This window comes from Dactylosporangium sp. NPDC050688 (genome assembly GCF_040654515.1).
GTDB lineage: Bacteria > Actinomycetota > Actinomycetes > Mycobacteriales > Micromonosporaceae > Dactylosporangium.
In genome coordinates this window covers 57672-285844 of record NZ_JBFAIC010000003.1, presented here as the reverse complement: position 1 = coordinate 285844, position 228173 = coordinate 57672, and the positions used below count along the sequence as shown (strand labels likewise).

Sequence of the window (228173 nt, the reverse complement as noted above, 5' to 3'; positions counted from 1 at the left end):
CCGGCGGCGGCGCGGGCGCCGTGGTCGGCGATCTGCATCGTGGCCGGTTCCCCGCCCGGGTGCAGGCCGGGGTCGGTGAGCAGCGGCGCGTCGGCGGACGGCGCGGTGCGCAGCAGCACCGTCGAGGCGCCGTGCGGCGGGCACGGGGTGTCCGGCGTGCCGGTGCAGCCGGTGAACGGCAGCCGGTTGCCGTCGTAGCCGGGATCGATGGTGACCAGTCCGGTCCGGGAGGTGCCGAGGGTGACGAACGGCGCGTGCAGCAGGTCGAAGTAGTGGCTCCAGTCCCAGTACGGGCCCGGGTCCCAGTGCATGCCCCTCACCGTCGACGGCACGGTGCCGGGGACGTTGTCGTGGCCGATGATGTGCTGCCGGTCCAGCGGGATCGCCAGCCGCACCGCCAGGTACCGCACCAGTTTCGCGGAGGCGCGGTACATCGCCTCGGTGTACCAGGCGCCCTGCTGCGCGGCGTACCCCTCGTGCTCCAGGCCGACGGACTTGGCGTTGACGTACCAGTTGCCGGCGTGCCAGGCGACGTCCTTGGTCCGCACGTGCTGGGCGACGTGGCCGTCGGCGGAGCGCAGCGTGTAGTGCCAGCTGACGTACGTCGGGTCCCGCACCAGGTCCAGCGTCGTGTCGTAGCTCGCCTCGGTGTCGTGGATGACGATGTACTCGATGCGCTGGCGCTGCGGCCGCTCGCTGAGGTCGTGGTTGCCGTAGTCGCCGGCGCCGGGGCCGGTCTGCTCGTAGGGCGCCGGGACCCACTCGCAGGACACGTCGGCGGGGCACTCCAGGCCGTCGGGGCGCGGCGGGGTGCGGCGCAGCCCGAGCCGGTCCAGCCAGCTCGTGACCGGTTGCAGGCGGGGCTGCGCGGGCAGGGTCAGCGGGTGCCCGTCGTCGGTGGTGCGGGCGGCGCCGTCGCGCAGGGTCGCGTACACCTCGTCGGCGAAGGCGGCCGCGGCGCCGGTGGTGCCGGCGCCGCTGTACCGCGCGACCGCGCCGTACCAGGCGGCGGGGTCGCTGCCGGCGCCGGACGGGCCGCCGGCGTCGCGCTGGTAGGCGGCGAGCAGCGCGGCGCCGCCGTGGATGTTGGCGGCCGGATCGGTGCGCAGTGTGTCGGCGCCGGTACCGGTGAGCTCGGCGGCGCGCTGGAGCGTCTGCAGCGCCGGCCCGGCCGGGACGGACGTGGCGGGCCGGACGGTCCTCGGGGCCCGGGCGTCGTCGCCGCGCGCGTCCCCGCCGGTGCCGCTGCCGGCCTCGTCGTGCCTCCCGGCCGCTGCGGCGGCCAGGGTGGCGGCGTCGGTGAGGTGCATCGGGCCGTAGCCGGCGCCGGTGCTGGGGGCGCCGCCGTTGGTGTCCCAGCGGGACTCCAGGTAGGACACGCCGAGCAGGACGCTCTGCGGCACGCCCCAGGTCTGCGCCGCCGCGGCGTAGGTGGCCTGGCGGGCGTCGGGCCCGGCGGCGGCGGCCGGGGCGGCGCCGCCGAGGGCGGTGATCGTGGCGGCGGCGAGCGTGAGAGCCGTCGCGGCGCTGAGGGGGGCGGTCGTGGCGAGGGAGCGGCGAGGCCGGCGCATCGAACCTCCTGACTGCGGGTGGCTCGGCACAGCGTGACGCATAGCAATCTTTGACGTCAATCCCTTGCGAAAAGTTGCCCTGACTCGTGGGGAACCTACGTACCACCGCGCGGATTTGCCCGGAATTACCGGTCTTCGCGCAGGATGCAGCCGCACCGGGGGACGCTCGCAGGCTTTGCAGAGTCGTTACCACCGACCGGTGACGGCGCGGGTTTCGTAGATTACCTTCACTCTAACGTCGTCCTGCGGCGGTTATCTACAGTCGTTGCCTTCGATCAAGGAGGTCGGCGCCGATGAGTGTCGTGCCGCTGGATGTGGGACGGGTGGGTCAGACCGACACGCCCGCCGCTGACGGGGGGCCGGGCGGCCCGATCGCCGCCCGGTCGCCGGGGCAGGCCGTCCGGCTGCGCCTGCGCCGTGACCGCACCGCGCTGGTCAGCGGTGTCGTGTCGGCGCTGCTCGTCGTCGTCGCGATCGCCGCACCGCTCATCGAGGCGGCCTACGGCATCGGCCCGCAGGACACGTTCAAGGACGACCTGGACCGCTACGGCATGCCGTACGGGGTGGCCGGCGGGGTCTCGGCGCAGCACTGGTTCGGCATCGAGCCGGGCCTCGGCCGCGACGTGTTCATCCAGATGGTCTACGGGATGCGCACCTCGCTCGGCATCGCGTTCGCCGCGGCGCTGACCACCACGGTCCTCGGCGTGCTCGCCGGCATCGTCTCCGGCTACCTCGGCGGCTGGGCCGACGCCGTCATCAACTGGATCACCGACGTAGCCCTGGCGCTGCCGTTCCTCATCTTCACCCTCGCCCTGATCCGCCCCCTCGAACTGGCCTTCTACGGCCCCCGCGAGGCGGTGCCCGGCTGGTTCCGGGTCGTCGTGCTCATCGGGCTGTTCGCCCTGTTCGGCTGGACCGGCACGGCCCGGCTGGTCCGCGGTCAGGTGCTGTCGCTGCGCGAGCGCGAGTTCGTCGACGCGGCCCGCGCCACCGGCGCCCGCACCTCGCGGATCCTGTTCCGGGAGCTGCTGCCGAACCTGTGGGCGCCGGTCATCGTGGTGTTCTCGCTGTCGATCCCGGCGTACATCACCAGCGAGGCGGCCCTGAGCTTCCTCGGCATCGGCATGCTGGAGCCGACCCCCGACTTCGGCCGCATGATCTTCCGCAGCCTCAACTACCTGCAGACCGACCCGGCGTACGTGTGCTTCCCCGGCGTCACGATCTTCGTGCTGGTCCTCGCGTTCAACCTGTTCGGCGACGCGGTCCGCGACGCGCTGGACCCCCGCTCGGCGACCCGGCCGGCCCGGTAGCGCGCCGTGCTCGCCTTCCTGATCCGGCGGATCCTCCTGGCCGTGCTCACCCTGTTCGCGGTGAGCGTGCTGACGTTCCTGATGTTCTTCGCGCTGCCCCGCGACCCGGCGACCGCGATGTGCCCGAAGAACTGCGACGCGGCCCGCCTCGAACGCGTCCGCGACGAGCTGGGCCTCAACGACCCGAAGCACGTGCAGTACCTGCACTACGTGCGGGGCATCTTCGCCGGCCGGGACCTCGGCGCCGCCCAGGGCGGGCACTGCGACGCGCCCTGCCTGGGCTGGTCCTACGTCAACGGCGAACCGGTCACCGAGACCTTCGTCCGGGTCGTGCCGGTGACGCTGAGCATCGTGGTGCCCGCCTCGGTCCTGTGGCTCGCCGCCGGCATCGGCCTGGGCATGCTGTCCGCGCTGCGGCTCGGCACAGTCTTCGACCGCCTCGCGATCGGCGCGTCGCTGACCGGGGCGTCGCTGCAGCTGTACTTCGTCGGCGGGGTCCTGCTGCTCGTCTTCGTCTACACGCTGAAGATCCTGCCGTACCCGCGGTACACCTCGATCCTGGACAACCCGTGGGACTGGGCGACGGCGCTGATCCTGCCGTGGTGCGCCCTCGCCGTGCTGTTCAGCGCCGTCTACGCCCGGCTGTCGCGGGCGCAGATGCTCGAGACGCTGTCGGAGGACTTCGTGCGCACGGCGCAGGCGAAGGGGCTGCGGTACCGCACCGTCGTGCGCCGGCACGCGCTGCGCGCCGCGCTGACCCCGCTCGTCACGACCGCCGGCATCGACATCGGCGCCGCGCTCGGCGGCACCGTCATCACCGAGACCACGTTCGGGCTGCGCGGCCTCGGACGGACCGCGATCGACGCGGTCAAGGACGGCGACCTGCCCACGATCATGGGCACCGTCCTGCTCGCGGCCGCGTTCATCGTCGCGGCCAACCTCGTCGTCGACGTGCTCTACACCCTCATCGACCCGCGCGTCCGGTTGCGATGACGACCCACCACCCCCGGGAGGACCACATGAGATACCGGCCCGTGACAGCCCTGGTGCTGCTGACGCTCGTCGCCGGCCTCGGCGCGTGCAGCAACAACAAGCGCACCGACGACGAGGCGGCACCCGACGCCGGCCGGCAGGCCAGCGGGTCGATCGCGACCGATCCGAAGGACTCCCGCGGCCCCGCCGCCGAGGTCCCCGGCGCGGCGAAGGGCGGCACGGTCACCGTGCTGCGCCAGAGCAAGGTCTCCCACCTCGACCCGCAGCGGGTGTACTCGTTCGTCGGGCTGACCGCGTCGCAGCTGTACGCGCGGCGGCTCACCACGTACAAGGACGACGGCAAGGGCAAGGTGGTCCTCGTCGGCGACCTGGCCGAGACGCCCGGCACCGACGTCACGAAGGACTGCAAGACCTGGGAGTTCAAGATCAAAGAGGGGGTGAAGTTCGAGGACGGCAGCGCGGTCACGTCCAAGGAGATCGCCTACGGCATCGCCCGCTCGTTCGACCTCGCGCTCACCGGCGGCCCCACGTACCTGCAGGAGTGGCTCGCCGACACGCCCCAGTTCGACACGAAGTTCAACTTCACCGCCGACAAGACCGCGCTGCCGCCCGGGCTGAGCACCCCCGACCCGCGCACGCTGCGCTTCACGTTCGCCCGGCCGCACTGCGACCTGCCGTTCGCGGTGTCACTGCCGGCGACCGCGCCCGTGCCGCCGGCGAAGGACACCGGCACCGACTACGACAAGGCCCCGTTCTCCTCCGGCCCGTACCGGCTCGCGAAGAACGAGGCCGGCACCCGGCTCACGTTCGAGCGCAACCCGCACTGGGACCCGGCCACCGACCCGATGCGCCACCAGTACCCCGACGCGTTCGTCTACGAGTTCGGCGCCAACCCCGTCACGCAGACCAACCGGATCATCGCCGACAGCGGCGCCGACGCGTCCGCCGTGTCGTTCAACGGCGTCGACGCCTCGCTGGTGTCCAAAGTGGTCAGTGACCCGGCGCTGAAGGCGCGCACCCTGCAGGAGCCCACGCCCAGCGAGTACACCCTCACCATCAACAACAACCGGGTCACCGACCTGAAGGTCCGCCAGGCCCTCAACTACGCCATCGACCGCGACGGCGTGGTCAAGACCCTCGGCGGGGACACCGTCGCCCGCGGCGTCACCACCCTCATGCCGCCGGCCACGATCGGCTGGAAGAACTACGACGCGTACCCGGCCGGCCGCACCGGCAACCCCGGCAAGGCCCGCGAGCTGCTCGGCGGCGCGACCCCGGAGCTGGTCCTCGGCTTCCCCGACGACGCGCGCAACCAGGAGCTCAGCACCACCCTCAAGGCCAACCTGGAGAAGGCCGGCTTCCGCATCACGCTGAAGCCGATCGCCGCGGACACGTTCCTCGACGAGACCAAGAAGAAGAACAACCCCTGGGACCTGTACATCGGCTCCTGGGGCGCGGACTGGCCCAGCGGCGCCTCGATCCTGCCGGTCCTCTACGACGGCCGGGCCATCAAGGACGGCGGCAGCAACAACGGCGCGTCCTACCTCAACGCGCCCGCGCTCAACGCCGAGTTCGACCGGATCCTCGCCATGCCCGTCGCCGACCAGCTCGCCGAGTGGGGCCGCCTCGACGAGAAGATCATGCTGGAGTACGCGCCGGTCGTGCCGCTGTACGTCGACGTCATGTTCACCATCCACGGCTCGAAGGTCGGTGGCGTCTTCATCGACTCCATCTGGGGCAGCGTCGCCGTCACCAACGCCTACGTCCGCCCGTGACCCCGTTGTTCTTCGAGGAGGCGCCCGGCCGGATCTCCGTGGTCCTGGGCCGGCCGGGCGCCCCGCCGGCCCGCACCCGGCTGCCGGACGCGCCGCACGCCGCGGCCAGCATGATGAAGCTGTCCGTGCTCGTCGCGCTGTACCGGGCCGGGGACGCCGGCACCGCCGACCTGGACGCGCCGGTGCCGGTGGTGAACGACTTCGCCTCGGCGCTCGGCTCCCGGTACACCGCCGACCCCGGCTACGACAACGAGCACGCCGTCTGGGACCGCCTCGGCGGCACCGCCCCGGCCCGCTGGCTGGCCCGCCGGATGATCGCCGGGTCCAGCAACCTCGCCACGAACCTGCTCCTCGGCGTGCTGGGGCTACCCGCGGTCGCCGCCGCGTGGCGGGCGGCCGGGGCGACCGGCAGCGTCACCGGCCGCGGCATCGGCGACCTGGCCGCCGAGGCCGCCGGCATCCGCAACACCGTCACCGCCGCCGACCTCGCCCGGCTCCTCGGCGGCATCGCCGCCGGGACCGTCGCCACTGCCGGCTCCTGCGCCGAGATGCTCGACGTCCTGGCCGCCCAGGAGCACCGGGTCGACCTCGCCGCCGGCGTCCCCGCCGGGGTGCCGGTGGCGCACAAGAACGGCTGGATCACCGGCGTGCGGCACAGCGCCGGCGTGGTGCTGCCCGGCGACGCGCCGCCGTACGTGCTCGCCGTGTGCACCACCGGCTGCCCCGACGACGGCGGCGCCTGCCGGCTGATCGCCCGGGTGTCCCGGCTCGCCTACGCCCTGCGCGGGTCGCTGTGATCCGGGCGGTCCGCACGCACCGGGTGTCGGCGCCGTTCCACACCCCGTTCGTCACCGCCCTGCGCCGCGCCACCACCGCCGAGTCGCTCGTCGTGGAGCTCGAGGACGCCGACGGCCGCCGCGGCTACGGCGAGGCACCCCAGGTGTGGCAGGTCACCGGCGGCAGCGTCGCCGGCGCCGAGGCCTGCGTGCACCAGCTGCTCGGGCCGCTGCTCACCGGCCGCGACGCCGACGACGTGACCGGCGCCGGCCGCCTCGTGCAGCGCGCCGCCCAGCGCAACGAGGGCGCGAAGGCCGCCGTCGACGTCGCCCTGCACGACCTCGCCGCCCGCCGCGCCGGCCTGCCCCTCGTGCGCTACCTCGGCGGCGTGGCCACCACCGTGCCGACCGACGTCACCCTGCCCGCCGGCACCCCCGACACCCTCGCCGCCGCCGCGCACGACCGGGTCCGCGAAGGCTTCCGGGTGCTGAAGGTCAAGGTCGGCGACGCCGGCACCGACCTCGCCCGGGTCCGCGAGATCCGCGCCCGGGTCGGCCCCGCCGTCGCGCTGCGCCTGGACGCCAACCAGGGCTGGACCCCGCGGGAGGCGGTCCGGGTCATCCGCGGCATCGAGGACGCCGGCCTCGACGTCGAGCTCGTCGAGCAGCCCGTCCCCCGCCACGACCTCGACGGCCTCGCCTGGGTCAGCGACCGCGTCGGCGTGCCGATCCTCGCCGACGAGGCCGTGTTCGGCGCCCGCGACCTGGTCGAGGTGATCCGCCGCCGGGCCGCCGACCTGGTCAACGTGAAGCTCGCCAAGTGCGGCGGCCTCGGCCCCGCCCGTACCCTGCTGGACCTCGCCGCCGCGCACGACATGGGCACCCTGGTCGGCTCGATGATGGAGACCGAGATCGGCGTCGGGGCCGCCGCCAGCCTGGCCGCCGCCTACGGCACCACCGCCGTGTCCGACCTGGACGCCGCCTGGTGGCTCGCGTCCTCCCCGGTGCGCGGCGGCATCCGGTACGCCGGCGACCAGGTCCACCTGCCCGACGCCCCCGGCCTCGGCGTCACCCTGGAGGTCGTATGACCAGCACGGAGCGCAGCGGAGGGCTGGGCATCATGGGCGCAGTCCTGAGGTCAGGGCGACGCCGGAGCGCAGCGGAGGTGACGTCATGACCCCGGCCGCGGTACGCGTGCCGGTGGCCACCGTCTGGTCGTCACCGTCCCTGGTCCGCCCCAGCGACGCGGCGGCCGTGCGGGACGACCCGGACCTGGCCGCCTGGATGCTTGCCATGACCCCCGACGAGCAGACCTCCAGCGCCGTGGTCACCCAGCTGCTGCTCGGCGACCCGGTCACCGTCGACGAGGTCCGCCCGGACGGCTGGGCGAGGGTGGTCGCACCCACCCAGGCCGCGCCGACGCTGGATCCGCGGGGCTACCCGGGCTGGATGCGCACGTCCCACCTGGCCGAGCCCGCTCTTGACGACGGTGGTGGTGGCGCGCTGGTGGTCGACGCGCTGTCCACCACCCTCGTGGACGCCCCCGCCGGGCGCCCTGTGCTGCCCGGCGTGGTCCTCGGCACGCTGCTGTCCCCGGCAGGCCCGGCCATCAGCCCGGCCCTCAGCCCGGCGTCCGGCGGGGCTTCCGGCGGGGCCCGGGGTGGCTGGCTGCCGGTACAGGTCCCCGGCCGCCCCCAGCCGCTGTGGGCCCGCACCGCCGACCTCGCCCCGGTCCCGTCGACCCCGCCGACCGGCGCCGAGGCCCTCGCCGTGGCCCGCCGCCTGCTGGGCGCCGTCTACGTGTGGGGCGGCCTGTCCAACCTCGGCATCGACTGCTCCGGCCTGGTCCACCTGACCTGGCGCCGCCTCGGCGTCCGCCTCCCCCGCGACGCCCATGACCAGGCCGCCGCGGCGCCCCGCGTCGCCCCGGGCACCGAACGCCCCGGCGACCTGTACTGCTTCGCCCGCCCCGGCCGCCGCGTCCACCACGTCGCCGTCGTGGTCACCCCGCCCGACGGCACCACCCCGCCCCGGATCCTGCACGCCTCCCCCGGCCGGCACGGCGTCGTCGAGGAACCCATGGCCCCCGACCGCGCCGCAACCCTCACCGGCGCCCACCGCCCCTGACCGGGCCGGCGGCCGCTCACTCCCCCGTGGCGGGCACGTCCAGCAGCTGGGCCAGGTGTACCGCGGGACGGTCGCGCAGGTCGGCGACCTGGGTGCGGCACGAGAAGCCGTCGGCGAGCACGACCGCGTCCGGGGCAGCGTCCAGGGCCGGCAGCAGGTGCTGCTCCGCCACGGCGACGGAGACGTCGTAGTGGCCGATCTCGACGCCGAAGTTGCCGGCCAGGCCGCAGCAGCCGGGCAGGCGCCGGACCTTGGCGCCGGTGGCGGCGAGCAGGTCGGCGTCGGTCTTCCAGCCGAGGACGGCGTGGTGGTGGCAGTGCGGCTGGGCGACGACCTCGACGCCGGACAGGTCGGGCGGGGCCCAGCCGGGGGTGGCGCTGAGCAGCTCGGCGAGGGTGCGCACGGAGCCGGCGACGGCGGCCGCGTCCTCGTCGCCGGGGAGCAGCTCGTGGATGTCGGAGCGCAGGACCGCGGTGCAGGAGGGTTCGATGCCGACGATGGGCACGCCGGCGCGGGCGTCGGGGGCGAGGGCCGCGACGGTCCGGGACAGGATCTTACGGGCGCCGTCGAGCTGGCCGGTGGTGATCCAGGTCAGGCCGCAGCACACGGGGGCCGACGGGAGGCGGGGTTCGTAGCCGGCGGCGCGCAGCACCCGTACCGTGGCCGCCGCCGCATCCGGGGAGAACGCGTCGGAGAACGAGTCGGCGAACAGGACGACCGGCGTGCCGCCCGGCTGGGGGCGGAAGGTGCGCCGGAACGGGCGGCGGGCGAACGCGGGCACGCTGCGGCGGCGGTCGACGCCCGCGAGCCACAGCAGGAGGCGGCCGAGGCCGGGCAGGCGGATGCCGAGGTTCGCCAGCCGTGGGGTCCAGCCGGCCAGGCGCGCCCAGCGGGGCAGCCTGCCGAGGGTGTAGTGCGAGCGGGGGCGCAGGCGGCCACGGTACGTCTGGTGCAGCACCTCGGACTTGTACGTGGCCATGTCGATGCCGGTCGGGCAGTCCGACGCGCAGCCCTTGCAGGACAGGCACAGGTCGAGCGCGTCGTGGACCGACGGGTCGGACCAGGCGAGCTCGCCGCGCACGACCTCCTGCAGCACCCTGGCGCGGCCCCGGGTGGAGTCCTTCTCCTCCCGGGTCGCCAGGTACGACGGGCACATCACCCCGCCGGCCGCGGCGTTGTCGGCGCGGCACTTGCCGACCCCGGTGCAGCGGTGCACGGCCTGGGCGAGGTCGCCGCCGTCGTGCGGGTACGCCATGGCGAGGCCCTTGAGCGGGAACCGGCCGGCCGGGCGGACGTCGGCGTCGACCGGGTCGGGATCGACGAGCACGCCGGGGTTGAGCAGGTTGCCGGGGTCGAACGCGTGCTTGACGGCGGCGAACAGGGCGATCGCGTCGGCGGAGTACATGTGCGGCAGCAGCTGCGAGCGGGCGCGGCCGTCGCCGTGCTCGCCGGACAGCGACCCGCCGAACTCGCCGACGAGCTTGGCGGCGTCGGTGAGGAAGTCGCGCAGGATCTTCGTGCCGCCCGGCTCGTCGAGCGGGAAGTCGAGGCGCACGTGCATGCAGCCGTCGCCGAAGTGCCCGAACGGCGCGGAGGTGAGCTTGTACGCCGCGACGAGCTCGTCGAAGCGGGCCAGGTACGCCCCCAGCCGCTGCGGCGGGACGGCGGCGTCCTCCCAGCCGGGCCACGCGGGCCGGTCCGACGGGGCGCGTCCGGCCAGGCCCGCGCCGTCCTCGCGGATGCGCCACAGCTGCGCCTGGGTGGCGGGGTCGGTGACCACGAGCGTGTCGTCGCCGATGCCGTCGGCGGCGAGCCGGCGGGCCCGGGCCTCGACCTCGCCGGCGTCGTCCCCGGCGAGCTCGACGAACAGCCACGCCCCGCCCCGCGGCAGCGGCGGCACGGCGGCCGGGCCGCGGCGGGCGAGCAGCACGTCGATGAGGCGCGAGTCGAGGCCCTCGCACGACGTCGGGCCGTGCGCGACGACCGCGGGGGCGGCCTCGCCGGCGGCGACGATGTCGCGGAAGCCGAGCACCACCACGACCCGCGCGGGGGCGTCGACGACGAGCTTCACGGTGGCCCTGGTGATGACGGCCAGGGTGCCCTCCGAGCCGACGAGGGCCTGGGTGAGGTCGAAGCGCTCGGGGAGGAGGTGCTGCACCGCGTACCCGGATACCTGGCGGCCGAACCGGTCGAACTCGGTGCGGGCGGTGGCCAGATGCCGGCCCACGGCCGCGCGGGCCGCGTCGACGGTCGCGGCGGCCCCGCGCGCGAACGGCGCCCCGCCGTCGTAGCCGGTGGTGAGGGTCTCGCCGGCGGCGGTCAGCAGCTCCAGTCCTGCCACGTTGTCGCTGGTACGCCCGTACGCGAGCGACCGCGACCCGCACGCGTTGTTGCCGATCATCCCGCCGATCGTGCAGCGGGGGTGCGTGGACGGGTCGGGTCCGAACCGCACGCCGTGCGGGGTGACGGCCTTCTGCAGCACGGCGTGCACGGTCCCGGGCTCCACGACGGCGGTGCGCGCCTCGGGGTCGACGGCGAGGACCCGGTTGAGGTGCCGGGAGAAGTCCAGCACGATGCCCCGGCCGACCGCGTTGCCCGCCACGGACGTGCCGGCGCCGCGGGACGTGACCGGCACCCCGGTCTCCCGGGCCACGGCGAGCGCGGCGGCGACCTCGTCCACGTGCCTGGGCCGCACCACCGCGAGGGGCGGGATGCGGTACAGCGATGCGTCCGAGGCATACATGCCGCGCGTGCCGGCGTCGGACCGGACCTCGAGCCCGGCCCGCTCCAGCGCCGCCACCACGTCAGTCATGAGTAACATGTTACTCATGCCGTCGCTCCGCCTGCCGCAGGAGGCCCCGTCCCTCGCCGACGCCGTCGCCCAGGCCGTCCGCGACGGCATCGCCGCCGGCGAGCTGCTGCCGGAGCGGAGGTACTCGGTCTACCAGCTCGCCGAGCTGCTCGGCGTCTCCCGCAGCCCGGTCCGCGAGGGCATGCTCCGCCTCGCCGAGGCCGGCCTGGTCGTGATCCAGCGCAACCGCGGCTTCCGCGTCCTGCCACCCCGCGCCCGCGACATCGAGGAGATCATCGAGATCCGCCTGGCCCTGGAGGCGCCGGCGGCCAGGAAGGCCGCGGTCACCGGCACCGCCGAGCAGCACGCCGCCATCCGGACCGCCCTGGACACGATGGCCCGGGCCGCCGCCGGCGGCGACGAGGCGGCCTTCTGGCCCGCCGACCGGTCGCTGCACGACCTGCTGCTGCACACCGCCGGCAACACCCGCGCCGCGGCGATCGTCGCCCAGCTGCGCTCGACGACCGCCCTGCTCGGCCCCCCGACGACGGCCGGCGGCCGGACGCTGACCCAGATCCACGCCGAGCACGAGCCGGTGGTGACGGCGGTCCTGGCCAGGGACGGCGCGGCCGCGGAGTCCGCGATGCGCACCCACCTGGAAGCCACGGGCAGGCTGCTGATGATGCGGTTGTAGCGCTGCGACGCTCCGGAGCCGCCGGCCGGACCACCGTGGTGGATCGAAGTCGCGTCCCGGCCGTCCGGACGACCACGACACGACTTCGATCAACCGGGCAAGATCACAAGCGGGCCGGCGGCGACCGATCACGGGCGCGGGGCCGGGTGCCGGCGGGGAGCGAGGTCCAGCGCACGGTGCACGGCCGTGGCGGCGGCGGTGGCGTACAGCAGGTCGCGCAGCACGTCGTGCCACAGGGTCAGCGGCTCGCCGGCGAAGGCGCGGCGGAACATCGCGGCCACCAGGCCCGGGCCGTCATCGACGTGGTGCTCGACACCCGGGTCGGCTCACCGGCGTTCGGGCAGTGGGACGCGGTGCGCTTCGACGCACGGCCGTTACGTCAACGTCCAGGCCCGGACCCCGCTGGCGATCCTCAACGCGCGGGCGGTGCAGCTGTGAACGACGGCGTGGCCGCGCCCGTCAGGCGACCCGTGCGTCGAGCCGCTGGTTGAGACTCACCGCGGCGTTGATCAGCGACAAATGACTGAATGCCTGCGGGAAGTTGCCGAGCTGCTCACCGGTGAGGCCGATCTCCTCGGAGTACAGCCCGAGCGGGTTGGCGTAGGTCTGCATCTTCTGGAAGACCAGCTGCGCCTCGGTGAGCCGGCCGGCCCGGGCGAGGGCGTCGACGTACCAGAACGTGCAGATGGAGAACGTGCCCTCGTCGCCGCGCAGCCCGTCGGGCGAGGCGCTCGGGTTGTACCGGTAGACCAGGCTGTCGGACACCAGCTCCCGCTCGATCGCGTCCAGGGTGGACGTCCACATCGGATCGTTCGGGGTGACGAACCCGCTCAGCGGCATCAGCAGCAGCGCGGCGTCGACCACGTCGGAGCCGTAGTGCTGGGTGAAGGTGCCCTTCCCCGGGTTCCAGCCGCGGCTCATGATCTGGCGGTAGAGGTTGTCGCGCTCGGCGGTCCACCGGGTGACGTCGGCGGGCCGGCCGTGCCCCGTGGCCAGCCTGATCGCCCGGTCCAGCGCCACCCAGCACTGGAACCGGCCGTAGGTGAAGTCCTGGCGGCCGCCGCGGGTCTCCCAGACGCCCTCGTCCGGCTGGTCCCAGTTGTCGCACAGCCAGTCGACCAGGTTGGTGAGGCCGAGCCAGGCCCGGTGGGCGATGCCGATCCCGCCGCGCTCGGCGGAGTACAGCGCGTCGAGCGCCTCGCCGTAGATGTCCAGCTGCAGCTGGTCGGCGGCGTCGTTGCCGATGCGCACCGGGCGGGAGCCGCGCCAGCCCTCGAAGTGCTCGAGGGTCTCCTCGGAGAGCTCGGAGGAGCCGTCCACCCGGTACATGATCTTCAGCGGGCCGGACGAGGAGCCGACGCTCTCCAGGGTGCGGTCGCGCAGCCACTGGCCGAACGCGGCGGCCTCCTCGGTGTAGCCCAGGCCGAGCAGGGCGTGGATGGAGAACGAGCCGTCGCGCACCCAGGTGTACCGGTAGTCCCAGTTGCGCTCCCCGCCGACCTGCTCCGGCAGGCCCGCGGTCGGCGCGGCCACCGGCGCCCCGGTCGGCGCGTAGGTCATCAGCTTGAGCGCGATCGCCGAGCGGGTCACCATCTCCCGCCAGCGGCCCCGGTACGTCGAGGCGTTCACCCAGTCGCGCCAGTACCGGGCGGTGTCCTGCCCCAACCGCTCCAGCTCCGCCAGGGGGATGCGGTGCGGGCGGCCGCCCATCGACTCCAGCAGCATGCCGGCCGTCTCACCCTCGTGCAGCGTCAACTCGACCAGCAGGTCGTCGCCGTCGCGGTGCACCACCGGCTCCCGGTGCCCGGGGCCGACCGGGCTGACGGTGAGCTCCGTGCCGTCGCCGGCGAACACGGCACCCTCGTCGAACAGCTCCAGCTTGTGCGGGGACCGGCCGTAGTCGAAGCGGGGCCGCACCTCCAGCGTGAAGCGCATCGTGCCGCGCACCGTGCGCAGCATCCGGACCAGGCGGTGCCGGTCGGTCGGCACCTTACCGGCGACCGGCATGAAGTCGGCGACCTCGCCGACGCCGCCCTCCGTCATGAACCTCGTGATCAGCATCGCGGTCTCCGGCAGGTACAGCTGCCGGCTCACCACGTGCCCGTCGACGGGGGCGACGCGGCAGTACCCGCCGTGGTCGGCGTCGAGCAGCGAGGCGAACACGCTCGGCGAGTCGAAGCGCGGGCTGCAGAACCAGTCCACCGTCCCGTCGCCGCTGACGAGCGCGGCGGTCTGCAGGTCACCGATCAGCCCGTGGTCGCCGATCTCCGGGTAGCGCTCCATGATGGGTCCCTCCTGTGGCGGGTGTCACCCTCCACGGTCGCCCTCACCCGTCCGGGTCACCTCGCCTGCCGGGGTGACGGCCGGGGTGACGGCCCGGGGACGGCTCCGCGGCCAGCGCCGTCTTGAACCGCTGCAGCTCCTCGCGCGCGTCGCGGCCCACCGCCGGGTACCGCGGGTCGATGCCGATGAGGGTGTCGGCGATGACCGCCGCCGCGGCGATGCGGGCGAACCACTTGTGGTCGGCGGGGATGATGTACCAGGGCGCCCACCGGGTGCTCGTGTGCGCCAGCATGTCGGCGTACGCGTCCTGGTAGGCGTCCCAGTGCTGGCGCTCGGCGACATCGGCGGCGGAGAACTTCCAGTTCTTGTCGGGCCGGTCGATGCGCTGCAGCAGCCGCTTGCGCTGCTCCTCCTTCGACACGTTGAGGAACAGCTTGACGATGCGGAAGCCGTTGCCGGTGAGGTGGCGCTCCCAGGCGTTGATCGCGCGGAACCGGCGCCGCCACAGGTCGCCGCGGCGGGCCTCGGCCGGCAGGCGCTGGCGGTCCAGGTGCTCCGGGTGGACCCGCACGACCAGCACCTCCTCGTAGTGCGAGCGGTTGAAGATGCCGATCTCGCCACGGCTGGGCAGGCGCTGCGCGTACCGCCACAGGAAGTCGTGCCCGAGCTCCTCCGGCGACGGGACCTTGAAGCTGTGCACGTGGACGCCCTGCGGGTTGACGCCGCTCATGACGTGCCGGATCGTGCCGTCCTTACCGGCGGCGTCCAGCGCCTGCAGCACCACGATCACCCCGTGGGTGGCCTGCGCGGCGAGGCGGGCCTGGTAGTCGGCGAGCAGCGCGACGCCGCGCTGCAGCAGCGCCTCGGTGCCGCCGCCGTGCCGGCGCAGCCCGCCGGTGTAGCCGGGGTCGTACTGCCCGGCCAGCCGCAGCTTGGCGCCCGACGGCACCCGCAGCGGCGCGATGAGTTTGGCGATCCGCTCGGCCTGGACGTCACGCTCGTTCATGCCGTCCCCTCCGCTGCGCCCCGGCGCCGGCCTGAACTCCACCCTGAGCTGCTGATTCGCAGCCCTCCGCTGCGCTCCGGCCCGCTCATGCCGCCCCCTCCGCTGCGCCCCGGCGCCGGCCTGAACTCCACCCTGAGCCCACGATTCGCAGCCCTCCGCTGCGCTGCGGCCCGCTCATGTCGCCACCTCCGCCGTGTCGCGCCGCGGCTCGCCCGCCCCGCCGCCGGCGGTGGCCGGTGCCCGGTGCCGCAGCACCAGCGCCCGCAGTTCGGTGACGACCAGCAGGGGCACGCACGCCGCCAGGCAGATCAGCCACTGCCGCAGGTCGAGCCCGACGGTGCCGAGGATGCGCTGGACCAGCTCCAGCTGGGCGGCCACCACGATGGCGAGCACCGAGCACGCGGTGGTCGCCACGAACCGCCGGTCGTCGAACGTGTCCAGGGTGAACACGGACCGCAGGTCGCTGCGCACCGAGAAGGACAGCACCAGGTTGAGCAGCGAGAACGTGGTGAGGCCCATGGTGCGGGCCACGCCGGCGCCGTGGGCGCGGTCCGCCCACCAGATGACCGCGAGGGTGCTGGCGCCCATGACCAGGCCGATCACGGTGAGGCCGAGCAGGGTCCGGCCCGGCAGCAGCGGCGCGTCGGCGCTGCGGGGGCGGCGGCGCATCAGCCCCGGATCGGGCTTGGCCGAGCCGATGCCGACGGCCTGGAAGACCTGCGTGGTGAAGTTGACCCACAGGGTCTGCAGCGGCAGCAGCGGTACGCCGGAGGCGACGTTGAGCAGGCTCGCTCCCAGGAACGTGCCGATGAACCCGATCAGCGCGCCCATCTGGAACAGCACGTACTTCTGCAAGTTGTCGTACAGGCCGCGGCCGATCTCGACGGCCTTGACGATGGTGGCGAAGTCGTCGTCGGTGAGAATCATCGCCGACGCCTCCTTCGACACCTCCGTGCCGGTGATGCCCATCGCGATGCCGATGTCGGCCCGCTTGAGCGCCGGCGCGTCGTTGACGCCGTCGCCGGTCATGGCGACGATGTGCCCCTTCGCCCGCAGCGCCTCGACGAGGCGCACCTTGTGCTCGGGGGTGACGCGGGCGATGACGCCGATGCCGTCGATCTCGGCGGCGAGCTGCTCGTCGCTCATCGCGGCGAACTCGGCCCCGGTGATGGCCCGCCCGTCGATGCCGAGCCGCCGGGCGATCGCCGCGGCGGTGACCGCGTGGTCGCCGGTGATCATGCGGACCTGGATCCCGGCGGCCTTCGCGGTCGCGATGGCGGCCTTCGCCTGCGGCCGGGGCGGGTCGACGATGCCGACGAGCGCGAGCAGGGTCAGCCCGTCGAGCAGGCCGAGCAGGTCCGCGTCCGGGGCGGACGCCGCCGCCTCGAACACTGCCGGGTCGAAGTCCTGGCGGGCGGTGGCCATCACCCGCAGCCCCTGCCCGGCCAGGCGCGCGTTCTCGGCCAGGTACCGGTCGCGCAGCGGCTCGTCGATGACCGCCGGCGGCTGACCGGGCCGGGCCGGCACGTCGACCGCGGCGGACCGGGCGAGCAGCTGGTCGGGGGCGCCCTTGACGTAGGCGCGGACCACGTCGCGCCCGGCGTCGTCGGTGCACCGGTGGAAGGTGGCCATCAGCTTGTACGCGGCGTCGAACGGCACCTCCGCCAGCCGCGGGTACCGCTGCCGGGTCGCCGCGACGTCCAGGTGCCCCTTCTCGGCGAGGACCACGAGCGCGCCCTCGGTCGGGTCGCCGACGAGCGCGCCGTCGGCGACGGCCGCGTCGCAGGCGAGGGCGAGCGGCAGCAGGTACGGCTCCAGCGGCACGTCGGGCTCGCCGCCGGCGTGCCGGATGTCGCCGTCGGTGCGGTAGCCGCTGCCGGTCACGGTGTAGTGCCGCCCCGGCAGGGTGAGCTCGACGGCCGTCATCTCGTTGAGCGTCAGCGTGCCGGTCTTGTCGGAGTTGATCGCCGAGGTCGAGCCGAGGGTCTCGGTCGAGCGGAGCCGTTTGACGATCGCGTTGGCCCGCGCGAGGGCCTGCGTGCCCATCGACAGCATCGTCGTCACCACGGCCGGCAGGCCGGTCGGGATCGCGGACACGGCGAACGCGACCGCCGCGGTGAACACCACCTGGAAGGTGTTGCCGCGGGCCAGGTTGACCAGCACCGACAGCAGCAGCGCGGCGCCGGCCACGACGAGGATCTGGTCGGTCAGCCGGGCCAGCTGCCGGGTCAGCGGCGTCTCGGCGCCCCGGTCGCGCTGCAGCATGCCGGAGATCGCGCCGACCTCGGTCGCCATCCCGGTGGCGGTGACGACGACCTCGCCGGTGCCGCGGGTGACGTTGGTGTGCATGTACACCATGTCGACGCGGTCACCGAGCGCGGCCTCCGCCACCGGTACCGTGGCCGCGTCCTTCACCACGGGGACGCTCTCGCCGGTCAGGGCGGACTCGTCGACCTCGAGGCGGGCCGCGCGCACCAGCCGGCCGTCGGCCGGGACGAGGTCACCGGCCTCGACCAGCACCACGTCGCCGGGGACGAGGTCCTCGGCCGGCACCTCGGTGAGCCGGCCGTCGCGGCGCACCCGCGCCTTGACCACCATCATCTGCTGCAGCGCGGCGACGGCCGCGGCCGCCTTGCCCTCCTGGCGCAGCCCGAGGACCGCGTTGAACAGGGTGAGCGCCAGCAGCAGCAGGCCGGTGCCGAGCTGCCTGAGCGGGTACAGGCTGCCCAGCCCGGCGCACAGCAGCACGATCTGCATCGGGTCGGCGTACTGCCGGGCGAACGCGCGCCACCGCGGCTCCCGGCGCGCCTCGGCGAACCGGTTGGGCCCGTACGCCGCGCGGCGCGCCGCGACCTCGGCCGAGGACAGCCCGTCGTCGCGCTCGACCCGCTCGACCGCCAGAACCTCGGCGATGGACAGGGTGTGGAACCGGGCGTCAGGCTTCGGCAGCGTGCTCGTCACAGTGAGCCTCCAGGGTCGGGCGGCACGGTCCGGCGCCCGCAGGTACCCGCGTGCGCGGCACCGAACCGTCCCGCCCGGCTCAACCGCGCCGGAGGGTGAGCCGACCGGCGCCTGGGGCGCTCAGATCCGGGCGCCCTTGGCGAGGTTGCAGCGGCGGCACAGCAGTTGCAGGTTGCCGGCGCTGGTCGCGCCGCCGCGGCTCCACGGGATGACGTGGTCGAACTCCAGGTACTCGGTGGCCTGGCACTCCACGCACGCCCCGCCGTCGCGGCGCCACACCTCGGCCCGGACGGCGGGCGGGATGGCGCGGGAGTCGCGCTGGGCGGGGACCTGGGCGATCCGTCTGGCGATCCTCAGCACGCCGGTGAGGACGGCGGCGGCGTGCTCGGCGTCGTCCACCTTGTAGTTGCCGCCCTTGGAACTGGTCGTCGACACGACGACACGGCCGTTCTCGGGCCGGACCTCCATGACCTTCGCCCAGCTGAGCTCGGACCCACCGACGTCGCTGAAGAAGCGCAGCTTCGTGTTCGTCGCGATCAGCCGGCCGTGCTGCGGACGCGGCCCGCTGGCGAGGAACTTGATGTGAGTGGCCGGCGTGTCCAGGTGCAGGACCTCGCTCGCCTCGAGGTTCAGCGTCGTCTCGGTGATGCGCGGTACGTCGCCGCCGGCGATCAGGCCGAGGTCGTACCCGCGCTGCAGCCGGCGGCGCATGTCGGTGATCGCGGGATCGGCGATGCCGATGCGGCGTACCGTGTCGTCGAAGCCCTCGATCTCGTGCCGCTCGATGAGGTCGTCGGCGAACGCGAACGCCACCACCTGCTGCAGGTGCTGCAGGGCCGCCGGGCGCAGCGCCTCCCGGCCGGCGGCCTCGCTGATGCGGTGGTAGCGCAGCTCATGCCACAGGGTGTCCCACTCCGGGCCGCGCGGGCCGGACGCCGCGAGGACCCGGGCCGCCTTCGTGCGCCACACGTTGAGCAGGTTCGTGACCTCGGCCGCGCACCGCGGGCACGCCGGCGGCAGGCCGACCCTCGGCTGGAACTTCATCGCACCGCACCGCCCGCAGGTGCTCTGCGTTTCCTGGAATCGCTGGACCGTCTGCACGCTCCACTCGGTGCCGGTCCACCAGCGCAGCATCCGCGGGTCGTCCGGCAGCGGATACCAGTCCGGTCGGTGCTGCGTGGCGGTCGCGGGCGGCTGCGGTTCGTCGTCGTCGACGGTCACGCCGTAGTGGGTCGCGAGGCCGGCCAGGCCGGAGTCCCAGCCCTGGCCGATGGCCCGGAACTTCCATTGCCCCTGCCGCCGGTACAGCTCGCCGAACACCACCGCCGCGACCCGCTCCACGTTCGCGACCGGAAACCTGGCGATGGCCTGCCCCTGCTGGCTCTTCACCGTGACCTCCAGGCCGGGCACGGTGTCGAAGGTGCCGGCGTCCATGGAGCCGGCGATGACGACCTTGTCGATGCCGGCCGGGATCCGCCCCAGCTGCACGGCCAGGCTCGCGCCGCCGGTGTCGTGCACGGTCAGCTGGACCGCGCCGGAGGCGTCGCGGGGCTGGTTGTAGAACACGAAGTCGTCGTCGCCGCGGACCTTCTCCTGCGCGGTGACGAGCAGCGCGCACGGGTCGACGGACGAGCCCGCCCGCCAGGCGATCGCCACCTGTACTGCCGGGTCGTCGATCGTGGTGTTCGCACCGCGTACGAGCGCGACGGTTGTCATGCCGGGCCACCTCCGGCGCGATCCTAGCGATCCTCGATCACCCGCAGCGATCACCCAATCACGAATATGGACGACCGTCCGTCGTGATCGACCGGCCCGCCACGCCCCGTCCGACGATGCGTGGCGTCCGGTGACCGAACGGCCGGAGGGACGCGGCGGACGGCCCGCGGGGTGGCGCAACGGGTGAGTGCGGCCGCTGGATCGGCCGATGGGCCGGGTGCCGGTGGCTACAATCGCCGCAGCCCCGCCAGCCTGGAGGCCCCATGGTCACTGCGCCGCAGATCCGTGGTTACCGCGACCTCGCCCTGATCAGCGCCAAGGGCGGCCAGGCGCACGTGTACCGGGCGCACAAGGCGACGATGGACGGCTCCCCCGTCGCGATCAAGGTGTACAAGCAGGACCTCGACGACGCCGACCGGCGGCGCTTCCTGCGCGAGGTCCAGGCGTTGCAGGCGTTGCGCGGACGGCCGCACGTGGTGCGGCTGCTGGAGGCGGACCTCACCGACGACGGCGCCGGATACGTGGTCATGGACCTGTACGCCGCCACGGCCGCCGACCGGCTCGCCGGCGGGGAGACGCTGCCGGCCGCCGACGTGCTGCGCATCGGCGCGCAGGTGGCCGAGGCGCTCATGTACGCGCACGAGGCCGCGACCCGCATCCTGCACCGCGACATCAAGCCCAGCAACATCCTGCTCGCCGACGACGGCGCCGCGGTGCTGACCGACTTCGGCATCTCCGCGATCTCCCGGACCGACGGCGCCTACACCGCCACGGCCAGGATCGGCACGCGGGGATACATGGCGCCGGAGGTGCACGCCGGGCACGGCGACAGCGTCGCGTCGGACCTCTACTCGCTCGGCGCCACCCTGCACACGCTGCTGCTCGGCGAGCCGCCGTCCGCGGTGGCACCCGCCGGGGCGCTGCCCACGGTGCCGGAGCCGCTCGCCTCCGTGCTGCGCGGGGCGCTGTCGCCGGACCCGGCCCAGCGGCCGGAGTCGGCCCGGCGGCTGCGCGAGGAGCTGCTGCACGCGGCGGCGCGGGAGACCGGCGCGTTCGCCTCACCGCCGGCCGCCACCAAGGTCATGCCGGAGGAGCCCGCCACCTCGGCGGAGGTCCGCCCGCGGCTGCTGGAGCCCCCGGCCGCCGACCCCGACCTCGGCCGCACCATCGGCGGGGGGCTGGCCGGGATGCTCGCCGGCCTGGGGCTGCTGACGCTGATCGACTGGCCCTGGTGGGCCGGGGCGCTGCTGGTCGCGGTGCCGCTCGGCGTGGCCGTGGCCCTGCGGGCGGCGCTGCACACCCGGCGGCTGGCCGGGCCGGCCGCGGCGGCGGCCCTGGCCTGCTACGCGGTGCCGGTCCTGGGGTACGCGTCGGGGCTGGGCGAGCACCTGTTCGGCAACCTCGGGATGCTGGCGCTGGTGCTGCTCGCGTTCGGCGGCCAGGTCGTCGCGACCCACGAGATCGAGCGGTACGTGCGGCAGGACCTCGCCCAGGCGGAGGTCGCCCGGGCCAACCAGGAGCGGCGGCAGGTGTTCGAGTCGTTCGGCCGCCGGTACTGGCTGGACGGCGCCGGCCCGCCGGACTGGCTGGACGACGTGCTGGGCGCGCTGCCGGCCGCGCGGGCCATGCCGTGGCGCGACGGCCTGGTGCGGCACGCGGTGGTGTGCGACCGCAGCGTGGTGCTCGTCACGGTGCTGGACGGCGCCCGCCCCGGCGCCTACGACCTCGCCCCGGCCGTCGGGCACCCCTGCCGGGTGTTCGCCGACGGCCGCCCGAACACCTCCGTCGACACCCGGCTGCGGGACCTCGCGACCCGGGTCGACGGGGTCGGCTGGGGCGCGGCCGGTGCCGCCGCCGGCTGCGTGGTCGTGCTCACCACCGACGGCACCCGCTGCGACGGGATCCGGCTCGCGCCGGCGCAGTTCGACGCGACCGGCCTGACGGTCGTCGTCGCCCGGGACGCCGCGGCGGCCGTGGTGCGGCTGCTGGCTGGCGCCGAACCCCTGGTCATCGACCCGATCCTGCTGCGCGCGGTGCGCGAGCGCGCGGCGCGCGGCTGACCCTTCCGGGTTCGGTCGCATCGCCGGTCCCGGCCGTCGATCGACCGATGTAACGCAACCCACACGGTTCGACTGCGCCCCGCAACCTTGACAGCCGCCGTTCCGCAACTATCCTATTCCTACCTACTAACTAGAGAAGATAGGAAAGCTCGGAAAAGCATCTCGAGCCGGGACGGAGACAGGCAGCGTGCGCAGTTGTTGTCGCCGACCGCAGGCGAGCTGATCGGAGCACAGTGACGTGCACATCTCTGTCCGGGCCGACTACGCGATCAGGGCCATGCTCGCCATCGCCGTGGCGGACCCGGGCCGCGTCACGGCGGCGCAACTGGCTCAGCGCGAGCAGATGTCCATCGGCTCGCTGCAGACCGTCCTGCTCGAACTGCGCCGAGTCGGGCTCGTGCACAGCCACCGCGGCACGGAACGGGGCTACGGCCTCGCCCGGCCGGCGTCGGCCATCACGGTCGGCGAGATCCTGCGCGCCATGAACGGGGCGCTGACCACGGTGCGTGGCCTGCCCACCGGACAGGCCACCTATGACGGGGTCGGCCGCGGGCTGCAGAAGGTCTGGCTGTCGGTCGACACCGCGGTCAACGCGATCGTCGACCGGGCCACCCTGGCCGACCTGCTCGCCGAGGAGCGCACCGCGTAACACGCACAGCACCGCACGACCCATATGAGCACCCCCTACCCAGGAGGACAGGTTCCCCATGAAGCACCCCATCAGAGCGACTGCAGCGCTCATGCTCGCCGCCGGCTTACTGCTGTCGGCGTGCGCGGGGACCACCAAGAAGGACGACGCCGGTGCCGCCGGCGAGTCCACCACGCTCAACATCGTCGGCTTCGCGGTGCCTGAGGCCGCGAACAAGGCGATCGCCGCGGAGTGGAACAAGACCCCGGCGGGCAAGGGCGTCAAGTTCCAGACCTCCTACGGCGCCTCCGGCGACCAGAGCCGCGCGGTGGTGGCCGGCCTCAAGGCCGACTACGTGCACTTCTCGGTCTCCAGCGACGTGACCCGTCTGGTCGACGCCAAGCTGGTCGACCCGAGCTGGAACGCCGGGCCCACCAAGGGCATCGTGTCCTCCTCGGTCGTGGTCCTCGCGGTGCGCCCGGGCAACCCGAAGAACATCAAGGGCTGGGACGACCTGATCAAGCCCGGCATCGGCATCGTCACCCCGAACCCGGCCTCCTCCGGCGCGGCCCGCTGGAACGCCCTGGCGGCGTGGGGTCACATCACCGCCAACGGCGGCACCGACGCGCAGGCCGGCGAGTTCCTCACCAAGCTCTTCGCCAACGTCGTCGCCCTGCCCGGCAGCGGCCGCGACGCCACCACCGCCTTCCTCGGCGGCACCGGCGACGTGCTGCTCGCCTACGAGAACGAGGCCATCCTGGCCCGCCAGAGCGGCGAGAAGCTCGACTGGGTCTACCCGGACACCACCCTGCTGATCGAGAACCCGGGCGCGATCCTCACCAACGCCAACCCGAAGGCCAAGGAGTGGCTCGACTTCGTGCTGAGCTCCTCCGGCCAGCGCCAGTTCGCGCTCAAGGGCTTCCGCCCGGTCATCTCCGGCGTCGACGCCAAGGGCGTCGAGGGGGCCATCGACCCGAACAACCCGTTCCCGGCGCCCAAGAAGCTGCTCACCGTCGAGAAGGACTTCGAGAGCTGGTCGAAGCTGTCGAAGAAGTACTTCGACGAGAAAGAGGGCCTCATCGTGAAGATCATCGCCGCGTCGGGCAAAGCCAAGTGACCTCCGCGACCCTGACGCCTGACGTCAACCAGAGCCGGCCGGCGGGCAACCGCCGGTCGGCTCCGGCCGGTCACCCACTCTCCCGCGTCTCCGGCCTCGGGCTCGGGGTCGCGATGCTGTGGTTCAGCCTGCTGGTGCTCATCCCGCTCGCCGCGGTCGTGGCCGTCGCCGGCTCCGGAGGCTGGAGCGGCTTCTGGGACGCGATCACCGCGGAGCAGACCCTCGCGTCGATCGAGCTCACCATCTTCACCTCGGTCGGCGTGACGCTGGTCAACGTGGTGATGGGCACGCTCATCGCGTGGGTGCTGGTGCGCGACCGGTTCTTCGGCAAGCGCGTCCTCGAGGTACTCGTCGACATCCCGTTCGCGCTGCCGACGATCGTCGCCGGTCTGGTGCTGCTGTCGCTGTACGGGCCGAAAAGCCCCATCGGCGTCGACATCGCCAACACCCGGGTCGCGGTCTTCGTCGCGTTCCTGTTCGTGACGCTGCCGTTCATCGTGCGCACCGTGCAGCCGGTGCTCGCCGAGATCGACCAGGACGTCGAGGAGGCCGCGGCCTCGCTCGGCGCCAGCCGGTTCACCATCTTCCGGCGGGTCATCCTGCCCAGCCTCACCCCGGCGATCACCGCCGGGGCCGCGCTGTCCTTCGCCCGCGGCGTCAGCGAGTACGGCTCGCTGGTGCTGCTGTCGGGCAACCTGCCGATGCGCACCGAGGTGACCTCCGTGCGCATCTTCAGCAGCATCGAGAACGACAACCTGGAGAACGCGGCGGCCGTCGCCACCGTCCTGCTGGTGATCTCGTTCGCCGTCATCGTGCTCCTCGACGTGATCCAGCGAAGGACGGTGCGCCGTGGCTGACATCCTGGACAAGCCCGCGCCGGTCCGGCGGGCGGGCACCGGCAAGGCCTGGACCCGCCGCCGCGGCCCGGTCACCTACCTGGTCCGGCTGGTCGTCGTCACGTACCTGTTCTTCCTGGTGGCCTGGCCGGTGTACCTCGTCGGCCAGAACACCTTCCAGGAGGGCTTCGACGACCTGCAGGCGATCCTCTCCGACCCCGACATCGTGCACGCGCTGCACCTGTCGCTGGAGATCGCGATCATCTCCGTGCTCATCAACACCGTCTTCGGCGTCCTCATCTCGATCCTGCTGGTGCGGTACCGCTTCCCCGGCAAGCGGCTGCTCAACGCGCTGCTGGACCTGCCGCTGTCGGTGTCGCCGGTGGTCGTGGGCCTGTCGCTGGTGCTCGTCTACGGCGGCCGCAACGGCTGGTTCGGCCCGACCCTGGAGAGCTGGGGCCTGCAGATCATCTTCGCCGAGGCCGGCATGGTCATGGCGACCGTGTTCGTCGCCCTGCCGCTGGTCATCCGCGAGGTCGTGCCGGTGCTGCAGGAGATCGGCGACGAGCAGGAGCAGGCCGCCCGCAGTCTCGGCGCCAACGCCCTGCAGACCTTCGTCCGCATCACCCTGCCCTCGATCAAGTGGGGCATCATCTACGGCGTCGTGCTGAGCCTCGCCCGCTCGCTCGGCGAGTTCGGCGCCGTGAAGATCGTGTCCGGCAACGTGCTGGGCCTGACCCGCACCGCGCCGCTCGTGGTCGAGGAGAAGTACCTCAACTTCGACAAGGGCGGCGCCTACGCCACCGCCTTCCTCCTCGCCCTCGTGGCCGTGGCCAGCATCATCGTCGTATCCGTCCTCCGGCCGAAGGAAGAACGTTGAGCATCGAGATCGCAGGGGTCGGCAAGCGCTTCGGAGACTTCGTCGCGCTCGACAACGTATCGGTGAGCATCCCGTCGGGCCGGCTCACGGCGCTGCTGGGCCCGTCCGGCGGCGGCAAGTCCACGCTGCTGCGCATCATCGCCGGCCTGGAGCGCGCCGACACCGGCCGGGTGGAGATCGAGGGCGTCGACGCGACGGACCTGCCGCCGCAGAAGCGCAACGTCGGCTTCGTGTTCCAGCACTACGCCGCGTTCAAGCACATGTCGGTGCGCCGCAACGTCGCCTTCGGCCTGCAGATCCGCAAGCGGCCGAAGGCGGAGATCGCCGCGCGCGTCGACGAGCTGCTGCACCTGGTGCACCTGGAGCAGTTCGCCGACCGGCTGCCCGCCCAGCTGTCCGGCGGCCAGCGCCAGCGCATGGCCCTGGCCCGGGCCCTCGCGGTCAAGCCCACGGTCCTGCTGCTCGACGAGCCGTTCGGCGCGCTGGACGCCAAGGTCCGCAAGGAGCTGCGCGACTGGCTGCGCCGCCTGCACGACGAGGTCGAGGTGACCACCGTCTTCGTCACCCACGACCAGGAGGAGGCCCTCGAGGTCGCCGACGAGATCGTCGTCATCAACGACGGGCGCATCGAGCAGATCGGCTCCCCCGACGACCTGTACGACCGCCCGGCCAACGACTTCGTCATGCGCTTCCTCGGCCCGGTCACCCAGCTCGGCGACCACCTCGTCCGCCCGCACGACCTGCAGATCGGCACCACCCCGTCCGGCCCGGACGACGTGGCCGGGCAGGTCACCCGCATCACCCGGATCGGCTTCGAGATCCGCATCGACGTCACCACCACGACCGGCCAGCCGGTCATCGTGACCGTGACCCGCAACGAGTTCCTCGCCCTCGGCCTGGAGACCGGCGCGACCGTGCACCTGCGGATCGCCCCGGGCAGCCCCACCACCGCCGTCGGGAGCGCCCCGGCCGGCGTCGGCCAGGACCTCGCGGCGAGCAGCATCTGACCGGCCGGCGAACGCACGCCCTGGAGACGCCGCGAGCCGCCCGTGCCGTGGAATACGGCACGGGCGGCTCCTCTGGTGACGGGGGTCAGGCCTGGCGGACGGCGACGTTGTCGACGCCGGCCTCGACGAGGCTGGCGGTGGACGCGTCGGCGGCCTCGATGAGGATCCGGACGCTCTGCCCCGCGTACGGGGTGAGGTTGGCGCTGCCGGTCGCCCACGACGCGTCCCGGTCGGTGGCGGCGCCCGCGGCCGTGAACAGCACGGTGGTGCCGCTGGCGGTGACCACGCTGACCCGCAGGAAGTCCGCGGACGAGGCGTTGCTGCCGTGGCCGAGGTACCACGACCAGCTCAGCGTCAGCGTCCCGGTCGACGGCAGCGTGATGCTCGGCGAGCGCACGCTGGTGGTGCCGCCGTCGACGTCGTTCGCGCCGGCGCTGGAGCCGGCCAGGCGCGCGGTCACCAGGTCGTTGCTGCCGCTGACCGTGGTGCCGAGCTGCTTCGGGCCGCTGGAGTCGGTGGCCTCGGGGTCGCCGCGCTCCCAGGCGCCGCTGGTCGCGGTGTCCGTGCCGGACGGGTTGACCGTCCATCCGAGGTTCGTCTCGAAGTCGTCGGACCACACCGTGGTGCCCGGGCTCGCGCCGCAGTACTGCGCCTCCTTGCCGATCACCCGGTACGGGCAGTCGGCGTACTCGGCGATCTGCAGGCTCGCCTCCCGGTTCAGCGCGGTCTGCGCCGCGATGACCTCGTCGGGCGGGTAGAAGCCGCCGCCGCTGGAGCCGCCCGGGTACATCTCGAACGTGTAGGACCAGATGCGCTGGTCGCCCCACATCCAGTCGTCGATGGACCCGTCGGTGATGTACAGGTCGCTGGCCTGCTCGGGGGTGTAGCCGTTGGTGCCGGCCATCTGCACGCCGAGCGTGCGGAACGTCGCCTCCTGGTCGGCGTCCAGGCCGGGCGCGGTGTTCGCGGTGGTGTACCCGAACGGCCACAGCACGAGCTTGCCGTAGGTGTGGAAGTCGATGTGCGTCTTGATCTGCTGCACCCCGCCGACGCGCCGGCTGAGCACGAAGTCGCGGACCCGCTGGGTCTCCGGCGCGGAGAACGCCGACGGCCCGCGGTACGTCTCGGAGCTGGTGCTGCCCGACGAGCCGCCGCAGCAGCCGAAGTTGTAGGACCAGTTGCGGTTGAGGTCGGTGCCGACGTTGCTGCTGCCGCTGTTCGGCTGGCGGTTCTTGCGCCAGGAGCACCCGAGGAACATCAAGACAACATCCGTCTTCGGCAATAACGCCGGCCGCTGGCCCGGCCGGCGCCATCGACGGTCGTTACTTGCCGCGCAGGCCGACCGGGTTGCCGTCGGTGTCCTGCAGCACGCAGACCCGCGAGCCGGGAGCGACCTCCCGCGGCGCGCTGCGTTCGGTGGCGCCCGCGGCGAGCAGCGCGGCGTGGGCGGCGTCGAGGTCGTCGACGTCGACGTAGGCCACCGGCCCGCCGGCGACGTCGCCCTGCGGCGCCAGGCTGACCTCGAAGCCGTTGGCGTTGAAGCCGACGTAGTAGGGCTGGTCGGTGTGCGGTGCGCCGAACAGTGCGGTGTAGACCGCCTTCGCGGCGTCCAGGTCGGACACGGGCACGACCACACTGCGGATCGTCGGGTTCATCTGTCGGTTCCTCTCCGGGTACGGGCGGCTGCCTGTCGCATCCACAACCGCCGCTTCCCCGGCGACGTTACGGACCGCCGGGGGTTGCAGTGGCCACAATGGACAAATCCGGGGTGCCGTCGGGCGCCCTATCGTGGCCGCATGGACCGTGATCTCAGGCCGCTCACCGTCGCCGCGGTCACCGCGGCCGTCTCCTGCGGGGTGCTCGCCGCCGCGGTCCGGTGGGCCTGGCTCGGCCCCGACGCGGGGCGCGGCGCCGAGTTCTGCGAGGCCGGGCGCGACTGGGTGGTGCGGCAGCCGGCGAACACGTTCAGCAACGCCGGGTTCGTCGCGGCGGGGCTGCTCATCGCCTGGCACGCCGGGGCGCGCCGAGACCTCGGCGCCGCTCCTGCCGGCGCTGCCGCCGGTCCGCGGTGGCGGGCGGCCGCCTTCGCCTGTCTCGTGGTGCTGCTCGGCCCGGGCAGCGCGGCGATGCACGCCACCCAGTCCGTGCTCGGCGGGCACCTGGACCTGCTGAGCATGTACCTGGTCGCCGCGTTCGCCGCCGCCTCCGCGACGATGCGGTGGCTGCGCGCCGGCACCGCGGTGCTCGCCGGGGTGTTCGCGGGCGCCGTGGCCGCCTGCGAGGCCGCCGGCGCGTGGGACGTGCGGGTGCCGGTGGTGCTGCACCCGGGCAACGCCGCGTTCGGCCTGCTGCTGCTCACCGCCGTGGCGCTGGAGGTCGCCGTCATCCGCCGCGACCGGATCTCGGCGGGTTCCGGCTTCGTGTACGCCGCGGTCGCGGTGCTCCTGGTCGCGTTCGCCGTGTGGAACGCCGGGCAGGCCTGGCTGTGCGACCCGCGTTCGCTGCTGCAGGGCCACGCCGTGTGGCACCTGCTGTGCGCCGTGTCGGCGTACCTGCTGTACCGCTACTACGCCAGTGAGCACGACTGATCTTGTGGTGCGGCGGGCGGGCACCTATGGCGCGTGAGGGAAACACTGTTTCCCTACCGAGGGGGCGCCCGTGGCAGGCACCGACCGTGGCGGCACCGTGCTGGTGGACGCCTTCGCCGGACGGCCGCCGGTGCCGGTGCGCCCCGGCGCGACCGCGCCCCTGGGCTGGTGGCCGGCGATCTGCGTGGCGCTGGTCGCGTTCGTCGACCGGGTCGAGTACAACCTCCTGGCCGGGGTCGTGCCGCAGCTCCAGGAGGAGTTCGGCCTCAGCGACAAGGCGGTCGGCGCGATCCCGACCGCCGGCGCGATCGCCGGGGTGGTGCTGCTGCTGCCGCTCGGCCTCGGCGCCTGGATCATCCTGCGCGGCGGCCGCACCTTCGATGCCGACGTCGCCCGCGCCACCGCCCGCACCACCGGCCATGCCGCCCGCCACGACCCGGCCACGACCTGACGGCGCCGGTGTCGGGCGGCCGCGGGCCGGTCCCGACCGGCGGGAGGACAGCGCGGGGGCCGCAGCGTCGGCGACAGTGGAAAGCGCACCACGGGCACCCGGCCCTGGCAGGTGGGCTGTGCGAGGCACACCTGCCGGGGGCCGGGCCCGGCTTCAGCGCTGGACGCGGGCGCTGCCGCCGCGGACCAGGGACTCGACCTCGGCGAGGCTCGCCATCGACGTGTCGCCGGGGGTGGTCATCGCCAGGGCACCGTGGGCGGCGCCGTACTCGACCGCGGTCGCGATCCCGCCGTCGCGTTCGAGCAGGGCGAAGATCAGCCCCGAGGCGAAGCTGTCGCCGCCGCCGACGCGGTCCAGGATCTCCAGGCCGGGCCGGTGGGTCGCCTCGGCGAAGTCGCCGCCGGCCCACGCGACCGCGCCCCAGTCGTTGACGGTGGCGCTGTGCACGGCGCGCAGCGTGGTGGCGACGACCTTGAAGCCCGGGTACTCCTCGACGACCGCCTTGATCATCGCCTTGAAGTTGCCGGCGTCGAGCGCGCCCGCGTGGATGTCCGTGCCGGGCACGGCGAAGCCGAGGCACGCCGTGAAGTCCTCCTCGTTGCCGATCATGACGTCGACGAGGCCGGCGAGGCGGCGGTTGACCTCCTGGGCGCGGGCCTGCCCACCGACGGCCTTCCAGAGGCTGGGCCGGTAGTTGAGGTCGTAGGACACGATCGTGCCGTGCCGGCGCGCGGCGGTCATCGCGGCCTCGACGGTCTCCGGGGCGACCTCCGACAGCGCGGCGTAGATGCCGCCGGTGTGCAGCCACCGGACCCCGAGCGTGCCGAACAGGTGCTCCCAGTCGACGTCGCCGGGGCGCAGCTGGCTGGCGGCGGTGTGCCCGCGGTCGGAGGTGCCGACGGCGCCGCGCACGCCGAAGCCGCGCTCGGTGAAGTTGAGCCCGTTGCGGGCGGCGCGGCCGATGCCGTCGTAGGGCACCCAGCGGATCAGGCTGGTGTCGACGCCGCCCTGCAGGATGAGGTCCTCCAGCAGGCGCCCGACCTCGTTGTCGGCGAACGCGGTGACGATCGCCGTGCGCAACCCGAAGCAGCGGCGCAGGCCGCGGGCGACGTTGTACTCCCCGCCACCCTCCCACGCCTGGAAGCTGCGGGCGGTGCGGACCCGGCCGGCGCCGGGGTCGAGGCGCAGCATCACCTCGCCGAGGGAGACGAGGTCGTAGCGGCACTCCTCCTTGGGGCGCAGGGTGAGCGTCATGCCGCCGCCACCTCCATCGCGGCCGCGGCCCGGCTGGTGACCTCGTCCCAGCGCCGCTCGGCGAGCAGGTCGGGGGCGACGATCCAGCTCGCGCCGACGGCCTGGACGGCGGGCAGGGCGAGGTAGCCGGGCATCACGGCGGGGGTGATGCCACCGGTCGGGATGAACCGGACCCCGCGGAACGGCGCGGCCAGGGCCTTGATCATCGCGGCCCCGCCGAGCTGCTCGGCGGGGAAGAACTTGACGAGGTCCAGGCCGGCGTCGAGGGCCATCTGGATCTCCGTGGCGGTGGCGGCGCCGGGCACGACCAGCACCCCGGCGTCCTGGCAGGCGGCGACGACGGCGGGGGCGAAGCCCGGCGTCACCACGAACTGGGCGCCGGCGGCGATGGCGCGCTCGGCCTGCTGGGCGCTCAGCACGGTGCCGGCGCCGACGACCAGGTCGTCACGGCCGGCGAGGGCCTCGATCGCGTCCAGGCCGGCGGCGGTGCGCAGGGTGATCTCGGCCGCCTTCAGGCCGCCCTTGACCAGGGCGTCGCCGAGCGCGCCGGCGTGCCGGGCGTCCTCCAGGACGACCACCGGCACCACCCGGCCGATCGCGAGCTGTTCATTATTCTGAACGTCAGTCACGAGTGTGAACATAGTGGAAGCCGCGCCGGTTCGCTACAGTGGCGCCGTGCAGCAGGAGCTCCAGGACTTCCAGCCGGTCAAGTCCGCCGGTCGCACGCTCGACGTGCTCGAGGTCCTCGCCGACCGGCCGCGCGCCTGGACCCTGGTCGACCTGGCCCGCGAGCTGGGCATCCCGAAGAGCAGCCTGCACGGGCTGCTGCGCACCATGACCGCCCGCGGCTGGGTGCGCGCCGACGAGACAGGTACCCGTTTCCGGCTGGGCATGCGCGCCCTGCAGGTCGGCGCGGCCTATCTCGACGGCGACGACAGCGTCGCGGTGGTGTCCGGCGTCCTGGACGAGCTGTCCCGGCGGCTCGGCGAGACCGTGCACCTCGGCCGGATCGACGGCGACCAGATCGTGTATCTCGCCAAGCGCGACTCCACGCACCGGCTGCGGCTCTACAGCGCCGTCGGCCGGCGGCTGCCCGCGCACGCGACCGCGCTGGGCAAGGCGCTGCTGGCCCAGCACCCCGACGGCGACGTCGACCGGATGCTCAGGTTCCCGCTGCAGCGGCTCACCGCGGGCACCGTCACCCAGCGCGGCGAGCTGCACCGGGCCCTCGCCGAGGTCCGCGCCGCCGGCTACGCGGTGGACCGGGAGGAGAACGCCGAGGGCATCATGTGCTTCGCGATGGCGGTGCCGCTGACCGACCCGGCCACCGACGCGGTGTCCGTGTCCGTGCCGACGACCCGGATGAGCGCGGAGGTCGAGCGGCGCGTCGTCGGCGCGCTGACCGAGCTCGTCCAGCCGCTCGGCCAGGCCCGCAGCATGCTGTCCGCCTGACTGGAGCCGTCGACGCACCCGGCATCCGCCGTGGTCGCCGACCCGCCGGCCGGACCGTCGTGTGATCCAGGTCGCGTCCCGGTCGTCCCGGGCGACCACGACACGACTTCGATCAACCGGGCAAGCTCACAAAGTGCACCGGTCACAGCCGGGTGCGGGTCCTGGGCGTCAGCCGCGCAGCCCGTACGCCGCCAGCACCGCCGACGTGACCGCCTCGACCGTGATACCCGGCAGCGCGTCCTCGAGGGCGCCGACGGTCGCCGGGTCCAGGTCGTAGCCAAGCTCGGCGTAGGCGGCACGCAGCGGTCCGCGCAGCGCGGCCGCGCCGGTGACCTGGATGATCGAGCTGAACAGCCAGCCGTCGCGGGTGACCCGCTGGGCGGAGCCGACGACCTTGCGGGTGCCGCCGAGGTTGACGCTGTACTCCCCGGGGCAGTACTCGCCGGGGACGGCCCCGACCCGGGCGTCTGCGCCGAGCCCGGTGAGCACGCCGGCGTGCAGGGCGGCGAACCGCCGGAACCGCTCCAGCGGGCCTCGGGACGCGTCCGGGGTGCGGTACACGTGGTCGACGACGACGCTGCCCCGGTGGTACACGGCGAGGCTGCCACCCTGCGGGCGCACCACCGGCGTCCAGCCGAGCCGCCGCACCGCCTCGGCCGCGGCCGGGTAGCCGGGGCGCAGCGTGTCCCGGCGGCTGAACGCGGCCGTCGGCGCCGGGGAGTACACCCGCAGGAACTCCTGCGCCTCACCCGCGCCGGCGCCGGTGTCGTCCGGCAGGGCGGCGCGCAGGCCCTCGCGCAGCAGCCGCTGGCCGAGGGTGACCTCCTGCGCCGGGCCGCCGGGCAGCGGGTGCCCGGCGAGCAGCACGGCAGTCACAGCCTGGCGATGGCCGAGGCGGGGTCCTCGATGGCGTCGGCGACGCTGCGCATGAACCCGGCGGCGGTGCCGCCGTCGCACACGCGGTGGTCGAACACGAAGCTCATCTGCGTGATCTTACGGACACACAGCTGCCCGTCCACCACCCACGGCCGGTCGATGATCCGGCCGAGGCCGAGGATCGCCACCTGCGGGTGGTTGATGATCGCGGCGCTGCCGTCGACCCGGAACGCGCCGTAGTTGTTGAGGGTGAACGTCCCCGCCGACAGCTCCCGCGCGGTGCTGCGGCCCTCGCGGGCGGTCGCGGTGAGCCGGCGGATCTCCGCGTCCAGCTGCGCGGTGGTCATGGCGTCCGCGCCGATCACGGCCGGCACCACGAGCCCGCGCTCACCCTGCACCGCGATGCCGAGGTCGACCCGGTCGAACTCGACGATCTCCTGGCGTTGCGTGTCGAGCCGCGCGTTGAACACCGGGTACTCGCGCAGCCCCGCGACCACGAACCGGGCGATGTACGCGATGAGCCCCGGCCCGGCGGGCGCGCTCTGCCGCAGCTGCCACAGCCTGGTGGCGTCGATGTCGACCCAGACGGTCGCCTCGGGAATCTCGGCGCGGCTGCGGCTCAGCGCCGCGGACACCGTCCTGCGGAACCCGTTGAGCGGCACCCGCCGCTCCCCCGCCACCGGCGCCGCGGGCGATGACGCGGGCGAGGAGGCGGGTGAGGAGGCGGGCGAGGAGGCGGGCGAGGAGGCGGGCGAGGAGGCGGGTGAGAGCATGGGTGAGGACGCGGGCTGCGGCGTGGACGCGGTGACGGCGCGCTCCACATCGGAGCGGGTGATGACGCCGCCCTCGCCGCTGCCCTCCACCGTGCGCAGGTCGACACCGTTGGCCCGGGCGAGGTTGCGCACCAGGGGCGAGACGACCAGCGGCACCCGCCGTGGCGTCCCGCCGGCCGCACCCGGCACGACCGGCCGCACGCCGCCGCGCGGGCGGCGCCGGCGACCCGTGGCGGTGCCGCCGGAGGTGCCGTAGCCGATGAGGACGTTGCCGGATCCGGCCTGCTCCTCCTCCCGGTAGGTGGCCGCCGCGGCGGCCGCGGCCAGCGACGGCGCACCCGCGGCGACGGGCTCCCGGTCGAGCACCGCCGGCGACGGCGCGCCCACGGCGACGGGCTCCCGGTCGACGGCGGCCACCGTGATCAGCGGCCGGCCCACCTCGACCGTCGCGCCGGGCGCCGCGTGCAGGGTCTCGACCCGGCCCGCGTACGGCGACGGCACCTCCACCACCGACTTGGCGGTCTCCACCTCGACGACGCTCTGGTCCACGGTGACCACGTCGCCCTCGGTGACGAGCCACCGTACGACCTCCGCCTCGGTGAGCCCTTCACCGAGGTCCGGCAGCAGGAACGTCCGCGCCGCCATCACTGCTCCCACTGCAGGTCGTCGACGGCGTCGAGGACCCGGTCCACGCCGGGCAGCTGGAAGTGCTCGAGCTTCGGCGGCGGGTACGGGATGTCGAGCCCGGTGACCCGCCGGACCGGCGCGGCGAGGGCGTTGAAGCAGCGCTCCGTGACCCGGGCGACGATCTCGGCGGAGACGCCGGCGAAGCCGGCGGACTCGGTGACGACCACGGCCCGGCCGGTGGAGCGCACCGCGGCGCAGACGGTCTCGTCGTCGAACGGCACGATCGAGCGCAGGTCGACCACCTGCAGGCTTCGCCCCTCCCGCTCGGCGGTCTCCGCGGCCTGCAGGGCGACCGGGACGGACGGTCCGTAGGCGATCAGGGTGGCGTCGGTGCCGTGGCGGCGCACGACGGCCGTGCCGATGCCCGGCGCCCGCGACGGCAGCTCGACCTCGCCCTTGCTCCAGTACAGTTTCTTCGGCTCGAGGAAGACCACCGGATCCGGCGAGGCGACCGCGGCGCGCAGCAGCGCGTAGGCGTCGGCGGGCGTGGACGGGGCGAGCACGTGCAGCCCCGGGGTGTGGGCGTAGTACGCCTCGGAGGAGTCGCAGTGGTGCTCGACGCCGCCGATGCCGCCCGCGTACGGCACGCGGATCACCATCGGCAGCGCGACCCGGCCGCGGGTGCGGTTGCGCATCTTCGCGACGTGGCTGACGATCTGCTCGAACGCCGGGTACGCGAACGCGTCGAACTGCATCTCCACGACCGGCCGCATGCCGTTCATCGCCATGCCGACGGCCATGCCGACGATGCCGGACTCCGCCAGGGGCGTGTCGAAGCAGCGGGCCTCGCCGAAGTCGGCGGTGAGGCCGTCGGTGATGCGGAAGACGCCGCCGAGCGCGCCGACGTCCTCGCCGAAGACGACGACCGACGGGTCCTCGGCCAGCGCGTCGCGCAGCGCCCGGTTGAGCGCCTGCGCCATCGACAGGGTGACGGTCCCGCCGGCCGGCGGCGCCGGCACGGCCACCGGCGCCGCAGGGCGCGCGGCGGCGGTCACGGGTTCGGCGACAGCGGTCATCGGGCTGCTCCTTCCGGGCTGCGACGGCCTGCTGCGGGGCCGGGCTCGCCGAGCTGCCGGCCGGGCTCGCCGAGCTCCCGGCTGAGCTCGTCGGCGACGAGTGCCGCCTGCTCCCGCAGCTGCGGCGTCGGGGTGGCGTACACGTGGGCGAACAGGTCGGCGGGGTCGGGCTCGACATCGCGGTTGAGCCCGTCGCGCAGGTGCGCCGCGACCCGCTCGGCCTCGGCGGTGAAGGCGGCCAGCTGCTCCTCGCGCAGCACGCCGCGGTCGCGCAGGTGGGTGGTGAGCCGGGTGATCGGGTCGCGCTCGGCCCACGCCGCCACCTCGGCGTCGTCGCGGTACCGGGTGGCGTCGTCGGCGTTGGTGTGCGCCTGCATCCGGTACGTGTGTGCCTCCACCAGCTGCGGGCCGCCGCCGGCGCGGGCCCGTGCGACGGCGGCGCCGAGGACCGCGAGCAGGGCCGCCATGTCGTTGCCGTCGACCCGCTCGCCGGGCACGCCGTAGCCGACACCCTTGTGGGCGAGGGACGGCGCCGCGGTCTGCCGGGACAGCGGGACGCTGATCGCGTACTCGTTGTTCTGGACGAAGAACACGACGGGGGCGTGGAAGACGGCGGCGAAGTTGAGCGCCTCGTGGAAGTCGCCCTCGCTGGTGCCGCCGTCGCCGCACATGGCCATGACGACGGTCGGCTCGCCGCGCAGCGTGGCCGCATGGGCGACGCCGACGGCGTGCGGCAGCTGGGTGGCGAGGGGGGTGGCGTGCGGGGCGACGCGGTGCTCGTACGGGTCGTAGCCGCAGTGCCAGTCGCCCTTGAGCAGGCTGAGCGCCTCGACCGGGTCGACGCCACGGCCGACGGCGGCGACGGTGTCGCGGTAGGTGGGGAACAGCCAGTCGCCGTCGTCGAGGACCTGCGCCGCGGCGACCTGGCACGCCTCCTGGCCGTGCGAGGACGGGTACACGGCGAGGCGCCCCTGCCGCACGAGGGCGTACGCCTGGTCGTTGAGCCGGCGCGCGGTGATCAGCGCTCCGAGCGAGCGCAGCAGCGCGGCGTCGTCCGGGGCGGGGTACGGCGCGCCCTCAACGGCCCGGCCGCGCGCGTCGACCAGGCGGACCGGCTCCGCGGACGGCAGCAGGTGACTGGGGTCACGTGACATGCGGCAATACTGGGCCCCTGGCCATTCGCGTTCCACTGCCCGGCCGGAAACGAGAAGATGGAGCCCGTGACCGGCCCACCGCGGGCCAAACGTCCAACTTGAGGGCTCGTTCAGCAAGGACGGTGAGACAGGTGGCCAGCCCGCTCGACGACATCGACCGGCGTATCCTTGTCGAGCTCAGCCGGGACGGACGCATGTCGATGCGCACGCTCGCCGAGCACCTGCACATCTCGCGGGCCAACGCCTACGCCCGCGTCCAGCGGCTGCGCGACACCAACGTCATCCGCGGCTTCCGCGCCGACGTCGACCACGTCGCCGCCGGCATGGGCACCTCGGCGTACCTGACGGTCAACCTGCGCCAGGCCGAGTGGCGGGTGGTCGGCGAGCAGCTGCGCGCCCTGCCGGGGGTGGTGCACATCGCCCTGGTCGGCGGCGAGTTCGACGTGATCCTGCTGGTGCGCGCCAAGGACAACGCCGACCTGCGCCGGCTCGTCCTGGACGTCATCCAGGGCATGCCGGGCGTGGTGAGCACCCGCACCCTGCTGGTCTTCGAGGAGTTCGAGCCACCGACGGCCGCCTCCATGTGGGAAACTCGTTGAAAGTGACGCCGGTCACTACCGGCCTGGTGGTTGGCCCAGATCTCTTTTGTGGGATCCTTACAACACGACGGCACCCGGATGCGTGATCCGGCACAGTGGCGTACTCGGCGGTAATCACGCAGGGTGGAGCAAGGTGCAGGCGGCGCTCCGGGACCCGGACGTCGCCTGCTGCATGTACGGCACAGCCGCTCCGCGGCGCAGCCGTTGGTAACTGGGAGGCTCAGCCGGTGTTCAGTCGTGTCGCCATCGTCAACCGCGGAGAGGCCGCGATGCGGCTCATCCACGCCGTCCGGGACCTTTCGGCCGAAACCGGGACGCGGATCGAGACGGTCGCCCTCTACACCGACGCCGACCGGACCGCGACGTTCGTGCGGGAGGCGGACATCGCCTACCCGCTGGGCCCCGCCTCGGCCCGGCCGTACCTCGACCACGCCGTGCTGGAGCGGGCCCTGGTCGAGACCCGCGCCGACGCCGCGTGGGTCGGCTGGGGGTTCGTCGCGGAGGACCCGGCGTTCGCGGAGCTGTGCGAGAAGCTCGGGGTGACGTTCGTCGGGCCCAGCCCGGAGGCGATGCGCCGGCTCGGCGACAAGATCGGCTCGAAGCTCGTCGCCGAGGAGGTCGGCGTCCCGGTCGCGCCGTGGAGCCGCGGCGCGGTCTCCACGCTCGAGGAGGCGCTGCGGGCCGGCAAGGAGATCGGCTACCCGCTGATGCTCAAGGCGACCGCCGGCGGCGGCGGGCGCGGCATCCGCAAGGTCACCTCCGCCGAGGACCTCGCCGAGGCCTACGAGCGCACCAGCCAGGAGGCGCTGCGCGCGTTCGGCTCCGGCGTGGTGTTCCTGGAGCGCCTGCTCACCGGCGCCCGGCACGTCGAGGTGCAGGTCATCGCCGACGGGCAGGGCACCGCGTGGGCGCTCGGCGTGCGCGACTGCTCGGTGCAGCGGCGCAACCAGAAGATCATCGAGGAGTCCGCGTCGCCGGTCCTCGCGCCGGAGCAGTCGGCCGAGCTGAAGGCGTCCGCGGAGCGGCTCGCCATCGCCGTCGGCTACCGCGGCGCCTGCACCGTGGAGTTCCTCTACCACCCCGGCGAGCGGCTGTTCGCGTTCCTGGAGGTCAACACCCGCCTGCAGGTCGAGCACCCGATCACCGAGATCACCACCGGCACCGACCTGGTCCGGCTGCAGCTGCACGTGGCTGCCGGCGGCCGCCTGGACGGCAAGCAGCCGCAGGAGATCGGCCACGCCGTCGAGGCGCGGCTCAACGCCGAGGACCCGGACCGCGACTTCGCGCCCTCCCCCGGCCGCATCGCCCGGCTGGTCCTGCCCGCCGGCCCCGGCATCCGCGTCGACACCGGCGTCAGCGAGGGCGACACGATCCCCGCCGACTTCGACTCGATGATCGCGAAGATCATCGCGTACGGCCGCGACCGCGACGAGGCGCTCGGCCGGCTGCGCCGGGCGATGGCCGAGACCACCGTCATCATCGAGGGCGGCACCACCAACAAGAGCTTCGTGCTCGATCTGCTCGACCAGCCCGAGGTCATCGACGCCAGCGCCGACACCGGCTGGATCGACCGGGTCCGCGCCGAGGGCCGCCTCGTCACCCACCGCCACTCCGCGGTCGCCCTGGCCGCCGCTGCGATCGAGGCCTACCAGGACGAGGAGGACATCAGCCGGCAGCGGCTGCTGGCCACCGCGCACGGCGGGCGCCCCCAGGTCCAGCACGAGACCGGCCGCCCCCTGGACCTGAAGCTGCGCGGCGCCGGCTACCGGGTGAGCGTCGCGCGCATCGGCCAGAAACGCTTCCGCGTCGGCGTCTCCGGCGGCGGCGAGGTGCACCCGGTGGACGTGGAGATCGAGCGGTTCGACGCGCACAGCGGCCGGATCGTGGTCAACGGCCACCGCTTCCGCCTCGTCACCGCCACCCACGGCCCGATCCACCTGGTCGAGGTCGACGGCACCACCCACCGGATCAGTCGCGACGAGGGCGGCGTGGTGCGCTCCCCCGCGCCCGCGCTGGTCGTGGCGACTCCCCTCGCCGCCGGCGACGAGGTCGAGGCCGGCGCGCCGATCCTCGTGCTGGAGAGCATGAAGATGGAGACGGTGCTGCGCGCGCCGTTCCGCGCCCGGGTCCGCGAGTGCCCGGTGTCCGTCGGCAGCCAGGTCGAGACCGGCGCGCCGCTGATGCGCCTGGAGCCGCTCGCCGACGGCGACACCGCCGAGGACGCCGCCGGCGGCACCGAGGTCGCCGAGATCGAGCTGCCCGCCGAGCCCGACGGCGTGTCCGCGGCCGAGCGGGTCGAGCGCGGCCTGCAGGACCTGTGCAGCCTGCTGCTCGGCTTCGACGTCGACCCGCAGGACGGCCGGCGGCTGCTGTCGGGATACATGGCCGCCCGCGCCGAGCGCGGCGCGGGCCGGCCGCTGCCGGGCGAGCTGGACCTGCTGACCGTGTTCGCCGACCTGTCGGAGCTCAGCCGCAACAAGCCCGGCGGCGAGTTCGAGGAGGAGCCGGGCAGCCCCGTGCACAGCCCGCGCGAGTTCTTCCACAGCTACCTGCAGAGCCTCGACGTGGAGCGGGCCGGCCTGCCCGAGGGCTTCCAGGCAAAGCTGCGCACCGCGCTGCGGCACTACGGCGTCACCGAGCTGGACCGCACGCCGGAGCTGGAGGCCGCGGTCTTCCGCATCTTCCTGGCCCAGCAGCGCATGTCCGCCGACGTCGCGGTCGTGTCGGAGCTGCTGCGGCAGTGGCTGGCCGGGATGCCGCCGGTCGAGTCGCTCAGCGAGCGCGCCGGGCTCGTCCTGGAGCACCTCGTCGAGGCCACCCAGGTGCGCTTCCCCGCCGTGTCCGACCTGGCCCGGGGCGTGGTGTTCCGCTGGTTCGCCCAGCCGCTGCTGCGCCGCAACCGCGCCAAGGTGTACGCCGCGGTCCGCGAGGACCTGCAGCACCTGGACCGCAACCCCGACGCGCCGGACCGCGCCGAGCGCATCCAGGCCATGGTCGCCAGCGCCGAGCCGCTCGTGCGGCTCATCGGCCAGCGCATCGGCCGTCCCGGCCGCGACCACGCGCCGCTGCTGGAGGTGCTGACCCGCCGCTACTACGGCAACCGGGCGCTGTCCGGCGTCACCGTCCGCGAGGCGGCCGGCTGCCGGTTCGTCACCGCCGAGCGCACCGACGGCTCCGGCGTGGTCCGCATCGTCACCACCGCCGTGGACATCGCCGCCCTGCCGCACGCGATCGGCGCGGTCGCCGAGCTCGCCGCCGGGGTCCCCGACGACGGCCTCGTCGCCGACCTGTACGTCACATGGGAGGACCAGCCGGACGCCGACGCGATAGCGGTCCGCCTCGGCGAGCTGCTCACCGGGCAGTCGCTGCCCCGGGCGGTGCGCCGCATCACCACCACCGTCGCCGGCACCAGCGGCGCCGTGATGCACCACCACTTCACGTTCCGCCCCGACGCCGCCGGCGGCGACGCCTTCGTCGAGGACCGGCTCATCCGCGGCCTGCACCCGCAGATCGCGCAGCGGCTGCAGCTGCACCGGCTGCGCGAGTTCGACCTCACCCGGCTGCCGTCCGCGGACGAGGAGATCTACCTGTTCAAGGCGGTCGCGCGCAGCAACCCGGCCGACGAGCGGCTCATCGCGATGGGCCAGGTCCGCGACCTGACGCCGCTGCGGGAAGCCGACGGCCGGCTCGTCGCGCTGCCCGCGGTCGAGGACGCGATCACCGCCGGCCTCGACGCGATCCGCAACATCCAGGCGCAGCGGCCGCAGAACAAGCGGTTCGACACCAACCGGATCATGATGTACGTCTGGCCGTCGACCGAGCTGACCGTGGACGAGCTCAACACCCTCGTCCAGCGCATCCTGCCGACGTCCGCCGGCGCCGGCCTCGAAGAGGTCCAGTTCGTCGCCCGGCAGCGCAACTCCGCCGGCGACCTGAGCGAGGTCGCGGTGCGCATCACCCTCGACCACGGCCAGGGCGTGCGGGTGTCGGTCGACAAGCCGTCGACGGAGCCGCTGCAGCCCCTCGACGACTACCGGCAGAAGGTGCTGCGCGCCGCCCGCCGCGGCAACGTGTACCCCTACGAGCTGACCGGCCTGCTCGCCGGCGCCGAGGGCAGCTTCGTCGAGCACGACCTCGACGAGCGGGGTGTGCTCGTACCGGTGCAGCGCCCGAAGGGCAGGAACAGCGCGGCGATCGTCGCCGGCGTGGTCACCACCGTCACCGAACGGCACCCGGAGGGCGTCACCCGGGTCGTGCTGCTCGGCGACCCCACGAAGGCCCTCGGCGCCCTGTCGGAGCCGGAGTGCTCGCGAGTCATCGCCGCGCTCGACCTCGCCGAGCGGATGCGGGTGCCCCTCGAGTGGTTCGCGCTGTCCGCCGGCGCCAGGATCTCGATGAGCTCCGGCACCGAGAACATGGACTGGGTCGCCGCCGCGCTCAAGCGGATCGTCACGTTCACCCAGGCAGGCGGCGAGATCAACATCGTGGTCGCGGGGATCAACGTCGGCGCGCAGCCGTACTGGAACGCCGAGGCGACGATGCTCATGCACACCAAGGGCATCCTGGTCATGACCCCGGACTCGGCGATGGTGCTGACCGGCAAGCAGTCGCTGGACTTCTCCGGCGGCGTGTCCGCCGAGGACAACTACGGCATCGGCGGCTACGACCGGGTCATGGGCCCCAACGGCCAGGCGCAGTACTGGGCGCCGCACCTGACGGCCGCCCGGGACATCCTCATGGCGCACTACGACCACACGTACGTGGTGCCCGGCGAGACCGGCCCGCGGCGCGCCGTCACCAGCGACCCCACCGACCGGGACGTCTCGGACTTCCCGCACGCGATCGCCGGCAGCGACTTCACCACCGTCGGGCAGATCTTCTCCGCGGCGCACAACCCGGACCGCAAGAAGCCCTTCGACATCCGCACCGTCATGCGGGCCCTGTCCGACCAGGACCACCCGGTGCTGGAGCGCTGGGCCGGCATGGCCGACGCCGAGACGTCCGCGGTGCAGGACGCGCACATCGGCGGCTGGCCCGTCTGCCTCATCGGCATCGAGTCCCGCTCGGTGCCGCGGCGCGGCTTCCCGCCCACCGACGGCCCCGACACGTACACCGCCGGCACCCTCTTCCCGCGCTCCTCCAAGAAGACCGCCCGGGCCATCAACGCCGCCTCCGGCAACCGCCCGCTCGTGGTCCTCGCCAACCTGTCCGGCTTCGACGGCTCCCCCGAGTCGATGCGCAAGCTGCAGCTGGAGTACGGCGCCGAGATCGGCCGGGCCATCGTCAACTTCGAGGGCCCGATCGTCTTCTGCGTCATCTCCCGCTACCACGGCGGCGCGTTCGTGGTCTTCTCCAAGGCCCTCAACCCGAACATGACCGTCCTGGCGCTGGAGGGCTCGTTCGCCTCCGTGCTCGGCGGCGCCCCCGCCGCCGCGGTCGTGTTCACCGGCGAGGTCAACAACCGCACCGCGACCGACCCGCGGGTCACCGACCTGCAGGCCCGCATCAGCGGGGCCACCGGCGCCGAGCGGGCCGCGCTCAACGCGCAGCTCGCCGAGGTCCACTCCGCGGTGCGCGCCGAGAAGCTCGGCGAGGTCGCCGCCGAGTTCGACCGCGTGCACAACATCCAGCGCGCCGTCGCCGTCGGCTCCGTCGACGCCATCATCAGCGCCGCCGAGCTGCGCCCCCGCATCATCGAGGCGATCGAGCACGGCATGAAGCGCTGACCCTTCGGCGCCGTCCACCACGGGCACGCCGGACCGGATGCTACGGTCCGGCGTGCCAGTCTGGACCATGCCCGGCCGGGTGCCCCTGCCGGTCGCCTCCGCCGAGGACGTCGCCGTCCTGGTCGCGGCGCTGTCGCAGCCCGGCGCCGACACCCGCGGCCTGGCCGACCACTTCTCGCTGCTCGCCGGTACGCGTCCCGAGTGGCTCCGGCCGCACCGGGAGCACGTCATCGCCGCGCTGCTGGACCGCTTCGAGGTGGGCTTCGACGACCTCTGCGTCCTGCTCGCCGGCGCCCCCGACCGGTCCGTCGAGCTGCTCGCCGGCGACGTGCGCGCCGGCGATGTTCCACGTCGCCACGCTGCCCACGCGCATCCGCGAGTACGGCGAGGGCCGGCGCACCCTGTCGTTGTGCGAGGGCTGCGGCCGGGTCGCCTGCACCGCCACCGCCTGGAACTGACCGGCGGGCGGGCCGGCACCCCGAACAGCGCGACGGCCGCGTCGAGGCGTCGTGCCCTGCCGGCTGCGCTGGGACCCAAGCACCCGGGCCGACACCGAGCGCCGCATCAAGGACGGCCTTCAGCGCACTGACCCGTGCCGCAGGCCGGCGGCACCGCCCGGTGCCGCCGGCCTGCGGCACATCGTCAGTCCTCGTCGACGGTGACGCCGTGCAGGGTGGCGAGCTCGGCGAGGCCGTGGTCGTAGCCCTGGCCGATGGCGCGCAGCCGCCAGCGGTCGTCGCGCCGGTAGACGTGCGCGAGCAGGAGGCTGCGTTCGGTGGTCGCCGCGTCGAGGGTGGTCCGCAGCTGTGGGCTGCCGTCGCCGGTACGCGCGACGAACTCCACCGGCCCGAGGTCGCCGAACGTGTGGTCGCCGGTGACGGTCGCGGCGATGACGATGCGGCTCACGTCGTCGGGGACGCGGCCGAGCCGGACGTCGACGAGCGCCTCGTGCGGCACGTCGAGGGTCAGCTCGACGGAGCCGTCGGCGGCGGCGGGCTGGTTGTAGAAGACGAAGTCGGCGTCGGCGTGCACCAGCTCGTCGGCGTCGGTGAGGAACGCGACCACGTCGACCTCGGCGCCGGTGCCGGTCGGCCAGGTGACCGAGATCGTCCAGTCGGTGACGCCGCCGGGCAGGTCGGCGACCGCGCCCCGGGAAAGGACCGTCACCGGCGCCGGTGCCGCGGCGGCACCCGGAGCCGGTGCAGCGTCCGAGCCGGCGTCCGGGGCGGCGGCCGGTTCGAGGGCCTCGGGGGTGCGCACCGGCAGGCCGAGGGTGGTCACGGTGGCCCAGCGGCGGTCGTTGCCGGCACCGGGGAGCGCGACGACGTCGGTGACCCGGGCGGTGAGGTTGACCGCCGCGATCCCGCCCAGGTCGGCGATGCGGTTGCGCACCTCGGCGGCGTCGGCGTGGGTGCCGCCGAGGACCAGCAGGCACCGCCCGCTCAGCGGCCCGGCCGGGGCCGCCGCCGCCCGGGCGGCCCGGGGCGCCGGCACCGCGGGCCGGGTGACCGCCCTGGGCGTGCCGGGCTCCACCTCGGCGAGCAGCGCGGTGAAGGTGGCCTCGTCGACGACGGGGACGGCGTACATGGCGGCGGCGCGCAGCTTCGAGGTGCCGGCGGCCGGGTCGTTGGTGACGAGCATGCCGGTCTTGCCGCTGACGGTGTTCATCACGTCCAGCCCCGCCGCGGCCGCGCGGGCCGCGAGCGCGTCGCGGGCCGTGGCGGTGCTGCCGGTGATGGCGACCTTCACGCCCTGGATGAGGCGCCGGCCGGGGGTCCACCGGCCCGGCCAGGTCCACGGGCAGGCGGGGCGGGGCAGCCGGGCCGGGTACACGCGATCGGTGTCGGCAGCGTCGCAGGCGCTCAGCGGCAGCTCGACGGCGAGGGTGTCGGCGAAGGCGAGGCTGTGGCGCAGGATCTCGGTGAGGACCCGGGTGTCGTCCTCGGCGTCGTGCGGGCGGGCCTGCGTGACGCCCCAGTGCGCGGCGAGGGCCGCGAGGGACAGGCTCGGTGTCGGCAGGTCCAGCCGGCGGCTCAGCGCGACGGTGCACAGCCGGGTGCTGACCGGCAGGGGGTGCACGGCGCGGTGCGCCTCGGCGGCGAGGAACTTCCAGTCGAAGGCGGCGTTGTGCGCGACGAGGACCCGCCCGTCGAGCAGCCCGGCCAGCTGCCCCACGACGTGGTCGAAGCGGGGCGCGCCGGCGAGCCGTTCGCGGGTGATGCCGTGGATGTGCACCGGCCCCGGGTCGCAGCCGGGGTCGACCAGCGTCGACCAGGTCCGCCCGGGCGTGCCGTCGGGCTCCATCTGCGCGACGGCGATCTGCAGCACCCGGTCGCTGGGCGCGTGCAGCCCGGTGGTCTCCACGTCCACGACCGCGTACCGCAGCGGGTACCGCGTCGAGGCGCTGGCGGGCAGGGGGGTGATGGCGGCGGACGTCACGGCGGGCTGCCTCCGGGGCGGCGAAGAGGGCGACAGTGGGGCGACGGTGAGGCGTCGGGTGTGCGGGACCGTGCGATTGTCGGGGCACCCGGCGCGCAACCGGCCCACGGCACGCGGCGCGCCGCGGGAACGCGCCGATCGGCAGGCGGCCACGGCCGGAACGGTCACCCGGCACCCGCCGAACGGCCCTGGCGGGGGTGACGGCATGCGTTACGGTGCCGGTCGTGGACAACTCGATCGTCGCCGTCACCGTCTACCCCACCCAGGCGCGGGTCACCCGCCGCGGCCAGAGCACGCTCGACGCCGGTGAGCAGACCGTCGAGGTGGGGCCGCTGCCGCTGAGCATGGACCCCGACTCGATCCGGGTCAGCGGGCGCGGGCCGGCCACGGTCCTCGGCGTCGACGTGGTGCTGCGCCGCCGCGCGGTGCCGTCCGACGGCACGGTGACCGCGGTGCAGCAGGAGCGGCGCGCGCTCACCGACGAGCTGGCCGAGATCGGTGACACGGAGACGGTGCTGCGGCAGCGGCAGGCGTTCCTGACCACGCTGGGCGAGCGGGCCAGCGGCGCGTACGCGCGGGCCCTCGCCACCGGTGCGGCGGCGCCGGACACGGTCACCGCGTTCACCACCACCGTGGGCGGCGAGCTGACCTCGGTCCTGGCCGGCATCCGGGAGCTGCAGCACCGCCGCACCCAGGTCACGGACCGCGTCGCGGCGCTGGACCGGCAGCTGGCCGACCTGTCCGGCAAACGGGAGCCCGACGCGCGCTACGCCGTCGTCGCGCTGGCCGTGTCGGCGCCCGGGCCGGTCGAGCTCGACGTGTCGTACCAGGTGCCCGACGCCGGCTGGCGCTCCACGTACGACGTGCGGCTCACCGGCGAGACGCTGCGCCTGACCTGGTTCGGCCTGGTCGAGCAGCGCACCGGCGAGGACTGGCCGGAGTGCGAGCTGGCGCTGTCCACGGCCCGCCCGTCCGGCGTGGTGGCGATCCCGGAGCTGCGCCCCTGGTACCTGGACCTGCTGCTGCCGCCACCGCCGCCGATGCAGGCGTTCGCCGCGTACGGTGGCGCGCCCGGCGCCCCGGCACCCGCGGCCGCGATGCCGCAGCCGGCCCGGCGGGCGATGCTGCACGAGGAGGAGCTCGACGGGTTCGCCCCGATCGAGGTGGCGCAGGCGAAGGTCGAGGAGGGCCCGGTCGCGGCGACGTACCGGCCGGCCCGGGTCGTGGCCGTCCCGGCCGACGGCACCACGTCCCGCGCGACCGTGCTGGTGCTGGACCTGGCCGCCCAGCTGGACCACGTCGCGGCGCCGGCCCGGTCCACGGACGTGCACCTGCGGGCGGTGGTGACGAACACGTCGCCACACACGCTGCCGCCCGGGTCGGCGGCGGTGTTCCACGAGGCGGACTTCGTCAGCAAGACGACCCTGTCGGCGTGGGCGCCCGGTGAGGAGCTGGAGCTGGCGCTGGGCCTGGACGACCGGGTACGCGTCGAGCGGGAGCTGACCCGCCGCACCGCGACCCGCGCCACGCTGGGCTCCAGCCGCCGCCGCGAGGTCGAGTACCGCACCACGGTCGGCAACTACACCGGCCGTCCGGTGCGCATCACGGTGCTGGACCAGCTGCCGGTCAGCCGCCACGACACGATCACGGTGCGCGAGACGCTGCTGGAGCCGCCGCCCGCCGAACGCACCGACCTCGGCGTGCTCACCTGGCGGCTCATCATCGCGGAGGGTCAGACGCACACGGTCCGGCTCGGGTACCGCGTCGAGACGGCGAAAGGGGTGGAGCTGTCCGGCTGGCGGGAGTGAGATCCGTCGCTACCGAGCGGTCCGGCGGAGGCGGCGGTACAGTCCCCTGGGTGGTCACCTCGACGGCTTCCACGGCAGACGTGCAGGTTTACGACTACCGGTACAAGCACGACGTCGCCGATCTGCGCTACTTCTACGTTGTCAACCCGGCCTCACCGCACAGCGCGTGGGCGCTGCGGGAGATCATCCAGCCGGCGTCGCGGGCGTTGCACGCCGACTACGGCGTGTCGGTGCGGCCGCTCGCCTACGGCGACCTGCCCGAGCCCCTGCCCGGCGGCGTGACCTACGTCGTCTACGGCCCGACGAACCCGCTCACCATGCCGCCGCAGGAGCAGGCGTACCTCGCGGCGCTCGCCGCCGCCGGCGCCAGGACGAACATCATCTCGGCGTACCCGCTGACCGACGCCAACGAGGACCACCCCGACTACGCCAGGGCCGGCAGCGCGGTGCCGCAGCTGTGCGACCTGCTCGACATCAACGCGATCTTCCCCGACGCGCTGGAGCTGTCCCGGGGCATCCGCACCAACACCTGGCAGGACGTCTACGTCAACGCGATCGGCGAGACGATCCGGGTCAAGTACCAGCCGACGCAGAGCGCCGACCCGGGTGACCGGGCGGTGCTGGAGCGGCTGCGCCGCGAGCACGCCGGTGAGGTCGCGGAGCTGGCCCGGGTGCACCGCGAGCACCATCTGTGGCAGCGCAAGCCCTACACCGACGGCTCCATCATGTTCACCCACGACGGGTACTGGTTCGCCTCGCAGACCCTCACCGACAAGTCGCGGATGACCGCCGGCGACTTCGACCTGATCACGTCGTTCGACGAGGGCACCCGCAGCCTCACCTACACCGGTGAGCGGCTGCCGACGTCCGACGCGCCGGAGTTCCTCGTGCTGAGCAGCCTGCTGAGCAGGCACGGGCGCCGGCCGCGGCTCATCGTGCACTTCCACCACCGGGAGCTGACCCGCGGCCCGCGCTTCCGGGACCTCGTCACCGACGCGAGGATCGAGGGCGGGCACTTCTCCGCCGGCCGGCTGTTCTTCCGGGAGCTGCGCCGGAAACGGACCGACTGGTTCATCATCCGCGAGCACGGCATGGTGTGGATCGGCGACTCGGTGCGCGACTTCGAGGAGTACGTGCACCGCGTCGTGCTCCCCGGATCCGACCGGGCGGCCGGGGACTGCTGACGCCCGCCCGGCGCTCGCGGGTCGACCGGACGTTCACCGCCGGTTCGCCACCGCGGCCTGCGGATCCGCGGCGGCGGCCGTGGTGCGCTCGTGCCGGCGGGCCAGCAGCAGCACCGGCAGCGCCAGCGCCTGCAGCGCGCCGCCCACGACGTACGAGGCCGGGTAGCCGGACAGGTCCGCGACCCGGCCCAGGGCGGGCTGCGTCACCACGGCGCCGCCGGAGGAGGCCAGCGAGTCGAAGGACAGCACCGTGGCGCGCTGCCCCGACGGCACGAGGCTGTTGAGGTACGCCTGCCGCGACGGCAGGATCGCCGCCGACACCATGCTCGACGCGGCGAGCAGCGCCATCGCCACCGGCACCGACCCCGCCGGCCCGGACCCGACCAGGCCCAACCCGGCCAGCAGCGCGCCGTTGAGCAGCACCCCGGCGATGACGACGGACATGCGTCGGCGAAACAGCGACCGCATCGCCAGCGCCAGCACCCCGCCGACCGTCTGCGCCGCCGCGTTGAGCGCGGCCGCGATCCCGAGCAGCCCGTAGGCGCGCCGGTCGCCGGCCAGGTGCAGCAGGTACGGCTTCATCGTGAACGCGACGTAGTAGCCCACCCCGGCGGCGACGGCCGAGCCGAGCATCACCCAGCGCACCGCGGGCCGCCCCCAGCCGTGCCGCACCGACTCGGCGAGGACCCGGCGGGCCTCGCGCAGCGGGCCGGCGGTCCGCCGCGGCGTGAAACCCACGTCGTGCATCACCCGCCAGGCCACGACGGTGAGGACCAGCAGCAGCCCGGCCCGGACGAGGAACGGCACGCCGACGTCCGTGGCCTGTGCCACGTAGGCGCCACCGAGCGACCCGGCGAGGGTGCCGAGCCCGGCCACCACCTGCCCGCGGGCGAACACCCGCTCCAGCGGCGCGTCGTCGCGCAGATGGTGCAGGGCGTCGACCAGCCACGCCTCGATGGCGCCGGAGAAGAACGTGAAGCCGAGCGCGAGCGCCAGGGACGCCGCCGCCCACGCCCACGTGCCCGCGTGCAGGCGCCAGGCCAGCCAGTACAGCAGGGTGGTGACCGTCAGGGTGCCGCCGCCGAGCAGGTACGACGTCCGGCGCCCCCACGTGTCGGCGACGGACCCGGTCGGGATCTCGAACACCGCGTGGCCGAGCGTGAAGCACGCGTTGGCCAGCAGCGCCTCGGTGTTGCTGAGCCCCGCCTCGAACAGCAGCAGCGAGTTGATGCCCCAGACGAACGTGACGGCCAGGGTGTGCAGCAGCACCAGGGCGAGGTAGGTGCGTCGCACGCGGCGGCTCGTCACAGCCCCAGCTTAGAGACGGGCGCAGCGGCACGGTTGTCGATCCGACGGGTGGGAGGTTGCGGGCGGGTGGCACAGTGCTGGGCGTGCCCGCGATGCTCACCTGGCTGCGCGATCTGCCCCCCGGCTGGTTCGCGCTGCTGGCTCTGGTCGAGAACGCGGCGCTGGTCGGGGTGACCGCGCTGCTCGGGCACTGGGTGCTGCGGCTGCCGGGCGCGCACCGGGTGACCGCGCCGCCCGGCCCGGTCAGCCGCCTGGAGCTGGGCCTGGTCGCGGGCGCGACGGTGCTCAACACGGTGGTCACGGTGGCCGGCTGGTGGCTGTGGCGGGCCGGGGTCATCACGTTCACGCTGCCGCTGGACTGGCGGGCACCGGCCGACCTGGCGGTGCTGGTCGTGGTGATGGATGTGCTGCTGTACGCGGGGCACGCCGCCGCGCACGTGCGGTGGCTGTTCCCGTACGCGCACCGGCTGCACCACGTCTTCGCCGACGCCCGCCCGATCACGCTGTTCGCGCTGCACCCGGTCGAGGTGCTCGGCTTCGGCGGGGCGTGGCTCGTCGTGCTGGCCGTGCACCCGTTCTCGGTGTGGGCGCTCGGCGCGTACACGGTGCTGAACCTGCTCTTCGGCATCCTCGGCCACCTGGGCGTGGAGCCGCTGCCGCAGCGGGTGCGCGCCGGGGCCGTGTTCCGGTGGGTGGCCACGCCCGCCATGCACGCCGGGCACCACGCGACGCCGCGGTACAACCTCGGCTTCTACACGACCGTGTGGGACCGGCTGTTCGGCACGCTCGACCCGCACTACGACGCGCGCCGCACCGGCGCCCTGCCCTTTGCCGACACAACGGCCATCGAAATCCCGACAGCGCCGCCGGCTGGATGATCCAGAATGGTGGCTCCACCCCCGGAACCCACTCGTCCCCCCGACACGGAAAGAAGCGCCACGACCATGCGAGCCATCCGAACCATCGTTGCCGCCACGGCCATGCTCCTGCTCGGAGCTGGGCTCGCCGGTTGCTCGTCGCAGGCCGACGACCTGGAGAAGCAGCTGAAGAAGGCCGGCTACACCAACGTCTCCGCCGAGGCCGACTACGACCAGGTCTACAACAAGAAAAAGAAGAAGAACGAGAAGAAGCTCGACGACTACGAGGCCGAGGCGAAGGCCGGCAACTGCGACGTGGAGATCGAGCAGGACTCCGGCGACGACGACTACGTGATCGAGACCGCCGCCGGCAAGGACGTCAACTTCACCAACCTCACCGCGTCGGCGCTCATCGCCGAGCTCGCCAAGCAGGGCGTCACCTGCTGAACCTTCCGCGCCGGCGGTCCGGGCGGTCCGTGCGTTCGCGCGGCTGCCCGGCCCCGGCGTCCGCCGTCTTGTAGGTGACCAGCGGCACCGTGGTCGCCACCGGCGTGGCCAGGCGGTGCTCGACGAGGTCGCCGATGACCTGCTCGATGCGCTTGTACGCGGTCGGCGCCTCCTCGAACAGCAACTGCCGGTCGCCGCACACGACCAGCGACCCGACCGGGGTGCGGCGCAGCTCCTCCACCGTGTGCTTGGCCTTGCCGCGGCGCAGCGCGTCGGCGCGGGACATCTTGCGGCCCGCGCCGTGCGCCACCGAGTGGTTGGCCTCCGCGCCGGCGTGCGCGGCGACCAGGTAGGACGGGGTGCCGCGGGTGCCGGCGACCAGCACGTCCCGGCCGTCGCCCGGCGCGGCGCCCTTGCGGTGCAGGTACACCCCGTCGCGGACCTCGACAAGGTTGTGGCACTGGTCGACGACCGGCTCGGCAGGCTGCGCCCCGAGCGCGAGCGCGACCCGGGCGGCGAGGAGCCGCCGGTTGAGCGACCCCCAGCGCACCGCGTCGTCGTGCGCCGCCAGGTACGCGGCCGGGTCGGCGGCCGGGCCCGCACCGTGGACCTCGGTGTGCGCGCGCAGGATCCGCTCGCCGAAGCCGCGGGAGCCGCTGTGCACGACCAGGACGAGGTCGCCGGCGGCGAGCCCGAGCCGGGCCGCGTGCGCCGCGTCCAGGACGGTGCCGACCCGGGCCAGCTCGACGAAGTGGTTGCCGCGCCCGACGGTGCCGAGACCCTCGGTGTGGCCGCCCGGGATGCCGGCGGCGATGCCGCCGGTGCCGCCGGGCACCGCCGCCCAGGCCGGGTCGCCGTCGCCGGGGCCGAGGGGCACGTCGAGGTCGGGGAACCGGGCGGCGAGCCGCTCGGGCACGACCCGTTTGAGGCTGATCGGGAACACGGCGATGCCGCAGCCGATGTCGGAGCCGACGAGCAGCGGATACAGCACGGTCGAGGTCATCGCCGCGCCGATCGGGGCACCCTTGCCCGGGTGCAGGTCGGGCATGCCGGCGATGTGGAGCATGCCGTCGAGCGCGGCGACCTGGTGGCACTGCGCGACGGCGTCGGACTCGATCCAGCTGGTGGGTCCGGCGAACACGGTGACGGTGGCGGGGACGGTCTGGTGGTGGGGCACGGACGCTCGCTTCGCTTTCGCGGGAAGAAGGAGGAACAGGGCGGCTGGGTGCGTCCGTCAGAGCGTCATGCCGTCCACGATCGGGCAAGGGCGGCGGCCCGGCAACCAGATTTCGGCTCGGCCGCGGCCGCGCCGCCCCAGCAGTTCCCCGAAAAAGCGGTCAGTCCAGGGTGAACGTGGCGTCGGCGCGGCCGGCCGCGTCGCTGACGGCCTGCACGTACAGCAGGCCGCCGCTGGCGCGCACGTACCGGCCGGGGTAGTTCTGCGACTCGAACGAGACCGCGGTGCCGCTGGCCAGGCCGGCCCGGCGGAAGAAGCTGGCGTCGGCCTTGAAGCCGGCCGAGCCGTCGTTGCGCTCGACCCACACCTCGAAGTTGCGGTGCCGCAGGTAGTAGCCGGGGAAGTTGGTCGACTCCAGCGACACGGTGCCGGCGCCGCCGAGCCCGGTGACGATGCGGAACTGCGCGTCGGCGAGCGGGCTGACGTCGGCGTCGACGCGGCCGCGGTAGTTGTAGTGCCGCACGAAGCGGCCCGGGTTGCTGTACGACTGCAGCCGCACCGGCGTGACCCCGTCGGGCACCGGGATGCCGAAGTTGGGGGTGCCGTCGGCGTTCCAGTACAGCTTCTGCACGCGGGTGCGCCGGTTCGGGTCGTTGAGCGGGTCGCCGCTGATCTCGCGGTAGCTGCGGTCGTGGTACACGAGGATGTCGCTCTGCCCGTCCTCGGACACGGTGAACGAGTTGTGGCCGGGGCCGTACTGGCCGGTCGCGGCGTTGCTGGTGAAGACCGGGTTGGGGCTCTTCACCCAGGACGCGGCGCTGAGCAGGTTCGCCGACGCCGAGGCGGTGAGCAGGCCGAGGCAGTAGTTCGCGTCGGTGGCGCTGGCGGAGTACGTGAGGAAGATCCGCCCGTTGCGCTGGATGACGGTGGGCCCCTCGTTGACGGCGTAACCGCGCCGCTCCCAGTCCAGGGTCGGGGTCGCGATCCGCACCGGGGTGCCGGTGATGGTCCACGGGTTCGTCATGCGGGCGATGTACACGTTGGAGTTGGTGGCGATGCCGGGCTCGGCCTGGGCCCAGACGAGGTACCGCACACCGCCGGCGACGAACGTGGAGGCGTCCAGCGCGAACGTGTCCCAGGCGGTGGTGATGCGGCCCTTCTCGGTCCAGGTCGCGGTCAGCGGGTTCGCGCCGGTGCCCTCCAGGACGTACATGCGGATCGCCCACACGTTGTCGGTGGCGCCGGCGGCGAAGTACACGTACCACTTGCCGTCGATGAAGTGGATCTCCGGCGCCCAGATGTGCGCGCCCATGACGCCGCTGGCGTGCTTGCGCCAGATGACGGTCTCCGCGGCCGTGGACAGCCCCTGCAGCGTCGTGGCCCGGCGCAGGACGATGCGGTCGTACTCGGGGACCGTCGCGGTGAAGTAGTAGTAGCCGTCGGTGTGCCGGACGATCTGGCTGTCGGCGCGCTGGTTGACGAGGGGGTTCGTGTACTGCACGGCGGGCGACGCGACGGCCGCGACCGGCGCGAGCACGAGCACGGCGGCGGCCGCGACCATCGCGGTGAACGCGGCGAGCAGGCGTCTTGGCATGAGGACTCCTCGTGGCGGCGGGGGTACGTCATGTTTGCGCTCACATCACCACTTGTCAACGTCTGCGTGGCTGGTGTTGTGAACGCCAACACGACCGCGCGCTACGGGACCAGGTCGCGGGTGCCCCTCGGCGTCGACGGGTTGCACCGGCGGATCCGCGCCGCGGTCAGCCGGGAGCCGGTGACGAGGCCGTAGCGGCGCACCGCCTCGAGCCCGTAGTTGCTGCACGTCGGGATCTGCCGGCACCGGGTCGGCAGGTGCGGCGACAGCCAGCGCTGGTACCCGCGGATCGCCACCATCCCGGCCCGCCCGGGCCCGCTGGCCCGGCTGCGCGGACGTTTCCCGGGCGCGCTGAGCGCCATCGTGCCGAGCAGCATCGTGCCCAGCATGAAGTTGCAGTCACACCCGCCGATGTCGCATCCGTCGCACCCGTCGCAGCCCGGCACGTCGCACCCGTCCCACCACCGCGACCGCCGTTGCTGCTGGTCCTGTGTCTCCTCCACGGCCGGCATTCTCGCCGCGCGCCAGGCACGTGATCAAGGCTCCTGTCGACTGTCTGTCGTTTCCCACCGCTTCCGGGCCGACCGCCGGGCGGGCGCGTGGTGGCTACAGTCGTCCCATGGGGACCGACATGGGGACTGGCAGCGGCACGGACGGCGGCACGGACGGCGGCACGGACGGCGGCACGGACACCGGCGGCTTCATCGGCGGTGGCACGGAGGGTGACGCCGGCTGGGAGCCACGGTCGCGGGTCGGTGCGGTGGTGGCGGCGCTGCTGGTGGGGGACGAGGACGCGGCCGAGCAGGTGGCCGAGGAGCCGCGCGACGACCGGGACCCGCTGGTCCTGGCGGCCGCGATCCGGCTCGCCGTGCGCAGCCTGTTCGACGAGGACACCCCGCCCGAGGCGATCGCCGAGGCGGTCGCGGTGATGGCCCGCGACGTCGAGGTCGACCAGGACGCGGCCGTCGCGCTCATCCAGGCCCAGCTCGGCCCGGAGGACCCGCAGACCGACCCGCTCGCGGCGTTCCCGCCGCAGGTCGTGATCGACACCACATGGTCGGTGTTCGGCTACCTGTGCGAGCAGCGGCTCGGGCGCGAGGACTCCCTCGAACTCATCGCGCAGGCCGAGCGCGAGACCCTGGAGCCGCGGCCCGAGCCCGGGACCCTGTAACCGACGGTCGGTCAACAGTCGCCGAACGGCGGTTTCCACCGCGGGGGCGGTGTGCGAGCATCCACGCCAGCAAATGCCGATGGCGCTGGGAGTGGACCGAATTGGTGGAGCGGATCATCGTCGCGTTCGAGGGGCCCGGCGCCGGCGCCGGGCCCCTGACGTGGGGGCAGCAGCAGACGTGGGCCGCGATGGTCGAGATCGACTCGTCGATGAGCATGGGCGGCGCGGTGCCCGTCAGCGACGGGCGCACGGTCGAGGACTTCGCCGCCGAGCTGCGGTTCTTCATGTGCCGGTACGCGGCGATGCGGACCCTGCTGCGCTTCGGCGACGACGGCACGGTGACCCAGGAGGTGTTCGGCTCCGGCGAGACCGCGCTGGTGGTCCTCGACGCCGCCGACGACGAGGACCCCGCGGCGCACGCCGAGGCCCTCGCCACGCAGTGGCGGCAGCACAAGTTCGACTACGCCACGGAGTGGCCGCTGCGCATGGGCGTGGTCCGCCACCGCGGCGCCGTCACCCATGTCGTGGCGCTGATGTGCCACATCGCCGCCGACCTCGGCGGGGTCGCGGTGATGATGCGCGAGCTCGCCGGGCGAGACCCGGTGACCGGCGCGCCGGCCGGGCCGTACGAGGCGCCCCAGCCCCTCGACCTGGTCCGCCTGCAGCATGAGCCGGCGATGACCCGGCAGACCGCCGCGGCGATGCGGTACTGGGAGTCGCACCTGCGCACCATCCCGGCCTCGCTGTTCGACGCCCCCGCGGATCGGGGCGAGCCCGTGTACTGCAGGCTACGGTGGCAGTCGCGGGCGATGCACGTGGCCTCCGGTGCGGTGTCCGACCGGCTGGGCGCGGACCCGGCGTGGGTGCTGCTCGCCGCGTTCGCGGCCGGGCTGGACCGGCTGCGGCCGGGCCGCGGGCCGTTCGTCGCGATCAACATCATCAGCAACCGGTTCCGTCCGGCGCTGCGCGACGTGGTCAGCCCCATCACCCAGGACGGGCTGTGCGTGCTGGACGTCGCCGGCGTGAGCGCCGAGGAGGCGGTCGCCCGGGCCCGCACCGCGTCGATGAGCGCGTCGAAGCACGCGTACTACGACCCGGCGGCCCGCGCGGCGCTCACCGAGCGGATCAGCCGCGAGCGCGGCGAGCACCTCGACCTCACCCTGATCTACAACGACCGCCGCACCGGGCTCCCGTCCGGTGGCGCGGGATCCGTGCCGGAGCAGACGCAGGTGCTGTCGGAGGAGCCGCTGCCGTCGCTCGGGCCGAAGCTCATGGTCGTCGTCGAGGACGTGCCGGACGTGGTGCGCCTCAGCGTGGACGTCGACACCCGGTACCTGTCGCTGCCGGACCTGCGGGCGCTGCTGCACGAGATGGAGGCGTTCGTGGTGACCGCGGCCGCGGGGCAGCCGGTGGCGTAATCGCGGCGCGGCTGGTCACCCTCGCGGGTACCGCTGAGAGGGCGTGCCGGGCCTTACCGAAGGGCCCGGCACGCCCTGGCCGTCAGCAGGCGCCCTGGTCCTCCCAGACGCCCCACTGCCCGGTGGTCGTCGGGCTCTCGCCCAGCGTCCACCACTTCGCGCGGTACTTGCGGCCGGCGTGCTGCACGAACGTGTCGACGGTGTACACGGTGGTCGCGTTCCACACCGGCAGGGAGGCGCAGCCGGTGGACGGGCTCGGCGACGTCGACCGGCTCGGCGAGACCGAGACCGAGACCGACGGTGACACCGACGGCGAGCGGGACGCCGACGGCGACACCGACGCCGACGGTGACGTGCCGGAGCAGGCGCCCTGGTCGACCCAGACCGCGTTGCCGCCGGGGGTGTCGCCCTGCGTCCACCACTGCGCCTTCCACGTGTGGCCGTTGTGGGAGACCAGGTTGCCGCCGTTGTACACGGTGGACGCCGACCACGCCGGCGCGGTGCAGGTGCCGGTCGACGGGTTGCCCGACACGGTGGGCGAGACGGTCGGCGCGGTGCCGCCGCGGCCGTGGTCCGCCGCGAGGGCGTAGGTCTGGCCGCCGAAGGTGAGCGTGAAGTTCGACGGGCCCGAGATCGGCAGCTGGTAGTTGAGGGTGACCTCGGCGTACGAGCCCGCCGCGATCGCCGGCACGGTCAGCCGCACCCGGTGGAAGTCGCCCTTGAGCCCGCCGACGTTGCTGCCGGTGTGCCCGGTCGACACGACGGTCAGCGCCCAGCCGGACTGCTGGCCGAGGTTGCCCGGCGCGGTGGTCGGGTAGTCGAACTCCAGCTGCGCCCCGGCCGGGATCGTCGCGCCGGTGTTGTTGACCAGCCGCAGCTCCGGGTTGATCGGGTAGTTGTTGTCGCCGAGGGCGAACCCGCCGACCTGCACCCCGACGTTGAGCGTCTGCGCCGGCAGCGTGATGTTCGACTTGCGGGCGCCGTACGGCGAGGCCGTTTTGAACTTGTCGTAGAGCAGGTTCGTCAGGGTGTTGCCGATGTAGTACTCGTTGCGGGTCGCGTCCCAGGCGTAGTCACCGGCGAGCTCCCAGATCATGACGCCGCCGATGCCCTTGTTCACCACGTAGTCGGCCTTCACGCCGAGCGACTGGTCGTCCTCGGTGGACAGGAAGACGCCCTTCTGCGCGTTCCACAGCCACGGTGCCACCAGGGCGCTGGAGTAGTTGCGGGCGTAGGTGCCGCTGATGCGGTCCTCCGGGTCGGTCGCCGGGGTCAGCCCGTACGCCTCCAGGTAGCTGCCGGCCCGCCCGTCCTGCAGGTTCTTCGCGTGCCACATCGGGTTGGCGCCGGCCGGGACCTCGGCGTTGAGCTCGACGTCGTGCCACAGGTTGTCGATGCCGACCGCGCCGTTGCCGCACGGGGTCGTCGAGCCGATCGCCCCGCCGGTGCCGGCCGGGCACTTCGTCTGGTCCGGCAGCGCCGCGCGCCCCCACAGGCCGTTGGTGCCGCCGGTGACGCCGCGCCAGCCGCGGGTGTAGTACGGCACGCCGATGTTGATCCGGCCGGACTGCATCGCGCCGCGGAAGTAGTGGTACGCCCAGTCGGTGTTGAGGTAGCCGATGTTGGAGTACGCGCCGTACACGCCGCCCTGGGACAGCTCGGCGTCGTCGCCGTTGTCGTACAGCGCCGCGTTCGGGCCGACGAAGTGGTTCCACGAGCCGTGCAGGTCGTAGGACATGATGTTGACGTAGTCGAGGTACTGCAGCGCCTGGTAGGACTCCAGGCCGCGCAGCAGCCAGCCGGACGCGGGCGCGGCGACGGTCACCATGTAGTACCGGCCGTCGGTGGCCGCGGCGGCGTCGAGCTTCTCCCGCAGCGTCTTCATCAGCACGTGGTAGGAGGCGTTGAGCCCGGCCCGCTTCGCGTCGGCCTGCGCGAAATCGAGGGGGTTGCCGGCCTTGGCGTTGGAGGTCGGGTACTCGTAGTCGATGTCGACGCCGTCGAAGCCGTACGTGCGCAGGAACGCCACGACCGAGTCGGCGAAGGTGTTGATGCCGGCGAGGTTGATGCTGTTGTCGGCGTTGGTGGTCATCCGGTAGAAGCCGCCGGAGTCGACGCGCTCGCCGTTGTCGCCGAAGTAGCCGCCGGTCTCGGCCCAGCCGCCGACGCTGATCAGCGTCTTGACCGCGGGGTGCTGCTTCTTGAACTTGTTGAGCAGGTTGAAATGGCCGGTGTAGGAGTACGCCGGGTCCATCTCCGCGCCGGCGGTGCCGGGCCAGGTCATGTTCGTCGCCGCGTTGTTCGCCGCCGTCGGGGTGCCGACGGAGATCTTGTTGGCGCCGTCGACGTGCGCGAACGCGTAGTTGATGTGGGTGACCTTGTCCCACGGGATCTGGCTGGCCAGGTACGCGGGCGCGCCGTTCTTGCCGGTCCGCCAGCTGGTGAAGTAGCCGATGATGCGGCGGCCGTGGTCGGCGCCGAGGTTCTCCCGCCCGTTGGTGTCGTACACGTTGCAGTACGGCACCGTCACGCCCGGCGTCGGGTAGAGCCCGTCCGGCCGGCAGGCGGCGTGGTCGACCTCCGCGCTGGCGGTGGTCACGAAGAACGCCGCGGAGGCGGCCACCAGGGCGGCCGTCGCGGCGGACAGGAGGTGCAGGGCACGTCGTCGCATGAAACCCCTCGCCAACCGTTAAGAAAGTTAACAATAAAGTGTCATAGATGTATAGCGGCCATCGACGAAGGTGCGCAAGAGGAAGGCTTAACGGCGCCTTAGTACGCGACTTATTTTCTGCGCGTCACGGCCCGGTACAGGTTGCGCATGGCGAGGATGGAGGACCGGACCTCCTGGAGCAGCTCGGTGGTGGCCAGGGGCCGCCCCCACTCGGCCGTCGCGGCGTCGTCCATGCCGACCGTCTCGATGCCGCAGCCGTACGCGCGGCCGAGCAGCCGGACCGCGTCGCAGTGCTGGTGCTGCACGTAGGGGGCGTTGGTCACCAGCAGCACCCGGTCCTGCGGGCCCGGCGTGTGCACGTGCTCCGCCCAGCCGAGCAGCGTGCACGCGGTGCTGGCGCGCAGCGGCGGCCGGGTCGACGCGGCGGCGAGGACGTGCGCGTCGCGGTCCGGCCACACCTGGTGCCACCAGCCGTCCCCGGTGTGCGTCACCGGCGGCTCGGGCAGGTCGAGGAAGCGGCGCAGCGCGGCCGTCATCATGTCGGCCTCGGTGTCCAGCGGGCCGAGGCCCAGGCGGATGCCCTCGCGGTGCTCCCGGTCGTCGCGCCACCTGAGGCTGCCCAGCCCGGCGACGGTGCCGGCCTTCAGCCCGCCGGCCAGGAGCCGGGCGGCGTAGTCGACCCGGCCGAGGGTGACCCGGATGCCGCCGCCGAGGATCACGACGTGGTCGTAGGTGTCGTGGGCGGGCCGCGGGTGGCCGCCGAGCCCGAGCGCGCCGATCTGCTCGCGGAGCCGCTCGTCGACGCCGGGGCCGTAGCCGACGCGGGCCGTGTCGAACCGCTCCCGCACGCCGGCCCGGAAGTCCCAGACCGCGGAGAACTCCGCGACGGCGTCCAGCAGCGCCGCCGTGCCGGCCCCCTCGGGCGGCTCGCCGCCGAAGTGGGTGACCAGCCCGCGCATCGCCGGCGAGGTGACCCAGCCGTGGACGAAGGCGGCGACGGCCTCGGGGTCGGGCCCGCCGGGCTCGCACGGCGGCAGCGTCATCCCGGCAGCCTACAAGACGGCGAACCGTGCCCGGCTCTGCTCCATAGTGGACAGTGCCGGGGCGTGTCGCGATGATCGACTCCGAGATACGGTGTCGATACGCTCACGCCCCGGAGGTGCCCCCGCATGACGACCGCAGCACTCGCCCGCGGTGCGAACACCACGATCGACGAGACGGCGGTCACGGCGCTGGTCGCCTGGCGGTCCGGCGCGGCGGTGGACGCGTGCGCGCTGCTGGTCGGCGAGAGCGGCAAGGTGCGCGGCGACGCGGACTTCGTGTTCTACAACCAGCCGCGCGACGGCTCCGGCGCCGTCTCGCTGAGCACCGACGGCGCCCGCACGGCGACCCTCGCCGTCGACCTGGCACGGGTCCCGGCCGACGTCGGCAGCGTCGTCGTCGCCGGGTCGATGGACACCGGCACGTTCGACGCGGTGCCGGGGCTCGAGGTCACCGTCAAGGGCCGGCGCGGGCAGGTCGTCGCGCGGTTCCCGGTGCGCGACGTGGAGCCGGTCACCGCGATGGTGTTCGGCGAGTTCTACCGGCGGCAGGGGCGGTGGAAGTTCCGCGCCATCGGGCAGGGCTGGGACTCGGGCCTGGAGGGCCTGGCGACCGCCTACGGCGTCACGGTCGACGCCGACCCCGACCCCGACCTCGCGGTGCCGCCCGCCGCCACCCCGGCGGTGCGGGCCGACTGGTACGTCGCCCCGGACAACCCGGCGTTGCTGCGCTGGTGGGACGGCACCGAGTGGAGCGTGCAGACGGTGCCGCTCATCCACGACACGCCCGCCGTCTGCGGCCGGTGCGGCGGCCCCAAGTACCGCAGCTACGCCGGCGTGCCGTCCACCTGCCGCCGCTGCGACCCGGAGATCGCAGGCGTGCTCAACGTCTGGCGTGCCCGCGCCGCCAGGGTCCTCGCCGCGACCGGCACGGCCGCGCCCGCCTGGTCCCAGCTGTGGGCGGAGCTGCGCTACCACCGGGTGCGCGAGGAGGCCGGCCGGGAGGCGCTGCGCCCGGCCGCCCTGCACCACCTGCACCAGCTGCTGACGTTCGCGTTCGCCGACGGGGTGATCGAGCAGCACGAGATGGACGCGTTCGACGACGCGGTCCGCGCGCTCGGCGTGGTCGACCCCGCGATCAGCCAGCTGCGCCGCCGGCTGCGGCGCGGCCTGGATCTCGGCCTGATCAGCGGCGGCGACGTGCCCCGGGTCACGTCCAGCACCCTGCACCTCGACGCGGACGAGATCCTGCACCTGGAGGTGCCGGCGACGCGGGTACGGCAGCTGGCCAGCGGCACCCGCCGCAACAGCGGCCGGCTCATCGTCACCAACACCAAGCTGCGCTTCGTCGGCGAGGGCGCCGGCGCCGACCTCGCCTGGGCGAAGGTCCTCGAGGCCCGCCCCGAGTACGGCACCGTGGTCGTCGCCGCCACCACCTCCCGCGGCGGCGGCACCTACGAGGTCGGCGACCCCGAGTACGTGGCCGCCGTCCTCACCGGCGTGCTGAAGATCGCGAAGCGGATCGCCACGGTGCCCGGCCAGCGCGACTCCCGCTCCGTGCCGCCGGCGATCCGGGCCGAGGTGTGGCGCCGCGACGGTGGGGCGTGCGTGGAGTGCCAGGCCACCGAGTACCTGGAGTTCGACCACGTCATCCCGTGGAGCCGCGGCGGCGCGACCAGCGCCGGCAACCTGCAGCTGCTGTGCCGCCGCTGCAACCTCGCCAAGGGCGCCCGGATCTAGCGCTCCACCTTGAGCTGCAGCCAGGCGGCCAGGTCGGCGATCTCGGCGTCGACGGCGGCGGCCGTCGCCGGGCTGAACGGCTCGTCCTCGTGGACGGCGTGCACCCGCAGCACCCCGGCCCTGCGGTCCGCGGCCGCGTCGAGCTTGCCGACGAGCCGGTCGCCGTGCAGGATCGGCAGCGCGTAGTAGCCCCAGCGGCGCTTCGCGACCGGCTTGTACATCTCCAGGCCGTAGTCGAAGCCGAACAGCTCCACGGTCCGCTTCCGGTCGTGGATGAGCCGGTCGAACGGCGACAGCAGCGCCGCCCGCCCCACGAACGGCTCGCCGAGCCGCCCGAGCTGCTCCGGATCCACTCGCCAGGTGCCCTTGACCCCGTCCACGACGGCCTGCTCGCCGGCGTCGCCGACGTCCCACGGCTCGATCGGCACCTGCGTCGTCTTCGCCCGCGCGATCCCGAGCGCCCGCAGCCGCCGCTCACTGCGCCGCCGGGGCGCCTCCTCCGCGGGGACCGGCGGGTCGTGCGGGTACACCCGCTCCGCCAGGTCCCACAGCCGGTCCCGCCCCCGCCGCCCGGCGACCGCGACCTCCCCGAGCGCCGCCATCAGGTCCAGCAGCCGGATCACGTTCTGGTCGTTGGTCCAGCCCGTCGACGCCCACGGCACGGCGCACGTGTCGGGGATGACCCGCGACGGCAGCGGCCCCTCCGCGGCGAGCCTGGCGAGGATGTCACGCCGGCACGCGTCGTTGGCCCGGATCCAGTCGGGGTGCCGCCGGTACCTGAACGCCCCGGGCGCGTCGTCGCGGCGCAGCCGCATCTCCGCCCGGTACAGCGCGATGTCCTGCGCCGGCCGGACCGTCGCGGCCAGCTCGACCAGCTCCCGCCGCCCGAGCGCGTCCACGAGGTCCTGCGGCTGGTACGCGGCGCCGAGCCGGCTCCACGCCACGAGGTCGGCACTCGGTGCGACCGCCGCCGTCGGGTCGATCTGCAGCAGCGTCAGGTGCCGCACCAGCTCCACCAACCCGGCGGGCCGCACCCCGTCCAGCAACTGCGCCCGCACCGCGATCCGGCGCGCGTCGGCGAGGGACAACCGGTGCATGCTCATCACCGGAGGCTAGACGAGCGGTTCCGAACCCGGGACGCCCCTACGGATGTCACGTCACAACGCGACATCCACGGCGTGCACGAGCACCTCCCGACCGAGTCCAGATCCGCTTGAGGACCCCAGGTCGGTCAGGAGTCGGGTCAAGCCCTGCGGAAGGCGCATCAACATCGTGACCGTCGACGAGGACTGACCACGTGCCGCGGGCCGGCGGCACCGGGCGGTGCGGCGCCGGCCCGCGGCGGCGATCAGTGGCGCCGGTCAGTGGCGGTGCGGCAGGTGTGGCAGGTGGGGCAGGTGCGGCAGGTGCGGCAGGTGCAGCTCCACCGGCTCCGGCGGCAGGTCCTGCACGCCGGCGGCGACGGCCTCCTCGTGCCGGCGGTGTGCCGACGGCAGGGCGAGGGCCGCGACGACGGCCAGGGCGGCGACGCCGGCGCAGACCCAGAAGCCGGCGGTGAACGCGGTGTCGGTCGGCAGCCCGCGCGGCGTGCTGTGCGCGCTGATGACGGCGGCGACGACGGCGGTGCCGATGCTGCTGCCGATGGTCCGGGCGATGGTGTTGACGCTGCTGGCCTCGCCGGTCTGGGTCGCCGGGACGCTCTCGATGATGGCGTTGGACATCGCGGCGAACGACAGGCCGATGCCGGCACCGGTGAGCACGCCGGAGGCCACCACCTGCCACAGCGCGCCGTGCGACACCGCCGGCAGGGTGAACGCGGCGACGACCGCCAGCACGCCGAGGAACATCGGCACCTTCGGGCCGTAGCGGCGGTTGAGCAGGCCGGCGATCGGGCCGAACACCACCATCATGAGCACGGTCGGCAGCAGGAACAGCCCGGACTCCGACACCGACTTGCCGAAGCCGTACCCGGTGGCCGCGGGCAGCTGCAGCAGCGTCGGCACGAGCAGGAACGTGCCGAACATCGCGAAGCCGAGGATGAGCGCGACGAGGTCGGTGGCCCAGACGCCGCGGATGGACATCAGCCGCATGTCGACGAGCGGCTCGCGCACCCGCAGCTCGACCAGGACGAACCCGGCGAGGGCGACGGCGCCGAAGACGAGCAGCCCGACGGTCTTCGGGTCGGTCCAGCCCCACGCCTGGCCCTTGCTGATCGCCAGCAGCAGCGACACCAGCGACACCGACAGGATCGCCGCGCCGGGCACGTCGAGGCGGCCCGGGGTGCGCACCGGCGACTCCGGCATCCCGAAGATGGCGCCGAGCAGCGCGATCACGACCAGGACCAGCGGCAGCCAGAACAGCCAGTGCCAGGACAGGTGCTCCACGATCGGGCCGGCGCCGACGATGCCGACCCCGGCGCCGACGCCGAAGATGGCCGACAGCAGCCCGACGGTGACCGCGACCTTCTCGCGGGGCAGCTCGTCGCGGACGATGCCGATCGACAGGGGCAGGATCGCGCCGGCGGCGCCCTGCAGGGTACGCGCGACGATGAGCACCGCGAGGTTCGGGGCGAGCGCCGCCAGCAGCGTGCCGGCGGCGAGGACGGCCAGGACGCCGATGAGGACCCGGCGCTTGCCGGCCATGTCGCCGAGCCGGCCGAGGATCGGCGTGAGCACGGACGCGGACAGCAGGTAGGCGGTCAGGATCCAGCTGATGTCGGCGGTCGAGGCGGACAGGTCCTGGGCGATCGTCGACATCGCCGGCGCCACCAGCGACTGCAGCACCGCGAAGGCCAGGCCGCCGAGCGACAGGTACACCACCAGCAGGGTGCCGTTGGCGTGGCGTCCGGCGGCGACGGCCGGCGGCTCGATGGTTCGGGTCATGTGGTCCTCGGGACGCTATGTAAACGATTGCTGACTTGCCCAGTATCCGGGGGCGGCGGGCTAAGTCAACAATTGTTTACGTCACACCGGAGGCCCGTTACCCTGGTGCCGGACGGGAGGACGCCATGACGACGAGCACTGCCGGCACGCGCCGCCGCGACGCCGCCGCGACCCGGCGGCTGCTGCTGGCCGCCGCCCGGCGCCGCTTCGCCGCCGACGGCTACACGGCCACCACCGTGCGGGACATCGCCACCGACGCGGGCGTCAACGTCGCGCTCATCAACCGGTACTTCACGTCGAAGGAGGGCCTGTTCGAGGCGTGCCTGACCGGCGTGGGTGACGAGCTCGGCCGCACCGTCGCGCAGGACATGCCGCTGGAGCGCATCCCGCTGGACATCGCGGCCCGGCTCGCCGGTCCGGACGCCGGCGAGTACCGCATCCAGTTGCTGCTGTTGTTGCGCTCCTCCGGCGACGAGCGGGCCGAACGGATCCGCGCCGACATCCTGCGCACCTTCGCCGACCGGCTGGCCACCGCCACCGGGTGGCGGCCCGGCGTCGCCGGCGCCGGCGAGCGCATGCTGCGCGCCCAGATCACCCTCGCCTCGGCGATGGGGATCACGCTGCTGCGCTCCTCCACGCTGGAGCCGCTCGCCTCGGCCGGCCAGGAGGAGCTGACCGGGCCGCTGCGCGACCTGTTCACCGCGCTGCTGCGACCCTGACCCGCAGGCCCCCACGCCCCGCGCGCTGCGCTCACGCGGCGCCGTTCGCTCAGGCGGCGCCGGACAGGCGGCGCTCCAGGCGGGCGGCGAATTTCGGGTACCAGCGCGGCGCCAGCCGCACGAGCACGTCCACGGCCCTGGCGTCGCCGCCGACGAGGATCCGCGGCCTGCCCGCCTCGACGCCGCCGACGATGATGCGGGCGGCCCGCTGCGCGGGCATCTTCAGCAGCTTCTCGTTGTAGACGCGGGTCCGCGCCTCGTCGCGGGCGGTGACCTCGGCGCCCTCGCGGCGGGCGCGTTCCAGCGCGGCGGTGGCGATGTTGGTCCGCACCCCGCCCGGGTGCACGACGCTGACCCTGACCGGGTGCCCGGCGGCGAGCAGCTCGCCGCGCAGCGCCTCGGTGAAGCCGCGCACCCCGAACTTCGCCGCGCAGTAGTCGCTGAGTGCCGGCTGGCCCATGATCCCGTTGAGGCTGGACACGTTGACGACGTGCCCGTCGCCGGACGCGACGAGATGCGGCAGGAACGCCTTCGTGCCGTGGATGACGCCGAACAGGTTGACCGCGAGGGTCCGCTCGTACGCCGCCCAGTCGTTGTCCAGCACGCTGCGCCCGCCACCGGCGACCCCGGCGTTGTTGTACACCTGGTGCACCACGCCGAAGTGCGCCGCGACCGTGCCGGCGTACGCCTCGACGGCGGGCCGGTCGCTGACGTCGAGCGGCGCCGCGTGCACCTCGGCACCGAGGGCCTTCAGCTGCTCGGTGGTCTCGGCGAGCCCGGCCTCGTCGATGTCGCTGACGGCGAGCCGGGCGCCGCGGCGGGCCAGCTCGGCGGCGAGCTCCCGGCCGATGCCGGAGCCGGCGCCGGTGACGGCGGCGACCTTGCCACGCACCTTGTTCACTCGGGCACTCCCGTCGAGCTGGTGATGTGCCCGGCGGTCAGGTCGACGAGCCGGTCGACGACGCCGGGCGCGAGGTGGTGCCGCAGGCCGGTGATCTCGACGTGCCGGGCGCCCGGGATCGCGGCGGCGGTGGCCTGCCCGCCGCTGGGGTGGACCATGCGGTCGGCGTCGCCGTGGATGACGAGGGTCGGCGCGGTGATCGTGCGCAGCTGCGCGGTGCGGTCCCCGGACGCCTGGATGGCGCCGATCTGGCGGGCGACGTTGGCGCCGTTGGGCCGGCCCGCGGCGCGCGCCCACAGCTGCTCGACCCAGGCGCGCTCCTCGGCCTCGTCCGGCGGGAAGTGCGTCGAGCCGATGTGCCGCAGCATCGCCAGGTGCCGGACCACGCCCTCCTCGACGGTGGCGGCGGGCCGCTTCGCCATCCGCAGCAGGGTGGAGCGGGCCGGCTGGCCGACCCGCCGGGCGCCGGTGGTGGAGAAGATCGAGGTGAGGGTGGCGACCCGGTCGGGGTGCGCGGCGGCGAGCGTCTGGGCGATCATGCCGCCCATCGACATGCCGGCCAGGTGCACCCGGCCGATGCCGAGGTGCTCCAGCAGCCCGTGCGCGTCGCCGGCCATGTCGGCGAGGTCGTACGCGCCGGGCACCGGCCGGGCGAGCAGCTGCTGCAGCGTGGTGGGCGGCTTCGCGGCCACGCGGGTGGACCGGCCGGCGTCCCGGTTGTCGAGGCGGATGACCCGCAGGCCGCGGCCGGTGAACCCGTCGATCATGCGGCGCGGCCACGACGTGAGGTCGAGGCTGAGGCCGGCGACGAGCAGCAGCGGCGGGCCGCCGGCGGGGCCGTCGACGCGGTAGCAGATCGTGACGCCGCTGGGCAGCACCACAAAACGGTCGCCGGTCATGCCGCCACCTCCGCGGCGGCGGGCTCGAAGTGCAGCTCCTGGTCGTCGACGCGGCCGGTCCGCAGCAGCCTGACGTCGGAGTGGTAGTCCATCGACGTGAGCCAGGGCATCCGGTCTCCTTGCCTGGGCAGCTGGTCGACGACGCGCTGGATGTACCCGGCGGCGAAGTCGAGGAACGGGCGGGTCGGCATCGCGGGGTCGCGCGGCTCGGGGCGGCAGACGCCGGCGCCGGTCGCGTCCATGTGCGCGAGCAGCCGGCAGAAGTGCTCGCAGAGCAGCCCGATCTTCAGCGTCCACGACGAGTTGGTGTATCCGATCGCGAAGGCGAGGTTCGGCACGCCGGACAGCATCATGCCCTTGTACGCGACGGTGTCCGGCAGGTGCACGGGCGCGCCGTCGACGCTGAGCGCGAGCCCGGCCAGGGCCTGCACGTTGAGGCCGGTGGCGGTGACGATGACGTCCGCCTCGAGCTCCCGGCCGGAGGCGAGCAGCACGCCGCGCTCGGTGAAGGTCACGATCCGGTCGGTGACGACGGAGGCGGTGTCCTTGCGGATGGCCCGGAACAGGTCGCCGTCCGGCACCGCGCACAGCCGCTGGTCCCACGGCCCGTACGGCGGGTTGAAGTGCTCGTCGACGGGGTACCCGGGCGGCAGCTGCTTCGTGTTGACCCAGCGGATGAGCTTGCGCGCCGCGTTCGGGAACCGCCGGCAGAACCGCCAGATCGCCCGCTGCTGGGCGATGTTCTTGCGCCGGGTCGCCCGGTAGCCGCGCTCCTCGCCGAGCCACCGCCGCAGCGCGTTGGCCACCGGGTCCTTCTTGGCGACCGGCATCACGTACGTCGGGGTGCGCTGCAGCATCGTCACGTGCGCGGCGGTGCCCGCGAGGGCCGGCACGAGGGTGACCGCGGTGGCGCCGCTGCCGATGACCAGGACCCGCCGGCCCGCGCAGTCGAGGTCCTCGGGCCACTGCTGCGGGTGCACGACCGGCCCGGCGAAGCGGTCCCGGCCCTCGAAGCGCGGGGTGAAGCCCCCGTCGTAGCGGTAGTAGCCGCCGGCGCAGAAGAGCCAGCCGGCGCTGAGCGACAGCCGCTCGCCGGTGTCGGCGCGCTCCACCTCGACGCTCCAGCGGGCCTGGGCGCTGGACCACGACGCGGACACGACCCGGTGGTGGTAGCGGATGTGGGCGTCGAGGCCGTTCTCGGTGGCCGTCTGCCGCAGGTACGCGAGGATCCGCGGCGCGGTGGCGATCGCCTCCTCGTCGCGCCACGGCTTGAACTCGTAGCCGAACGTGTGCAGGTCCGAGTCCGACCGGACGCCGGGGTAGCGGAACAGGTCCCAGGTGCCGCCGGACGCGGCGCGGGCCTCCAGGATCGCGAACGACTTGCCCGGCAGCTGCGTGCGCAGGTAGCGCCCCGCCCCGATGCCGGAGATGCCGGCACCGACGATCAGGACGTCGAGGTGCTCGACGGCGCGCGGCGCGGTGCTCATGTGCTCGACGATGCGCCACCACGGCCGCCTTGCGCTAGCGCAACCTGCACCGAAATACTCGCCACATGGTGCACGATGCTGCGAAGGTACCGTGGCCGCAACTGTCACCCGAGGTCACCGAGCTGTTCCGGCGGGGCGCCGAGGCCGCCCTCGACCCGCGCGCGGAGTGGATCGAGGAGCTGCACGCGGCGGCGCTCGGCGGGGACCGGATGCGGCCGGTCGCGGCGGACCCGGTGCTCGCGGAGGCGACGAAGCGGGCCAACCTCGCGAACCTGCTGCACTGGGCGGCGCAGAACGTGCGGCACCCGGGCCGGCGGGTGCCGGCCAACACCGGCCCCGAGGCCCTGGACGCCGCGCGCGACATGGTGCGCCGCGGCCTGGACGAGCGCGGCCTGGACGCGTACCGCACGGCGCAGAGCGTCGCGTGGCGGCGGTGGATGGAGATCTGCTTCGAGCTGACCTCGGATCCGGTGCTGCTGCGGGAGCTGCTGGACGCGTCGGCGCTGTCGATCTCCACGTTCATCGACGACACGGTGGCGGCGGTGTCGCGGCGGATGGAGGCGGAGCGCGCCGAGCTGACCCGGGGCGCGTCGGCCGAGCGCCGGGCGGCGGTCACGCTGCTGCTGGAGGGGGCGCCGATCGGCCGGGCGCGGGCCGAGGCGCAGCTCGGGTACGGCCTCGCCGGCCCGCACACGGCGGCGATCGTGTGGAGCGCGTCCGGCGGCGCCTTCGAGCGGCTGGAGGCGGCGGCGGAGACGGTCATGCGGGCGGCCGGGGCGACGCACCGGCTGACGGTCGTGGCGGGCGCCGCCGCGCTGTGGGTGTGGTTCCCGACCGGGGCCGCGCCGCGCGAAGGGCACCTCACGCAGTTGCTCGCCGCGCATCCGGACGTCCGGGTCGCGGTCGGCCGGCCCGGCTCCGACGTCGACGGCTTCCGCCGCAGCCACCTCGACGCCGCCGCGGCCCAGCGGATGCTGACCAGGCTCACGTCACCGCAGCAGGTCGCCCGGTACGAGGACGTGCAGCTGGTCGCGCTGCTCACGGCCGAGCCGACCCAGGCGGAGGAGTTCCTGGCCGACACGCTCGGCGGCCTGCTGCACGCCGACGCCGCCACCCAGGAGACGGTCCTGACCTACGTGCGCGAGCAGTGCAGCACCACGCGCACGGCGCAGCGGCTGTACACCCACCGCAACACCGTGCTGCGCCGCCTGGCCCGCGCCGACGAGCTGCTCCCCCGGCCGCTGGCGGAGAACGTCGTGAGCGTCGGCGCGGCCCTGGAGGTGCTGCGGTGGCGGAGGACCTGACCCCCGCCACCGCACCCACCTACCTGCCTACCGGCGCCACTTCTGGTTGCTGGCGCCGTTGCACGTCCAGATGTGCAGCTTCGAGCCGTTGGCGGTGGCCACGTTCTGCACGTCGACGCACTTGTTCGCCTGGATGTTCACCAGGTCGCCCGCCGGGCTGAGGGTGAACTTCTGGGCGCCGGTGCCGTTGCACGTCCACAGTTGCACGACCGCGCCGTCGGCGGTGGAGCCGCCGGAGACGTCCATGCACTTGCCGAGCGCCCGCACCGAGCCGTCCGAGTTGAACGACCACTGCTGCGCGCCCGTGCCGTTGCAGTCCCAGATCTGCAGCCGGTTGCCGTCCACGGCGTTGGCGCTGGGCACGTCGATGCACCGGTTGCTGCCCTGGCCGATGATCGGTCCGGCGGTCCCGCCGCCACCGCCGCTGGTGTAGCCGTACACGCGCACGTAGTCGACGGTGAGCGTCTGCGGGAACTGCGTGGTGCCGTCGGGGTAGCCCGGCCAGTAGCCGCCGACCGCGAGGTTCAGCAGCATGAAGAACGGGTGGTCGAACACCCAGCGGTCGCCGCCCAGGTCGGCGGGGGTCCGGGTCTGGTACAGGTTGCCGTCGACGTACCAGCGGATGACGTTGGGCTCCCACTCGACGGCGAACGTGTGGAACGCGTCGGCGAACGGCGCGCCGATGCTGTAGCCGGCCCCGATGCCCTCGGCGCCGGAGTAGCCCGGGCCGTGGATGGTGCCGTGCACCTGGTTGGGCTCGCGGCCGATGTTCTCCATGATGTCGATCTCGCCGCTGCCCGGCCATGGGTTGCTGCCGATGTCCGCGCCGAGCATCCAGAACGCCGGCCAGATGCCCTGGCCGCGCGGCAGCTTCATGCGCGACTCGAATCGGCCGTACGTCTGGGTGAACCGGTCCGCCGTCAGCAGCCGGGCCGAGGTGTACTGGCACGTGCCGTAGTGACACTGGTAGTTGGCCGGGTTCTCCCGGCGCGCGGTGATCACCAGCTGCCCGGCGCCGTTGAGCGAGGCGTTGCTCGTGCTGGTGGTGTAGTACTGCTGCTCGTTGTTGCCCCAGCCGCCCCCGCCGACGTCGTACTTCCACTTGCTGCCGTTGGGGGCGCTGCCGGCCGGCCCGTCGAACTCGTCGGACCAGGTGAGCCCGCCGATGGCGGCCTGGGCCGCGTTGGTGCCGGCGTCCCGCACCGCGACCGCGGTGAGGAACGTGATCACAATGGCACCCAGCATGAGCAGGGTGCGGGCCTTGACGCGCAGGTGCATTGGGCGACCTCCCGAGGACTTGGCGGCGTCCGTACGGTTACCGTAAGCAATCTTCACAGATTGACTTTGGTCGAACCTACAAACTCGCCGCCCACCGCGTCAAGAAAGCGCTCTCAGTGGTGTCTTGCCTGCTCTCGGTGGTCGCCGCCGAACGGAACCGTCAGCTGCGGAGCGGTCAGCTGCGCAACCGCCAGCTGCGCAACGGTCAGATGCGGAACCGGCCGACCGCCCGCTGCAGGTCCGACGCCAGGCCGTTGAGCTCGGCCACCGTCGCGTCGACCTCGCTCAGGGTCGCGGTCGTGGTGTCCGCGGCGTCGGCCACCCCGGCGATGTTGCCCGCGATGTTCGCCGCCCGGACTCCACGATCTCCTGCTGCTGCAGCTTCGCCAGGGCGGTGTTCATCTGCCCCTCGAGATCCTGCCACAGGGTGTTGCGCGCGGCAGGGTCGGTCGGCACCGTCGCGCCGGCCGGCGCCGTCTTCTGGAAGACCACGACGTCGCGGAGGTTGCTGTAGTCGGTCCAGGCCTTGGCGAAGTCGTTGAGCGCCGCCTCGCGGGCGGCGGAGCCGGCCAGGCGGGTCCGGTACTTCGCCACCGCCGCGTCGATCATCGCGTCGCCGTCCTCGACCGCCTTGTCGGCCCGCGGCGCCACCGACGGGTCGTACGCCGACCACGAGAACAGCGACTGGCCCCGGTAGTTCTCGCTGACGCCCTGCCGGATGACCACGAGCTGCTCGATGCTCTCCAGGTGTCGCGACTTGAGCTGCCCGAGCCGGTCGTTGAGCTGCGCCATGCTCGTGATCGACAGGATGCCGACGCCGATCGCGACCAGCGCCATGAGGGCGATGCCGATCAGGTTCTTGGTCCCGACGGACCGGTCGGCCACCCAGCCGACCAGTGCGCCGCGGCGGACGGTGACCTCGACGGAGTTCGTGCCAGTGCGCATGTGTCATCCTTGCCGCGGATGCGGGAAATAGGGGCTATCCGCAGCATCGGCCGGGCCGCGGCGGCGTTGAGGGAAAATCCCGTTCATGCGGGCAATCGCCCCCGTGGCCCGTTCACCCGGGTAGTACGACGTGATGTCCGACGATTTGCGGCTGCTCGCCCGGCACGAACCGGTCATCCGCTACACGGCGGGTGAGCTGTTCCTGCCGACGGCCGTCGACGGGTTCCTGCGCGCCGCCTCGCTGTGGCGCGGCCCGGGGTGCCTGGTGCCGGCCGGTGGCCTGGACGCCGACGGGCTCGCCGAGCACGGCCGGCGGCTGCGGGGCGAGCCGTTGCACCTGCGGTTCGTCGAGCGCCCGCTGCGCGGGCAGGCGTACCGCAGCTGGCGCCGTGACGCCGGCACGACCATGTTCCGGCCGGGTGACCGGCTCGCCGCGGTGGGGCTGGCGGCCCGGCTCGTCGACGCGGCGCTGCGCATGTCGCTGCTGGTGCGCGGGACCGTGCCCGGCGGGACGCGGGCCGCGGCGCAGGTCCGCTACGCCGCGCGGCCCGAGCCGGACGTCCGCCCCTACTACGGCCGGGTGTCGCGCGACGGCGGGTACCTGGTCCTGCAGTACTGGTTCTTCTACGCCATGAACGACTGGCGCTCGACGTTCGGCGGCGTCAACGACCACGAGGCCGACTGGGAGCAGGTGACCGTGTTCGTGGCGGAGCCCGGCGGGCCGCCCGCCTGGGTGGTCTTCTCCAGCCACGACAAGCTCGGCCCCGAGCTGCGCCGCCGCTGGGACGACCCGGAGCTGGAACGCGTCGGCGAGCACCCCGTCGTCTACGCCGGCGCCGGGTCGCACGCGGGCGCGTACCGGCGCGGCGACTACGTCACCACGGTCAGCTGGCCGTGGCTGGAGACCGCTGGTGCCTGGTGGCGCGCGGCGCGGCGGCTGGTCGGCACCGACCCGGCGGCACCGGCCGGGCCCGGGTTCGGCCTGCCGTTCCTGGACTACCACCGCGGCGACGGCCCCGGCATCGGCCCCGGCGAGCGGCTCGCGTGGACCCCGGTCCTGATCGGCGACGACACGCCCTGGGTCCGGGACTACCGCGGGCTGTGGGGCCTGGACACCGAGGACCGCTTCGGCGGCGAACGCGCCCCGGCCGGCCCCCGCTACGAACGCGACGGGACCGTGCGGGCGTCGTGGGGGTACCCGGTCACGTGGGCGGGCCTGGACGCGGAGGGCCCGGACCCGGACGCCGCCGCGGGCGCCCGGCTGCGCGAGGTCACCGCGCTCATCGACCGGCACCGCGAGCGGGCCCGCCGCGAGCGGGCCGCGGCGCGGGCGGCCGGTCGCCCCGCCGACGCCCACCCCGACCCGGACCTGGAGCGGCTGCAGGCGGAGCGGGTGGCGCTGCAGGACGGCGACCCGCCGCCGGCGCCGGCCGCCGCGACCCACCGGCTCGCCGCGCCGCCGGGGCCCGCCAGGCGCCGGTTCCTGGTGCTGTGGTCGGCGGTCTCGGCGTCGGTGGTCCTCGGCGGCGCGGCGCTGATCGTGCTCAACCCGCCGCTCGGCGTGTTCTGGTCGGTCGTCGCGCTGCTGGCGCTGCTGGTCGCGGTGGAGGCCGCGGCGCGGGCCCGGCTGCTGCGCCTGCTGCGACTGGGGGTCATGGCGGCGGTGGTACTGCTCACCGGCTGGACCCTGGTCGAGACCGCCGCCCAGCACTGGCGGGTCACCGTGGCGGCCCTGCTGGCCGCCGGCGCGGTGGCGCTGTGGGTGGCCAACCTGCGCGCCTGGCTCACCCGCCGCTGACCGCCCCACGCCGTCGCCTTCGCCTTCGCGTTTGCCGTCGCCGTCGCCGTTGCGTTCTGCCGTCGCCGCCGCTGTCGCCGTTTCCGTCGCTGTCGCCGTCGCGTTCTGCCGTCACCGTTGCCGCCGCCGCGGCGGGTGATCGCGGCCCGCGGCGCCGCCTCAGCCCGCGGGGACGGCCGCCACGGGGACGCCCGCGTCCGGTCCGGCCACCGTGGCGGCCGGACCGGACGGGGCAGGGTCGAGGGCGGCGGTCACGATGAGGGACTCGATGCCGCGCAGGCAGGTCTCCACCATCGTCGGGGAGACCGCCGCCGTGTCGACCCGCCAGGTGAGCTCGACCGCGTCGACGGCAGCGTCGACGTGCAGGAAGCAGGTCGCGTCCCACTCGTCGGAGCTCGGCCCCCAGCGCAGCGCGCTGCCGGCGAGGGCGGCGGTGATCCGCGCCGGCGCCGGCACGTCCAGGGCGGGGACCTGGGCGGCGAAGCGGCGGCGGTCGTTGAAGTAGCAGCCGGTGTCGAGGTCCACGCCCCGTTCGGCGCCGACCCGCGCGACGAGCGCCCACAGGTCGCGGGGGTGGTAGTAGGCGTACATGCCGGCGGTGAGCTGGCTCTTGAACGTCCGGGCGACCGCCTCGTCGAACGTGCACCCGCCGGTGTCGATGACGGCGAGTCCCGCCTGCGCCAGGTTGCTGACGGACTCGGCGAACCCCGGCCGGAAGCGGTTGCTCACCACGATGCGGAACGCGCCGACCGGATGGCCGGACAGGCGGCCGAGCATGACGGCGTACGCGGCCAGCAGGATCGTCCCGCTGTGCACCTTCGCGCGCGCGGCGACCGCGGCGAGGGCGAGGTGCGTCGCGGGTGAGCTGAGGGTCGCCTCGCACCACCGTTCGGGCTGCGGCGTCAGCTCGACCGGGAAGCGCCGGGGCTCGATCGCGCGCAGCTGCTTCTCCCAGTACCGCAGCGACGCCTGATGCGCCCGGCGGGCCGCGGGCCCCTGCTGCGCCGCGGCGAGCTCGAGCGGCTGGACGCCGGCGACCGGGGCGAGGTGCCGGCCCGTGGCGGTGTCGAGGTTGGCGAGATCGGCGATGAGCGCCTCGAACCCGTAGCCGTCGATGACCATGTGGCAGTACAGCGCGACGAACCACAGCGCCCGGCCGGGGTCCTGCGCATCCGCGACGACCGCCATCCGCACCGGCCAGTCGGTGTACGGGTCCCAGGGCGCGGCCTCGTACCGGGCCCGGATCGTGGCGGCGAGGGCTTCGGGGTCGCCGTCGTCGTCGTACACCTCGAGCGTGATCGCACCGGAGCTGGACAGGACCTGCTCGGGCGGCCCGTCGCCGGCGGGGCGCAGGCGGGTCCGCAGCGACTGGTGCCGGCTCATGATGAACCCGAGCGTGGTCACGACGTCCCGGACGGTCGTGCCGGCCGCCAGCGGCATCGTGCCGCCGGCCCATTCGGTGGCCTCGACGACCTGCATCGAGCGCCACGCGGCGAACTGACCCCAGGTGAGCTCCCCGGCCCCGCTGCCTTCCCCTTCGAAGGGGACCGTGATCCGCTGTGTCACGAGGAATTCCAGTTCTTCCGATGCATGGCGGTGGACCTGCGCCGGCGCCGTTTGTGAAAACGCCGCCGGCGGCAGCTGTCAGCGTCAGAGCGAGCGCACGGCCTTCATGGTCTGCCCCCTTTCGCATGGCTGCCCGTCGATCCGCAGAGGCGGTCGCGGGGCGTCCGGCAATGCCCGCAAGGCTAGCGTTTTCAAAGCCTGCGACGGAAGGGCGTGGCGTTTGGTCCGCCATCAATTGGGGCCAATGTCCGCATTCATGGTACCCGGAAGAGGGTGCCCGCAAGGGGGACATATTTGTGTCTTACATTGAGCATAATCCATCAGTTGTGTTAACCGGCGTCAATTCGCATCGGTCCTGAAATTTCCGCACCACGAGGACGAAAAGGGACACGCCAGGTGGACCGCGGTGGACGAGGCCGGTCCGGCAGCGGACAAGCCCGGCCCGGTTGGGCGGTGGGGCCGTGCCGGGCAGGCCGCGGAGGCGTCCGCACGGCCGCAGGACAACGTGGATCACCGAGCGGTCGTGATCCAAGTCGCTGAATGGTCACCGGGATGGCCGCTCCGCTCCTTCGATCATGGCGTGCGTCGGTGGCCGATCATGGCGGGCTTCGGGGCGACTTGGATCATGACGGCCCGTGATCCAAGTTGTGACGTGGTCGCCGGGATGACCTCACCACCACGCGGCCGGAACGAGCGGGACCAGCGGTGGGACGGGCACAAAGGTGGCCCCGGCGCGCGGAAGTTTCGCGGCCGGTCGCGCCCGCCACGACGTCCCGCACGCGGCGCACGACGTCCCGCACGCGGCGCACGACGTCCCGCACGCGGCGCACGACCTCCCGCACGCGGCGCACACCGGCACCGGCCCGGCGCACGCCGTCACAGGCACCGGCACCGGCGCCAGCCGCCTCTCACCCTACGGCGCCGGGCTGTCGCATGAGGCCGTTCGGCGGGTGCCCCAGAAGCGCGGCGGGGCGGGGCGCGTGGGGCTGTCGCATATTGTCGTGGCGGTGGGCTGGACAGCGGCGACCGGCCACAGTGGCCGGCGCGGCGACGGGCGGGGTGGCATGGCGACGATCGGTGACGTGGCACGACAGGCCGGGGTGTCCCCGAGCACCGTGTCCTATGTCCTGAGCGGCAAGCGCACGATCTCCGAGGTGACCCGGCAGCGGGTGCTCGCCGCGATCGAGGTCCTCGGCTACCACCCGCATGCCGGGGCCCGCGCCCTGGCCAGCAACCGATCCAACGTGATCGCGCTCATCATGCCGCTGTACACGGGGCTGTACGTGCCGGTGCTCATGCAGTTCGTGACGTCGGTGGTGACGGCGGCGCGGCGGTTCGACCACGACGTGCTGCTGCTCACCCAGGACGAGGGCGAGCAGGGCATCGAGCGGGTCGCGGCCAGTTCGCTCGCCGACGCGCTCATCGTGATGGACGTCGAGCTGCACGACCGGCGGCTGCCCCGGCTGCGCACCCTCGGCCGCCCGTCGGTGCTCATCGGGTTCCCCGCCGACGCCGCCGGGCTCACCTGCATCGACCTGGACTTCACGGCGGCCGGCGCGGCCTGCGTGGAGCATCTCGCCGACCTCGGGCACCGCTGCGTCGCCCTGGTCGGTTCGCCGCCGGAGGTGTACGAGCGGGAGCTCGGCTTCGCCAGCCGCACCGCCGCGGGGTTCGACGAGGCGCTGCGGCGGCGCGGGCTGCGGGGCACGACGGTGCCGTGCGAGCCGACCCCGGACGCGGTGCTGGAGACGGTGACGGGGCTGCTGCGGGCCCACCCGGACCTGACCGGCGTCGTGGTGCACAACGAGCCGACGGTGCCGCCGCTGCTGGACGCGTTCGCCGCGCTCGGCCGGCGGGTGCCGCGGGACGTGTCGGTGGTCGCGATCTGCCCCGACGACCTGGCCGAGCGCGGCAAGCCGCGGCTCACGTCGGTGAGCATCCCCGCGGAGGAGGTCGGCCGGCGCGCGGTCGAGCTGCTGATGGCGCAGCTGGACGGCGGGGCGGTGCCGGAGGCGACGCTGCTGCCGCCGGCGCTGACGGTCCGCGACAGCGCCGCCGCGGCCCGGAACACCCGGTCCGGACCGCGGCGGCGCTGACACACACCCGGAGCAAAGCCCAGCACCAGCCGGCGCCGGCGGTCAGCGCAGGTGCACGGTCACCTGCCCGGTGTCCGCGGACGCGGCGACGATCACCCCGGCGGGGTCGGCGGTCACGGTGGGAGTGAGCCGGCCGGCATCGACGGCCGCCACCGCCGCGATGCCGGCCAGCTGCACCCGCCAGGGCACCGGGCTCCCGTGATCCCGGCGCACCTCGACGGTCGTCCCGGCCCGGCGCACCGTGAAGGTCGCGCCGTCGGTGTCGCTGAGCCGGCCCTGCGGCGAAGGGATGTCCACGGTCGTGCCCGCGCCGTCGGGCAGCTCGAAGACCCGCAGGGTGACGCCGTCGGCGTATGGGTAGTCGGGGCGGTCGTCGCGCGCGCCGAACGGCACGACCGAGCCGGGCCGGGCCAGCACCGGCAGGTCGCCGATGCCGTACCGGCGGCGGATCCAGCCCGGTCCGGTCAGCACCTCCCCGCTGCGCAGGTCGGTCCACCGCCCCGCGGGCAGGTAGAAGGTGACGTCGCCGGCGGCGCTGAACACCGGGGCGACGAGGATGCTGCCGCCGAGCATGTACTGCCGGTCCAGGTGGGCGCAGGCCGGGTCGTCGGGGAACTCCAGGGCGAGGGGCCGCAGCACCGGCAGGCCCTCGCGGTGCGCGGTGACGGCGGCGCCGTACAGGTACGGCATCAGCCGCGCCTTGAGCCGGGTGTACTCGCGCAGCACGTCGACGGCGGCGTCGCCGAAGTGCCACGGCACCCGGTAGGACTCGTTGCCGTGCAGGCGGCTGTGCGAGGACAGCAGCCCGAACGGGATCCAGCGGATGAACACCGCCGGGTCGGGGGTGCCCTCGAAGCCGCCGATGTCGTGGCTCCAGAACCCGAACCCGGACATCGCCAGCGACAGCCCGCCGCGCAGGCTCTCGGCCATCGACTCGAACGTCGCGGAGCAGTCGCCGCCCCAGTGCACCGGGAACTGCTGGCCGCCGGCGGTCGCGGACCGGGCGAACAGCACCGCGTCGCCGGCGCCGCGCCGCTCCCGCAGCACCTCGAAGACGGCCTCGTTGTACAGGTGGGTGTAGTAGTTGTGCATCCGCAGCGGGTCGGCGCCGTCGGCCCACACGACGTCGGTGGGGATCCGCTCGCCGAAGTCGGACTTGAAGCAGTCGACGCCGAGGTCGAGCAGGGCGCGCAGCTTGTCCTGGAACCAGGCCCTCGCCCCGGGGCTGGTGAAGTCCACCAGGCCCATCCCGGCCTGCCACTGGTCCCACTGCCACACGTCGCCGTCGGCGCGCCGCACGAGATGGCCCGCCGCGGCGCCCTCGTCGAACAGCGCGGAGCGCTGCGCGATGTACGGGTTGATCCACACGCAGACGCGCAGCCCCTTCGCCTTGAGCCGGGCCAGCATGCCGGCCGGGTCGGGGAAGGTCACCGGGTCCCACTCGAAGTCGCACCAGTGGAACTCGCGCATCCAGAACGTGTCGAAGTGGAACACCGACAGCGGCAGCCCGCGCTGCGCCATGCCGTCCACGATGGACGTGACGGTCGCCTCGTCGTAGGACGTGGTGAACGACGTGGACAGCCACAGCCCGAACGACCAGGCGGGCGGCAGCGCCGGGCGGCCGGTCAGCGCCGTGTACTTGCGCAGCACGTCGCGCGGGGTCGGGCCGTACACGACGAGGTAGGACAGGACCTGGCCGGGGACGCTGAACTGGACCCGGGACACCACCTCGGAGCCGACCTCGAAGGAGACCGGGCCGGGGTCGTCGACGAAGACCCCGTAGCCGGCGCTGGTCAGGTAGAACGGCACGTTCTTGTACGCCTGCTCGCTGCTGGTGCCGCCGTCGGCGTTCCAGATGTCGACCGTCTGGCCGTTCTTCACCAGCGGGCCGAAGCGCTCGCCGAGGCCGTACACCACCTCGCCGACGCCGAGGTTCAGCTGCTCGCGCAGGAAGTGCCCGTCGCCGGTGCGCAGCGCGGCGAGCGCCTTCGGCGCACTGGTGGTCAGCACCCGGCCCTCGGCGAGGAAGTCCAGCCGCCACTGCTCGCCGAGCGCGAAGCGCGCGCTGAGCGCACCGGCGGTGAACGTGACCGTGTCCTCGTCGCGGGTCACCTTGCCGTCGGCGGCCGGGTCGGTCTCGACGCGGAAGCGGGGCCCGCGCGCCCGCCCGCCGGTGTGCCGGCTGACCCGCACCGCGACGACGTCCGGCGCCGGAGTCGTGCACTCGACGGTGATCAGCGGCGTGTTGAGGGTGTCGCCGCGGCCGGTGACCCGGCGGGTCGGCGCGTACACCGACAGGCTGTTCGCACCGACGGCCACGTCACGGACGTGCACGGGATACAGCGCGTGCACCCCGTCGCGCAGCTGCCAGTACCCGTCGCTGAACTTCATGCGCGGCCCCATCTTGTCGAAGCGCTTCGACTGTGAAGCTACGAACCGGCCACCGGCGTGTCAATCGTCCGGCCCGCCCGCCCGTGACCGGCCCGGGCGGGGCCGTGAAACTTCCACCGGTGCGCGAGAATGCGACGGTGGCGGTTGCGGATGCGCAGTTCCTGGCGATGGTCGACCAGCTGGCCGAGGTCGAGCGGGCGCACGCCGCCGACTACACGTCCTTCAGCGTGCGCGGCCGGCGGTTCGGCTACTTCTGGCCGCGCACCCACACCACCGGGCTGAAGCAGACCCTGTCGGAGCAGCTCGCCCTGGTCGCGGAGCGCCCCGACGTGTTCGAGGTGCAGTTCACCTCCGGCGGGTTCGGGTGGGTGGTGGTGTACCTGCAGCGCATCGACGCCGTCGAGCTGGGTGAGCTGCTGTATGAGGCGTGGCAGCTGTCCGCGCCGGAGTCCCTCGTCGAGGGTCACCCGCTGCCCTTCGGCTAGTCTGCGGGCATGTCACTCACCGCGGAGTTCGAGCAGGCCCAGATCGACGTCAAGCAGCTCGACCAGCGCCCCGGCAACGACGTGCTGCTGCGGCTGTACGCCCTGTACAAGCAGGGCACGCACGGCGACGCCGGCGGCAAGCGCCCCGGCGTGTTCGACATGGTGGGCCGCGCCAAGTACGACGCCTGGAAGGCGCTCGCTGGCACCGGCCAGGAGGACGCGCAGCGGCAGTACGTCGCGCTCGTCCAGCAGCTGCGCGGCTGAGCGCCCCCACCCGCGCGATGCCTCAGCGCGGGTCCGGGTCCGGGTGCTGGGGGCGCTCGCCGAGCACGGTGCGGTAGAGCGCCTCGCGCAGCGCCAGCTCGCGCGGGTCGTCCCACAGGTGGAAGCCGGCGCGGTTCATCGCGTAGGCGAAGCCGACGCCGGTCTCCGGGTCGGCGAAGCCGAACGACCCGCCCGCCCCGGGCGTGCCGAACGCCCGGTCGCCGGCGGCGCCGAACCGCAGCCGCGGGAACGGTTTCAGGTAGCCGAGCGAGAAGACCGTCGGCACCCGCAGCACCACGTCGAGCAGCCCGCCGCTGGGCGGCTCCGCCGGGCGGGCCAGTGCGTCCAATGTGGACGGTTTCAGGCCGAGCGCCGTGCCGCCGGTGGCCGCGTCGCCGTAGGCGCGGGCGACGGCACGGACCTCGCCGGTGCCGTTGGCGGCGGGCAGCTCCAGGCGGCGCACCTCCGGCAGGTTGTAGTTGCCCGTCTGCGACAGCACCTTCGGGTTGGCGAACGAGCGCGCGGTCACGCTGCGCGGGTTGAGGAACCCGAACACGAACGCGCGCGGCATCGTGCCCAGGTGCAGCAGCAGCTCCGCCGGCTGGAACCCGTGGATGAACGCGATCCGGTCCGGGTCCACGGTGTCGGGCACGCCGACGTGGAACTCGGCGCCGAGCGGCGCGGCGATCTCCTCGGCGAAGAACCGGCCGAGGGACCGTCCCGCCGGGTCGACGCGGCGCAGCAGCTCGCCCTCGTACCAGCCGAGCGAGATCGCGTGGTAGCCGTGCCGGGTGCCGGGCTCCCACGCCGGGCGCTGCTCGGCGAGCGCGCCGGCGACCACGTCGAGGTCGGCGAGGTCGGCGACGGTGAGCGGCCGGTCGATCGCGGCGAGCCCGGCCTGGTGCGCCAGGAGCTGCCGGACGGTCACGCCCTCCTTGCCGTTGCGGGCGAACTCGGGCCAGTACGTGGCGACGGTCGCGTCGTAGTCGATCCAGCCCCGGGAGTGCGCGACCGCGATCGCGAGGCCGGACACGCCCTTCGTGGTGGAGAACACCGTGACGAGCGTGTCGCGCAGCCACGGCGCGCGGGTGCGCCCGTCGCGGTAGCCGCCCCACAGGTCGACCACCTTGCGCCCGTCGCGGTAGACGGCGCAGGCCGCCCCGATCTCGCCGCGCTCGGCGAAGTTGCGCCGGAACGCGTCGGCGACCGGGCCGTAGCCCTCGTCGACGTCGCCCTGGACGAGGGCGGGCGGGACATCCACCTTGAACACCATGACGGCCTCCTGCGGCGGCGCCTGGAGCGGCGTGCGCCGACGATACACCCGCAGCCGGCGCTTTCGGCACTACCCGTGCACCTTGATTCCGGTGGCCTACGCTGGCGCCGGTGACGCACTTCCCCGGCGCGGCGCCGTTCGACACGCTGCGTACCTACGCCGCCACCGGCGGGCACATCACCACCACCTGGTTCGCCACGGCCGCCCCCGTCGACGCGGTCCTCGACTGGTACGGCCGGCGCCTGCCCGGCCACGACCGCACCGGCGGGGGCGAGTGGACGAAGACCGGGACCGCCGACGGCGTGCGTCACTTCCACGGCGTCACCGTGCACCCCGCGGACGCACCCACCGCCGGACCGCGCCCGTCCCGGCCGGCACCCCCGGGCACCGGCACCGTGATCCGCGAGGACACCGGCACCTTCCCCGCCGCCCCCGCCGCTGCTGGACCGGCTGCCGCACCGGCCGCCCGGCCGTCGCTGCTGCAACGCATCCGCGCCAGGCTGATCACTCCCCGCTGAACCCGCGGTCGTACTTCCGGTCAGCAGTGCCAGGTGACCGTCGCGCGCCTTCGCCGAGCCGATGCCGGAGGGCGCCTATGCGCGGCGCAGCAGGGCGTCCGTGGCCGCGCACGTGGCGGTCGCCGCGGTCAGGAACAGCGCCGCCGCGAGGAGGATCCGCACCTCCGGGTACGTCGGCGGCGGCAGCAGCGCCCCGGTCGCCGCAGCCAGCCCGGCCATCGCGGCGGCCGACACCTGCGCCAGCCACCCGCCGACCGACCGCCGGGCGTCCTTCAGCCCGGCGACGGCGTCCCGCGCGGCCAGCACGACCGCGACCCCGGCGACGAGGGCGGTCCCGGCGACGGCCAGCCACAGGGTGCCGAGGTCGAGGGCGTACCGGACGGGCAGGGCCGGCACGAAGAACAGCGCCGCGAACCACGCCAGTGCCCCTGACACCGTCGCCACCGCCGGCCCCGCCGCCGGCCCCGGCCTCGCGGCGCGGCGGTGGGCGAGCAGGCGGGCGCCGGCCAGGGCACCGCCCGCCACCGCCGCGACGGGCAGCAGCCGGGGCACGTGGCCGAGGTTGTAGAGCAGGGCGGTGTCATACACCAGCAGCACCAGCACCCCGAGCGCCGCGGCCGACCCGACCGCCAGCAGCACGTCCACCGCGGTCCGCGGCGCCGGCAGCGCGGGCCGGGGACGCCACCGGCCCACCAGCAGCGCGGTCGCCACGCAGGACACGCCCCGCAGCACCAGGTCGTCGACCGTGTACGGGTTGCGCAGCCCCCACTCGACCAGCCCGAACACGACCGAGTACGCCACGCACCCCGCCCACAGCACCGCCGGGGTGGTGAGCACCCGGGCGCGGACCGGGTCGAGCCAGCGGCACACGCACAGGTAGGCGAGGACGACGAACGGCAGCTCCAGGATGGCCTGCACCCGCAGGACGCTCACGGCGAGCAGCCACGGCGCCGGGAACGCCGCCGCGACGGCCTGCACCGCGCCGCCGCCGGCCAGGTCGAACCAGCCGGGTGGCAGGTAGCGGGCGATGAACGCCGGGTCGCCGTCGTGCACGCGCAGGACGTACACGGTGAACAGCACCTGGTTGAGGTAGACCGCGGCGACGACGGCGGCCAGCCAGAACCCTGGTCCGCGGCCGGTGCCGGGCGGCGCGGGCGGCGGGCGGCGCAGCACCAGGGCCACCCCGCCGAGGACCGAGCCGACGACGAGCAGGTCGACCGCGGCCCCGACGCTGATCATGCCCGAACGGTACCGAACCGGGGTTCATCGCCGAACACCGGTGATTTCGCCGATACACCCGGGGGCACCGCCTGCACACACTGACACCCATCGAAGTTACGAAGGTGTTTCGAGAGGAGTGCAGCGTTGCGAACCATCCTGTTCAGGCTGGCCGTCGTCCTCACGCTCATGGGCGGCGGGGTCGCCGCGGTCGCCGCCCCGGCGCTCGCTGACGAGATCGGCCAGGCACCCACCGCCGCCAACATCACCGGCAACGGCAGCTTCGCGACCACGTCGGAAAGCATCTCCAGCCTGGTCTCCGGCTTCGGCGGCGGCCGGGTGTACTACCCGACGGCCACCGGCCGGTACCCGGTGATCGCGGTCTCGCCCGGGTTCACCGCCACCTGGTCGAGCCTCTCCTGGATCGGCCCGCGCCTGTCCTCGTGGGGGTTCGTGGTCGTCGGCATCGAGACCAACAGCATCTACGACCAGCCCGGCAGCCGTGGTAACCAGCTGCTCGCCGCGCTGAACTGGGCCGTGAACTCCTCCTCCACCGCCGTGCGGTCCCGCGCCGACGGCAGCCGCCGGGGCGTGGCCGGCCACTCGATGGGTGGTGGCGGCACCCTGGAGGCGCTCGCCGCCGACACCAGCGGCCTGGTCAAGGCCGGGGTGCCGCTCGCGCCCTGGAACACGGACAAGACCTGGAACAACGTCAACGAGCCGGTCCTGATCGTGGGCGGTCAGCTCGACGCCATCGCGCCGGTCGCCACGCACTCGGTGCCGTTCTACAACAGCCTGGGCGGGCCGAAGACGTACGTCGAGCTGACCGGGGCGAGCCACTTCTTCCCGCAGACGACGGACGCCACCACGTCCCGCGCGCTGGTGTCGTGGTTCAAGCGCTGGCTGAACCAGGACGCCCGGTTCACGCCGTACACCTGCGGCTTCGGCGGGCTGGCAGTGTCCGACTTCCGCAGCAACGCCTGCTGAGGCACCCGCACCCGGGTCCCCGTCGCCCGTCCGGGCGGCGGGGACCTCGCGCGTCGCGCGGCGGGGACCTCGTGGGTCAGCCGCCGGCCATCGCGCCGATGATGAGCAGCGGCTCCCTGCCGGTGGCGACCGGGTCCGGCAGCGGGTCGTCGGGTTCGTCGTTGGAGAGGTCCTCTTCGCAGCCGTACAGGCGCACGAACGCGCGGCGGCGGCCACTGGCCCGGTCCCGGATGGTGCCGCGCAGCGCCGGGTAGCGGGCCTCGAGGGCGTCCAGGACCAGCCGCTGGGTCGCCGGCCCGGACACCTCCAGCCGCACCTCGCCGTCGACGCGGGCCAGCTGCCGCAGGTGCGCGGGGAGCACGACGCGGATCATGGCAGCGTCTGCACCTCCACGGACAGCACGGCCGGCAGGTCCCGCACGATCGGCAGCCAGCTGTCGCCGGCGTCGGCGGAGACGTACACCTGCCCACCGGTCGTGCCGAAGTAGATGCCGCACTCGTCGAGGGTGTCCACGGCCATCGCGTCGCGCAGCACGTTGACGTAGCAGTTGGCCTGCGGCAGGCCCTCGGTGAGCGGCTGCCAGTGCTCGCCTCCGGTGCGGCTGCGGTACACCCGGAGCCGGCCGTCGGGCACGTAGTGCTGCGAGTCGCTGGTGATCGGCACGACGTAGACCGTCTCGGGCTCGTGGGCGTGCACCGCGATCGGGAACCCGAAGTCCGTCGGCAGGTCGCCGCTGATCTCCCGCCACGAGCCGCCGGCGTCGTCGGTGCGCAGCACGTCCCAGTGCTTCTGCATGAACAGCACGTCTGGGCGCGACGGGTGCATGGCCAGCCGGTGCACGCAGTGCCCCACCTCGGCGTCCGGGTCGGGGATCTGCCCGGACACCAGGCCCCGGTTGATCGGCTGCCAGGTGACGCCGGCGTCGTCGGAGCGGAACGCCCCGGCCGCCGAGATCGCCACGAAGATCCGGTCGCGGTGCACCGGGTCGAGGATGATGGTGTGCAGGCACATGCCGCCGGCGCCGGGCTGCCAGCGCGCGCCCGACTCGTGGGTGCGCAGCCCGGTCAGCTCCTGCCACTCGCGCCCGCCGTCGGTCGAGCGGAACAGCGCGGCGTCCTCGGCGCCCGCGTACACCGTGTCAGGGTCGTCCCGGGCCGGCTCCAGGTGCCAGATCCGCTTGAACTCCCACGGGCGGGGCGTGCCGTCGTACCAGAGATGGTCACCGACCTTGCCCTCGTAGGTGAAGTCGTTGCCGACCGGCTCCCAGGTGGCGCCGCCGTCGTCGGAGCGCTGGATCAGCTGGCCGAACCACCCGCCGGACTGCGACGCGTAGAGCCGGTCGGGGTCCGCCGGGGAACCGTTGACGTGGTAGATCTCCCAGCCGCCGAACAGCGGCCCGTCGATCTTCCAGTCCTTGCGGGCGCCGTCCGAGGTCAGGATGAACGCGCCCTTGCGCGTCCCGACCAACACCCGTACACCACTCATGCCGTCACCTCCGCTGCGCTGCGCTCGGGATCGCTCATGCCGCACCTCCGTCTCCGTGTGCCGACCTCTCGCATCGTGCCACGGTCCGGGCCGCCCGCAACCCCGCTTCACCCTGGCGCGCCGCCGTCCCGGCACGCGGCGGGCGCGCCAGTGCGGCTGGTGTGAGCGGGGTGACCGCGGGTAGGAGGCCCGGCAGCAGGCAGCACGAGTGAAGGGAGCACCGCACATGGGCGACGACGACCCGATCATCTCCGGCGTGCCGGCGGCCGCGCGCAACTCCGAGCCGGGTGGGCGGCCGGTCAACGTGCGCACCGGCGCGGACCAGCCGTGGGACCCGGAGGACCTGGCGGTGGCCAAGGGGCGGGACCCGACCCCGGCGAACGTCGAACGCAGCCGCCGCGAGCTGGAGGAGCTGGGCCCGGCGGCGATCGAGAAGACGGTCCCCTGAGCGTCCGGTCGAGGCATGGTGCACAGTCCGGGTACGCACGTCGGTGTGCGCACCCGGACCGTGGTCTGTGGCGCCGGCGCACCGTGAGCCTGCCGGGTGGGGTACCGCTGCCGCATCGGTGGAATCGCCTGCCCGCAGGCGGGTCAGGAGACCACCTTCGCCAGCTCGGTGCGGGAGCGCACACCGAGGCGGGTGAAGATGTTGCGCAGGTGGTGGTCGACGGTGCGGGGGCTGAGGAACAGCACCTCGGCGACCTCGCGGTTGGTGGCGCCGCCGGCGACCAGCTCGGCGATGCGGGCCTGCTGCGCGGTCAGGGCCTGCTGTGCGGTCAGCGCCTGCCGGGCCTCCTCGGTGGGGGTCACGTGGTCACCGGCGGCGCGCAGCTCGGCGGCGGTGCGCTGGGCCCAGGCGGCCGCGCCGAACTGGTCGAAGGTGGCCAGGGCGCGGCGCAGGTGCTCGCGGGCCGCGGCCGGGTGCCGGCGGCGGCGCAGCTCCTCGCCGTAGAGCAGCTCGGTGCGGGCCCTGGCGAACGGCGAGTCGCCGGCCAGGTGCAGCCGGATCGCCTCGCGGTACCGGGCGTCGGCCTCGTCCTCGGTGTCGGCGAGCAGCGCGTGGCAGCGGGCAGACAGTGCCAGCCAGGTCGGGTTCGCGGTGCTGTGCGCCCATAGGTCGTAGGCCCACAGGATCTGCCGGGCGGGGGCCCGGTCGCCGCACCGGGCGACCGCCTCGACCAGCGTCGGGGTGGCGGGGATCTGCACGCCGAGGTGGCCGCGGCCGCCGGCGGTGCGCATCACGCCCCACAGCCGGCCGGCGGCGTCGGCGTAGCGGCCCTCGGCGACGTCCAGCAGCGCCGAGGCCCAGACGCACATGGCGCGGGCCTGGCTGTCGATGTCGACGCCGGCCCTGGCCCGGCACCGGCGCGCCCATGCCTGGCTGGCCGGGGCGTCGCCGAGCATGCCGAGCACCACGGCGAGCATGCCGCGGCAGTTGTCGGCGACGGCGTCCTGGCCGGTGGCGGCGGCGAGGCGCTGGCCCTCGGTGGCGGTGGCGACGGCGAGGTCGAGGTCGCCGAGCGCGAACGCGGCGGTGGCCGCCAGGTCCAGGGCGTGCGGGACGGTGGCCTGGTCGCCGGCGCCGCCGGCGAGGCGGGCGGCCCGCACCGCGAGGCGGTACGCCTGCTGGTCCTCGCCGATGAGGATGCCGGCGCCGGCGGCGCGGACCAGCACCGGCGGGTCGTCGACGGCGGCGGCGAGCTGCAGGACCCGCCGCAGCGGCACCACGCCCCGCGACGGGTCGCCGGAGAACAGCGCGGACACGCCGGTGAAGTACTCGAACAGCAGCTCGGCGGCGGCCGGGTCGCCGGGGCGCCGCAGCCGCAGCGCCTGTTCGGCGAGCGCGGTGAACTGGTCGTGCCGGCCGGTCGCCAGCAGCGCCTCGCCGGCCAGCGTGAACGCGCCGAGGCTGCGCTGCCGGTCCTGGGCGACGAGCCGGCCGGCCGCGGCGACGAGGGTGTGCTGCTCGCCGCCGCCGGCGCCGGTGCGCAGGTCGATCTCGCCGAGCAGCAGCTCCCGTTCGGCGTGCAGGTGCTCCGGTACGCCGGGCGCGAACACCGAGCGCAGCAGCATCCGGGCCTGGTGGGGTTCGCCGCCGCGCCAGGCGAGGCGGGCCGCGGCGAGGGTACGGGAGGCGGCGAGGACGGGGCCGGTGGTGAGCGCGGCGGCGTGCCGCAGCGCGGTCGCGGCGAGGGCGGGCGGCACGTCGGCGGCGGCGCCGGCGAGGACCGCGGCGAGGGCGTCGTCTGGGCCGCCGGCGATCGCGGCCAGGTGCAGCGCGGCGGTCAGCACCGCACCGGGCTCGCCCGTCAGCAGTGCGGCGGGTCCGTCGGTCGGCACCGCGGGGGGTTCGCCGGTCGGCAGTGCGGCGGGTTCGGCGGTCGGCAGCGCGCCGGGCTCGCCCGTCGGCGCCGCGGCGGGTTCGCACGTCGGCGCCGCGGCGGGTTCGGCGGCCGGCGCCGCGGCGGGTTTGGCGGCCGGTAGCGCGGCGAGGAGCCGGTGTGCGGCGTGCCGCTCGGCGAGGCCGGCCTCGGCGTACAGGACGTGGGCGAACAGCGGTGGCACGAACCGGACCCGGCCGTCCTCGACGTGCACGAGGTCGGCGCGTTCGGCGGCGGCGAGGTCGTCCGGCCGGTGCCCGGCGGCGAGGAGCGCGGCCACGCCGCAGCCCGGCCGGCCGCCGGGGGTGCGCGGCCCGGTGAGGGCGGCGGTCGCGGCGAGCAGCAGGACCCGGCGGGTGGCGTCGGGCAGGGTACGCAGCACCGCCCGGTACTCCCGGCGTAGCGGGCTGTCCCGGGGCAGCGTGTCGGGCGGGGCGGCCTGGCCGTGGCGCTGCTCGGCGTCCAGCGCGGCGGCGAGCTCGGTCAGCGCCCGCGGGTTGCCCTCGGCCATGGCGGCGAGGACCCCGGCGACGTCGCCGGCGAGGTCCGGCACCGCGTCGGTGAGCAGGTCACGGCTGTCGCGCAGGTCGAGGGGGGCGAGCCGGCGGACCGGCAGGCCGGCGAGGGCCGCCTCGCTGCCGGCTGCGGCGGGCGTGTCGCGCAGCGCGAACAGCAGCGCGACCCGGTCGCCGCCGGCGTGCCGGGCGGCCAGGGCGAGGGCGTCCAGCGACGGGCGGTCCAGCCACTGGGCGTCGTCGACGCGGCACACCACCGGCCCGCGGGCCCGGCCGCCCAGCGCCCGCAGCGCGGCGAGCGTGGCCAGGCCCGCGGCGAGCCGGTCCGCCGCCGCGCCGCCGTGGCACCCGGCCACCCCCGCGCCGCGGTCCGGCGCGCCGCCGTGGCAGCCGGGCAGCCCGGCGCCACGGTCGGGCACCACGCCGGCGAGGAGGCGGTGCAGCCCGGCGTACGGCAGCGCGGTCTCCGCCGGGCACCCGGCCACGGCCAGCTCGACGGCCGGGCCGGTGACGGCGGCCGGGCCGGTGAGGGCAGCCGTGGCGCCGGCGCGGGCGGCCGTCGAGCCGGCGAGCAGGGCGGACCTGCCGATGCCGACGGGCCCGGCGACGACCAGGGCTCCCCCGCGCCCCTCGGCGGCCGCGGCGAGCAGGGCGGCGATGGCGGCACGGTCGGCGTCGCGGCCTCGCAACGAAACTTTCTGCACGGTCGATGCACTAACCATGTCGCCAGTGTTACGCGTCGGTAACACCAATGGAAGGGGTCACTGTGCCACGACGGCCCGCCGCAGCTCCCGTTTGAGCACCTTGTGGCTCGGCCCGAGCGGCAGGGCGTCCACGATGCGCACCTGGCGCGGGTACTTGTGCCGCCCCAGGTGCTCCCGCGACCAGCCGACGAGGTCCTCGGCCACCAGCGTGGCGCCGTCGGCCGCGACGACCACCGCGCAGATCTCCTCGCCGTGCACCGGGTCCGGCACGCCGATCACCGCGACCTGCGCGACGCCGGGGTGCCGGGCGAGCACCTCCTCGACCTCGCGCGGGTACACGTTGAAGCCGCCGCGGATGATGAGGTCCTTCTTGCGGTCGACGATCGTGACGAACCCGTCGGCGTCGCGGGTACCGAGGTCGCCGGTGCGGAACCAGCCGTCGACGACGGCGAGGGCGGTGTCCTCGGGCCGGCCGAGGTACCCGGCGAAGACGTTGTGCCCGCGCACGACGATCTCGCCGAGCTCGCCCGGCGCCAGCAGCTCGACGCGGTCGTCGAGCTCGGCCCGCGCGATCTCGACCTCGACGCCCCAGACCGGGTGGCCGACGGTGCCGGCACGAGTGCCGAAGTGCGGCTGGTTCGTGGTGGCGGTCGGGGAGGTCTCCGACAGCCCGTACCCCTCGAAGATCGACGTGTCGAAGGCGGCGTTGAACCGCTCCAGCACCGCCACCGGCAGCGACGCGCCGCCGGAGACGCACAGCCGCAGCCGGGGCAGCTCCGCCCGGCGCGCGGCGGCCTCCAGCAGCGCCAGGTACATCGTGGGCACGCCGTGGAACACGTCGACGCCCTCGGCGACCATGAGGTCCAGCGCGGCCTCGCCCGTGAAGCGGGCCAGCATGACGAGGGTGGCGCCGAGCCGGAAGGTGCCGTTCATGCCGACCGTCTGCCCGAACGTGTGGAACAGCGGCAGGCAGCCCAGCACCACGTCGGTGGGGCGGGCGTCGTTGGCGTCGAACACGTTGACGGTCGCGTTCATGACCAGGTTCAGGTGGGTCAGCACGGCACCCTTGGGCTGCCCGGTGGTGCCACTGGTGTACAGCACGACCGCCGGGTCCTGCGGCTGCCGCGAGGCGTAGGAGCGCAACGGCGCGGCGTGCGCCAGCTCGGCCGGCGCGACCGCGGCCACCCCGGCCAGCTCCGCGGCGGCGGCCCCGGTCGCGGCCACCGCCGGGTGGCAGACGAGCAGCCGGGCGTCGCTGTCGCGCAGGGTGTACGCGACCTCCTGCGCGGTCAGCAGCAGGTGCACGGGCACGACGACGGCGCCTAGGGCAAGGATGCCGTAGTAGGCGCGCGGGAAGTCCACGACGTTCGGGCACTGCAGCGCGACCCGGTCACCGGGGCGCACGCCGAGGTCGCGCAGGGCCGCCGCACAGGTCAGCGCCTGCCGCCACAGCTCGGCGTACGTGACGCGCTGGTCGCCGTCGACGACCGCGACGCGCTGCGGGTACCGCCGCGCGGACTCGGCCAGGATGGCCGCGACGGAAAGGGTCGCGCTCATGCTGTCACCTCCGCTGCGCTCCGGCGCCGGCCTGAGCTCCACCCTGCGCCCATGATTCGCAGCCCTCCGCTGCGCTGCGGGCCGCTCATGCCAGGTGCCCGCCGATCTGGGTGAAGCCGCGCAGCAGGTCCCGGGCGATGATCATGCGCTGCATCTCGTCGGTGCCCTCGAAGATGCGCAGCAGCCGGACCTGCCGGTACCAGCGCTCGATCGGCAGTTCGCGGGTGTACCCCATGCCGCCGTGGATCTGCATGACCCGGTCCACGACGTGGTTGACCATGGCGGCGCCGTAGAGCTTCGCCATCGACGACGTGTGCCGGGGGTCCAGGCCCTGGTCGACGGTCCAGGCGGCGCGCAGCACCAGCCAGCGGGCCGCCTCCAGCTCGACCTCCGAGTCGGCGATCATCCACTGGATCGCCTGGTTCTGCCCGATGGGCCGGCCGAACGTGTGCCGGGTGTTGGCGTGCTCGATCGCCATGCCGAGCGCGCGTTCCGCGATGCCGAGCGCGTGCGAGGGGATGACGTAGCGACCCTTGCCGATCCAGCGCATCGCCAGGTCGAAGCCCTGGCCGAGCTCGCCGAGGATGTTGCGGCCGGGCACCCGCACGTCGTCGAAGACCAGCGACGCGGGACCGCCCTCGCCCATGGTCTGGATGAACTCGGAGCGCCAGCCCATCGACCGGTCGACCAGGAACGCGGTCGCGCCGCCCTTGCGCACGTCCCGGTCCTTGTCGGTGACCGCGATGACGATCGTGAAGTCGGCGTCGTTGCCGTTGGTGATGAACGTCTTCTCGCCGCTGAGCAGCCAGTCGTCGCCGTCGCGGCGGGCACTGAAGCTGATGTTCGCCGCGTCGGAGCCGGCGCCGGGCTCGGTGATCGCGAAGCACGACACGCGCTCGCCCTCGATGGTCGGCACGAGGTACTCGCGGCGCTGCTCCTCGTTGGCGAAGTACAGGATGTTGTCGGCCTCGCCACCGAAGCGGAACGGCACGTAGGAGCGGCCGACCTCGGTCCACACCAGGGACTGCAGCACCGCGGGGAGGTCCATGCCGCCGTACTCCTCGGGGGTGGACAGGCCCCAGAAGCCGAACTGCTTCGCCTTGCGCTGCAGCTCGCGCAGCTCGCTGCGCTCCAGCCCCGGCTGGTGGCGGCGCTCGCGGCGCAGCACCTCCTGCTCGAGGGGCTCGACCTCCTTGCGGATGAAGGACCGGGCGGTGTCCCGGATCGCCTTCTCCTCGTCGCTGAGCGAGAAATCCATCGCAACCCTCTCCTATTTGCACTTCGAGTGCACTAATCTTCGCCGACATGGATCGGTTCAGTTCTTTCGACGGGGTCGGCATCGCGTACCAGGTGTGGGGCGGCCCCTCGGCCCTGCCGCCGGTGGTGCTGCACCACGGGTTCGTCGTCGACGCCACCGTCAACTTCGTCGGCCCGGGCCTGGTCGGCGCCCTGGTCGAGGCGGGCCGGCAGGTCGTCGCCCTGGATGCGAGGGGGCACGGCGCCTCCGACAAGCCGCACGACGCCGGCCGCTACGGCGAGGCCGTCATGGCCCGCGACCTCGGCTGCCTGCTCGACACGATCGGCACCGGCACCGTGGACCTGGTCGGGTACTCGATGGGCGCCGTCGTGTCCGCCATCTTCGCCAGCGGCGACCCGCGGGTGCGCCGGCTCGTGCTGTCCGGCGTCGGCGCCGGCGTCGCCGAGCTCGGCGGGCTGGACACCCGGGTCATGCCGCCGGCGGAGATCGCCGCGGTGCTACTCACCTCGTCGCCGACGGCGGTCGAGGCGTCCCCGGCCGCCGCGTTCAGGGTGCTCGCCGACGCGATCGGCGCCGACCGCGTGGCGCTGGCCGCCCAGGTGCACGCGGCGCACCGCAGCCCGATCGCGCTGGACCGGATCACGGCACCCACCCTCGTGCTCGCCGGGCGGGACGACGAGCTCGCCGCGCGGCCCGAGGTGCTCGCCGGCGCGATCCCGGGCGCCCGGTGGCGGCTGGTGAGCGGCGACCACATGACCGCGCTGCGCGCCCCCGCGTACGCGCCGGCGCTCGTGGAGTTCCTGGCCGGATGAGTCACCGGGCTCACCGGTACCGGCGCAGCTCGCGGCGGGCGAGGGAGCGGCGGTGCACCTCGTCGGGGCCGTCGGCGATGCGGATCGTGCGGGCCCGGGACCACAGCCCGGCCAGCGGCGTGTCCTGGCTGACGCCGGCCGCGCCGTGCGCCTGGATCGCCTTGTCCACGACCCACTCCACGGCCGACGGCACCACGATCTTGATGGCCTGGATCTCGGTGTGGGCGCCCTGGTTGCCGGCGGTGTCCATCAGCCACGCGGTCTTGAGCACCAGCAGCCGCGCCTGCTCGATGCGCACCCGCGACTCGGCGATCCAGTCCTGCACCACACCCTGCTCCGCGATCGGCCGGCCGAACGCGACCCGCGCCGTCACCCGCCGGCACATCAGCTCCAGGGCGCGCTCCGCCATGCCGATGAGCCGCATGCAGTGGTGGATGCGGCCGGGGCCGAGCCGGGCCTGCGCGATCGCGAACCCGTCGCCCTCCCCTCCGAGCAGGTGCTCCGCCGGGACCCGCACGTCGCTGAACTCGATCTCGGCGTGCCCGCCGTGGTCGCCGTCGTCGTAGCCGAAGCTGTGCAGGCCGCGCCGCACCGTGACGCCGGGGGTGCCGCGCGGCACGAGCACCATGCTCTGCTGCCGGTGCCGGGGCGCGGCCGGGTCGCTCTTGCCCATCACGACGAGCAGCTCGCAGTGCGGGCTCATGCCGCCGGTGGCGAACCATTTGCGGCCGTTGACGACGTACGTGTCGCCGTCGCGCTCGACCCGGGTGGCGATGTTCGTCGCGTCGGACGAGGCGACGTCCGGCTCGGTCATGCAGAACGCCGAGCGGATCCGCCCGTCCAGCAACGGCTCCAGCCACCGGTCGCGCTGCCACGGGGTGCCGAATCCGGCGAGCAGCTCCATGTTGCCGGTGTCGGGGGCGGCGCAGTTCAGCGCGGCCGGGGCGAGCGACGGGCTGCGCCCCATGATCTCGGCGAGCGGCGCGTACTGCAGGTTCGTCAGCCCCGCGCCGTGCTCGCCGGGCAGGAACAGGTTCCACAACCCTTGCTCGCGGGCCCGCCGTCGCAGCTCCTCCAGGACCGGCGGCGGGCCCCAGTCGCCGGTGCCCTCGTGCAGCCGCGTTTCGGCCGGGTACACGTGCTCGTCCATGAACGCCAGGAGCCGCTCGCGGTACCCCTCGGTCACCGCGTCGTACGTGAAGTCCATCTACAGCCGCCCTTGGTCGATCTTCTGCTGGAGCCGGTTCATGCCGTTCAGCCACCGGTCCGGGTCCTCGCCGCGGCGCGCGTAGTACGTGGCGACCTCCGGGTGCGGCAGGATCAGGAACTGGTCGCCGGCCAGGGCCGCCACGACGTGGTCGGCGACCCGTTCCGGGGTGATCGCGGTGCGGTCCAGCAGGCCGCGGCTGGGCCCGGTGCCCTGGGCCAGCATCGGGGTCTGCACGCCCTGCGGGCACAGCGCCTGCACGACGATGCCGCGGTGGGCGTACGTGACGCGCAGCCACTCGGCGTAGGCGAACGCGGCGTGCTTGGTCACCGCGTACGGCGCCTTGCCCAGCAGCGTCAGCATGCCGGCCGCGGACACCGTGGCCAGGAACCGGCCGTGCCCCCGGGCGAGCCAGCGCGGCAGCAGCGCCCGCGACGCGTACACGTGCGCCATGACGTTGACCTGCCACGCCTGCTGCCACATCGCGTCGGGCGCGGTCGCGTCGCCGCCGTGCGCGACGCCGGCGTTGGCGCAGAACAGGTCCAGCGAGCCGAGCTTGTCCCAGGTGAAGTCGACGAGCCGGTCGGCCTCGTCGGGGTCGGCGACGTCGCCGGAGAAGGCGAGGCCGTCGATCTCGTAGGCGACCCGGCGGGCCGCGCCGGCGTCGAGGTCGTTGACGACCACCTGGGCGCCGAGCCCGGCGAAGCGGCGGGCCAGGGCCGCACCGATCCCCGAACCGCCGCCGGTGACGACGACCGCGGCGCCGTTGAGCTCCAGCCCGGCGCCCATCAGCCGGCCCTCCGGGCGAGGGTGACGCCGCCGTCGACGACGAGTGTCTGCCCGGTGATCCAGCTCGCCTCGTCGGAGGCGAGGAACGCCGCGGCGCCGGCGACGTCGCCGGGCACGCCCAGGCGGCGCATCGGGTACTGCGCGGCCGTCTCCTCCTCGTGCCCCTCGTACAGGGCGGCCGCGAAGCGGGTCTTCACCACGGCCGGCGCGATCGCGTTGACCCGCACCGCCGGCGCCAGCTCGACCGCCAGGCACGACGTGAGATGGTTGAGCGCGGCCTTGGTCACGCCGTAGAAGGCGATGCCGGCCGGCGGCTGCACCGCGGACACCGACGACACGTTGACGACCACGCCCCCGCCGTCGGGCGGCTTGCGGAACACCTCCTGCACCCAGCCGAGCGCGCTGAGCACGTTCACCTCGAAGATCTTGCGGGCGGCGGCGAGGTCGAGCTCCAGCAGCGGGCCGTACACGGGGTTGATGCCGGTGTTGTTGACGAGCACGTCCGGCGGGCCGTACAGGTCCGCCACGCGCCGCACCGCCTCGGCACGGTGCTCCGGGTCGTCGGCGCGCCCCGGGACGGCGACGGCGTTGACCGGCCCGCCGAGGGCGCTGACGGCCTCGGCGAGCGCGTCGGGCTTCCGGGCGGTGATGCAGACCTTGGCGCCCTCCTCGACGAACCGCCGGGCGATGGCCAGCCCGATGCCCCGACTCGCACCGGTGACGACCGCGACCCGCCCCGCGAGCCGGCCCTCTCCTGCGCTCATGGCCCTCCTTCGATCCCGCGGCAGTATGTGCACTTGGAGTGTATGTTTTTCGGGGCGGTCGTCAACTGGCAAGCTGGGCCGGTGCGCGTGCTCTTCGCCGGTCTCGGCTCCGTCGGCCACACCTACCCGCTGATCCCCCTGGCGATCGCCGCCCGGGCCGCCGGCCACGAGGTGCACTTCGCCGCCGGCGAGGAGGTCCACCCGCCCCTGGCCGCGCACGGCCTGCGCCCGTTCCGCCCCGCCGACGCCTTCTACGAGATCTACGCCGAGGACCTCGCCCCCGAACTCGACCGGCTGCGCCCCGACCTGGTCGTGCACGGGTGGGGCCTACCGGGGGCGGCCGTCGCCGCGCACCGGGCCGGCATCCCCGGCGTCTGGCACGGCTTCGGCCGCATGATCCCCGACGGCATCGGCCTGCAGCTGCCCGACACCGCCGTCCCGGGCCTGCCGCACCTGGACATCTGCCCGCCCTCGCTGCAGGACAAGGCCTTCCTCGCCACGGCCGACCGCATCGAGCTGCGCCCGGTGCCGTTCACCCACCCCGACGGCCCCGCGGTGTTCCCGCGCGACAGCCGGCCGCTGGTGTACCTGACGCTCGGCACCGTCTTCGGCACCGCCGCGCTGCTGCAGACCGCGATCGCCGGGCTGGCCCGGCTGGACGCCACCGTGGTCGTCGCCGCGGGGCGGGTCCCGCCGCAGCGGCTGCGCGACGTGCCGGCCGGCGTCACCGTCGCCCGGTGGGTGCCGCAGGCCCAGCTGCTGCCGCAGGCCGATGTCGTGGTCCACCACGGCGGCAGCGGCACGACGCTCGGTGCGCTGGCTGCGGGCGTACCGCAGCTGCTGCTGCCGCAGGGCGCCGACCAGTTCGCCAACGCCGAGGCCGTCACCGCCGCCGGTGCCGGACTGCGGCTGGCACCGGACCAGGTGACCGCCGACGCCGTCACCGCGCAGGTGTCGGCGCTGCTCGCGGTCCGCGGCAACGACCACCGCGACGCGGCCCGGGCGATCGCCGGCGAGATCGCCCGCATGCCCTCCCCGGCGGACGTCGCCCGGCGGCTGACACAGCGTTTCTCATCAAATTCTTAGCCGCGCGGTCCGGCCCTCTTAAACGCCGGGCCGATGCTGGCGGTTGCCGGCCGCCGTGGACCCCTGCCACGCGGACCGGCGGTCGCCGGCGGGTGCCGGCCGATCCTCGCCGGCCACGGAGGACCACTGATGAGTGACACGAAGCCACTGCCGGACGACCCGGACCGGACCGCGCCGGTCCCCGCCCACCCGGCACCCGCCACGTCCGGGCCGGCGCCCACGGCCGCGGCGCCCACGGCCTCCGGGCCGGCGCCCACCGCCGCCGAGCAGGCCGGCCCGGCGCCCGCCGAGCCGGTCGACCTGACGCCCGGTGAGCCGGTCTGGGCGGCGGAACCCGCTCCGGCACCCGCGGCGACGACCGCACACCCCGCCGGCGCACACCCGACCGGCCCGCCGGCCGCGACGGACCCGGGCCGGTTCCGTTCGGCGGGGTCGGGCCTGCGGCGGTCGCGGGCCGGGATCCCGGTGCTGGTCGGTGTGGTCGCCCTCGTGCTCGGCTGCTGCCTGGGCGCCGGCGTGGTCGCCGTGGGGGCGTTCGTGTTCGGCGACGGTCACCGCGGCGACGACCGGGGCCGATTCAGCCGCGACGAGCGCGCTCCCCGCGGCGGCCCGGCCTTCCGGGACGACGACCGCGACGGCCGCAAGCCGGCGCGCCCCGGCCACGACGGCACCCGCCGCAGGCCCTCCCCCGCGGTGACGCCGCCGGCGCCCGCCACCCCGTCCCCGGCCGCCCCGTCCAGCCCCGCGACCTCCTGACCGCCGCGTCCTGACGCCCCGCACACCGCAGTGGCCAACAGCGCCTCCGACGGCAAGGGCGACGACATCGCCGCGTGGTGCGCCGACCGCGTGATCTTCCCTGGTCGATCGGTTGATCGGTTGATCGAAGTCGCGTCGTGGTCGTCCGGCCCAGACGGCCGGGGCGCGACTTGGATCACCACGGTGGCCCGGCCGCCGCCTCCCGACGCCCCGCGTCCCGGCCGCCGCCTCGCCCATGGCCCGCCCGCCGGCTCCCCGTTCCAGGGGCGCCGGCGGGCGGGGTCAGCTCGGCCGGTCGCAGCGGGCCGTGGTCAGGGGCGGTTGAACCGGCGGTCGAGCGCCGGGTCGCGGTCGTCGAGCCCCGGGACGTACGACGCCGCCGCCGTCAGCGACGCCGGTGCGGGCACGCCCGCCCAGCGCTGCACGGCCGCCGTGGCGGTGGCCGCCTCGGCCGCGGTCAGGCGGCTGATGTTCGCGCCGTGGTTGGCACCGGCCGCCGTGTACGTGAGCGAGTCGCGCGTGCCGGGTCCGAGCCTGAACGGTTCGGCGCCCCAAGGGTCGTTCTGGCCGTACACGAACAGCAACTGCCGGCCGGAGAGCTTCACCCACGCGTCGACGTCGAGCATCGCCAGCGGCTGGAAGCGCGGGACGAGCTCCTGCGGGATGTAGGACTGCGCCCGGTCCTGACCCCGGTAACGCTGCAGGCCGGCGAGGTGCGGCAGCGCCACGTCCGGGTACCCCAGCTGGTAGGACGCCTGGAAGTAGTACGGGATGTACGGGCTGACGCCCTGGTCGGTGTTGGAGTCGAGGCCGAAGATCTCGTCCAGCCACGCCCAGATGTCGTCGCTGGACGCGCTCGCCGCGGGTACCGCCGCGCAGTCGCTCTCCAGGCTGTACTGCCAGAACGCCCACGTCGTGCCGTTCACCATGAATTCGAACGCCCGGTCGGCGCTGCCGACGATGCCGAACGTGCGCGCGTTGGCCGCCGCCCACGCCTCGTAGCGCGCGACGAGCTCGGCCCGCCGGCGCAGCGCCTCGACCTGGACCGCGTCGAGCGCGGCCCGGCACTGCGCGGTGCCGACCCTGGTGAAGAACCGGTCGTAGGCCGAGTCCTCGCCGTTGACGACGTCCTGCGGCGCGACGTACGCGACCGTGCCGTCGACGTCGGCGGGGTAGAACCGGCGGTGGTACACCGACGTCATGCCGCCCTTGCTCGCCCCGGTGGAGATCCACCGCTGCGCGTAGATCGGCTTGAGCGCGGCGACGATGCGGTGGTGGTCGGTGGCGGCCTGCCAGATCGTGAGCTTCGACCAGTCCGCCGGCTCGGGCCGCGACGGGGTGAAGAACCGCTGCTCGACGGAGAGCTGGTTACCGTCGACGAGGCGGGTCGGCTCGGCGCGGAACGCGTATTCCGGGACGCCGTACCCGGTGGTGTGCAGCACCGTCGGCCGGTCGGTGCCCCGGTGCAGGAGCGTGAACCGCTGCTGGAACGTGCCGGCGCGGGGACGCAGGTGGTCGACCGGCTGGGTGATGCTGAGCACGAAGAACCGGTACGGCGCGGCGACCGGCTGCTCCTCCAGCACCGTCACCCCGGGCGCCGCCTCGAGCTGGTCACGGATGTCGGTCCCGGCCGCCGCCGCAGGGCTGCCGACCCCGACCAGCCCCACCAGGATCACCATCGCCGACAGTGCACGCCTCAGGCGCGTCATCGACGTACCTCCTATCGATATGTTGGAGTACGTCGATGCACGGTACCGAGGGATGCGCGGCTTTCCGCCCTCGTCGGAGCCCTCGCATGTCGGGACGCCCTGGCGAGGCCGTCGGGCGCGGCCGCGTGCCGGCTGTGCGGAGCCTGTGCCCCGGGCGTGACGTGCCACCGGGCCGGGGCGGACACGGACCGGTGCCGGACCAGGTGCCGACCATGTGCTGACCGGGTGCTGACCGGGACGACAGCGCCGACCTGCCCGGGGTCGGGCAGGTCGGCGTCGAACGGCCGCCCCGGGCTCAGCCGGGGCTCAGCCGGGGCTCAGCCGGGGGCTCAGCCCCGGCGCCACTTCTGGTTGGAGCTGCCGGTGCAGGTCCACTGGATGAGCTTGGCCCCGTCGTTGGTGTTGAACGACTGGATGTCCAGGCACTTGCCCGACTGCAGGTTCACGATGTCGCCGGCGGCGTTGAGCGTGAAGCGCTGCGCGCCGGTGCCGTTGCACGTCCAGAGCTGGATCTTCGCGTCGTTGGCGGTGGAGCCGGCCGCGACGTCCATGCACTTGCCGCCGGCGGAGATGGTGTCGCCGCTGAACGTCCAGTTCTGCGCGCCGGTGCCGTTGCAGTTCCACATCTGCAGCTGCACGCCGTCGGTGAAGTTCGACGACGGCACGTCGACGCACTTGTTGTTCATGTTGCTGATGATCCGGTTGCCGGTCGGCTGCGGGTTGCTGCCGCCGCTGAACGGTGTGAGCACGATGCCGGCGGCGCGGGGGTCACCGTCGTGCACGAGCGACTCGAAGGCGCCCACGTCGTCGAAGGGGAAGGCGTACGCCTTGCCGTCGACCATGTTCGCGTGAATGATTCTGGCGTACTGGTTGGTCGGGTTGCTCTTGTAGAAGTCCGCCGCGTTGGTGCTCGGCTGGGTGTCGATGGTGCCGAGCGTGCCCCGGTTGAGCGCGGCGCACAGCGTGCGGGAGATCGGCCCGACGACCTGGTCGTTGGGCGCGGCCAGGCGGCCGGCGCAGCCCCACACGTCGGCGCTGGTGGGCCGCTGGAAGGACGCGACCTGCTGGCCGGCGCTGTTGGTGAAGTTCATGACCGTGCCGGACGTGCGGCCGAAGTACCGGATGCTGGGCTGGTCGCCGAACGGCACGACCGTGAGGGTCTTGCTCGCGTACGCGCCCCAGGCGCTGTTGATGTACGAGTCGAGGTACGTCGAGCTCAGCCCGCCCGTCTCGGCGGCCTTGCCCGGCGCGAGAACGCGCAGCACGGTGCCGTCGCTTCGGGTGTACACCGAGCCGGCCCAGCCGGACTGCGCCCGGATGCCGTTGATGACCGCGTCGCGGCCGTTGGCCACGAGGTCACCGGTCCGCTTCGTGGCGTCGGTGGCGCCGGTCACGGTGACGGCGTGCGGCACGGCGAACATGTCGACCTGCGAGCTGTTGAGCCACAGCCCGGCGTCGTTGTAGGTGAACTCGCTCCAGTCGAAGAGGATGTCGCGGTTGGAGTCCCCGCCCGCCCACGGCGCGGGCTGCACGAGGCCGTCCGGGGTGAGGAAGAAGTTGAGCCGCTGGCCGAGGGAGAAGTAGACCCGGCCGGACAGCCCGCGCGGGATCTGGATGGTGCGGGTCCCGCCGTTGCCGGGGCCGGCGATCGACACGTCCGGCGCCGGGGTGGGCGGCAGCCCGCCGGCGGGCCAGTTGTTGAACGTGCCGGCGGCGTTGACGTACCCGAGCCGGCCGGTGGCCAGGTTGACCCCGAGCACGTACAGGTACACCGCGTCACCGCGGCCGGTGGTGTTGGTGACGGTCAGGGGCAGCAGGCTCGGCCCGATCGCCTGCGCGGGAGCGCCGGCCACGAGACCGGCCGCGAGGGCGGCCGGCGCGGCCAGCAGGAGGGTCGCGGCTGCGCGCAGCAGCCTGGTCATCGTGCGCAAAGGTGGCTCCTCAGGTCCGCTGGACGGCCCAGGGTGCCTCCGGTGGCGGCCGGACTGGGCTGTCACGACGTTGTGTGGTCCGCCGGTGCGGCTCCCGCCAGAAATCTGTGAAGACTCTTTAGAGAGAGCGCTCTCACAGCATCGAGGCGGGATCGGAGCATGTCAATAGGGGGCACCGTCCGGGGTGGCTGCCGGTCGCCCCGCGGGACGCCGCCGGGGCACCGCCGGTCACCGCTGCGGCACCGTCCGGGGTCGCCGCCGCGGCACCGCCTCCACCACCGAGACCCGGTCCCGGCCGCGGACCTTCGCGTCGTACAGGGCCCGGTCGGCGGCGGCGAGCAGCGCCTCCGGCTCCACCGCACCAGAGCTGGTCGAGGCCAGCCCGATGCTCAGCGTCGGCAGCCCCTCGGGGAGGTCACTCATCCGGCCGACCGCGGCCCGCACCACCGCGGCGATGCGCTGCGCGCCGCTCACGTCACCGTGCACGACCACGGCGAACTCGTCGCCGCCGAGCCGGGCGGCGGCGGCCCGCATGCCGCTGGCCGCCGTGGCCTCCCGCAGCGCCGCCGCAACCTGCACCAGGACGGCGTCGCCGGTCGCGTGGCCCCACGTGTCGTTGATCGTCTTGAAGCGATCGACGTCGATGATGAGCAGGCAGCGCTCGGCACCGGTGCGCCGGGCCGCGTCGAGCGCGGCGGCGAGGTCCCGGTCGAAGGCGCGCCGGTTCGGCAGGCCGGTGAGCGGGTCGCTGAGCGCCTGCAGCTCCAGCATCGCCACGAGCGTGTCGGCCCGCGCCCGCAACTTGGTGACCACGATGGTGAGCATGCAGCCGCAGCTGCCGACGACCGCACCGCAGACCATCAGGAAGTACGCGACCGCACGCGTCGCGGCCACCCGGTCCCGGGCGAGGATCATCGGCCGGCGCAGTGACGCCCACTCCCCCACGCCGCCCCATTCGGCACGGGCGCGCCACATCTGAGCACAACGCGGTGACCGGCGGGTGTGCCTGTCCCCTACGCAGGAAACGGACCACCTACAATTCCCCAGCGGTTCGCTGATCGTTGGTTGCCGACGCAGCGCTCGCGGTGCACGGCCACTGGCATGATCGACGATCGGGGGCGCATTGCCTGTTCGGGGAAGCGGCTCACCGGCTGTCCGGCAGCCCGGCGAAGACGTCGCCGATCAGGGGACGGGCTGGGGCGCGGCCGTGCTGCACGTACCACTCCCGCCCCATGAGGATACGAAACAGCGGCCGCGGCAGCTTCAGCAGCACCGCCAGCGTGCGTCGCCCCGTGTCGGCGCCGGCCTGGCTGGCGTGCGCGGCCATCGCCGCCCGCTTCTGCGCGGCGAACGCACGCACGTCGACACGGTGCGTGATGCGCTCCGGCTCGGCGAAGGCCCCGGCGAACCGCGCCGGGTGGAAGTCCGCCGGGATCCCCGGCAGCCAGTGCACGGCCCGCAGCGCCCGCTGCAGCAGCCGCCGGTCGACGGTCGCCTCCAGCACCACCGGGGTCCCGGCCAGCTGCGCGGCGCGGATCCCGACCCGGTGCACCTGCACGTGGTCGGGGTGGCCGTAGCCGCCGGCCGGGTCGTAGACGGTGAGCACGTCGGCCTTCTCCTGCCGCAGCAGCTCGGCGAGGCGCTGCGCCGCCTCCTCCCGGTCGGCGTCGGCGAACGCGCCGGCCGCGCCCGAGGGGGCGTCGGCCATCCCGGAGTCCTCGTATCCGAGGCACTCGACCCGGGCGCAGCCGAGCGCCTCGGCGGAGCGGTGCAGCTCGGCCAGGCGGCGCCGCGCGAGGGGCCCCTCCGCCAGCACCTCGGAGGACGCCAGCCCCGCCCCACCGGCGGTGGCCACGACCAGGACGACGCGGTGCCCCTCGGCGGCCGCGCGGGCGAGGGTCCCGGCGGTCAGCAACGCCTCGTCGTCCGGATGAGCATGAAACGACACCATCGTGTACGGCACCGGCCAATGCTCCCATCTCCCCCCGGGTGCCGGCCGCGACCGCTTCGGAGCCCCCGTTCATGAGAATCGCGCACGTCACCGACTTCTTCCTGCCCCGCCTCGGCGGCATCGAGATGCAGGTGCACGACCTGGCCGTCCGGCAGCAGGCGTCCGGCCACGACGTCGAGATCGTCACCACCACCCCCGGCGGCCCCGCCGACGACGGCGAGCTGCGGGTGCACCGGCTGTCGGAGCGCCTGTGGCTGCCCGCCGAGGTGCGCCCCGGTATCCTGCGGGCCGGCCGGGAGCTGCTGCTGGACGGCCGGTACGACGTGCTGCACGTGCACGCCGGCCCGGCCTCGCCCCTCGCGTTCGCCGCCGCGGCCCTCGCGGAGCGGGTCCCGGTGGTCGTGACGGTCCACTCGCTGCTGTCGCACCTGGAGCACGCGTTCCGGGCGCTGGACGTCGCCGCCGGCTGGACCCGCTGGCCGGCGGTGTGGACCGCGGTCAGCGACGTCGCGGCGGCGCCCCTGCGTCGGCTGGTCTGGCCGATGCCGGTGCACGTGCTGCCCAACGGCATCGACGTGGACCGGTGGCGGGTCGACCCGCACCCGGCCGACCCCGGCGGCGCGCTCGTCGTCGCGGTGATGCGCCTGGCCGCCCGCAAGCGCCCGATGCAGCTGCTCAGGCTGCTGCGCCGGGCCCGGATGTCGCTGCCGGACACCGCCGGGCTGCGGGTGGTGATCGCCGGGGACGGCCCGCGCCGCCCCGCGATGGAGCGCTACCTGCGCCGGCACGGGATGACCGGATGGGTGAGCCTGCCGGGTAGGCTGTCCCGACCGCAGATCAGGTCCCTGTTCGCGCAGGGTGACCTGTTCGTCGCGCCGGCGATCCTGGAGTCCTTCGGGATCGCCGCGCTGGAGGCACGGTGCGCCGGGCTCCCGGTGGTCGCGCGGGCCGAGGGCGGGATAGGCCAGCTCATCACCGATGGCAGGGAGGGTGTCTTGGTCGACAGCGACGCCGCGATGGCCGACGCGATCGCCGCACTCGCCACCGATCCGCAGCGGCGCGGCCGCATCGCCGCGCACAACCTGGCCACGGCGCCGCCGGTGGCGTGGCCGGACGTCCTGGCCAGGACCGCCGGGCTGTATGAGCTCGCCGCGGCGCACCGCGCTCCGATCGGCGCCCGCGCGTGACCCTGCACCCCGTCACGGACCGCCCCGCCACCACCGCCCCACCCGCCCGCCGCCGGCGCCCCCACCTGCTCGGCGAGCTGCTGATCGTGGTCCTGCTGGTCAAGGTGTACGACATGATCCGCTCGCTCGCGGCGGTACGGGAAGCACCGGCGCACCGGCACGGCGCGGAGGTGCTGTCGATCGAGCGGCTGCTGCACCTGGACTGGGAGCTGGCCGCCAACCGCTGGCTGACCGACCACCCGCCGCTCGCGCTCGCCGCGGTGTACTGGTACCAGTTCGCCCACATCGGGGTGGCCCTGGCGGTGCTCGTCTGGTGCTACGTCGCCGGCCCGCAGCTGTACCGGCCGATGCGCAACGCCCTGGTCATCACCAACGTGACCGGGATGACCGTGTTCTACCTGCTGCCGGTGATGCCGCCGCGGCTGATGCCGGGCGGTGGCTACGTCGACACGATCGCCGAGGCGGGCTTCAGCCTCGACCACGGCGGTCAGGTGCCCGCCGACCAGTACGCGGCGATGCCGTCGCTGCACCTGGCCTGGGCGGTGTGGGCCGCGTGCGTGGCGGCCGCGCTGCTCAGCGGGCGGCGCGGGCGGGCGCTGTGCTACCTGTACCCGACCGTCACCGGCGTCGTCGTGGTCGTCACCGCGAACCACTGGGTGCTCGACGTCGTCGCCGGCGTGGCCGTCGGGCTCGCGGCAGTCGCCCTGGCCCCGGCCCTGCCGCCGCTGCCGGCCCGCCTCACCGGCTGGCCCGCGCGGCTGCTGCCGCCACTGCCGGCGCGCCTGACCACCTGGCCGGCGCTGGTGCTGCGCCCGGCGGGGCGTCGCCGCTCAGATGATGCGCCGGCGCAGCAGCACGGCCAGGACGAACGCGCTGGGCAGCAGCGGCAGCCACACCGTGATCAGCCGATACCCCACCACCGCACCGAGCGCGACGGCGGAGGTGACGCCGATCGCGGCGAGCCCGGCCAGCATGGCGACGTCCAGCGCGCCGATGCCACCGGGTGACGGCACGAACGCCGACAGCGACGACACCACGAGGTAGAGCACGACGGCGGTGCCGACCGTCACGGCCACGCCGAGGCTGCGCAGCACCGCGTACAGGATCACGGCGTGCAGCAGCGGCGTGGACAGCGACCCGAGCCACAGCGCCGCCGCCCGGTAGGGGTCGCGCAGCACCCCCCACAGCCCGCGCAGCTCCTCGGCCACCCGGCGCCGCGCCGCGGCCGCCCGGGCCGCCATGCGCCGGCGCCACGCGGGCCACACCGAGGCGGCCAGCGCCACGGTCAGCAGCAGCCCGCCCGCGGCCAGCAGCACCCAGGCCGCCGGGCCGGCCGCGCGGGACGCCGTCTCCCGCCACGACCCCGGCACCTGGATGCCGCGGGCGAGGGCCGGGCTGACCGCGACCGCCACGACCAGCAGCAGTACGTGCGTCACCATGCCGACGAGCGAGTTGAGCCCGACGGAGCCGACCGCGGCGCCCGGGCCGAGGCCGTGCCGGCGCAGGAACCGGATGTTGATGCCCATCCCACCCGAACCGGCCGGCAGGATGTGGTTGGCGAACGACGCGGCGACCTGCACGGCGAGGAGCTTGCCGACCGGGGGCCGCAGCGACATCGAGCCGATCTGGGTGATCGTGCCGGCGACCCAGATCGAGGCGGTGCCGAGCGCGGCGACGGCCAGCCAGGCGCTGTTGGCGCGGGCCAGGCCGGCGGCGCCGGCGCTGACCGCGCTCCAGTGCGTCACGGCGAGCACGACGACCGCGACCGCGACGGCGATCGCCAGGAGCATCCGGGGCACCGACGAGCGCCACACCGACTCGGTGGGCGCGGCGTCGACCGGGCCGTCGACCGGGCCGTCGACCGCAGCCTCGTTCACTGTCATTGCGCTCCTACCGCTCGCGAGCCGATGCGCCGGAACCTTCGCACGCGGAAACGAGCGAGCCGCAGGCGAATATCACCATCAATCCGTCCAAATCCTGCAACCCGCTCAATCCGGGCGCCAATTCTACAGGTGGCCGGGTGTGGCCCCACCAGGCGCCAAGGTAGTCGGACCGGCCTGCGCGCAGCCGAACCGTGGGTGACGCGACGGCTACCGCACGGCCTGTTCCCGGTGCCGCCGGGATCCCGCCGCTCAGCCCTGATCCGGTGCCGCCGCGGGTCCCGCCGCTCAGCCCTGGTCCGGGGGGAGCACCGCGGCGAACGCCGCCCGGACCGGGGTGCCGGGCAGCCGGTCGTACACCGCGAAGACCACCCGATCGAACCGGTCGACCTCGGCGAGCGCGGCCGCGAAGGCCGCGGCCACGTCGGCCGGCACGTTGCGGAACACCCCGCAACCCCACCCGCCGAGCACGAGGGTGCGATGCCCGTGGGCGGCGGCGACCGCCAGGACCCGGCGGGCCCGGCGGCGCAGCACGTCCGGCACCTCCGCGGCGTCCTGCGGCTGGTTGCGCAGGATCGCGCCCAGGTTCGGCGCGGCGGCCGTCAGGAAGGAGGCGTGGTGCGGCGCGTCGAGCAGCCGGCCCTTGTCGTCACGGAACACCGGCACGCCCGGGGAGTGGATGACCCGGTCGCTGTAGCGCAGGTCGTGCTGCTCGCGGTGGAACGCGTAGAACTCCGGCGCGGCGCGCAGGCACGGGTACAGGGCCGAGGCGCGGGCCAGGCTCTCCTCCTGCGCCTCCGCGCCGCCGAGGAAGCCGCCGCCCGGGTTCTTCGCCGAGGCGAACACCAGGCACGCGACGTCGTCACCGAGCCGGCGCGCCGCGGCCAGGGTCGACTCACCGGTGACCTCCACCCGGGGCGCCGCGACCGGCCCGGCCGGCGGCGGGATCACGTCCTCCGGCAGGTACAGCCTGGTCCCGGCGACGGCCGCGGTCACCGCCGGGCCGATCCGCACCAGCTCACCGGCCTGGTTGCGGTACTCGCCGGCGGTGGCGATCGCGACGCTCTGGCGGGCGATCTCCCGCAGCCGCCCACTCACGACGTCCGCCCCTGCAGATCACGTCCTGGCACGCCGACACGGTACCGGCCGCCCTCACCCCCGACCGCCCCGCCCATGATCGAAGGAGCGGAGCGGCCATCCGGGCGACCACCCCGCGCCTTCGATCAAGGGCCTCGAGATCCAAGCTGCCGGTGTTCCCGTTCGACCGCGTTCTTTTGTTCGACGGCGACCCGGCGGGGGTACGGGATCCGTATGCCTCTCGACGCGCAACCGCCCCGGCGGCGAGGTACCGTCGGGCACCCGTACAGCGCCCTGAACCTGCGGCTCGTCCTGGCCACCTTCGGGCTGGTCATGTCCGTCGTCTTCGCGGTGCTGCTGTTCCGCGCCGGCCTGCCCCTGCCGGCGTGGCTGTTCGTGCTGCTCGCCGCGGTCGCCGTGGTCGACCTGGTCGTCGTGCAGCGCCGCCGCCGGGCACGCGGCGGCCACCATTCGCTGTTCGAGTAGCCCGTCCGGCCGTTCTTTTCTGGTTGGCACATCGACCGGGTGGGCATGTATCCCGGCATGTCGTGGATCGTGTGGGTGCTGGCCGGCGCCGTCGCGCTGCGGGCCGCTGTCGGGTTGCTGCTGCTGTGGGACCGCCGGACCGGCGCCGCCCCGGCGGTCCGGGCGGCGCGCCGCGCGCCGGAGACCGCCGGCTGAGCGTCGGCGCGGCTCGCCCACGTTCGGGCTGACAGGTGCTATCGACCGGCGGTTATGCCAGGCTGACGGTTGGGTACCACCTCTCCACACCGTGACCCCCCGTTCACGCCAGGGATGGCCGATGTCCGAACCCGTGAGGCGAGCACACGCGCGGCGCACCCCGGTCGAGCGTCGCATGGTGGCCGCGGTCGTTGCGGTCGCGCTCCTGGTCCTGCTGGTGCTGCTGCTGTCGTACTGCGCCGCGACCCGCCCCGGCCGTAACGGCGCCGCCCCCGGCGCCACCGGCACCGCTTCCCCCACCGGCCGCCCCGGCGCCGGCGCCCCGGGAGCCTCGGGCGGCCCGAACGCTTCGGGTGGATCAGGCGCTTCGGGTGGATCGGCCGCTTCCGGTAACGCCGGCCGGACGGCTGCTCCCGGCGGCACCTCGACCGGCGGCGCGACCGGCTCCTCGACGGGCGCGGGCGGCGCGGCAGGCCGCACGTCAGCCCCCGGCGGCGCCCCGACCGGCGCGACCCCCACCGGCGGGCCAACCGCTGGCGGGTCATCCGCCGGCGCGGCGGGCGGCGGATCCTCGGCGGGCGCGGCGGGTGGTGCCAGCGGCGCGGCGGGCGGCGGCAGCTCTGCCGGCACCGGCAGCTCCGCGGGCGTGTCCGGCGCGACGGCCACCGCCGCCCCTCTGACGCCGAGCGGCGCGCCGGGCACCGGCGGCGGTGGCGGCCTCGGCATGCGCAACCCGCTCCTGGCCGGCACCGGCATCGCGCTGCTCCTGGCCGCCGCGGCGCTCGTCGTGTTCCGCCTGCGTCCCGGCGCCCGCTGGCACTGACGTGGAGCCGACGCCTGCCGCGACGCCCCGTACCACGATGCCCGGAGCCGGGACGAGGCTCGTGGCCCGGGTGCGGGACCGCATCGACGCGATGGCACCGCGGCAGCGGCGGCGGGCGCTCGACGCCGTGGCCGCGGTCTGCGCGGTCGCCGGGCTCGCGTTCGTGCTGATCGGCGCCGCGCCGGCCGAGCAGCCGCAGCGCCGCGACGACGCGCTGCGCGCCGCCGGACCGCAGGCCGCCACGCAGGAACCCCTCGGGCCGCCGGCGCCCGCGCCCGCCGTCCGCGTGGGCAGCACCACCGGCACGCCGGAGGCGGGGATGGGGGCGTCGGTGCCCGTACACCTGGAGATTCCGGCGATCGGGGTCAGCACGGCGCTGATGGAGCTCGGGCTCAACGGCGACGGCACGATCGCGGTGCCGCCGCTGCGGGCCGGGGCGCCCGCCGGGTGGTACCGGTACCTGGCCACGCCCGGAGAGGCCGGGCCGGCGGTGATCCTCGGCCACGTCGACACGGCCAGGGACGGACCGGCGGTGTTCTACCAGCTGCGGGACCTGCGGCCCGGGGACGAGGTCAGCGTGCGCCGGGCCGACGGCAGGACCGCGGTGTTCGGCGTGCAGCGGGTCGCGCAGTACCCGAAGTCGCAGTTCCCGTCCGACGAGGTCTACGGCGCCACCGACCGGCCGGTGCTGCGGCTGGTCACCTGCGGCGGCACGTTCGACCGGTTGCAGCGGTCGTACCGCGGCAACGTCGTCGTCTTCGCGACGCTCCTGCGGACCATGTGAGGGCGTGCCCTAGGGTCTGCAGGCGGTCCGGCCGGGGGTACGCGGTCCGTCAGGGTTTGCGGGGGTCGCCGCTCGGCAGCTGCATCGGGGGGCGCTGCGCCGGCAGCTGGGGCCGGCCGTACAGCTCGATCGCCTTCTTCGCGAGCGCCTTCGTGGCGCCGGCGTTGGCGAAGCTGCCGAGGATGATCGCGGCGCCCGGGACGAGCTTGGCGAAGATGCGCTTCGCGGCGCGGATGCCGGCCATCTGCGCGAGCTTCAGGCCGAGACGCATCAGCATCTGGTTCACCGGCCGGCGCTTGTCCGGCAGCAGCGTCTCGATTCCCTGCCGCCCCCGCGCGACCTGCAGCGCGGCGCGGGCCGTGTCGGTGTACTTGTGCACGCCCTGCAGCACGAGCAGTTCGATCGCCCGCTCGGGGTCGGCCGGGTTGCGCCCGTAGATGACGGCGATGAGCAGCACCATCTTCGCCTGCGTCCAGGCCAGGACCCCGACGTCGAGGACCGCGCCGGCCAGGCCGACGGCACCGGACACCGCACCGGACAGCCGCGCGTGGTTGGTGTACCGGTAGACCACCATGCTGGCGAGCGCGTCCGGCGGCGCCCCGGGGTTCATGGCGCGCAGCTTCTGCAGCTCGATGACCATCTTCGGGCCGATCCTGGTGACGGCCTCGATCGCGAGGTGCTCGGGCGCGTACTCGGGGTCGGCGCGCATCTTCTGCCACAGCCCGGGCGGCGGACCGTCGTCGACCCCGTCCGGCGACGGCGGAACTGTACCGGCGCCCGGCACCTCACTGGATCCTGCGGACCCCTGCCCGGGCCAGACCGGCGGCGCCTGACCGGCTCCGGACACGGGCGCCACGTACGGTGCCGACGGCGGCGCGGCCGGCGGGGCGGATGGCGCAACAGGCGGGGCAGACAACGCAACCGCCGGGACGGACGGCGCGAAAGGGGCAGCGGGTGGCGCGGACGGCGACTGACCGGCCCCGGGCACGGACGCCGCGACAGGCGGCGCGAGCGGCGGCTGAGCGACCCCGCCTGCGGACGGCGGCCGGCCTTCCCCCGGCGCTGCGTGCGCCTGGCCGGCCCCGGGCGCTGTGTGCGCCTGGCCGGGCCACAGGGGCGACGGTTCGGTGGTGCCCGGGGTGCGCTGCGGCCCCTGGTCGGCGTGGTCGGGGCTCGGCTGCGGCACGTCGGTCACACAGAGACTGTAGGAGATCCCCACAACCCCACGACAGATCAGCGACCGATCCGCACCCGTCGCTGCGGCGACCGGCAGGCCCTGAACCGGCCAGAAACTGCCTGCGGCGGCGGGCGGGGCGCCGGTAGGGTGCGGCGCGTGGCAGACATGGTGCAGGGCAGCGTCGCGCCCGGGTTCGAGGCCGTCCGTGCGACGTTCGAGAAGCTGTTCGCCTCCGGGGCGGAGACAGGGGCGTCGGTCGCGGCGTACGCGGGTGGCACCCTGGTCGTGGACCTGTGGGGCGGCTGGGCCGATGCCGCGCGGACCCGGCCGTGGCAGGCGGACACGCTGGCGACGGTGTTCTCCGCGGGCAAGCCGGTCGCCGCGCTCGCCGTGCTGCGCCGGGTCGCCGACGGGCGGATCGACCTGGACACGCCGATCGCGGCGTACTGGCCGGCGTTCCCGCACCCCGGGGCGACGGTCCGGCACGCCCTCGCCCATCAGGCAGGGATACCCGCCGCCCGCGTTTCGGATATTTCCGAAATTCTAGATGCATCACGGTTCGCGGCGGCGATCGCGGCGACGCCCCTCGAGTGGGAGCCGGGCACGGCCTTCGGTGAGCACGCGCTCACGTACGGCACCATCCTCGGTGAGATCCTGCGCGGCGCCACCGGCGAGACGGTCGGCGAGGTCGTGCGCACGTTCGGCCTGGACGTCCACTTCGGACTGCCGGAGGCGGAGCAGCGGCGCTGCGCCGAGGTGGAGCACGCCACCCCCGACTGGCCGCAGCGGCAGCTGCAGGGCCACGGCGAGCTGTGGTCCCGGGCGCTCGGCCCGGCCGCCCTGCTCGCCACCGAGGTCGTCAACGGCCCGCTGTGGCGCGGCGGCGAGCTGCCCGCGGTGAACTGCCACGCCACCGCGCGCGGCTTGGCCGCCTCCTACACCCGCCTGCCCGAGCTGCTGCCCGCGCCGCTGCTGGCGGAGGCGACCGGCCCGCAGGCGGTCGGCTTCGACCGGCTGCTGGAGGAGGACGCGACCTGGACCCTCGGCTGGCGCCGCGACGGCGCCTGGTTCGGCATGGGCGGCATCGGCGGCTCGTCCGCCGGCACTGATGCGGCCATCGGGTACACCCTCGCCTACGTCACCCGCCGCCTCGGCGACCACGACCGCGGCAGCGCCATGTACGACGCCGTCGAGGCCGCGCTGGCCGCCCGCGGCTGAGCGCATCGCCCATATTCGCGGCAATTGTCCGTTGAGTTTCCCGGCGCGGGTGCAACGCGGAGGGTTTTGCGAGACGTCTTCGTGTGGGTAGCGTTCGCCACGGGGAGGGTGCAGATCATGCTGAGTCGTCGAAGGATGCTGGCCACCGGTGCGGGGGTCGCCGCCGGGATCGCCGGAGCCGCCGTGCTGACCGGTTGCTCCGACGGGGGCAAGAAGACCGGCGCGGCCGCGGGCACGACCGGCGGCGAGGGTGGCGGCGGCCCGCAGCCGGCGAAGCTCACCATCACGCCCGCCGCGGACAGCAAGGACGTCGCCCCGTCCAGCCCGGTCACCGTGGCGATCGAAAACGGCACCCTCGAGTCCGTCGCGGTCGCCGCCGGCACCAAGACCCTGGCCGGCACACTTGCCGAGGACAAGCACAACTGGCAGTCCACGGGCACGCTCGCGTACGGCCAGACGTACACCGTCACGGTCACCGGCGTCGACACCGCCGGCACCGCGGTGAACCAGACCGCGACCTTCACCACGCTGAAGCCTGCCGGCACCGTGTCGATCACGTTCCAGGCCAACCCGATGCTCGCGTTGAAGAACGGCGGCACGTACGGTGTCGGCCAGCCCGTCATCGTCTTCTTCAACAAGGCCGTCACCAACAAGGACGCCGTCGAGCAGGCGATGCAGGTCACCACGTCGCCCGCCGTCGAGGGCAAATGGCACTGGGTCAGCAGCCAGAGCGCGCACTGGCGCCCCGAGAAGTACTGGACCCCCGGCACCACCGTCAAGGTCAGCGCCAACCTGCTCGGCGTCGACATCGGCAAGGGTGTGTACGGCGGCGGCAACGCCTCGGCGAGCTTCTCCATCGGCAAGTCCCGCATCGCGATCGCCGACTCCACCACCAAGCAGATGGAGTGCTACGTCGACGGCCAGATGGTACGCAAGATCCCCTGCAGCATGGGCAAGGGAGGCAAGGGCGCCATCGGCTCCAAGGGCGAGAAGATCGACTACCTGACCGCCAGCGGCGTGCACGTGCTGATGACGAAGGAACCCCTCGTCACCATGAGCTCCGCCAGCTACGGCGTGACCAACAAGAACGACCCGAACTACTACGAGGAGAAGATCCGGCTCGCCTGCCGCATCTCCCTCTCGGGCGAGTACGTGCACCTCGCCGACTGGAACATCCCCAAGCACGGCAAGGAGAACACCTCGCACGGCTGCATCAACATCGCCCCGGACCACGCGAAGTGGTTCTACGACACCTTCGACGTCGGCGACGTCGTCGAGGTCCGCAACACCCCGAAGCAGCTGACCCTCACCGACGGCCTGGGCGACTGGAACGTCCCGTACGCCGAGTGGTGACCCACCCGCTCCCTTTTCCGATTTTCCGGAAATGTCGGTCACAGCCGCGATGCGGCGCCGAGAATCATGCGGTGCGGGGGATGCGGGTGCTCGTCACCGGGGACGGGCGGTGGCGGCTGGAGGTCCGGGCGAGAGGCGTCGACGTGTACGACCGCGGCGCCCAGAACAACCGCCGGACCAGGGTGGGCGCGCTCGTGCTGCGGCAGGCCGACCTCGACCGGGCCGTGCGCTACCTGCTCGACCAGGGCGCCGACATCGACACCCTGCACGAACGCTGACCACCGCACACCGGACCGACCTCGCGCCGGCCGGTACATCAGCCGCAACGGCCGCCACCACGACGGACCACGACGGACCATGCCACGCCGGACCACGCCACGCCGGGTCATGGTCGACGACCTCGACGCGGTCCCGCCACGGTTACCGGCCGCCGGCCACCCGCAGGATCGTGCCGGTCGTGTACGACGCCGCGGGGCTCAACAGCCACGCGATCGCCTCGGCGACCTCGGCCGGCTCGCCGGGGCGGCCGAGCGGGGCGCCGGGGCCGGCCCGTTCGGCGCGGCCCGGGTCGCCGGACACGGCGTGGATCTCGGTGCGGATGATGCCGGGGGCGACGCCGTTGACCCGGATGCCGGCCGGGCCGAGCTCCTTCGACAGGCCGATCGTGAGCGTGTCGAGGGCGGCCTTGCTGGCGGCGTAGTGGATGTACTCCCCGGGGCTGCCGAGCGTCGCGGCGGCGGAGGAGACGTTGACGACGGCGCCGCCGCGGGGCAGGACCCGGGCCGCCTCGCGGGCGCACAGGAACGCGCCGATGATGTTGACGTCCACGACCCGGCGCAGGTCGGCGGTGGCCAGCTCGGCGAACGGGCCGATCGTGGAGGTGGTGCCGGCGTTGTTGACCAGGCCGGTGACCGGGCCGAGCTCGGTGGCGGCGGTCGCGAAGAGCCGCGCGACGTCCTCCTCGACGGCGGTGTCGGCCCGCACGGCGACGGCGGCCCCGCCGGCGCCGGTGATCGCGGCGACGACCGCCTCGGCCGCCTCGGCGGCGTGCTGGTACCCGACGGCGACGCGGTGCCCGTCGGCGGCCAGGCGCTCGGCGGTCGCGGCGCCGATACCGCGGCTGCCCCCGGTGACGACAGTGACGAGGTCCACGGTCACGATGGTAGGTCCGCGCGGGAGTGCGGCAGCTGCCAACCGGAAAGGTCGGGGCCGAGCGGGACGACGCCCGACGGGTTGATGTCGCGGTGGACCTCGTAGTAGTGCCGCTTGATGTGCTCGAAGTCCACCGTGTCGCCGAAGCCCGGGGTCTGGAACAGGTCGCGGGCGTAGTCCCACAGCACGGGCAGCTCGGTGAGCTTGTGACGGTTGCACTTGAAGTGGCCGTGGTACACCGCGTCGAACCTGACCAGGGTGGTGAACAGCCGGATGTCGGCCTCGGTGAGCTGGCCGCCGACGAGGTACCGGCGGGTCGACAGCCGCTGCGACAGCCAGTCGAGCCGGTCGAACAGCCGCTCGTAGGCGGACGAGTACGCCTCCTGCGTGCCGGCGAACCCGGCCCGGTAGACGCCGTTGTTGACGTCGCGGAAGACGACGTCGTTGACCTCGTCGATCTCGGCGCGCAGGTGCTCCGGGTACAGCTGCGGCGCACCGGGCCGGTGGAACTCGGTCCACTCGGTGGACAGGTCGAGGGTGATCTGGGCGTAGTCGTTGGTGACGACCTGGCCGGTGGTGACGTCCACCACGCACGGCACGGTGATGCCGCGCTCGTACCCGGGGAACCGCGCGAAATACGCGTCCTGGATGCGCTCGATGCCCAGCACCGGGTCGCGGCCGCCGGGGTCGAGGTCGAACGTCCAGCTGCGCTGGTCGTGAGTGGGGCCGCAGACGCCCATCGACAGCACGTCCTGCAGCCCGAGCAGCTCCCGGACGATGATCGCCCGGCTGGCCCAGGGGCAGGCCCGGCTCACCACCAGGCGGTAGCGGCCGGGCTCGACCGGGTAGCCGTCGCGGCCGTCGGCGGTGATGCGGGTCGTGATGTAGCGCTGGTCCCGCTGGAATTCGCCGGTCGACCGGTAGGCACCCATGCGTCCTATCCTGCCACCGCCGCGTACCGCTGCGCCGGGTCCGCGGTGAGAGACCGCTTGGCGCCGCGGGACGCGTCGTCGGCGAGGACCTCGTCGCGGTCCTGCTCGACCGCGTCGAAGAGCTGCGCGGCGACCGCCTCGGGGCTGATCTTCGGCGCGGTGACCGCGGCGGTCATGTCGGTGTCGACGTAGCCGACGTGCAGGCCGGTGACGCCGATGCCCTGCGGGGCGAGCTCGAGGCGCAGCGCGTCGCTGGCCGACCACAGGGCCGCCTTGGTGGTGCTGTACGACCGCCCGAGCGCGACCCAGGACAGCGCGGAGTGCACGTTGACGATCCGGCCGCCGCCGTTGGCGAGCAGCTGGGGCACGAACGCGCGGGTCACCTGGATGGGGCCGTAGAAGTTGGTCTCGAACTCGCGGCGCACCTCGTCGAGGTCGCCGGTGAGCAGGCTCGCGCCGACGTAGATGCCGGCGTTGTTGATCAGGACCGTGACGTCGCCGGTCTGCTCCGCGGCACGGCGGGCCGACTCGGGGTCGGTGACGTCGAGGGCGACGGCGTGCACGTCCGGCGCGGTGACCGTGCGCGGGTCGCGGGCGGCGGCGTACACCTTGCGGGCGCCGCGGGCGACCGCCTCCGCCGCGAGGGCCTTGCCGATGCCCCGGTTGCCGCCGGTGACCAGGACGACCGCCTGCTTGAGATCCATGTCGGGCTCCTCCGCTCAGGACCGAAAACCGATCGGTTTCCGGCTGCCCCGCAACCATAAACCGATCGGTTTATCATTGGCGTGTGACCTCCCCTACACGTGACCGTCTCTTGCGCGCCGCCGCCGACCTGTTCTATGCCGAGGGCGTCGGCGCGGTCGGCGTCGAGCGCCTGTGCCAGACCGCCGGGGTGTCGAAGCGGTCGATGTACCAGCTGTTCGCCACCAAGGACGACCTGGTCGCCGAGGCGCTGCGAGTGCACGGCCCGGCGACCGTCGCGCACTACTTCGCGCCGGCGGACGCCGAGCTCGGCCCGCGCGAGCGCGTCCTGCACGTCTTCGACGTGCTGGAGGAGCAGGCCGGCACGCCGGGCTTCCACGGCTGCCCGTTCGCCAACACCACGATCGAGCTGCACGACGCGTCACACCAGGCCAGCCGGGTCGCGTGGGAGTTCAAGCAGCAGCTGGAGGCGTACTTCCAGCGGCAGGCGGCCCTGCTCGGCGCCCGCGACCCGGGGCAGCTCGGCACGCAGCTGCTGATGCTGTTCGACGGCGCCTCGGTCCGCGCCGTCATGCGCGGCGGCGGCATCGACGGCGTCGCCACCCGCACCGCCGCCATGCTGCTGGACGCCGCCACCTGACGGACGCCGGCCATTACCTCGCAGGTCATCGACACGGTTACGGCCCACCGGCGAGGATCACCGGCATGACGGCATACGCACTGGCCCACCTGCACACCCCGAACCTGCACGAGGACGTCCTGGTCTACCTGGAGCGCATCCAGGCGACCCTCGACCCGTTCGGCGGCACGTTCCTCGCCCACGGCCCGGACGTCGAGGTCCGCGAGGGCGAGTGGCCCGGCACGGTCGTGCTCATCGCGTTCCCCGACAAGGACGCGGTCCGCGCCTGGTACGACTCCCCCGCCTACCAGGCGATCCTGCCACTGCGCACCGACCACATCGCGGGCTCGGCGATCCTGTTCGACGGCGTGCGCCCCGGCCACGACCCGGCGAAGATGGCCGCCGCGATCCGCGCCTCGCGTCCCTGATTGATCCGGCGTATACAGTTTGTCGCGTGTCCGTGGATCGAATCGACACCAGCGTCGCGCACCCGGCCCGGCGGTACAACTACTGGCTCGGCGGCAAGGACAACTTCGCCGCCGACCGGGCCTCCGCCGACGCCATCGCCGCGGCCTGGCCCAGCGCGCCGATCGCGGCCCGGGAGAACCGGCGCTTCCTCGGCCGTGCCGTCCGGTTCCTCGCCGGCGAGGCCGGCATCCGCCAGTTCCTGGACATCGGCACGGGTCTGCCCACGGCCGGCAACACCCACGAGGTCGCCCAGGCGATCGCCCCGTCGGCGCGGGTGGTGTATGTCGACAACGACCCGATGGTCATGGTCCACGCCCGGGCACTGCTGACCAGTGCCCCGGAGGGCGCCACCGCCTACCTGGAGGCGGACCTGCGCGACCCGGGGCACATCCTGGCCCACCCGGACCTGCGCGCCACGCTGGACTTCACCCAGCCGGTCGGCCTGATGCTCGTCGCCGTGCTGCACTTCATCCACGGCGAGGGCGCCGCCCAGCCGATCGTGCGCGAGCTGCTGGCGGCCCTGCCCCGGGGCAGCTACCTGGTGGCCAGCAACGCCACCAAGGACTTCCTGCCGCCGCAGATCGCCGAGGTGTACGACCGGATGCTCGCCGCCGGCCAGACCGACATCTGGCCCCGGACCCGCACGGAGTTCGGCGCCCTGTTCGACGGGCTGCAGCTGGTGGAGCCGGGTGTCGTCGCGGCCCACGAGTGGCGCCCCGACGACCCCGACCCGTCGCTCACCCCGGCCGACGTCTCGGTCTACGCCGCCGTCGGCCAGATGCCGTGACGACTACTCGACAGTCAGGTCGACCTGGTTGGTGTAGAAGGCGACCCGCTTCGCGATCGGCTCGACGGCCGGGTAGGGCGTCTCGTAGGTCCAGATCACGTTGGTGAGCTCGCGGTCCGCGGTGACGACGCTGTAGTAGGAGGCGTCGCCCTTGTACGGGCAGTGCGTCGAGTGCTCCGTGCGGCGCAGCAGCGACTGGTCCACGTCGTCGAGCGGCAGGTAGTACACCGGCGGGTAGGTCGACTCCTGCAGCGTCAGCGCGTCGGTGCTGTCGGCGACGGTGACCCCGTCGACGCGGACGGTGACACGGCGGTCGGTCGGGGTGACGGTGATCGGGTGGTCGGGCCCTGGGATCTTCATAACCCCGACGCTAGCTCGCTCTCAGGTGACCGGCCGGTCGGCGAGCAGCCGGTCGACGCAGCGCCGCGCCAGGTCCGGGGTCAGGGTCCAGGGCAGGACCGCGTCACGGTCCCCCGCGCCGCCCGGCGCGAGTTCACCGCCGCGATCCCCGTGCACCTGGCCAGCTGGATGTTCGCGGGCCTGTTCATGGGGCTCGCCCCGACGATCGTGCGCGACATCTTCCACCTCGACAGCGGCCTGCTCAACGGCGCCACCGCGTTCCTGCCGCCCGCGTCGGCCGCCGTTGCCGGGTACGTGCTGGGCCGCCAGCACCCGCGCCGCACCATCCAGTTCGGCGGCGCCGCCGTGCTGCTCGGCGCCGCGGTCGTGCTCACCGGCATCGGCACCGTCACGCTGCCCCTGGTGTGGGCCGGCGGGATCGTCGGCGGGGCCGGGTTCGGCGCCACGTTCTCCGGGGCGCTGCGCGCCGTCGGTCCCCTCGCCGAGAGCCACCAGCGGGCCGGGCTGTTCGCCGCGGTGTTCCTCGTCGCGTACCTGTCCTTCGGGCTGCCGGCGATCGTCGCCGGGCAGCTCGTCGCCCCGCTCGGCCTGCTCACCACGGTCGTGCTCTACGGCGCCGCGATCCTCGCCGCGGCGGCGGCCGGGCTGCTGACCCAGTGGCGGCTGGGCCGCCCGGCGTAAACCCTTCAGGTCCCCGGCGGCGGTGCCGATGGGGACACGACCGGCCCGCCGAGCGGAGGAGCACGCATGAACGTCGGCCAGATCGCCTCGTCCATCACCTTCAGCGTCCCGCCCGCCGGCCGCGGCGTCGACCCGGCCGCCGCACAGGCGCAGGTCAACGCCCAGGCCGACACGCTGGGCGCGCTCATGGGCAGCCGGCACAACACCGCCGTGGCCAACAGCGTCTCCGACGGCAGGGGCGTCGACATCTACGTGTAGGGACTACATTCTGTCGGATGAATCGGCGGGAGATCAGCGACGCGGTGTTCGACGTCGGATGGCGGTACGTCCTCGGCACTCTCATGACAACGGTGCCGGTCGGCTCCGTCGGGCAGGCGGCGCAGGTCGCGGCCCGGTGCGCGGCCGCCGCCGGCGAGGACGCCGACGGGCACCTGTGGCTCGACCTGCGCGCCGACCACGTACACCTGAGCCTGCAGACGATCGGCGCGGGCCGGCCCGGCGAGCGGGACATCGCGCTCGCCCGGGCCCTGACCGCGGCGCTGCGCGAGGCCGGCCTCACCACCGTCCCGGCGGCCGGGCGCGCCGTCCAGCTCCTGGAGATCGCCGTCGACGCCCTCGACATCCCCGCGGTCCGCCCGTTCTGGAAGGCGGTCCTCGGCTACGAGGACGAGCCCGGCGCGGCCACCGACCCGGGCGCGGCGGTCGCCGACCCGCACCGGCTCGGCCCGACCGTGTGGTTCCAGCAGATGACCGAGCCGCGCGCCGAGCGCAACCGGATCCACCTCGACATCAGCGTCCCGCACGACGCGGCCGCCGACCGGATCGCCGCCGCCCTCGCCGCCGGCGGCGTGCTGGTGTCGGAGGCGGCGGCGCCCGCGTACTGGATCCTCGCCGACGCCGAGGGCAACGAGGTCTGCGTCACCACCTGGCAGGGCCGCGACTGACGACCGCGGTCACCGAGGACGCCGGCCACGACCCCTCACGGCGCTTCCAGCGCCCCGTCCGGCCGGCGTACCACGGCCGCCCAGCGGTCGAACAGGAACTTCGTCGGCGGGTACTTCGCGGCCTCGACCTCGTCGACATCGACGCCCCAGCCCGGCCGCTCCGACGGGTACATGTAGCCCTTCACCACGTCGGGGCAGCCGGGGAACACGTCGTAGGTGGCCTCGTTGTACTCGTGCGACTCCTGGTAGCCGAACGCGTGGCTGGAGATGTCGACGGCGAGGTTCGCCGCGACGCCGACCGGCGACACGTCGGCCGGGGAGTGGAACGCGGTCCGCACGCCGCACAGCTCGGCCAGGGCCGCCAGCTTCCGGGTCGGGGTGAGGCCGCCGACCGCGGACGTGTGCAGCCGGATGAGGTCGACACCGCCGTCGCGGATGAGCCGGGCCGCCTCCGCGACCGAGCCGACCTGCTCCCCCACCGCGAGGGGCACGGGCGCGGCGGCGCGGATCTCCGGCAGCCGGTCGTACAGCTCCGACGGGATCGGGTCCTCCAGGAACGACAGTCCGAACGGCTCCAGCGCCCGCGCCAGGACCACCGCCTGCTTCGGGGTGAGCCGGCTGTGCACGTCGTACATGAGGTTCACGCCGGTGCCGAGCCGCTCCCGGGCGGCGGCGAACAGCGACGGGGTGCCGCGCAGGTAGCGCTCCGGGTCCCAGCCGTCCGGGTTCGGCGAGTCCGGGTAGTGCCCGCCGGTGCCGGGCGCGCCGTAGCTGCCGAGCCCGGGCTCCGCGCGCTGCAGGCGGATGCAGCGGTACCCGAGCGCGATGAGCCGCTCCGCCTCGTCGAGCACCTCGGCGGTGCCGGCGCCGGAGGCGTGTGTGTACACCTCGACGCCGCCGCGGACCCGGCCGCCGAGCAGCTCGTGGACCGGCAGCCCGGCGCGCTTGCCCGCGATGTCCCACAGCGCCTGGTCCAGCCCCGACAGGGCGTTGTTGAGCACCGGCCCGTTGCGCCAGTACGACGAGTAGTGCACCGTGCGGGTGATGTCCTCGATGTCGGCCGGGTGCCGACCGACGGCGAGCGGCCCGACGTGCTCCGCCACCGCGGCTGCGACCGCCGCGTAGCGCTGCGTGAAGGTCGCGCACCCCAGCCCGTAGAGCCCCGGCTCCGACGTCTCGACCTTCACCACGACGAGCGGCAGGCCCTCCGGCGCGGTCACGATCGGGCGGACCGCGGTGATGCGCAGCCCGGCGGCGGGCCGGCCACGGCGGGACGGACTCGGGCAGACCGCCACCGGGGCCCAGCAACCGGTTCGGGTCGTGCACGGCGAAACCTCCAGTGCCTGCGGTCGCTCATGATCCGGCGATCATGTGTGCGCTAACGTTACGCCCGTGCACGCGCCCGAAGCAGACTCCCGGCCGGTGTGGGTCCTCGAGATCGGGGGCAGCCACGTCACCGCCGCCGGCGTGCTGCTGGACGACCGGCAGGTGATCCAGCGCCGACGCCACCCCCTCGACCCCGCGCTCGACGCGGACGGCATCGTCGACGCCCTCGCCGGCGCGGCGAAGCTGCTCGACGCGGACCCCGGGGACCGCTGGGCGATCGCGATGCCGGGCCCGTTCGACTACCGCACGGGCGTCTCCCGGCACGAGGGCGTCGGCAAGTTCGACAGCCTGCACGGCGTCGACCTGCGCGCCGCGCTCGCCGCGGCGATCCCCGCCGACCCGGCCGCGTTCACGTTCGTCAACGACGCCGACGCGTTCCTGCTCGGCGAGTGGGTCGACGGCGCCGCCAAGGGCGCGGGCCGCTGCGTGGCCATCACCCTCGGCACCGGCATCGGCTCGGCGTGGCTCGCCGACGGCAGCGTCGTCACCACCGGCCCCGACGTGCCGCCGGAGGGCGAGGTGCACTTCTGCACCATCGACGGGGTGGAGCTGGAGGACGTCGTGTCCGACCGGGCGCTGATCCGGGCGTACCGGGAGGCCACCGGCGTCGACGTCGACGGCATGCGCGGCCTCGCCGCCCGGGCCCGCGAGCTGGACGCCGCCGCGCAGACCGTCATCGACACCGCGTTCGGCGCGCTCGGGCGGCTGCTGACGCAGTGGCTGACCCGTTTCGGCGCCGAGGTGGTCGTGTTCGGCGGGTCGATGACCGGCGCCTGGGACCTGATCGAGCCGGCGCTGGCGCTGCGGCTGCCGGCCAGGCCGGTGTCGGACACGGAGCACGCCGCGCTGGTGGGGGCGGCCTGGGCCGCCGCCCACCCGGCCGCAGCGGCGTACTGACCCCGGCCGGCACCGCCCACCCGGCCGCGACTGCGCACTGACCCCGGCCGGCACCGCCCACCCGGCCGCGACTGCGCACTGACCCGGCCGCCCCCGTTCCGGCGGGGCCGCGCGCGGCCTCGCTACAGCAGGCCGCGCAGGTACGCGAGGTTGTCCGCGGTCCGCTGCGCCAGCGGCACGGCGGTGGAGAAGTCCTCCAGGGTGACCCAGCCGTCGTAGCCGTGCGCGACGAGCGCGGCGAGGTACCGCCCGACGTGCGCCTGCCCGGTGCGCAGCGGCGCCCAGTCGTGGGCCCAGGTGACGGTGCCGTCGGCGGCGGTGTCCACCGGGCGCCAGGCGACGTTCTTCACGTGGACGTGCTGCAGGTAGGGCCCGAGCAGCTCGAACGCGGCCCGGTGGTCCTCGTGGCCCTCGATGACCAGGTTGCCGAGGTCGTGGATGACGCCGACGTGGCGCGGGTCGAACCCGTCGAGCAGGCGCATCGCGGCGGACGCCGAGGACACGATCGTCTCGTGGTGCAGCTCGACCAGGATGGTGACGCCGTGCCGGGCGGCGAGCCCGGTCGCCCACTCCAGGTCCTTGCGGGTCGCGTCGAACAGGTCGGGGTAGCGGCCGGTCGACAGCAGCGGCATGGCGACCCGGACCCGGCCGGCGCCGAGGGTCGCGGTGGCGGCCAGGAGCCGGGCGACGTCGTCGTGCTCGAAGCTGCGGGCGTAGCCGCCGATGCCGGAGAACTCCAGGCCGGCGCCGCGGGTCAGGGCGGCGATCCGCGGCAGGTCCGCCTCCAGGCCGGTGAGCGGCCAGGTGGCGCGGTTGCCCTTCCAGAAGCCGGGCACCGGGGCGTCGTCCTGGTCGACGACGCGCCACTCGACGCCGTCCCAGCCCTGCGCGGCGAGGTGCCGCACGGCCTCGTCCGGGGTCCATTCCGGGGTCGACGCGGTGAAGACCGAGAACCTCACGCCTGTTCCTCCTCAGCTGACGGTGGCGGTGCCACCCAGGTCACCTCGGGCCGCACGTCGTCGTGGACGCCGTCGAGGACCTGGTCGAACAGCACCGGGCGGCCGAGGGTGGCCGCCACGTACACGGCCCGCACCGTGGCGAGGGCGAGCAGGCCGTCGGCCACCCGCACGCCCGGCGGGCGCCGCTCGTCGATGGCCTCGACGAGGTCCTGGTACTGGCGCAGGTGCCCGAGCACGAACCCGTCGGCGGGCTTCGGCGCGCCGTACAGGTCCTCGGCGGCGACCAGGGCGCGGGTCTGCACGGCGGCGGGGTCGGGGCTGTCGGCGCTGTGGAAGTACTCAAGCTGGTCGTCGTGCAGGACGGCGGAGCCGCGGGTGCCGTGCAGCTGCAGCCGGACCGGCAGTCCCGGGTGGGCGCTGGTGGAGGCGTGCAGCACAGCCAGGGCGCCGCCGGCGAAGCGCAGCGTGGCGACGGCGAGGTCCTCGACCTCGATCCGGTCGTGGGCGACCCGGGCGGTGCGCGCGGTGACCTCGACCGGCGGGCCGAGCAGGGCGAGCATCTGGTCGACGAGGTGGATGCCCTGGTTGGCCACGGCGCCGCCGCCGTCGAACGCCCAGGTGCCGCGCCAGTCGGCGGAGTCGTAGTAGGCCTGGTCGCGCCACCACGGCATGGACACCACGGCGGAGGTGAGCCGGCCGAGCCGGCCGTCGTCCGCGGCGCGGCGCACGGCGACCATCGCCGGGTCGAAGCGGTGCTGGCTGACCACGGCGCAGGCCAGGCCGCGGGCCTCGGCCGCCAGGGCGACCTTGGCGAAGGCCCGGGCCTTGGCCAGCGACACGTCGAGGGGTTTCTCGACGAGCAGGTGCGCGCCGGCGCGCAGGGTCTCCTCGGCGGCCTCGACGTGCAGCCCGCTGGGGGTACAGATGGCGACGAGGTCGACCTGCTCGGCGGCGAGCGCGGCGCCGAGCGTGCGGTGGCACGACGGGCCGGGGTCGTCGCGGCCGGCCGCGGTGTCGGCGGCCCTGTCGGCGCCATGGCCGGACCCGGCGATGGCGGCGGTGATGCGGGCGGCGAGGGCGGTGTTGGCGGCGTCGACGGCGTCGACGAGGGCCACGATCCGCAGCCTCGGATGGCGCAGGACGGCGTCGGCGTGGTTGCCGCCGATGATGCCGCTGCCGACGATCGCCACGTTGATCAGGTCTGTCATTTCACTCCCCCGGCGGTCAGGCCGCCGACCAGGAACCGTTGGAACACGAGGTACAACACCACCACCGGCAGCGCGCAGATGAGCGCGGAGGCCATCAGCTGCCCGTAGATCGGGATGGCGCCGCCCTCCTGGGTGGCGCCGAACACCTGCAGGGCGACCGCGACGGTACGGCTGTCGGGGCTGGTCATGACGGAGGCGAACAGCACGTCGTTCCAGCCGAGCAGGAACGCGAAGATGCTCGCCACGACGAGGCCGGGCCAGCTGAGCGGGATGATGATCGAGCGCAGGATCCGCCAGGACGAGGCGCCGTCGAGGCGGGCGGCCTCGTCGAGCTCGGCGGGGGTCAGCACGAAGAGCAGCAGCACGGCGACGACCGCCGCCTGCACCGGTCGCGGCAGCAGCCGCTGCACGTCAGTCCTCATGCCGGTTCAGCCTCACCGCGCGCAGGTACACCGACAGCGGGATCGCGACCAGCACCAGCGACAGCACGGCCATGGCGGCGCTGAGCCCGAACCGGAAGTTCTGGAAGCTCTCCACGTAGGTGAGCACCGGCAGCACCTCCACGTCGTGCGGGGCGGGCACCCCGAACAGCACGTACGGCAGCGTGAAGCTGTTGAGGTTGTGCAGGAACGCGATGATCAGCGCGAGCGCCAGGACCCCGCGCAGGTGCGGCAGGACGACGTGGCGCAGCTTCGCCCACCAGTCGGCGCCGTCCAGCGCGGCGGCCTCGTGCACCTCCTCGCTGATGCTCTGCAGGCCGGACGCGGCCAGCAGGTACAGCAGCGGCCACGACGTCCACAGCTGCACCACGACGAGGGTCCAGTAGCTGTTGGGCCCGTTGAGCCACAGGTGCTGCTCGCCGAGGACCGACTTCTGCCACCCGCCGCTGACCACGCTCACCGCCCCGATCGAGCAGGCCGGGCGGGTCGCGGTGTCGATGCTGCTGTCGCGCCTCGACCCGAGCGCCCCGGCGATGCGCCAGTCGGTGATGCTGCCCGTGCACCTGACCGTCCGCGGCTCCACCGGCCCCCGCCACACCCGCTGACCCACCGGCGGCCCGCCCGCACCGGCCGGCCGGCCGCACCGCGGTACACCTGCCGCCGGGTCAACGCGTGAGACGGCCCAGGATCGCGGAGGCGACGGCGACCGCCACGGCGGCGGAGCCGGCCAGGACGCCGAAGTCCAGCAGCAGCCGGGCGGGCGTGCCGATGAGCAGGCCGCGCAGCGCCTCCACCTCGTAGCTGAGCGGGTTGACGTGGTTGAGCACGCGCAGCCAGCCGGGCATGACCGACACCGGGTAGAGGGCGTTGGAGGCGAAGAACAGCGGCATGATGATCGCCTGCCCGATGCCCATCATCCGGTCGCGCTTGAGCACCAGGCCGGCGAGGGTGATGGACAGGCAGCAGAAGAACGCCGAGCCGAGCACGAGCACGGCGGCGACGCCGAGCAGGTGCAGCGGGTTGAGGTCCAGCCCGACACCGAGCAGCGCGGCGAGCACCACGACGACCAGGGCCTGGGTGAGGGCGCGCACCCCGGCGGCGAACGCCTTGCCGGTCACCAGCGCGGCCCGCGGCGTCGGCGTGACCATGAGCTTGGCCAGGACGCCGGCGTCGCGCTCCCAGATGATGTGGATGCCGTAGAAGATCGACACGAACAGCGCCGACTGGGCCAGGATGCCCGGGGCGAGGAAGTCCAGGTAGGGCACACCGCCGGTGGGGATGACATGCAGCCGGGTGAACGTCTGGCCGAAGACCAGCAGCCACAACGCCGGCTGCACGGCCCGGGTGACCACCTCGGTCCGGTCGCGCCGCAGCTTCTGCAGCTCCACCAGGCACAGCGCGGCCGTGCGGGAGGCCAGCAGGCGCAGCGGCTCAACGGGCGCGGCGAGCGGCACGGACATCCTTGAACCCTCCCCCGTCGAGGTCGTCGCCGGTGTACTCGCGGAACACGTCGTCGAGGTTCGCCTCGCCGCCATCGCCGCCGCCATCGAGTGACGCGACCAGCGCCGCCGGCGTGTCCAGGGCGCGGATCCGGCCGCGGTGCATGAGCGCGACCCGGTCGCAGTGCGCCGCCGCCTCCTCCATGTAGTGGGTGGTGACCAGGACGGTCATGCCGGTGCGGGCACGGGTCTGGTGGATGCGGTCCCACACCCCGGCCCGGGCGACCGGGTCCAGGCCGATCGTCGGCTCGTCGAGGACCAGCAGCCGCGGCGCGCTGACCAGGGCCTGCGCCAGCTCCAGGCGGCGGATCATGCCGCCGGAGTAGGTGCCGGCCGGCCGGTCGGCGGCGTCGGTGAGGCCCATCGCGTCGATGACCTCGGCGGTGCGCTCGCGGCGGTGCGCCCGCGGCACGTCGAACAGCCGGGCGAACAGTGCGACGTTCTCCCGGCCGCTGAGCGCGGGGTCGGCGGACAGCGCCTGCGGCACGTAGCCGATCAGCCGCCGCACCGCCATCCTGCGGCGGCGCACGTCCTGGCCGAACACCTCGACCGTGCCGGCCTGCGGCGGCAGCAGCGTGGTGAGCACCCGGATCGTGGTCGTCTTGCCGGCGCCGTTCGGCCCGAGCAGGCCGAAGACCTCCGCCTCACGCACCACCAGGTCCAGCCCGTCGACGGCGACGGTCTCCTTGAACCGGTGCCGCAGGCCGGCGATGCGCACGGCCGGTCCGCTGGGTTCCACCCGGCCAATATAGCTCGTTAGCCGGGCTAATGATCCTCGCGACGGGGCCGGGCCCGGCCCCGTACTACTGCGCGCCGGCGACCGGCGGCGACTCCCGCCAGCCGCGCGCGTAGACGACCGCGAGCTTGTCCTCCAGGGCCTGGCGCAGGTCGATGCCCATGGTGTGGGCGGTGACGAACGCGGTGAGCACCACGTCGGCGAGCTCCGCCTCGACGTCGCTGAACGGCCCGGACCGCCGCGCCATCCCGGCGTGCCGGCGCACCGCCCCGACGAACTCGCCGACCTCCTCGGCCAGGGCCAGGGTCTGCCGCAGCGGCGCCGACTCGGTGAACCCGGCCGCCTCGAGGTGCTTCGCGACGTCCGCGGCGGTGGCGGGCAGGTCGTTCAAAACGAATGGCACCGGCCAACCCTAACCTTCTAGGGTTCGGGCGTGCCGCACGAGATCCGCGCCGTGTTCGACGAGGACACGGTCACCGTCTACCAGGCCTACAGCCCCGCCATCGCGCTGCCCGCCATCGCCGCGCAGCGGTTCGTGCCGCCGTTCAAGCGCGACCGGATGACCTGGGTCAAGCCGTCGTTCCTGTGGATGATGCACCGCAGCGGCTGGGCCACCAAGGAGGGCCAGGAGCACGTGCTCGCCGTCCGGCTGCGCCGCGACGGGTTCGACGCCGCGGTCGCCGGCGCGTGCCTGAGCCACTATGTCCCCGGCGTGCACGCCAGCCGCGAGGCGTGGGCCCGGCAGCTGCGCACCAGCCCGGTCCGGGTGCAGTGGGACCCGGAGCGCTCGCTGCAGCTGCAGCCGCTGGAGCACCGGTCGCTGCAGCTGGGCCTCAGCGGCGAGGCCGTGCACCGGTACGTGGACGAGTGGACCGCCGGCATCACCGACGTCACCGAGCTCGCACACACCGTGCACGACCTGGTCAGGGCCGGCAGGCTGGACGAGGCCCGGGCGCTGCTGCCCGCGGAGGCGCCGTATCAGCCGGCTGGCTGACCGCCGGCGGTCGCCGCGGTGAGGCGGGTCCGGAGGCGGCGGACCAGGTCCGGGTCGACGGGGTCCGTCCAGGAGCGGCCCGGCCGGACGGCGGCCCCGGAGTGGAACGCGGTCACGCCGGCCGCCCGCAGCGGGCCGATGTGCTCGTCGCGCAGCCCGCCGCCGGCCAGCAGCCTGATCCGGCGCCCGGCTTCGGCTTCAGCTTCAGCTTCAGCTTCAGCTTCAGCTTCGGCTTCGGCTTCGGCTTCGGCTTCGGCTTCGGCGAGGATCGTGGGGAGGCCCTCGGCCAGGCCCGCCGGGGCGCCCGAGGTGAGCAACGCGTCCAGGCCCGGCAGTCCAGCCACCGCGGCCCGTACCGCCGCCCGGTCCGCGGCGTGGTCGATCGCCCGGTGGAACGTCCACGGCGCCCCGTCCAGCACGCCGAGCACCTCCAGAACCGCCGGCAGGTCGACGGCACCGTCACGGTCCAGGAACCCCAGGACGAACTCCTCGGCACCCGCCGCGCGCAGCTGCCGCGCGGTGCGCCGCAGCACGCCGAGGTCACCGGCGGCGAAGCCGGGCCCGGTGCGCACCATCACCCGCACCGGCAGGTCCACGGCGGCCCGCACCGCGGCGACGGTCGCCGGCGACGGGCTGAGCCCCTCGGCGGCCATGTCGCTGACGAGCTCCACCCGGTCCGCCCCGCCGTCGCGGGCGTGCCGGGCGTCGGCCGCGTCCAGGGCGATGACCTCCAGCAACGGCGCGCTCATGAGCCCATCGTGCCAGCGGTGACCGCCCCAGCGCCCGGCCCGCCCGCCATGGTGTCCAGCGGCACATAAGGTTGACCTATGCAGCACAAACGGCCCACCCTCGACGACGTCGCGCTGGCCGCCGGGGTGTCCCGGGCCACCGTCTCGCGCGTCGTCAACGGCAACGCCCGGGTCGCCGCGGCCGTCCGCGAGCAGGTGACCCGCGCCGTCGAGCAGCTCGGCTACCGGCCCGACCCGACCGCCCGGGCCCTGGCCCGCGGGCACGGCGACGTCGTGGAGCTCATCGTCGTGGACGGCCAGCCCACCAGCTTCGGCACCAACCCCTACTACGGGCGCGTCGTCGCCGGGGTCGTCGACGGGCTGCGGCACACCGACGCGCAGATGCGCGTCCACGTGGTCGGGCTCGGCGACGCGCCCCGCCTGCTCGACCGCGTCGCACACACGGTCAGCGCCGGCGCGCTGCTGGTCAACGTGCCGGCGGGGCTCGCCGCGGACTTCCACGCCGTCTGCCCGCGGGTCGTGTCGATGGGACGCACCGCCGTGCCGGTGCCCTCGGTGGTGCCGGACAACACCAGGGGCGCGGTTGAGGCCGTACACCTGCTGCACCGCAACGGGCGCAAGCGGATCGCGGCCGTGCCCGGCCCCGCACACATCAACGACGCGATCGACCGGCGCGCCGGATATCTCGCCGCCGTGCGCGACCTCGGCCTCGACCCGATCACCGGCGAGGACGGCGAGTTCACCCGGCACAGCGGCGCCGAGACGACCCGGCGGCTGCTGCAGGAGCACCCCGACCTGGACGCGCTGTTCGTCGCCTGCGACCTGATGGCGTCCGGCGCGCTGCAGGCCCTCGCCGCGGCCGGCCGGCGGGTGCCGCGGGACGTCGCGGTCGTCGCCTTCGACGACAGCCTCATCGCCGCCTGCACGACCCCGCCGCTCACGTCGGTGCGCCAGCCCGTCGAGGAGATGGCGGCGGCCGCGACCCGGGCGCTGGTCGCCGGCGAGGTCGGCCCCGGCTGGCACGGCACGTTCCCGACCACACTGACCGTCCGCGACAGTTCAGGCTGAGCTCCCCCGGGCGTTCTCCGGGCCGGTCTACGGTGCGGGCATGGCTGCCCGTCAGACGTCGATCTCGGCGGTGCTGTCCACCACCGCCGCGCCGGGCACCCGGGTGCCGTCCGGCTTGACGAAGGCATCGACATCCGTTAGACCTCTTAGGGATTGTCAATCTTCGATGGAGGACACCGTGGTCCGCATCCGTGCCGCCGTGATCGCACTCGCCCTGACCGCCACCTCGGTGTTCGCCGCCGGGCCTGCCCGGGCCGCGACCGGCACGCCCGGACCGACCGGCGGGCCGTGTGCGTACACGCCGACACCGGACGACCCGGCGGTGCGGCCGGTGCCGCTGCCCCGCGACCCCCGGCACACCCCGGCGCGGGGGACGGTCACGGTCACGCTGTTCACCAACCTCGGCATCGTCCCGCTCACCCTGGACCGGGCGCAGGCGCCGTGCACGGTGCAGAGCTTCCTGCACCTGACCCGGCACGGGTTCTACAACCGCACCATCTGCCACCGGCTGACCACGTACCCGACGCTGAAGGTGCTGCAGTGCGGTGACCCGTCCGGCACCGGCGAGGGCGGGCCGGGGTACCGGTACAAGGACGAGCTGCCGACCGGGCTGCCGCCGGCGCCGACCGACCCGACCGGGGCCCGCAAGGTGTACGCGCGCGGCGTCCTCGCCATGGCCAACGCCGGGCCGGACACCAACGGCAGCCAGTTCTTCCTCGTCTTCGCCGACTCGGCGCTGCGGCCCAACTACACCATCTTCGGCAGCGTCCGCCCGCTCGGCCTGCACACCCTGGACCGGATCGCCGCGGGCGGGGTCGCGCCGACGCCCGAGGACCCCGCGCCCGTCGACGGTGCCCCGGCGCTGCGCACGTCGATCCTCCTGGCGGCGTAGGTACATTCGGCGCGTGGCTCACTACAGCAGGCTGTACACAATCGTCCTGGACGTGCCCGCCGCCGACCACGACGCCACCGTGGCGTTCTGGCGGGGCGCCCTGGACGCACCCCTGGAGCAGGTCGAGAAGTATCCCGAGTTTCACGGCGCCCGGCTGCCGGCGCACGACCTGCTGCTGCTCACCCAGCAGCTCGGCGACGGCGGCCCCCGGGTGCACGTCGACATCCACACCGACGACCTCGACGCCGAGGTGGCCCGCCTGGAGACCCTGGGGGCCACCCGGGTCGAGCGCCAGGACCGCTGGTGGGTCATGCGCGACCCGGCCGGCCTCACCTTCTGCGTCGTGCTGGACCGCCCCGGCACCCTGACCGAAGCCAACGCCACCCGCTGGCCCTGAGCTTTACAACTTATTGGCATAAGCGTACAGTCGATGTATGACATCGCCGATCCCAAACTGCATCCCAGAGCGGTATCATGGTGGTATGACCACGCAGATCGCGGTTCGCCTGCCTGACGACCTCGCTCGATACATCGACGCTGAGATCGCCGCCGGCACCGCGACGAGCCGCGCGGCGGTGGTCATCCGCGCCCTTGAGCGCGACCGGCGACGCCAGGAGGCGGAGCACGACGCGCGGATCTATGCTGCCGAGACCGCGTCCGACCTCGACGACCTCGCCGCCTGGGCCGCCCGGCAGCCGATGGACATCGACTGATGCGACCGATCCACCTGGCACGGCTCGACACGACCCGCCCCGTCGTGGTGCTCACCCGCGAGCGGGTCAGACCCCACCTCAACCGGGTGACCGTCGCCCCCATCACCACGACCGTGCGAGGCCTGCACACCGAGGTGGAGGTGGGCCAGCGCAACGGCCTTGACCAGCGCTGCGTGGTCTCGTGCGACAACATCGCCACGATCGCGCAGAGCGACCTCGGCCGGGTGCTCGGCTACCTGCTGCCCGACCAGGAGCAGGCCCTGGCAAGGGCGATCCGGACGGCGTTCGATCTCGAGCCCTGAGCGGGGTCGGTGCGGCACGGCCATGCCCGTCCGGCCGCGGGCCATCAGGCTGCCCGTCGCGCCATGCCGTTGGGCACCCTCGTCACGCAGCCCTCTGCCGCCCCGGGCGCCAGCGCTGTCACGCGGCTGCGGCAGGCGCCATCGTCCGGTGGCACCGTTCCGTGTCGTGTCAGGTGCGCCGTCACGCCGTTCCGAGGGACTGCGGCCGTCGACCTGCCGTACCAACTCGACACCACCCGCGTGTGGAACGTCCGCACCCGCGTCGTGCAGCACGCCCTGCTGACGCCCGTGGCGACAGCTTGTGCCCCTCGGGCTGCTGCCGCACCGGCCAGACCGCCATCTCGGCGGCACGCCGTCCCTTAGCCGCGCTTCGCGCGACTCGGGTGGGCGGGTCACCCCGGCTGCGTGAGGCGAGCTGTCACGTCGGCCCCGTGAGGTGCACCTGTCACGTTGCAACCTCGGGCCGTCCCGCCGCGGGAACCGTTGCGCGGCCTCCGCAGACCGGTCACGCGGCCGCCGCCAGACAGTCCGGTCAGGAGACCCTGTCCGGCGACCTCGCCGCGCAATGCCGCCACGCCCACCTCGCTGAGCGGGTGGCGTCAAGGCCCGGCCACGTCAAGGCCCGGCCACGTCAAGGCCCGGCCACGTCAAGGCCCGGCCACGTCAAGGCTGGCCAGTCAGGCCCCCACGCCAGGCCTCCCACGCCAGGCCCCGCCACACCCGACTACGCCACACCCGACTACGTCAGGCCCGACCGCGTCAGGCCCCGCCACGCCCGACCACGCCACGCCCAACCACGTCATGCCCCGCCCCGCCATGCCCGACCACGTCAGGCCCCCGCCACGTCGGGAGCGGGCGGGAGTCAGGCGACGGTGTTGCGCCAGCTGCGGCCGCTGCGCTCGATGAGGCGGTTCGCCTCGGTCGGGCCCCAGGAGGCCGCCTCGTACGTCGGGATCGGGCCGGTGTCCTCGGCCCAGCGCTCCAGGATCGGGTCGACGATGCGCCAGCACTGCTCGACCTCGTCGGAGCGGATGAACAGGGTCGTGTCGCCGATGAGGGCGTCGAGCAGGAGGCGCTCGTAGGCCTCCGGGGACTCCTCACGGAAGGTCTTGTCGTAGGAGAAGTCCATGCTGGCCGAGCGGACCCGGAACGAGTGGCCCGGCACCTTCGCGCCGAAGCGCAGGGCGATGCCCTCGTCGGGCTGGATGCGCAGGATGAGCGCGTCGGGCTGCAGCTCCGTCAGCTGCTTGCCGGGGATCGGCAGGTGCGGCGGGCGCTGGAACTGCAGGGCGACCTCGGTGACCCGGCTCGGCAGGCGCTTGCCGGTGCGCACGTAGAACGGCACGCCCGCCCAGCGCCAGTTGTCGACGTCCAGGCGCAGCGCCGCGTAGGTCTCCGTGCGGGACAAGGGGTCGACGCCGGGCTCCTCGCGGTAGCCGGGCATGAGCTCCTCGCGGGAGCCGCCGCGGGTGTACTGCCCGCGCACCGCGATGTCGTCGATCGCCCGCCCGTTCGGCAGGCGGATCGCCTGCAGGAGCTTGACCTTCTCGTTGCGGACCGCCTCGGCGCTGAACGACGCCGGCGGCTCCATCAGGGCCAGGGCGAGGACCTGCAGCACATGGTTCTGCACGATGTCGCGCATCGCGCCGGCGTGCTCGTAGAAGCTGCCACGGGTGCCGACGCCGAGGGTCTCGGCGACGGTGATCTGCACGTGGTCGACCCAGGTGCGGTCCCAGATGGGCTGGAAGATGGCGTTGGCGAAGCGCAGGGCCAGCACGTTCTGGACGGTGTCCTTGCCCAGGTAGTGGTCGATGCGGAAGACCTGCGACTCGTCGAACGCGGCGTGCACGGTGGCGTCGAGCTGCTTGGCGCTGCGCTCGTCGTGCCCGTAGGGCTTCTCGATGACGAGCCGGGCGAAGGCGTCCTCGTGGGCCTGGTGCAGCCCGGCGCCGGCCAGGCCGTTGATGACCAGGGGGAACGCCTCGGCGGGGGTGGACAGGTAGAAGATCCGGTTGCCGGAGGTGCCGCGCTGGCGGTCCAGCTCGTCGAGCACCGTCGCCAGGCGCTTGTACGTCTCCGGGTCGTCGTAGCCGCCGGAGATGTACCGCACGGCGCCGGCCAGCTGCGGCATGCCGGACAGCCCGCGGTCGCCGAGCACGGCGTGGATGAACTGGTCGTCGTCCATCGGCGTGCGGGCGACACCGACCACGGCGAAGTGCTCGGTCAGCCGGTTGTGCCGGGCGAGGCTCTCGATCGCGGGGATCAGCTTGCGCCTGGTCAGGTCGCCCGAGGCGCCGAAGATGACGACCGTCGCCGGCGGGGCGTGCCGGTTGTCGGACTCCTGCGGGATGGTGACGTGCTCGCCGATCGTGCCGTTGTCGCTGGGCATGGATGCGCGCCTCTCCTCGGACTGCCGCCGTGACATTACGAGTCAACCGCCGCACACAGCAACGATTCCAGAACGTGACCGGCGTCTCGCAGATCCCAATGTACGGTTACCGGTCGCGACACCGGGTAGCCTGAAGTAGTCAAGAGCATTCGGAGAGTAATCGGATCGCAGGACGGGGATGCGCGATGTCGATCACACCGGTAGCAGCCACCACCACCGGTCTCACCGCCACCCAGGTGGCGCCGCAGCGCCAGACGGACCTCGTGGACCAGCAGCGGCTGGACGACCGGCAGGCGCAGGACCGGCTGGAGGACCAGCGCGCCCTGGACCGGCGCCGGCTCGACGAGCAGGACGCGGTCCGCCAGGATCTGGTCCGCCAGGATCAGCTCCGCGCCGACGACGCGCGGCAGTACCGCGACGAGCAGCTGCGCGTCGAGCAGCAGCGGCTGCAGGACCAGCGGCGCCTCGAGGACCAGCAGCGCATCGCCGAGCAGCTGCGGCTGGAGGAGACGCTGCGGCAGCGCGCGGAGGAGAACCGGCTGCAGTTCGAGCGCAGCCGCGAGGCCGTCACCACCCGCCTCGAGCAGACCAACGGCATGTTCAGCGGCCGCGTGGACGTCTATCTGTAAACGACGTCCATCTGCGAAGGGTCAGAGCGGGTGGTTCGCCACGAACAGCCCGCCCGGGTCGACGGCGGCCCGGACCGCGCGCAGCCGCCGCACCGTCGCCGACGGGAACGCCGCCTCGGGCGCGACGCGCTCCGCGGTGAGGTTCAGGTACTGCGACCCGGTCGCCCACGGCGCGAGCGCCGCCACGACCCGCCCGGCGTCGGCCGCTGCCGCCGCCCCGAGCGCCGGGGTGGCCGCGATCCCGGCCGACGACAGCGCGAACGCGCCGTCCAGCGCAGGCAGGGCGCCGCCGCCGGGGGCGGGCCGGGCCAGCGCCCCGCCGAGCTGGCGCAGCTCCGCCGGGACGGTCAGCGACGTGCCGGAGCCCGGGCCGGCGGCGGCGAGCAGCGCGTCGGCCGCGGCGGCGGGCAGGTCGCCGAGCAGCGCCGAACGTGACACGACCGGGGTCGGGCCCTCCGGGTCCAGGTGCAGCCGCGGCAGCGCCGCGGGCGGCAGGTCGGCGAACGTGTCCAGCTCCGGCCGCAGCGCCCGCAGCGGCGCCACGAGCCGCGGGCCGTCGGGGCCGAGCACGGCACCGTCGACGGCGAGCAGCCGGCGCCCCCGCAGCGCCGGCGGCACGTGCGGCAGCGGCGGGACCTGCAGCAGCCGCAGGGCGCTGGTCACCGCGTCCGGCGCGGTCGCGGTCCACGCCAGCCACGCGGGCAGGACCCGGGGCGCCTCGCGCCAGTCCCAGGCGAGCAGCCCGGCGTACACGGACGCGACCGGGAACAGGTCGAACTCGACGGCGGTGACGACGCCGAAGTTGCCGCCGCCGCCGCGCAGCGCCCAGAACAGGTCCGGTTCGCGGGTCGCGTCGGCGCGCAGCAGGGTCCCGTCGGCGGTCATCAGCTCGACCGCGGTGAGGGCGTTGGCCTGCAGGCCGTGGGTGCGGGCGTACCAGCTGACGCCGCCGCCGAGGGAGTACCCGACGACGCCGATGCCCGGCGACGAGCCGTGCAGCGCGGCGAGCCCGTGCGGCGCGGCCTGCTCGACCACGTCGACCCACAGCGCGCCGGCCTCCGCGCGGGCGGTGCGCCCGGCCACGGTGACGCCGGTCATCGCCGACGTGCGCAGCAGGACCACGTCGCCGAGCGGCCCGAGCGGGCCGGGGTTGTGCCCGGTGCCCTGGGCGGCGACCCGCAGCCCGGCCCGGGCGGCGGCGCGGACCACCGAGGCGACCTCGTCGGCGTCCGCCGGGTACGCCACGGCCGCGGGACGCTGGTCGGCCGTGACGTTCCACGGGGTCCGCGCGGTGTCGTACCCCGGGTCGCCGGGCAGGTGGACCGCGCCGCCGCACAGACCACGCAGTGAGCTCGCAACACTGGTCATGCCTGAAACGGTGCGGCCGCGGCCTTGGGAGGGACTTGCGGCCGACCTGAATCAGGCCGCGTCACAGCCGCGTCACACATAGGCGCGCAGCTCGGCGAGCGTCGTGACGCCCAGTTTGCGGCGGACCGCGGCCAGGGTGTCCTGCACGGTGTGTGGGGTCAGGAACAGCGCCTGGGCGATGTCGCGGTCGTCCGCCCCGCCGACGGCCATCGACACGATGCGCCGCTCGCCGGTGGTCAGCGACGGTGACGGCTGCGCCGGCACCCGCTCGCCGAGGGCGCCGAGCGCGGCGGCGACCCGGGCCCGCAGCGGCACGGCCCCGCACGCCTCGGCCAGCCGCAGCGCCTCCCGCAGCGGCACCGCGTCGCCGTCCAGCTCGCCGAGCGCGCACAGCGCCCGGGCGTGCTCCAGGCGGGCGTGCGTGCCGGCCAGCAGCTCCACCGCGGCGAGCAGCTCGGTGCGGTCCCGGCGCAGCTCCCCCACCAGCCGCAGGGCCCGCCCGACGCCGCGCGGCGCGCCCCACCGCCGCATGTCGGTCAGGTCCGACTGCGCCAGGCGCACCGCCTCGTCGGTACGGGCGAGCGCGGCGAGAGCCGCGGCGCGCAGCGAGCGCTCCTCGAACCACATCGGGTTGCCGTCGTGCTGCCGGCCGAGCACCGCGAGGGCCTGCTCGGGGCGGTCCTCCGCCATCAGCAGCACGGCCTCGGCCTGGTTGAACAGCCGGGTGCCGTCGCCGACGCGCGGCCGGGCGTGCCGCTCGTCGACGAACGCCCGCGCCTCGGCCAGCTCGCCGCGGTCGACGAGGGCCCGGATCAGGAACGCCTCGCCGTAGGCGATGCCGAGCGCCGGGATGCCGCCCCAGCGCAGGTTCTGCTCGTTGGCCGCGACGAGCGACGTGCACGCCTCGGGCAGGTCGCCGCGCTGCCACTCCCGCCAGCCGCGCCACAGCTGGGCGGCCAGGACGGTGAACAGCGAGCCGCGGGTGTGGCCGAGCCTCAGCGCGTCCTCCCAGAGGGTGCCGGCGTCGTGCTCGGCGTCCTCCAGGATCACCCCGGCGATGGCCCAGAACAGCCCGGGGTCGCCGCGCAGCAGGATGTCGTCCTCGAGGGAGAACCGGGCCAGCCGCGCCGCCTCCTCCAGCTGCACGCCCTTGGCCAGCAGCTCCCAGCCGCGGCACGCGGCGAGCATCCGGGCGCCGAGCCCGGCGCCGGTGATCTGCGGCTCCTCGGCCGGGAACGACCAGGGGTCGCCGCTGTACATGTACACGGCGATGCGCTCCAGGGCCTGCAGCCCCTGCCGCTCGTCGACGAACTCGGCGGCGAGCCGCGCCGAGGCGCGCCGCGCGAACTCCGGCGCGTTGCCCTCCGGCCCGGTGAAGATCAGCGTGTGGGTGAGCATCCGGGACACCGCGGCGAACGTGGCCGGGTCGGTGACCGGGTCGTCGTACGCGGCCCGCAGGTGCGCGATCGCGGCCGGGCCGTCGTTGAGCGTCTCGACCTGCCCGAGCTGCAGCAGCACCGCCGGTCGCTGCGCCGCCGCGGGCGGCTCGGCCACCGCGCGGCGCAGGTAGACCGCGGCCCCCTCCGGCGCGCCGCGGTGCAGGGCCCGGTCGGCCGCGGCCCGCAGCACGTCCACCACCCACTGGTCGGCGCGTTCGGGGATCTGCAGCAGGTGCGCGGCGATCTGCTCCGGCGCCGCCGACAGCCCGCCGAGGACCTTCGCCGCCCGCTCGTGCAGCAGCTGCCGCTCCCCCGGCGGCAGGTCCTGGTAGACGGCGTCGCGCACCAGCGGGTGCACGAACCCGATCGGGTACTCGTGCCGGACCACCTCGGCCCGGGCGAGCGCGGCGACGGCGGCCGCGGCGGCCGGCTCGTCCACCCCGGCGAGGGCCGCGATCGTGGGCAGGCCCGCGCCGTCGCCGAGGACCGCGATCGCCCGCGCGACGGCGGTGCTCGCCGCCGGCATCCGCCGCAGCCGGATGAGCACCATGCTGGACACGGCCCGCGACCCGATGGCGGTGACCGTGCCGGCGTGCGCGTCGGTGGGGCGGACCCCGTTGGCCTCCAGGGCGCGCAGCAGCTGCCGTACCAGCAGCGGGTTGCCGGACGTGGTCTGGTGGCACGCGGCGACGAACCGGGGCTCTGCCCCGTCGCCGAGCCGCTGCCGCACCAGGTCGACCACAACCTCGGCGCTCAGCGGGCCGGGCCGCACCGGCGCCGTCGCCGGGTCCAGCTGCAGCTCCGCGAGCAGCGCTTCGTCGTCGTACTGCTCCCCGGTGCGCAGTGTCGCCGCGAGCAGCACCGGCAGCCCGTCGAGGCGGCGCACCAGGTACGCCAGGAACCGCAGCGAACCGGTGTCGCACCACTGCAGGTCGTCCACGACGATCGCGACGGGCCGGGTGGCGGCGACGTTGGCGGTGAGCCAGTAGAGCCCGTGCAGGGCGGCGAACGTGTGGTCGCCGCGCTCGCCGGTGTCGGTGCCGAGGTCGAACACGGACGCGGCCGATGCGGCGGCCCCGGCGAGCAGCCGCTCCCGCTCCACCGGGTCGGTCAGCAGCGCCTCGAACAGCTGCCGCACCACCCCGAAGCCGAACTCCTTCTCCAGCTGGCTGCCCCGCGCGGTGAGCGTGATCGCGCCGTGCCCGTCGGCGATGCGCCGCGCCTCGGTCAGCAGCCGGCTCTTGCCGATCCCGGCGGGCCCTTCGATCATCGCCAGCCGCGGCACGCCGCCGAACGCGTCCGCCGCCGCCAGGCGCAGCTCCGCGACCTCCCGGTCCCGGTCGACCAGGTGCTCTTCATGTATTTTTCTCGATGGTACAGGGATCCCTCCGACAGGCGCCTGCGGCGCGGTGCCGGCCGGACCGGCCGCCGCCACCGGCGAGGCGTTCCCACCGGACGGCCCACCCGCTGCCTCCTGCGCACCGGCGGGGCCGCCGCTGGACGGGCCACCCGCCGCCGCCGATTGCACGCCGGTAGGGCCGTCGCCGGCCGGATCCTCCCGCGCCGGCGCTGCCGCCTCCGCGGACCGCTCCACCGGCGGCACCCGCTCGGCCGGTCGCTGCGGCGCGTCGAGGGTCTCCGACTGTGCCAGGACCTCCGCCTCCAGCGCCCGCAGCGCCGGGCCGGGGTCGACGCCGAGCTGCTCCGACAGCGTCTGCCGGGCCCGGCGCAGCGCGGCGAGGGCGTCGCCCTGCCGGTGCGCCCGGTACAGCGCCAGCACCAGCAGCCGCCAGCGCTGCTCCCGCAGCGGCTCGGCGGCGACGAGCTGCTCCAGCTCCGGCACCAGCAGCGCGCTGTCGCCGAGCGCGAGCCGCGCCTCGAGCAGCTGCTCCCGGGCGACCTCGCGCAGCTCCGCCAGCCGCGCCACCTCGGCCTGCGCCCACGGCTCGTCGGCGTACTCCGCGTACGCGGGGCCCTGCCAGAGCCGCAGCGCCGCGCCGAGCAGGTCGCGCTGCGCGCCGTGGTCGTGAGTGCCGAGCGCCGCGGTGACGGCCCGGTCGAAGCGCCACGCGTCGACCGCCTCCGCGTCCAGCGTCAGCGCGTACCCCGGCGGCCGCGACACGATCACGTTGCCGCGGGCCCGCGCCGTCGCGCCCGGCTCCAGCCTGCGGCGCAGGTGCGACACGTACGCCTGCAGCGCCCCGGCCGCGTTCGCCGGTGGCCGGCCGCCCCACACGCAGTCGATGAGCCGGTCGGTGGGCACGATGTCGCCCCGGTGCAGCACGAGCACCGCGAGCACGGCCCGCTGGCGCCGCCCGCCGAGGTCGACGAGGGCGCCGCCGACCGTGGCGGTCATGTCCCCGAGCACGCTGACCCACAGCTTGCCGGACGGCGGCGTGACCTGCACCGGCCCTCCCTGCGCGACGATCCGGACGATCAAGGTACCGCGCCGGCGGGACGCGGCTCCTCAGCCGTTCACCCGGAAACCGCACCGTCCGTGCGGACCGGCCCGCTCCGGCGTACCGTGCGTCGGGGCCGGACCGGACGGTACGGGTCGGACGGCTCGGACCGGACGGCTCGGACCGGACGGCTCAGACCGGACGACTCGGACCGGATCGAGGAGGTGTGCGTCATGCAGGCACGGTCGCCGCGAATCGTCGCGGTCAGCTGGGGGCGCATCGAGGTCGAGGACCTCGGCGTGGTGAAGGACCTGAAGGTGTGGCCCGGCGGCGGGCGGGCCTGGGACTGGGGCGAGACCGGCACCCGGCACTCCCCCGGCATCCAGGTCGCCGACGCCGAGGAGCTGCTCGAGCACGGCGCGACGGTGGTCGTGCTGTCGCTCGGCATGGACGAGCAGCTCGGCGTGCCGGACGCGACCGTCGAGGCCCTCGAGGCCCGCGGCGTCGAGGTGCACGTCGCGGAGACCCGCGCAGCCATCGACATGTATAACGGTCTGGTGGGTTCGGTGGCGGTCGGCGGGTTGTTCCACAGCACCTGCTGACCTGGAGCGGTCAGGGGAGGGCAGCGTGCGGCGGGTGTCGGTGGTGGGCAACTCCGGGTCGGGCAAGACGACCCTGGGCCGGGCCGTGGCGGCCCGGCTCGGGGTGCCGTTCGTGGAGCTGGACGCGATCTACCACCAGCCCGGCTGGACGCCGATCGGCGTCGAGGAGTTCCGCAGGACCGTGGCGGAGCTCGCCGGCGGCGACGGCTGGGTGATCGACGGCAACTACGGCGCGGTGCGCGACCTGGTGTGGGCGCGGGCGGACACCGTCGTCTGGTTCGACCTGCCGCGGCGCACCGTCGTGCGCCAGGTCCTGTGGCGCACGGTCCGCCGCGGCGTCACCCGCCAGGAGCTGTGGAACGGCAACCGCGAGCACCTCACCAGCCTGCTGCGGCTCGACCCGCAACGGTCGCTGCTGCGCTGGGCGTGGACCCGCCACAAGGACTACCACGACCGGTACACCAGAGCCGCCGCCGAACGCGGGGACCTCGACTTCATCCGGATCGGCTCGCACCGCGACGCGGCGCGGCTGCTCGCCTGACGGCCCCCGGCGAACCCCGACCACCCCGCCACCCGCCACCCGCCACCGGGCACCGGGCACCGGGCACCGGCGGTGGCGTGCGTCACACCGCGTCCGGGACCGGCCATGCGATAGTTCACCTGCGGAATGTTTGACTTGGCAGCTATGTTCTCCTGTGCGTCAGACCCAGGAGCTTGGAGCGTGTGCCATGCAGTTCGGAGTGTTCACCGTCGGTGACGTCACCCAGGACCCGACGACCGGCCGGGTGCCGACCGACGCGGAGCGGGTCAAGGCCATGGTGACGATCGCGCTCAAGGCCGAGGAGGTCGGCCTGGACGTGTTCGCGCTCGGCGAGCACCACAACCCGCCGTTCGTGCCGTCGTCGCCGACCACCATGCTCGGCTGGATCGCGGCGCGGACCAGCCGGCTGCAGCTGTCGACCGCGACCACGCTCATCACCACCAACGACCCGGTGAAGATCGCCGAGGACTACGCGATGCTGCAGCACCTGGCCGACGGCCGGGTGGACCTGATGATGGGCCGCGGCAACACCGGCCCGGTGTATCCGTGGTTCGGCCAGGACATCCGCAACGGCATCGCCCTCGCGGTGGAGAACTACGCACTGCTGCGCCGCCTGTGGCGCGAGGACGTGGTGGACTGGGAGGGCAACTTCCGCACCCCGCTGCAGGGCTTCACCGCCACCCCGCGCCCGCTCGACGGCGTGCCGCCCTTCGTGTGGCACGGCTCGATCCGCAGCCCCGAGATCGCCGAGCAGGCCGCCTACTACGGCGACGGATTCTTCGCCAACCACATCTTCTGGCCCAAGGAGCACACCGCCCGCATGGTCGGGCTGTACCGGCAGCGCTTCGAGCACTACGGGCACGGCTCCGCCGACCAGGCGATCGTCGGCCTCGGCGGGCAGGTGTTCATGCGCAAGAACTCGCAGGACGCCAAGCGGGAGTTCCGGCCGTACTTCGACAACGCCCCCGTCTACGGGCACGGCCCGTCGCTGGAGGACTTCACCGCGCAGACCCCGCTGACCGTGGGCAGCCCGCAGGAGGTCATCGACCGGACGCTGTCCTTCCGCGAGTACGCCGGCGACTACCAGCGCCAGCTGTTCCTGCTGGACCACGCGGGCCTGCCGCTGAAGACGGTCCTCGAGCAGCTGGACATCCTCGGTGAGGAGGTCGTGCCGGTGCTGCGCAAGGAGTTCGCGGTCGGCCGCCCCGCGCACGTGCCGGACGCCCCGACGCACGCCTCCCTGAAGGCCGCCGCTTCGCTCACGCAGAAGGTGGACGCATGAAACGCCTCGTGGTGATCACCGCCGGGCTCAGCCAGCCCTCGTCGACCCGCCTGCTCGCCGACCGGCTCGCCGCGGCCGCCGCCCGCGAGATCGGCCCGGACACCGAGGTCCGGGTGGTCGAGCTGCGCGACCACGCGCACGCGGTCACCGACCACCTGCTGACCGGCTTCCCCGCGCCCGCGATCAAGGACGTCCTTGACGCGGTCGCGGCCGCCGACGCGGTGATCGCCGTGTCGCCGATCTTCAACGCCTCGTACAGCGGGCTGTTCAAGTCGTTCTTCGACCTCCTCGGCGACGACGCCCTCACCGACAAGCCCATCCTGCTCGGCGCCACCGGCGGCACCGCCCGGCACTCCCTGGCCCTGGAGCACGCCCTGCGGCCGATGTTCACGTACCTGCACGCGGTGGTCGCCCCGACCGCCGTGTTCGCCGCGACCGAGGACTGGGCCACCGGTGGCGACGCGACCCTGCACCGGCGCATCGACCGGGCCGGGCGGGAGCTCGCCGACCTGGTCGGCCGGCGGCCGTCACCGGTGGTCGCCGACCCGTTCGCCCTGACCACCACGTTCGACGCCCTCCTGTCCGGCCAGGGCCGCGCGGTGCAGAACGACCTGCGGCTCTGACCGGCTAGTGGCCGGGGCCGGCGGCCGGCCGGGACGGGCCCGGCGCGGCCTCGGCGACCAGCGAACCGGCCGGGGTGGTCGACGTGCCGGACAGGAACTTGGGATGCTTGCTGCGCATGGTCGAGATGACCAGGTCGTAGGGCACGTCGTCGAAGTCGCCGTGGAACCTGAGAAACTCCATGTGCTGGATCCCGTCGCCGTTGAACGGGTGGTGCAGGCTGTCGGCGCGGCCGTCGAACTCCAGCGGTGCCATGCCGTACAGCCTGCACAGCAGCTTGTTGAACACCGGCGTCGCCCTGACCCACCGCCCGTCCAGGTGCACCGTGGTCAGGCTGTGGAAGAACACGTCACCGCCGACGAGGTCGCGCAGCCGGGGCGAGGCGAGGTGGTTGCGCACGTCGGCGTAGGTGATCCGGCTGGGGATGCCGGCCGCGCGCACCGCCGCCGCGTACACGATGGACTTGTGCATGCAGAAGCCGCGGCCGCGGCCGATGACGGCGCTGGCGGTCAGGCCGGCGCGGCTCAGGTCGGCGTTGTAGACGTCGTAGTGGATGCCGTCGCGCACGGCGTAGTAGAGCCGCACCGCCCGGTCGATGTCGGTGGCGCCCTCACCCAGGCCGGCCAGGGCCCTGCCGACGAAGCCGGCGACGACCGGGTGGTCGTGGTCCAGGAAACCGGTGGGCTCGGTGAGCGCCGTCAGGTCCGCCGTCACGGCACGAGCGTCCTTTCCGTCCGCGGCGCCGCCGTGCCCGCGCCGCCCGCGTTGTCCGCGTTGTCCGCGTTGTCCAAGGGCCGGTGCAGCCCCATCAGGGCGGCGAGCCGCTCCCGCTGGATCTCCGACGTGCCGGAGTAGATCGTGCCGGACACCGAGTTGCGCAGCTCCTTCTCCAGCCCGTACTCCGTCGTGTAGCCGTAGCCGCCGAAGATCTGCACCGCGGCGAGGGCGGAGCGTACGTTGCTTTCGCTGACGATCAACTTGGTGCGGGCGACGTCGGTGGTCACGTTGCCGCCCGCGGCCAGCTTGCGGGCGGTGCTGTACAGCCACATGCGAGCGGTCTCCACGTCGGTGCCCATGTCGACGATCCGATGCGAGATCGACTGGTACCGCCCGATGTGCTCGCCGAACTGCCGCCGGGTGCGGGCGTACCGCACGCAGCGGTCGAGCCGGTGCTGCATCTCGCCGAGGTTGACCACGAAGCCGCAGAGGATCTCCCACTGCATGACCGCGTCGAGGATGAGCAGGCCGGCGCCTTGGGAGCCGACCATGTTCGCGCGGGGCACCCGGACGTCGTCGAGGTACACCTCGGCCAGCGGCGAGGTGCGCAGCCCCAGCTTGCCCACCGGCTGCCCGACGCTGAGCCCGGCGGTGCCGCGCGGCACCAGGAAGACGCTGATCGCGGCCGGGTTGCCGAGCTTGCCGGTGCGGGCGTAGACGAGGATGACGTCGGCGATCGGCCCGTTGCTGACGAACGCCTTGCTGCCGTTGAGGACGAAGTCGTCGCCGTCTGGCACCGCCGTGGTGCGCATCGGGGTGATGTCCGAGCCGCCCGCCGGTTCGGTGACGGCGTGCGCCCCGATGATGCTGCCGGCGCAGACGTCCGGCAGGTACCGCTGCTTGAGCTGCGCCGACCCGAACCGGTGCAGGGCGACCCCGGTGCTGACCAGGTGGGTCACCGCCGAGAAGCTCAGCCCGCCGTCGCGGCACGCCGTGCCGAGGGCTTCGAGGGCGTACATGGTGGTCGGCAGGTCCTGCGCCAGACCTCCGTACTGCTCGCCGAACGGCAGCCCGAACAGGCCCAGCTCGGCGAGCTTCTTCCAGCCCTCGGTGTCGAAGGTGCCCGCCGCGTCGCGTTCGACATGGTCCGAGCCCAGTGTCGCGGCGACCGCGAGCACGGCGTCGTGCAGGTGCTGCTGCTCCCGGGACCAGACCATCTCAGTACTGGGAGAACTCGTCGGAGTCCAGCGAGTGCACCTCGTCGCCGATCAGCGGCGGGTTGAACACGCTGATCAGCTCGAGCTCGCTGTCCGGGTCGGCGATCAGGAAGTGCGCGTCGTGCTCGTCGAGGGCATAGATGACGCCGGGGGTGAGCTCGTGCTCCTGGCCGTCCGCGGTGACCACCCGTCCCGTGCCGCGGATGCACAGGCAGGCCTCCAGGTGCCGGCGGTACTGCAGCCGCGACTTGGTGCCCGGGCGCACCGTGGTGTGACAGACGGTGAAGCCCATCTTGTCGGCCTCGAGCAGGTAACGGCGGCTCAGGCCGTTGCCCCAGTCGACCGTCTTGACCTGGCTCTGGTCCCGGACGATCATGGTGCCACTCCTTCTCTGCCGCTGGCGGCGGCCACGCTGACCTGGGTGTTACGGGTGATGAAGCGGTCGACCGCCGCCACCGAGCGGAAGTCCTCCGGGTTCAGGTCGATCTGGTCGAGGGCGATCGCGTACCGCTCGCTCACCCAGCCGACCAGCTGCAGCAGGCTGAGGCTGTCGATGACACCGTTGTCGAGCAGGTCGTAGTCCGCCGGCAGCTCCTCTGCCGGGGTCCCGGGCAGGTACTGCGTGATGAGGTACTGGCTGATCTCGCCTTGCTGGCTCACGCATGCTCCTTCTGCAGTTCGTTCTTGAGGCGGGCGCGGTCGACCTTGCCGGTGACCCCGATCGGCAGCGGGGCGTCGCGCAGGTCGAAGACCGCGGGGATGGCGGCGCGGGTGAGGCGCTGCGCGCACCAGCTGCGGATCTGCAGGCCGGTCAGCCCGGACGAGCGGGGGCGCACGACGGCGGAGATCCTGGCCCCGGCCGCGGCGTCCGGCAGCGCGACCACGGCGGCCTCGGCGACGCCGGGGTGGGCGAGCACGACCTGCTCGACCTCCTCCAGGCTGACCCGCACGCCGCGGACCTTGACCTGGAAGTCGGTGCGCCCGACCAGCAGGAGCCGGCCGCGGTCGTCGCGGGTGACCAGGTCACCGGTGCGGTACCAGGCGTGGCCGTCGCGGACCGGGAAACGGTCGCCGGCCAGGTACCCGGCGGCCTGGAACGGCGTCGACACCACCAGCTCACCGGTGCCGGGCCCGGCGAAGGACGCCCCATCGGCACCGACCAGGTGGGCCCGCACGCCGGGAAGCGGCGCGCCGATCGGGAGCAGCGCACCGTCGCGGGCCTCGTCCGCGCCGAACGAGTGGATGAAGCTGTCGTTGGTCTCGGTGCAGCCGTACACGTTGTGCAGGACCGCCGCGGGGAACAGCTCCGGCAGGGCGGCGCGCAGCACGGGCGGCGTGTGGTCGCCGGTCAGGATGACGTGCCGCACCTCGGGGACGGGAGGCCCGCCGCCCGCACCGGCCGCGGCGTCCAGGAGCAGCCGGTAGAACATCGGCACGGCCTGCACCATGTTCGGCCGGGTGGTGCGCACGAGGTCCAGCAGGTACGCGGGGTTGGCCGCCCGGTCGGGGTCGACGAGCACGACGGTGCCGCCGTGCCCCAGCGTGGCCCACACGTCGAGCAGGCTCAGGTCGAAGTTCAGCGGCGCGTAGCTGAGCACCCGGGTGCCGGCGCCGAGCTCGAACGCGCCGGCGGCCCAGGCGGTGAAGCGGGAGATCGCCGCCCCGGTCAGCGGGACGATCTTCGGTACACCGGTCGAACCGGACGTGGTCAGCATGAGGCAGGTGTCCGGCGGCAGATCCGGCGCACCGGCCGGGACCGGCGCGGGAGCCCAGTCGAAGGGAGCGCCGCCGGCGTTGGTCGCCGCGCCGGTAGCGGTGGCGACGCCGGCGCACCCGGCCCGCTCGACCAGGGTGGCGGCCACCTGCGCGCCGAGGTCGACGGAGAGCAGCAGCACCGGCCGGGCGGCGGCGAAGCAGGCCAGGATCAGCGCGATGGTCTCCGGCGACTTCGCCGCGCGGACCGCGATCGGCTGCCCGGCCGGCAGGCCGAGCCCGTCCAGGGCCACCCGGGCGGCCCCGCTCGCGGCGGTGAGCTCGGCGAAGCTGGTCCCGGCGCCGTCGTGCAGCACGGCGACGCGCTCGGGCGCGAGCCGGGCCGCGGCGTGCACCGCGTCGGCCGGCAGCCTTCCCGCACGCACCGCGTCGGCCGGCAGCCTTCCCGCACGCACCGCGTCGGCGGGCGGCTGGAGGGTCATGACTCCTCCCGGGTGGCCGGTGCGGCTGCCGCGACCGGCGGCCCCGAGGTGCGCTGCGGCTCCGGGACACGCTGCGGCTCCCCACCGCCGGGCGGCTCCCCACCGTCAAGCGGGCTCCCGCCGTCACCGGCGGACGCTGCGTCGCCGGACGGCTGCCGCCAGGCGCCGGGCCGCAGCTGGTCCTCGCCGAGCAGGATGCTCACCACGATCACCACGCCGCCGGCCAGCACGTTCCAGGTGATCGCCTCGCCGAGGAACACCGCGCTGATGAGCAGGCTGATGAACGGCACCAGGTAGTTCACCCCGGACGCGCCGGTCGCGCCGATGTCGGCGATCAGCCGGTTGTAGAGGACGTACGCCAGGCCGGTGCCGAACACGCCGAGCAGCACGATGCTCAACGCCACCTGCCAGGTGACCGACGGGCTGTCCCAGCCGAGGAACGGCTGCAGCACGGCCAGCAGCACCGTCGCGACGAGGGTCTGGGCCGCCGCCGACGAGACCGGCGGGATGCCCCGGTCGGAGAGGAACTTGCGGACGAACACGGCGTGCGCGGCATAGATCCCGGCGACGGCGAGGCAGGCCAGCTGGCCGCCGATCGTGCCGCCCAGCTCGGACCACGGCGCCATCACCAGCACGATTCCGGCGAACCCGAGGACCACCCCGGCCGTGCGCCGCACCGTCGCCCGTTCGCTGCGCAGCTGCACGGTGGCCAGGGCGAGGGTCAGCAGCGGGGTGGCGGCGGTGAGCACGCCGGCCATCGAGGCGCTGGTGTGCTGCTCACCCCAGGCCAGCAGCAGGAACGGGGCGACCATGCCGAGCACGGTGGTCACGGTGATGTGCACCCACACGAACCCGAACCGCGGCAACCGGGACCCGGTGACCGCGGCCACGACCACCAGCACCGCCGATCCGAGGACCAGGCGGCCCAGCACCTGCTGGCCCGGGCTCAGCCCTTCACCGGCGAGCTTGATCAGGGGATAGCTGGAGCCCCAGATGACCCCCAGGGCGAGGAACTGCAGCGCGCTGAGCCCCTTCATGACGCCGCTCCGGCCAGCACCGGGATGCTGTTGCGCCCGATCTCCAGCGCCTGCGGGTCGATGCTGTCGTCGGCGAGCGCACCGCCGAGGTACCGCTCGTAGGCGCTGAGGTCGAAGTTGCCGTGCCCCGAGAGCCCGAACAGGATCGTCCTGGCCACGCCCTCCTCGCGGGCCCGCAGCGCCTCGTCGACCGCGGCGCGGATCGCGTGCGTCGACTCGGGAGCCGGCACGATGCCCTCGGTCCGGGTGAACAGCACCCCCGCCTCGAAGCAGTCCCGCTGCCGCAACGCGACCGCCTCCATCAGGCCCTCCTCCACCACCCGGCTGACCAGCGGGGCGATGTTGTGCGCCCGCAGACCACCCGCGTGCACGGGCGGCGGCACGAACTTGTGCCCCAGCGTGTGCGTGCGGGTCAGGGAGGTGAGCCCGGCGGTGTCGGAGAAGTCGTAGGCGATCCGCCCCTGGGTCAGCGACGGGCACGCCGCCGGCTCCGCGGCGATCAGCCGCACCTGCGGCCCGCCGCGCAGCCGCGCCCGCAGGAACGGGAACGCCAGGCCGGCCAGGTTGCTGCCGCCGCCCGCGCACGCCACCACGATGTCCGGGTAGTCGCCGGCCCGTTGCATCTGCACGATGGCTTCCTGGCCGATGACCGTCTGATGCGCGCACACGTGGTTCAGCGCGCTGCCGCGCGTGTAGCCCCACCGCGGATCGGAGAACGCCACCTGCAACGCCTCCGACTTCGCGACGCTCAGACTGCCCGGGAAGTCCGGCTGCTCCTGCAGCACCGCGCGCCCCGCCTCGGTCTCCGCGCTCGGGCTCGGCGTGCAGCTCGCCCCGAACATCTGCATCAGCGAACGATGGTGCGGCTTCTGCTGGAAGCTCACCCGCACCATGAAGACCTTGGCGTCCAGGCCGAACAGCGACGCCGCGAACGAGATCGCGCTGCCCCACTGCCCGGCGCCGGTCTCGGCGATCAGCCCCGACTTGCCGGCCCGCTTGTTGTAGTACGCCTGCGGGACCGCCGAATTCGGCTTGAAACTGCCGGTCGGACCGACACCCTCGTGCTTGAAGTAGATCCGCGCCGGGGTGTCCAGTGCCCGCTCCAGGTTGCGGGCCCGGATCAGCGGTGTGGGCCGCCACTGCGCGTAGAACTGCCGCACCTCACCCGGGATCTCGAACTCCGGCTCCCGGCTGAGCTCTTGGTCGACCAGCGCCTCCGGCATCGTGCGCAGCATGTCGTCACGGGTCACCGGCCGGCCGGTCGCCGGGCTCAGTGCCGGCGCCACATACTCGAGGTCGGCGGCCATGTTGTACCAGGTCTCGGGTATCTCCGAGGGGCTGAGCTCGAACCGTACCGCCTCCATCGAGGCCGCCTCTCTGCGCGATGGGCAACGGGAGCGCGGAGGCCACGCCCCGAAGTAGCCGCCGGCAGCTCATGGTCGGCGCCAAACCCTGCACCCGGGTAGGAGTTGCGGCGAATGTCTAGGAGAAGCCCCAGTGCCCACCCGGACGGTCACGTGCCACGGTGACCGCCATGATTCGTGAAGCCACCGCCGACGACCTCGGCCTCCTCCACTCGCTGGTGCACGGCATGGCCGCCAGCGAAGGGGCGACCGACCAGATCAGCACCGACGAGGCCGAACTCGGCCGCGCCCTGTTCGGACCCGCCCCCGTCGCCTGGGCCCACCTCGCGGTCGACGACAAGACCGGCGACGTCGTCGGGTACACCCTGTGGGCGCTGGTCTACAGCACCTGGCGCGGCACCGCGATCCACATCGACGACATCTACATCCGCGAGGACGCCGCCGGCACCGGCGTCGACACCGCCCTGCTGAGCACCCTGGCCGCGGTCTGCGCCGAGCGCGGCTACCGCCACATGCAGTGGTGGGGCCGGCCGACCAACGAACCGACCGCCGCGTACTACCGCTCGATCGGCGCCGAGATCCCCTCCGTGCTCGGCGAGGACATCGCCGTCTACCGGCTCACCGGCGCGCCGCTCGCCGACCTCGCCAGGCAGGCCTGACCGCCCGCCGGCTGCCCGGCGGCGTCCGTCAGCATCCTCCGCACGCGGAAAACCGGTTAATACGAGTCGCGAAGAAATACTAGGCTCGGCGGCGATGGCACTTGTGGAGGCTCGAGAACTGACCAAGGTCTTCCGCAGGCCGGACAAGGATCCGGGGATGCGGGGGGCCATCAAACATCTCTTCGTGCGGCGGTTCGTGGACAAGACCGCCGTCGATCACGTCGACCTGTCGATCGAGGCGGGTGAGGCGGTCGCGTACGTCGGGCCCAACGGCGCCGGCAAGTCCACCACGGTGAAGCTGCTCAGCGGCATCCTGGTGCCGACCTCGGGCGAGGTGCGCATCGACGGGCTGTCGCCGCAGCGGGACCGCATGGCCGTGTCGCACCGCATCGGGGTGCTGTTCGGGCAACGGACCCAGCTGTGGTGGGACCTGCCGGTGTCGGAGTCCCTGGCCGTGCTGCGCGACGTGTACGGCATCGACCACGGCACGTACCGGCGGCGCATGGCCAGGTTCGAGGACGTCCTGGAGCTCGGTGAGGTGCTGCCGGTCCTCGGCCGGAAGCTGTCGCTGGGCCAGCGGATGCGCGCCGACCTGGCGGCGGCGCTGCTGCACGACCCGCCGGTGGTGTATCTGGACGAGCCGACGATCGGGCTGGACCTCGCGGTGAAGGACCGGGTGCGGGAGTTCTTCCGCACGGTCCGCGACGAGGGCACCACGGTCATGCTGACCAGCCACGACCTCGGCGACATCGAGGGGTTCTGCCGGCGGCTGGTCATCATCGACGAGGGCAGGATCATCTTCGACGGGGACCTGGAGGCGGTGAAGGACGCGTTCGCCCGCGAACGGATCCTCAACGTGCAGACCGAGACCGCCGCCGCGCTCGACGACGTCCGCGCGGCACTGCCGGGTGCGCAGGTCACCGCCGGGGACACGCCGCTGCAGTTCTCGGTGCGCTTCGACCGGTTCACGATGACCGCCGGGCACGTCGTCACCGCGCTCGCGCCGCTGGCGAACCTCGTGGACTTCGGCGTCGACGAGCCGTCCATCGAGGACGTGATCCGGCGGGTGTACTCCGGCGAGCTGGTGCTCACGCCGTGAAGCCGTACCTCGCGCACGCCCGGGCCGCGGCACTGAGCGCGCTGGCGTACCGGGCCAACTTCCTGCTGTCCCTGGGCGGGGTCGCGTTCCAGCTGATCGCGTTGCTGGCGGTGTGGCGGGTACTGCTCACCGGCGGGCAGGTCGGCGGCTTCGACTGGCCGCAGATGCGCGCCTACCTGGTGGTCGGGTTCGCCTCGGCCACCCTGGTCGGCACGTTCGTGGACTTCCGCATGTCGCACCGGATCCGCTCCGGGCTGGTCGCGCTGGACCTGGTGAAGCCGGTGGACTACCAGCGGGCCCGGTTCGCCGAGACGGCCGGCGGGGTGTGGATCGAGGTCGTCGCCGTGGTGGCCGTCGTGGCGGTCACCGTCGCGGTCGGCGGCGCCCTGCGGACCCCGTCCGGGCCGATGCTCGCGCTGTTCGCCGCCAGCATGGTCCTGCTGGTGCCGTTGAAGTTCGCGGTGTCGTACCTGAGCACCCTCGCCTGTTTCTGGACGGAGAACTTCGTCGGGGTGCTGTGGGCCAGGCAGGCGCTGACCAGCCTGCTGTCCGGGGCGCTGGTGCCGCTGGCGTTCTTCCCGGGCTGGCTGGCGACCGCCGCGCAGTGGTCGCCGTTCGCCGGGCTCACCTCGACCCCGGCGCTGATCTTCATCGGGCGGGCGTCGGGCACGCACGCGCTGCTGCTGGTCGCCGCCCAGCTCGGCTGGGTCCTCGCCATGTGGTTCGGCGCCCGGCTGCTGTTCCGGCGCGGGCTGCGCCGGCTGACCGTGAACGGGGGATGACATGCGCACCGTCCGGCTCTACGTGCGGCTGCTCGGGGCGCACGTGCGCTCGCTGCTGGAGTACGAGAGCGACTTCTGGATCATGATGGCCGCCACGGTCGTCATGCAGGTCGTCAACGTCGTCTTCCTCGCGGCGATCTTCGCGAAGGTCCCGCACATCAACGGCTGGTCGTTCTGGGCGGTCGTGGCGATGTTCGCGATGGTGGCGATCGCGGAGGGTGTCGGCTCGCTGTTCTTCGAGGGCATGTGGAACCTGGCCTGGCAGATCAACCAGGGCGACCTCGACTACATGATGGTCCGCCCGTACCCGGTGGTCCTGCAGGTCAGCAGCATGCAGATCGGCGTCAACGGGCTGTCCAACATCGTCACCGGCGGGCTCATGCTCGGCTTCGCGCTGGCGAATCTGGCCGTGGACTGGTCCGCGGGCCGGATCGCGGCCGGCGTCGTGGTGCTGCTGTCCGCGATCGCGATCAAGGTGGCGATCAACCTCGCCACGAACTCGGTGTCGTTCTGGATGCAGAGCCCCAGCCCGCTGTTCGCGTTCGCCGTGCACCAGGTCGGCGACCTCGCCCGGTTCCCGCTGTCGATCTACCCCCTCGCGTTGAAGGCGGCGCTGGGCTTCGCGCTGCCGTTCGCGTTCGTCAGCTTCTTCCCCGTGTCGTTCCTGCTCGGCGGCGGCACCGCGTGGGTCGGGCTGCTGACCCCGCTCGTCGCCGCCTACTGCCTCGCGGTCGCCTGGTTCGTCTTCTCCCGCGGCCTGCGCCGTTACGAGAGCGCCGGCAACTGACCCCTGCGCAGCAGCGGCGGGTACAGCACCGTGGCCGCCCCGCGGGTGAACAGCTGCGCGGGGCGGCCCCGCTCGCCGGCGGTGGACCGGCCGGTCGCCTCGACGAAGCCGTCGGTGGAGGTCACCTTGCGGTGGAAGTTGCGCGGGTCGAGCCGGGTGTCCCACACCGCCTCGTACACGCCGCGCAGCTCGGCGATCGTGAACTCCGGCGGGCAGAACGCCGCCGCGAGGGGCGTGTACTCGAGCTTCGCCCTGGCCCGCTCGATGCCGTCGGCGAGGATGCGGCCGTGGTCGAACGCCAGCTCCGGCAGCTTCGCGACCGGCACCCAGTCCGCGGCCGCGGCGTCGCTGCCGGCGCGCGGTGACGGCGCGTCCGGCACGAGGGCCAGGTAGGCGATCGTGACGACCCGCCCGCGCGGGTCCCGGCCCGGCGCGCCGTAGCTGCCCAGCTGCTCCAGGTGCCCGGCGCCGCGCAGCCCGGTCTCCTCCACCAGCTCCCGCTCGGCGGCGTCGTCGAGGTCCTCGTCGGGCAGCACGAACCCTCCTGGCAGCGCGCTGCCGCCCTGGTACGGCGGGATCGCCCGGCGGATCAGCAGCGCGCACAGCGCACCCTCACGGATCGTCAGCATCACCAGGTCGACGGTCACGGCGAATGTCATGTACTTATCACCACATTGACGAGAAAGGACGGAGACGGTTATCGTCAGTACGACGATAACGCATGAGGTAGGAGCCACCATGGCTGACGTGACCACCCGCTTCTTCCTGCGCCACCTGCGCGGCGCGCCGACCTCCTGGGTCCGCCACCACGTCAAGGGCAAGGTCCGCCACGAGGGCATCGGCCAGTCGTTCTACTACCGGCCGCTGACCGCCGTGCTGTCCGAGGTGCCCGTCGACGACCGCGAGCTGCCGCTGCTGTTCCACGCCCGGACCGCGGACTTCGCCGACGTCACCGTGCAGGCGACGGTCACGTACCGGATCAGCGCCCCCGACGTCGCCGCGTCCCGGCTCGACTTCTCCGTCGACCCGCGGGCCGGCTCGTGGCGCGGCCAGCCCCTGGACCAGGTCGCCACCCTCCTCGCCGAGCTCGCCCAGCAGCCGGCCCTGGACCTGCTCGCCCGGCTGTCGCTGACCGACGCGCTGACCACCGGGATCGCCCCGGTCCGCGAGGCGGTGACCGGGGCGCTCAGCGGCGACCCGCGGCTCACCGAGACCGGCGTCAGCGTGGTCAGCGCCCGCGTCGTGGCGATCCGCCCCGAGCCGGACCTGGAGCGGGCCCTGCAGACCCCGACCCGCGAGGCGGTGCAGCAGGACGCGGACCGGGCCACGTACGCCCGCCGGGCCCGCGCCGTCGAGCAGGAGCGGGCCATCGCCGAGAACGAGCTGCAGAACAAGATCGAGCTGGCCCGCCGCGAGCAGCAGCTGGTCGAGCAGCACGGCGCCAACGCCCACCGCAAGGCCGAGGTCGACGCCGCGGCCGCCCTGGTCGCGGCGCAGGCCGTGGCGGAGCGGGAGCAGGTCGCGGCCACCGCCGCCGCCGAACGCTCGAAGGTCACCGCGCTCGCCGACGCCGAGCGGGCCCGGCTCGCCGCGGCCGCCGAGGCCGACGCCGACCGGCTGCGCGCCGAGGCCCGCGCCGAGGGCGTGCGCGCCGTCGGGCTCGCCGAGGCGGAGGCGGAGACCGCGCGCCTGGCCGCGTACCGGGACCTGCCGCCCGGCGTCCTGCAGGCGCTGGCGCTGCGGGAACTGGCCGGCAACCTGCCCGAGATCGGCCAGCTGACGGTCACCCCGGACGTGCTGACCGGGCTCGTCGACCGGCTCGGCGGCCGGGCGCTGGGCGGTCAGTCGCACGGGGGCCAGCAGTGACCGGGGCGGCGAGCCGGACGGTGCTCGCCCGGCGGTGGTCGCCGGCGCGCCGGGTGCTGCGGGTCCGGCGCCGCCGGGTCGTGCGCCGCCCGCGGTCCACCGCCTGAGCCGTCCGCCGCGCCGCCACGCCGTCCGTCCGTCGCGTTCGTCGCGTTGGTCTTCAAGGAGCGATCCGTCATGAGCATGTGGGCAGGGCCGTCGTGAGCACGCTCGCACCGCGGGTGGTGCTCGTGTCGCGGCGCAGCGAGCTCGACGAGCTGCTCGCCCGGCACGGCACCATGGCCGCCGCCGCGTACTTCCTGCGCCAACGGGGCCGCGACCTGGACGAGGTCGCGGCCCGGCACGCCGCCCAGCAGGCCGCACTGACCACCGCCGGCGCGGCCGTGCCCGCCGACTGGCGCCGCGGCCACCTCGACCGGGCCGACCTGTCGCGGTTCCTGTTCGCCCCGGAGGACGTCGTGGTCGCCGTCGGGCAGGACGGGCTCGTCGCCAACGTCGCCAAGTACCTCGACGGCCAGCCGGTCATCGGCGTCAACCCGGCCCCCGACAGGAACCCGGGCGTGCTCGTACGCCATCCGCCGGGACAGCTGCGCCGGCTGCTGCGCGACCTGCCCGGCCTGCCCGTGCAGGAGCGCACGATGGTGTCCGCCGCCCTCGACGACGGTCAGGAGCTGCTCGGCCTCAACGAGGTCTACTTCGGGCACGTCACCCACCAGTCGGCGCGCTACACACTGTCCACATCGGACGGATCGCGGGAGCGGCACTCGTCGTCCGGTGTCGTCGTCGGTACGGGCACCGGCGCCACCGGCTGGTGCTCCTCCATCGCCCGGCAGCGCGCGGACGCCCCGGCGAGCCCGGCACCGGGGGAGCCGGCGCTGACCTGGTTCGTGCGGGAGGCGTGGCCGTCCCCGGCGACCGGTGTCACGCTGACCAGTGGCCGGCTCGACGGCGCGCAGACCCTGGAGCTGGCGAGCGAGGGCGAGGGCCTGGTCGTGTTCGCCGACGGCCTGGAGCCCGACCGCCTGGAGCTGTCGTGGGGGCAGCGGGTCACGGTCGGCGTCGCCGCCAGAAAACTGCGTCTCGTCATGTGACCTGCGGTGTGACACCATCTCTGGCCATGATCCGTGAACGGCTCCACGACCACGCAGTGCTGCTGCACCGCCAGGGCAAGGACGACCCGCTGCCCGCCGGTGGCGAGCCGTTCCCCGACGATGCGCGCCCCCGCACCCCGATCGGCCGCGACGCGCGGCGGGTCGGCGCGGACGTCGCCGCCATCCTCGACGCGCACTTCGCCTCGCCGGCCGCGGCGCCGAGGGCGCTCGTCGGCGCGTTCGACGAGGTGTACGTCCCGGTCCACGACAACGAGCACGTCGCCGCCGCGGCGCTGCGGGCGGGCCGCAAACGGGTCCGCCGCACGGGCCGGTGGCTGGTGCGCCACGGCGTCGACCGGCGCGAGGTGGCCGTCGGTCTGGCGCTGCTCGGCACGGAGGCGACGACGTCGGACAAGGACATCGAGCTGATCCGCACGATCGGCCTGCTGTCCGCCGAGTTCGGCGCGCTCGCCGCCGAGTCGCTGCGCCACCGCGGCGACGCCGGCATCGAGGCGCTGCTGTGGCTCGCCGAGCGCACCCGCGGCTGGGGCCGAGTCCACGCGATCGAGGCTCTGTGCGAGGTCGCCGTCCTGCCCGAGGTGCGCGCCTGGCTGCTGCGCCACGCCTGCGCCGGCGACGACCTCGACGCGGTCACCGCGGGCGCGGTCGCCACCGCCGCGCACCTGCACGCCGCGATCATCGCCGGCGAGGTGGACGACGAGCTCGTCGACCACACGGGGGCGCTGCTGCGGGCGCTGGCCGACGGCTCCGGCCAGGGCACGACGCTCGCCGACTACCCGCCGGCCCGCTACGTCCTGGCCGCGCACGCCCGGCACCTGGCACGGCAGAAGCCGACCTGGGCACGGTACGCGACCGCCGCCGTCATCGCCGACCGGATCGCGCACCTGGAACCCGAGGACCTCGGCTGCACGAAGAAGGAGCGGGAGCGGCTCGTCGAGCGCTACGAGAAGATCCTCCGCCAGCGCCGCTGGCGGGCGACCGTCCCGCGCCGCAAGTCCAAGTCGAAGTCGAAGGCGAAGGTCAGGTCCGCGGCCCGCCGCCGCACGACCCGCCGCCGCTAGCCCTGAGGACCGGCGCCGCAAGCAGGTGCACGACGAGCCTGCTCATGGCGCGTCCTTTGAAGGCTTGACGTTCTGGTTCAGGTGGAAGACGTTGTCCGGGTCGTAGCGGTCCTTCAGCGCGGTCAGCCGGGCCAGCTTCGCAGGCGGGTACGCGCGGCGCAGCCCCGCGGCGCCCTCGTTACCCAGCGAGTTGACGTAGACGCCGCCGGAGAAGGGATCGAGCAGCGCCGCCGCGGCCCGCGCCGCCGCCCGGCGGGCGTCGTCCTGCGCCGGGTCGGTCCACGAGGTGCCGGCGCCGAACTCGAACATGGTGTCGCGGTGGCCGAACGCGGTCGCGTCCTGCGGCACGTCGGCGATCGCGCCGCCGTACCCTTGCAGGCCCGCGCCGCAGTGCTCACCCGCGGCGATGAACGCGTCCACGGCCGCGTCGGGCATCGTCTTGAGGTAGTGCGAGCGGCCGTACCGGCGCAGCGCGTGCCGGCCCGTGGTGTCGTCGCGGCGCTGCAGCCGCAGGTACGACATGGGCTGCCGGGTCACGGCGCCGCCCTGGACGAACGCCGGCGAGTAGGACCCGGGACCCACCCAGACGTAGCCGAGGGTGAGGGTGCCGGGGGCGCTGGACGCGGTGAACGTCGCCTGCCGCGGCGCGGTCAGGTGCTCGTCGCGCCAGCGGCGCATCGCCGCGTGCCGGGCGGCGCCGGTGAACGTCGCCTCCACGACGAGCGCCGACGTGCCGGTGCCGTGCAGCGCGAACTCGAACTCGGTGACGATGCCGAAGTTGCCGCCGCCGCCCTTCAGGCCCCAGAACAGCTCCGGGTGCGAGCCGGCGTCGACGCGCAGCACCTCGCCGCCGGCGGTGACGACCTCGAAGGACAGCACGTTGTCGCAGGCGAGACCGTACCGGCGGGCGAGCCAGCCCATCCCGCCGCCGAGCGTGAGACCGCCGACACCGGTGTGCGAGACGTTGCCCGCGGTGGTGGCCAGGCCGTGGCGCTGGGCGGCGGCGTCGAGCGCGCCCAGCAGCGCGCCGCCCTGCACCCACGCGCGGCGGCGCACCGGATCGACGCGCACCCGGCCCATCGGGGTCAGGTCGATCATCATGCCGCCGTCGGTGACGCCGAACCCGGCCGCGCTGTGCCCGCCGCACCGCACCGACACCTCCAGGCCGCGTTCCCGGGCGGCGCGGAGGGCAGCCGCTACGTCCTGCACGGACCGGCACCGCACGATCATCGCCGGCCGGCGGTCGAACATCGCGTTCCACACCCGCCGGGCGTCGTCGTAGCCGCGGTCACCGGCCCGGAGCACCTGTGCTGTTCCTGTCGTCATGCGATCGAGCTTCCCGCCGATTGGACCCGGCGGTAAGGTCCGTTTTCGTGGCACGCGAGAGGACCAATCCGGAGCTGCTCGTCGCGCTCGACCCGGCCGGCGGGCCGCTGCACCGCCAGCTGGAGACGGCGATCAGGGCCGGCATCCGTGGCGGCCGGCTCGTCGTGGGCAGCGCGCTGCCGTCCAGCCGGGCCCTCGCCGCGTCGCTGGGGGTCTCGCGCGGCGTGGTGGTCACGGCGTACGAGCAGCTGACCGCCGAGGGCTACCTGACCAGCCGGTCCGGCGGGTACACCACGATCGCCACCGGACCGGCCCCGGCTGCCGTGCCGCAGGCGCAGGCCGCGGCGCCGGCCCGGATCAGCTTCGGCTACGGGCGCACCGACGTGTCGCGGTTCCCCCGCGCCGCGTGGCTGCGCTCGATCCGGCGGGTCCTGACGACCGCGCCCACCGACCGGCTCGGCTACACCAGCGGCCAGGGCACCCCGGAGCTGCGCACCGCCCTCGCCGAGTACCTCAACCGGGTCCGCGGCACCGACGCCCGCCCCGAGACGATCGTCATCTGCGCCGGTTACGCGCAGGCGGCGAACCTGCTGATCCAGGTGCTCCGCGCGGGCGGCGCCACCCGCCTCGCCGTCGAGGACCCGTCCGGTGAGGACGACGCCCGCCCCCTGGCCGTCGCCGCCGGCCTGACCGTCACCGGCGTCCCCGTCGGCCCCGACGGCATCGACGTGACCGCGCTGGCCGCGGTAGACGCCGACGCGCTCGTGCTCACCCCGTCGCACCAGTGGCCGACCGGCGGCGTCCTGCCCGCCGCCGCCCGCGCCGCCGTCATCCGGTGGGCCGCGGCCCGCGACGCGCTCGTCGTCGAGGACGACTACGACGCCGAGTACCGCTACGACCGGGCCGCCGTCGGCGCCATGCAGGGCCTCGCCCCGGACCGGGTCGCGTACGTCGGCTCCGCCAGCAAGACCCTCGCGCCCGGGCTGCGGCTCGGCTGGATGGTCCTGCCGCCGCGCCTGGTCGCCCCGGTCGTCGAGGCGAAGGTCCTCGCCGACCGCGGCTCCCCGGCCCTCGATCAGCTGACCTTCGCGGACTTCCTCACGGCCGGCGAGTTCGACCGGCACCTGCGGCGGATGCGCCCCCTGTACCGGCGCCGCCGCGACACCCTGCTGGCCGCCCTCACCAGGCACCTGCCGCAGCTGCGCCCCGCCGGGATCGCGGCCGGCCAGCACCTCGTCGCGTGGCTGCCGCCCGGCCTGCCGGAGGCGGCGGTGGAGGCCGCCGCGCTGGCCAGAGGGCTCGCGGTGTACGGCGTCGGCCGCTTCCGCCTCGCCCCCGGCCCGCCGGGGCTGCTGTTCGGGTACGGCCACCTCTCCGAGGACGCCATCGAGGAGGCCGTCACCATCCTCGCCGCCGCGCTGCAAAGCCTCGAACAGCCGTGAAGCTCAGGCGGAGGCGCGCAGGATCAGCTGCGGGTTGAAGATGACGGAGCGCGGGGAGCGGCCGGGTTCGCGGATCCGGGTGAGCAGCAGCTGGGCCATCTCCCCCGCCATCTCCTCGACCGGCTGGCGGACCGTGCTCAGCGGCGGGTGGCACTCCAGGGCGGCGGTGCTGTCGTCGAAGCCGATCACGGCCACGTCGTCGGGGACCCGGCGGCCGGCTTCCTGCAGCACGCGCAGGGCGCCGTCGGCCATGAGGTCGTTGGCGACGAAGACGCCGTCGACGCCGGGGTGTTCGGCGAGGAGGGTGCGGGCGGCGCGCTCGCCGCCGCCGCGGGTGAAGTCGCCCTCGACGTAGGGGGCGTCGGCCTGGCCGTGGGCGGCGACGGCGGCGCGGAAGCCGGCCAGGCGGTCCTGGGCGGCGGGCATGTCGAGGGGGCCGGTGATGGTCGCGATGCGGCGGCGGCCGAGGGCGGCGAGGCGGTCGACGGCCATGCGGACCCCGGCGCGCTGGTCGACGTCGACGAAGCTGGTGTGCACGGGGCTGCCCGGGCGGCAGGACAGCACGCACGGCACGCCGAGGTCGACGAGCTGGCCGGGCAGCGGGTCGTCGACGTGGCTGGAGATGAGCAGGGCGCCGTCGACGTGGCCCTGGCGCAGGTACCGCAGCACGTGCTCGCGGGCGGGCGGGTCGGCGAGGAAGATGACCAGGTGGATGCCGAGCGGGCGGAGCACCTCCTGCGCGCCGGCGGTGACCCGGCCCAGGTAGGGGTCGGTGAACGTGCGGATGAGGAACGGCGTCTCGTACCCGCGGTTCTCCGGCTCCGACACCACGAGGGCGATGGAGTCGGTACGGCGGGTCACGAGCGACCGGGCGGCGAGGTTCGGCACGTAGCCGGTGGCGGCGATCGCCCGCTCGACGGTGCGCCGCAGCTCGGGGTCGACGGTCTGCACCCCGTTGATCACGCGGGAGACCGTGGCGCGGGACACCCCGGCGTAGTTGGCGACCTGTTCGAGGGTCGGTGGTCGCGTGTCGCTGCCCGTCATGGTTCTCACGGTAGATCGTGCCCCCGCGCGGTGAGAAAAAGGGAGCCGTGGATGGACGGCGGTCCAGGCACGTCCATCCACGGCCGGTTCCCAGGTGGTTACGCGCGCCCGTCGGCGCCGCACTTGACCTTCAAGCGGATGCAGTACGCGACCCGGCGGTCCATCTCGGCCTGCGGCCAGGCGTTGAAGAAGTCGCCGTGCATGGTGAACCCGGCACCCGAGCTGAGCCGGATGCGTGCCGGGTCGCCGTTGACCGGGTACCGCAGGACCTGGCGCAGCTTCGGCACCGGCACCGGGTGCGTCGCCGGGCAGGCTCCGTTGACCGGGTAGGCCATGTGGCTCTTGTGGTCGGCCGAGTCCAGGTCACGCCCGTTCCAGCACTGCGGGAAGTCCAGGTAGGACTCCAGCATCGAGTCGGCCGGGCAGTTGATGAAGTCCTTCCCCGCGCCGGCCTCGTTGTGGTGCAGGCAGGACCAGCGGGAGATGGTGGTCGCGTCGGGTGCGGTCGCCTTGGCGTTGCCGGCGACGATCCGCAGCCCGTAGGGCAGCGACTGGGTCTGCTCGCGCACGGCGTCGCTGACCCCTTCACCGAGGTAGTAGAACGTGGTGATCACGGGCTCCTTCGCAACCCCGTCCTGGTACAGGGTGGGCACCCAGTACGAGGACTTGTCGACGGCCGGGTTGCAGTTGCTCGGGCCGTTGGCGAGGTCGTCGACGGTGGTGTTGGCGTTGGTGACCGTGCTGCCGAAGAAGCTGTGCATGTGCGACGCGCCGGGCAGGCCCGGGAAGACGATCGGGTCGTCCGGCAGCCGGTGGCTGAACGGGCAGTCGGCGAGGAACTCCGCGACCCGGACCGCGCCCGGCGGGATGGTGGTCGGCGCACCGGTGGGCGTGCTCCCGCCGGTGCCGAACACCTGGAACTCCCACAGCGACACGCCGTACTGCGTGGCCCGGCGGGTGGTGTTGAGCTTCACGTACCGGCCGGAGCCGGACACGTTGAGCGTCTGCACCCCGCCGGTGCCGTTCACGGTGGTGTGGATCGTCGTCCACGAGGTGCCGTTGGCCGACGTCTGGATGGTGAAGTCGCGGGCGTACGCGGCCTCCCAGTTCAGCACCACCTGGGTGATCGTGGCGGGCGCGCCCAGGTCGACCTGCAGCCACTGCGGGTCGCTGAACGCGCTCGACCACCGGGTGCCCCCGTTGCCGTCGACCGCGTTGGCGGCGGCGGCACCCCCGTTCTCCACCGAGGACGCCGTGACCGGCTTCCCCTGCGAGATCGGGACCTCGGCGGCGTCCGCCGAGAAAGCACGCGTCGCAGCGTACGTCCCGACCAGTGCGGTGAGCGCCAGGCCGATCAGCGACTTCCTGACCAGGCCCCTCCCCAGAACCCGGGCGCTCATGCCGTCACCTCCGCTGCGCTCCGGCGCCAGCCTGAGCTCCACCCTGAGCTGCTGATTCGCAGCCCTCCGCTGCGCTCCGGGCCGCTCATGCCGTCACCTCCGCTACGCTCCGGGCCGCTCACTTGTACACCCGCACGTAGTCGACGTACATCCGGGACGGGAACGGCGTGGTGGCGTCGATCGGGCCCGGGAAGTCACCGCCGACCGCGAGGTTGAGGATCAGGTAGAACTGGTGGTCGTACACCCACGGGCCGCGGGTCGTCTCGACGGTGTCCTTGTTGGCGACCAGGATGACCTGGTTGTCGACGCGGAACGTCATCTTCGTGCTGTCCCACTCGGTCGAGTAGACGTGGTAGTCCAGCGACAGGTCGACCGTGGAGATCTTCTGGCCATAGCCGCCACCGCCGTTGTAGGCCGGCGCGTGCAGGGTGGAGTAGATCTCGTTGGTGTTGCGGCCGAGGATCTCCATGATGTCGATCTCGCCGTTGTACGGCCAGGGGCGGCCGGTCAGGAAGTCGGTGCCCATCATCCAGAAGGCGGGCCACAGGCCATTGCCCTTCGGGACCTTGATGCGGGCCTCGATCCGGCCGTACTGGGTGGAGAACTTGTTGCTGGTGTTGATCCGGCCCGAGGTGTAGTCGCGGCCGCCGAGGGTCTGCTTGCGGGCCTCGATGACCAGCGAGCCGCCCTGGATGGAGGTGTTCTCCAGGTTCGTGTAGTACTGGATCTCACCGTTCTGGCCGGTGCCGGGGTCGACCGTCCACTTGGTCAGGTCCACATTGGTGCCGGTGTTGAACTCGTCGGACCAGACCAGGTTGGTGGCCGGGAAGACCGGGTCGGCCGGGTTCGCCGGCGGCTGGACCGGCTGGCCGCCGGTGCCGTACACCTTGAACTCCCACAGCGAGTAGCCGTAGCCGTTGGAGCGCTGGGTGCCGTACATCCGCACGTAGCGGCCGGTGCCGTTGACCGTCAGGGTCTCCCTGAAGCCCTTGCCGGTCGTGGTGGTGTAGATCGGCGCCCAGTTGACCGCGTCCGCCGACGTCTGCAGCTGGTACGACACGGCGTACGCCGGGTCCCACTGCAGCACGACCTGCTTGATCTGCGCGGTCGCGCCGAGGTCGACGTAGATCCAGCCCGGGTCGACCCAGCCGTTCGTCGGGCTGGTCGCCCACCGGCTGGCGGGGTCGTTGTCGAACGCCTTGTCCGGGGTGCACGGGTTGCAGTTGCTGTCGTTCTGCGACGTCGACGCGACGGCCGGCTTCTTGTACGACAGCAGCACCGTGTTGCCGTTCGGCTGGCTCGGGCTGGTGCTCGGGGTGTCGTTCGTGGTGGGCGGCGCGCCCTGGGTGCGGATCTGGAACTCCCACAGCGAGTAGCCCCACTGGGTGGCCCGGGCGGTGCCGTTGAGCCGCACGTACCGGCCGGAGCCGCTGACCGTGAGCTCCTGCACGCCACCGGTGCCGGTCGTGGTGCTGTAGATGTTCGTCCAGGTCGTGCCGTTGGTGGAGGTCTGGATCTGGAACGCGGTCGCGTACGCCGCCTCCCAGTTCAGCGACACGCCGCAGATGCTCTGGGTGCTGCCGAGGTCGACCTGGACCCACTGCGGGTCGCCGGCGGCGCTGGACCAGCGGGTGCCGGGGTTGCCGTCGAACGCGGACGCGGCGGGCGTGCCGGCGTTCTCCGTCGAGGAGGCGGTGGCCGCCTTGCCCAGCGCCGCGTTGGTGGTGCCGCAGCCGACGGACGCGCTGCCGCCGTACACCTGGAACTCCCACAGCGACACGCCGTACTGGGTCGCCCGGGCGGTCGCGTTGACCCGCACGTAACGGCCGGAGCCGGTGACGGCCAGGCTCTGGTTGCCGCCGGTGGAGGTCGTGGTGCTGTAGACGGTGGTCCAGGTGGAGCCGTTGCCGGAGGTCTGGATCTGGTACGCGGTCGCGTACGCCGCCTCCCAGTTCAGGGCGACCCGGGTGATCGTCTGCGTGGAGCCCAGGTCGACCTGGATCCACTGCGGGTCACTGAAGGCGCTGGACCAGCGGGTCCCGGTGTTGCCGTCGGTGGCGCTGGAGGCGGGGGTGGCGGCGTTCTCCGTCGAGGACGCGGTGGTGGGCTTACCCTGCGACAGCAGGGTCTCCGCGGCGTCGGCGCGGGTCACGACCACGACGATGGAGGCGCACAGCATCGCGGCCACCGCGGTGGCGATGGCACCGGCGCGCAGGGTGCGCCGGCCGGTCGTAGATCGTGAGAGACGTCGATGGCCGGGGGCGGGTGCCGACCAAGGCATAGGGAGCTCCATTCATGTCGCTCGGGTGACCAGTGTGTTGCGGCGGGACGAGAGAGCGCTCTCTCATCCGGTCACTGTGAACCCTTGCTCGAACCGTGTCAATGCTTCCGCCCGAATCGGAGAGCGCTCTCCGAACATCGACTACCAGCAGCTCACAGCCGGTTCCCCCGTTGCCGCACAGTGGCGAAGCCTGATACGACCGGGTGCGGGAGCGCTCTCCCCAGGTCAGCGCACCGGCGACGCGATGTTACGGACGGCGCATGATCCAGACCGGCAGCTCGTCGCCGACGGTGAGGTGCTCGATCACGTCGAAGCCGACCCGGCGGTACACCTCGACGTTGCCGGGGTTGGAGGTCTCCAGCAGGGCGGGCAGCCCGTCGCCGGCGGCCCGCCGCAGCGCCGGGCCCATGGTGGCCCGGGCCAGCCGCCGGCCGCGGTGCGCCGGGTGGCACGCCAGCACCCCGAGGTACCAGCGCCGATGGGTCGGCATCACGGCGGCGACGGCGTGCTCGTACACCGCGAACCGCCCGGTCGGCGCATGGCTGGACGGCGGCGCGTCCGGCCCGTCCCACATGGCGACCGCGGCGCCGCCGTCGGCGACCCAGACGGTGCCGTGCCCGACCCGGGCGTCGAACAGCCCGCCGGCGATCGCCTCCGCCTCGCGCGGGTACGTGGCGTCGTCGGGGCAGAAGAACCGGAACGCGGGGTCGGCGGCGAACGCGGCGACGACGGTGGCGACCACCGTGGCACGGTGCGCGGGGGTCGCCACCTCGATGAGAGGTGTGGTCACGACCAGGTCATACCACGGACGATCTCGCCGGACGTCGATTTTTCCGGCGCCCGCCCCGTCACCGGCGGGCGGCCTCGACCTGGCGCAGGTACGCGGCGATGGCGTCACGGTTGCGCGCCAGGCAGGCGATCCGGGCGTCCATCCGGTCCCGCTCGGCCTCCAGCAGCGCGACGAGCTCCTCACTGGCGTCGGAGACGGTGATCGTGCACGGGTTGTCGGTGCACGGCAGGACCTCCCGGATGACCCTGGTCGGCAGGCCCGCGTCGAGCAGGCCACGGATCTGCTGCACCCGGTCGACGAGGTTCTCGCCGTAGTCGCGGTACCCGTTGGCGAGGCGCGCCGCGGTGAGCAGCCCCTGCTCCTCGTAGTAGCGCAGCAGGCGGGCCGGGATACCCGTGCGGCGTGACAGCTCACCTATGCGCATGCTCACTCCCCCTTGACGTTCACACCAGTGTGAACCTTCGAGGATCCGGGCATGCCGCTGCTCCTGCTGTCCGTCGCCCAGTTCCTGCTCGCCCTGGACTACTCCATCGTGTACGTGGCGCTGCCCGGCCTGGCCGCCGACCTGGGCCTGGACCTGGCGGCCGCGCAGTGGGTGGTGAGCGCGTACGCGGTGCCGTTCGCCGGGTTCCTGCTGGTCGGCGGCCGGCTCGCGGACCGGGTCGGGGCGGGCAGGCTGTTCGTGGCCGCGGCCGCCGGGTTCGGCGTGGCGAGCGTCGCGGGCGGGCTGGCGTCCTCGGGCGGGGTGCTGCTCGGCGCCCGGTTCGCCCAGGGCGTGGCCGCGGCGCTGCTGCAGCCGGCGATCCTGGGGCTGCTCGGCACGATGTTCCCGGCCCGCTCCCGCGCACTGTCGGTGTGGGGCGCCGTCGGCGCGTCCGGCCTCGCCGCCGGCGTCGTGCTCGGCGGCGTCCTGACCCGCGCCTCGTGGCGGTGGACGTTCCTGGTCAACGTGCCGGTGACGGTGCTGTGCGCGGTGGGCGGGCTGCTGTGGCTGCGCTCCCGGGCGGTCCGCGGCGCCGGGGTGCCGCTGACCGGGTCGCTGCTGGGCACCGGCGCGGCGCTCGGTGCGGTGCTCGGCCTGACCCTCGGCGGGACCGCCGGCTGGACCGCCCCGGCGACCCTCGGCACGCTGCTGGCCGCCGCCGGGTTCGCCGCCGGGTTCGTGGCGCACGAGCGGCGCGCCGCCACGCCGCTGGTCGAGCCGGCGCTGCGGCACATCCGCAGCCTGCGGGTGGGCGTGGCGGCGACGGCGCTGTACATGGCCAGCGTCGGCTCGGAGTTCTACGTGGTGACCCTGCTGCTGCAGTCGGAGCGCGGCTACCCGCCGCTGCGGGCGGGCCTGGCGTTCCTGCCCCTGGCCGCCCTCGTCGCGGTGGGCAGCGCGGTCACCGGCCGGGCGGTGCGCCGCTTCGGCAGCCCGGCCGTCCTGTCGGCCGGCTTCACCCTGGCCGCGCTGGGCCTCGGCTGGCTCGCCCTGGCCGCCGGCGCCCCCTACGCCACCGGCCTGCTGCCGGGCCTGCTGCTCAGCGGCTTCGCCCACGGCATGATCTACACGGCGATGTTCGTCCTCGGCGGCCGCGACGTCCCCCCGGCCCACCAGTCCTCGGCCGGCGCGGTCCTCACCACGTCGCAGTACCTCTCCGGCGCCGTCACCATCGCCGCGCTCACCCTCGTGCTGGGCGGCGCCGGCGGGTTCGGCGCGCTGTTCGCGGCGACGGCGGCCGCGGCACTGGCCGGCGCGGCCCTCGCCGCCCGCGCCACGACCCGCCCCAGCCGGCCAGACCCCGCGCCCTCCCCCGCAGCCGCGGCCGCCGGAACGGGCGCCCCTCCCGCGACGTAGAGGGGCCTTATGCCGCCACAGCCGCACAAGCCCCCTCGGGATCACGACCAACCGGTAGCCGCCGGCCGGGCCGGAGGATCGGACGACAGACCTCTCGCGAGACTCGTCACCGCAACCCCCGGCCCTTCGGATGCCGCGCGCCCGCGCGTGAGGCCGCCGCGCGCCAGCGCAGGCAGTGCGAGCGCAGCGAGCATGGGGGCTCCGGGGTGGGAACCCCCCGGCCGGCCGCGGCGGAAGCCGCCCGAAGTTAGGAACTGCTCTCCTTCTTGTCGCCGGCCCACTGGGTGTGGAAGGTGCCGTCGCGGTCGGTGCGGCGGTACGTGTGGGCGCCGAAGTTGTCCCGCAGGCCCTGGATCAGCGCCGCCGGGAGGCGCTCGGCGCGCAGCCCGTCGAAGTACGCGAGGGAGGACGAGAACGCCGGGGTCGGGATGCCGGCCTGGGCGGCGGCGACCACGACGCGGCGCCACGAGGGGACACCGGCGTTGACGGCCTCGGCGAAGTACGGCGCGACCATGAGGCTCTTGAGCGACGGGTTCTCGTCGTACGCCTCGCGGATGCGGTTGAGGAACCGGGCGCGGATGATGCAGCCGCCGCGCCAGATCGTGGAGACGGCGCCGCGGTCGATGTTCCAGCCGTACTCGGCGCTGCCGGCCTCGATGTGGTCGAAGCCCTGCGCGTACGCGACGATCTTCGAGGCGTACAGGGCGAGCCGCACGTCCTCGATGAACTGGTCGCGGTCCTGCACGTCCAGGCCGCCGGAGGTGGACGGGAAGGCGGCACGGGCCGCGGCGCGCTGCTCGGCGTGGCCGGACAGCGAGCGGGCGAAGGTGGCCTCGGCGATGCCGGTGATCGGCACGCCCAGGTCCAGGGCGCTCTGCACGGTCCAGCGGCCGGTGCCCTTCTGCTCGGCCTGGTCCAGCACGATGTCGACGAACGCCTGGCCGGTCTCCGCGTCGACGTGGCCGAGCACGTCGGCGGTGATCTCGATGAGGAACGACTCGAGGTCGCCGGTGTTCCAGGTGCGGAAGATGTCGGCGATCTGCGCCGGGGTGGCGCCGATCCCGGCGCGCAGCAGGTCGTACGCCTCGGCGATGAGCTGCATGTCGGCATACTCGATGCCGTTGTGGACCATCTTCACGAAGTGCCCGGCGCCGTCGGGGCCGATGTGCACGCAGCAGGGCGTGCCGTCCACGACCGCGGCGATCTTCTCGAACATGGGGCCGAGGGTCTGGTACGACTCCGGCGAGCCGCCCGGCATGATCGACGGGCCGAGCAGGGCACCCTCCTCGCCGCCGGAGACGCCGGTGCCGACGAAGTGCAGGTTGTGCGCGCGAAGCGCCTGCTCGCGGCGGCGGGTGTCGGCGAAATGGGCGTTGCCGGCGTCGACGATCATGTCGCCGGGCTCCAGCAACGGGACCAGCTCGTCGATGACTGCGTCGGTGGGGCCGCCGGCCTTCACCATGATGATGACAGCGCGGGGCCGGGCCAGGGACGCGACGAAGTCGGCCATCGACTCGCTCGGCACGAACGTGCCCTCGTGCCCGAACTCGTCCACGAGCCGGCGGGTGCGCTCGTAGGAACGGTTGTGCACGGCGACGGCGTAACCGTTGCGGGCCAGGTTGCGGGCCAGGTTACGTCCCATCACCGCAAGACCGGTCACGCCGATTTGAGCAAGGTCGGACATCTGAACCTCTCCAGTCAAAGACGATCTCGCCCCGACCGGCGATCACTACCCCGGGATCACGGTTCGAAGCGCGCGTCGGACCAGGCTACCCGCCTACTGTCGCGCCTCAGCACGGCACGGGCGAAGCTTTCCAGGATCCAGGGGCCGCGGACGGTGGCCCGCTCGTACCCGAGCAGCCGCCCCTCCTCAAAGGTGAAACGGTACCGGCAAAACGCACCGGCAAAACGGGTGAAGCCGGTCGTAACCCACCCTGCCCGCGCGACGTTGAGCGAAGGTGCACACCGACTCGCCGCCGTCCACCCGCGTGCTGTACCTCGCCGGGTGGGGGCGCAGCGGCAGCACCCTCGCGGAGGGGATGCTGGACCAGGTGCCGGGGCTCATCGGCGTCGGTGAGATCAAGTTCCTGTGGGAACGGGGGCTGCTGCAGAACCGGCGGTGCAGCTGCGGCACGCCGCTGCGCTCGTGCGAGTTCTGGGTCGAGGTGCTGCGCGAGGCGTTCGGGCGCATCCCCGACGACGAGCTGCGCGAGCTGGACGAGGCGTCGCGCCGCTTCCGCACCCGGCACCTGCCGGGGATGCTGCTGCGCCCCACGCGCCCGCCGGACGCCGGCGAGCTGAGCTGGTACTACGCGGCCCTCGCCCAGCTGTACCGGGCGGTGGCGAAGGTCGCCGGCGCGGACGTCGTGGTGGACTCCTCGAAGTTCCCGTCGTACCTGACGGCGCTGCTGCAGGCGCCCGGGCTGGACGTGCGGGTGGCGCACATCGTGCGGGACCCGCGGGCCGTCGCGTACTCGTGGCAGCGGCACAAGGAGGACCCGGACGCCCCGAACGGCGAGCTGATGCCCCGCATGCACCCGGCGTGCACGGCGCTGTACTGGTCTGCCTGGAACCTCGCGACCGAGCGGATCACCCGCCGGGCCGGCCTGCCCTACCTGCGCTTCCGGTACGAGGACCTGGTCGCCGAGCCGGACGCGACCCTGCGGGCGGTGACCCGGCTCAGTGGCGTGCCGGCCGCGCCGGTGCGCGTCGGCGACCGGGGTGAGCTGCTCGTCCGCCGGACCCACCAGGTGTCGGGCAACCCCGTCCGGTTCCGCTCCGGGGCGGTCCCGCTGCGCCTGGACGACGAGTGGACGACGGGGATGGCACCCCGGCACCGGCGGCTGACCGGGGCCGTCACCGTGCCGCTGCGGCACCGGTACGGGTACCGCGACTCCTAAGCTGCGCCTCTCCCTGGCCGATCAGGCCGGTGGGGACCGGTGACGGCGGCGAGCAGGAGGTGGCGGGATGCGGCGCGGGCTGCTCGCCGCGACCGTGCGGCGCCTCACCGGCCTGGCCTTCGACGCGGGCGCGATCATCGACTTCACCGGGCTCAAGCGCGTCGTGGACGCGGTCGGCCGAGCAGCACCCGGACTGGGTCGTCCCGCACCCCTGACTGCAACATTCCTGCAAACGCGAAAGCATTGACTCCACTGAGTGCCGGTGGCACGTTGGCCCGAGGAATGCGCTTTCCTGACACCCCTGTTGCACGCTTGGAGTCTGCATGCGCAAGACCGCCATCGCGGCCGCCACCCTCGCCGGCGCGGCCCTGCTCGCCGGCGCGGCCGTCAGCGCCGACGCGGCCGGCACGCCACCGGCCGCGCTCGCCTTAGCCCGCCAGAGCCTGCCCGCCGGCGACGGCTGGGCGTCGGACACCACCGGCACCACCGGCGGGTCCGCCGCCGACGCCGCGCACGTCTTCACCGTCCGCACCCGCGACGAGCTGGCCGCCGCCGTGGCCGGCGACACCCCGAAGATCGTGTTCGTGTCCGGCGGCATCGACGCGAACGCCGGCTACACGTGCGCCGACTACGCCGACCCGGCGTACAGCCTGGAGGCGTTCCTCGCCGCGTACGACCCGGCGGTGTGGGGCCGCGCCACCAAGCCCACCGGGCCCCTCGAGGACGCCCGCGCCCGCTCGGCGAAGAACCAGGGCGCCCGGGTCAACATCAAGGTCGGCGGCAACACCACGATCATCGGCCTCGGCGGGTCGAAGATCACCGGCGCCAACCTGCTCATCGACAAGGTCGACAACGTCATCCTGCGCAACCTGCGCCTCGAGGACGCCCACGACTGCTTCCCGTCGTGGGACCCGACCGACGGCGCGGCCGGCAACTGGAACTCCCTCTACGACCTGGTCACGGTCACCGGCGCCACCCACGTGTGGGCCGACCACAACAACTTCAGCGACGGCAACAACACCGACGACACGCAGCCGCTGTACTTCGGCCGGCCGTACCAGGTGCACGACGGCGCCCTCGACGTGATCCGCGCCGCGGACCTCGTCACCGTCTCCTGGAACAACTTCTTCGACCACGACAAGACGATGCTCATCGGCTCGTCGAACACCGTCGGCGCCGACGTCGGCAAGCTGCGGGTCACGATCCACCACAACCGCTTCGCCAACGTCGGCCAGCGCGTGCCGCGGGTCCGCTTCGGCCAGGTCGACGTGTACGACAACTACTTCTACGCCACCGACGAGGACAGCTACAGCTACTCGTGGGGCGTCGGCGTCTACGCCGAGGTGTACGCCGAGAACAACTTCCTGCTCCGCAGCGCCGACCTGGCGCTGTCCGACGTGGTGTACGACTGGCGCGGCACCGCGCCGGGCGCCATCACCGAGGCCGGCACGGCCACCCGGGTCGGCACGGGCCCGGTGTCCGCGGTGAGCCTGGTCGCGCAGTACAACGCCACGCACGACCCGGACCTGCCGCCCACGACGTGGGTGCCGGCGCTGCGGGCCGCCGCGCCCGACCCGGCCACGGCGGTCCCCGCCCTGGTCACCGCGAAGGCCGGGGCCGGCAAGCTCGGCTTCTGAAGCTCACGGCAGGTGCACGACGCCGTGGCCGTCGTCGACCGGGAGGTCGCCGGCGGTCACGGCCCGCACCTCCATGAAGGTGAGCTCCGCAACGCCGGTCAGGACGCTGGCGAACGCGGTCTCCGCGGCGTCGGCACCCGTCGCGATGCGGACCATGCTCTGCCGAGGCGCCAGGCCGGTCGCGTCGACGACCCGCCACTCGCCGTCGACGGCGACCTCGGCCACCGCGTGGAAGTCCATCGGTGACAGGCCCGGCGCGTAGACCGCGGCGGTGCGCGCCGGGATGTTGACGGACCTGGCGAGGGCCGCGACCAGGTGGGCGAAGTCGCGGCACACCCCGGTGCCGGACAGCAGCGTCTCGGTCGCGTCGGTGGTGCCGGTGGACGTGCCGGCCTCGTACCGGGTGTGCCGGCGCACGTAGTCGACGATCCCGGCGACCGTGCCGGCGGGCGACGGCGCGAACCGCTGGAACTCCCGCGCGGCGAACCCGGCCAGCCGGTCGGACGGGCAGTACCGGCTCGGCCTGGTCGCGGTGATGCGCTGCGCCAGCTCCAGGCGCTGCGGCGGGCCGCGGCGCACGGTGACCGCGGCGGTGTAGTCGACGCGCAGCAGTCCGGTGCCCGCGCGCACGTGGTGCCCGCCGGCGACCGGCGTGACCTCGACGGGTGCGCCGTCGAGCCGCACGTCGAGCGACTCCTGCACCGTCACCCCGGGCCGCGGGCAGACCGCGATCATCAGCTGTACCTCGGCGGGCTCCCGCACCTGGAACTCCAGGGTGCTGCCCACGCGCGCATCCACCATGCCACCGTTCATACCCATCGGGGAACCCGTGCGCCGCCCGCCGGCACGCGACCCACGACACATGTGTTCTGCAACGTTCGACGTAGAACTCGGCACCGAACCGTGCGCATGATGGCGGCTCCATCAATGTCGATGCGGCGGGACGGTCCCATCCTCCAAGACCGAACCGTCCCGCTGCTCCCCGTGAGGAGCCCCTCCATCATGTCCTATGACACGCTGACCCGGTCCGTCGTTTTCGTCGTGACCCTCGCGGTCCTGCTCGTCGGGCACTCCCTCGGCGACCACGTGGCGCAGACGGACCGGCAGGCCACGCACAAGGCGACCCCGGGCCGCGCCGGCTGGCGCGCCCTCGCCGGGCACCTGCTCACCTACCACCTGACGGTCACCGCGGCGCTGCTGCTGACCTGCGCGGTGCTGCGGCTGCCGCTGTCCGCGGCCGGGGTGGCCGCCGGGGTCGCGTTCTCCGCGGTGACCCACGGCCTGCTCGACCGCCGCTGGCCGGTGCGGGCGGTGCTGCGCGCGACCGGCTCCCCGCAGTTCGCCGACACGACCAGCCCCGTCTGCGGCATGTACGTCGCCGACCAGGCCCTGCACCAGGCGTCGCTGCTGGTGGCGGCGCTGCTCGTGGCCGGCCTGTAGCGGCGGGCGCAACGGTCCGGCGGTCCGGCGGCGTCCGGCACGGCTGAGACCCGGCGCACAATTGAACATGTTCAAGAACGGGTCTAGCGTAGGTCGTAGTTGAACACGTTCAAGAAGGGCGCCGGTCATGGACCTCAAGCTCGGCACGTACCTGATCTATCTGGCGGTGAGCGTGCTGCTGACCATCTGGGTGGCGCGGACGCTGCTCAAGAACGGCCAGGTGTTCCTCGACGACGCGCTCGCCGACGAGCGCCTGGCCAAGTCCGTCAACCACCTGCTGGTCGTCGGCTTCTACCTGCTGAACCTCGGCTATGTCGCGGTGGCGCTGAAGATCGGGCAGTCGCTGCCCGACGGCAGCTCCGCGATGGAGGCCCTGGCGTGGAAGCTCGGCCTCGTGCTGCTCGTCCTCGGCGGGCTGCACTTCTTCAACCTGTACGTGCTGAGCCGGTTCCGCCGCCGGCGGATGCTCGACCAGCTGCCGCCGCCGGTGCCGCCGGCCCGGATGATCCCCGCCGGCTACCCGGTGGCGCCGTACCCGATGGGGCCCGTGCCGCCGCGCCCCGCCGGGCCGCCGCCGGCCGCCGCGCCGCACGGCTACCCGAAGCCCCCGCCGCAGACCCCCGCCACCCAGCGGGACCACGACGACGAGCCCCAGCCGCCGCTGTGATCACCCGGCTCACCGTGCTCTACGACGCGGGCTGCGGGCTGTGCCGCACGGCACGGGCGTGGCTCGCGTCGCGGGCGCAGCTGGTGCCGCTGGAGTTCGTCGCGGCGGGCTCGGACGAGGCGCGCCGCCGGTACCCGTCGCTCGACCCCGCCGAGACCCTCGCCGACATCACGGTCGTCGCCGACGACGGCGGCGTCTACACCGGCGACAGCGCGTGGATCATCTGCCTGTGGGCCCTGGACGGCTACCGGGGCCTGGCGGCCCGGCTGGCCGCGCCGGACCTGCGGCCCACGGCGCGGCGGGTCGTCGCGGCGGCCGCCGCGCTGCGCCGCGCCGGCCGGGACGGGCCCGACCAGCGGCCCGAGCCGGGTTTCGCCCGGGGATATGGTTCGGACTGTGGTGGAACCTGCGATCTCTGAAGCCCCGGCCGCCGCCGGGGGCGAGTCGACCGCGAAGGGTGAGCAGACCCGGCGGCTCATCGTGGACACGGCGGTGCGGCTCTTCGGCGAGCAGGGCTACGACAAGACCACGATGCGGGCGATCGCCGCCGCCGCCGGCGTGTCGGTCGGCAACGCGTACTACTACTTCCCGTCCAAGGGTCACCTGGTGCAGGCGTTCTACACCACGGTGCAGGACGCCCACGCCGACGCGTGCCGGCAGGTCCTCGCCGCTCCGGGGCCGTTCGTGGACCGGCTGCGCGCCGCGATGCTCACCGGGGTGGAGACGATGGCGCCGTACCACGGCTTCGCCGGGTCGTTCTTCAAGACCGCCGCCGAGCCCGGGTCGCCGCTGAGCCCGTTCAGCGCCGACTCCGCCCCGGCGCGCGAGCGCTCGCTGCGCATGTTCGCCGACGTCGTCGACGGGGCGACCACGAAGATCGACCCCGAGCTGCGGGCGGAGCTGCCGGAGCTGCTGTGGCTCGCCCAGATGGGCGTCACCCTGTACTGGGTGCACGACACCTCACCCGGGCAGGAGAAGACCCGGCTGCTGGTCGAGCGGTCCGCGCCGCTCATCGACCGGCTGGTCGGCATGTCCCGCTACCGCGTGTTCCGGCCCGTCGTGCGCGAGGTGCTCACCCTGTACCGGCTGCTGCGCTGAACCGGCAGGTGTGAGTGTCACCCGACCGGGTATTTCGGCAGCTCGTGCCCGGGTAGCGTCTGCCCTGTTCGAACGGGTGTTCGTCATGGATCGGTAATCGTTTGTTCACTGTGAACATTCGCCGACCGCCGGATCCTCAGGTAGCGTCGGCTCGCATGGCGACCTTGCGCATCGATCGCACGGCCGCCGACCCCGATGCGGTGATTTGCGCGATTGAGCAGGCCGAGGGCTACATTGCATCGATCTGCTTCAAGACCGGGCCACCTCAGACGGTCGGCGTCGAGCTCGAGTACACCGTCCATGCCAGCGCAGATCCAACGACGTATATCGATCCCGATCGGTTGCGTCAGGCGCTCGGCGACCACGCACCCCCGACCCTGCGACCCGGCACGGCGCACCTGCCGCTGCGGCTCGGGTCGGCCGTCACCCTCGAGCCGGGTGGCCAGGTGGAGTTGTCCACCCTCCCCCAGCGGTCCCTGACCGGCCTCCACGAGGCCGTCGGCGCGGACCTGGCGGAGCTCAGCGAGCGGCTCGGCCGCGCCGGGCTGGAGCTCGGCGGCACCGGCATCGACCCGCACCGCCCGCCGCGGCGGATGCTCTCCACTCCCCGTTACGACGCGATGGCGACCGCGTTCGCCCGGCGCAACGACGCCGGCCGGACCATGATGTGCAGCACCGCCGGCCTGCAGGTGTGCCTCGACGCGGGCCCGCCGTCCCGCTGGGCCGCGCTGCACGACCTCGGCCCGCCGCTCATCGCCCTGTTCGCCAACTCCCGCCACCACGCCGGGCACGACACCGGCTGGGCGTCCGCACGGATGCGCACCTGGCTGGCGATGGACCCGTCCCGGACCCGGCCCGTGCCGTCCGGCGACGACCCGGCGCTGCAGTGGGCCCGGTACGCCATGGACGCGCAGCTGCTGTGCGTCCGGCGCGACGGCGGCCCGTGGACCGCCCCGGCCGGGGTGACGTTCGCGGACTGGGTCGGCGGGGCCCTGGGGGACCCGCCGACGTACGCGGACCTCGACTACCACCTGAGCACCCTGTTCCCGCCGGTGCGCCCGCGCGGGTACCTCGAGGTTCGCTACCTCGACACGCTACGCGGCCCCGACTGGTTCGCCCCGGCGGCGATCCTCACGGCGCTGCTCGCCGACGAGCCGACCATCGACCGGGTGCGTGAGCTGTGCGAGCCCGTCGCCGGCCAGTGGGCCCACGCGGCCCGCCTCGGCACCGCCGACCCGGCCCTCGCCAAGGCCGCCGCCGCGGTGCGCGACCTGGCCCTGGACCGGCTCACCCGGCTGGACCTGCCCGCCGCACTCCTGCACGACGTCATCGAAGGGAGCACCCGCAATGAGCCGACCGGAGCGTAGCGGCACGAGCCTCGGCGAGCACGTCGCCGCCGAGCTGGAGCGGACCCGCCGGCGTTCGGCGCTGCTCACCGACGCCGTCGACGACGCCGACCTGGTCCGCCAGCACTCGCCGCTGATGTCGCCGCTGGTGTGGGACCTCGCGCACATCGGCAACCAGGAGGAGCTGTGGCTGGTGCGCGACGTCGGCGGCCGGGAGCCGGTCCGCCAGGACATCGACCACCTCTACGACGCGTTCAAGCACGCCCGGCGGGACCGGCCCCAGCTGCCGCTGCTCGGCCCGGCGGAGGCACGCGCGTACGTGGCGACGGTCCGCGACAAGGTCCTCGACGTGCTGGACCGGCTGCCGGCGACCGCGGCGTTGCTCGCGTCACCGGCCGCGTCACCGGCCGAATCACCCGGGGCGGGCCGGCGCCTGGTCCGCGACGGGTTCGCGTTCGGGATGATCGTGCAGCACGAGCAGCAGCACGACGAGACCATGCTCGCCACCCACCAGCTGCGCTCCGGGCCGCCGGTGCTGTCGGCCGGCCCGCCGCCCGCGGCGAAGGTCACGGTCGGCGGTGAGGTCCTCGTGCCGGCCGGCGGGTTCGACATGGGCACCTCCACCGAGGCGTGGGCGCTGGACAACGAACGCCCCGCGCACCGCGTCGACGTCGGCGCGTACTTCATCGACGCGGCACCCGTCACCAACGCGCAGTACGCGGCGTTCATCGACGACGGCGGCTACGACGACCCGCGCTGGTGGACGCCGGAGGGCTGGCGGCACCGCACCGAGGCGTCCCTCGTCGCGCCGCTGCACTGGACCCGCGACGGCGGCGGCTGGCACGCCACCACCTTCGGGCGCACCGAGCCGGTCGTGCCCGGCGCGCCCGTCGTGCACGTCTGCTTCCACGAGGCGAAGGCCTACGCCACGTGGGCCGGCCGGCGGCTGCCGACCGAGGCCGAGTGGGAGAAGGCGGCCCGGCACGACCCGGCGACGGGCCGCTCCCGGCGGTACCCCTGGGGCGACGACGACCCGGCGGACCGCCACGCCAACCTGGGGCAGCGGCACCTGACGCCGGCGCCCGTCGGCGCCTACCCGGACGGCGCGTCGCCGCTGGGCGTGCACCAGCTCATCGGCGACGTGTGGGAGTGGGTCGACAGCGACTTCCTGCCCTACCCGGGGTTCAGCGCGTTCCCGTACCGGGAGTACTCCGAGGTGTTCTTCGGCGGCGACTACAAGATGCTGCGCGGCGGGTCGTTCGGCACCGACCGGGCCGCGTGCCGGGGCACGTTCCGCAACTGGGACCACCCGATCCGCCGGCAGATCTTCAGCGGGTTCCGCACCGCCCGCGACGCCTCCCCCGCGGAGCTCGCCTAGTGTGCCGGCACCTGGCGTACCTGGGGCCGCCGGTGCCGCTGACGCGGCTGCTGTTCGACCCGCCGCACGGCCTGGAGCACCAGTCGTGGGCGCCGCGGGACATGCGCGGCGGCGGCACCATCAACGCCGACGGCTTCGGGCTCGGCTGGTTCCCGCCGGCCGACCCTTCGCGACCGGTGGTGCACCGCTCGGCCCGTCCACTGTGGAGCGACCTGGCGCTGCCGGCCCTGGCGGCGGCGACGGCCTCCGGCGCGGTGCTCGCCGCGGTCCGCTCCGCCACCGTCGGCATGCCGGTCACCGAGTCCGCGGCCGCGCCGTTCCACGACGGGGCGTGGCTGTTCAGCCACAACGGCCGGGTCGTCGGCTGGCCCGACAGCGTCGCGGGCGTCGCGGCCGGGCTGCCGGTCCGCGACCTCATCACCCTGGACGCGCCGACGGACAGCGCGCTGCTGTGGGCCCTCGTCCGGGCGCGGCTGCGCACCGGCGGCACCCTCGGCGACGCGCTGTCCCAGGTCGTCACCGCCGTCGCCGCGGCCGCGCCCGGGTCACGGCTCAACCTGCTGCTCACCGACGGCCGGTCGGTCGCCGCCGTCACCTACGGCCACGCCCTGTCCGTGCGGGCCGGCGGCGGCGCGGTCCTCGTCGCGTCCGAGCCGCTCGACGACGACCCGGGCTGGCGGGCCGTCCCCGAACACTCCCTGCTCGTCGCGGACCCGTCCGCGGTACACATATCGGAAGGAATCTTCTCGTGACCATGCAGGATCCCGACCTGGACGTGTACCTGCTCGACACCGACCTCACGGCCGCGCTACGGGCCGACGCCCGGGCCGGCCTCACCGCCACCCCGAAGACGCTGCCGCCGAAGTACTTCTACGACGCCCGCGGCAGCGAGCTGTTCGAGGAGATCACCCGCCTGCCGGAGTACTACCCGACCCGCGCCGAACGGGAGATCCTCACCGGCCGGGCCGCGTCGATCGCCCGGGTCACCGGCGCGAAGACCCTGGTGGAGCTCGGCTCCGGCTCCTCGGAGAAGACCCGGCTGCTGCTGGACGCGCTGCGCGACGCCGGCACGCTCGGCTCGTTCGTGCCGCTGGACGTGTCGGCCTCCGCGCTGCGCGACGCGGTCGGCACGCTGCGCGCCGACTACCCGGACCTGCACGTGCGCGGCATCGTCGCCGACTTCGTCAACCACCTGGAGGTGCTGCCGGACACCGGCGACCGGCTCGTCGCGTTCCTCGGCGGCACGATCGGCAACTTCACGCCCGCCGAACGCGCCCCGTTCCTCGCCGCGCTGCGCGCCCGCCTGCAGCACGGCGAGTGGTTCCTGCTCGGCGCGGACCTGGTGAAGTCGCCGTCGGTGCTGGTCCCCGCGTACGACGACGCCGCCGGCGTCACCGCCGAGTTCAACCGCAACGTCCTGCACGTGCTCAACCGCGCCCTGGACGCCGACTTCGACGTGGCCGCGTTCCAGCACGTCGCCGTCTGGGACGCCGAGCACGAGTGGATCGAGATGCGGCTGCGGGCCACCGGGGCGCAGCGGGTGCACGTCGGCGGGCTCGGCCTGACGGTCGACTTCGCCGACGGCGAGGAGCTGCGCACCGAGGTGTCGGCGAAGTTCCGCCAGAACGGGCTGACCGCGGAGCTGGCCGCAGCCGGGTTCTCGGTGCGCCACTGGTGGACCGACGCGGAGGGCAGGTTCGCGCTGGCGCTGGCGGCGGCCGGGTAGGCGGGCGCCCCGGGCGGCGGCGGGTGGCTTGACGCGGCCGTGGCGGTGGGTGCCTCTTGGCACGGACGCGCGCCGGCCCGATCACCCGAACTGACGGTTTCCCGACAGGAAGCGGGTCAGGTGGCCGGGTCGGGTGGTCGGGTCAGGTGGCCCGGTCAGGTGGTCGGGTCGGGCGCGCGGTGGCGGGCGCGGGCCGGCGGCTGCGGCACGGACCCGGGCGGCGGGACGTTGTGCAGCGGCTGCGGCGCGAACCGCGGCGGCTCCGCAAACGCGGCCGGCGGCGCGATCGCGTGCCCGTGGAAGCGCCGCCCGCCCCCGCCCGGGACGGGGCTCTGCGCGACCGCCGTCCCGTCGCCCGGCGCGGCGTGCGCCGGTGCCGGGCCGGTCGGCGCGGCATGCGCGCCGGTCCGCAGCGTGCCGTCGAAGGTCACGGCGGGCGGGCACGGCTCCGTGTACGGCCTCGCCGCCGGGTGCGGGCGCAGCGGGGCGGGCCGCCGGGCGGCCCGGCGGGACCGGTGCAGCCGCAGCGTGCCGACCACGCTCACCAGCAGGACGGCGAGGACGATCAGCGGGGTCGCCACATCTTCGCCGTGCGGGACGTTCACGTGCACAGTTCCTCCGGGCCGTACCGATTCCACTGCTTTTCACGGTAGGTGCTCGGGTACGGGCCGGTTGTCAGCAGTTCAGTCGGGGCAAACCACCACGGGGCCGACAGGTCGTGCCCGCAGGCCGGTGGTGATCCTCGTGACGGTCCGGCGGCGGCCCGGTGTGCCGATTGCGTGCTTGGGTGATCGATCGGGTACACCTTTGTGCATGACCGCCGCGCCCGCCCTCGTCGCCGACCGATATCGCCTGATTGAGCCACTTGGTGCGGGCGGCATGGGCAGGGTGTGGCGCGCCCGCGACGAGACGCTCGGGCGGGACGTCGCCGTGAAGCAGATCATCCTGCCGCCGGAGCTGCTCGACAACGCCCGCGACGTCGCGATGGAGCGCACCCTGCGGGAGGCCCGGGCCGCCGCCAGGCTCACCCATCCCAATGTCGTGCGGGTGTACGACGTCCTCGCGTTCGACGGCCAGCCGTGGCTCGTCATGGAATACGTGCCGTCCCGGTCGCTCGACCAGACGCTGCGCGCCGACGGGCCGCTGCCGCCGCGGCGGGTCGCCGAGATCGGCCTCGCCGTGCTCGGCGCGCTGCAGGCCGCACACCGCGCCGGCGTCCACCACCGCGACATCAAGCCCGGCAACGTCCTGCTCGGCGACGACGGCCGGGTCGTGCTCACCGACTTCGGCATCGCCCGCATCGAGGGCGACGGCCACGTCACCCGGACCGGCCTGGTGCTCGGCTCGCCGGAGTACATCGCCCCCGAGCGCGCCCGCGACGGCACCGCCGGCGCCGCCGGTGACCTGTGGTCGCTGGGCGCCACCCTGTACGCCGCCGTGGAGGGCCGCTCCCCGTACGGCCGCGGCTCCGCCATGGAGACCCTCATGGCGCTCGCCTCCGACGAGCTGGACCCGCCGCAGCGCGCGGGACCGCTGACGCCGGCGCTGCGCGGGCTGCTGCGCAAGGACCCGCGGGCCCGGGCCGGGTTCGCCGAGACCGAGGAGCGCCTCCGCGCCGCCCTCACCACGCCGCCCGAACGCCGCCGCCGCTCGTGGCTGACCGGCTGGGGCCGCGCGGGCTCGACCCCCGCCGCACCGGTCGTCCCCGCCCAGCGCGCCGTCCCGGCGGACAGCGCCGTGCCCGCGGAGCGGGCGGTCGCGGCCGAGCCTGCCGCGGCGGTGGAGCCGCCGACGGTGGTGCAGCCACGGACGCGCCAGGATCCGCCGACGGTGGTCCAGCCGCCGCTGCCGGTCCAGCCGGTGCCCGCGGTGGAGACGCCCGCGGTGGAAACGCCCGCGGCGGAGGCGCTCACCGACGTCGTGGAGGAGCCGGCCGCGGTCGTGGAAGCGCCCGCCGACGTGGAGGCGCCCGCCGCGGACATCGAGGAGCCGGCGGCGGTCGTGGAGGAACCGGCGGTCGTGGAGGAACCGGCGGTCGCACCCGCCGGCACCGCAACGGTTGCCGCCGAGCCTGAGCCCGAGCCCGAACCTGAACCTGAGCCTGGGCCGGAACCCGAACCGGAACCCGAACCCGAGCCCGAACCGGAACCCGAGCCTGAGCCCGAACCGGAGCCAGAGCCGGAATCTGAGCCTGAGCCGGAACCCGAGCCGGTCGCCGTGGCGAAGCCGGCCCGCACGCCGGTGCCGCCGATCGTGCAGCCGGTGCCGGTCGTGACGCCGGTGCCGGTCGCCGAGCCCGTGCCCGGGACGGGCCGCACGCAGGGGCTGCCGCCGGCGAAGGTGCTCGCGGCGGCGGTCGCGGTGCTCGTCGTGGTCGCCGTCGTCGCGGCCGTGGCGTTGTGGCCCGACGGCGGCGGCGAGGACAAGACGGCGGCGCCCGCCGCCTCGGTGCAGCCGACGACGGGCGCGGCGACGAGCGCGCCCGCGGTGTCGCCGAGCGCGGCGCCGTCCAGCGCGCCGGCGGCCGCGGACCCGTCGCCGACGGTGCAGCCGGGCGGGGCCGGCACGCTGCCGCCGCTGCCCGCCGGCTGGATCGACTACCAGGACCCGACCGGGTTCTCCGTGTACGTGCCGGCCGGCTGGCGGCGCTCCAAGGAGGGCACGATGGTGTACTTCCGCGGCGACGGCCGGGTCCTCGGCATCGACCAGACCGACAAGCCGAAGCCGGACCCGGTCAAGGACTGGCAGACGCAGCGGGACACGCGGCTGGCCGGCGGCGACTTCCCCGGCTACGCGGAGATCCACATCAAGGCGGTGCCGTACTTCGTGACGGCGGCGGACTGGGAGTTCACGTTCGGGCGGGGCACCCGCATGCACGTCAACAACCGCGGGGTGGTCACGTCGCCGAAGCAGGCGTACGGCTTCTACTGGCAGACCACCGACGCCGAATGGGCCGCGGCGCGACCGGCGCTGGACCTGGTGTTCGCCAGCTTCCGGCCGAAGGTCTGACCACGGGGAGGAGGGCCATGCCGGAGCTGTGGCCGGCGGGCACGCCGGGGCTGCTGCGGTTGCCGTCGGGGCGCACGGTCCGCGGCCGCCCGCTGTCCAAGCCGGTGCCGGACGGGCCCGCGCCGACGCTCGGGGTGTACCTGCTCGGCCGGGAGCCGGCGGCGACGGCGTGGCCCTCGCACTGGGTACGCTGGCCGGACTTCGGCCTGCCAAGGGACCCGGCGGCGCTGCGGGCCGCACTGGAGGCCGCGCTGCTGGAGGCGGCGACGGGCCGGGTCGAGTTCGGCTGCGGCGGCGGGCGCGGGCGGACCGGGACGGCTCTGGCGTGCCTGGCGGTCCTCGACGGCGTGCCGGCCGGTGAGGCCGTCGCGTACGTCCGGCAGCACTACTCCCGGCACGCCGTCGAGACGCCGTGGCAGCGCGGGTTCGTCAAGCGGTACCCCTGACGAACCCGCGGACAACGCTCAGTTGACCGACGCGGACAGTTTCTCGATGGCGGCGGCGCTGAACGCCTCGCCGGCGAACATCGACAGCCGGGACAGCGGCAGGCTGCCCATGAGGGTCAGCATCTCGGGGTTGCCGGCGGTGCGGGCCATCGGGCCGCCCTCGCCGCCGGCGGCGAGCGACGCGAACAGCTCACCGAGCGCCTGGGCGCCCTTCGGGTCGGCGAGCCACTCCGCGATCGTGGACTCGCCGGTCAGCGGCACCCGCACCGGATCTCCATCGACGTCGACGCCGGCCGTGACCCGCAGGTCGCGCGAGGAGGCGCCGACCTCGACCACGTACGTGCCGCCCTCCACGACCCAGCGCGACACCCGGGTGTCCCAGTAGGCGAGGTCGTCGCGGGCGATCGGCAGTTCGACCTCAACGGTCGCGCCGGCCGGGACGGCGACGTTGGCGAACCCCTTGAGCTCGCGCGGCGGGCGGCGTACCGCGGAGCCGGGCAGCGAGACGTACGCCTGGACGACCTCCCGCCCGTCGCGGCCGCCGGTGTTGGTGACGCTGAGCCGCACCAGCAGCCCGTCGGGGCCGGCGGTGACCGTCGCCGGGCCGTAGGCGAACGTGGTGTAGGACAGGCCGTGGCCGAACGGGTACGCCACCTGCTGCTGCCTGGCGTCGAAGCCGCGGTGCCCGACGTGGATGCCCTCGCCGTAGCGCACATGCCCGGCCTCGCCCGGGAAGTCCAGGTAGGACGGGTGGTCGGCGAGGTGCAGCGGGATGGTCTCGGTGAGCCGCCCCGACGGGTTGACCCGGCCGAACAGGACGTCGGCGACGGCGCCGCCGCCGGCCTGGCCGAGCAGCCAGCCCTCGACGACCGCGGGCACGGCCGCGTCCCACGGGGTGGTGCGCACGACCGCGCCGTTGGACAGCACCACGACGGTGCGCGGGTTGACGGCGGCGACCCGCTCGATCAGCTCGACGTGCGCGGCCGGCAGGTCGATCGCGTCGCGGTCGGCGCCCTCGGTCTCCCGTTCGGTGCCGGCGAACACGAGCGCGACGGCGGCGTCCCGGGCCAGCGCGACCGCCGCGTCGACGTCGTCGTAGCCAGGGGCGAACGCGACCGGCCCGTCGGCGAGCGCGGTGATCTCGTCGAGGGCGTTGTCGAGCCTGGTCGGGTTGATCTGTGAGCTGCCGCCGCCCTGGAAGCGCGGGGTGCGGGCGTGCTCGCCGAGGACCGCGAGTCGCTGGCCGGGCCGCAGCGGCAGGACGTCGCCGTCGTTCTTGAGCAGCACGATGCCGCGCCCGGCCACCTCGCGGGCCAGCGCGTGGTGGGCGTCCGCGTCGTACGTGGTGGCGGTGCGGGCCGCGAGCGCTGCACGTACCAGCGAAGAGACCCGCGACACGGCGGTGTCCAGAATGGACTCGTCCAGCGTGCCGGCACGGACCGCCTCGACGAGCCGCCGGTCACCCTCGGGGTCCGGCCCCGGCATGGTGAGGTCGAGCCCGGCGCGGACCGCCTCGACCCGGTCGGCGACGGCGCCCCAGTCGGACACCACCAGGCCCTCGTAGCCCCACTCCCCGCGCAGCACCTCGGTGAGCAGCCAGTGGTGCTGGGAGGCGAGGACACCGTTGACGCGGTTGTACGCGCACATGACCGTCCACGGTTCGGCCTGCGTGACCACCCGCTGGAACGCGCGCAGGTAGATCTCGCGCAACGTGCGCTCGTCGACGTCGGCGGAGACCCGCATCCGGTCGGTCTCCTGGCTGTTGACGGCGTAGTGCTTCAGCGAGGCGCCGACGCCGCGGCTCTGCAGGCCCTTGACCCACTCGACCGCGAGGACGCCGGTGAGCAGCGGGTCCTCGGCGAAGTACTCGAAGTTGCGGCCGCCGAGCGGGCTGCGCTTGAGGTTGATGCCGGGGCCGAGCAGGACCTGGACGTCCATCGCCAGGGCCTCGTCGCCGAGCGCCTCGCCGACCCGCCGGGCGAGCGCCGGGTCCCAGGTCGAGCCGAGCGCGACGGCGGGCGGGAAGCATGTGGCAGGCTCACTGGCGAGCAGTTCGGCGGTGTCGGGCAGCGCCTTGCGCACGCCGTGCGGGCCGTCGGTGAGGGTGATCTGCGGTACGCCGGTGACGGCGGTGCTGCGCCAGAAGCTGCTGCCGCTGGTGACGGCGGCCTTCTCCTCGAGGTCCATGGCGTCCATGGCGGAAACCCCTTACTGAGCACTTGTAAAGTAATAGGTACCCGGTACGGTAGCCCTGCGCTCACCGCATCGACAAGGGATCGCCGCATCGGCAAGGGGGAGGCCAGTCGAGATGGCACGGCACGACCGGACCCGCCTGCCTGCGCCCGAACGACGCCGGCAGATCATCACCGCCGCGACCCGGCTCGTCGCCGAGCGCGGCTTCTGGGGCCTGTCCATGCAGGACGTCGCCGCCGCCTGCGGCCTCACCGTGCCGGGCCTGCTGCACCATGTCGGTTCGAAGGACGGCCTGCTCATCGCGATCCTCGAGCACCGCGACGCCGAGGACGCCCGGGCCCTGACCGAGCTGCTGGACGGCCCCGCGCCGACCCTGCCGGAGCTGTGCGCGGCGGTGGTGCGCCGCAACGCCGGGCAGCCGGAGATCGTGCGGCTGTTCGCGGTGCTGCAGGCGGAGTCGCTGACCCCGGACCACCCGGCGCACGATTATTTCGTCGCCCGGCAGCAGCGGATCCTGCAGGAGCTCACCGCCCTGGCGAAGGACGCCATCGGCGCGGACGCCTCCGGCGCGGACATCGTCGGCGCGGACGTCGGCGGCGCGCCGGAGGTCCTGGCTCGGCGGATCATCGCGCTGATGGACGGGGTGCAGCTGCAGTGGCTGCGCTCCCCCGGCAGCGACCTGAACCAGCTGTGGGCGGCGACGGCCGGCGACCTGCTACGTCCAACCATGATCCCGAACGGTTCCGGTAGCCCTGGCCACCACAACCGTTCGGGATCATGAGCAACCTGTGAGTGCCCGTACCAGACGGACGATGGCGTGGCGGGGCAGGTCGAGCAGCCGCGCGTCCAGCCACGACGCCGGGACGAGCTGCACGGTCCTGGCCCTGGCCTCGTTCTTCGTCATGCCGTGCTGCCTGACGAGCCCCTCGCGCAACACGTTGCCGAGCTTGCCGTGCGCATGCGACAGCAGCCACCCCACCGCCGACCGCTCCCCTCCCGGCACCGCCGTCGCCTCCACGATCGCCAGCTTCGGTGAGGGCGTGCTGCGGCGGTACCGTAACGTGTACTTCGCCGCGACGACGGAGCGTAACGCTTCCTGACGCTTCGCATCGATGAGGTCCGGGGATTTGTTGGGGACCTGTAAGCTCAGGGTAGGAGCATTGAGCGCGAGCAGCACCCGCAGGAGCCATGGCCCGGGATCCCCGGCGAGATCGATCTGGCCCGGCACCGACCGCACCGGCGCCGCCAGCAGCTCCGCAGGCCCGCGCCCGACGGCCTCGCCCTCCAGCGAGTGCTCGCCGTGGGTGTACATGTTGACCGCCGCCCCGCTCAGCCGCTTCTCCAGCACCTGCCAGGTCCGCGCCGTCGGCCGGCAGACATAGAGGTCGCTGGCGGACCCGACCGCCTGCGCGCCGTGGTAGCGGTTGAAGGCGGGCAGGATCGCCTCGACGGCCAGGTCCAGGTCGAGCACCGCCCGCTGCACCTTGACCCCGAGCGCCGGCGTCAGCGGGCTGAAGCCGTAGGCCATGACGAGCCGCCCGTTGCCCCGGTCCCGCAGCGCCTGCGCGCCGCGCCCGAGGAAGAGCTGCACCCCCTCCGGCGTGTACGGCGGATCGGTGAACACCAGGTCCGCCGACTCGGCCACCACCGGCGGCACCCCGAACCGCAGGTCGGCGAACCAGCAGTCCACCGCGTGCCCCCGCTGCGCCGCCCGCTCGGCGATGAACTCCAGCAGCCGCTCGTCGACGTCGACGACCGTGACCCGCAGGTCGGGCCGGACCTCGAGGACCGCGAGCGAGGTCAGGTCGTGGTCACCGACGCAGACCAGGTGCGCCCCCGCCAGGTCGAACGTCTCGTCCAGCCACCGCGCCCGCCGCGCCGCGGTCTCGGCGGTCGCCGACACGTGGTCGAGCGCCCGGTCGGTCGGCACCTCCGCGATGAGCCGCGCCATCCCGGCCACGAGGTCGTGGTCTGAAATACCGGAATTGTCGTCGATGCGGTAGTTGTCGCCGCCGGTGCCGCCGGTGCCGCCCGGGACGTCACGGCTGCCGTCCGGGATGCCGCGGGCGGTGGCCGGGACGTCTCGGGTGCCGGCCGGGACGCCGTGGGGGGCGGCCGGGACTGCGCGCGCCGCGGTGACGCCGGGGTGGGGGGCGGTTTCGCGGGGCGGTGCGGTGACGGCGGCGGGTTGCTGGGTACTGAACCGGGTCCGGTACGCGCCCGGCAGCCGCAGCGTGCCGTTGCGGGCGGTGTGCAGGTCGGGGCCGGCGGCGCGCAGCAGCTGTTCGGCCGTCCGGCGCGGCAGGGTGTGTTCGCGGATGAGGTCGTCGAGGGTCGTCGGGGTCGTCGCCAGGTGGACCAGGGCGTGCCGCAGGCGGCGGGCGGCGATGCCTGCGGCGGTCACCAGTTCGGCTACCGCCTCGATCGGGGCCACCGCAGTCGCGCTCACCGCGCCCGTGTCCCCAGCGTCCGCGGCGCCCGCACGCTTCGCACCCGCGTCCCCCGCACCCGCGTCCCCCGCGCCCGCGCCCTCTGCGCTCGCGTCCCCAGCGTCCGCACGCTTCGCATCCACGGCGCCCGCATCCCCCGCACTCGCGGCGCCCGCATGTTTGGCGTCCGCGTCCGCGCTTGCCACACCCGCGCGGTCTGGGCTCTCAGCGGCCCGATCCCCGGGATTCGCGTCCGGCTCGTGCGGTTGTCCGGTGGGCGGCGGCGTGGCGTCCGCGGGGGCGGTGTCCGGTGGCGGCGTCATCGCCATCCACCTTACGGGGCGGGGTGAATCGTACGAGACCGGTAAAGGCCATCGATGAGTTAAAAGTTAACGACCTGCAGTTATTCAGCGTCGGGGGCGTGAAATCAGTTAAACCGTTTCGGCGGTGTTTCGGGGGTCGACGGGCATCGAAGTACAGGGTGGCGGCAAGGGTGGGCGAAGGGTGCGAAGTCTTGTCCGGACGATTCCGGCTGTGTGATCGTCCTGACATCGCCATGAGTCGATGGAGCATGCGGCTGGCCGATCGGCGCGCGCACGCCGGCCGCAGCTCCTGTCAGTGGCACCTGTCAGTCGACTCTCGCGTGTCCCGGTTGGTTCCGGCGCACACCCGAGACGCTACCCCCGGCACCGTGCGCCGCCCTGGAAAGAAGGCACCCTTGAAGCTGTCCCCACGGTTCGCTACAGCGGCCGGAGTGCTCGCGGTCGGGCTGGTAACAGCCGGCACCGCCGCAGCCGTGCAAGCCTCACCCCCACTGCCGGCGCCCACAGGCGTCGAGGCAGCCAACGCCGTCGCGGAGAAGTCCGCGGCGACGTTCGTGTCCCAGCGTCCGAGCGTGCTGCACCCGAGCACCGACGACGCGTACGTGCAGAAGTCGCTGGTCGCCTCGGGCAGCGCGAAGTACATCGCGTACGAGCGGACCTACAAGGGTCTGCCCGTCGTCGGCGGTGACTTCGTGGTGGTCACCGACGCGGCGGGGGCGACCAAGTACACGTCGGTGGCGCAGACGCAGGCGATCGGCAGCCTGTCGACCACGGCGAAGCTCAGCGCCGCGGACGCCGAGGCCGTCGCCCGCAAGCAGCTGACGGCCGTGAACGCCGTCGAGAGCACCAAGCTCGTCGTCTACGCGCTGGACGGCGTGGCGAAGCTCGCGTACGAGACGACGCTCAACGGCATCGGCGCAGAGGGCGCGAGCCGCCTGACCGTCGACGTCGACGCCACCACCGGGGCCCTGCTCAACAAGACCGAGCGGGTCATGCACGGTACCGGTACCGGCTGGATCGTCGGCAACGTCACGGTGAACACGACGCTGTCCGGCAGCACGTACAGCATGAAGGACCCCAGCTACACGAACATCTCCTGCCAGAACTCGACGGGCAACGCCACGTTCACCGGTACCGACGACGTATGGGGCAACGGCGACGGCACCAACCGGGAGACCGGTTGCGTCGACGCCCTGTACGCGGCGCAGAAGCAGCTGCAGATGCTGTCGTCGTGGCTGGGCCGCAACGGCTTCAACGGCAGCGGCGGCGGCTGGCCGATCCGGGTCGGCCTGAACGACCAGAACGCCTACTACGACGGTACCCAGATCCAGATCGGCAAGAACACCGCCGGCAAGTGGATCAGCTCGCTGGACGTCGTGGGTCACGAGGTCGGCCACGGCATCGACGACACCACCCCCGGCGGCATCTCCAAGAGCGGCACCCAGGAGTTCGTGGGTGACGTGTTCGGCGCGGCCACCGAGGCGTTCGCCGCCAACGCGAACGACCCGTTCGACTACCAGGTCGGCGAGGAGGTCAACCTGGTCGGCAGCGGCCCGATCCGCTACATGTACAACCCGTCGCTCGCCGGTGACGACAACTGCTACTCCAGCAGCACCCCGTCGCAGGAGGTCCACGCGGCCGCCGGCCCCGGCAACCACTGGTTCTACCTGCTCGCCGAGGGCACCAACCCGACGAACGGCCAGCCGAGCAGCACCACCTGCAACGGCAGCACCGGCCTCGTCGGCATCGGCATCCAGAAGGCCACGAAGATCTTCTACAACGCGATGCTGATGAAGACCTCATCGTCGTCGTACCTGAAGTACCGCACCTGGACGCTGACCGCGGCCAAGAACCTGTACCCGGGCAGCTGCGCCGAGTTCAACGCGGTCAAGAACGCCTGGAACGCCGTCAACGTCCCGGCCCAGTCCGCCGACCCGACGTGCACCGGTGGCACCACCCCGCCGCCCACCACGACGAACCCGCCGACCTCGAACCCGCCGACCGGCACCTGCTCCGGCCAGAAGCTGCTCAACCCGGGCTTCGAGTCGGGCACCGCCAACTGGAGCGGCACCACCGGCACCATCGGCCAGTGGGCCAGCCAGGGCCAGGCCGCCCGCACCGGCACCTACAGCTCGTGGCTGCTGGGGTACGGCTCGACGCACACCGAGGCGATCCAGCAGTCGGTGACCATCCCAGCCGGGTGCAAGGCCACCCTCACGGCCTACATCCACATCGACTCGGCTGAGACGACCACCACCGTCGCGTACGACAAGCTGACCATCACGGCCGGCTCCACCACCCTCGGCACCCTGTCGAACCTGAACAAGGCGTCCGGGTACCAGCTCAGGACGTACAGCCTGAACGCGCTCGCCGGCCAGACCGTCGTGATCAAGTTCAGCGGTACGGAGGACTCGTCCCTGCAGACGTCGTTCGTCCTCGACGATCTCGCGGTGACGCTCAGCAACTAGCCAGACCAGTACAGCGCAAGGAGTACCGAACACCGGGAGAGGCCCGGGTCGCGCGCCGGCCCGGGCTTCTTCACGCGGTGCCGCTCAGCCGGCGTCGTGCGCCTGCAGCCACAGCTCCAGCAGGCCCAGCTGCCACAGCTTGTTGGCGCCGGTGCGCTGCGTGTGCTGGTCGGGGTGCAGCAGCAGCTGCTCGACGAACGCGGGCTGGAACAGGCCCCGCTGCTTCGCCGTCGGGCTGGTCAGCACGTCGGCGACGAGGTCGAGCAGCGGCCCGTCCAGGTGGCGCAGCGCCGGCACCGGGAAGTACCCCTTCGGCCGGTCGATGACGGTGGCCGGCACGAGGTCCCGGGCCAGCTCCTTGAGGATGCCCTTGCCGCCGTGGGCCGCCTTGAGCGCCGGCGGGCACTTCGCGGCCAGCTCGACGAGGTCCTGGTCGAGGAACGGGGTGCGCAGCTCCAGGCCCCACGCCATGCTCATGGTGTCGACGCGTTTCACCGGGTCGTCGGGCATCAGCAGGTGGGTGTCGAGGCGCAGCACCGCGTCCAGGGCGGTGTCGGCGCCGGGCGCGGCGAGGTGCGCGGCGACCAGTTCGCGGCTGGCGTCGCGGTCGCACAGGTGGTCGGGGTCGAGGATCTCGGCGAGCGCGGCGTGGTCCCGGTCGAAGAACGCGCCGGCGAACACGTCCAGGGCGGCGTCGCGGGGCGCGGCGGCCAGCGGCGCGTGGTAGCGGTACCCGGCGAAGACCTCGTCGGCGCCCTGGCCGGACTGGGCGACCTTCACGTGCTGCGACACGTGCTGGCACAGCAGGTAGAACGCGACGACGTCGTGGGTGCCGAGCGGTTCGGTCATCGCGGCGATGCTGCGTTCGACGGCGGGCATCAGCTCGGCGTTCGGCACCCGGATGCGGTGGTGGTCGGTGCCGAACGCGGCGGCGACGGCGTCGGAGTACCGGAACTCGTCGCCGCCCTCCCCGGCCGCGGACTCGAAGCCGATGCTGAACGTCTGCAGGTCGCGCTGGCCGGCCTCGGCGAGCAGCGCGACAATGAGGCTCGAGTCGAGGCCGCCGGACAGCAGGACGCCGACCGGCACGTCGGCGACGAGGCGCCGCTGGACGGCGGTGCGCAGCGCGGAGGTCAGCTCCGCCTTCCAGTCGGCGGCGTCCATGGCCGGGTCGCGCACGTAGTCGGGCCGCCAGTAGACGCGGTCGCGGGTGCGGCCGTCGGCCTCCACGACCCGGACGGTCGCCGGGGGCAGCTTGCTGACGCCGGCCAGGACGGTGTGGGTGCCGGGCACGATCGAGTGCCAGGTGAAGTAGTGGTGCAGCCCGACGGGGTCGAGGCTGGTGTCGACGTCGCCGGCGCGCAGCAGGGCGGGCAGCGTCGAGGCGAAGCGCAGCCCGCCGGGGCGTCGCGCGAGGTACAGCGGTTTGATGCCGAGCCGGTCGCGGGCCAGCACGAGGCGACGGCGCTGCCGGTCGACGAGGGCGACGGCGAACATGCCGACGAGGTGCTCGACGAACCGCTCACCCCACCGGTGGTAGGCGGCGATGATCACCTCGGTGTCGCTGGTGGAGCGGAACGCGTACCCGTCGCGGGCGAGCTCGTCGCGCAGCTCACGGTAGTTGTAGACGCACCCGTTGAAGACGATCGCGATGCCGTGCCGGTCGTCGGTCATCGGCTGGGCGCCCGCGTCGGACAGGTCGATGATGCTCAGCCGGCGGTGGCCGAGGGCCGCCCACCCGTCGTGCCAGAGTCCCCTGCCGTCGGGTCCCCGGGGCTCCATGGCCGCGGTCAGGCCGGCGACGATCCCGAGGTCGGCCGGAACACCGTCGAAGCGGACCTCGCCGCCGATGCCACACATGCTGTTGTTCGCTCCCCTGGTCGTGATGCCGGTACGCGGCCGGCCCGGGCTCAGATCGGCGGCAGGCCGCCGGGCACCGGCTGATGCTCAGATCGGTGGGAGGCCGCCGGGCACCGGCTGATGCTCAGATCGGTGGGAGGCCGCCGGGCACCGGCTGAGCGAGCCGCTCACCCGCCGCGTTACGGTCGGTCTGGTCATCGACCTCGGCGTCCGCGAGCTGGGCCCGGAACGTGTCGATGCCTTCAAGTGCGGACGCCTTGCGCCGGTAGGTGCTGCTGGCCGCCACGACCTCGCCACTGTCCGTGAGCAGCCGGAAGCGGAACCGGCCGTCCGGGACCCGCACCAGGACGATCTTCATCGGACACCTCCTAGGGTTCCCGTACCCGCTCACCGGCGCGGTGGAACATCTCGCGGAAGAACGCCGTCGGCTCCGTCGAGGTCCGCGTTGGCGATGGCGGCGAGGGCGTCGAGAGACCCGGTGCCGGGCACGAAGTAGCCGTCGTGGCCGGTGACCCCGCCGACGGGCAGCGGCCGCGCGCCGAAGGCCGGGTCGCTGGGATGGGTACCGTGGCCGGCGCCGAGGACGCGGATGCCCGGCAGCCGGCGGGTCCAGTCACCGTCCGCGGTGCCCGCCCAGATCCGGGCGGTGGTGCGCAGGTCGGCGGCGCGGCCGACGCCCATGCCGGGGCTGCCGAGCGCGACGATGTCGGTGACCCGGCCGCCGAGCCCGGCGTCCAGCGCGGCGGCGGCCCGGCCGATGACGGTGGAGCCGTAGCTGTGCCCGACGAGGACGAGCCGGGGCGCCGGCACCTCGCGCAGGAACCGCAGCAGCGCGGCGGCGCCGGTCGCCGCGGCGTCCTGCCGGACCGCGGCGAGCCGGAGCCCGCGCGGCGGGTGGTAGCCGAGCCACGCGACGACGGCGACCGGCCCGGCGCCGGCGGGGCGCAGCGCGGCGGTCCGCTCGGCGAGCTGCCGGGCCTGCCAGGCGGGGGCGCGGCGCTGGACGCCGCCGAGGCCGCGGTCAAAGCCGGCGGCGGTGGTGCCGACCCCGGGGACGAGCACGACGACGGTCGCGGCCGCCGCCGGGTCACCGACGATCTCGACCGCGAGCCCGTCGGCGTACCGTGCACTGTGGACGGTCAGGGCCGGCACCGGCGACACCTGGGCCGGGCCGAACACCGACCAGAGCACCGCGAGCAGCGGGAGAGGCAGCAGTCTGCGCAACATGGGGCCGACCGTAGGTGGCTGCCCGGGCCCGGATCGTCACTCCGCGGGACCATGTGCGCAGTACCCCAGCGGTACTACGCCCCGGCGCTGACGACCCCGGTCTCGTACGCGAAGACGACGGCCTGGGCGCGGTCGCGCAGGTCGAGCTTCGTCAGCACCCGGCTCACGTGGGTCTTCACCGTCTGCTCGGCCACGACGAGCTCGCCGGCGATCTCCGCGTTGGACCGGCCGCGGGCGATGAGCCGCAGCACCTCCGTCTCGCGCGGGGTGAGCGCGGCGAGGCGGGCCGGCTGGTGGCCGGTGGTCTTCGGCCGGGCCGCGAACTGCTCGATGAGCCGCCGGGTCACCGACGGGGCGAGCAGGCCGTCACCGGCGGCGACGACCCGCACGGCGGTGACCAGCTCGGCGGCCGGGGCGTCCTTGAGCAGGAACCCGGACGCGCCGGCGCGCAGCGCCTCGAACACGTAGTCGTCGAGGTCGAACGTGGTGAGGATGACGACCTTCGGCCGGTGCAGGCCCGGGCCGGTGTCGAGGATGCGCCGGGTCGCCTGGATGCCGTCGAGGACCGGCATCCGCACGTCCATGAGCACCACGTCGGGGGCGTGCTCCCGGGCCATCGCGACGGCCTGCGCGCCGTCGGCGGCGTCACCGACGACGAGCAGGTCCGGCTGGGCGGCGAGCAGCGCGGCGAAGCCCTGCCGGACCATCGCCTGGTCGTCGACGACGAGGACCCGGATCACGCGGTGACCTCCAGCGGCAGGGTGGCGCGCACCGTGTACCCGCCGTCGGGGTCGGGCCCGGCCTGGAAGGTGCCGCCGATCGCGGTGGCGCGTTCCCGCATGCCGAGCAGGCCGTGCCGCTCGCCGCCCGTGCTCTCGCCGGCGGGTGCGTCCAGCGTGTTGTGCACGTACAACTCCAGGGTGGACGGGCCGAGGGTGAGGGTGATGCGCACGGGTGCGCCCGCGGCGTGGCGCCGGGCGTTGCTCAGCGCCTCCTGCACGATGCGGAACGCGGCCAGCCCGACGGCCGGTGGCACCCGCGCGCCGGGCAGCGGGTCGAACGTGACGTCGACGCCGGCCTCCCGGGCGTCGCGGACCAGCCCGGCGAGGTCGTCGAGGACCGGCTGCGGCTCGGCCGGCGGCGTCTCGGTGCTGCGCAGCACCCCGAGGAGGCGGCGCATCTCCACCAGGGCCTCCCGGGACGTGCCGGCGATCGCGGCGAGCTCCTCCGCCACGGCCGGCGGGACGCCGTCGATGCGGTACACGGCGGTCTCGGCCCGCACCGCGATCAGCGACATGTGGTGGGCGACGACGTCGTGCATCTCGCGGGCGATCCGGTTGCGTTCCTCGGCGACGGCGCGGCGGGCCTGGGCGAGTTCGGTGCGCTCCTCCTCCGCGGCCAGGGCGGCCTGCACCTCGCGGCGGCGGCGGACCTGGTCGCCGATGACGAGGATCGCGGTGACGGCGAGCAGCAGGCCGGCGACGTTGGCCGGGTCGACGAACATGACCACCAGCAGCGCCGCGGACAGCCCGGTCCAGACCAGGACGCCGCGGCGGTGCCGGACCGCGACGACGGCCAGCAGCACCGGGAACGTCAGCATCTGCACCGGCACCCACGGCCACGGCGTCTTCTGCTCCACCGGCACCAGCGCGCCGGCGAACCCGGCGACGAGCCACGCGACCCGCCACGCGAGCAGCGGGCGGGTCGCGACGAGCCCGATCGGCGCGGCGACGAGCACCGCGGCGACAGCGAGGAACCCGGTGGCGATCTGCGTCGTGTTGCCGTGCAGGTACTCGAACGTGACGAGGCCCGCCAGGATCGCCACGACGACCCCGGCGGTGGGCAGCGCCCGGCCCAGCCGGGTCCGCGGGTGCACCGGCGGGTCGGGGCCGGCGAGGAACCCGCGCAGGTCCCGCAGGCCCGCCCTCAGCACGCTCGCCATCTCCGCACCGTAACAGCGTGACGGGCACGGACCGGCAACGACCCGGACGGAACCGCCCCGGCGAGAGCGGGCCCCGGGACCCCGGCGCCGGCGGCGACGCAGTGGTCAGACGTCCGCGGCGACGGGGTCCGGGGCGAGCCGGCGGGCGACGACGACGTGGACGGCGAACAGCAGGTACCCGACCAGCAGCGGCAGCGTGACGGGGATGAGCGCGCCGAGCACGGCGGCGATGGATGACACGCCGGCCACCATCGCCGCCGTGAGCGGTTGCCGCCACACGGTGCCGGCCGCCCAGCGCAGCGCACCGGTCCACGAATGATGGTGGGCCAGGTGCACGACGCCGAACGCGCCGGCGGCGAGCAGTGCGGCGGCGACGGCGACGGCGCCGACGAGCACGGGCAACCCGCCCGGGACCCGGCCGGAGGCGACGGCGCCGAGATTGAACAGCAGGAGCCAGGCGGTGGCGGTGGTCGCGACGGTGGCGGCGGCGCCGGGCAGCAGCGAGCGCCGGAACACCCGCCACAGCTCGGCGGGGCGCACGGCGGAGCCGTCCATGATGTCGCGCACGGCGACGGAGCCGGCGTGCACGGCCGCGCCGGCGGTGAGCACCGGCAGGCTGGACACGGTCACGGCGATGCCGACGAGCGCGAGGTCGGCGGCGACCGTGACGGTCTCCCGGAAGTCGCGACGCGCCACGCTGGTCACCCCTTCAGGCCGGAGGTGTTGATGCCCTCGACGAGCATCTTCTGGAAGGCGAGGAAGAACAGGAACACCGGCAGCAGCGACAGCACCGACATGGCGAACATCGGGCCGATCTCGGACTGGCCCTGCGAGTCGATGAACAGCCGCAGCGCGACCGGCACCGTGTACTTGGGCAGGTCCGAGACGTACACGAGCTGCCGGAAGAAGTCGTTCCAGGTCCAGATGAACGAGAAGATCGCCGTGGTCACGAGAGCCGGGCGGCTCAGCGGCAGGATGACGTTGCGGAACACGCCGAACGTCGTGCAGCCGTCGATCTTCGCGGCCTCGTCGAGCTCGCGCGGGATGCCGCGCATGAACTGGACCATGAGGAAGACGAAGAACGCCTCGGTGGCCAGGAAGTGCGGCAGGATCAGCGGCAGGTACGGGAACTCGCCACCGACCAGGTCGAGCTGCCGGAACACGATGAACTGCGGCACGATGAGCACGTGCCCGGGCAGCAGCAGCGTGCCGACCATGATCGCGAACCAGGTGGCCCGCCCGCGGAAGCGCAGCCGGGCGAAGGCGAACGCGGCGAGCAGGCACGACAGCGCGTTGCCGAGCACCACGAGCAGCGACACGACCGTGCTGTTGACGAAGAACCGGCCGAAGCTGGTCTGGAGGTGCGACCAGCCGTCGGGGTAGTTGCCGGGGGTGAAGACCTCCGGCAGGACCCCGGCGTTGCTGAGCATCTCCGGCTGGCTCTTGAGCGAGCTGCCGAGGACCCAGAACAGCGGGTAGAGGATGATCCCGAGCAACGCGAGGATCACCACCGTGCGCACGAAGGCCTTCATCGCTCATCCCCGTAGTGCACCCAGAAACGTCCCGTGCTGAACAGCACGACGGTGAGCAGGCCGACCGCGAGCAGGAACACCCAGGCCAGCGCGGAGGCGTAGCCCATCTCGTAGTCGGTGAAGCCCTTGATGTACAGGTAGAGCGTGTACATCAGGGTCGAGTCGACGGGGCCGCCGGTGCCGCCGCTGACGACGAACGCCGACGTGAAGCCCTGGAAGCCGTGGATCGTCTCCAGCACCAGGTTGAAGAAGATGACCGGGGACAGGATCGGCAGCGTGATGGAGCGGAGCTTGCGCAACGCGCCGGCGCCGTCGACGGAGGCCGCCTCGTACAGCTCGACCGGGACCTGCTTGAGCCCGGCCAGGAAGATGACCATCGGCGCGCCGAACTGCCAGACCGCCAGCAGGATCAGGGTGCCCAGCGCGTAGTCGGGGTCGTTGACCCAGCCGGGGCCGGCGATGCCGAACAGCGCCAGGAACCCGTTGAACGCGCCGTCACGGCTGAACATCGACACCCACACGATCGCGAGGGCGACACTGCCGCCGAGCAGCGACGGCAGGTAGAACAGGCTGCGGTACAGCCCGACCCCGCGGATGGCCTTGTTGAGCAGCAGCGCGACGCCGAGCGCGGCGGCGAGCTTCAACGGTGTCGCGATGACCGCGAACAGCACGGTGACCTGCACCGCGTGCCAGAACGTCGGATCTTGCGTGAACATCCGCTCGTAGTTGGCGAACCCGACCCAGTTCAGCTCGGACCAGTCCGACAGGATGTCGTAGTCGGTGAAGCTCAGCACCAGCGACATGAGCATCGGGACGGCCGTGACGGCAGCCAGCCCGACGAGCCATGGTGTGAGGAAGAGGTAGCCGGCGAGCCCTTCGCGGCGGGGGCCCCGCGGTTCGACGCGGGGCCCCTTCGCCGCTCGGTGCAAGGGTGCCGGCGCGGTGGTCAGCGCCACTGGAGGAGCCTCACTTCGAGATCGCGGACTTCGCGGCCGTGACGAAGGCCTCGGCGGCCTGTGCGGGGGTGGCCTTGCCCGCCTGCACGGACTCGGCGGCCTTGATGAGCTCGGAGCGCAGCGTGCTGTGCCCCCTCAGCGGGACCTGCGGCGCCGGGCCGAACGTCTTGCCCAGCTCGTACTCCACCTCGATGGAGGTCTTCATCGCGGCGTCGGTCATGCCGCTGAGCACGGCGGCGCGGATGTCCAGGTTCGGCGGCAGGCCGCGGTCGGTGCCGAGGACCTTGCCGACCTCCGGGTCGTTGGCGAGGAAGTTGATGACGTCGACCGCCACGTCCTTCTTGTCGCTGCCCCGGTAGACGGAGAAGTAGAGCGCGGCGCGGGCCCACTGTGCCTTGGGGTCGCCCGGGTACGCCACGACGCCGAGCTCGTCCTTGGTGTTCTTCTGCAGCTCGGGCAGCTGGTTCACCCACACCCAAGAGGTAAGCGCTTTCCCGGTGACGACGAGCTGCTTGGTGATGTCTGTGGCGTTGCCCTCACGGATCACGTCGGCCGTCGGGGTGGCCTTGCGGTCCCGGGCGCCCTTCCACAGGTCGAACCAGGCGGTCACGTCCTGCGCGGTGAAGCCGAGCCCTTTGCCCTCGTACAGGTCCTTGTTCTGCTGGCGCAGCCAGATCCAGAACGCCTTGTAGTCCGCGCTCGGGTCCTGCGTGCCGGGCACCTTGGTGGCGGCCGTCGCGGCCTCCGCCCAGCTGATGAACGCATCCCACGACATGCCGGTGGTCGGCAGCGGCTGGCCGGCCGCGGTGAGCTTGGTCTTGTTGAACACCAGGCCCTGCGTGTTCTCCCCGAAGGCGACGCCGGCGAGCTTGCCGTCCACGACGCCGTACTTCCACAGGCTCTCGGGGAACTTCGTCGTGTCGAGCTTGCCCGACTTCTGGTACGACGTCAGGTCCAGCGTGACGTTGCGCGACGCGTACTCGGTGAGGAAGTTGTCGTCGATCTGGAAGATGTCGGGCGCGTCGTTGCCCGCGGTGAGCGTGGCGAGCTTGTCGAAGTAGCCCTGGTTGGCCTGCCACGTCTTCTTGAACGTGACGTTGGGGTGCTTCTTCGTGTAGAGGGCGAGCGCCTCCTCGGTGAGCTTGGCGCGGGCGTCGCCGCCCCACCAGAAGATGCTCAGCTCGACGGGCTTGGTCGAGTCGACCGCTGGCGCCTCGCCGCTGTCGTCGCCACAGGCGGCGAGCGGCGCGAGCAACACGGCGGCGAGGGCGGTTGCCAGAAGTCTCCGGCGGGGTGTTCCGGACATGGCGTGTCACTCCCTGACGGTGGAAGTTTCGCGATCAATGGGGGTTGGGTCCGGTGGACTCGCGCACGATCAGCTCCGTCTGGAGCGTCACCAGCGCATTGGTGCGGCGTTCGTCGTCGTGCTGCAGCAGCATGTCGACGGCCGCCCGCCCGGCGGCCGCGGTCGGGGTGGAGACCGTGGTCAGCTTGGGGCGGATCAGGCGGCTGAGCGATATGTCGTCGATGCCGACGACGCTGAGCTCGGCCGGGACGCTGACGCCCCGGTCGTGCAGTGCCTGGAGCAGGCCGATCGCCATGAGGTCGTTGTACGCCAGCACGGCGGTCGCCCCGGTGGCACGCACGGCGTCGCACGCGGCGGCGCCGGCGGCCTCGGTCGGTTGGTGCGGTCCGAGCACGGTCAGGCTGGCACCGGCGGCCTTCGCCGCGGCCGTCGCCGACCGCCGGATCTCCCGGTTGGTCCACGAGCCGCGCGGCCCGCCGAGCAGGGCGAGGTCCCGGTGGCCGAGACCGACGAGGTGCTCGATCGCGGCCCTGGCACCGTTCGCCACGTCCATGACCACCGCGGGGAGCCCGTCGACGGCCCGGTTGACCACGACGAGCGGCACCTCGCGGCGCAGCTTCTCGATCAGGTCGTTGCTCATGCGCGGGCTGCACAGCAGCACGCCGTCGACCTGCTTGGCGAGGGCCTGGACGAGTTGCTCCTCCATCACCGGGTCCTCGTTGGTGTCGGCGACGAAGAGGTGGTAGTCCCGCTGCCGGGCCTGCGACTCCGCCGCCTTGATCAACGGTGGGAAGAACGGGTTGGCGATGTCGGCGACGATCAGGCCGATGTTGTGCGTCCGCCCGGTGATGAGCGCGCGGGCCGCACGGTTGGGCCGGTAGCCGAGGCTCTCCGCGGTGGACAGCACCCGGCTGCGGGTGTCGGGGTTGACCAGATGCGGTGCTGAGAACGTGCGCGACACGGTGGAGACATGGACGCCGGAGGCGCGGGCTACATCTCGAATAGTGGCGGGCACGCCAGTCATTAATGCAAACGGTTGCTGTCATGTCAACGCCCATGGATGCAGAAAATCCAGGGGTATTGACCCGAACTATGGCGGTGGAGCACAGTGTCGCTGCAACCCTTTGCAGTCCCAAGGGAGCGACAACCGATGCACACCCGCTACGCGATCGTCGGCACCGGATCGCGCGCTGAGATGTTCACGCGCGCACTCACCGGGCCGCATCGCGACACCTGCGCGCTCGTCGCGCTCGCCGACCCAGAACCGCACCGCCTCGCCGTGCACAACGCGCGGCTGCCGGCGCCGGTCCCCACCTACCCCGCCACCGAGTTCCGCCGGATGCTGCACGAGGAGAAGGTCGACGTCGCGATCGTGACCACCGTGGACCGGGTCCACGACGAGTACATCGTGGCCGCCCTGGAGGCCGGCTGCGACGTGCTCACCGAGAAGCCGATGACCGTCGACGCGCAGCGCTGCGCGCGCATCCTCGACGCGGTGCGCCGCACCGGCCGCCGGGTGCGGGTGACCTTCAACTACCGGTACAACCCCCTGCATGAAACTTTCAAGCGGCTGATCGCGTCGGGGGAGATCGGCGAGATCGGCTCCGTGCACTTCGAGTGGCTGCTCGACGTGCGGCACGGCGCGGACTACTTCCGCCGCTGGCACCGCGACAAGGCCAACTCCGGCGGTCTGCTGGTGCACAAGTCCGGGCACCACTTCGACCTGGTCAACTGGTGGCTCGACGACGAGCCGGCCGAGGTCTACGCGCAGGGCCGGCTGTTCTTCTACGGCGAGTCCGGCGCCGGGGCCGGCGCCCCCCGCTCCCGCTTCGAGCTCGGCGCCGACCCGCACCGCGACGCGCTCTACACCGGCACCACCGACGGGTACCGGCGCGACCAGGACGTCTTCGCGCCCGGTATCACCATCGAGGACGACCTCGCCGTCCTCGTGCGCTACGCCCGCGGCGCCACGATGACCTATCACCTGACCGCCTACGCCCCCTGGGAGGGCTACCGGGTGATGTTCAACGGCAGCAAGGGCCGCCTCGAGCTGGAGGTGGTCGAGACCGACCACGTCGCGGCCGGGGCCACCGGGCTCATCAAGGGCGACGAGCCGGGCCGGGCCACGCTGCGCGTCCATCCGCACTGGAGCGAGCCGCGCGAGATCCCCATCCCCTACGAGCGGGAGGGCCACGGCGGCGGCGACGCCCGCATGCTGGCCGACCTGCTCGGCGCCGGACCGCCCAGCGGCGTCGCCGCCGCGGAGGCCGAGGACGGCGCCCGCGCGCTGCGCATCGGCCTGGCCGCCAACGAGTCCATCGCCGTCGGACTGCCCGTCAGGATTCCTCATGACTAGCCTGAGCACCCACCCGCACGAGGACCAGCTGCTGCCCGCCGAGCCCGGGATCCGGGCCATCGCGCGGGAGCTGTACCAGCACGCCAGGGACCTCCCCCTGATCAGCCCGCACGGCCACGTCGACCCGGCGATCCTCGCCGACGACCGGCCGTTCCCCGACCCGGCCAGGCTCATCGTCGTGCCCGACCACTACGTGACCCGGATGCTCGCCAGCCAGGGCATCGCCCCGCACGAGCTCGGCGTGCCGACCGTCGACGGCAGCCCCACCCAGACCGACGGGCGCACCATCTGGCGGCTGCTGGCGGCCAACTGGCACCTGTTCCGCGGCACCCCGTCGCGGCTGTGGACCGAACGCGTCCTCGCCGACGTCTTCGGCGTCACCGTGCCGCTGCGCGTCGACACCGCCGACCTCGTCTACGACCTGCTCGCCGAGCGCCTCGACGACCCGGCGTTCCGCCCCCGGGCGCTGTTCGCGCGCTTCAACCTCGAGGTCCTCGCCACCACCGAGTCGCCGCTGTCGGACCTCACCGCGCACGCCAAGCTGGAGGCCGACGGCTGGGGCGGCCCCGGCGGGCGGGTCATCACCACGTTCCGCCCCGACGACGTCGTGGACTTCGAGTGGCCCGGCTGGGCCGGGCGCATCGAGCAGCTCGGCGTGACCACGTTCCCGCAGTTCCTGGAGCGCCTGCGGGAGCGCCGGCAGGCGTTCATCGCCGCCGGCGCCACCTCCAGCGACCACGGCCACCCGACCGCCGCCACCCTGGCGCTGTCCCCCGCGCACGCCGCCGCGCTGTTCAACCAAGCCTTGCTTAAACGGGCCGACAGCCGCGACGCCGAGCGTTTCCGGGCGCACATGCTCGTCGAGTTCGCCCGGATGTCCGTCGAGGACGGGCTCGTCATGCAGCTGCACCCGGGCGCGGTGCGCAACCACAACACCGCCCTGTTCGCCCGGCACGGCCGCGACGTCGGCGGCGACATCCCCTCCCCGACCGAGTACGTGCGCTCCCTCAAGCCGCTGCTGGACGCGTTCGGCACCGACCCGCGGTTCCGCGTCGTGCTGTACACCCTCGACGAGACCGTGTTCACCAGGGAGCTGGCGCCCCTCGCCGGCGGCTACCCCGCAGTGTTCCTCGGCGCGCCCTGGTGGTTCCTGGACAGCCCCGAAGGGCTGCGCCGCTTCCGGGAGACGGTCACCGAGACCGCCGGCTTCGCCAACACCGCCGGCTTCGTCGACGACACCCGCGCGTTCTGCTCCATCCCGGTGCGCCACGACGTCGCCCGCCGCATCGACGCCGGGTTCCTCGCGCGGCTCGTCGCCGAGCACCGCCTGCCCCTGGACGAGGCCGCCGAGACCATCGCCGACCTCGCCTACCACCTGCCCAAACGCGTCTACGCACGGACCGTCGCGGCGCGCACCCCCGAAGGAGCACGATGATCACCGGGTTGACCGTCCACGACGTCCGGTTCCCCACCGCCGCCGCGGGTGACGGGTCCGACGCGATCAACCGCGGCGACTACTCCGCCACCTACGTCGAGCTCACCGGCGACGACGGCGTCACCGGCACCGGCCTCACGTTCACCAACGGCCGCGGCAACGAGATCACCTGCGCCGCCGTGCGGGCCCTCGCCCACCACGTCGTCGGGCACACCGTCGAGGAGCTGTGCACCGTGGAGGGGTCACGCACCCTCACCGCCGACGTGCAGCTGCGCTGGCTCGGCCCGGAGAAGGGCGTCATCGCCCTCGCCGCCGGCGCCATCCTCAACGCCGTGTGGGACCTGCGCGCCCGCCGCGCCGGCAAACCCATGTGGCAGCTGCTGGCCGAGCTGCCGACCGCGGATCTGCTGGCGGCGGTCGACTTCCGGCACATCAGCGACGCCCTCACCCGCGACGAGGCCGCCGCCATCCTCGACAAGGGCCTGCCGGAGTACGAGGAGCGCCTCGCCCACGCACGCGGCGCCGGGCTGCCCTCGTACACCACCTCCGTCGGCTGGCTCGGCTACCCCGACGACAAGGTCCGCGACCTGACCCGGCAGGCCGTCGCCGACGGCTGGACCGCGGTCAAGATGAAGGTCGGCGGGGCCATCGACGACGACGTGCGGCGCGCCCGGATCATCCGCGCCGAGATCGGCCCCGACGCGCTGCTCATGCTCGACGCCAATCAGGTGTGGGACGTCGACGAGGCGATCGCCAACCTCGGCCGGCTCGCCGAGGTCGACCCGTACTGGATGGAGGAGCCGACCCACGCCGACGACGTGCTCGGCCACGCCCGCATCCAGCAGGCCCTCGACACGATCACCGGCGGCCGGTGCCGGGTCGCCACCGGTGAGGTCGCCGCCAACCGGGTCATCTTCAAGCAGCTGCTGCAGGCCGGCGCGATCCGCGTCATGCAGGTCGACGCGTGCCGGGTCGCCGGCGTCGGCGAGGTCCTCGCCGAGCTGCTGATGGCCGCGAAGTTCGGCGTGCCGGTCTGCCCGCACGCCGGCGGCGTCGGTCTGTGCGAGTACGTGCAGCACCTCGCGTTCTTCGACTACCTGCGCCTGACCGGCAGCATGGAGGGCCGGATGGTGGAGTACGTCGACCACCTGCACGAGCACTTCACCGACCCGGTCACGGTCGAGCACGGCCGCTACCGGCTGCCGGCCAGGCCGGGGTACAGCGTCGAGCTGCGCCCCGAGTCGATCGCCGAGTTCTCCTTCCCGGACGGGCCGGCATGGCGCGGCTGAACCGGTCCACGCCCCTGAAGGAGGAGCCGCTGGTCCGGCCGGGCGAGGCGGGCGCCGGGGTGCTGCACTTCGGCCTCGGCGCGTTCCACCGGGCGCACCAGGCGGTGTACATCGAGGACGCGATCGCCAGGGGCGGCGGCGACTGGGGCATCGTCGGCGTCGCGCCCAGCTCCCGCGACGTGCTCGACGCGCTGCGCGCGCAGGAGATGCTGTACAGCGTGCTCACCGTCGACGGTCCGGACGCGAGCGCCCGGGTCGTCGGCGCGTTCCACAGCGTCCTGCACGCCGGGTCCGAGCCCGGTGCCGTCCTGGGCCGCATCGCCGACCCGGCGATCAAGGTCGTCACGTTCACCGTCACCGAGAAGGCGTACGCGCCCGGATCCGCCGTGCTCGACCTGCTGGTGCGGGGGCTCCGGCTGCGTGAGACCCCGCTCGCACTGGTCAGCTGCGACAACCTCAACGGCAACGGCGAGCTGCTGCGCCGGCTGGTCGGGGACGCCCTTGAGGACCCCGACATCATGGCGCTGCTGAGCTTCCCGGGCACCATGGTCGACCGGATCGTGCCGGCCAGTACACCCGAGACCCTGGCGACGGTGGAGTCCCTCATCGGCGCCAGGGACGAGGCCGCCATCGCCGCCGAACCGTTCCGGGAGTGGGTCGTGCAGGACGACTTCCCGGGCGGGCGGCCCGCACTGGAGCTCGCCGGCGTCACCCTCACCACCGACACCGCCCCCTACGAGCTGCGCAAGCTCCGGGCGCTCAACGGCGTGCACTCCGCCCTGGCCTACCTGGGCGTCCTCGCCGGCGCGCGCACCATCGACGCCGCGCTCGCGCTGCCCGGCTACCGTGCGGCGATGGAGGCGTTCATCGAGCACGACATCGCGCCGACACTGGAGCTGCCCGCGATCCCCTACGGGCAGCAGGTCCTCGGCCGCTTCGCCAACAGCGCGCTGCGCTACCGCACGCTGCAGGTCGCCGGCGACGGCAGCCAGAAGCTCCCGCAGCGGCTGCTCGGCACCGTCGCCGACCGGCGCGCCGCCGGGGAGGTGCCGGTCTACGGCGCGCTCGTCCTCGCCGCGTGGATCCGGTTCGTCGGCGGCCGCGCCGACGACGGCACCGAGCTGCCCCTCAACGACCCCCTGGCCGCGCAGCTGCGCGGCGCGGCACCGGATCGGCTGCTCGAGCTGCTGTCCCCGGGGCTCGCGGACGACGGGCCGCTGCGCGCGGAGGTCGAGCGGTGGCTGCGGGACCTGGAGCGGCACGGCGCCGCGGCCACGCTGGCGGCGCTGTGACCCCCACGATCGCGCTCATCGGGGCGTCCGGGCACGGCCGGCGGCACCGGCAGGACATCGCCGACCTCGGCGACCGGGTCCGGCTCGTCGCCCTCGGTGAGGTCCAGCCGATGTTCGGCGAGCACCTGCCGGTGTACGACGACCACCGCCTGCTCCTCGCCGAACACAAGCCGGACTACGTCGTCATCTGCACGCCGCCGCACACGCACCTGCGGATCGCCCTGGACGCGGTGCACGCCGGCGCGGACCTGCTGCTGGAGAAGCCGCCGGTCCTCGACCTCGACGCGCACGAGCAGCTGTCCGCGGCGCTGGCCGCGACCGGGCGGCGCTGCCAGGTCGGCTTCCAGGCGCTCGGCTCGCCGACGCTGCCCGCGCTCGCCGCCCTGGACCTCGGCGAGCTCACCCACATCGCGGTCGCCGGCGCGTGGTGGCGGCCGGCGTCGTACTGGACCCGCTCGCCGTGGGCGGGGCGGCGCGCCGTCGACGGGGCCCTCGTCAACCCGTTCGCGCACGCGCTCATGCAGGCGCTCGCCATCGGCCGGATCCGTCCACCGTGGACACTGGAGCTGGAACGCTTCCGCACCAGGGACATCGAGGTCGAGGACACCGCCGCGCTGCGCCTCACCCCGGCCGAGGGGCCGGTCGTCACGGTCGCGGTCACCCTCGCCTCGACCGAGTTCATCGCCGGCGACATCACCGTCACCGGCACCCGCGGCAGCGCCCACGTGGTGTACCCGCAGGACCGCCTCAACGGCGAGGTGCTGCCCGGCCGGGTCGGGCTGCTGGAGAACCTGCTGTCCGGCGACCCGCTGCTCGTGCCGCTGTCGCGGACCGCGCCGTTCACCGCCCTCGCCGCCGAGATCATGGCCGCGCCCGACCCCGTGCCCCTGACCGGCGTGGCCGTCGACGACGGCATCGCCATCCCCGGCATCGCCGACCTCGTGCGCACCGCGGCCGAGCGGCACGCACTGCTCACCGAAGTAGGAGACCTGCCATGCGCAAGCTGACCGTCGCCGACCTGCCCGACGGCGGCACCCCCGCCACCCTCGCCGCGCTCGGCGCCGGCTGGGGACCCGTCATGCGCGGCGGCATCAGCCGCTACGACGACCCGGGCCACCGCACCCACGCCGAGTCCGACCGGCACACCCACGACGTGCCCGAGATCTTCACGATCGTGCAGGGCAGCGGGTACGTCGAGATCGACGGCGCGCGGGCGGACACGTTCCGCGCCGGCGACCTGCTCATCGTCCCGCCGGGCGAGGACCACCACCTGGTCAGCGACGGCGAGGTGCCCCTGGTCTTCACCTGGATGCACCTCGCCCCGCTGGACCGTGCATAGCGCTGCGGACTCGCCGGCCCGCTTCGCTCACACCGGAACGCTCTGCCGGGCCGTCCCGACCTTCGGGGCGGCCGGGCGGCGCCGGCCGAACCACAGCGCGCGGGCCACGATCCCCGGCGCGAACAGCGCCGGCGGTGCCTGCATCAGGTTCGCGACCTGCAGGAACCGCCGGCCGACGGCGGCGCTGTGCCCCGACGCGGCCTGGATCTTCGCCACGTACGCGTTGAGGAACCTGGTCTTGCCGGTCCGCTCGCCCTGGATCTCCGGGTTGGCCAGGTCGGCACCGACCGCGATGTCCCACGGCACGTCGACGACCTTCGCCGCCTTCGCGTAGAACCGGCGCGGCAGCCCCGCCCGGCCGGCCCGCAGCGCGTCGCGCAGCTCGATCGCCTCGGCCGCCGCGACCGTCATGCCCTGCCCGTAGGCGGGGTTGAAGGCGCAGATGGCGTCGCCGATCGCGACGAGCCCGTCGGGGAGGCGTTCCATCCGCTCGTACCGGCGCCGCACGCTCGCCGGCAGCCGCAGCCGCATCGGCGGCCCGAGCGGCTCGGCGGTGCGCAGCAGCTCGTGCACCCGCGGATCCGGCAGCTTCGCGGCGAAGTCCGGGTATGTGTCCGGGTCACTCGGCGGTGCCTGGCCGGCGCCGACGCCGAGCAGCGTCACCATCCACCGGTCGCCGTCGGCGGCGATCGCGACCGCGCCGAACGGGCGGCCCGCGTTCGGGGAGTTGATGATCGCGGCGAAGTCCTGCTGCCCCGGCACCCGCCGGTAGTCGCGGGACACGTACACCGTGAGCGGGTCGACCCGCTCCTCGGCGGGCCGCTCGAAGCCGAGCGCGGCCAGCCACGTCGGCCCCCGGTTGCCGCGCCCGGTCGCGTCGACGACGAGGTCGGCGGCGACGTCGTGCTCGCTGCCACCGGCCGGCAGCACCGTCGCGCCGGTGACCTTCACCCCGTCGAACAGCAGACCGGTCGCCTCGTGCCCGTCAAGCACCACGACGTTGGGCAGCGCGAGGACCCGGCGGCGCACCCCGGCCTCCATCAGTGGGCGGCTCACGCACAGCCCGGCCAGGCCGGACGCGACCCGCGGCATCGGCCGGTCGCCCTGCACCCAGACGCAGTCGCGCATGATGTCGACCGGGATGCCGCCCTCGGCGGTCAGCTCGTCGACCAGGCCCGGGAACAGCTCCTCGAGCACCTGCCGCCCCCTGGCGAGCAGGCCGTGGGAGTGCTCGCCCTGCGGCACGCCCCTGCGGTTGGCGGCACCCTCGGGGAGGGTGTCGCGGTCGAAAACGGTCACGTTCGCAAAAGACTCACTCAGGACACGCGCGGCGAGCAGCCCGGCCATACTGGCTCCGAGCACGACGGCATGGCCGGACTTTTCCTTGGATGACAAGGGATCCTCCGGGAAGGTGGTTGGCTGTGCGCACACCGTAACCACCCGGATTCCATGTACGGAAGTCTCCGTCACCGTCCGCAACGGGACAGTAAGCTCCCTGACGCAGCCGTATCAGGCGCCCGGTGGGGCGGGCCCCGCGGCCCGCCCCACCCGCTGATCAGGCCGGACGCAGCCAGGCCGCCGTGTCGGGGGGCAGCAGGCCGCCGTCGAGCAGGCCGCTGGACAGCAGCACCTCGCCGGCCGGCAGCCGCGCCGGCACCGGCGACAAGTTCACGACACATGCGAAGCCGGCGCCGCGGGTGAACGCGAGGACGTCGGCGGGTGCGTCGAGCCACGCCATCGGGCCGTCGCCGAGGGCCGCCTCGGCGCGGCGGATCGACAGGGCCCGCCGGTACAGGGTGAGCATCGAGGAAGGGTCGTCCGCCTGGGCCTGCACCGTCCACTGTGCCCAGTCGCCGGGCTGGGGCAGCCAGCCGGGGCCGCCGAAGCCGTACGGCGGTGCGGTGCCCGACCAGGGCAGCGGCACCCGGCAGCCGTCGCGGCCCGGGTCGGTGCCGCCGGTGCGGGCGAAGATGGGATCCTGCCGGGCCGCCGCCGGCAGGTCCTCGACCTCGGGCAGGCCGAGCTCCTCGCCCTGGTACAGGTACACCGAGCCGGGCAGCGCCATGGTGAGCAGCGCGGCGGCGCGGGCCCGGCGGGTGCCGAGCGCCAGGTCGGTGGGGGCGCGGTGCCGGGCCTGCCGCAGGTGGTGCTCGAAGCCGGTCTCGGCGCGGCCGTACCGGGTGACGTGCCGGGTCACGTCGTGGTTGGACAGCACCCAGGTGGCCGGCGCGCCGACCGCGGTGTGCGCGTCGAGGGTCTCCTCGACGCACCGGCGCAGCGCCTTGGCGTCCCACGGGCAGCCGAGGAAGTCGAAGTTGAACGCCGCGTGCAGCTCGTCGGGGCGCAGGTACATGGCGAAGCGGCGCGGGTCGGCGAGCCAGACCTCCCCGATGAGGGCCCGGCCGGGCCGGTAGCTGTCGGCGACCCGGCGCCAGCCGCGGTACACGTCGTGGATCTCGTCGCGGTCGTTCCACGGGTGCGGGTCCGGCGGCGCGGCCGGGTCGTAGTCCGGCAGCGCCGGGTCCTTCACGACCATCGCGGCCGAGTCGATCCGGATGCCGTCGACGCCCCGGTCGAACCAGAACCGCAGGACGTCCTCGAACTCCTCGCGCACGACCGGGTTGCCCCAGTTGAAGTCGGGCTGGCCGGCGTCGAACAGGTGCAGGTACCACTGGCCGTCGGCGACCCGGGTCCAGGCGGGCCCGCCGAAGATGGACCCCCAGTCGTTGGGCGGCAGGTCGCCCCGGCCGTCGCGGAACCAGAACCGGTCCCGGTACGCCGGGTCGGTGAGGGCCCGCTGGAACCAGGCGTGCGCGGTGGACGTGTGGTTCGGCACGATGTCGATGATGATCCGGATGCCGAGGGCGTGCGCCTCGCCGATGAGCGCCGTCGCCTCGTCCAGCGTGCCGTAGGACGGGTCGATGTCGCGGTAGTCGGCGACGTCGTACCCGGCGTCGGCCATCGGCGAGGGGAACCACGGGCCGAACCAGACGGCGTCGACCCCCAGGTCCCGCAGATACCCGAGGCGGGCCCGGACCCCGGCCAGGTCGCCCACGCCGTCGCCGTTGTCGTCGGCGAACGACCGCGGATAGATCTGGTAGATGGCCGCGTCACGCCACCATCGGGTGTCTGCTGTGGACACTGGAGGTCCCCGCTTTCTGTTGGGTACGGAAGGGGTCAGAAGCCGGCGTTGCCGGGGCCGCGCACGAGCGTGTACCCGGTGTTGTTCAGCAGCCCGCCGGATGCGGCGCCGCTGACGGTGACGTAGGTGAAGGTGGCGGAGCCGGCGACGTTGAGCTCGATGCCGTACGTGCCGGCGCCGGCGATGCGCACGTGGTCGAAGGTGACCCCGGAGACGGTGCGCTGCCAGCTCATCAACAGGCCCTGGTAGGAGCTGTCGAGGATGTCGACGTCGCGCACGAGCACCGGCGTGGTGATGTCGCGGGCCTCGGCGTAGAACCACAGGGCGCCGATCGAGGAGCCCCAGTTGCGCTCGTACCCGCCGGTGCGCGTCAGCGTGTTGCGTTGCACGCTCGTCGTGCCGGCGAAGGGCTGCGCCCCGTGCCAGGTGCTGATCGCGATGCCGGCGGACGCGTACACCGTGTCGGCGAACAGGTTGTCCTCGATGCGGTTGCCGTTGCCGCCGTAGATGGCGGCGGTGTTGGCCAGCATCGGCAGCGTCGCGGTGTTGAACGTGAACGCGGAGTTCGTCACCGGCGCGCTGTTGGACCACATGGCGAGGGCGTCGTCGCCGGTGTTGCGCAGGACGCTCTGCTCGACGCGGGTGTTGCGCAGGTCGCCGTTGAGGTTGACGCCGTCGGCGAAGGTGTCGCGGATGCGGACCCCGGCGACGTACAGCCCGTCGGTGCCGCTGGACGCCCACAGCCCGACCTTGGTGTGCTCGACCCACAGGTTGTGCAGCAGCGAGCCGGTGCCGAAGTTGCCTTCCAGCGCCGCGTCGAAGTTGGCGTCGTCGCGGTACCGCACGTCGCCGGCGATCGTGAGGTCGGCGATCTGCACGCGCGGACCGGTGGCGAAGAAGCCGCCCTTGCCGTTGCTGCCGCGCACGGTGGTGTGCCACATCCCGGCGCCGCGGACGGTCACGTTGTCCACGGAGATCCGCGACGTGATGTCCCACGTGCCGGCCGGCAGCCACAGCGGGCGTCCCTGGGAGCGCGCCGCGGCGACCGCGGCGTTGAACGCGCCGGTGTCGTCGCCGCCGCCGGAGACCGCGCCGTAGTCCACGATGGACAGTGCGCCGGCCGGCGCGCTCAGCGGCGCCGCGACGACCTCGGTGTCGACCAGGTCGACGGTGATCGGGGTGCCGCCGTCGTTCTGCAGCCGCAGCACCGTGCCCGCCGGGTAGCTGGGCAGCGTGGTGCGGAACTCGTCGAAGAACCGGTGCGCCTCACCGCCGGCCGGGTCGTTGTTGTACGGGTACGCGCCGTACACCCAGCTGTAGGTGGAGCTGACCGGCAGGTCCTTCACCTTGGCGCCGCCGGCGTAGACGGCGAGGTTGGCGGTGGTGCCGGTGCCGGCCGCGTTGTCCGGCACGGACGCGCGCACCACGATGGAGTTGGCGGGCTTCGACAGGGTGAACTGGACGTACTTGCCGGCGTTGTCGAGGCGTACGGCACGCCGCCCGGACGCCTCCGCCGCCACGGTCAGGTAGGCGCGGTCGGGGCCGATGGTGACGCCGTTGGTGCTGCCGTTCTCCGCCTCGTACTCGGTGTAGGGCACGGTCGCGCCGCGCGCGGCGAGGGCGGTGGACCCGGCGACCGCGACGCTGTCCAGGGCGACGCCGCCGGTGTCGCCGGTGTCGTACTGGTAGCCGATCAGGTTGAGCCCGGCGCGCAGCGGCAGGGTCTGCGCCGCGGTGAGCCAGCCGCCGCCGGCGGGCAGGGACAGCTGCCCGACCTTCGCACCGTTGGCGTAGGTGGTGAGGGTCCTCGTGCCGCCGGTGGTGTTGCTGTACCGCAGGGTGGTGGCGGCGTTGCCGGCGGCGGTGACGTTGACGGTGCGGATCGCGCGGGCGCCGGCCGTGGTGAACCCGGTCGCGTACCCGCTGCCGCTGTAGCCGGCGATCGCGGTCGCGGCGGCGGCGCCGCCGGACAGGAACGCGGTCTCCAGTTCCGCGCCGCCGGCCGGTGGCGGGGTGGACGGGGACGTCGACGGGGACGCGGACGGGGTCGCCGACGCGGTGGTCGCCGCGACGACGAGGTTGTCCAGGTTGACGTTGCCGGAGTCGGCGGCGTCGAAGCGGTACGCGACGGTGTTCGCGCCGTTGTTCAGCGCGACGGTGTCGGCGCGGGTGCCCCAGGTGTCCCAGTTGGCGGTCGCCGGCAGCGACACCTGGGTGAGCCTGGCACCGTTGACGTACAGCGACAGCGTCATCGCCGACCCTGTGCCGTTGGCGTAGCGCAGGGTCAGCGACGACGTGCCCGCGCCGGACCGGCTCACGGTGAACGTGGTCGCGGCGGTGCCCTTGTTGCCGTCGGTGTAGCCGCCGACGAACCCGGAGCCGGAGTATCCACTGTGGTCGGTCGCGACGGCGGCGCCGCCGGACAGCGCGGCCGACTCCGCCTCGTAGGTGCCGGGCGGCGGGGCCGGGACATCGGCGACGACGAGGCTGTCCAGGTTGACGTTGCCGGAGTCGGCGGTGTCGAAGCGGTACGCGACGGTGTTCGCGCCGTTGTTCAGCGTGACGGTGTCGGCGCGGGTGGCCCAGCTGTCCCAGTTCGCGGTCGCGTTCAGGCTGATCTGGCCGACCCGGGATCCGTTGACGTACAACGACAGCGTCTTGGCGGAGCCGGTGCCGTTGGCGTAGCGCAGGGTCAGCGTGCGCTGGGCCGTACCGGAGACGCCGACGCCGAACGTGGTGGCGGCGCTGCCCTTGTTACTGTCGACGTAGCCGGCGACGAACCCGGACCCGGTGTATCCACTGTGGTCGGTCGCGACGGCGGCGCCGCCGGTCAGGGTGGCCGACTCGGCCTGGTAGGTGGTGCTGGCGGCCTCGGCGCGCAGGGTCGCGGCGAGGGTGACGGAGGCCGCCGCGACCAGGGTGGCGGCCCCGATCGCGAGCAGGCGGGATCGTCGGAGCATCGGAGCGATCTCCTTCTGACGGGGGTGTCGGGATATCAGCCTTTGAGCGCGCCCGCGGACAGGCCGCTCAAGATGCTGCGTTGGAAGACGGCGAACACGACCACCATCGGGACGCTGGCGATGGCCAGGCCGGCGAACATCTCGTTGGGGGTCACGTAGCCGTTGAACGCCAGCCGGCTCAGCGCGACGCTGATCGTCTGGGCGCCGGGGTCGGGCAGCACGAGCAGCGGCCACAGGAAGTCCTTCCAGGCGCCGATGATCGCGAAGATCGAGACGACGGCGAGGACCGGGCGGGACAGCGGCAGCACCACGTGCCAGAGCATGCGCAGCCGCCCGGCGCCGTCGATGCCGGCGGAGTCGAGCAGCTCGTCGGGGATCTGGTCGAAGAAGCGTTTCAGGACGTAGATGTTGAAGGCGTTGGCGGCGCCCGGCAGCCACAGCGCCCACGGGGTGTTGAGCAGGTTCAGGTGCAGCAGCGGCACGTCGGCGACGGTGAGGTAGCTCGGCACGAGCAGCGCCGCGGCCGGCAGCATCAGGCTGGCGAGCATGCCGCCGAGGATCAGCGTGCCGAAGCGGGGCCGCAGCTTCGACAGCGCGTACGCGGCGGCGACGTCGACGATCAGCTGCACCAGCCAGCCGCCGATCGCGTAGAACGCGGTGTTGAGCAGATACCGGCCGATGTCGAGCTTGCGCCACGCGTCGAGGTACGTCTCCGGGTGCCAGCTCTGCGGCACGAGGGTCGGCACCGGCTGGGCCAGCTCGACCGGGGTCTTCACCGCGCCGGTGACCATCCAGTACAGCGGGAACACGAACAGCGCGACGAACAGCAGCGCGAGGCCCCACAGCACGACCCGGTACAGCACCGGGCGGCGGCGCAGCTCGCTGTCCGAGATCAAAGACCTCTGGCTCATGCCGCCACCTCCGCTTCGCTCCGGCGTCGGCCCGAGCTACCCCGCCATGCCGATTCGCGGCCCGAGCCGCTCCGCTGGCCGCTCATGCCGCCACCTCCGCTTCGCTCCGGCGTCGGCCCGAGCTACCCCGCCATGCCGATTCGCGGCCCGAGCCGCTCCGCTGGCCGCTCATGAGCTGCCCCTCCGGGTCAGTCGCAGGTACAGGGCGGAGAACGCGCCCAGCACGACGAACAGCAGCACGCTCATCGCGGCGGCCATGCCGAAGTCGTTGTTGACGGTGAACGCGTAGCGGTAGATGAGCACCATCACCGTGATCGAGTCGGGGTTGGTGGTGCCGGTCAGCTGGTACGGCTCGATGAACACCTGCATCGTCGCCACGATCTGCAGCAGGAGCAGCACCAGCAGGATGAAGCGCATCTGGGGCAGCGTCACGTGCCGGATCCGTTTCCAGGCGCCGGCGCCGTCGAGCTCCGCGGCCTCGTACAGCTCACCGGGGATGCTGGCCAGGCCGGCCAGGTACATGATGGTGGCACCGCCCATGTTGGCCCACGTGCTCACCAGTACCAGCGAGACCATCACCATCCGGGGTGACTGCGTCCATCCGGACTCCGGCAGGTGCAGCGCCGACAGGACCGCGTTGAACAGTCCGTTGCCGGGGTCGTAGAAGTACTGCCACAGGATGACCGTGACGATCGGCGGCAGCATCACCGGCAGGTACACGGCGAACCGGAAGAAGCCCTTCAGGTGGCGCAGCTCGTGGATGACGATCGCCACCCCGAACGGCACCAGGTAGCCGAACACCAGCGCCAGGCCGGTGAAGAACAGCGTGTTCTTCCACGCGGTCCAGAACAGCGGGTCGTCGAGCACGGCCTGGAAGTTGGTCAGCCCGACCCACTCCGGCTCGGTGACGAAGTTGTCCTGCTGGAAGGCGAGCATGATGCCCTTGATGAGCGGCCACCAGCTGAACAGCCCGAAGCAGAGCAGGCCCGCCGCCAGGAACGCGTAGGCGCTGGCGTTGTCGGCGATCCGGCGCCTGGTCCTGCCGTCCCGCGCGACGCTTCTGGTGGACGGTCGCGCGGGACGGGTGGGGGTGAGCGTCGACATGACTACTTGACTGTCGCCAGGATCTGGTTGACCTGGGTCTCGGCGTCCTTGAGCAGCTGGTCGACGTTGGCGTTCGGGTCGGTGAGGACCTTCAGCATCGCGGTGTCGAGCACGGCGTAGATCTGCTGCGCGTTCGGCGGCTCGACCTTCAGCGGGATGCCGGCGCTCGCGGCGTTGAACGGCGCGTAGTTGGCGGCGGGCACGTTGGCGTACTTGGTGTTCGCGGCGATCAGCTTCTGCTCCGACGCGCCGGTCCAGATGTTGGGCTCGGGGATGCCGACCGGCTGGTTCTTCTCCTTGTCGAGGGCCTTGTCGGCGTCGACCCGGTCGGGGTTGAGCTTGCGGAACGCGAGCCACTGCAGCCCGGCCTTGATCTTCGCCGGGGACAGGCCGGCCTTGAACATGTAGCCGTCGCCGCCGCCGAGGGTGGCCTTGCCGTCGGGGATGACGCCGAGGCCGTAGTCCTCGTACTTGCCCTTGTACTGGTTCACGATGTTGGGCAGGTCGCCGGTGCCGCCGACCATCATGCCGAGCTTGCCCGACGCCATGTGGGTCAGCAGGTCGGCGTATTCAAGGGCCTGCTTCTCGGCCATCGACTTGTCGGTGAAGCGCATGTCTTTCAGGTTTTGGAGAACTTTCCGGCCCTGCTCGTTGTTGAAGCCGGCCTTCCAGGTCTCGCCGTCCTTCACCGCGACGTCGCCGCCGACGGAGTACAGCTCCACGGTGAAGTGCCAGCCGCCGGTGTTGTTCTTGCTGAAGTCGCCGTAGCCGGTGATGCCGTTGCCGAGCGCGGTGATCTTCTTGGCGGCCTCGCGGACCTCGGCCCACGTCGCCGGCGGCTTGTCGGGGTCGAGGCCGGCCTGCTGGAACAGCGTCCGGTTGTAGATCAGGCCGAGGGAGTAGTTGGCCGACGGCAGTCCGTAGGTCTTGCCCTTGCCGTCGCTGAAGACCTGCATCAGGACGGGACGGACGTCCTTGATCGCCGGGACCTCGCCGAGGTACGGCGTGATGTCGGAGACCTGCTTCTTCGCGATCAGGTTCTGCGGGTCGGTGAAGTAGACGTAGAAGACGTCCTCGAGCTGCCCGCCGGCGAGCTTCGCGCTGAACGTCTTCGGGTCCATCTGACCCTCTTTGGCGTCGACCTTGATGTTGGGGTGCTTCGCCTCGAAGTCCTTGATGTCCTTCTCGAAGTTGGCCCGGTTGTACTCGTCGGTGGCGGCCGGCATGCCGTTGACGGTGATCGTGACCGGCCCGTCGGCGGCGTCCGGCGTCCCGCCTTCGTCGCCGCAGGCCGCCAGCAGCAGTGACGCGCACAGCGTCACGCCCACAGCGGCACGTATGTGCTTCATGGTGCCTCTCTCTCCACGAGCCGAAACAATCGGGCGGCGGGCCCGAGGGGTGTGGCTTCTTGCTCACGACGTGTGAGGGCCGCGCCGATGTCAGCGGCGCGTGGAGACGAGAGTAGGGCCATGGATATCAGAAAGTCCATAGCTTTTTGCAATCCAATGCAAGATTGCGCGACTTCGCTTGCGCAGCCTTGCAAATCCAGGCGTTTTCCCAGGTCAGGAGGGTGTATTCACCGGTCCCGTGGAGTCCCGGACGATGAGCTCCGGGTCGTAGAGCTGCTCGTCGAGGGCCACCTTGCGCCCGTCGATCTGCGCCACGAGGGACGCGACGGCGGCGGCGCCGATGGTCTCGATCGGCTGCCGCAGCGTGGTCAGCGGCGGGTCGGTGTAGGCAATGTACGCCGAGTCGTCGAAGCCGATCACCGACAGGTCGGCCGGCACGTCCAGGCCCTGCTTGCGGGCCGCGCGGATGGCGCCGAGGGCGAGCGCGTCACTGGCGCAGACGACGGCCGTGGCACCCTGCGCGAGCAGGCGGTTCGCGGCGGCCTGGCCGCCCTCCATAGAGAACATGGTGTGCGCCACGAGCCGCCGCGACGGGCCCTTGACGCGGGCCAGGAACTCGGCGACCTTGCGGTCGGACGGCACGTGCCCGGCGGGGCCGACGATCACCCCGACGCGCTGGTGGCCGAGGCTGTGCAGGTGACTCAGGGCCAGGTCGACGGCCATCGCGTCGTCGACGCCGACCCGCGGCACGTCCAGGTTCTCGTCCGCCGGGTTGATCAGGATCACCGGCAGCTTGCGCCGCTGCAGGGCGGCGGTCTGCTCCGGGCCCGCGTCGGCGTAGCTGGCCGCGACGAACACGATGCCCGCGACCTGCCGCGCCAGCAGCATCTCGATGTAGTGCGCCTCGGAGACGCCGTCGGACGTGCGGGTGCACAGCACCGGCACCAGGCCCTGCCGGAACAGCGCGCCCGCCATCGCCTCCGCGTACGCAGGGAAGATCGGGTTGTGCAAGTCGGGCAGCACCATGCCGACCAGCCGGGCCATCTCACTGCGGTGCCGGAACGGCCGCTGATAGCCCATCACGTCCAGCGCGGTGAGCACGGAGTCCCTGGTCGCGGCGGCGATGCCGGGCTTGTCGTGCAGCACCCGGCTGACCGTCGCCTCGCTCACGCCGGCGTACTTCGCGACCTTCGACAGTCTCGTTGCCACGCCGGGAGTCTACCGAAGCGGCGTGCAAAAACGCTACCCGCGTGTGCAACGAGTTGCATAACTCAGGGTAGCGGCGAAAGTGGTTACATTGGTCCGTGACCCGCATCGAGCTTCCCGGTCCCGTCCTCGCCGCGCCCATGGCGGGCGGCGCCGGCACCCCCGCCCTCCTCGCCGCGTGCGGCGGCGGCTTTCTGGCCGCCGGCTACCTGACCGCCGACGCCCTCGCAGAGCGGATGGCCGCGGCCCGCGCCGGCGGCACCTGGTTCGGCGTCAACCTGTTCGCCCCGCCGCCGGTGCCGTGCGCCGCCGGCGACCTGCGCCGCTACCTCGACGAGCTGCGCGATGAGTTCGCCGTGTACGGCCTGACGCCCGCCCTCCCGCCGGAGCCCGACGACGACCACTGGGCGGCGAAGCTGGACCTGCTGCTCGCCGACCCGGTCCCGGCGGTCAGCTGCACGTTCGGCATCCCGGCGGCGCCGGCGGTCGCCGCGCTGCGCCGGGCCGGCAGCCTCGTCCTGCAGACCGTCACCACCCCCGCCGAGGCCCTCGCCGCCGCGGAGGCCGGCGTCGACGCCCTCGTCGTGCAGGCGTCCGCGGCCGGCGGCCACAGCGCGACCCTGACCCCGCACGACCTCCCGGCGCCGCTGCCGCTGCCGGACCTCGTCGCCGCCGTCCGCGCCGCCGTGCCGCGGCTGCCGGTCGTGGCGGCGGGCGGCCTGGCGACGTCCGCCGACGTGGCGGCCGCCCTGCACGCGGGTGCCGTGGCCACCATGGTCGGCACCGCACTGCTGCGCACCGACGAGGCCGGCACCTCGGCCACGCACCGCGCCGCCCTCGCTGCCTCCTCCCCCGCCTCTCCTCCGGCCTTCCGTGGCGGCGTTTCCTCCGCGGGCGGGCACGACACGGTGATGACGCGGGCGTTCACCGGGCGGCCGGCGCGGGCGCTGCGCAACGGCTTCATCGACCGGCACGACCCGACGGCGCCCCTCGGCTACCCGCAGATCCACCACCTCACCGCCCCGCTGCGCCGGGCCGCGGCGGCCGCCGGCGACACCGACCGCGTCCACCTGTGGGCCGGCACCGGCCACCGGCACGCCCCGACCGGCCCCGCCGCCACCGTCGTCGCCGCCCTGACCGCGTCCCTGTGACCCTGCCCGCTCCATGATCCCGAATGGTTTCGGTAGCCAGGACCACCAGAACCATTCGGGATCATGGAGGGTCGACCGGCTGCGCCCGGGGCTACTCGGGGTGGACGAGCCGGGCGGGCAGGTCGGAGGCGGCGACGACCGCGCGCAGCAGGTCGGGGTCGCCGCCGTCGAGGCCGAGGGCGGCGGCGCGGGGGTACGGCCGCACCCGGGCACCCGCGTCCTCCAGGGCGAGGATGAGCCCCAGCACGCGGCCCTCGACGTCGCCGGTGAGCAGGACCCGGTGCTCGTGGGCCTGGGAGGTGCCGCCGCCGGCGAGGGCCTCCTGGACCACCGCGGCGGTGGAGCGGGTCATCGAGCGGGTGGTGTTGATGCCGGGTGGGGTCGGGGAGTACACCGGCCAGTAGGCGTGCCGTTCGCCGCGGCGAGGGCGGCGGGGGTGCCGGGCGCAGTGCCGCAGGAAGCCGGTCAGGTCGGTGACGTGGTGGGCGCGGGCCTCGGCGGCGAGCACCGCCCAGCTGAACCCGCCGACGAGCCCCCACGCGGCGCCGTCGAGCCGGCGGGCGCGGGACCAGGCGCGGACCTCGCCGAGCAGGGCCCGGAACACGGGGTCGGCGGCGGGCAGCGCGTCGGCGTCGCGGACGGCGAGGACCGCCCGCAGGTCGGCGTCGTCGAGGGTGCCGAGGTCCAGGGCCGGGTCGGCCGGGTCGACGCCGGCGCGCTGCACGTCGACGCCGATACCGGCGACGGTGGCCCGCACGACGGGCACGACCGTGCCGGCGACGCGCGCCCCGTCGCCGTCGCCGGCCTCACCGGGGCGGGTCCCGTCGTTCAGCAGCTCGGCGAGGCGCTCGAGGGCGTCGGGCTGCGCGGTCGCCCACACCAGGTCCAGGTCCGTCGACGGGCCCGCGACGCCGAGCCGCACCGAGCCGACCACGTGCAGCCGGGACCCGGGGTCCACCGCGGTGCAGGCGTCGGCGACGGCGTGCAGCGCCACGCCGTGGCCCGGTGACGGCAGCCCGCTCCACGGCGGCAGCGCCGCGACCGCGGGGTGCGGGGCGGCCTCGCCGAGGGGCACGCTGTCACGCACCGCGAACGGCTCGCCGTCGCGGCGGCTGATGAGGTCCACCGACGTCACCGTGAACTCGACGGGCTGCCAGTCGGCCTGCCACTGCCGTACCAGCGCGGCGACATCGTGACCGGTGAGCTTCGCGACCGTGAGGTGCGGGGTGAAGCCGCCGCGGCTGTCCTGCTCCAGGCAGGCCGGGAAGCGCCGGGCGAGGGCCGCCTGCAGCTCGCGCAGCGCGTCGCCGGGCTCGGGCTCCAGCCACACCGTGGTGCTGCCGCGGTGCTCGAACGTGCGGAACGTGGCCAGCCGGATCCGCAGCGGGCCCAGCCCGTCGACGGCCTCGCGGACCGCCGCCGCGGCGACGGGGAAGTCGGCCTCGGGGACGAAGCCGTACACCAGGTTCACGTGCGGCATCCAGCGCCGGAACGACGGGTCGTGCGCGGCGCGGATCGCCTGCAGCGGCGCCCACACCGCCGGCGGCGGCCGCAGCACGAGCGCCGAGGTGTGCACCGGCGCGGCGGTGACCACTGTGGACGGTGCGGCGTCCTGCAGCAGCGCGGTGACGCCGAAGTGGTCGGACACGAACCGTCCGCCGTCGAACGGCTCCACGGCGAAGCGTTCCACGGCGAGCGGCACGAGCCCGCCGGGGGTGGCGGAGCGCACCAGGATCCGGTCCAGCCGGCGCGGCCGCCCGGTCACCGAGGCGAGCGCCGCGAGGGGGTTCACCACCGGGTCGAACGTGAACCCCGCGTCGTGCGGGTGCAGCAGCCGCCACGGGTCGGTGTACCCGTCGATGTCGGGCCGGGTGTCGTCGCCGAAGTTGAGATCGGCGAGCACGACGGCGCCGTCGAGGTCGCCGCGGCCGAGCCGCTCGTCGATGATGCGCAGCTGGTGCTCGCGGCGCTGCTCGGCGCCCGCGGTGTGGTCGCTGGTGAGGTGCGCGGCGACGAACCCGACGCGGCGGCCGTTGAGGCGCAGCATGCCCAGGAGCGTCCGCTTGTACGTGCTGAGCCGGTGCACCTCGATCGCGAGCGGCCACCGCGACAGCAGGACGGTGCCGTAGCCCGCCTCGGGGTCGGGGCCGGCGGACACGTGGTAGCCGGCCCGCACCCACGCCGCGGCGAGCAGCGCGTCCCACAGCGCCGGGGTCGCCTCGTGCAGCGCCACGATGTCGGCGCCGAGCCCTTCCAGGACGTCGACGCAGGCAGGGACCCGCAGGTCGGGGTAGGTGAGGTCGCGGTCGTACGCGTCGGACAGCACGTTGAACGTGGCGACCTGCACCGCGTCGGCCCGCACGTCGCCGGCGGGGCCGGCCGGCACCCACGCGCCGGCCACCGGGTCGAAGCGCAGGCACGCTGCCGGGTCGAATGCCGCCCGTCTGGCCGCCTGGGGTCGCGCCGCGACCGGTGTGGGCGGCGGGGCGGCGGGGCGCGGCGCGGCGATCGCGGCCAGGTCGGCGGCAGGCGTCTCGCCGGTGCCGAACACCAGGTCGATCCGCGCGTGGCGGTCCCAGACGACGAGGTCGCCGGCTTTCACGTACCGGACGCGGTGCCACGGCACGTCCCCGCCGGCGACGAACAGGGGCAGGGGCGACTCCCTGATCCCGGCGCCGCGCTCCTCGTAGCCGACGGAGAACCTGGCGGCGTCCAGCGCCGCGTCGAAGCGGATCCTGGACACCACGTCCTGCACGGGACGCAGGCTCCCGGTGCCGCGTCCTCTGGCCATGCCGGGATCGTAGGACCCGGCCGCGACCCCCTCCACCGGTTATCGGCTTACCGGCGCGGCGGGCCTCCACCCGTTACCGGCGCGGCGGGCCCACCGGCGGCCGGCGCGGTGGGCGGCCGGCACAGACGCGACCGCGCCCGGTCCCGCCGGCACTGGGCCGGCAGGCGGGCGCGGTCGCGGTGGTGCGGGTCAGAGGTGGCCGGCGACGGCCGGCAGCAGGTCGCGGAACGTGCGTCCCGAGGCCTGGGTGCCGATCGCGGTCATCGTCCAGCCCGCCTGGTCGCGGGTCACCTTGCACATGACCTGCGCCGTGTGCGGGCCCGAGCCGCTGAGGTCGAAGCGGGCCAGCTCGGCGCCGTTGGTCTCGTCGACGAGCCGGCAGTACGCGTTCTCGATCTGGGCGAAGCTCTGCCCGGTGAACGAGTTGACCACGAACACCAGCGTGCGGACGTTCAACGACAGGGCCACCAGGTCGACGATGATGCTCTCGTCGTCGCCCTCGCCCGCGCCGGTGACGTTGTCGCCGGTGTGCTGCACCGCGCCGTCCTTGCTGCGCAGCTGGCGGAACCACACCTGGTCGACCAGCTGCCCGGCGCTGTCGAACAGCAGGCAGGACGCGTCGAGGTCGATCGACTGGGTCTTCAGCCCGCCGAACAGGCCCTTCTTCTTCATCGCGTCCCAGCCCAGGCCCATGCGGACCCGGGTGAGCGTGCCGCCGCCACCCTTGACCAGCGAGACGGACTGCCCCTTGCTCAGACTCACACCCATACGTGCGCCTTCCCGATTTCTGTCGACAACGCTGTCATTTGCGGCCGGCCGCCCAGCGCATGCCCCAGCCGTAGGTCTCGTCGAGCAGGCGCTGCCCGCCACGGACGTAGCGGACCTCGCGGCGCACGGACACGTCGGCGCCGTTGCCCTCGATCATCGCGATCGCGCACATCATGGCCGACGGGTCCGGCTCGTCGAGGTGGATCTCCAGCTGGGGCCCGGCGACCGGGAACAGGGTCACCACGGCCTGGGCCGCGGCCCAGTTCGGGGTGCCCTCGTAGATGAACGCGAACACCAGGATACGGCGGATGTGCGCCGCGTACCGCAGGTCGACGAACAGGTTCTCGCCGCCGCTGCTGGTGCCGCTGCGGTCGTCGGCGTCCAGGCGGCAGATCGGATCCGGACCCAGGGTGTGCACGTCGCGCAGCGAGTCGCCGAGCGCCTGCACGACGCCCTTGGAGCCGTCGCTGTACTCGTACAGGCAGCCGAGGTCCAGGTCGATGCCCTTGGGCTTGCGGCTGAACAGCCCGCCCTTGGCGGCGGGCTGCGCCCAGTTGAGGTTGACCCGGAGGATGCCCGCGGCCCCGCCCTGCTTGGCGAGCGAGACGGCAGGCGCCGCCTTGGTCAGGGTGACCTTGGACAGCGAGACGGGGTTGTTGGGATTCGTCACGGCGTTGCCTGCCTTCCCGGGACGGGGGACGCGGGTTGAGTTTTACGGTCGGCTTTGGGTCTTGGTTTTTAGTTTTACGGTCGGCCGGCGAGGCTCTCGGCGCGCTCCTCGGCCGACTCACCGGTGCCGTTGCGCCGGTTGAGCAGCACCGAGGACAGGAATGCGGCGAGGATGAAGCCGACGCCGATCAGACCGGTGATGATCTCGGGCACCTCGTACTTGATCCCGACCAGCAGGATCGCGGCGAGGGCGCCGATGGCCCAGTGCGCACCGTGCTCGAGGAAAACGTACTCGCTCAGGGTGCCCTTGCGGACCAGGTACACCGTCAGCGACCGGATGTACATCGCACCGACGCCGAGACCGGCGGCGATGATGAAGATGTTCTGGCTGATGGCGAACGCGCCGATGACACCGTCGAAGGAGAACGACGCGTCGAGGACCTCGAGGTACAGGAACAGGAAGAACGCGGCCTTGCCGGCCACCTGGACGACGGCGTTCGGGCCGGACTTCGACGCGCCCTTGTCGACGTCGCCGGCGTCGCCGTGGATGCCGGCCGGCTTCTCGTCCTCGTCCTCGTCGTCGGCCAGGCCGCCGGCATTCTCGAAGAGCTCACCGAGGCTGTTGACCAGGATGTAGACGCCGATGCCGAGCACGCCGGAGACCATGACCGTGCCGGTGTCCTTGGCGAGGGTCTCGGCCGCGATGACGAGCACGGCGAGGGCGATCACGACCGAGAGCTGGTCGAGCTTGCCGATCTTGGCGAGCGGCTTCTCGATCCAGGTCAGCCAGGTGTGCTCGCGGGTCTCGAAGATGAAGTCGAGGAAGAGCACGAGCAGGAACATGCCGCCGAAGGCGGCGATGCTCGGGTGCGCCTCGTGCAGCAGCGCCGCGTAGGTGCCGGGCTCGTCAACCGACCCGCCCTCAAGGGCGAGCCGGATGACGTCGACCGGGTTGAGCTGGGCGGTGATGCCGACCAGCAGCAGCGGGAAGACCAGGCGCATGCCGAAGACGGCGATGAGCACGCCCACGGTGAGGAACAGCCGCTGCCACCAGGGGTTCATCCGACCCAGCACCGTCGCGTTGACCACGGCGTTGTCGAACGACACCGAGATCTCCAGCACGCACAGGATCGCGACGATGAGGAAGGCGGTCGGCCCGCCCAGGAAGAAGGCGCCGACGAGTGTCGCCGCGGTGACAGCCAGCGACCAGCCGAATGTCTTCAGAAACATCTGTCACACCGTTTCGGGCTCATCAGGGAAGTTGCGGTGCGCCGACCTTACTATCCGACGTTGACGCCGAAGTCCTGGGCAATGCCGCGCAGCCCGGATGCGTAGCCCTGACCGACCGCACGGAACTTCCATTCGGCACCATTGCGGTACAATTCGCCGAACACCATGGCGGTCTCGGTGGAGGCGTCCTCGCTCAGATCGTACCGCGCGAGCTCGACGCCGTCGGCGCTGTTGAAGACCCGGATGAAGGCGTTGCGGACCTGCCCGAAGGACTGCGAGCGGGTGTCGGCGTCGTAGATGGACACCGGGAAGACGATCTTGTCGACCTCGGCGGGCAGCGCGGCCAGGTTGACCTTGATCTGCTCGTCGTCGCCGCCGCCCTCACCGGTGAGGCTGTCGCCGGTGTGCTGGATGTTGCCGTCCGGGGTGGCGAGGTTGCCGTAGAAGATGAAGTGCTTGTCGGAGAAGACCTTGCCGTCGGCGCCCGTGGCGATCGCCGAGGCGTCGAGGTCGAACTCCGTGCCGGTCGTCGTGCGGACATCCCAACCGAGGCCGACGGTCACTGCCGTCAGACCGGCGGGACCCGCCTGCTTGGTCAGTGAGACGTTGCCACCTTTGGTCAGGCTGATGCCCATACCGATCTCCAGTCATTCGATGGTTTGCCTGTTGTTTGCCCCGGCGTCAGGCGGCGCCCGGGCTGATCATGGTGTTGCCCGCCCGAGAGTAGCGTCCGGCCGCCAGGGTGAGCCGGCGTTCCCCGTTCGTGCAGCGCGTGCGCTTGAGGCGTTGGGGTAGGCTCCGGCTTGTTCGATCAATGTTCGACACTAGCCGGAAGCGCGTTAGCTTTGAAGGCAGCTCCGGTGTCGTCGATCAGCCGGATGAATATATCCGACAGCCCGATCGGACACGGTTGACGACCACAACGAGAGCGCGAGGAGAGTTCCATGTCCGTCACCCTCACCAAGGGCGGCAATGTCTCGCTCACCAAGCAGGCGCCGAACCTTCGCGCGGTGATGATCGGCCTCGGATGGGACGAGCGGGCCACGACCGGCGCAGAGTTCGACCTCGACGCGAGCGCGCTCATGCTCGGCGAGAACGGCAAGATCCTGTCCGACCAGCACTTCGTCTTCTTCAACAACCTGAAGAGCCCCGAGGGGTCGGTCGAGCACACCGGCGACAACCTCACCGGCGGCGGCGACGGCGACGACGAGAAGATCCTGGTGCAGCTGGAGCAGGTCCCCGCCCAGTGCCACAAGATCGTGTTCCCGGTGTCGATCTACGAGGCGTCCCAGCGCGGCCAGTCCTTCGGGCAGGTCCGCAACGCCTTCATCCGGGTCGTCAACCAGGACGGCGGCGCCGAGCTCACCCGCTACGACCTGACCGAGGACGCGTCGTCGGAGACGGCGATGATCTTCGGCGAGCTGTACCGGCACAACGGCGAGTGGAAGTTCCGCGCAGTCGGCCAGGGCTACGCCTCCGGGCTGGCCGGGATCGCCCGCGACTTCGGCGTCAACGTCGGCTGATCTGAAAGGTCCAGGAATGTCCGAACTCGATCTTGGCGGCGACCCCACTCAGCAGGGCGCGCTCGTGCTCACCCCGCCCGCGCCGGTCGTGGTCGTCGAGCCGCAGCAGGCGGCCGGCGCCGTGCCCGTGCAGACGGAGAAGCAGCAGGAGCTGCACCGCAGGGCGGCCGCCTTCGTCGAGGAGCTGGCCTCGATCGACACCAACTCGCCGGCCTTCCAGCAGAAGGTCGCGTCGATCACGTCGATGGGCGAGCAGGACATGCGCGCGGCGGCCGGGATGTCCAACCGCATGTTGGAGCGTCCCGCCGCCGCGATGGGCCGCAGCCGGGGCCGCGGCACCGACGACGCCCAGGTCAGGGTCGCCAACACCCTCGTCGACCTGCGCAACACCATCACCGACCTGGACCCCAACCGGGCCGACCTGACCGGGGTGCAGAAGGTCCTGAAGTGGCTGCCCGGCGGCGACAAGATCGACCGGTACTTCGCCAAGTACAAATCGGCGCAGTCGCACCTCAACGCGATCATCGTCGCGCTGGAGTCGGGTCAGAACGACCTTCGCAAGGACAACGCGGCCATCGAGACCGAAAAGGTCAACATGTGGACCACGATGGGCCGCCTCGCCGAGTACAACGAGCTCGCCGCGGCCCTCGACGACGCGATCCAGGCGAAGGTCTCCGCCCTGGAGGCCGCGGGCCAGACCGAGGCCGCCGCGACCCTGCGCTCCGACGCGCTGTTCCCGGTCCGGCAGCGCCGGCAGGACATCATGACCCAGATGGCGGTCAACGTGCAGGGCTACATGGCCCTCGACCTGGTCCGCCGCAACAACCTGGAGCTCATCCGCGGCGTCGACCGGGCGCAGACCACCACGATCGCCGCGCTGCGCATCGCGGTGATCGTGTCGCAGGCCCTCGCCCGGCAGAAGCTCGTCCTGGACCAGATCACCCAGCTCAACACGGTCACCTCGAACCTCATCGAGGCCACGTCCCAGCAGCTCAAGACGCAGGGCGCCGCGATCAACCAGCAGGCCGCGTCAGCCACCATCGACATCAACAAGCTCCAGGCGGCGTTCGACAACGTGTTCGCCACCATGGACGCCGTCGACACCTTCAGGGCGCAGGCGGTCGAGTCGATGGCGCAGACGGTGCACGCCCTGGAGGGGCAGATCGAGCGGGCCAAGCCGTATCTCGAGCGCACCCTGCGCGGCCAGCAGACCGGCTGAGCCACCCGTGCGCTGGTTGCGATGGTGGGGGGAGGCCGACGAGCCCGCGCCTGCCCCCGAGCCCGCGGCCGACCGGACCAGCGAGGCGGTCGGCGACCCCGAGCAGATCCGCCGGCGCATCCTGGACGCCGAGCACTTCGTCAACCAGCAGGCGTCCAGGCTGCCGACCGCCGCGGTCGTCAAGGCCCGCTGGCTGACCGACACCCTCCGGGAGATCCTGGACACCTCGGCGAACCGTCCCCTGGACATCCACGCCGTGCTGCTCGTGCGCAACACGGTCGAGGACTTCCTGCCGACCACCCTTCGCAGCTACCTCAACCTGGAGGCGTCGATGCGCGACCGTCCCGGCCCGGTGCCCGAGCTGCTGGCCCAGCTCGACCTGCTGCAGGAGGCCGCGTCCAACATCCTGGTCGCGGTGCGCGGCCAGGACCGTGACGCCCTCGCCACCCAGGGCAACTTCCTGCGCACCAAGTTCTCCGGCTCCGACCTGGACCTGCCATGAGCAGCCCGCAGCGCAGCGGAGGGCTGCGAATCATCGGCTCAGGGTGGAGCTCAGGCCAGCGCCGGAGCGCAGCGGAGGTGACGGCATGAGCGGGCCGCAGCGCAGCGGAGGAGCCGCGAATCAGCAGCTCAGGGCTACTTCAGGGCGGCGCCGGAGCGCAGCGGAGGTGGCGCCATGAAGGAGATGAAGCGGGGGGCGAACGTCACCCTGACCCGGGAGA

General features: G+C 73.6%; 205 protein-coding genes and 2 pseudogenes (2 of these 207 cut by a window edge). 101 read left to right on the top strand and 106 right to left on the bottom strand.

Annotated elements, in window-relative coordinates; translation table 11 throughout:
- On the bottom strand, window positions 1–1571 hold the 5' portion of the coding sequence (locus tag AB0H83_RS05435) for an N-acetylmuramoyl-L-alanine amidase (RefSeq protein ID WP_360087219.1). Its footprint begins 451 nt before the window's first position; 1571 of the gene's 2022 nt are visible here — the first part of the coding sequence; its start codon is at window positions 1569–1571; its stop codon lies beyond the left edge, outside the window.
- Window positions 1572–1864: 293 nt separating this feature from the next.
- Here AB0H83_RS05435 and AB0H83_RS05430 point away from each other — a divergent pair, with 293 nt between their 5' ends.
- The 6 genes from AB0H83_RS05430 (at window position 1865) to AB0H83_RS05405 (ending at window position 8552) form a co-directional block, all read left to right on the top strand.
- The gene (locus AB0H83_RS05430; RefSeq protein ID WP_360087216.1) at window positions 1865–2881 is read left to right on the top strand and encodes an ABC transporter permease; all 1017 of its coding nucleotides are present in this window, start codon (window positions 1865–1867) and stop codon (window positions 2879–2881) included.
- A gap of 6 nt (window positions 2882–2887) precedes the next feature.
- Window positions 2888–3874, top strand: coding sequence for an ABC transporter permease (locus AB0H83_RS05425; RefSeq protein ID WP_360087213.1), 987 nt, complete (start codon window positions 2888–2890; stop codon window positions 3872–3874).
- A gap of 26 nt (window positions 3875–3900) precedes the next feature.
- Window positions 3901–5649 (top strand): ABC transporter substrate-binding protein, encoded by a 1749-nt coding sequence (locus AB0H83_RS05420; RefSeq protein ID WP_360087210.1) that lies wholly within the window; start codon window positions 3901–3903, stop codon window positions 5647–5649.
- 38 nt (window positions 5650–5687) lie between these two features.
- The gene (locus tag AB0H83_RS05415; RefSeq protein ID WP_360087321.1) at window positions 5688–6446 is read left to right on the top strand and encodes a serine hydrolase; all 759 of its coding nucleotides are present in this window, start codon (window positions 5688–5690) and stop codon (window positions 6444–6446) included.
- Window positions 6443–7513, top strand: a complete 1071-nt coding sequence (locus tag AB0H83_RS05410) for a dipeptide epimerase (RefSeq protein WP_360087207.1) — start codon at window positions 6443–6445, stop codon at window positions 7511–7513. Before AB0H83_RS05415 ends, AB0H83_RS05410 begins: the two co-directional genes overlap by 4 nt.
- 85 nt (window positions 7514–7598) lie before the next feature.
- Window positions 7599–8552, top strand: coding sequence for an SH3 domain-containing C40 family peptidase (locus AB0H83_RS05405; protein WP_360087204.1), 954 nt, complete (start codon window positions 7599–7601; stop codon window positions 8550–8552).
- A 16-nt stretch (window positions 8553–8568) separates the two neighbouring features.
- On the opposite strand, the gene AB0H83_RS05400 is transcribed toward AB0H83_RS05405, so the two are convergent.
- Window positions 8569–11364 carry an FAD-binding and (Fe-S)-binding domain-containing protein gene (locus AB0H83_RS05400; RefSeq protein ID WP_360087201.1) on the bottom strand — a complete coding sequence of 932 codons (2796 nt, stop codon included), beginning with the start codon at window positions 11362–11364 and terminating at the stop codon, window positions 8569–8571.
- Here AB0H83_RS05400 and AB0H83_RS05395 point away from each other — a divergent pair.
- Entirely contained in the window at window positions 11363–12037 is a 675-nt protein-coding gene (locus tag AB0H83_RS05395; RefSeq protein WP_360087198.1) for a GntR family transcriptional regulator, read from the top strand. The two genes, AB0H83_RS05400 and AB0H83_RS05395, sit on opposite strands and share 2 nt — an antisense overlap.
- Before the next feature lie 128 nt (window positions 12038–12165).
- On the opposite strand, the gene AB0H83_RS05390 is transcribed toward AB0H83_RS05395, so the two are convergent.
- From AB0H83_RS05390 to AB0H83_RS05370, 5 genes are all read right to left on the bottom strand, one after another.
- Window positions 12166–12309 (bottom strand): hypothetical protein, encoded by a 144-nt coding sequence (locus AB0H83_RS05390; RefSeq protein WP_360087195.1) that lies wholly within the window; start codon window positions 12307–12309, stop codon window positions 12166–12168.
- Between the two features lie 187 nt (window positions 12310–12496).
- On the bottom strand, window positions 12497–14320 hold the full coding sequence (locus AB0H83_RS05385) for a glycoside hydrolase family 15 protein (protein WP_360087192.1): 1824 nt from the start codon (window positions 14318–14320) through the stop codon (window positions 12497–12499).
- Between the two features lie 43 nt (window positions 14321–14363).
- A complete protein-coding gene (locus AB0H83_RS05380) occupies window positions 14364–15326 on the bottom strand; it encodes a polyphosphate kinase 2 family protein (protein WP_360087189.1) in 963 nt (320 codons plus the stop codon).
- Between the two features lie 174 nt (window positions 15327–15500).
- The gene (locus AB0H83_RS05375) at window positions 15501–18287 is read right to left on the bottom strand and encodes an HAD-IC family P-type ATPase (RefSeq protein ID WP_360087186.1); all 2787 of its coding nucleotides are present in this window, start codon (window positions 18285–18287) and stop codon (window positions 15501–15503) included.
- Window positions 18288–18407: 120 nt separating this feature from the next.
- On the bottom strand, window positions 18408–20003 hold the full coding sequence (locus tag AB0H83_RS05370) for a TerD family protein (protein WP_360087183.1): 1596 nt from the start codon (window positions 20001–20003) through the stop codon (window positions 18408–18410).
- 263 nt (window positions 20004–20266) lie between these two features.
- Between AB0H83_RS05370 and AB0H83_RS05365 the strand changes: the two genes are divergently transcribed.
- From AB0H83_RS05365 to AB0H83_RS05340, 6 genes are all read left to right on the top strand, one after another.
- A complete protein-coding gene (locus tag AB0H83_RS05365; protein WP_360087180.1) occupies window positions 20267–22063 on the top strand; it encodes a serine/threonine-protein kinase in 1797 nt (598 codons plus the stop codon).
- Between the two features lie 238 nt (window positions 22064–22301).
- Entirely contained in the window at window positions 22302–22712 is a 411-nt protein-coding gene (locus AB0H83_RS05360) for an Rrf2 family transcriptional regulator (RefSeq protein WP_360087177.1), read from the top strand.
- A gap of 58 nt (window positions 22713–22770) precedes the next feature.
- Window positions 22771–23808, top strand: coding sequence for a sulfate ABC transporter substrate-binding protein (locus AB0H83_RS05355; RefSeq protein WP_360087174.1), 1038 nt, complete (start codon window positions 22771–22773; stop codon window positions 23806–23808).
- Entirely contained in the window at window positions 23805–24665 is an 861-nt protein-coding gene (gene cysT, locus AB0H83_RS05350; RefSeq protein ID WP_360087171.1) for a sulfate ABC transporter permease subunit CysT, read from the top strand. Before AB0H83_RS05355 ends, cysT begins: the two co-directional genes overlap by 4 nt.
- Window positions 24658–25524 (top strand): sulfate ABC transporter permease subunit, encoded by an 867-nt coding sequence (locus AB0H83_RS05345; protein WP_360087168.1) that lies wholly within the window; start codon window positions 24658–24660, stop codon window positions 25522–25524. The genes cysT and AB0H83_RS05345 overlap by 8 nt, the downstream gene beginning before the upstream one ends.
- Window positions 25521–26531, top strand: coding sequence for a sulfate ABC transporter ATP-binding protein (locus AB0H83_RS05340; RefSeq protein WP_360087165.1), 1011 nt, complete (start codon window positions 25521–25523; stop codon window positions 26529–26531). The genes AB0H83_RS05345 and AB0H83_RS05340 overlap by 4 nt, the downstream gene beginning before the upstream one ends.
- Before the next feature lie 85 nt (window positions 26532–26616).
- On the opposite strand, the pseudogene AB0H83_RS05335 reads toward AB0H83_RS05340, so the two are convergent.
- Window positions 26617–27774, bottom strand: a pseudogene (locus AB0H83_RS05335) (M14 family zinc carboxypeptidase); the annotation flags it as partial.
- Window positions 27775–27853: 79 nt separating this feature from the next.
- Entirely contained in the window at window positions 27854–28186 is a 333-nt protein-coding gene (locus AB0H83_RS05330) for a VOC family protein (RefSeq protein WP_360087162.1), read from the bottom strand.
- A 141-nt stretch (window positions 28187–28327) separates the two neighbouring features.
- On the opposite strand from AB0H83_RS05330, the gene AB0H83_RS05325 reads away from it, so the two are divergent.
- Window positions 28328–29119 (top strand): ceramidase domain-containing protein, encoded by a 792-nt coding sequence (locus tag AB0H83_RS05325; protein ID WP_360087159.1) that lies wholly within the window; start codon window positions 28328–28330, stop codon window positions 29117–29119.
- 70 nt (window positions 29120–29189) lie between these two features.
- Complete coding sequence (locus AB0H83_RS05320; protein ID WP_360087156.1) at window positions 29190–29570, top strand: hypothetical protein; 381 nt, start codon at window positions 29190–29192, stop codon at window positions 29568–29570.
- Window positions 29571–29723: 153 nt separating this feature from the next.
- Here the strand turns inward: AB0H83_RS05320 and AB0H83_RS05315 are convergent, their stop codons facing one another.
- Together AB0H83_RS05315 and eda are read right to left on the bottom strand one after the other, a co-directional pair.
- Complete coding sequence (locus AB0H83_RS05315; RefSeq protein WP_360087153.1) at window positions 29724–30824, bottom strand: sugar kinase; 1101 nt, start codon at window positions 30822–30824, stop codon at window positions 29724–29726.
- A complete protein-coding gene (gene eda, locus AB0H83_RS05310) occupies window positions 30821–31453 on the bottom strand; it encodes a bifunctional 4-hydroxy-2-oxoglutarate aldolase/2-dehydro-3-deoxy-phosphogluconate aldolase (protein WP_360087150.1) in 633 nt (210 codons plus the stop codon). The genes AB0H83_RS05315 and eda overlap by 4 nt, the downstream gene beginning before the upstream one ends.
- Before the next feature lie 46 nt (window positions 31454–31499).
- Between eda and AB0H83_RS05305 the strand changes: the two genes are divergently transcribed.
- Complete coding sequence (locus tag AB0H83_RS05305; protein WP_360087147.1) at window positions 31500–32276, top strand: IclR family transcriptional regulator; 777 nt, start codon at window positions 31500–31502, stop codon at window positions 32274–32276.
- Window positions 32277–32444: 168 nt separating this feature from the next.
- On the opposite strand, the gene AB0H83_RS05300 is transcribed toward AB0H83_RS05305, so the two are convergent.
- From AB0H83_RS05300 to pdhA, 4 genes are all read right to left on the bottom strand, one after another.
- Window positions 32445–33152, bottom strand: a complete 708-nt coding sequence (locus AB0H83_RS05300) for a hypothetical protein (RefSeq protein ID WP_360087144.1) — start codon at window positions 33150–33152, stop codon at window positions 32445–32447.
- Window positions 33149–34570 carry a dihydrolipoamide acetyltransferase family protein gene (locus tag AB0H83_RS05295; protein ID WP_360087141.1) on the bottom strand — a complete coding sequence of 474 codons (1422 nt, stop codon included), beginning with the start codon at window positions 34568–34570 and terminating at the stop codon, window positions 33149–33151. Before AB0H83_RS05295 ends, AB0H83_RS05300 begins: the two co-directional genes overlap by 4 nt.
- Window positions 34570–35532: an alpha-ketoacid dehydrogenase subunit beta gene (locus AB0H83_RS05290; protein ID WP_360087318.1), complete on the bottom strand. Its 963-nt coding sequence runs from the start codon at window positions 35530–35532 to the stop codon at window positions 34570–34572. The genes AB0H83_RS05295 and AB0H83_RS05290 overlap by 1 nt, the downstream gene beginning before the upstream one ends.
- 92 nt (window positions 35533–35624) lie before the next feature.
- On the bottom strand, window positions 35625–36782 hold the full coding sequence (gene pdhA, locus AB0H83_RS05285; protein ID WP_360087138.1) for a pyruvate dehydrogenase (acetyl-transferring) E1 component subunit alpha: 1158 nt from the start codon (window positions 36780–36782) through the stop codon (window positions 35625–35627).
- A gap of 131 nt (window positions 36783–36913) precedes the next feature.
- On the opposite strand from pdhA, the gene AB0H83_RS05280 reads away from it, so the two are divergent.
- The 3 genes from AB0H83_RS05280 (at window position 36914) to AB0H83_RS05270 (ending at window position 43696) form a co-directional block, all read left to right on the top strand.
- Window positions 36914–37381, top strand: coding sequence for an Lrp/AsnC family transcriptional regulator (locus AB0H83_RS05280; RefSeq protein WP_360087135.1), 468 nt, complete (start codon window positions 36914–36916; stop codon window positions 37379–37381).
- Between the two features lie 227 nt (window positions 37382–37608).
- On the top strand, window positions 37609–43107 hold the full coding sequence (locus tag AB0H83_RS05275; RefSeq protein ID WP_360087132.1) for a carboxyl transferase domain-containing protein: 5499 nt from the start codon (window positions 37609–37611) through the stop codon (window positions 43105–43107).
- A gap of 52 nt (window positions 43108–43159) precedes the next feature.
- A complete protein-coding gene (locus tag AB0H83_RS05270; RefSeq protein WP_360087129.1) occupies window positions 43160–43696 on the top strand; it encodes a hypothetical protein in 537 nt (178 codons plus the stop codon).
- Window positions 43697–43749: 53 nt separating this feature from the next.
- Here AB0H83_RS05270 and AB0H83_RS05265 read toward each other — a convergent pair whose 3' ends face one another.
- A complete protein-coding gene (locus tag AB0H83_RS05265) occupies window positions 43750–45546 on the bottom strand; it encodes a TerD family protein (protein WP_360087126.1) in 1797 nt (598 codons plus the stop codon).
- Between the two features lie 224 nt (window positions 45547–45770).
- Between AB0H83_RS05265 and AB0H83_RS05260 the strand changes: the two genes are divergently transcribed.
- A complete protein-coding gene (locus AB0H83_RS05260; RefSeq protein WP_360087123.1) occupies window positions 45771–47354 on the top strand; it encodes a DUF4139 domain-containing protein in 1584 nt (527 codons plus the stop codon).
- A 50-nt stretch (window positions 47355–47404) separates the two neighbouring features.
- Window positions 47405–48538 (top strand): hypothetical protein, encoded by a 1134-nt coding sequence (locus AB0H83_RS05255; RefSeq protein ID WP_360087120.1) that lies wholly within the window; start codon window positions 47405–47407, stop codon window positions 48536–48538.
- Window positions 48539–48571: 33 nt separating this feature from the next.
- Here AB0H83_RS05255 and AB0H83_RS05250 read toward each other — a convergent pair whose 3' ends face one another.
- Window positions 48572–49831 (bottom strand): MFS transporter, encoded by a 1260-nt coding sequence (locus tag AB0H83_RS05250; protein WP_360087117.1) that lies wholly within the window; start codon window positions 49829–49831, stop codon window positions 48572–48574.
- Between the two features lie 107 nt (window positions 49832–49938).
- On the opposite strand from AB0H83_RS05250, the gene AB0H83_RS05245 reads away from it, so the two are divergent.
- Together AB0H83_RS05245 and AB0H83_RS05240 are read left to right on the top strand one after the other, a co-directional pair.
- Window positions 49939–50724, top strand: coding sequence for a sterol desaturase family protein (locus tag AB0H83_RS05245; protein WP_360087315.1), 786 nt, complete (start codon window positions 49939–49941; stop codon window positions 50722–50724).
- A 66-nt stretch (window positions 50725–50790) separates the two neighbouring features.
- On the top strand, window positions 50791–51150 hold the full coding sequence (locus AB0H83_RS05240; RefSeq protein ID WP_360087114.1) for a hypothetical protein: 360 nt from the start codon (window positions 50791–50793) through the stop codon (window positions 51148–51150).
- On the opposite strand, the gene AB0H83_RS05235 is transcribed toward AB0H83_RS05240, so the two are convergent.
- The 3 genes from AB0H83_RS05235 to yidD form a co-directional block, all read right to left on the bottom strand.
- Window positions 51140–52327 (bottom strand): RNA ligase RtcB family protein, encoded by a 1188-nt coding sequence (locus tag AB0H83_RS05235; RefSeq protein WP_360087111.1) that lies wholly within the window; start codon window positions 52325–52327, stop codon window positions 51140–51142. The genes AB0H83_RS05240 and AB0H83_RS05235 overlap by 11 nt on opposite strands.
- 160 nt (window positions 52328–52487) lie before the next feature.
- Window positions 52488–53921, bottom strand: coding sequence for a family 43 glycosylhydrolase (locus AB0H83_RS05230; RefSeq protein ID WP_360087108.1), 1434 nt, complete (start codon window positions 53919–53921; stop codon window positions 52488–52490).
- Between the two features lie 101 nt (window positions 53922–54022).
- Window positions 54023–54424, bottom strand: a complete 402-nt coding sequence (gene yidD, locus AB0H83_RS05225; RefSeq protein ID WP_360087105.1) for a membrane protein insertion efficiency factor YidD — start codon at window positions 54422–54424, stop codon at window positions 54023–54025.
- A gap of 116 nt (window positions 54425–54540) precedes the next feature.
- On the opposite strand from yidD, the gene AB0H83_RS05220 reads away from it, so the two are divergent.
- Together AB0H83_RS05220 and AB0H83_RS05215 are read left to right on the top strand one after the other, a co-directional pair.
- Window positions 54541–55092, top strand: a complete 552-nt coding sequence (locus tag AB0H83_RS05220) for a hypothetical protein (protein WP_360087102.1) — start codon at window positions 54541–54543, stop codon at window positions 55090–55092.
- A 104-nt stretch (window positions 55093–55196) separates the two neighbouring features.
- A complete protein-coding gene (locus AB0H83_RS05215) occupies window positions 55197–56510 on the top strand; it encodes a condensation domain-containing protein (RefSeq protein WP_360087099.1) in 1314 nt (437 codons plus the stop codon).
- Window positions 56511–56592: 82 nt separating this feature from the next.
- Here the strand turns inward: AB0H83_RS05215 and AB0H83_RS05210 are convergent, their stop codons facing one another.
- Both AB0H83_RS05210 and AB0H83_RS05205 read right to left on the bottom strand, forming a co-directional pair.
- Window positions 56593–59181: a glycosyl hydrolase family 18 protein gene (locus AB0H83_RS05210; protein WP_360087096.1), complete on the bottom strand. Its 2589-nt coding sequence runs from the start codon at window positions 59179–59181 to the stop codon at window positions 56593–56595.
- Window positions 59182–59291: 110 nt separating this feature from the next.
- Window positions 59292–60224 (bottom strand): hypothetical protein, encoded by a 933-nt coding sequence (locus AB0H83_RS05205; RefSeq protein WP_360087093.1) that lies wholly within the window; start codon window positions 60222–60224, stop codon window positions 59292–59294.
- A 126-nt stretch (window positions 60225–60350) separates the two neighbouring features.
- Between AB0H83_RS05205 and AB0H83_RS05200 the strand changes: the two genes are divergently transcribed.
- Window positions 60351–61961: a TerD family protein gene (locus tag AB0H83_RS05200; protein ID WP_360087090.1), complete on the top strand. Its 1611-nt coding sequence runs from the start codon at window positions 60351–60353 to the stop codon at window positions 61959–61961.
- Here the strand turns inward: AB0H83_RS05200 and AB0H83_RS05195 are convergent.
- Together AB0H83_RS05195 and AB0H83_RS05190 are read right to left on the bottom strand one after the other, a co-directional pair.
- On the bottom strand, window positions 61958–63064 hold the full coding sequence (locus AB0H83_RS05195; RefSeq protein WP_360087087.1) for a crosslink repair DNA glycosylase YcaQ family protein: 1107 nt from the start codon (window positions 63062–63064) through the stop codon (window positions 61958–61960). The two genes, AB0H83_RS05200 and AB0H83_RS05195, sit on opposite strands and share 4 nt — an antisense overlap.
- Window positions 63065–63322: 258 nt before the next feature.
- Window positions 63323–64843, bottom strand: a complete 1521-nt coding sequence (locus AB0H83_RS05190) for an MFS transporter (protein ID WP_360087084.1) — start codon at window positions 64841–64843, stop codon at window positions 63323–63325.
- 125 nt (window positions 64844–64968) lie between these two features.
- Between AB0H83_RS05190 and AB0H83_RS05185 the strand changes: the two genes are divergently transcribed.
- The gene (locus tag AB0H83_RS05185) at window positions 64969–65562 is read left to right on the top strand and encodes a TetR family transcriptional regulator (RefSeq protein WP_360087081.1); all 594 of its coding nucleotides are present in this window, start codon (window positions 64969–64971) and stop codon (window positions 65560–65562) included.
- A 49-nt stretch (window positions 65563–65611) separates the two neighbouring features.
- Here the strand turns inward: AB0H83_RS05185 and AB0H83_RS05180 are convergent, their stop codons facing one another.
- From AB0H83_RS05180 to AB0H83_RS05170, 3 genes are read right to left on the bottom strand one after another with little or no spacing between them, the layout of a single operon-like run.
- Complete coding sequence (locus tag AB0H83_RS05180; protein WP_360087078.1) at window positions 65612–66463, bottom strand: SDR family NAD(P)-dependent oxidoreductase; 852 nt, start codon at window positions 66461–66463, stop codon at window positions 65612–65614.
- Window positions 66460–67362, bottom strand: coding sequence for an alpha/beta fold hydrolase (locus AB0H83_RS05175; RefSeq protein WP_360087075.1), 903 nt, complete (start codon window positions 67360–67362; stop codon window positions 66460–66462). The genes AB0H83_RS05180 and AB0H83_RS05175 overlap by 4 nt, the downstream gene beginning before the upstream one ends.
- Window positions 67359–68849: an NAD(P)/FAD-dependent oxidoreductase gene (locus AB0H83_RS05170; RefSeq protein ID WP_360087072.1), complete on the bottom strand. Its 1491-nt coding sequence runs from the start codon at window positions 68847–68849 to the stop codon at window positions 67359–67361. The genes AB0H83_RS05175 and AB0H83_RS05170 overlap by 4 nt, the downstream gene beginning before the upstream one ends.
- 65 nt (window positions 68850–68914) lie before the next feature.
- On the opposite strand from AB0H83_RS05170, the gene AB0H83_RS05165 reads away from it, so the two are divergent.
- Window positions 68915–70153: a helix-turn-helix domain-containing protein gene (locus tag AB0H83_RS05165; RefSeq protein WP_360087069.1), complete on the top strand. Its 1239-nt coding sequence runs from the start codon at window positions 68915–68917 to the stop codon at window positions 70151–70153.
- Window positions 70154–70180: 27 nt separating this feature from the next.
- On the opposite strand, the gene AB0H83_RS05160 is transcribed toward AB0H83_RS05165, so the two are convergent.
- Window positions 70181–71431, bottom strand: a complete 1251-nt coding sequence (locus tag AB0H83_RS05160) for a family 16 glycosylhydrolase (protein WP_360087066.1) — start codon at window positions 71429–71431, stop codon at window positions 70181–70183.
- Window positions 71432–71716: 285 nt separating this feature from the next.
- Window positions 71717–72376, bottom strand: a complete 660-nt coding sequence (locus AB0H83_RS05155; protein WP_360087063.1) for an MCP four helix bundle domain-containing protein — start codon at window positions 72374–72376, stop codon at window positions 71717–71719.
- Window positions 72377–72509: 133 nt separating this feature from the next.
- Between AB0H83_RS05155 and AB0H83_RS05150 the strand changes: the two genes are divergently transcribed.
- Window positions 72510–74174 (top strand): hypothetical protein, encoded by a 1665-nt coding sequence (locus AB0H83_RS05150; protein WP_360087060.1) that lies wholly within the window; start codon window positions 72510–72512, stop codon window positions 74172–74174.
- A gap of 159 nt (window positions 74175–74333) precedes the next feature.
- On the opposite strand, the gene AB0H83_RS05145 is transcribed toward AB0H83_RS05150, so the two are convergent.
- Window positions 74334–75740 carry a condensation domain-containing protein gene (locus AB0H83_RS05145; protein ID WP_360087057.1) on the bottom strand — a complete coding sequence of 469 codons (1407 nt, stop codon included), beginning with the start codon at window positions 75738–75740 and terminating at the stop codon, window positions 74334–74336.
- A gap of 722 nt (window positions 75741–76462) precedes the next feature.
- On the opposite strand from AB0H83_RS05145, the gene AB0H83_RS05140 reads away from it, so the two are divergent.
- Window positions 76463–77836, top strand: coding sequence for a LacI family DNA-binding transcriptional regulator (locus tag AB0H83_RS05140; protein WP_360087054.1), 1374 nt, complete (start codon window positions 76463–76465; stop codon window positions 77834–77836).
- 42 nt (window positions 77837–77878) lie between these two features.
- Here AB0H83_RS05140 and yicI read toward each other — a convergent pair whose 3' ends face one another.
- A complete protein-coding gene (yicI, locus tag AB0H83_RS05135; RefSeq protein ID WP_360087051.1) occupies window positions 77879–80227 on the bottom strand; it encodes an alpha-xylosidase in 2349 nt (782 codons plus the stop codon).
- Window positions 80228–80364: 137 nt separating this feature from the next.
- On the opposite strand from yicI, the gene AB0H83_RS05130 reads away from it, so the two are divergent.
- Window positions 80365–80712 carry an MmcQ/YjbR family DNA-binding protein gene (locus AB0H83_RS05130; protein ID WP_360087048.1) on the top strand — a complete coding sequence of 116 codons (348 nt, stop codon included), beginning with the start codon at window positions 80365–80367 and terminating at the stop codon, window positions 80710–80712.
- A 9-nt stretch (window positions 80713–80721) separates the two neighbouring features.
- A complete protein-coding gene (locus AB0H83_RS05125) occupies window positions 80722–80976 on the top strand; it encodes an acyl-CoA-binding protein (protein ID WP_360087045.1) in 255 nt (84 codons plus the stop codon).
- 22 nt (window positions 80977–80998) lie between these two features.
- On the opposite strand, the gene AB0H83_RS05120 is transcribed toward AB0H83_RS05125, so the two are convergent.
- Complete coding sequence (locus tag AB0H83_RS05120; protein WP_360087042.1) at window positions 80999–82249, bottom strand: serine hydrolase domain-containing protein; 1251 nt, start codon at window positions 82247–82249, stop codon at window positions 80999–81001.
- A gap of 110 nt (window positions 82250–82359) precedes the next feature.
- Here AB0H83_RS05120 and AB0H83_RS05115 point away from each other — a divergent pair, with 110 nt between their 5' ends.
- Window positions 82360–82767, top strand: coding sequence for a hypothetical protein (locus tag AB0H83_RS05115; RefSeq protein WP_360087039.1), 408 nt, complete (start codon window positions 82360–82362; stop codon window positions 82765–82767).
- Window positions 82768–82842: 75 nt separating this feature from the next.
- Here AB0H83_RS05115 and AB0H83_RS05110 read toward each other — a convergent pair whose 3' ends face one another.
- Entirely contained in the window at window positions 82843–84006 is a 1164-nt protein-coding gene (locus AB0H83_RS05110) for a hypothetical protein (protein ID WP_360087036.1), read from the bottom strand.
- 126 nt (window positions 84007–84132) lie between these two features.
- Here AB0H83_RS05110 and AB0H83_RS05105 point away from each other — a divergent pair, with 126 nt between their 5' ends.
- A complete protein-coding gene (locus AB0H83_RS05105) occupies window positions 84133–84972 on the top strand; it encodes an alpha/beta hydrolase (protein ID WP_360087033.1) in 840 nt (279 codons plus the stop codon).
- Window positions 84973–85048: 76 nt separating this feature from the next.
- Here the strand turns inward: AB0H83_RS05105 and AB0H83_RS05100 are convergent, their stop codons facing one another.
- Window positions 85049–85345, bottom strand: coding sequence for a MoaD/ThiS family protein (locus tag AB0H83_RS05100; protein ID WP_360087030.1), 297 nt, complete (start codon window positions 85343–85345; stop codon window positions 85049–85051).
- Window positions 85342–86457 carry an exo-alpha-sialidase gene (locus tag AB0H83_RS05095; RefSeq protein WP_360087027.1) on the bottom strand — a complete coding sequence of 372 codons (1116 nt, stop codon included), beginning with the start codon at window positions 86455–86457 and terminating at the stop codon, window positions 85342–85344. The genes AB0H83_RS05100 and AB0H83_RS05095 overlap by 4 nt, the downstream gene beginning before the upstream one ends.
- 226 nt (window positions 86458–86683) lie before the next feature.
- Here AB0H83_RS05095 and AB0H83_RS05090 point away from each other — a divergent pair, with 226 nt between their 5' ends.
- On the top strand, window positions 86684–86905 hold the full coding sequence (locus AB0H83_RS05090; protein ID WP_360087324.1) for a hypothetical protein: 222 nt from the start codon (window positions 86684–86686) through the stop codon (window positions 86903–86905).
- Between the two features lie 143 nt (window positions 86906–87048).
- On the opposite strand, the gene AB0H83_RS05085 is transcribed toward AB0H83_RS05090, so the two are convergent.
- From AB0H83_RS05085 to AB0H83_RS05075, 3 genes are all read right to left on the bottom strand, one after another.
- Window positions 87049–90075 (bottom strand): LuxR C-terminal-related transcriptional regulator, encoded by a 3027-nt coding sequence (locus AB0H83_RS05085; RefSeq protein ID WP_360087024.1) that lies wholly within the window; start codon window positions 90073–90075, stop codon window positions 87049–87051.
- Window positions 90076–90114: 39 nt separating this feature from the next.
- Window positions 90115–91614 (bottom strand): long-chain fatty acid--CoA ligase, encoded by a 1500-nt coding sequence (locus tag AB0H83_RS05080; RefSeq protein ID WP_360087021.1) that lies wholly within the window; start codon window positions 91612–91614, stop codon window positions 90115–90117.
- Between the two features lie 85 nt (window positions 91615–91699).
- Window positions 91700–92872, bottom strand: a complete 1173-nt coding sequence (locus AB0H83_RS05075) for an acyl-CoA dehydrogenase family protein (protein WP_360087018.1) — start codon at window positions 92870–92872, stop codon at window positions 91700–91702.
- A 47-nt stretch (window positions 92873–92919) separates the two neighbouring features.
- On the opposite strand from AB0H83_RS05075, the gene AB0H83_RS05070 reads away from it, so the two are divergent.
- Window positions 92920–93684 carry an alpha/beta fold hydrolase gene (locus tag AB0H83_RS05070; RefSeq protein ID WP_360087015.1) on the top strand — a complete coding sequence of 255 codons (765 nt, stop codon included), beginning with the start codon at window positions 92920–92922 and terminating at the stop codon, window positions 93682–93684.
- A gap of 10 nt (window positions 93685–93694) precedes the next feature.
- On the opposite strand, the gene AB0H83_RS05065 is transcribed toward AB0H83_RS05070, so the two are convergent.
- From AB0H83_RS05065 to AB0H83_RS05055, 3 genes are read right to left on the bottom strand one after another with little or no spacing between them, the layout of a single operon-like run.
- Window positions 93695–94891, bottom strand: a complete 1197-nt coding sequence (locus AB0H83_RS05065; protein WP_360087012.1) for an acyl-CoA dehydrogenase family protein — start codon at window positions 94889–94891, stop codon at window positions 93695–93697.
- Window positions 94892–95680 (bottom strand): SDR family oxidoreductase, encoded by a 789-nt coding sequence (locus AB0H83_RS05060; protein WP_360087009.1) that lies wholly within the window; start codon window positions 95678–95680, stop codon window positions 94892–94894.
- Window positions 95680–96444, bottom strand: a complete 765-nt coding sequence (locus AB0H83_RS05055) for an SDR family oxidoreductase (RefSeq protein WP_360087006.1) — start codon at window positions 96442–96444, stop codon at window positions 95680–95682. Before AB0H83_RS05055 ends, AB0H83_RS05060 begins: the two co-directional genes overlap by 1 nt.
- Window positions 96445–96525: 81 nt before the next feature.
- On the opposite strand from AB0H83_RS05055, the gene AB0H83_RS05050 reads away from it, so the two are divergent.
- Together AB0H83_RS05050 and AB0H83_RS05045 are read left to right on the top strand one after the other, a co-directional pair.
- The gene (locus AB0H83_RS05050; protein WP_360087003.1) at window positions 96526–97530 is read left to right on the top strand and encodes a glycosyltransferase; all 1005 of its coding nucleotides are present in this window, start codon (window positions 96526–96528) and stop codon (window positions 97528–97530) included.
- Between the two features lie 129 nt (window positions 97531–97659).
- A complete protein-coding gene (locus AB0H83_RS05045; RefSeq protein WP_360087000.1) occupies window positions 97660–98286 on the top strand; it encodes a hypothetical protein in 627 nt (208 codons plus the stop codon).
- 311 nt (window positions 98287–98597) lie between these two features.
- Here the strand turns inward: AB0H83_RS05045 and AB0H83_RS05040 are convergent, their stop codons facing one another.
- The 4 genes from AB0H83_RS05040 to AB0H83_RS05025 all read right to left on the bottom strand — a co-directional run bounded on the left by AB0H83_RS05040 (window position 98598) and on the right by AB0H83_RS05025 (window position 103889).
- Window positions 98598–99995, bottom strand: a complete 1398-nt coding sequence (locus AB0H83_RS05040; protein WP_360086997.1) for a S28 family serine protease — start codon at window positions 99993–99995, stop codon at window positions 98598–98600.
- Between the two features lie 329 nt (window positions 99996–100324).
- Window positions 100325–101917 carry a beta-1,3-glucanase family protein gene (locus AB0H83_RS05035; RefSeq protein WP_360086994.1) on the bottom strand — a complete coding sequence of 531 codons (1593 nt, stop codon included), beginning with the start codon at window positions 101915–101917 and terminating at the stop codon, window positions 100325–100327.
- A 237-nt stretch (window positions 101918–102154) separates the two neighbouring features.
- Entirely contained in the window at window positions 102155–102901 is a 747-nt protein-coding gene (locus AB0H83_RS05030; protein ID WP_360086991.1) for a GGDEF domain-containing protein, read from the bottom strand.
- Between the two features lie 169 nt (window positions 102902–103070).
- The gene (locus tag AB0H83_RS05025; RefSeq protein ID WP_360086988.1) at window positions 103071–103889 is read right to left on the bottom strand and encodes a PIG-L family deacetylase; all 819 of its coding nucleotides are present in this window, start codon (window positions 103887–103889) and stop codon (window positions 103071–103073) included.
- Window positions 103890–103948: 59 nt separating this feature from the next.
- Between AB0H83_RS05025 and AB0H83_RS05020 the strand changes: the two genes are divergently transcribed.
- Together AB0H83_RS05020 and AB0H83_RS05015 are read left to right on the top strand one after the other, a co-directional pair.
- Complete coding sequence (locus tag AB0H83_RS05020; protein WP_360086985.1) at window positions 103949–105064, top strand: glycosyltransferase family 4 protein; 1116 nt, start codon at window positions 103949–103951, stop codon at window positions 105062–105064.
- 113 nt (window positions 105065–105177) lie between these two features.
- Window positions 105178–105768 (top strand): annotated as a pseudogene (locus AB0H83_RS05015) (phosphatase PAP2 family protein); the annotation flags it as partial.
- A 126-nt stretch (window positions 105769–105894) separates the two neighbouring features.
- Here AB0H83_RS05015 and AB0H83_RS05010 read toward each other — a convergent pair.
- Both AB0H83_RS05010 and AB0H83_RS05005 read right to left on the bottom strand, forming a co-directional pair.
- Window positions 105895–106947, bottom strand: coding sequence for a lysylphosphatidylglycerol synthase transmembrane domain-containing protein (locus AB0H83_RS05010; RefSeq protein WP_360086982.1), 1053 nt, complete (start codon window positions 106945–106947; stop codon window positions 105895–105897).
- A gap of 285 nt (window positions 106948–107232) precedes the next feature.
- Complete coding sequence (locus AB0H83_RS05005; RefSeq protein WP_360086979.1) at window positions 107233–108042, bottom strand: TIGR02452 family protein; 810 nt, start codon at window positions 108040–108042, stop codon at window positions 107233–107235.
- 213 nt (window positions 108043–108255) lie between these two features.
- Between AB0H83_RS05005 and AB0H83_RS05000 the strand changes: the two genes are divergently transcribed.
- The 4 genes from AB0H83_RS05000 (at window position 108256) to AB0H83_RS04985 (ending at window position 110309) form a co-directional block, all read left to right on the top strand.
- Window positions 108256–108507 carry a DUF6343 family protein gene (locus AB0H83_RS05000; RefSeq protein WP_360086976.1) on the top strand — a complete coding sequence of 84 codons (252 nt, stop codon included), beginning with the start codon at window positions 108256–108258 and terminating at the stop codon, window positions 108505–108507.
- Window positions 108508–108546: 39 nt separating this feature from the next.
- Window positions 108547–108702: a hypothetical protein gene (locus tag AB0H83_RS04995; RefSeq protein WP_360086973.1), complete on the top strand. Its 156-nt coding sequence runs from the start codon at window positions 108547–108549 to the stop codon at window positions 108700–108702.
- A gap of 121 nt (window positions 108703–108823) precedes the next feature.
- Complete coding sequence (locus AB0H83_RS04990) at window positions 108824–109525, top strand: hypothetical protein (RefSeq protein ID WP_360086970.1); 702 nt, start codon at window positions 108824–108826, stop codon at window positions 109523–109525.
- Between the two features lie 37 nt (window positions 109526–109562).
- Entirely contained in the window at window positions 109563–110309 is a 747-nt protein-coding gene (locus AB0H83_RS04985) for a class F sortase (RefSeq protein WP_360086967.1), read from the top strand.
- 49 nt (window positions 110310–110358) lie between these two features.
- On the opposite strand, the gene AB0H83_RS04980 is transcribed toward AB0H83_RS04985, so the two are convergent.
- On the bottom strand, window positions 110359–111093 hold the full coding sequence (locus AB0H83_RS04980; RefSeq protein WP_360086964.1) for an EcsC family protein: 735 nt from the start codon (window positions 111091–111093) through the stop codon (window positions 110359–110361).
- 558 nt (window positions 111094–111651) lie between these two features.
- Here AB0H83_RS04980 and AB0H83_RS04975 point away from each other — a divergent pair.
- The 3 genes from AB0H83_RS04975 (at window position 111652) to AB0H83_RS04965 (ending at window position 114335) form a co-directional block, all read left to right on the top strand.
- A complete protein-coding gene (locus AB0H83_RS04975; RefSeq protein ID WP_360087312.1) occupies window positions 111652–112704 on the top strand; it encodes a serine hydrolase domain-containing protein in 1053 nt (350 codons plus the stop codon).
- Window positions 112705–112821: 117 nt separating this feature from the next.
- Entirely contained in the window at window positions 112822–114057 is a 1236-nt protein-coding gene (locus AB0H83_RS04970) for an Ig-like domain-containing protein (protein WP_360086962.1), read from the top strand.
- A gap of 71 nt (window positions 114058–114128) precedes the next feature.
- The gene (locus AB0H83_RS04965; RefSeq protein ID WP_360086959.1) at window positions 114129–114335 is read left to right on the top strand and encodes a hypothetical protein; all 207 of its coding nucleotides are present in this window, start codon (window positions 114129–114131) and stop codon (window positions 114333–114335) included.
- 142 nt (window positions 114336–114477) lie between these two features.
- On the opposite strand, the gene AB0H83_RS04960 is transcribed toward AB0H83_RS04965, so the two are convergent.
- The 3 genes from AB0H83_RS04960 to AB0H83_RS04950 are packed head-to-tail and all read right to left on the bottom strand — an operon-like array spanning window position 114478 to window position 116845.
- The gene (locus AB0H83_RS04960) at window positions 114478–115209 is read right to left on the bottom strand and encodes an SDR family oxidoreductase (RefSeq protein WP_360086956.1); all 732 of its coding nucleotides are present in this window, start codon (window positions 115207–115209) and stop codon (window positions 114478–114480) included.
- A 2-nt stretch (window positions 115210–115211) separates the two neighbouring features.
- The gene (locus AB0H83_RS04955) at window positions 115212–116141 is read right to left on the bottom strand and encodes a glutathione S-transferase C-terminal domain-containing protein (RefSeq protein ID WP_360086953.1); all 930 of its coding nucleotides are present in this window, start codon (window positions 116139–116141) and stop codon (window positions 115212–115214) included.
- A gap of 5 nt (window positions 116142–116146) precedes the next feature.
- The gene (locus AB0H83_RS04950) at window positions 116147–116845 is read right to left on the bottom strand and encodes an SDR family oxidoreductase (RefSeq protein WP_360086950.1); all 699 of its coding nucleotides are present in this window, start codon (window positions 116843–116845) and stop codon (window positions 116147–116149) included.
- Window positions 116846–116928: 83 nt separating this feature from the next.
- Between AB0H83_RS04950 and AB0H83_RS04945 the strand changes: the two genes are divergently transcribed.
- The 3 genes from AB0H83_RS04945 (at window position 116929) to AB0H83_RS04935 (ending at window position 118717) form a co-directional block, all read left to right on the top strand.
- Window positions 116929–117483: a TetR/AcrR family transcriptional regulator gene (locus AB0H83_RS04945; RefSeq protein WP_360086947.1), complete on the top strand. Its 555-nt coding sequence runs from the start codon at window positions 116929–116931 to the stop codon at window positions 117481–117483.
- A 65-nt stretch (window positions 117484–117548) separates the two neighbouring features.
- Window positions 117549–117890 carry a DUF1330 domain-containing protein gene (locus AB0H83_RS04940; protein WP_360086944.1) on the top strand — a complete coding sequence of 114 codons (342 nt, stop codon included), beginning with the start codon at window positions 117549–117551 and terminating at the stop codon, window positions 117888–117890.
- Between the two features lie 26 nt (window positions 117891–117916).
- The gene (locus AB0H83_RS04935) at window positions 117917–118717 is read left to right on the top strand and encodes an SAM-dependent methyltransferase (RefSeq protein WP_360086941.1); all 801 of its coding nucleotides are present in this window, start codon (window positions 117917–117919) and stop codon (window positions 118715–118717) included.
- A 3-nt stretch (window positions 118718–118720) separates the two neighbouring features.
- Here AB0H83_RS04935 and AB0H83_RS04930 read toward each other — a convergent pair whose 3' ends face one another.
- Together AB0H83_RS04930 and AB0H83_RS04925 are read right to left on the bottom strand one after the other, a co-directional pair.
- Window positions 118721–119077 (bottom strand): DUF427 domain-containing protein, encoded by a 357-nt coding sequence (locus AB0H83_RS04930; protein ID WP_360086938.1) that lies wholly within the window; start codon window positions 119075–119077, stop codon window positions 118721–118723.
- A gap of 21 nt (window positions 119078–119098) precedes the next feature.
- A complete protein-coding gene (locus tag AB0H83_RS04925) occupies window positions 119099–119233 on the bottom strand; it encodes a hypothetical protein (RefSeq protein WP_360086935.1) in 135 nt (44 codons plus the stop codon).
- Here AB0H83_RS04925 and AB0H83_RS04920 point away from each other — a divergent pair.
- The 3 genes from AB0H83_RS04920 to AB0H83_RS04910 all read left to right on the top strand — a co-directional run bounded on the left by AB0H83_RS04920 (window position 119228) and on the right by AB0H83_RS04910 (window position 120702).
- Complete coding sequence (locus AB0H83_RS04920) at window positions 119228–119758, top strand: hypothetical protein (protein ID WP_360086932.1); 531 nt, start codon at window positions 119228–119230, stop codon at window positions 119756–119758. The two genes, AB0H83_RS04925 and AB0H83_RS04920, sit on opposite strands and share 6 nt — an antisense overlap.
- A 66-nt stretch (window positions 119759–119824) precedes the next feature.
- Window positions 119825–120016, top strand: a complete 192-nt coding sequence (locus tag AB0H83_RS04915; RefSeq protein WP_360086929.1) for a hypothetical protein — start codon at window positions 119825–119827, stop codon at window positions 120014–120016.
- 17 nt (window positions 120017–120033) lie between these two features.
- Entirely contained in the window at window positions 120034–120702 is a 669-nt protein-coding gene (locus AB0H83_RS04910) for a VOC family protein (RefSeq protein WP_360086926.1), read from the top strand.
- A 35-nt stretch (window positions 120703–120737) separates the two neighbouring features.
- Here AB0H83_RS04910 and AB0H83_RS04905 read toward each other — a convergent pair whose 3' ends face one another.
- Window positions 120738–121997, bottom strand: a complete 1260-nt coding sequence (locus AB0H83_RS04905; protein WP_360086923.1) for an enolase C-terminal domain-like protein — start codon at window positions 121995–121997, stop codon at window positions 120738–120740.
- Between the two features lie 97 nt (window positions 121998–122094).
- On the opposite strand from AB0H83_RS04905, the gene AB0H83_RS04900 reads away from it, so the two are divergent.
- Entirely contained in the window at window positions 122095–122985 is an 891-nt protein-coding gene (locus tag AB0H83_RS04900) for an ROK family protein (RefSeq protein WP_360086920.1), read from the top strand.
- 122 nt (window positions 122986–123107) lie between these two features.
- Here AB0H83_RS04900 and AB0H83_RS04895 read toward each other — a convergent pair whose 3' ends face one another.
- Genes AB0H83_RS04895 through AB0H83_RS04880 form a run of 4 tightly spaced genes read right to left on the bottom strand, consistent with a single transcriptional unit; the run spans window position 123108 to window position 126052 of the window.
- A complete protein-coding gene (locus AB0H83_RS04895) occupies window positions 123108–123944 on the bottom strand; it encodes a sugar phosphate isomerase/epimerase family protein (RefSeq protein ID WP_360086917.1) in 837 nt (278 codons plus the stop codon).
- Window positions 123941–125152 (bottom strand): Gfo/Idh/MocA family oxidoreductase, encoded by a 1212-nt coding sequence (locus AB0H83_RS04890; protein ID WP_360086914.1) that lies wholly within the window; start codon window positions 125150–125152, stop codon window positions 123941–123943. The genes AB0H83_RS04895 and AB0H83_RS04890 overlap by 4 nt, the downstream gene beginning before the upstream one ends.
- Window positions 125149–125574, bottom strand: a complete 426-nt coding sequence (locus tag AB0H83_RS04885) for a carbohydrate ABC transporter permease (RefSeq protein ID WP_360086912.1) — start codon at window positions 125572–125574, stop codon at window positions 125149–125151. The genes AB0H83_RS04890 and AB0H83_RS04885 overlap by 4 nt, the downstream gene beginning before the upstream one ends.
- Window positions 125564–126052 (bottom strand): sugar ABC transporter permease, encoded by a 489-nt coding sequence (locus AB0H83_RS04880; RefSeq protein ID WP_360086910.1) that lies wholly within the window; start codon window positions 126050–126052, stop codon window positions 125564–125566. The genes AB0H83_RS04885 and AB0H83_RS04880 overlap by 11 nt, the downstream gene beginning before the upstream one ends.
- On the opposite strand from AB0H83_RS04880, the gene AB0H83_RS04875 reads away from it, so the two are divergent.
- Window positions 125982–126197, top strand: coding sequence for a substrate-binding domain-containing protein (locus tag AB0H83_RS04875; RefSeq protein ID WP_360086908.1), 216 nt, complete (start codon window positions 125982–125984; stop codon window positions 126195–126197). The two genes, AB0H83_RS04880 and AB0H83_RS04875, sit on opposite strands and share 71 nt — an antisense overlap.
- Before the next feature lie 60 nt (window positions 126198–126257).
- On the opposite strand, the gene AB0H83_RS04870 is transcribed toward AB0H83_RS04875, so the two are convergent.
- The 3 genes from AB0H83_RS04870 to AB0H83_RS04860 form a co-directional block, all read right to left on the bottom strand.
- Complete coding sequence (locus AB0H83_RS04870; protein ID WP_360086906.1) at window positions 126258–127052, bottom strand: ABC transporter permease; 795 nt, start codon at window positions 127050–127052, stop codon at window positions 126258–126260.
- Complete coding sequence (locus tag AB0H83_RS04865; protein WP_360086904.1) at window positions 127024–127830, bottom strand: ATP-binding cassette domain-containing protein; 807 nt, start codon at window positions 127828–127830, stop codon at window positions 127024–127026. Before AB0H83_RS04865 ends, AB0H83_RS04870 begins: the two co-directional genes overlap by 29 nt.
- Window positions 127831–127894: 64 nt before the next feature.
- Window positions 127895–128230: a MazG nucleotide pyrophosphohydrolase domain-containing protein gene (locus tag AB0H83_RS04860; protein ID WP_360086901.1), complete on the bottom strand. Its 336-nt coding sequence runs from the start codon at window positions 128228–128230 to the stop codon at window positions 127895–127897.
- A gap of 30 nt (window positions 128231–128260) precedes the next feature.
- Here AB0H83_RS04860 and AB0H83_RS04855 point away from each other — a divergent pair, with 30 nt between their 5' ends.
- A complete protein-coding gene (locus AB0H83_RS04855; protein ID WP_360086898.1) occupies window positions 128261–128821 on the top strand; it encodes a DUF4291 domain-containing protein in 561 nt (186 codons plus the stop codon).
- Here AB0H83_RS04855 and AB0H83_RS04850 read toward each other — a convergent pair.
- Window positions 128806–129570, bottom strand: coding sequence for a copper homeostasis protein CutC (locus AB0H83_RS04850; RefSeq protein ID WP_360086895.1), 765 nt, complete (start codon window positions 129568–129570; stop codon window positions 128806–128808). The two genes, AB0H83_RS04855 and AB0H83_RS04850, sit on opposite strands and share 16 nt — an antisense overlap.
- 78 nt (window positions 129571–129648) lie before the next feature.
- Between AB0H83_RS04850 and AB0H83_RS04845 the strand changes: the two genes are divergently transcribed.
- From AB0H83_RS04845 to AB0H83_RS04825, 5 genes are all read left to right on the top strand, one after another.
- Window positions 129649–130638, top strand: a complete 990-nt coding sequence (locus AB0H83_RS04845) for a LacI family DNA-binding transcriptional regulator (protein ID WP_360086892.1) — start codon at window positions 129649–129651, stop codon at window positions 130636–130638.
- A gap of 166 nt (window positions 130639–130804) precedes the next feature.
- The gene (locus tag AB0H83_RS04840) at window positions 130805–131530 is read left to right on the top strand and encodes a peptidylprolyl isomerase (protein WP_360086889.1); all 726 of its coding nucleotides are present in this window, start codon (window positions 130805–130807) and stop codon (window positions 131528–131530) included.
- A 13-nt stretch (window positions 131531–131543) separates the two neighbouring features.
- Window positions 131544–131927 carry a VOC family protein gene (locus AB0H83_RS04835; RefSeq protein ID WP_360086886.1) on the top strand — a complete coding sequence of 128 codons (384 nt, stop codon included), beginning with the start codon at window positions 131544–131546 and terminating at the stop codon, window positions 131925–131927.
- Between the two features lie 85 nt (window positions 131928–132012).
- Window positions 132013–132243, top strand: coding sequence for a hypothetical protein (locus AB0H83_RS04830; RefSeq protein WP_360086883.1), 231 nt, complete (start codon window positions 132013–132015; stop codon window positions 132241–132243).
- On the top strand, window positions 132243–132545 hold the full coding sequence (locus tag AB0H83_RS04825; protein ID WP_360086880.1) for a type II toxin-antitoxin system PemK/MazF family toxin: 303 nt from the start codon (window positions 132243–132245) through the stop codon (window positions 132543–132545). The genes AB0H83_RS04830 and AB0H83_RS04825 overlap by 1 nt, the downstream gene beginning before the upstream one ends.
- Window positions 132546–133407: 862 nt before the next feature.
- On the opposite strand, the gene zwf is transcribed toward AB0H83_RS04825, so the two are convergent.
- A complete protein-coding gene (gene zwf, locus AB0H83_RS04820; protein WP_360086877.1) occupies window positions 133408–134934 on the bottom strand; it encodes a glucose-6-phosphate dehydrogenase in 1527 nt (508 codons plus the stop codon).
- A gap of 185 nt (window positions 134935–135119) precedes the next feature.
- Between zwf and AB0H83_RS04815 the strand changes: the two genes are divergently transcribed.
- Window positions 135120–135563 carry a hypothetical protein gene (locus tag AB0H83_RS04815; RefSeq protein ID WP_360086874.1) on the top strand — a complete coding sequence of 148 codons (444 nt, stop codon included), beginning with the start codon at window positions 135120–135122 and terminating at the stop codon, window positions 135561–135563.
- Between the two features lie 21 nt (window positions 135564–135584).
- Here the strand turns inward: AB0H83_RS04815 and AB0H83_RS04810 are convergent, their stop codons facing one another.
- Together AB0H83_RS04810 and AB0H83_RS04805 are read right to left on the bottom strand one after the other, a co-directional pair.
- On the bottom strand, window positions 135585–136931 hold the full coding sequence (locus AB0H83_RS04810) for an FAD-binding oxidoreductase (protein ID WP_360086871.1): 1347 nt from the start codon (window positions 136929–136931) through the stop codon (window positions 135585–135587).
- 72 nt (window positions 136932–137003) lie between these two features.
- The gene (locus AB0H83_RS04805) at window positions 137004–140777 is read right to left on the bottom strand and encodes a BTAD domain-containing putative transcriptional regulator (protein ID WP_360086868.1); all 3774 of its coding nucleotides are present in this window, start codon (window positions 140775–140777) and stop codon (window positions 137004–137006) included.
- Between the two features lie 225 nt (window positions 140778–141002).
- Between AB0H83_RS04805 and AB0H83_RS04800 the strand changes: the two genes are divergently transcribed.
- The 4 genes from AB0H83_RS04800 (at window position 141003) to AB0H83_RS04785 (ending at window position 143817) form a co-directional block, all read left to right on the top strand.
- Window positions 141003–141371, top strand: a complete 369-nt coding sequence (locus AB0H83_RS04800; RefSeq protein WP_360086865.1) for an Mth938-like domain-containing protein — start codon at window positions 141003–141005, stop codon at window positions 141369–141371.
- Window positions 141372–141396: 25 nt separating this feature from the next.
- A complete protein-coding gene (locus tag AB0H83_RS04795; protein WP_360086862.1) occupies window positions 141397–141912 on the top strand; it encodes a shikimate kinase in 516 nt (171 codons plus the stop codon).
- A gap of 187 nt (window positions 141913–142099) precedes the next feature.
- A complete protein-coding gene (locus tag AB0H83_RS04790; protein ID WP_360086859.1) occupies window positions 142100–143194 on the top strand; it encodes an LLM class flavin-dependent oxidoreductase in 1095 nt (364 codons plus the stop codon).
- Window positions 143191–143817, top strand: a complete 627-nt coding sequence (locus AB0H83_RS04785; RefSeq protein ID WP_360086856.1) for a CE1759 family FMN reductase — start codon at window positions 143191–143193, stop codon at window positions 143815–143817. Before AB0H83_RS04790 ends, AB0H83_RS04785 begins: the two co-directional genes overlap by 4 nt.
- Window positions 143818–143821: 4 nt before the next feature.
- Here AB0H83_RS04785 and AB0H83_RS04780 read toward each other — a convergent pair whose 3' ends face one another.
- The 7 genes from AB0H83_RS04780 to AB0H83_RS04750 are packed head-to-tail and all read right to left on the bottom strand — an operon-like array spanning window position 143822 to window position 150345.
- Window positions 143822–144529, bottom strand: coding sequence for a transglutaminase family protein (locus AB0H83_RS04780; protein ID WP_360086853.1), 708 nt, complete (start codon window positions 144527–144529; stop codon window positions 143822–143824).
- Window positions 144526–145749, bottom strand: coding sequence for an acyl-CoA dehydrogenase family protein (locus AB0H83_RS04775; protein ID WP_360086850.1), 1224 nt, complete (start codon window positions 145747–145749; stop codon window positions 144526–144528). Before AB0H83_RS04775 ends, AB0H83_RS04780 begins: the two co-directional genes overlap by 4 nt.
- Window position 145750: 1 nt before the next feature.
- On the bottom strand, window positions 145751–146125 hold the full coding sequence (locus AB0H83_RS04770) for an ectoine synthase (protein ID WP_360086847.1): 375 nt from the start codon (window positions 146123–146125) through the stop codon (window positions 145751–145753).
- Complete coding sequence (locus tag AB0H83_RS04765; RefSeq protein ID WP_360086844.1) at window positions 146122–146409, bottom strand: phosphopantetheine-binding protein; 288 nt, start codon at window positions 146407–146409, stop codon at window positions 146122–146124. The genes AB0H83_RS04770 and AB0H83_RS04765 overlap by 4 nt, the downstream gene beginning before the upstream one ends.
- Window positions 146406–147944 carry an AMP-binding protein gene (locus AB0H83_RS04760; RefSeq protein WP_360086841.1) on the bottom strand — a complete coding sequence of 513 codons (1539 nt, stop codon included), beginning with the start codon at window positions 147942–147944 and terminating at the stop codon, window positions 146406–146408. The genes AB0H83_RS04765 and AB0H83_RS04760 overlap by 4 nt, the downstream gene beginning before the upstream one ends.
- On the bottom strand, window positions 147941–148981 hold the full coding sequence (locus tag AB0H83_RS04755) for a DMT family transporter (RefSeq protein ID WP_360086838.1): 1041 nt from the start codon (window positions 148979–148981) through the stop codon (window positions 147941–147943). Before AB0H83_RS04755 ends, AB0H83_RS04760 begins: the two co-directional genes overlap by 4 nt.
- Window positions 148978–150345: a TrpB-like pyridoxal phosphate-dependent enzyme gene (locus tag AB0H83_RS04750; RefSeq protein ID WP_360086835.1), complete on the bottom strand. Its 1368-nt coding sequence runs from the start codon at window positions 150343–150345 to the stop codon at window positions 148978–148980. Before AB0H83_RS04750 ends, AB0H83_RS04755 begins: the two co-directional genes overlap by 4 nt.
- A gap of 170 nt (window positions 150346–150515) precedes the next feature.
- Here AB0H83_RS04750 and AB0H83_RS04745 point away from each other — a divergent pair, with 170 nt between their 5' ends.
- The 4 genes from AB0H83_RS04745 (at window position 150516) to AB0H83_RS04730 (ending at window position 153672) form a co-directional block, all read left to right on the top strand.
- Window positions 150516–151004 (top strand): GNAT family N-acetyltransferase, encoded by a 489-nt coding sequence (locus AB0H83_RS04745; RefSeq protein ID WP_360086832.1) that lies wholly within the window; start codon window positions 150516–150518, stop codon window positions 151002–151004.
- A 94-nt stretch (window positions 151005–151098) separates the two neighbouring features.
- Complete coding sequence (locus AB0H83_RS04740; RefSeq protein ID WP_360086829.1) at window positions 151099–152103, top strand: ATP-binding cassette domain-containing protein; 1005 nt, start codon at window positions 151099–151101, stop codon at window positions 152101–152103.
- The gene (locus AB0H83_RS04735; protein WP_360086826.1) at window positions 152100–152885 is read left to right on the top strand and encodes an ABC-2 family transporter protein; all 786 of its coding nucleotides are present in this window, start codon (window positions 152100–152102) and stop codon (window positions 152883–152885) included. Before AB0H83_RS04740 ends, AB0H83_RS04735 begins: the two co-directional genes overlap by 4 nt.
- Window position 152886: 1 nt before the next feature.
- Window positions 152887–153672, top strand: coding sequence for an ABC-2 family transporter protein (locus AB0H83_RS04730; RefSeq protein ID WP_360086823.1), 786 nt, complete (start codon window positions 152887–152889; stop codon window positions 153670–153672).
- On the opposite strand, the gene AB0H83_RS04725 is transcribed toward AB0H83_RS04730, so the two are convergent.
- The gene (locus AB0H83_RS04725) at window positions 153651–154331 is read right to left on the bottom strand and encodes an NUDIX domain-containing protein (RefSeq protein ID WP_360086820.1); all 681 of its coding nucleotides are present in this window, start codon (window positions 154329–154331) and stop codon (window positions 153651–153653) included. The genes AB0H83_RS04730 and AB0H83_RS04725 overlap by 22 nt on opposite strands.
- 79 nt (window positions 154332–154410) lie before the next feature.
- Between AB0H83_RS04725 and AB0H83_RS04720 the strand changes: the two genes are divergently transcribed.
- From AB0H83_RS04720 to AB0H83_RS04710, 3 genes are all read left to right on the top strand, one after another.
- On the top strand, window positions 154411–155538 hold the full coding sequence (locus AB0H83_RS04720; RefSeq protein WP_360086817.1) for an SPFH domain-containing protein: 1128 nt from the start codon (window positions 154411–154413) through the stop codon (window positions 155536–155538).
- A gap of 200 nt (window positions 155539–155738) precedes the next feature.
- Window positions 155739–156629 (top strand): hypothetical protein, encoded by an 891-nt coding sequence (locus AB0H83_RS04715; RefSeq protein ID WP_360086814.1) that lies wholly within the window; start codon window positions 155739–155741, stop codon window positions 156627–156629.
- Window positions 156630–156655: 26 nt separating this feature from the next.
- Window positions 156656–157711, top strand: a complete 1056-nt coding sequence (locus AB0H83_RS04710) for a hypothetical protein (protein WP_360086811.1) — start codon at window positions 156656–156658, stop codon at window positions 157709–157711.
- Between the two features lie 42 nt (window positions 157712–157753).
- Here the strand turns inward: AB0H83_RS04710 and AB0H83_RS04705 are convergent, their stop codons facing one another.
- Window positions 157754–159037 carry an FAD-binding oxidoreductase gene (locus AB0H83_RS04705; RefSeq protein WP_360086808.1) on the bottom strand — a complete coding sequence of 428 codons (1284 nt, stop codon included), beginning with the start codon at window positions 159035–159037 and terminating at the stop codon, window positions 157754–157756.
- A gap of 47 nt (window positions 159038–159084) precedes the next feature.
- On the opposite strand from AB0H83_RS04705, the gene AB0H83_RS04700 reads away from it, so the two are divergent.
- Entirely contained in the window at window positions 159085–160479 is a 1395-nt protein-coding gene (locus AB0H83_RS04700; RefSeq protein WP_360086805.1) for a PLP-dependent aminotransferase family protein, read from the top strand.
- Between the two features lie 3 nt (window positions 160480–160482).
- Here the strand turns inward: AB0H83_RS04700 and AB0H83_RS04695 are convergent, their stop codons facing one another.
- The 5 genes from AB0H83_RS04695 to AB0H83_RS04675 form a co-directional block, all read right to left on the bottom strand.
- Complete coding sequence (locus tag AB0H83_RS04695) at window positions 160483–161523, bottom strand: LacI family DNA-binding transcriptional regulator (RefSeq protein WP_360086802.1); 1041 nt, start codon at window positions 161521–161523, stop codon at window positions 160483–160485.
- A 98-nt stretch (window positions 161524–161621) separates the two neighbouring features.
- Window positions 161622–162923 carry a DUF1996 domain-containing protein gene (locus tag AB0H83_RS04690; protein WP_360086799.1) on the bottom strand — a complete coding sequence of 434 codons (1302 nt, stop codon included), beginning with the start codon at window positions 162921–162923 and terminating at the stop codon, window positions 161622–161624.
- A 118-nt stretch (window positions 162924–163041) separates the two neighbouring features.
- Window positions 163042–165204 carry a discoidin domain-containing protein gene (locus AB0H83_RS04685; protein WP_360086796.1) on the bottom strand — a complete coding sequence of 721 codons (2163 nt, stop codon included), beginning with the start codon at window positions 165202–165204 and terminating at the stop codon, window positions 163042–163044.
- Window positions 165205–165451: 247 nt separating this feature from the next.
- Window positions 165452–165994, bottom strand: a complete 543-nt coding sequence (locus tag AB0H83_RS04680; protein WP_360086793.1) for a GNAT family N-acetyltransferase — start codon at window positions 165992–165994, stop codon at window positions 165452–165454.
- 58 nt (window positions 165995–166052) lie between these two features.
- Window positions 166053–166418 carry a MerR family transcriptional regulator gene (locus tag AB0H83_RS04675; RefSeq protein WP_360086790.1) on the bottom strand — a complete coding sequence of 122 codons (366 nt, stop codon included), beginning with the start codon at window positions 166416–166418 and terminating at the stop codon, window positions 166053–166055.
- Window positions 166419–166469: 51 nt separating this feature from the next.
- Between AB0H83_RS04675 and AB0H83_RS04670 the strand changes: the two genes are divergently transcribed.
- On the top strand, window positions 166470–167834 hold the full coding sequence (locus tag AB0H83_RS04670; protein ID WP_360086787.1) for an MFS transporter: 1365 nt from the start codon (window positions 166470–166472) through the stop codon (window positions 167832–167834).
- 247 nt (window positions 167835–168081) lie between these two features.
- On the opposite strand, the gene gndA is transcribed toward AB0H83_RS04670, so the two are convergent.
- Window positions 168082–169518: an NADP-dependent phosphogluconate dehydrogenase gene (gene gndA / locus AB0H83_RS04665; protein ID WP_360086784.1), complete on the bottom strand. Its 1437-nt coding sequence runs from the start codon at window positions 169516–169518 to the stop codon at window positions 168082–168084.
- A gap of 274 nt (window positions 169519–169792) precedes the next feature.
- Between gndA and AB0H83_RS04660 the strand changes: the two genes are divergently transcribed.
- The 3 genes from AB0H83_RS04660 to AB0H83_RS04650 all read left to right on the top strand — a co-directional run bounded on the left by AB0H83_RS04660 (window position 169793) and on the right by AB0H83_RS04650 (window position 172371).
- Window positions 169793–170734 carry a sulfotransferase gene (locus tag AB0H83_RS04660; RefSeq protein ID WP_360086781.1) on the top strand — a complete coding sequence of 314 codons (942 nt, stop codon included), beginning with the start codon at window positions 169793–169795 and terminating at the stop codon, window positions 170732–170734.
- A gap of 67 nt (window positions 170735–170801) precedes the next feature.
- The gene (locus AB0H83_RS04655) at window positions 170802–170981 is read left to right on the top strand and encodes a hypothetical protein (protein WP_360086778.1); all 180 of its coding nucleotides are present in this window, start codon (window positions 170802–170804) and stop codon (window positions 170979–170981) included.
- 76 nt (window positions 170982–171057) lie between these two features.
- A complete protein-coding gene (locus AB0H83_RS04650; protein ID WP_360086775.1) occupies window positions 171058–172371 on the top strand; it encodes a pectate lyase in 1314 nt (437 codons plus the stop codon).
- 3 nt (window positions 172372–172374) lie between these two features.
- On the opposite strand, the gene AB0H83_RS04645 is transcribed toward AB0H83_RS04650, so the two are convergent.
- Entirely contained in the window at window positions 172375–173172 is a 798-nt protein-coding gene (locus AB0H83_RS04645; RefSeq protein ID WP_360086772.1) for a transglutaminase domain-containing protein, read from the bottom strand.
- A gap of 201 nt (window positions 173173–173373) precedes the next feature.
- Between AB0H83_RS04645 and AB0H83_RS04640 the strand changes: the two genes are divergently transcribed.
- The 8 genes from AB0H83_RS04640 to egtD all read left to right on the top strand — a co-directional run bounded on the left by AB0H83_RS04640 (window position 173374) and on the right by egtD (window position 180026).
- Window positions 173374–173811: a DUF3307 domain-containing protein gene (locus AB0H83_RS04640; RefSeq protein ID WP_360086769.1), complete on the top strand. Its 438-nt coding sequence runs from the start codon at window positions 173374–173376 to the stop codon at window positions 173809–173811.
- A 127-nt stretch (window positions 173812–173938) separates the two neighbouring features.
- Window positions 173939–174478 (top strand): hypothetical protein, encoded by a 540-nt coding sequence (locus AB0H83_RS04635; protein ID WP_360086766.1) that lies wholly within the window; start codon window positions 173939–173941, stop codon window positions 174476–174478.
- A complete protein-coding gene (locus tag AB0H83_RS04630; RefSeq protein ID WP_360086763.1) occupies window positions 174475–174897 on the top strand; it encodes a DUF393 domain-containing protein in 423 nt (140 codons plus the stop codon). The genes AB0H83_RS04635 and AB0H83_RS04630 overlap by 4 nt, the downstream gene beginning before the upstream one ends.
- Complete coding sequence (locus AB0H83_RS04625) at window positions 174875–175576, top strand: TetR family transcriptional regulator (protein WP_360086760.1); 702 nt, start codon at window positions 174875–174877, stop codon at window positions 175574–175576. Before AB0H83_RS04630 ends, AB0H83_RS04625 begins: the two co-directional genes overlap by 23 nt.
- A gap of 155 nt (window positions 175577–175731) precedes the next feature.
- A complete protein-coding gene (egtA, locus tag AB0H83_RS04620; RefSeq protein ID WP_360086757.1) occupies window positions 175732–176943 on the top strand; it encodes an ergothioneine biosynthesis glutamate--cysteine ligase EgtA in 1212 nt (403 codons plus the stop codon).
- Entirely contained in the window at window positions 176924–178300 is a 1377-nt protein-coding gene (gene egtB / locus AB0H83_RS04615) for an ergothioneine biosynthesis protein EgtB (RefSeq protein ID WP_360086754.1), read from the top strand. The genes egtA and egtB overlap by 20 nt, the downstream gene beginning before the upstream one ends.
- Entirely contained in the window at window positions 178300–179052 is a 753-nt protein-coding gene (egtC, locus tag AB0H83_RS04610; RefSeq protein ID WP_360086752.1) for an ergothioneine biosynthesis protein EgtC, read from the top strand. The genes egtB and egtC overlap by 1 nt, the downstream gene beginning before the upstream one ends.
- 2 nt (window positions 179053–179054) lie before the next feature.
- A complete protein-coding gene (gene egtD, locus AB0H83_RS04605) occupies window positions 179055–180026 on the top strand; it encodes an L-histidine N(alpha)-methyltransferase (protein WP_360087310.1) in 972 nt (323 codons plus the stop codon).
- 155 nt (window positions 180027–180181) lie between these two features.
- Here the strand turns inward: egtD and AB0H83_RS04600 are convergent, their stop codons facing one another.
- Window positions 180182–180631 carry a hypothetical protein gene (locus AB0H83_RS04600; RefSeq protein WP_360086750.1) on the bottom strand — a complete coding sequence of 150 codons (450 nt, stop codon included), beginning with the start codon at window positions 180629–180631 and terminating at the stop codon, window positions 180182–180184.
- A gap of 208 nt (window positions 180632–180839) precedes the next feature.
- Here AB0H83_RS04600 and AB0H83_RS04595 point away from each other — a divergent pair, with 208 nt between their 5' ends.
- Window positions 180840–183035: a serine/threonine-protein kinase gene (locus AB0H83_RS04595; protein ID WP_360086748.1), complete on the top strand. Its 2196-nt coding sequence runs from the start codon at window positions 180840–180842 to the stop codon at window positions 183033–183035.
- Window positions 183036–183052: 17 nt separating this feature from the next.
- On the top strand, window positions 183053–183481 hold the full coding sequence (locus AB0H83_RS04590; RefSeq protein WP_360086745.1) for a protein-tyrosine phosphatase family protein: 429 nt from the start codon (window positions 183053–183055) through the stop codon (window positions 183479–183481).
- An 18-nt stretch (window positions 183482–183499) separates the two neighbouring features.
- Here AB0H83_RS04590 and AB0H83_RS04585 read toward each other — a convergent pair whose 3' ends face one another.
- Complete coding sequence (locus AB0H83_RS04585) at window positions 183500–185677, bottom strand: glycoside hydrolase family 3 C-terminal domain-containing protein (protein ID WP_360086742.1); 2178 nt, start codon at window positions 185675–185677, stop codon at window positions 183500–183502.
- A 112-nt stretch (window positions 185678–185789) separates the two neighbouring features.
- Between AB0H83_RS04585 and AB0H83_RS04580 the strand changes: the two genes are divergently transcribed.
- Complete coding sequence (locus AB0H83_RS04580) at window positions 185790–186455, top strand: TetR/AcrR family transcriptional regulator (protein ID WP_360086739.1); 666 nt, start codon at window positions 185790–185792, stop codon at window positions 186453–186455.
- Here AB0H83_RS04580 and AB0H83_RS04575 read toward each other — a convergent pair.
- Window positions 186450–188123, bottom strand: a complete 1674-nt coding sequence (locus AB0H83_RS04575; RefSeq protein ID WP_360086736.1) for a bis-aminopropyl spermidine synthase family protein — start codon at window positions 188121–188123, stop codon at window positions 186450–186452. The genes AB0H83_RS04580 and AB0H83_RS04575 overlap by 6 nt on opposite strands.
- A 698-nt stretch (window positions 188124–188821) precedes the next feature.
- Between AB0H83_RS04575 and AB0H83_RS04570 the strand changes: the two genes are divergently transcribed.
- Entirely contained in the window at window positions 188822–190894 is a 2073-nt protein-coding gene (locus tag AB0H83_RS04570; protein WP_360086733.1) for a M4 family metallopeptidase, read from the top strand.
- An 84-nt stretch (window positions 190895–190978) separates the two neighbouring features.
- Here the strand turns inward: AB0H83_RS04570 and AB0H83_RS04565 are convergent, their stop codons facing one another.
- From AB0H83_RS04565 to AB0H83_RS04520, 10 genes are all read right to left on the bottom strand, one after another.
- Window positions 190979–192754, bottom strand: a complete 1776-nt coding sequence (locus AB0H83_RS04565) for an N-acetylglutaminylglutamine amidotransferase (protein ID WP_360086730.1) — start codon at window positions 192752–192754, stop codon at window positions 190979–190981.
- 124 nt (window positions 192755–192878) lie between these two features.
- Window positions 192879–193112 (bottom strand): YegP family protein, encoded by a 234-nt coding sequence (locus tag AB0H83_RS04560; RefSeq protein WP_360086727.1) that lies wholly within the window; start codon window positions 193110–193112, stop codon window positions 192879–192881.
- A 29-nt stretch (window positions 193113–193141) separates the two neighbouring features.
- Window positions 193142–193981 (bottom strand): alpha/beta hydrolase, encoded by an 840-nt coding sequence (locus AB0H83_RS04555; RefSeq protein WP_360086724.1) that lies wholly within the window; start codon window positions 193979–193981, stop codon window positions 193142–193144.
- A 74-nt stretch (window positions 193982–194055) separates the two neighbouring features.
- Window positions 194056–194721 (bottom strand): response regulator transcription factor, encoded by a 666-nt coding sequence (locus AB0H83_RS04550; RefSeq protein WP_360086721.1) that lies wholly within the window; start codon window positions 194719–194721, stop codon window positions 194056–194058.
- Window positions 194718–195923: a sensor histidine kinase gene (locus AB0H83_RS04545; protein ID WP_360086718.1), complete on the bottom strand. Its 1206-nt coding sequence runs from the start codon at window positions 195921–195923 to the stop codon at window positions 194718–194720. Before AB0H83_RS04545 ends, AB0H83_RS04550 begins: the two co-directional genes overlap by 4 nt.
- Before the next feature lie 105 nt (window positions 195924–196028).
- Complete coding sequence (locus AB0H83_RS04540; protein WP_360086715.1) at window positions 196029–196619, bottom strand: hypothetical protein; 591 nt, start codon at window positions 196617–196619, stop codon at window positions 196029–196031.
- A 5-nt stretch (window positions 196620–196624) separates the two neighbouring features.
- A complete protein-coding gene (locus AB0H83_RS04535; protein ID WP_360086712.1) occupies window positions 196625–197455 on the bottom strand; it encodes a carbohydrate ABC transporter permease in 831 nt (276 codons plus the stop codon).
- Window positions 197452–198384: a sugar ABC transporter permease gene (locus AB0H83_RS04530; RefSeq protein ID WP_360087308.1), complete on the bottom strand. Its 933-nt coding sequence runs from the start codon at window positions 198382–198384 to the stop codon at window positions 197452–197454. The genes AB0H83_RS04535 and AB0H83_RS04530 overlap by 4 nt, the downstream gene beginning before the upstream one ends.
- A gap of 37 nt (window positions 198385–198421) precedes the next feature.
- Window positions 198422–199717, bottom strand: a complete 1296-nt coding sequence (locus tag AB0H83_RS04525) for an extracellular solute-binding protein (protein WP_360086709.1) — start codon at window positions 199715–199717, stop codon at window positions 198422–198424.
- 34 nt (window positions 199718–199751) lie between these two features.
- Entirely contained in the window at window positions 199752–200732 is a 981-nt protein-coding gene (locus tag AB0H83_RS04520; RefSeq protein ID WP_360087305.1) for a LacI family DNA-binding transcriptional regulator, read from the bottom strand.
- A gap of 135 nt (window positions 200733–200867) precedes the next feature.
- Between AB0H83_RS04520 and AB0H83_RS04515 the strand changes: the two genes are divergently transcribed.
- The 6 genes from AB0H83_RS04515 to AB0H83_RS04490 are packed head-to-tail and all read left to right on the top strand — an operon-like array spanning window position 200868 to window position 207428.
- Window positions 200868–202073: a Gfo/Idh/MocA family oxidoreductase gene (locus tag AB0H83_RS04515; protein ID WP_360086706.1), complete on the top strand. Its 1206-nt coding sequence runs from the start codon at window positions 200868–200870 to the stop codon at window positions 202071–202073.
- Window positions 202066–203508 (top strand): glucuronate isomerase, encoded by a 1443-nt coding sequence (gene uxaC, locus AB0H83_RS04510; RefSeq protein ID WP_360086703.1) that lies wholly within the window; start codon window positions 202066–202068, stop codon window positions 203506–203508. Before AB0H83_RS04515 ends, uxaC begins: the two co-directional genes overlap by 8 nt.
- Window positions 203505–204797, top strand: a complete 1293-nt coding sequence (locus tag AB0H83_RS04505; protein ID WP_360086700.1) for an enolase C-terminal domain-like protein — start codon at window positions 203505–203507, stop codon at window positions 204795–204797. Before uxaC ends, AB0H83_RS04505 begins: the two co-directional genes overlap by 4 nt.
- Entirely contained in the window at window positions 204785–206089 is a 1305-nt protein-coding gene (locus tag AB0H83_RS04500; RefSeq protein ID WP_360086697.1) for a mannitol dehydrogenase family protein, read from the top strand. The genes AB0H83_RS04505 and AB0H83_RS04500 overlap by 13 nt, the downstream gene beginning before the upstream one ends.
- Entirely contained in the window at window positions 206086–207096 is a 1011-nt protein-coding gene (locus AB0H83_RS04495) for a Gfo/Idh/MocA family oxidoreductase (RefSeq protein ID WP_360086694.1), read from the top strand. The genes AB0H83_RS04500 and AB0H83_RS04495 overlap by 4 nt, the downstream gene beginning before the upstream one ends.
- Complete coding sequence (locus tag AB0H83_RS04490) at window positions 207084–207428, top strand: cupin domain-containing protein (RefSeq protein WP_360086691.1); 345 nt, start codon at window positions 207084–207086, stop codon at window positions 207426–207428. Before AB0H83_RS04495 ends, AB0H83_RS04490 begins: the two co-directional genes overlap by 13 nt.
- A 27-nt stretch (window positions 207429–207455) precedes the next feature.
- Here the strand turns inward: AB0H83_RS04490 and AB0H83_RS04485 are convergent, their stop codons facing one another.
- From AB0H83_RS04485 to AB0H83_RS04455, 7 genes are all read right to left on the bottom strand, one after another.
- The gene (locus AB0H83_RS04485; RefSeq protein ID WP_360086688.1) at window positions 207456–208790 is read right to left on the bottom strand and encodes an FAD-dependent monooxygenase; all 1335 of its coding nucleotides are present in this window, start codon (window positions 208788–208790) and stop codon (window positions 207456–207458) included.
- 193 nt (window positions 208791–208983) lie between these two features.
- Window positions 208984–210570: a glycoside hydrolase family 13 protein gene (locus AB0H83_RS04480; protein WP_360086685.1), complete on the bottom strand. Its 1587-nt coding sequence runs from the start codon at window positions 210568–210570 to the stop codon at window positions 208984–208986.
- A 35-nt stretch (window positions 210571–210605) separates the two neighbouring features.
- Entirely contained in the window at window positions 210606–213530 is a 2925-nt protein-coding gene (locus tag AB0H83_RS04475; protein ID WP_360086682.1) for a CBM35 domain-containing protein, read from the bottom strand.
- 35 nt (window positions 213531–213565) lie between these two features.
- On the bottom strand, window positions 213566–214441 hold the full coding sequence (locus AB0H83_RS04470; RefSeq protein ID WP_360086679.1) for a carbohydrate ABC transporter permease: 876 nt from the start codon (window positions 214439–214441) through the stop codon (window positions 213566–213568).
- 168 nt (window positions 214442–214609) lie between these two features.
- On the bottom strand, window positions 214610–215545 hold the full coding sequence (locus AB0H83_RS04465) for a sugar ABC transporter permease (protein ID WP_360086676.1): 936 nt from the start codon (window positions 215543–215545) through the stop codon (window positions 214610–214612).
- A gap of 2 nt (window positions 215546–215547) precedes the next feature.
- Window positions 215548–216894 (bottom strand): extracellular solute-binding protein, encoded by a 1347-nt coding sequence (locus tag AB0H83_RS04460; protein ID WP_360086673.1) that lies wholly within the window; start codon window positions 216892–216894, stop codon window positions 215548–215550.
- Window positions 216895–217107: 213 nt separating this feature from the next.
- A complete protein-coding gene (locus AB0H83_RS04455; protein WP_360086670.1) occupies window positions 217108–218103 on the bottom strand; it encodes a LacI family DNA-binding transcriptional regulator in 996 nt (331 codons plus the stop codon).
- 95 nt (window positions 218104–218198) lie between these two features.
- Between AB0H83_RS04455 and AB0H83_RS04450 the strand changes: the two genes are divergently transcribed.
- Complete coding sequence (locus AB0H83_RS04450) at window positions 218199–219251, top strand: nitronate monooxygenase (RefSeq protein ID WP_360086667.1); 1053 nt, start codon at window positions 218199–218201, stop codon at window positions 219249–219251.
- Between the two features lie 91 nt (window positions 219252–219342).
- Here the strand turns inward: AB0H83_RS04450 and AB0H83_RS04445 are convergent, their stop codons facing one another.
- The 5 genes from AB0H83_RS04445 to AB0H83_RS04425 all read right to left on the bottom strand — a co-directional run bounded on the left by AB0H83_RS04445 (window position 219343) and on the right by AB0H83_RS04425 (window position 225344).
- Complete coding sequence (locus AB0H83_RS04445; protein ID WP_360086664.1) at window positions 219343–222042, bottom strand: RNA repair domain-containing protein; 2700 nt, start codon at window positions 222040–222042, stop codon at window positions 219343–219345.
- Between the two features lie 189 nt (window positions 222043–222231).
- Complete coding sequence (locus AB0H83_RS04440) at window positions 222232–222810, bottom strand: TerD family protein (protein ID WP_360086661.1); 579 nt, start codon at window positions 222808–222810, stop codon at window positions 222232–222234.
- Window positions 222811–222844: 34 nt separating this feature from the next.
- Entirely contained in the window at window positions 222845–223480 is a 636-nt protein-coding gene (locus tag AB0H83_RS04435; RefSeq protein ID WP_360086658.1) for a hypothetical protein, read from the bottom strand.
- Between the two features lie 74 nt (window positions 223481–223554).
- Entirely contained in the window at window positions 223555–224709 is a 1155-nt protein-coding gene (locus tag AB0H83_RS04430; protein WP_360086655.1) for a DUF475 domain-containing protein, read from the bottom strand.
- A 50-nt stretch (window positions 224710–224759) separates the two neighbouring features.
- Entirely contained in the window at window positions 224760–225344 is a 585-nt protein-coding gene (locus AB0H83_RS04425) for a TerD family protein (protein ID WP_360086652.1), read from the bottom strand.
- Between the two features lie 309 nt (window positions 225345–225653).
- On the opposite strand from AB0H83_RS04425, the gene AB0H83_RS04420 reads away from it, so the two are divergent.
- The 4 genes from AB0H83_RS04420 to AB0H83_RS04405 form a co-directional block, all read left to right on the top strand.
- Window positions 225654–226232, top strand: a complete 579-nt coding sequence (locus tag AB0H83_RS04420; protein WP_360086649.1) for a TerD family protein — start codon at window positions 225654–225656, stop codon at window positions 226230–226232.
- 16 nt (window positions 226233–226248) lie between these two features.
- Window positions 226249–227451 carry a toxic anion resistance protein gene (locus AB0H83_RS04415; RefSeq protein ID WP_360086646.1) on the top strand — a complete coding sequence of 401 codons (1203 nt, stop codon included), beginning with the start codon at window positions 226249–226251 and terminating at the stop codon, window positions 227449–227451.
- Window positions 227452–227458: 7 nt separating this feature from the next.
- Window positions 227459–227953 carry a hypothetical protein gene (locus tag AB0H83_RS04410; protein ID WP_360086643.1) on the top strand — a complete coding sequence of 165 codons (495 nt, stop codon included), beginning with the start codon at window positions 227459–227461 and terminating at the stop codon, window positions 227951–227953.
- A 174-nt stretch (window positions 227954–228127) separates the two neighbouring features.
- Window positions 228128–228173, top strand: partial view of a TerD family protein gene (locus AB0H83_RS04405; protein WP_360086640.1) — the 5' end (the start) only. 518 nt of this gene lie beyond the right edge of the window; only the first 46 of its 564 coding nucleotides appear in the window; its start codon is at window positions 228128–228130; its stop codon lies beyond the right edge, outside the window.

Bases quoted from the DNA above. Each gene is read 5' to 3' on its own strand.
- AB0H83_RS04705 (WP_360086808.1), bottom strand. From the start codon at position 159,037: ATGACGACAGGAACAGCACAGGTGCTCCGGGCCGGTGACCGCGGCTAC.
- uxaC (WP_360086703.1), top strand. From the start codon at position 202,066: ATGACTAGCCTGAGCACCCACCCGCACGAGGACCAGCTGCTGCCCGCC.
- AB0H83_RS04740 (WP_360086829.1), top strand. From the start codon at position 151,099: ATGGCACTTGTGGAGGCTCGAGAACTGACCAAGGTCTTCCGCAGGCCG.
- AB0H83_RS04930 (WP_360086938.1), bottom strand. From the start codon at position 119,077: ATGAAGATCCCAGGGCCCGACCACCCGATCACCGTCACCCCGACCGAC.
- AB0H83_RS04590 (WP_360086745.1), top strand. From the start codon at position 183,053: ATGCCGGAGCTGTGGCCGGCGGGCACGCCGGGGCTGCTGCGGTTGCCG.
- AB0H83_RS04885 (WP_360086912.1), bottom strand. From the start codon at position 125,574: ATGAGGACTGACGTGCAGCGGCTGCTGCCGCGACCGGTGCAGGCGGCG.
- AB0H83_RS04745 (WP_360086832.1), top strand. From the start codon at position 150,516: ATGATTCGTGAAGCCACCGCCGACGACCTCGGCCTCCTCCACTCGCTG.
- AB0H83_RS04975 (WP_360087312.1), top strand. From the start codon at position 111,652: ATGGTGCAGGGCAGCGTCGCGCCCGGGTTCGAGGCCGTCCGTGCGACG.
- AB0H83_RS04535 (WP_360086712.1), bottom strand. From the start codon at position 197,455: ATGAAGGCCTTCGTGCGCACGGTGGTGATCCTCGCGTTGCTCGGGATC.
- AB0H83_RS05245 (WP_360087315.1), top strand. From the start codon at position 49,939: ATGCTCACCTGGCTGCGCGATCTGCCCCCCGGCTGGTTCGCGCTGCTG.
- AB0H83_RS05055 (WP_360087006.1), bottom strand. From the start codon at position 96,444: ATGAGCGCAGGAGAGGGCCGGCTCGCGGGGCGGGTCGCGGTCGTCACC.
- AB0H83_RS04655 (WP_360086778.1), top strand. From the start codon at position 170,802: ATGCGGCGCGGGCTGCTCGCCGCGACCGTGCGGCGCCTCACCGGCCTG.
- AB0H83_RS05430 (WP_360087216.1), top strand. From the start codon at position 1,865: ATGAGTGTCGTGCCGCTGGATGTGGGACGGGTGGGTCAGACCGACACG.
- egtB (WP_360086754.1), top strand. From the start codon at position 176,924: ATGAGCCGACCGGAGCGTAGCGGCACGAGCCTCGGCGAGCACGTCGCC.
- AB0H83_RS05155 (WP_360087063.1), bottom strand. From the start codon at position 72,376: ATGCGCACTGGCACGAACTCCGTCGAGGTCACCGTCCGCCGCGGCGCA.
- AB0H83_RS04560 (WP_360086727.1), bottom strand. From the start codon at position 193,112: ATGAAGATCGTCCTGGTGCGGGTCCCGGACGGCCGGTTCCGCTTCCGG.
- AB0H83_RS04770 (WP_360086847.1), bottom strand. From the start codon at position 146,125: ATGATCGTCCGGGACCAGAGCCAGGTCAAGACGGTCGACTGGGGCAAC.
- AB0H83_RS05365 (WP_360087180.1), top strand. From the start codon at position 20,267: ATGGTCACTGCGCCGCAGATCCGTGGTTACCGCGACCTCGCCCTGATC.
- AB0H83_RS04750 (WP_360086835.1), bottom strand. From the start codon at position 150,345: ATGGAGGCGGTACGGTTCGAGCTCAGCCCCTCGGAGATACCCGAGACC.
- AB0H83_RS04415 (WP_360086646.1), top strand. From the start codon at position 226,249: ATGTCCGAACTCGATCTTGGCGGCGACCCCACTCAGCAGGGCGCGCTC.
- AB0H83_RS04460 (WP_360086673.1), bottom strand. From the start codon at position 216,894: ATGAAGCACATACGTGCCGCTGTGGGCGTGACGCTGTGCGCGTCACTG.
- AB0H83_RS04810 (WP_360086871.1), bottom strand. From the start codon at position 136,931: ATGACCAGTGTTGCGAGCTCACTGCGTGGTCTGTGCGGCGGCGCGGTC.
- AB0H83_RS05290 (WP_360087318.1), bottom strand. From the start codon at position 35,532: ATGGCGCAGGCGCTCAACCGGGCGCTGCGCGACGCGCTGGCCGAGGAC.
- AB0H83_RS05400 (WP_360087201.1), bottom strand. From the start codon at position 11,364: ATGACTGACGTGGTGGCGGCGCTGGAGCGGGCCGGGCTCGAGGTCCGG.
- AB0H83_RS04490 (WP_360086691.1), top strand. From the start codon at position 207,084: ATGCGCAAGCTGACCGTCGCCGACCTGCCCGACGGCGGCACCCCCGCC.
- AB0H83_RS04955 (WP_360086953.1), bottom strand. From the start codon at position 116,141: ATGGGTGCCTACCGGTCGACCGGCGAATTCCAGCGGGACCAGCGCTAC.
- AB0H83_RS04580 (WP_360086739.1), top strand. From the start codon at position 185,790: ATGGCACGGCACGACCGGACCCGCCTGCCTGCGCCCGAACGACGCCGG.
- egtD (WP_360087310.1), top strand. From the start codon at position 179,055: ATGCAGGATCCCGACCTGGACGTGTACCTGCTCGACACCGACCTCACG.
- AB0H83_RS05385 (WP_360087192.1), bottom strand. From the start codon at position 14,320: ATGGAGCGCTACCCGGAGATCGGCGACCACGGGCTGATCGGTGACCTG.
- AB0H83_RS04720 (WP_360086817.1), top strand. From the start codon at position 154,411: ATGGCTGACGTGACCACCCGCTTCTTCCTGCGCCACCTGCGCGGCGCG.
- AB0H83_RS05035 (WP_360086994.1), bottom strand. From the start codon at position 101,917: ATGACCAGGCTGCTGCGCGCAGCCGCGACCCTCCTGCTGGCCGCGCCG.
- AB0H83_RS04985 (WP_360086967.1), top strand. From the start codon at position 109,563: ATGCCCGGAGCCGGGACGAGGCTCGTGGCCCGGGTGCGGGACCGCATC.
- AB0H83_RS04645 (WP_360086772.1), bottom strand. From the start codon at position 173,172: ATGGTGGATGCGCGCGTGGGCAGCACCCTGGAGTTCCAGGTGCGGGAG.
- AB0H83_RS04695 (WP_360086802.1), bottom strand. From the start codon at position 161,523: ATGACGGGCAGCGACACGCGACCACCGACCCTCGAACAGGTCGCCAAC.
- AB0H83_RS05240 (WP_360087114.1), top strand. From the start codon at position 50,791: ATGCGAGCCATCCGAACCATCGTTGCCGCCACGGCCATGCTCCTGCTC.
- AB0H83_RS05185 (WP_360087081.1), top strand. From the start codon at position 64,969: ATGACGACGAGCACTGCCGGCACGCGCCGCCGCGACGCCGCCGCGACC.
- AB0H83_RS04420 (WP_360086649.1), top strand. From the start codon at position 225,654: ATGTCCGTCACCCTCACCAAGGGCGGCAATGTCTCGCTCACCAAGCAG.
- AB0H83_RS05175 (WP_360087075.1), bottom strand. From the start codon at position 67,362: ATGACCGGCGACCGTTTTGTGGTGCTGCCCAGCGGCGTCACGATCTGC.
- AB0H83_RS04430 (WP_360086655.1), bottom strand. From the start codon at position 224,709: ATGTTTCTGAAGACATTCGGCTGGTCGCTGGCTGTCACCGCGGCGACA.
- AB0H83_RS04565 (WP_360086730.1), bottom strand. From the start codon at position 192,754: ATGTGTGGCATCGGCGGCGAGGTCCGCTTCGACGGTGTTCCGGCCGAC.
- AB0H83_RS04675 (WP_360086790.1), bottom strand. From the start codon at position 166,418: ATGCGCATAGGTGAGCTGTCACGCCGCACGGGTATCCCGGCCCGCCTG.
- AB0H83_RS05030 (WP_360086991.1), bottom strand. From the start codon at position 102,901: ATGTGGCGCGCCCGTGCCGAATGGGGCGGCGTGGGGGAGTGGGCGTCA.
- AB0H83_RS05420 (WP_360087210.1), top strand. From the start codon at position 3,901: ATGAGATACCGGCCCGTGACAGCCCTGGTGCTGCTGACGCTCGTCGCC.
- yicI (WP_360087051.1), bottom strand. From the start codon at position 80,227: ATGAAGTTCAGCGACGGGTACTGGCAGCTGCGCGACGGGGTGCACGCG.
- AB0H83_RS04830 (WP_360086883.1), top strand. From the start codon at position 132,013: ATGACCACGCAGATCGCGGTTCGCCTGCCTGACGACCTCGCTCGATAC.
- AB0H83_RS05190 (WP_360087084.1), bottom strand. From the start codon at position 64,843: ATGACCCGAACCATCGAGCCGCCGGCCGTCGCCGCCGGACGCCACGCC.
- AB0H83_RS04470 (WP_360086679.1), bottom strand. From the start codon at position 214,441: ATGAGCCAGAGGTCTTTGATCTCGGACAGCGAGCTGCGCCGCCGCCCG.
- AB0H83_RS05395 (WP_360087198.1), top strand. From the start codon at position 11,363: ATGAGTAACATGTTACTCATGCCGTCGCTCCGCCTGCCGCAGGAGGCC.
- AB0H83_RS04640 (WP_360086769.1), top strand. From the start codon at position 173,374: ATGTCCTATGACACGCTGACCCGGTCCGTCGTTTTCGTCGTGACCCTC.
- AB0H83_RS05065 (WP_360087012.1), bottom strand. From the start codon at position 94,891: ATGGACTTCACGTACGACGCGGTGACCGAGGGGTACCGCGAGCGGCTC.
- AB0H83_RS05150 (WP_360087060.1), top strand. From the start codon at position 72,510: ATGTCCGACGATTTGCGGCTGCTCGCCCGGCACGAACCGGTCATCCGC.
- AB0H83_RS04845 (WP_360086892.1), top strand. From the start codon at position 129,649: ATGCAGCACAAACGGCCCACCCTCGACGACGTCGCGCTGGCCGCCGGG.
- AB0H83_RS05100 (WP_360087030.1), bottom strand. From the start codon at position 85,345: ATGATCCGCGTCGTGCTCCCCGCGCACCTGCGGCAGCTGGCCCGCGTC.
- AB0H83_RS05165 (WP_360087069.1), top strand. From the start codon at position 68,915: ATGGTGCACGATGCTGCGAAGGTACCGTGGCCGCAACTGTCACCCGAG.
- AB0H83_RS04990 (WP_360086970.1), top strand. From the start codon at position 108,824: ATGTCCGAACCCGTGAGGCGAGCACACGCGCGGCGCACCCCGGTCGAG.
- gndA (WP_360086784.1), bottom strand. From the start codon at position 169,518: ATGTCCGACCTTGCTCAAATCGGCGTGACCGGTCTTGCGGTGATGGGA.
- AB0H83_RS05380 (WP_360087189.1), bottom strand. From the start codon at position 15,326: ATGAACGAGCGTGACGTCCAGGCCGAGCGGATCGCCAAACTCATCGCG.
- AB0H83_RS05315 (WP_360087153.1), bottom strand. From the start codon at position 30,824: ATGACGCTCACCCTGCGCCCCAAGGAGGAGTGCCGCTACGACCTCGTC.
- AB0H83_RS04910 (WP_360086926.1), top strand. From the start codon at position 120,034: ATGAATCGGCGGGAGATCAGCGACGCGGTGTTCGACGTCGGATGGCGG.
- AB0H83_RS05370 (WP_360087183.1), bottom strand. From the start codon at position 20,003: ATGACAACCGTCGCGCTCGTACGCGGTGCGAACACCACGATCGACGAC.
- AB0H83_RS05405 (WP_360087204.1), top strand. From the start codon at position 7,599: ATGACCCCGGCCGCGGTACGCGTGCCGGTGGCCACCGTCTGGTCGTCA.
- AB0H83_RS04440 (WP_360086661.1), bottom strand. From the start codon at position 222,810: ATGGGTGTGAGTCTGAGCAAGGGGCAGTCCGTCTCGCTGGTCAAGGGT.
- AB0H83_RS04725 (WP_360086820.1), bottom strand. From the start codon at position 154,331: ATGACATTCGCCGTGACCGTCGACCTGGTGATGCTGACGATCCGTGAG.
- AB0H83_RS04890 (WP_360086914.1), bottom strand. From the start codon at position 125,152: ATGACAGACCTGATCAACGTGGCGATCGTCGGCAGCGGCATCATCGGC.
- AB0H83_RS04445 (WP_360086664.1), bottom strand. From the start codon at position 222,042: ATGGCCAGAGGACGCGGCACCGGGAGCCTGCGTCCCGTGCAGGACGTG.
- AB0H83_RS05010 (WP_360086982.1), bottom strand. From the start codon at position 106,947: ATGACAGTGAACGAGGCTGCGGTCGACGGCCCGGTCGACGGCCCGGTC.
- AB0H83_RS05045 (WP_360087000.1), top strand. From the start codon at position 97,660: ATGAGTGACACGAAGCCACTGCCGGACGACCCGGACCGGACCGCGCCG.
- AB0H83_RS04670 (WP_360086787.1), top strand. From the start codon at position 166,470: ATGCCGCTGCTCCTGCTGTCCGTCGCCCAGTTCCTGCTCGCCCTGGAC.
- AB0H83_RS04585 (WP_360086742.1), bottom strand. From the start codon at position 185,677: ATGGACGCCATGGACCTCGAGGAGAAGGCCGCCGTCACCAGCGGCAGC.
- AB0H83_RS04940 (WP_360086944.1), top strand. From the start codon at position 117,549: ATGACGGCATACGCACTGGCCCACCTGCACACCCCGAACCTGCACGAG.
- AB0H83_RS04475 (WP_360086682.1), bottom strand. From the start codon at position 213,530: ATGCTCCGACGATCCCGCCTGCTCGCGATCGGGGCCGCCACCCTGGTC.
- AB0H83_RS04970 (WP_360086962.1), top strand. From the start codon at position 112,822: ATGCTGAGTCGTCGAAGGATGCTGGCCACCGGTGCGGGGGTCGCCGCC.
- AB0H83_RS04635 (WP_360086766.1), top strand. From the start codon at position 173,939: ATGGACCTCAAGCTCGGCACGTACCTGATCTATCTGGCGGTGAGCGTG.
- AB0H83_RS05075 (WP_360087018.1), bottom strand. From the start codon at position 92,872: ATGGATTTCTCGCTCAGCGACGAGGAGAAGGCGATCCGGGACACCGCC.
- AB0H83_RS04555 (WP_360086724.1), bottom strand. From the start codon at position 193,981: ATGTTGCGCAGACTGCTGCCTCTCCCGCTGCTCGCGGTGCTCTGGTCG.
- AB0H83_RS04785 (WP_360086856.1), top strand. From the start codon at position 143,191: ATGAAACGCCTCGTGGTGATCACCGCCGGGCTCAGCCAGCCCTCGTCG.
- AB0H83_RS05090 (WP_360087324.1), top strand. From the start codon at position 86,684: ATGGGCGACGACGACCCGATCATCTCCGGCGTGCCGGCGGCCGCGCGC.
- AB0H83_RS05390 (WP_360087195.1), bottom strand. From the start codon at position 12,309: ATGTTCCGCCGCGCCTTCGCCGGCGAGCCGCTGACCCTGTGGCACGAC.
- AB0H83_RS05355 (WP_360087174.1), top strand. From the start codon at position 22,771: ATGAAGCACCCCATCAGAGCGACTGCAGCGCTCATGCTCGCCGCCGGC.
- AB0H83_RS04505 (WP_360086700.1), top strand. From the start codon at position 203,505: ATGATCACCGGGTTGACCGTCCACGACGTCCGGTTCCCCACCGCCGCC.
- AB0H83_RS05085 (WP_360087024.1), bottom strand. From the start codon at position 90,075: ATGGTTAGTGCATCGACCGTGCAGAAAGTTTCGTTGCGAGGCCGCGAC.
- AB0H83_RS04775 (WP_360086850.1), bottom strand. From the start codon at position 145,749: ATGGTCTGGTCCCGGGAGCAGCAGCACCTGCACGACGCCGTGCTCGCG.
- AB0H83_RS04760 (WP_360086841.1), bottom strand. From the start codon at position 147,944: ATGACCCTCCAGCCGCCCGCCGACGCGGTGCGTGCGGGAAGGCTGCCG.
- pdhA (WP_360087138.1), bottom strand. From the start codon at position 36,782: ATGTCACGTGACCCCAGTCACCTGCTGCCGTCCGCGGAGCCGGTCCGC.
- AB0H83_RS05110 (WP_360087036.1), bottom strand. From the start codon at position 84,006: ATGATCAGCGTCGGGGCCGCGGTCGACCTGCTCGTCGTCGGCTCGGTC.
- AB0H83_RS04755 (WP_360086838.1), bottom strand. From the start codon at position 148,981: ATGAAGGGGCTCAGCGCGCTGCAGTTCCTCGCCCTGGGGGTCATCTGG.
- AB0H83_RS04730 (WP_360086823.1), top strand. From the start codon at position 152,887: ATGCGCACCGTCCGGCTCTACGTGCGGCTGCTCGGGGCGCACGTGCGC.
- egtA (WP_360086757.1), top strand. From the start codon at position 175,732: ATGGCGACCTTGCGCATCGATCGCACGGCCGCCGACCCCGATGCGGTG.
- AB0H83_RS05125 (WP_360087045.1), top strand. From the start codon at position 80,722: ATGTCACTCACCGCGGAGTTCGAGCAGGCCCAGATCGACGTCAAGCAG.
- AB0H83_RS04870 (WP_360086906.1), bottom strand. From the start codon at position 127,052: ATGTCCGTGCCGCTCGCCGCGCCCGTTGAGCCGCTGCGCCTGCTGGCC.
- AB0H83_RS05080 (WP_360087021.1), bottom strand. From the start codon at position 91,614: ATGAGCGCGACCCTTTCCGTCGCGGCCATCCTGGCCGAGTCCGCGCGG.
- zwf (WP_360086877.1), bottom strand. From the start codon at position 134,934: ATGCCCAGCGACAACGGCACGATCGGCGAGCACGTCACCATCCCGCAG.
- AB0H83_RS05020 (WP_360086985.1), top strand. From the start codon at position 103,949: ATGAGAATCGCGCACGTCACCGACTTCTTCCTGCCCCGCCTCGGCGGC.
- AB0H83_RS05070 (WP_360087015.1), top strand. From the start codon at position 92,920: ATGGATCGGTTCAGTTCTTTCGACGGGGTCGGCATCGCGTACCAGGTG.
- AB0H83_RS05040 (WP_360086997.1), bottom strand. From the start codon at position 99,995: ATGACGCGCCTGAGGCGTGCACTGTCGGCGATGGTGATCCTGGTGGGG.
- AB0H83_RS05205 (WP_360087093.1), bottom strand. From the start codon at position 60,224: ATGACGCTGCCGCCGTGCGAGCCCGGCGGGCCCGACCCCGAGGCCGTC.
- AB0H83_RS04685 (WP_360086796.1), bottom strand. From the start codon at position 165,204: ATGCCTTGGTCGGCACCCGCCCCCGGCCATCGACGTCTCTCACGATCT.
- AB0H83_RS04650 (WP_360086775.1), top strand. From the start codon at position 171,058: ATGCGCAAGACCGCCATCGCGGCCGCCACCCTCGCCGGCGCGGCCCTG.
- AB0H83_RS04790 (WP_360086859.1), top strand. From the start codon at position 142,100: ATGCAGTTCGGAGTGTTCACCGTCGGTGACGTCACCCAGGACCCGACG.
- AB0H83_RS04515 (WP_360086706.1), top strand. From the start codon at position 200,868: ATGCACACCCGCTACGCGATCGTCGGCACCGGATCGCGCGCTGAGATG.
- AB0H83_RS04950 (WP_360086950.1), bottom strand. From the start codon at position 116,845: ATGGATCTCAAGCAGGCGGTCGTCCTGGTCACCGGCGGCAACCGGGGC.
- AB0H83_RS05195 (WP_360087087.1), bottom strand. From the start codon at position 63,064: ATGAGCATGCACCGGTTGTCCCTCGCCGACGCGCGCCGGATCGCGGTG.
- AB0H83_RS05060 (WP_360087009.1), bottom strand. From the start codon at position 95,680: ATGGGCGCCGGGCTGGAGCTCAACGGCGCCGCGGTCGTCGTCACCGGC.
- AB0H83_RS05095 (WP_360087027.1), bottom strand. From the start codon at position 86,457: ATGAGTGGTGTACGGGTGTTGGTCGGGACGCGCAAGGGCGCGTTCATC.
- AB0H83_RS04545 (WP_360086718.1), bottom strand. From the start codon at position 195,923: ATGGCGAGCGTGCTGAGGGCGGGCCTGCGGGACCTGCGCGGGTTCCTC.
- AB0H83_RS05210 (WP_360087096.1), bottom strand. From the start codon at position 59,181: ATGCGACGACGTGCCCTGCACCTCCTGTCCGCCGCGACGGCCGCCCTG.
- AB0H83_RS04915 (WP_360086929.1), top strand. From the start codon at position 119,825: ATGAACGTCGGCCAGATCGCCTCGTCCATCACCTTCAGCGTCCCGCCC.
- AB0H83_RS04710 (WP_360086811.1), top strand. From the start codon at position 156,656: ATGATCCGTGAACGGCTCCACGACCACGCAGTGCTGCTGCACCGCCAG.
- AB0H83_RS05170 (WP_360087072.1), bottom strand. From the start codon at position 68,849: ATGAGCACCGCGCCGCGCGCCGTCGAGCACCTCGACGTCCTGATCGTC.
- AB0H83_RS05330 (WP_360087162.1), bottom strand. From the start codon at position 28,186: ATGAACCCGACGATCCGCAGTGTGGTCGTGCCCGTGTCCGACCTGGAC.
- AB0H83_RS04425 (WP_360086652.1), bottom strand. From the start codon at position 225,344: ATGGGCATCAGCCTGACCAAAGGTGGCAACGTCTCACTGACCAAGCAG.
- AB0H83_RS05160 (WP_360087066.1), bottom strand. From the start codon at position 71,431: ATGCACCTGCGCGTCAAGGCCCGCACCCTGCTCATGCTGGGTGCCATT.
- AB0H83_RS05220 (WP_360087102.1), top strand. From the start codon at position 54,541: ATGGGGACCGACATGGGGACTGGCAGCGGCACGGACGGCGGCACGGAC.
- AB0H83_RS05120 (WP_360087042.1), bottom strand. From the start codon at position 82,249: ATGGTGTTCAAGGTGGATGTCCCGCCCGCCCTCGTCCAGGGCGACGTC.
- AB0H83_RS04595 (WP_360086748.1), top strand. From the start codon at position 180,840: ATGACCGCCGCGCCCGCCCTCGTCGCCGACCGATATCGCCTGATTGAG.
- AB0H83_RS04690 (WP_360086799.1), bottom strand. From the start codon at position 162,923: ATGAGCGCCCGGGTTCTGGGGAGGGGCCTGGTCAGGAAGTCGCTGATC.
- AB0H83_RS04500 (WP_360086697.1), top strand. From the start codon at position 204,785: ATGGCGCGGCTGAACCGGTCCACGCCCCTGAAGGAGGAGCCGCTGGTC.
- AB0H83_RS04850 (WP_360086895.1), bottom strand. From the start codon at position 129,570: ATGAGCGCGCCGTTGCTGGAGGTCATCGCCCTGGACGCGGCCGACGCC.
- AB0H83_RS04800 (WP_360086865.1), top strand. From the start codon at position 141,003: ATGCAGGCACGGTCGCCGCGAATCGTCGCGGTCAGCTGGGGGCGCATC.
- AB0H83_RS04525 (WP_360086709.1), bottom strand. From the start codon at position 199,717: ATGTCCGGAACACCCCGCCGGAGACTTCTGGCAACCGCCCTCGCCGCC.
- AB0H83_RS04840 (WP_360086889.1), top strand. From the start codon at position 130,805: ATGGAGGACACCGTGGTCCGCATCCGTGCCGCCGTGATCGCACTCGCC.
- AB0H83_RS05200 (WP_360087090.1), top strand. From the start codon at position 60,351: ATGACGACCGCAGCACTCGCCCGCGGTGCGAACACCACGATCGACGAG.
- AB0H83_RS05230 (WP_360087108.1), bottom strand. From the start codon at position 53,921: ATGCCAAGACGCCTGCTCGCCGCGTTCACCGCGATGGTCGCGGCCGCC.
- AB0H83_RS05295 (WP_360087141.1), bottom strand. From the start codon at position 34,570: ATGGCGGCGCGGACGTTCCTGCTGCCGGACCTCGGTGAAGGGCTCACC.
- AB0H83_RS04465 (WP_360086676.1), bottom strand. From the start codon at position 215,545: ATGTCGACGCTCACCCCCACCCGTCCCGCGCGACCGTCCACCAGAAGC.
- AB0H83_RS04825 (WP_360086880.1), top strand. From the start codon at position 132,243: ATGCGACCGATCCACCTGGCACGGCTCGACACGACCCGCCCCGTCGTG.
- AB0H83_RS05000 (WP_360086976.1), top strand. From the start codon at position 108,256: ATGCCTCTCGACGCGCAACCGCCCCGGCGGCGAGGTACCGTCGGGCAC.
- AB0H83_RS04815 (WP_360086874.1), top strand. From the start codon at position 135,120: ATGTCGATCACACCGGTAGCAGCCACCACCACCGGTCTCACCGCCACC.
- AB0H83_RS05325 (WP_360087159.1), top strand. From the start codon at position 28,328: ATGGACCGTGATCTCAGGCCGCTCACCGTCGCCGCGGTCACCGCGGCC.